Origin of the sequence: Rubripirellula lacrimiformis (assembly GCF_007741535.1) — a bacterium.
Classification (GTDB): Bacteria; Planctomycetota; Planctomycetia; order Pirellulales; family Pirellulaceae; genus Rubripirellula; species Rubripirellula lacrimiformis.
Genome location: NZ_CP036525.1, coordinates 1903160 through 2133845 on the forward strand (window position 1 = coordinate 1903160; position 230686 = coordinate 2133845).

Genomic DNA, 230686 nt, shown 5'->3' on the forward strand with positions numbered 1-230686 from the left:
ATACGAAACCGATCTCAGCGGTGTCCGCTGGCACGTGACGGGAACTCAGTGGACCACCAACGGCGTCCCACACGGAAATCTGTCGCGTCGCCGAATGGGCGGCAATAGCGGCCCCGGCGGGATCGTCGAAGACCGAAACGAACATGTCGCCTTTGGTGCGAAGGTCAACGGGAACGCCCCCAAGCCAAAGACGAAACCATCCACGTCACGAAAGCCTGTCGTCAATCACGGCTCGCGTCCCTGGGCAGGCCGCAGCGGCAACCGCTCGTATAGCCCTTTCTAGAGAATCCGATCCATCGAAATCTTTTTCCATCCAACGCCGGCTCATGGAGTCGGCGTTGTTTCGTGGGAACTTAGGGGAATCCGAATGGGGTGGATCCTCTGATCCCTAGCCAATAGCACTCGCATCGATGCGTAGATCACGAAGCCGTTGATCAGGTGCCATAGGAAATGTGTTCCCAAGGGCATCATCGCACAGACGGCGATATCGATCGTTCGGAAGATTAACGCGATCGTTAGACCGGCCAGCGTTCCAAACATCCATCGGCCCGCCGGTCGATCGTGCCAATGATGCAGCAGTGTTAGCCCGGCCAGCGACAGGTACGCGGGCACGTACATCAGCGATCCATTGATGAACTGGGGAAACATGGCCGCAAGCAAAGTGGTCACGATCAACAGGCTGCATGCGGCAAAGCAGCGTTGCCAGCACAGACCTGCGACGTTTCGCAGGTACAGCCATAGAAACCCGATTTGGAACGCAAAGATCGGCAACACGTCCAGTGCCTGTGCCCATCGGGTGGCAAAGGTATGGAAGAGTGCGCTGCCGATCGCGATCGCACCTGCCAAACCGATCATGATCCGGATCGATCGATCTAGCTGGGCGTGGCGACGTGCGTAACGATAGGCCAACCAGGCCGCGATCAGGAACGATACGTTGCTGATCGCGTTGATCGGTTCGGCCCAGACACCGTCGCTACACCGTTCGCAGTACAAGTCCAACGTTTCGTTCATGCCGCCGTATCCCAAGTGTCATCCCAAACCGATGGGGATCACTGTGATGGATCGCGTTGCACATGAACATCCAGGATCAGTGGTTTTTCGATCGCGATTGTTTGCTCACCGACGCTGACGACGCCGCGTGCCTGGATTTTTACCAATTCGACCGACCGGCTGCCCAAAACATACTGGGTGACCGCTTTTTCCAGTTGGCTGCTGAACGTGGCAATCTGCGAATCGGCCAGTTCGTACTGCGACTTGTCTGGATTGGCGGTCAACGCCAACGCAAAGGCTTTGGGGGCCCCCGATGCGATGGCTAGGCCAAGCGGCGTATCGGTCATCAGCTGTACGGAAACGGTGGCGCCGTCGGCAACCTGATCTTTGGATGGCATTTGGATGGCCAGCTTGCCGCCCGACCCACCGCCGACGAATGCCAAGTTGCCAACCTTGGGCGTCGTGCTGACCTTCGATACCTGATAGGCCAATGGGATGACCGCGGGATTCCAGTTTGGCTGTGCGGTCACCGCCGGCTTCGGCTCGGGTTCGTTCAGCGGGATCAGCAGATGGCTGCTGACACCATAGGGGGTGGCAACATGAACATCGACCAATCGTTCGCCTTCCCCCCGCCCCAGCTTTTGCACGCCGGCGGGAACGACGACTTTCATGATCTGTCGCGACATCAATTCGAATTCGGCCGTACGACCACCAACGATCACTTGCGTTTCATGAACGCTAAACCCGTCACCGACCAGGAACAGCACGGTGGGATGTTTGGGATCGATGCCGGGGGCGCCGTACCAACTGGTCAATTCGACGGATAGATTGTTCATCCCACCGGAAATCAATTCAAACCCGCCCAGCGAATTTTCGTACGGGATTCCCACCACCGCGGACTGCAGCGGCAATCGGCTGGACAGTTGCCGGGCGGTGTTGGACAGATGGGCCACATCGGCGGGGCGATAGCAGTCGCAATCGGGCACGCATTGGGCAAACCGGTGCACGGCCTCGCTAGCGCGACTCAGCTGCATCGAATCGGTCAGCGTCAATTCGCGGTCCGACGGATGGGTCAGGCGGAACCAACTGGTTCGGCTATGCAGATGGACGTAGGGCACAAACGATGGCATCACGATCACCGCAGTGCATTCGCGTTGTCCCGGTTCCAGCCGCCGGGCACTCAAGAGACGGTCGCGTGATGGGCCGCCAAACAGCGTTTGTCCGAACGACTGCAGAGTGCTGGCAGTATCGGGCGATTGCAGTCGGGGGTAGAACCGCCAGCCAAAATTTTCGGCACCGTGCGCGAACGCAACCTCGGTCGCGTTCACTTCGATCGTATCGATATCGATTTCCAGTTGTCGTGCAAAAGCACCCGCGGCGCGGACCGATGCGTTGCCGGTGGAAATGGCCACGGCGGCTGCCAACTGCAGTTCACGGCGCAGATTGAACGAATCCGCGATGTTCTGTTCCTGGGCGGTCGGATCGAGTGCAAAGACTTGGATCGGCCAACGACACTGGACGTACTGGTTGAACGCTTGGCGAGCTTCGGCAGATGGGTTGGCGCCACAAAACTGGGGCTCGGCCATCGGATCGGTACCCCAGCCACATCCGCATCCCTTTTCGGATTCCAGGCGGCGCATCGCGGCGACCAATTCGCGATTCAGCAGGCTGGATTCGATCATGATCGACCAAGCCAGGGCCGATGTCGGGCTGTACCGAACGCCGACGCCCAATTCGCTCAGGAACTGTTCCCGGATCTGACGCACCATGCGAAAGTTACGCGTCGTCACGGCTTCGGCTAGCTGCGGACCCGCGGTCGCCCAAAGGTGCATTTGACTGGGCTGCGATAGCATGTCGTAGGTGTGGGCAAGTTCCTCCTTCAGGATCGACCGGACATCGCTGACCAGGACAAAGTTGCCATCGTTCGGTGGCGTCGTCAGCAACGCCTGGGCAACGGATTCGGTCAGATTGCCAAAGGATTCATATCCGACCACCGGCAAGTATTGGCTAGGTGCCAGCGGACGGCGGATGCGGCGGGCTTGAATCGGCGAGGTCGAACCGAACGTGAACGTACTAGCGTCGATCCGGTCCCGCAGAACTTCTTCGGTCGAATGGAGCGAGACGGAACCGATGCTGTTGAATGATTCGGCCGCATTGAACAGTGAAGAAATGCTTGACGATCCTGCCTGCAGGGCTTCGGCAAACGTCGATAATATCTCGCTCGGGAAAACGGAAGAAACTTTGCTGTTCGTTTTAGCAGTCCATGGAATGGCGGCGTTGGTTTTGTCGTCCCCACATTCACCGGGTGGAGTGCTTGCTTTGAAGGTGCAGAGGCGAGGTGCGAACTGGGGCAAAGACCCAAGGCGATCGTCAAGCGTTTGCTGACGTTGTTCGATCGTGGTGGTGTCGATGTTGGCTTCCTTAAGAATCGGCAGTAGCCACTTTGGGTAGACCACGATGTACGGCAGTCGACGGCGCTGGATGCCTCGCGAAAAGTCTTCGATCGCGCCCAGGGACACGGGAATGGTTTTCTGGGTTTGACCAGGCGCCGTCAGCACCAGATCCAAGGACTGGATTGTCGCTTGATGAATCAGCAGATCTTCGACCGACTTCAGGATCTGTTCGGCGCTCAGTTTGGCTTCGACTTGATACTTCTGGCCGTCGAAGACAATTTCACCCGACAAGACAGGCAGGTTGCGGTCTTGTTTTCCTTTGTGCGCATCGGACAGCGCATCGTAGGACAGCGTTTGAAATCGCTGTTGCAGGTATTCGCGGTCGTCTTCGGCGTACGCGATGCCTCGTGCCAATGCATCGTCGAACGGAACCTGTTGACGCAGTTCGTTCAACCGCTGGTCGACCAAAGCGATCAGTTTTTCAGCGCGGCGTTCGGCAGAAACCAGGATCCCCAATTTGCTGACTGAATCGACCAAGTCATCTGACAAAAATCGAGTCACCGGCAACGCGTGCATATCCACGACATCGTTGATCACAAGGCTGCGAAACGTATTGGGTAACAAGTCGTCGCCCAGGATGGGCTCGGCCGTGAAGCTGACTTCGCAGCCATACCCGGTCCGCGTTCGGCTCCCGGGCAGCACGCTGATCGGCAATCGAACCAGGTTCATCGCATATCCGGTTCCGTCGGCGGTGTCGTCGCCTTCGTTGATCCGCCGCAGTTCGTTCAGCGCGTTCAGATACCGAAACAGCTGCGCGTTGTACTTCACCGGTTCGATCGCCAGTCCCTGTCCAGCGAACCGATTGGCATCGATGGATGTGAAATCCCTCCTTCCCTGCGATTCGATCAGCGCGGGGAGTGCGACTTGGCCTTGGACCGGGCTGGCGGACGCCGGTGAAACGGCCTGCTGGGCTTGCAAGGCCAGTGCTAGTGCGGATTGATCGCTGCGACGGATCGCACCCTGCAGTGTGGGGCCAAATTCTTTCAGCCGTGTCCCCAACTGTTCTTCGATGTCATGGCGATGGGACGTCATCCTGGCCTCGCCCCAAACATCGGGTTGCTTGGGGACCACCGACCCGTAGCAATCGATATGGTGTTCCAGCCAATCCAATTGGCCGGCCAATTCCTCGACGCTCTGGTGCGTGCAGGAATCTGGACGGTGCCGTTCGATGGCCGCTTCCTTCCCACCGCGTGCGATCCGCGAAACGGCCTTGAAGATTCCACCCAGTGGTTCGCCCGCGGCCGTGATACCCGGCGGAAACACCATCACCAAAGTGCAGACCGCGGTGGCGAGGTGTCCAATGCGAACCAGTGTTTGGCGGGAACGGATCATGGGGAACGACCAATTAGAAGGAACAGGACCAGGCCCGTGGTGCGCTCGTCGATGATCTCACCGATTGAAGGGAACGCAACGGATATTCCTATTGTCGCCCCCTAGATGGCGGTTCATGAGTAGGCCGTTGGCGATCGCTAAGCTTCAGATAATCGGCAAGCTTTGCGCGAATCCGCAAAGCGATGGTCGCATGTTCCCCCGCAATCCAAGAACAGGATGAGGCTAGAGAACAGGATGAGGCTAGTGGATTTGCACGCCTGGTCATCAAGCCGGCCATCGGTGCCCGCGACGATCTGATTGCTTGCTACAAGTCTTTCAGGTCAGGAATCTTGCCCTGGCCTTTCTCGTAGAACTTGGTGATGTCGATTCCGCCTCGGCGTTCTTCTTCCATCAATTTGATGCGTGATTCCAGACGCTCGACTCGCCGCATCAGGGCCGGGATCAGTTCCGGTGTTTGGTCGCGTGGTTTCAATCGCGGGACAGTCGGGTATCCCAAGTGCCGCTGCATCGCGGCGAACAGGAACAGCGGATCTTTGCGACGGTTGCCCAGTGCGATCAGTCCTTCGCGGCGACCGAACAGGAATGGGCCTTTGCCTTCGGTCGGCTGGCCGGCTTCGACCAAACGATGCTGGTACTCTTCGCTGGCCAGGAACAGCAGATCGGCGATGTCCACCAACCCGATTTGGGCCCTCAGCATCAGGATCCACTTGGCCCAGTTGGCGTCAAAGATCGGATCGCTGCTGATCGCGGTCAGACCCTTGTCGTAGTTCAAACGGTTTCGACAAAGGACTTCGAATTGATAGAAGAACAGACCTTCGGGCGTGGGCTGGGCAGATCGATACTTCGCTTCCGCCTCCATGATCTGCAGCGCCGTGCTGATCATGAATCGACCGGTATCGGTTTCCGACTGCGACACCAAATAGGTTTGGAAACCGGTGAAGTAGTGGCCCAGTTTCAGCATCGCCGGCGCCATCAACCCCGAATGCTTTAGCTCGGTCAGCAGGTAGTCGATCGCCATCGGCAACTTGGTCGTCGCCAGCAGTTCCCAGCGAGCCTGTTCCAGCAATTCCTGCATCGGCATGTCGTCGGCCAACCGCTCGCGCAGCAGTTGGAACAGGAAGCCTTGTTCGATGTACTCGGTCGGATCCAGAGCGGCGTTGGGCATGGAAAACAGGCTCCGAGAGAATCGGGACGAAGCGTGGACGATGACGACCACGCGGGATCCTCGCCTCGCTTCAGTTCGACCCAACTTTGAAAAGGAGGGTGAAATAGAACAGCACGGCCGCTGCGCAGCGAGAGTGAATTTCGTCGATCTGCTGTTTTTAGCCAGGCCCCGAATCTATCCGCTGTACTTGCCGAACACGACACAGGCATTGTGTCCACCGAACCCGAAACTGTTGCTCATTGCGATTTTGACTTCCGCAGTCTTGGCAACGTTGGGCGTGTAATTCAGGTCACAGTCCGGATCAGGCGTGTCCAGGTTGATCGTAGGTGCGATCGTAGACGTTTCGATGGTCTTGCAAAGAATCACCGCTTCGATGCCACCACTGGCCCCTAGCGAGTGCCCTAGCGAGCTCTTGGTGCTGCTGATCGAAGTCTTGTAGGCGTGATCGCCAAAGACGTTCTTGATCGCTCGTGTCTCGGCTTTGTCGCCCAGCGGAGTGCTGGTTCCGTGCGCATTGATATAGTCGATCTGTCCGGTTTCAACACCGGCGTCGTCGATCGCCGCCTGCATCGCTGCAGCGGCACCCTTGCCCTCGGGATCCGGTGCGGTGATATGACCGGCGTCGCTGGTGGTGCCATAACCGAGGACTTCGGCGTAGATCTTGGCACCGCGTGCTTTGGCGTGTTCAAGTTCTTCGAAGATCAGGATCCCGCCGCCTTCGCCCATCACGAACCCATCGCGATCAGCGTCAAAGGGACGGCTGGCAGCGGCCGGAGCATCGTTTCGCGACGACAGTGCTTTCATGTTTTGGAATGCGGCCAATCCCATGCGTGTGATCGCAGCCTCGGTGCCACCGGTGACGACGAGGTTGGTTTCGCCCAAACGGATGCTGCGAAGCGCGTCGCCCATGGCGTTGGTGGCGCTGGCACAAGCCGTTGCGACGGCATAGTTGGGGCCTTTCAGGCCGTGGGCGATCGAGATCGTCCCGCCGGCGGCGTTGACCATCATCTTGGGGATCGTGAAGGGGCTGACGCGGTCAGGGCCCTTGGACAGCATGCGTTCGATTTGGGTTTCGATCTCGCCGAGTCCGCCGATACCGGACCCCAGAATCACGCCGCACTTGGTGCAGTCGATTTGGGTGAAGTCCAGACCAGCGTCGCGGATCGCTTGAGTGCCGGCATGGACGGCAAACTGAGTGAATCGATCCAGTCGTTTGGCTTCGCGAGCACCAACGACATCTTCCACATCAAAATCGGGGATGTCGCCGCCGATGTGGATCTTGTACTGCGAAGTGTCCAGCGTTGTCAGTTCGTGAACGCCACTTTCGCCTGCGATCAGTCGATCCCAGAACGTCGAGACATCATTCCCCAGCGGGGTCACGATGCCGATACCGGTAACCACAATGCGTCGTTGGGATTGGTTTTGCATCGGGTTTACCTTTTGCCGGTACTTTCGAGGTCAGTTTCAAGGAAGCGAGAAAGAATTCAACGGAACAAGGTGCCCGGGCAATGGCCGGGGCGACCGGCTGGCGTCGGTGGAACCATCGCCAGTGAAAAACAAATGCCGCCCTCTTCCTTACTAGCCGACCGAGGTCGACTGGCATTTCAGGGGCGGCAACGTTGTTCGTCGTCATACCGCTGGGACGAAAACGCCCCAGCCAGTAGCCGACTTAGGCATCGTCGCCTTTGGCTGCTTCGATAAAGTCGACAGCTTCGCCGACCTTTTGAATCTTCTCTGCCGATTCGTCAGGAATGCTGATGTCGAACTCTTCTTCGAGTTCCATCACCAATTCGACGGTATCGAGCGAGTCAGCGCCGAGGTCGTTCACGAACGATGTTTCGCGAGTGATCTTGTCTTTGTCGACACCGAGTTGTTCGGAAACGATATCGATCACACGTTCTTCAATGGTAGCCATGGGCAATACTTTAAAAGGATGGTCAGCAAGCTGAGGGTGGTTCGGGGAAGCGGCCCCGGCAATTCGGAATCCGCTCGTCAGGACCGTTCAAAGGGTAAGTGCCCATCGTCGGCGGTCTCATTCGCCGAAAAGATAGGTCAAACAAGCAAAACGCGTCAATACGCAGCTATGCGTTTGTTTCTAACCGATCATTCCGCCGTCGACGACTAGGGTTTGTCCAGAGATGTACCCGGCGTCCTTGGATGCGAGGAAAAGGACCGCTGCGGCCACATCTTCGGGGGTTCCGACGCGTTTGGCAGGAATTCGCTTTTTGACTTCTTCCAGGACAACGTCGCCAAGTTCTTGCGTCATTTCGCTAGCGATAAAGCCTGGGGCGACCGCGTTGCAGGTCACGCCACGGCTGATCAATTCTTTGCTGATCGTTCGCGTCATCCCAATCATACCAGCCTTGCTGGCCGAGTAGTTGGCTTGGCCGGGGTTGCCGATCATGCCCGAGATGCTGGCCATGTTGATGATGCGCCCATACTTTTTGCGACGCATGATGCCCGCTGCGGTTCGGCAACAAACAAAGCAACTGGTCAGGTTGGTGGCGATCACGTCGTCCCATTCTTCGTCCGACATGCCACGCATCAGCTTGTCGCGGGTGATGCCTGCGTTGTTGATCAAAATATCCAACCGGCCATGCTTTTCGTTGGCGCCTTCGATCGCCGCAGCGGCCGCCTTGCGGTCGGTCACGTCACAGGCGACGGCTTCGGCTTTCCCGCCGGCAGCTTCGATCTCGGCTACCGTAGCAGCCAACTTGTCGGCGTTTCGAGCCAAACAAACGACGGTCGCGCCATTCATTCCCAATGCGATCGCGACGGCCTTGCCGAGTCCCTGCGATGCACCGGTAACAACGGCGACTTGACCTTTTAGGTCGGTGGTCAGTGAGAGTTCCATGAAACTTTCTGGGTTGGAAGAAGGGCTCGTCATCGATGGTTGGGCTGGGGCCGAGGTGGCGGCCAACCGGCTTGGGCGATGGAGGCGTCTGGAGAAAAGCTTGTGCCGACGATTTCAGGGGACGATTCGTAGCGAATCGACCGGCTGGGGTCAGCGTGAAGCGGACGAGTGCGTGGTCAGTGTTTACGTTTCGGTTGATGCGGTAGCGAAAGTCGCCAAGATGCTGGGTGAATCACGTTGCGATCGAAACTTCCGTCTCGGTTCGCGGCAACGTCACGTGGGCACCGCTTATTCGTCGCCGAAGCCGTCGGTCGGCGTTTTGCGGTTGATTCGCTTCAGCGTGCCTCGCAGGATTCGCCCGGTACCGACTTCATCGAAGCTTTCGATTCCATCGTCCATCATGCGACGGATCGACGATTCCCACAGCACCGGTCCAACCACTTGGCGGCTCAGCAGGTCGCGAATTTCATCGGCCTTGGTGTGCGGGGCAGCATCGACGTTGCTGTAGACCGGCATGTCGGTGTCGGTGATCGGCATTTCGTCCAACGCAGCCTTCAGCTTGTCGACGGCCGGTGCCATCAGCGAAGTGTGGAATGCGCCGGCGACCGATAATGGGATCACCTTCATCGCGCCCGCTTCGGTCGCCATCGGGATCAATCGCTCGATCGCCGTGATGTGGCCGGACACCGCGATGTTGCCGGGGCACAGCAGGTTAGCGGGTTGCAGAACCTCGCCTTCTTGTCGGCAATCGTCGCAAAGTTTCTGGACGGCATCCAGATCCAGCCCCAAAACGCTGGCCATCCCGCTGGGGACCACGTCGGCTGCTGATTGCATCGCTTCGCCGCGACGTTGAACCAATTTCAGCGCATTGGCAAAGGACAGACCGCCTGCAAAGCAGACCGCGGTGTATTCGCCCAAGCTAAGTCCGGCTGCGGCTTTGACCGCTGCGATCCGTTCGGGTTGTTCTTCACGCAGCACGTTGGCCGCAGCGATCCCGACGGTGAACAACGCAGGCTGGCTGAATTCGGTCGCATTCAGTTTTTCTGCGGGGCCATCGCTGCATAGCGAGTGCAGGTCATATCCCAGCACGTCGGCCGCTTCGTCGAACAAACGTCGCGCAAGCGGGTAGGTATTGCAGAGCCAAACGCCCATACCGGGTGCCTGAGCGCCCTGGCCGGGAAAGAGAATGCCGACTGATTTCATGGTGCTTTACGTAGACGTCATCATCGAGCCGACGCGTGCGGACCCATTTTCATGGAACCGGCGGCCCGACGACAAACTAGGCGTCTTCATGTTCCACAACGGTTCGCCCTTGGTAATAACCACATTTGGGGCAAATCGAGTGGGTGGGAACGGCGGTGCTGCACTGCGGGCAGTAAGCGATTTGGCGTTTTTTGACGCGATCGTGTGCGCGGCGGCTGCCGGTTCGGGCGTTGGAGTGTTTTCGTTTAGGGACAGCCATTGCTGTTTGTCCGAGTTTCGGGGTTCAATTACGGGTACGAATCGAGCCGCGTAGCTTAGAAACAAAACGGCGATTTCGTCAACGCAGCCAGGGTGACTTTTCCAGCAAATCGCCGCTTTTCCTCTGCGAAATTGCCGGTGGCGGGGGATTTTGCCGCAAATTTCAGTCCGAAAGTTCCAATTTGGTTCCCACCGCCATCCCCATGTTGATGTCGCTGGCGGCCAAAAATGTGAATTGGATCCGTTGCAATTCGGCATCCTGCATGTCGGCCTGGGCCTCTTCCAGCGATCGAAGTCGTCCGCCGCGAGTCCCCAAGTCCAGCCGCAGGGCCTCGATGCACTCGGTCAAATTCGGTTTGGTAGGGCCTCGGAAAACATCGATCACGACCACACGGCCGCCTGGTTTCGCCGCCCTGGTGGCTTTGGCCAACAGTTTCTGGCCCGCTTTGCCGTCCAAACACGAAATTCGCTGGGCCACCAGTACGAGATCGAATTCGTCCGCAGGCAGCTCCACCGTCAACGGATCGCCAGGGATCGTGGTGAACCGATCAGTCAATTCGATCGAATCAGCGGTGCTCTGGGCGGCTTCCAGTGCCGCCGGTGTGTCCGCAGCGGTGACCGACGACTCAGGATCACGGTGGGCGATCGCACAGCTCCAGACGGCCGATCCGCACCCCAGGTCCAAAATCTTCAGCCCGCTGTACTGGCCGCCTTCGCCAATGTCTAGGATCTCTGCCGCTTGCATCGCCGACGACGTGTGCGACCACTGGGTAGCCGCCACATACGCAAATCGCTCGGCATCGTCATGTTCGCTGCGTTGATCGTCACCCCGAACGACGGACGCCAGTTTTTGCCAGGCCGCATCCCCCAAGTCATCGTCATACTGGCACAGCAAATGGCCGGCTCGCGACAATGCATAGTCTTCACCGTACTGTTCGATGATGCCGATCGAAATCAGCCCGTCGATCAAAAGGGCGGCCGAATGGTGAGCCCATTGCAGTGAATCGGCCAACTGTTCGGCCGTTTGCTGACCACTTCGTAGCGCGGCGATCAACCCGACTTCACGTGCGACTCGCAACAGGTGGGCCGATGCGTTGACCCGCATCAGACCGTGGTATTGGGCCAGGGTGCGCTCTTGGGCGGTCGACATCAGGCGGGGTTCCATGCAGGTGGCAGAAGCGAACGCCAAAACCAAAATCTAGCGTCCGTGCCCAATTGTCACCCCATTGCCGCCGATTGAAAAGCCGCGTGCTGCTAACCTTTTGCCCACTTGGCCCAGGCGTCGACGAACGCTTCCTTGGTCACACCGAACGATTCGGAAAATGCCTGGTCGAACGATTTGCCTTGGTCTAGCAGACGCAAGCAGCGATCAAAGTTTCTGCGGTGGGTTCGGTCCAACAGGCTGGCGGCGATCGCGGCCCCGATCCGATCACTCTGTTCCGGGGTCAGTTTGCCGTCCAGGAATTTCTTGGAATTGTCCATCGCCGCGATCGCTTGGGAGATTTCGTATTCCATCTGTTGTCGTTGGGCGCGGTCGGCACCGCGTTTCCGCGCGGCGGTCGCAACGCCCACTCCCTCGGCCAACCAACGGGGCACATCGCCGCCGCGTGTCGAAACGGCCAGACTGGTCAACGGCGACAGCAACCGGCTGGTGATCTGTTCTTCTTCGTCTCGGTCGGTCGCCACGATCGCGGCGTAGGCATCGATGCCGTCGAACTGCCAATGGCTATCCCAGTCGCTGGGGATGCTGCGGGATTCGACCATTTTGGCGAACTCGCTGTAGTCGTAACGGCGGGGGAATACGAGCAAAGTGGCTCGGCCGTGAAAGAATGCTTCGCCTGCCGATCCCTTGGTGACCGACTGAACCGTCTTCATCTGTTCTTCGGCCAGCTTGGCAACCAAGTCCAGAGTCGGCTGGGACGCGGTCCCCAGGACATAGAAGTGGTCGGTCACTTTCTCGGATACCGGTGCACCCGATGCGTTGACCAATTTCATGTGGTCAGCCGCCATCGCTTTGCGTCTCTCGCTGACTTCCTGGGCGGTTGCCGATGCGACCCACGCCAACTGGCTCATCACCGACAGGGGTTGGCGATCGCTGGCACCATCCAATGTGGCTCCTTCGTCGATCCATGTTGAAATCAGTTGAATCGATGCTTCGGGAAGTGCTGGGCGTCCACCGGCCGGCATCCGTGCACCGACCATGCCGCGAAGTTTCTGGACCAGCAAACTATCGGCACCCTTGCCGGGTTGGACGATGGCTCCGCTGTCACCGCCACGCAGCAGTTGTGCGAAGGTGTCCATTCGCAATCCGCCGCGGGCCTGCATCGCACCGATGTGACAGCCTTTGCAGTTTTCGACCAACAGCGGCGCGATGTCCTTGGCAAAACTGACGGTTTCTTTGCCGGTCGCCATTCGCAATTCGGGGGCGACCATGCTTGCCGCCCCGGTCGCCGGTGTTGGCGTGCCGCTGGTGATCGGTGCTGATGGATCGGCACCATCAAACTTGGCGCCCGCCATGATCCACTGCTTCAGTGTGTTCAGTTCTTCAGCCGTGACCTTGCCGCCGCCGCGAGGCATGTCGCCGGTTTCGATCGTTTCGATCAACCGGCTGCCGACCGTGTCGCCAGCGAAGATCACGACGCCTTCGGCTGGTCCCTTCATCAGTTCTGCGAAGGTCGCCAAACTGAATCCGCCCTTGCTGCCCCTGACGTGACAGTTGCCACATCGGTTGGCCAGGATCGGTGCAACGGAGCTCGTGAAACTGATCCCGCCGTCGGGCGAACCAGTCGCGGGGGCCGCGGGCGGGGTGGTGGTGGCTGGCGCGGCCGGCTTCATGGCGGGTGCGGGCTTGGCCGCCGGTTCAGACGCTGCGGCTGGGGGGGCTGCCTCGGGACGCGGAGGGATCCGAAACGGTGGCAGCGAAATGCCTTCGAACTGCAGCATGGTGTGCGCCTTGCTGATCCGCTGGATCGACGGCAGCAACGCGTCGTAGACTTCCGGGGATGCATCCTTGGCGGCCGTCTTGACGTGTCCCATCGCTTCGCGAATGTGGACGCCCGCGGCATCGTAGTCGCCTGCCGCAAACCGGCTTCCGGCCTGCTGAACCGCAGCATTGGCGGATTGAATGGCTTTACGCTGGCCCAAGCTGATGCCCGCTGCGGTCGCCGGTCGGTCGCCTACAAAACTAGCCCCGATCAACATGCCCAGAACTAGTATCAATCCACGCATCGACAAATTACCACCCAAAGACAGATCCAATGAACGCCATCCCAAACCGCCAATACGAACCCACGATTCGGCCACGATTTCGCATCGTTTCACGCCCCGTCGTGGTCTCCGACACGGGCGTCACGCAATCTGGGAACGCATGATCCAAGTATAAAGTACCCACCGGCGATTTCCGAAGTTTAAAGCGGGCTTTCGACCCGTCCTTGCCGTCTTTTCAGCGAATCCCCGTAAGCAAGATTCGGCCACCGTTCGTGTTGTGTTCGTTGTGCGGTTTATGCGGGTCACGATTCTCGTGGGTGACTTTCGCCTGCCCGTGCGTTCGCTGATTCCGTCGTTCGCCGACTTCACTCCACGCGTGGCGACCAAGCCGTGGCGGATTTCAACGCAGCCGAATCCAGCCTTGATCCGCCCACGGATTGGCGGCATCCGCGAGTGTCCAGCCCGCGACAGGCTCGGAGAGGCGAACGCATCATGCCGGTTGCCTCGGCCGCAGGATTGGGCATCCCCCAATGATCTTCTGGGCCATCGCTAGCCGTGGGGCCCGATCCGCGGCAAAGATCTGCTGTCGCCCCGCGGCGAAGCTGGACGCTCTCATCACCCGCGCTGCTATTCAACGTCGATTTTGGGGTGGACTTCTAGGATAAAGGCGGATTAGAAGCGAGCAGCGAGCTTCCACTCACCTGTCCCGCTGCGATTGCTGAATCCTGAGGGAGCGATGCGTTTGGCGTTCGAACTCTACTTGCGTCCCACCGCTCGATTGCCCGTCATGTCGCATCCCTTCCCATCGACCCCGTTGCCGGGACATTGGCGTTGTGTCGTCGGCTTGGGATGGATGCTGGCGTTGATCGTACAGTCGCCTGGTGTGATCGCTGGTGATTCGTTCGGCGAGATGCGTTTCGATCAGCTGATTGATTCCGGCGAAGGGACACAAACTTCGTACCAAGATGCTCAGTCCTCCATCCCTGTTGGCCAGTACGCCATCGAGCCCGAGATTTTCCAGGCCGATACTCGGCAGCCTGATACCTTCCAGGCCGCCACGCCGCTTTCCTGGACCGTGTCGGGGCAGTTTCTGACGCTGGATCGAAATGATTCTCTGAACCTGGCTTGGGCGGGCGGACAAAATCGATCCACCAAGGTCCAGTCGGGAATGAACTCGGGCGTGCGAGTTGCGTTGGAACGACGTGTTGGATCGCCGTCGGCCGATGGCGGAAGCCTGGTGTCATGGTCGTTCCTGGCTACCGAAGGCGACGATGCTTTTGGGGTACGCAGTGACGAAATGATGGCTTCCAGCGAACTGTACAGCTTCGCCGGGCATGCGGGAGTGTTCGAGCGAACTCTGGACGGCGATATCTCGGCTGCCTTTGGCATCCGCTATCTGCAAATGATGGATCGGTACGATGTTCGCTATTCAAGCGGATTTGTCTACAACGATTTCACGGCGACAGAGAATCACGTGTTGGTCGCCGAAGGAAAGTATGGCGGTCAGTGGCAGTGGAATCCGTGGCTGTCCTTCGATGCTGGGTTGGCTGGCGGAGTAGGTGGTGCGTACAGTCGACGAGAAGGTTTTTGGAGCCACGGTCCCGCGGCCCGCTATGACGTATCGGAGACCGGGTTCGTGATCACGTCCGAGTTCGCTGCCAATGTCCGCTTGGACTTCCGCCCCCGCACTTCCTTTCAGTTCGGTTTTTACGGATTGACCATCAGCGACATTGCGACGGCCCGTCGATCGTACGCCAAGCCGGGTGATACGGAATCGGCCCGCTATGCAGGTCTTTCGTTCGGGCTGAGGCATCAGTTTTAGAATGGGCAATTCAGTGAAATCGATCATCCCGCATTGGATGTTTGGACAGCCGATGATTGAAATCGAATCGGCGCGGAATCGGAGATGCAAATCAGGTGTGAAAACAGCTGGTGTGAAAGGACTGTTCGGCGCGATCGGTTTGGCCGTGTTGCTGGCCTGCACGGGGTGTCACGTTCTCTCCCCCAAACCGATCCCATCATCGCCGCTCTATCTGCCACCACCATTGGTCGCGGATGCGGATTCGCAGATCGAGGTCGGTCGACCGGTGAAATGGTTGGACGTGGCCGGTTGGGTTTGGGGGATCCCGAGCAAGGTGCTGCTATGGGACAGCCGCATCGATCGTCACCGATTCACCGAACCGACAATCGAAACGACCGCCGAATACTTGCAAGCCAATCAATTGGCTCACATCAAAGTTCGGATGAACCAGTACGCGCCGTTGGAAGACTTTCGTCGCCTGCGAAAGAATACAACCGTGGCTTGGCCGTACCGTTACACGTTGGGGTTGTTGTCCGTCGGTGGCGAGGCGATTTTGCCGGGCCGTTTGATCGGTGGCGATCACTTCAATCCCTTCACGCAGACGGTGCACCTTTACAGCGACGTGCCGGCGATCGCGTTGCACGAACTCGGGCACGCCAAAGACTTTGCACGACGCAAGTATCAGGGCACCTACGCGCTGGCGTACCTGGTGACACCGCTATGGCATGAAACCGTGGCCTCACGCGACGCGCTGTCGTATCTGTACCAGCGGCATGATCGGGCGGGGATTGTCGAAGCCAACCGCGTTCTGTACCCCGCCTACGGCACCTATGTCGGCAACGCTCTGGGACCCTTCTCGCTGGGCCACTCACTGCCCACCTACTATGGCGCCGTCATCGCAGGCCATCTCAACGGACGGATGCTGTCACGCCGAATCGACGAAGACCTTCGCCGCTATGACCAAATGTTCGCGTCCCGTCCGGTGCATCAACCGGTCCTTCCCACCGTCACACCCGTCGCCTGGACCGAGCAAACCGAGATCCCCGATTTCGAGGTCGACCTCGGTGACGAATCCCCTGCCCCGCCAACCGACACAGACGCATCATCCAAGTCTTCCTGCCTTGACGATGTAGCTCGGCCGCCTATCTAAAACCGACCGATCCGACTCATTGCTTTCGAACCTATCAAGGACATCGCCTTGAATAGGTTCCCCTTTTCCACTCGTTGAATGCCGAATGCTACGTGGGACGTTGTTGTAGAATCCGTTTCGAAATACGCCCCAATGAAAAGTTCGGTGGCCGAGGTCAGCGGGCCATCGTTTGCAGCCAATGTCGCCGACTGCCAAAATCGGTACGGAGGCGCAAGCTACTGGAAACGGAAATTTTCGGATTTCTTCAGCAATCCAATATCTCAAAGAAGAACATCAGGCGTCTGTTTGGGTTGGAATCTGACGCGATCTCCGAAGTGGCCGATCTTGCGTCGCTCGTGAAACGAATCGCGTTGGTGAAACCTGGCCGACGACGACGCTGGAAATGGATCTGGCGGCATGAACCGGAACTCCTGCGCGAGTCCGTTGGCGCCGGACTGATCGACCCTCTCTCTATTGGCGATCAAGCACCCAGGGACGACGACGAGTTCGAGGGCGACGAGTTCCAGTGGACGTCCCATCATGACTTTCGGGAAGTTGATTTCGAAGGTGTTTGGATCGCACCAAGCCCGCATGAGTATGAACCCGCGTCGGATGAAATCCATCGGGCGCTGGGTAAGTGATGCAGAACACCATCGTTAAACCGCGTGCCCAACGGGCCGCGCGTCGTTAGGACGCTAGCCCCACCGTTCGTAGTACCGGCTTCAGCCGGAATCCCCCACCTCCCCAACCTCAACACCCACACCCAATTCCGCCGGACCAGAACGTCCAGCTTACAACAGCCTCGCAGAGGCGAAAGCGTCATGCCGGTGGCCTCGGCCACCCCCAATGATCTTCTGCGGGCGGGCCGCCCGCAGGCGGCCCGCCAGAGAAGATCATGATTGCATCAGTCATCGCAAACCGCGGCCCCGCTCCGCGGCTAAGCCGGACGCGCGCGGAAGCCAGTACTACAAACAAAACCGCCGCCGCTAGCCCCACCGTTCGTAGTACCGGCTTCAGCCGGAATCCCCTACCACCCCAACCTCAACACCCACACCCAATTCCGCCGGACCAGGACGTCTAGCTTACAACAGCCTCGCAGAGGCGAAAGCATCATGCCGGTGGCCTCGGCCACCGGCATTTGGCCACCCCCAATGATCTTCTGCGGGCGGTCGGCCTGCAGGCCGACCGCCCGCAGAAGATCATGATTGCATCAGTCATCGCAAACCGCGGCCCCCGTCCGCGGCTAAGCCGGACGCGCGCGGAAGCCAGTGCAACCAACAAAGCCACCGCCGCCTGTCCGCCGCCTTCCCCACCGTTCGTAGTACCGGCTTCAGCCGGAATCCCCTACCCCCCCAACCCCAACACCCACACCCAATTCCGCCTAAAGGCGGTACTACAAACTTCCCAACGCTGCCTCGCCAACCTTCACGCCGCCATCCTCTGCGCCGCGCCGCTGAGTGACCTCTTGCAATCGATCCAGCGGACTAACCACCACGACCCCCGGCCGGTTCATGACGTGCGTGTAGATCATCGTGGTTTTCACGTCGCTGTGCCCGAGCAGTTCTTGAACCACGCGAATGTCCGTGCCGGACCACAGCAAATGGGTTGCGAAGCAATGTCGAAAAGTGTGGCTGGTGACATGCTTGTGGATGCCCGCCGCATCGACCGCGACTTTCAAATGTCGTGGGAATGTTTCGCAGTGCAAATGGTGCCCCGTGAAAAGCGGTGTTCTGAGTCGACGCGGCGACATTGCCATCGACGGCCAGGTCCGTCAAGTGAGCTTCCACGTCAGACGGGCCGATCGATTGAAAGTCGGCCAAGCACGTCAGTCCACGATCGGCCATGAACGCTTTCACTTTGCCGACGTAAGACCGCTCGGTCTGCATTCGCATCCCGTCCTTGCGAAGCGCACGGCGAAACTGCCCGATGGCATCGGGTTCTTTCGAGTCAATCACGTGATCGGGCGAAAAGTCCCAATCGGCCTGTTTGTGGCGCTGATGAAATCCGGCAAACTGCTTGAACCAGATCTTCGCCCATTTCAGGTCTTGCTCGGCCTGAGTTGGCTTGGAGAACATATCCACTGGCGACACTCCCATCTCGCGTAGATTCGATCGAAGTGACCGCAGGTCGCGATCACTCCCCCCCCCCTCAGCAATGGTCTGTCCGCGGCACCGGCACCAGGTCGCGGGCCTGTGCGCAAGCGCGCACTATCCAGTGGCGGTCGTGCAACCGTGTAGCCAGCAGAGAATGCGGAGAAGGCACGGAAACGACCGACTCATCGAATGCTGTCGTTTCATGATTGCATCCCCCGTCTGGACCGGTGACAATAAGGTCCCGGCCGTGAAGCCCATCGGCACCAACCGGTGATAATAAGCTTGGTCGCCACCCGGCCTACCGAAGGTCCAACCGGTGATAACAAGTCAAAAACTCCTATCATCACCCACCGTAAAGGGTGAGAAACAAGTTATCCGATCGGCGTTAGCGTATTCGATGGAACGTGTGAACAATTTGCCTGCGCCGAATTTCACATCTCGCATTTCAGTTCGAGACATTCTTGTTTTCGTGACGCTTTCTGCGGTTACAACTGCGCTGTTCATTTCGCATTCCCGTTGGGCAACAGTTGCATTGCTCGTGACGATCTACATTTGTGGTTGGCGCCTGCTCAATGTGAACGTCAATCCTATCGGCAAGATCATGATGCTGCTTGTCGCAACCGCATTGCTTTCACCGCTGCTGTTGTGGTCTTCGTCGCCCGAAAGTCGCGAATTTAACCAACGAATCGGATACGGTTGGGGCGGATCATATCTGTATCCGTACTTTGCTATTCTTCCAGTTCCAATCCTGGCTTTCGCATGGAAGTGCTTTCGTCCCAATCAGACCCTGCTACGATATGCGTTAGAATCTACGTGCGAGTGCTTTGTGCTTATTCCGCTGTACGCATTGTTCATCGTTGGAATTTGACGCTTATGTCCAGCGTGAGCGAGTTGGGCGGATAACAAAGCCGTGCACACGGAGCACGGCTTGCAAGTTTTTACAAATGGAACGTTGTCACTCCGTGCCCGGTGACGGCTGACGTTCTGTCACTGAATCACTGAAGCCGCCTCATGAAATCTAGCCGTTTCGGTCTCGGTGCAATCTTGCTGGCAACCCTGACAGTTGGTGGCTGCCTCTATGTCGGTTCGATCGCAATCCGGAGCCTGGATCCATTCCCAGTCCTTGAGTTCGTCAACAAGCCTGGTCCCGCCGGGTCTCGCAAAATGTACTCGTGGGACTTCACGGTTGATCCGGCTGCCATTCGCGGTATTTCTATGAAAGCGGCCTCGAGCATCGACTCCTATTCAACATGGTCTAAATTTGAATTATCTCAATCTGACGCTAAGAGGCTCGCTGCTGAATTGCATTCGCGGATGGCAACAATTGACGCCTACCTCCAACGTACAAAGGAATGTGAACAGGCAACACGAACGATTGCTTCGATCCCTGTCCGTTCGCCGACGTCCGATACACCTGATTGGTGGTCGCCTCCAACTGGCACTGGAGACGCGACGGAGAACATGCTGTGGTATCCCGATGCAACCTATGGCGTCGCACAGGGATGCTATACTATTTTTGATGCATCAAATGAAACTCTCTGGGTTTACGAATACGCTGCCCAGCACGACTCACATTGGAAACGCGGTACACGTCCGCCCTATGGAAACTCTACCACCCCTGATCCACAAGAATGACAGAACCATGGGATGCAACGGAGCGGCGGTGGTGCGGTTTTTGGTGAGATCAATGTCAACTCCCGCCGCCCGCTGATCCCGAACGTTCTGCTATCGAACCTTGACGTCACACGCTTGCGGAATGCCTTGGTAGGACCACAGCAGTTCCCGGTCGCCCTTCGCTATTGGGTGGTGAGCGTGGAGTGGAGGTGCATTTGAAGGCTGGTCGAGTTGTCGTGGCCTGCTGCGATGGTGATTTCGTGCCTTCGGAACTGACGTCCCACGCTCGTGGGGCGTCCCTAACGACAAATCGGAGTGAGAGTGCTCGGCTGGGCGCGTGCGTCACCAGTGCTGAGGCCAAAATCGACGTTTTAGACCGCTGAGGTTACGCTACTTCTGGCCGATCTTATCCACGAGGCGGCGGAACACCCATCGCCGATCCACTGAGCATCGCTTGCCAAAGTTCGGCAAACGATTCAAACACGAAGTGATTCACATGGCTGCGAAGCTTTTCCCACAACGCTCGGCGACTCTTGAACTTCTCCTGCACCGAGGCAAACAGCGGACAGCATGCTTGCTGTACTTGGTCAACCATGAACGCTAAAAACATCAGCAGCATCAGTACCGTTGATAGGTTTTGCTTTCCATGACCGTAGTTGTGTTCAAAGTGATAGCCTTGATTCTTGAGCGTATTAAACGTCTCATTCTCAATCCGCCAGCGACTACGACCTCCCGCGGTGAATTTCGATAGCAGCGAACGATCTAACGTGACGTTCGTCACCCAACTGAATCGCTTGCTCACTTCGCCGCTATCGTTGTCGTATTCAAAGTGCTGCAGAAAATTCACTCGCAGAGATTGATTCGACGCATTGAGCGCCAGGTCACTGACGTACTGGGTCTCGCTTTGGATGACGCGGTTACCGATCGGGTCAACCCGTGTGAGTGTTTCGATTCGGTCTTCGTCGCCCGCAGCAATCACTTGATCGAACAAGTGAGCGTGGTCACCCGGTTTTGCACCGAGCAAGTAACTCATCTTCAGATCTTTCAGGTCGGCGATGTGCGGAGCGTTGCTGGCCAGTCCGTCTTCGACCACGATCAGCTTGATCTTCGGATAGAGCAAGCGAATTCGCCTCAATAGGCGTCGTGTCGCATTGCGTTCGCAATCGTTTTTGGTTTCTCCGTCTTGTTTGACGATGGGTTCGATTGCCAGTGGGATGACGACTTTCTGGTCGGGATGAACGAGCACCGCGGCAACCGCTTGATGCACATACTGAATCTTGCCACCACTGGTTTTACGTTCCAAGCACTCGGGGCAATGGATCTTTGAGGAACAGAAGTATCCAGTGCCATCGATCGCTAGCAGGTAATGATTGTTGTGGAACGCGAACTCTCGCAGGACGTTCCCGCGTTGAAGTTCGTGGAAGATGTCTGCAAAGGCTTCGTTGAGATGACTTGTATCGATACCATCAAGGATCTCTCGCATGGACGTATCGCTGGGAATAGCGTCGATCCCGAAGAGTCGTTTGATGGCAGGTTCGCCGGACCGTTCTTCAAAAGCTAACAGTGATGGGTCTTTGAGTGAGAACATCGCAAACGCAGCCAAGAGAGTATCCACCATTGGATAAACCGTCCCGGATTGTTCCCGCGCGTCGGGGACCGATTGAAATCTCCGGCGTAACGTATCGATGAGTGCATCAGCGCAAAGGAATCGCCGCAACTTGGGGAACGGGGGCGCCGGACGGGTCATGATCGATCGCCTTGGACGAGAGCGAAAGCCGTCCATTGGAGCGTCAACCCCCGGCTCCAATCAAGGCTTCATCCAATCGCGACACGCTAGCAAATCACCACACCGTATTTTACGGGATTTAGCCAACCGCCGGGAACTGCTGGTAGGACCATGACTTCGGAACTGCCTTCGCGCGAGAATTTCAATGAATTTTGGACTCGACCGAATCGATTAACGTTTTCGATCGCGTGACTGACGTTGTACTTCGGTGGACTCGTCGCATACGCGGTTTTAGCGCCAGCATTGCTTGTATCCTTGTTGCCTGAGGCAGCGATTATAGGTGTCGCAATTGTCATTGTGATCGGAATACCGATTGTGTATTGGCAGTGGTTTTGGAAGCACTATGACAGGTTTTTACGATGTCCAAATTGCCGTGACTGGGTGGGTAGAGACATTTCTGGTAGTCTGCATGGTCCGTCCCCGAAATGGCGTACCGTGTTAGAGACTTCCAAATGCGTTCGTTGCGGACAACAAATGCTTAGCGACGAACCGATGGAAGAGCAGAACCAATAAGGATTTGACATCGCGAGCTTGCGAGCCGGTGTTCAAGTCGTTTGTTCAAGAAGCCCGGAGGTTAGCGCCGGTGGTTACTTGGGTTTTGCTTCCGGTTGCGTCTGCGCGTCGAGTGCCCAGGTCGGCACTTGCGAGATTGCTGGGCCAGTTTCTTGTTCGTCTTCCGCTGCTGTTGACGATACTGGCAGCAGTTCAGTGCTCCTGAGCGTCGCTGGTGCTGGGTTTTCTCGATCGTTATTGACGTTGCCGCGCACCTTCAGCCCCCGCCCTCCCGGTGACGCTTCGAATGATTCATGACGCTGCTTTGAAGTTCTCATTTATCCACTGTCGAAATATGTCAGCGAATGTTCGGGGATGATCCCGTCGGATTGCAGCGACTCGTAGGTCACCTCCACCACCCGCAACTGGCCGCCACAGACGGCACACCGAAGCGGCGCCGTCAGTGGTTTCTCTTGCGGTGCGTGACTTTCTTGCCCAGGTTCATCGTTCCGGTGATCTTGGAGATGGCTTCCTGAACGGTCGTTTCAGACATCGGGTTCTTGGCCGTGCTGATCTCGTGCTTGGCCAGTGAGTGCCCGCGTCGATTGCCGGGGAACAGCAACGACGGATGCCGGTGCGTGCACCAATAGCTTCGCAACAACTTCAGCGTTGAAGGTGGCAGCGGCAGTAAGCGATCTTTGGCTCCTTTCCCGCGATGGATGTGAGCGAACCCGCGAGCGGCATCGATGTCACCAACCTGCAAGCTCAACGCTTCGTTGAGCCGCAGTCCCATGGTGTAAACCGTCCAAAATTGTCACGGGGCGCTCGAAAAGGGACCACCTGTGGGCGCCTAAAACGCCCCCACCCAAATGGATAACGCAAGCCAATTCGTTTTTTGGATTTACAGCCCGTTACCCCGTCCTCGGGGCTTTAAATCCGAAGAACGAATTTGCGGACACACCTCAAATTGGTGGGGGCACGAAAAGCGCCCATTGCTGGTCCCATCGAGGCGCCCCGTGACACCAAAAAAGAAGAGCAATGCTGCCAGAGCTTGGTTTTGCGTCCCCGCAGTAACTTCACCGACGACTGCTAGCTCGGTTAGGAATTGCCCAATTTCGGGCTCGCCATATTTGTCCACATTTTCGTCGTCCAAGTGGCGAATGAAACGAACGAGCCATCCGACGTAGGCCTGTTCGGTGGACTTTGGGTGATGGAGCACCCGCATTCTCGCTCGCATTTTGCGTACAGCTGCGGGTTCATTCGGATCGATCAGTCCTGGCAAGCCTTCGCCAGGCATACCGCCTCCATTCTCGACTGCCACCCTGGCGCGCTTTTCAAGTTCAGCGAGCTCACCAAGCTTCTGTTTGAAATGAACGAAATCCACCTCGTCATTGCGTAAGACAAGCGCTTGGTACCACTCGACCGCTCGGGCCGCCTGCAATCGCTGCCAGGCTGGCACGCCCCGATCGCGGAGAGAACGGAGGAACGCGAGCACCCGGGACGTCTCAACCTTCAGAGGCTCACCGTCATCTTGCTGTAGTCTTGCGTATTCATCGAACCATTGCGGCATCCATGCCAAATCATTGGGATGCAGCTGGGCACGGCTCAATCGTTGACGAAACAGCTCAACAGACATTGGAACATCCTCAGCGAAAGGCACCTCCCATCAGTGAACGTGTGCTCTACCCCCCCCCCCCCGCGGCGGGGGAAGGCAAGCAAAAAGTGCTTTGAATCAGAAAAGTTCAATCGAGATTCGGTTCTCTCTTCCCCCTCGCTCGGGCTAAGCGTATTATGCACGGGTCAGCCGGGCATAAAACCCTTTATCCTCGCCTGACCCAGTCTGTAAAATGTTTAGACCCCGTGTGAGGCGGGGATAATTAATCGTTCTGTCACTCGGAGACTACAACCTTCACTGACGACACCGAACCTCGCAGCGTACGCCCCTCGATTGAAACGCGACTTTTGCGTCGCCTGCTCGATTGGCAGGTCGAACCAAACGCAACGGTTGATGGCGGACGCACTCTCTTTCAAGAGATCTGCGGCCTACTGGAATTCTATATTTGCGGATGTATCCCGTACGGTCCCGACAATGTCGGTGGGTGGTGGTCTGACGGCGTCATTCATCTTGAAATCGCAAATCCCACCCTCAATCGGTTCACACTGCTGGGTGTGACGTGGATCGACTCACTTGGCATCGCGCCCTTTGAGATTGATTTCGACATCACACGAGACGATGACACTTACTTTACCAAGACCATCTTTCGGATCGGGATTCTCGACGACTACGGAAACCCGACTGTTTGCGATCGTAGTCTTGCTACGTCGCGTGTTCTCGACGCTCGTCCACGGTACAATCGAGATTGGGCGATGACCGTCGAGTTGACGCCTCCAAACGAAGACAGGACAGAACAATGAAATGCACGGGAGGACGGGAGTCGCGTTTCTTGGTCTGCTTGCACGTCTTTCGCCCGTCCCCCGTGATTTCTAACGTTATCTGGCTCGAAATTACTTCACATGTGGCCGTTTCAGAACAGAGAGTCCAAGAAGAGAACACCATGTGTCTCAATTGGTGACATCGTTGCCACTTGGGGGCAAGACGGTTGGTCCTTCTCGGACGGCACGATTGATTTCACGATGTACGAGAATGATATTTTCGATACTTCGATCTTGCACAAACTGCCAGACTTAAGGACATGGATTTCAAACCTACAAACTGAAATTGACGCCATCATCAACGAGCATGTTGCTGACTGGGGTTTGGAACGCGATGACCGTGAAATCGTTGCAATTGACGTTTCACGTTTGGCGACGGAGAATCAGGTTGACGTCGCATATGGTTGCGAACAATGGGCTGACTACGGCGTCAATATCGTCATCACCAATGGAAGGATTACTGAGTCGTACGGCGGTGATTAAGCTGCTAATTGAGCTACAAACACGACAATCGCCAGATAACCATGCCGTGAACCGAAGCGGCGAAGTCGGCGTTTTTTGAAATTGATAATCCCCTGTCGCCGCTCGGTTACGGCCGACGTTCGTTGCAATAATAGATTCAGAGTGGAGTTACGTTGGCTATTCCAATCTCATCTTTTCAGGCAGCTCTGCTCGGTCACGGTGCGATTGTGGAGGGATACGCCAAGCGTCCACCCGGATTTCGTAAACGCGTTGTCCCTAAGGATCTGCGGTCGTCGTACGAAAACATTCTTACTGCGATTCTTCTGTACGACGGCGGTGCGACCGTTGCGCCGAATATTGCATACTCACATCTCACAGATTTAGCTGATGCACACGAACTGATTGCACCAATTGATGTTGCCGGTTCTCGTGACTTCGAAACCCGCATTGCGCACGCGTATGAACTTGGCTTCATGTCGTTCCGCCGACGCGAAAATCGTGTCGCCGAAGTAGCGCCAAGAATCACGCATACTGGACTGAAGTTTCCGGATCATTCTCTCGATGATCAGCTCGCTGACATAGATGATGACGAGCATATGGCTCAATCAGTGGAACTCGTGACCGACATTGCAGATTCAATTTACGGAATCTGGCAATTGACTCACGGTGACGAATTCGAGCGATCTTGGATAAACCATACAAGCGCCTTTTCTGACTACCTGGGCCACCACGAGTCAGTTATCGAAAGTGACGAGGATGCCGAAGAATCGCTGCGCGACGTAATGTCTGACGTGCTGAATAGGCTCCCCTATCACATGGGGCTCTATTTTGACAATGATCGAGTTTCGCAGGAGATAATTGGCGAACCTGCATTTTTCAATTTTGATCCAGAAGAAATGCGTGACGTTTTTCAAACTGAAGACATGCTGTCTTCCTCAAAGGGAGTTTTTACGAATCATCTTCAGCAAGGTCTCGCGCTCGGAATGCGACCGTCGCCGGCCAAATTCCTCGCTTGTCACTCCCTTTGGAGAACTGTATTCGAGTTTTCTCGAATGCTTGATTTCGCAACTGATAATAAGACGGAACTCTTAACATCGATTTCCCGGCTAGGAAAACAGTCTGACGCACGCACCGTCGCTACATCCGATGAACAAGTGGGTGCGTACCAGTTACTCAGTGACACTTTACCCACCGTTCCTCGTGTTGCGAGCATTTCGGAACTCCTGCGGCTGAGGGATGACAGGCATCTCCCGGCACTTAGATCATGCGTAAAAGAATGGGCAAGCGCGATGGCGCTTGGTGACGGCGTCGCCTGCGCCAGGATTGCCAAAGATGTTACAAATGCTGGGAAGGCGATTGACCGCGCTAAGCAACTGAAAACTGCGTCTCAAACGGTCAATTACATAACGATTCCCGTTGCGGTCGCGGAGGCTCTTGTCGGAACTTGCTTCGGCTTACTCCTTCTGCCGGTCGGGCCATGTTTGGATTTGGCCGCGTCGCGGTTGCTCAGCAAAAATTCCTGGATTCAATTTGGCGGACCAATCGACTAAGAAAGCAACGAACAATTGCGTGAACCGGAGCGGCGAATCTGGCGGAATTTGAAATCAACGCGTAACTTCGCCGCCCGGTTACGCTGAACGTTCGCCGACTGAAATCGTGTCTGACCTGATTATGGACCTCGTCAACACCTCCGATGATTAATGCGTGATCCTGTCTTCACCGCCACGGAACGCCGGACTTGGGGCGATACTGCTGTGCATGCTCGACCAGGTCGCCTTGCTGTGGCTGCACTGCTCGCTGCTGGTGTCCTTACACTAGCGCTTGTCGGGTTTGCTACAACCGGAAATCTGAATTCGTTTCCACGCATCCTGAAGCCTTTGCTGATTCCCGGAATCTTCGGCCTATTCATTGTTGGCTCAGTAACCGGATCAATGCTCTTCGCGTATGTTGCATACGCTGCCTGTATGATTGTCGTTTACGGGGCCATTGGTACAATCGCCGACCTCGCGACTCGCGTCTGGCTTAACCGGCGTTTGTCTGACGTCAGCCAGTTCCCAGAAACGGCGGCGAACCATCCGATGCAACCGAGCGGCGAAGTCGGGCGTTTTGAAATGGATGATCAACCGTCGCCGCCGGCTGATCGGTAGCGTTGAACTTAATCGACTCATGATCGGTGCGCTTGATTGTTGCCGAGTTGGCTCGATGCCGCCGCGGCGTTGGCGACGCACGATGACCGGACTCTCCTCGCGTCAGCGTTTTGTTGGCGATCTCCATTTGCTTCGGCATTGAGCCCGTTGCGGCGTGACGTTGGTCACGACCGTCTATTGCGCACGGTTGTTTCGACGACTGGGGCCGGATAGCTAAAGTCGTTGCCCGGATAACTCTTCAAAGCGAATGAGCCTGCGCGCTCACGCAAATACTCTTGGTAGTTTTCACTTCGCTCGCCGTGCATGGCCAGCGTGGTGACTCCTCGACTGTTTGTGGTTCGGATCGTTATGAGTGTCCTTGCAAGTCCGCTGGCTGCGGCGATTGCCAGCCCTGTCCTCGCTGGGGTGAAGAAGCCCAGCGAAGCGATCCAGCCGTCCAAGGATTTGACGGTTGCGGCGCTGCTCAAGCGGTACACGTCGCAGTACGTCAAGGCGAATGCCTCCGCGGCGGCCCCACAAGTGCAAAGCACGTTGGCAAAACTGGCGCTGTGTCGCACGCGTGCGTTGGGTGGTCATGTCTATCTCTGTGAAGGATGCCAATCCGAAACGCCCGTCTACAACTCTTGCGGCGATCGTCACTGCCCCCAGTGCAGTGGTGCGCGACGTGCCGATTGGTTGGATTCGACTTGCGAGTTGCTGGTTCCTGGCGCGACCTATTTTCAAGTGGTCTTTACGTTGCCTGAGGAGCTCTCGGCCCTGGCGTTGGGAAACCGTCGTGAAGTCTACAACCTTCTGTTTCGTTCCGCTTGGGAAGCGCTGCGAGGACTGATCGCCGACGAGCAAGGATTCGAGGCTGCTGCGGCGATGGTGCTGCATACTTGGAATCAGAAACTTGACGCTCATGCACATGTGCACGCGTTGGTGCCAGGCGGCGGCCCGTCGCTGGATCCTTCGCGTCCCGGTTGGATCCATAGTCGCAAGCAGAACGGGAAGCCCTCCTCAGCACCCTACTTGGTTGATGCCAAAGAACTTCGCAAGCGGTATCGCGAGGCTGTCTTGAAAGGGCTACGTCGATTGCGAGAGAAGGGCAAGCTCAAGTTGCAAGGTCAGTTCCAGGCGTTGCAGGATCAAGCAGGCTGGGACGAGTGGCTCGGTCGCTTCGAGCACAAGACTTGGGTCTCGTTCATTCAAGGCCCACCGAATGAGCATTGCCGTCCCGAGCATGTTGCGAAGTACTTAGCACGTTACATGACGGGTGGTCCGATCAGTGATCGTCGCCTGATTTCGCACGAGGATGGGAAGGTCCAGTTTTGGGCGCGAGTGGGGAATCAGACCGGCGGAGGTGATGGACGTGCTGCGCCGTACACGTTGAGCGGCGTGGAGTTCGTTCGTCGTTGGTCGATGCACATCCTTCCTAAGGGTTTTACGAAGTCACGCCGCTACGGTGGTTACAGCAACCACCATCGCGATCGCTATATGAAAGAATGCATCGCGTTGCTGCCAGTGGAGACGCCCCCCAACGCCCACCGTCGATGAGGAGGCGGGGCCAGAGGAGGCGGCTGAGGAGTTGACACCGCAGTGCGTCCATTGCGGTGAGCCGATGGAGTTGGTGCAGTCGAGCTTCAAGCCAAGTTGGAGTGAAGTGATGTTCAGCAAGTATCGACCAAGATGGTATGCAGATGATTAGCAACCAGCGTCGCTTGCACCCATCACCATCAGAGGGCCGCGATTTCCGTTCAGAAAAACCGGAGGTTGATTGCTGCGCAAAGATCGAAAATCGCAGCCAAAGCCGAGCGGTCAGGCCCCAACACGGTTCTCGCGTGGTGGGACAACTTGCGATCAGCGTCGTGCCTGGAGTAAACTGGCAGTGCAGCGGGAGCAACCAATTTGATTGATTCCGCATAGGTTTCCCCCAGGTCGGCGATCATGAGTCGACAAAGTTCAACGCACGATCTATCCATCAGCCAGGCGGTAACCCCAACATGCAGCATTGGGGTCTTTCACGCCTGGCCGAAGGATAGATCGCAATTCGTTATCCGACTGAATGTATGACTGAAGTCAACCCATACACATCACCGAATGAGGCAACCTCAATTTGCTCGCCTGCCACGGTTCGGAGGCCCTGTCCTGTCTGCCAGCATTCCTTGGCACTTTACACCGTTCTGTTACCACTGCCGCGCTGCCCTGAATGCAAGAACCGCATCCGCCTTCGCGGAACATCGACAACCCGGTCGCTTGCGTTTTACACAATGCTCGCTTGCATCTTTGCGTGCCCTTCTATTCCCGGTAATCCGATGGTGAAACTGTTGACATCGGTCGGGATATTCCTGGTCCTCACGACTTTCTGGTTTCACTATTTCGGGACTCCAAAGCTTCCGTCTGGCTGGTTTGGGTTTCAGTCTGCTGATGTCGTCGCGAGCGAACGTGATTCCTATCTACGAATCGTCGGCCGCGGTAGAATGCAAAGCGGATAACCAATAAGGATTTGACATCGCGAGCTTGCGAGCCGATGTTCAAGTCGTTTGTTCAAGAAGCCCGGAGGTTAGCGCCGGTGGTTACTTGGGTTTTGCTTCCGGTTGCGTCTGCGCGTCGAGTGCCCAGGTCGGCACTTGCGAGATTGCTGTGCCAGTTTCTGGTTCGTCGCCCACTGCTGTTGACGTTACTGACCGCAGCTCAGTGCTCCTGAGCGTCGTTGATGCTGGATTTTCTCGATCGTTGTTGACGTTGCCGCGCACCTTCAGCCCCCGCCCTCCCGGTGACGCTTCGAATGATTCATGACGCTGCTTTGAAGTTCTCATTTATCCACTGTCGAAATATGTCAGCGAATGTTCGGGGATGATCCGGGCCGATTGCAGCGACTCGTAGGTCACCTCCACCACCCGCAACTGGCCGCCACAGACGGCACACCGAAGCGGCGCCGTCAGTGGTTTCTCTTGCGGTGCGTGGCCGCTGCCCAGCCAGAAAGTCCAGCCCAAGAACAGCCACACCAACCACTTCACCTCCTCGATGGCCAGTTTGCTGTTCGAGCTCATCCAGCCGTAGTGCCGGATCTTGTGGAAGCCCGGTGGCAGAACGTGCTGTAAGAAGCTCGCGACGAACGTTTCGCCGGCGACACGCTTGGTTTCCATTCGCTTCGGCTTGCTGCGGCGAATCGTATAAATCACTTCCGCTTCATCGACCGACACGATGCGACTGTTGTTGATCGCCACGCGGTGCACGTACGGTGCCAAGTACTTCAGCGTCGGCACGCCGTGTCCGACCGGTTGGATGTCGACGACGAAGTTTTTGTCCCAAGCTTGCTTGGGAACACAGTCATAGAGGCCCGCCGTCCGGAGTTCGTCGGCGAGCTTGGCCTTGTAGACTCGTATCAACGTCGCATGATGGAACAGGAAGTTCTTCGGTGTGCTCTGCCACGAGACCGCATTGCCGCTCTCATCCAACTTCACTCCGCCGCCGGGAACGACATAGTGAATGTGCGGATGATAGACGGCAGGGTCACGCCCCCAAGTATGCAGCACACCGAAGAACCCCAGCACGCAACCGCGCAGGGCCTTGGTCGCCGCGCCGACGTCGCGGATGCTCTGGCTACTGGCATCGAATAGACAGCGGTATCCGTCTTGCTGATGAGCGCGCAGCACCAAGCCCAGTTCACGAGGGACCGTGAAAGTGACGAGGAAGTGATGCACTGGCATTAACTTGGCGGACTGCGTTTCAATCCACAGCTGCGTTTTCTCGTGACCACAGTTCGGGCAGTGCCGATTGCCACACGAACGCCCGACCCAGTGTTCTCGCCCGTATCCGTCGCATTGATAGTGAACGCCACCAAGCGCGCCGGTACGGCAACGCGTGATCACGCCAAGAACTTTCTGCTGGATGACTGAGACGGAGCCGGGATTCTGTTTCAAGTAAGCCGGTGCGAACTGCCGTAAGGCATCGCTGACGCTGGGCATCTTGCTGATGCAGAGGCTACTTCAACTTAGCTTTCGCACCGGCATCGTTGCCGTCGTCTTCTCCGGGCGATTTGCCGAACATCATGTTAATGACCTCGCGCGAGTTGGCCTCGGCGGTGTCGGTCAAGTGCAGGTAGATCATGGTGGACTGTAGCGAAGAGTGCCCCATCAGTTTCTGGAGGGCCTTCAATCCGACGCCCGCTTCGAGTAGGTGCGTCGCGTAACAATGCCGGAGCGTGTGCAGCGTGACTTTCTTGCCCAGGTTCATCGTTCCGGTGATCTTGGCGATGGCTTCCTGAACGGTCTTTTCAGACATCGGGTTCTTGGCCGTGCTGATCCCGTGCTTGGCCAGTGAGTGCCCGCGTCGATTGCCGGGGAACAGCAACGACGGATGCTGGTGCGTGCACCAATAGCTTCGCAACAACTTCAGCGTTGAAGGTGGCAGCGGCAGTAAGCGATCTTTGGCTCCTTTCCCGCGATGGATGTGAGCGAACCCGCGAGCGGCATCGATGTCACCAACCTGCAAGCTCAAGGCTTCGTTGAGCCGCAGTCCCATGGTGTAAACGGTCCAAAAGAAGACAAGCAGGCGTTGAGTCTTGGTGATCTGCATGATGCGGTGGACCTGCTCGATGGTCAGTACGACTGGCAGCGTTTTGGCGTTCTGCAGCTTGAGCATCGCGAAGATCTCCCAGTCGCGTTTGCAGGTGAAGGTGAAGAAGAACTTCACGCCCGAGAGTGCGACCCGAAGCGACCCATTGGCGAACTCGCGATCATTCTTGAGGTGTAGAAAGAACTGGCGGAGTTGCGTTTCGGTGACCTTGTCGGGACTGCACTTCGCAAAGTCGGACAGTTGCCGGACGGCACGGATGTAGCCATCGTGAGTGCGTTTCGCCTTTCCGGTAAGATGCAGGTCCTCGGAAAGACGCTGGCGAAGTTCGGCAGGAAAGTAACGACCGCGTGGATTTGCAGGAGTCTGGGGGTTAGACTTGGGCATGGATGTGTTCCTGTAGCAGGAGGAGTTGATGGGCTGTTCACAGCGAACAGCTCCTCCTGCCAGGATGCTTCAGCGAAACCTCAACTCCCTCATCAATTCCACCTCACCAAAATCCCGCCGCGATAGCGGCTTACTTGAACAAAGCCATGCACCTGAGTGGCGGTGGTTCGGTGTTTTCGAAATCACGCCTTCTCCCGCCACCAGGTGATGGCAAACGTTCCCCGACTGAATGCCAATGATCGCACTCGGCTACATGGCGAAACGAATCGTCGAGCGTCCCGGTTGGCTGGACGTGCCATCGGTCCGCGACGTCTACGCCGTGTCCGACTGTATTTCGCCGGACTTCGCGAACTACATCACTTTTTGGACGCACAACGGCTTCTGGTTCTTCGACAGGCCTTCCTACATTGCCCGGCTTTGTACCCAGCACGGCATCTCACTGGATGGCCTTACATTCGTCTACTACGAAGCCCATCCGCAGCAGTTCGACAACGACGATCACACGTGGAGGGACTTCGGGCCTGACCCGGATACCAAGACCGATGTTTTTGCAGCAACCGCATCTACTCTGCTCGGATACGACATCGTCTGCTACTCAATGCAAAACTCGCCCGAATGCTCGCCGTTGTCCTGCAACCACGTTGCGACTGACGTTCAAGTTAATTCGCACTGTCTGATTGATTCACTTGACTACGCTGTCCAATGTCTCGAAACTGGCATCTTCGACAACGCCGAACCCGGCCCGATGCGAATTGTTGCCGTTCACTCGCTTCGAACAGGAGCGGACGGGGAACAATGACATGCACGGGAGCACGGCTTGCGGCTTTTCTTGCAATGGATGCCCAACTCTCCGTGCCCCGTGATGTCCGCCGTTCGCCGACTAAAACTTTTTCGATCGGAGATTGGATCGGTGCGACGCCCCTTAAGCATCTTTGACTTGCTGCTCTTCACTCTCATTGCTGGCGTGCATCTTGCGCACCTTCCGCTCGCTGTTGACTTCTCGAATTCGCCTTTGACCCTCCTCATTCCGCTTGTTCCGACACTCGCCGCGGTATGGATTCAACTGCGATTTCGCCTGCGAACACTGCAGGCTACCCTCACACACTACACCGTATGTGTTGTCTGGGCTTTTCTGTATGGATACGGATACTGCCTTACGCTGAACGGACGACAAGCGTCCACGCCAACGCACGGCCGAATATTTGACCCATTCTCCTGGGCCTTGGACGACATGCGAGAAATGGCTGTTTTTGCACTCCTTACGTCCGCAATGTACGCTGGAGTATCGCGGTTCGTATTGCGAAGAGCTAACCGGAAGATTGCTCCAATGACCGAAGCCCGAATCACGGCGAACCATGACATGCACGGGAGCACGGCTTGCGACGTTTCTCGCAATGGACAGTCAACTCTCCGTGCCCCGTGATGTCCGACGTTGAACTTAATCGAGTGGGCTCCGGTGCAGTGGGGAGTCGCGGCGTATTTGTTGGCGGTGGTTGACGTGGTTGCACGCATCCATGCGTGAAGGTGCGTTGGCGTCCATGCCAACTTGACTCAGCTGGGTGATCGTCGCGTTTTCTTGCCGCACGTGTGTCGTGCCCGCTGCCATCTGGTCTCGGTGGCGTCCTGCGGACGCTGTCGGTCGGCGGCCGTGCCGGAAGGTTGCCTGCTGAGTCTCTTGTTGGTCGCGGGCGGTGTTTCTGGTCCGTCCGGAAGCCTTCGGGCACGGGTTCGGTTGTGGCGAACGTTACGGTTAAATGGGGCTTGCGCTTTTGGGATCCGTAAGCACTGTGGAACGCTTCCGCACTCCGATTTCTCGGCGTGCAGCGTTCCAATCCTGCTTTCAGGCATACGCCATGACTCCGTATCAAAAACATCCCTGCGAACTCACTCGGCGAATGGCCGAGGACATGATCATTCGCAACTTAGCCCAGTCCACGATCGACGCCTACACCTATCACGCTCGACGCTTCGCTGCCTTCATCGCCAAGCCGCTGGGCCGAGCAACCGTCGAAGACGTTAGAACCTTCCAGCTTTACCTGATCCAACAAAAGAAGGTCGCCTACAGCACCTTCAACCAAGCGGTCTGCACGCTACGGTTTCTCTACCAAGATCGTTGCCGCGAGCAGCTGGAGGCAGTGGAGGGATGGCGACTTGAAGAACCATCAGCTGACTCGTCCAAGGAAGCGTTCGCCCAGTCGCCAGACCAAGTGTGCGAGCACTGCGGCAGCGACCGGATAGAACTGGTCCAAGATACGCCGAAGCCTTCATGGGCAGAGATCTTCTGGCGAGAGGACGATCGCTGCCCGGGGTGGTACGCCGACCGGCAACGGGAGTCGCATCGTCGTCTCTGGACGGCCAGCTACGGTACCGATTTTTACGATTGGTACGTGGAAACCCAGGTAGAAAGTGCAGAGGGAATCGAGCGGGAGCCAATCGCCATGGTTCAGTTGCCGCTGGCAGGATTTACGGGCGATTTCGGCTACCCCCAGTCGTATCTGGTAGACTCATTCTGACGGGCCGGTCGTCTCGGCCTACGTCCGCTGTGCTGCCCCTAGTGCGGCGACAAAGTTCAACGCACGATCTATCCGTCAGCCAGGCGGCAACCCCAACATGCAACACTGGGGTCTTTCACGCCTGGCCGAAGGATAGATCGCAATTCGTTATCCGACTGAAGCTGCAGGCTCCTCTATGACGCTTCCAGAAACAACCGTGGTCTATCGATCGCGTGACTTCCAAGATGCAGAGGCATTTGCTGCTCATCTGGTTCAGGCTGGCATCAACGCGCGACTGGTCTCTCCACGGCAGGTTGGGCACGTTGGCGAGGGTCCGGTGTTCGATACGCTTCATGATGTACTCGCTTCGGACTGCACCGAACCCCAAGTTCGTGAATTGCTTTCTGACTGGCGATCACGCGAAAATAACGATGCAAATACACTCTCACCGTTCTGCTACCATTGTGGCTTTGACCTCGAGGCGGTCTCACCAACCTGCCCTGATTGCGGAAAAACTCTCGACTTCGGTGGCGATTAGAATACGGCGGATCTCCAGGAACACCACCTGCTCACCCCGCATCAGACGGGTGATTGTTTGCGGGTTTTGAGCGCAGCCTCTTTGCTTGAGACGCATTTCGGAGACTCCGGTGCAGTGTCAAGCCTCGTTTCGAATCGATTTCCAAGATCTGGCGCGTACCGGTAGCGCAGTGATCTGTGTTGACTTGCCCTGAGGACTCTCTAAACCGCCAGGTTCGGCTGCAGGTCGTAGCCTAATTCAATGGCTCGGCGACGCAGGCTTGCCACCAGTTTGTCCTGAAATCGACTATTGTAAGCCTCCGCTCCGACGTCTTTATACGGCCTGCCTGTCTGGATCATCGTGTAGACAATGATTGCCAATTTGCGAGCGATAGCTGTGATTGCACTGGCTGCGCCGTCGCGACCGCGCAGTCGCCGGCCGAAGGCGCCTAACGCGCACTTCGATTGAATCAAGGTCTGTGCACAAACGCGAAATGTTTGCGCGACTCGATTGCTACTGCGATGGGTCGGGCTTTTGCCTTTCTTCTGCTTCTTGCCACCTGACTTGTTGGCTTCTGGGCAAAGACTCAGCCAACTAACGAAATGCTTCTCCGTCGGGAACGCATTCACATCAGTCCCAATCTCCGAAACGATCTGAAGAGCCGAATGAGCGCCAATGCCATCGATGCTGGTCAGGTCGACACCCAGCATTTGGTAAAGGATCGTGCGAGTGTCAAACTTCGGTTCGTTCGTTGTCTTGCTACGCTGTTTGGCGCGAGGCGGTTTGGCCAATGGTTGCCCGTCCGAATGGTCATCGAATTGTCGCATGTACGCTTCGATTTCAAGATCGACTTCGACGATCTTCTTGTGATAGTAACGATACAAGTCCACGGCTTGGCGTAATGAGAAGAGGTGCTCGTCTCGCCAGTTGCCCTGCAGCGCCAAGGCAATCGTCGCTTCGTCGTTCTTGCATCTTTCGTTTCGCAGTTTGGCAAGCTGATGCGGATCACGTTCGCCTGCCAGAATGGCGTCGATAATCGCTGTACCCGTCGCACCGAGAATGTCGCTAATCACTTCGGTGAGCTTCAAGTTCATCTGTTCCATTGCTTTCTGCATATGCTGGATGTGCTGAGCGGAACTCTTGACGAGCATCTCACGTTGCCGCATGTAGCTGCGCAGGACGATGATACGATCTGCGGGCCGAAACGATCCAGTGAGCAGTCCGAACGTGTGCAACGTTTGAATCCATTGGCTATCCAGAACGTCGGTCTTGCGACGAAACTTCTTGACTTGACTCGGCTCGACCAAGATCACTTCAAATCCGCGCCGCTCGAGGACTTCGAACAGCGGGATCCAGTAGACGCCGGTGGATTCCATCGCGACTGTTTCGATTCGACAGTCGGCAAGCCAATCGGCAATCGCATCGAGATCCGCGGTGAAAGCTCCAAAGCTGCGGACCGGATTCTCCGAGTCACGATCTTTGGGTACGGCAACGAAGTGGACATTCGCTGCGATGTCGATACCCGCCGCATTCACGTTGACTTGCTTGAGCGATTCAATCGGCGGTGGCGCGTTGTCGACAGGCAGGCCAACACGTCGACTAGATCGCGGTTTTGCTGTCGTTCCGCGAAGCTGGAGAGGCTTCTTGTTGCCGCTGACACCTTGCTTGTTTTTGCGTTTCTTGCGTGACATAATGGAATCTCCTGAGCGCCAAACGTAAAGAAACTTGGGAAGAAGGCACGGACCGGGCGTACTCGACATATTGCTGTTTAGGTTCTCCAACGAGGTCGTGTTGAGATGCGTAAGCAAATCAAACTGCCATCAATGCCAACGTCAAGAGTCGAGCAGGGCCAAGATAACCAGCGGGCTAAACGCACCAATCCGCAGACGGCCTCCACGACCCGGTCCGTGCACTTTGATTTTCGCGAAACGAAACATCACTTGCAACTAAAAACCCAAACGCTGTTCCTCCAGAGCCACCCCGAAGCGCAGCGTTGCAAGTTTGATAACCACGCGATGATGACGGAGCGGCGGTGGTGACTTTGGTCGAAGTGGTTGATCAACTCCCGCCGCCCGCATATCGCAAACGTTCGCCGACTGACATAGTCTTGCTCTTCTTTAAACATTTCGAGGTGTTCACGATGAAATCAACTGTTAGCGTTATTGCGATCGTCCTCGCGGTTTGCGTCCTCGTCGTTTCTGTTGGTGGTGCGTCTGCCGATAGCGCGACGGTAAACACCGAACAAGTGACTGATCAAACGGCGAATGCTCACAATCCAACTGGTCGTTTTCAAATCTCCTCGTTTGCCACGGAGAAGAGTGGTTCCGGCGTCGGGTACTACGTCATCGACTCAACCACCGGTGAGATCTGGATGAACTACGGCGACAACAAACCAAGCAAGGTTTCTGAATCGCTGTTAAAATAGCTCGGGGGCCACGCGTGTGGTCTCGAAATGCGGCGAACCATGGGTTGCAACGGCGGCCGCGAATTGACGTTTTTGAAGTGGTGAGTCGTTCGCGCGGCCCCGCTGAACCCTGCCGTTCGCCGACTGATGTGCCAAGCCATTGCCGTCTATGAAACGCTTTTCGTTACGAACACTTTTGATCACAACGGCCGTAATTGCGGTGCTCCTGGCACTGCCGACCCGCCGTGCCATTTTCCAGAAACGCGGACGCGCATGGGTGGCCTCTCAAAACGGCCATGTGAGTTTTTCGTACAAATACAATGCTCTGACAGATCAATGGGATCACAACGCTGCGCTTCCTGCACCTGAATGGCTCATCAATACCCTCGGCATCGACTTCTTTGATACAGTGGATACGGTGGTGCTTGACAATATGACGGTAAAGGACCTGTCTCCGATTACGAATCTGCAAAACCTTCGGCAACTTGCTGTCTATATCGACATCGACGACAGCCTTGACTTCTCGCCGCTAGCTGAACTACCGAAATTAGAGCTTGTATACCTCGACTACACCGGAATACGCGCCGCTCGACTCGCTAAACTACGCGAACTTCTTCCGGACGTCCGTGTCGACGCAACGAACCATCCACCGCCAGACTAAAGCGGCGAACCATCCGATGCACGTGCGGACTGGCAAGGTCTGATTGACTAGCGGGTGGGAATCCCGTCTGGGTAAGCGTTAGCCGCGCGCCCAGTATCGAGTGTTGCAGGCTTCGTATAGGCACCATGAGCTGAAGTCGAAGTTTGAAGCGTACACAGAAAGGTAATGAGGATGAAGCGCTCGTAGGTGGCCCTGCGACGTTGAATGGATTTTAGCCCCGAAATTTGGTAACTGTTGGATCCTGCCCAAGGTTTGTGCATCCCTGAAGGCAACATCGCTTGCAGCGTCATTCGGCGAGCAGCAAGCGGAGACCCGGGGTCGGCGGCCCATTCGCATTACACATCAAGCCAATCAGGCAACCAGTGAGACCCTGAAGTTCTTGATCGAACCCAAGCATTCCAACTTGGCCGATCGAGTATGTCCTAGAAGTGGAATAAGCGACGAAGACAAATGAGATTCAGGGAGTCGGATGACCGAATAGTACCGCAGAAGCTTGAAGTCCAATCAGGTGGAATGAAGCCGGGTAATGCTGGCGAAGGGAAGGCGGTCAGGCCAACACGCGTCCAAGACGCCGAATCGCCCACACTCAGTGGCGGGAGTACGGTTCTGGATCGTCTTGAACGCATCACCGAAAGAGCGAAAACGCACCCCGAAGAGGTTTTTAGTAATCTCTTTTCGCTGCTCAATTACGAGCTGCTGTGGTATGCGTTTCGCCGACTGAAGCGAGGGAAAGTGCCGGGGGTCGATGGCGTGACGGTGGAAGATTACGAGGAGGATCTGGAGGGCAACCTTCGTGGCCTGCTCGATCGACTTCATCGTGGCAGCTATCGCCCGAACCCAAGCTTGCGAAAGAACATCCCGAAAGGGAATGGGAAAACGCGACCTCTGGGGATCGCTTGCGTGGAAGACAAACTCGTCCAACGGGCGATGGTGATGGTCCTCGAGCGGATCTACGAAGTCGACTTTTACGACTTCTCGTATGGGTTCCGTCCGCAGCGATCATGCCACCAAGCGTTGTCGGCACTCGGTCAAAGCATCGCGACCGAGAAAGTGAACTGGATCAGTGACGCAGACATCGAAGGTTTCTTCGACAACGTGTGTCACGAGAGCCTCTTGGAACTGTTGCAAGTTCGCATCAGCGATCCCAAGCTGCTCGCTCTGGTAAAACGGTTTCTCAAAGCAGGTGTGATGATCGAAGGCAAACTGGAAGCAACCGAGGAGGGCGTTCCACAAGGTTCGAGCCTCTCTCCGCTGCTTGCGAACGTGTACCTGCATCACGTGTTGGACGATTGGTTCGAACGTGAAGTGAAGCCACGACTGCAAGGACAAGCGACTCTGATTCGGTATGCGGATGACTTCATCTGCTGTTTTGGATTGGAATCGGATGCGCGGAGATACCAAGCGGTCCTGCCGAAACGACTTGCCCGGTATTCGCTGTCAGTCGCCCAGGAGAAGACAAAGTTGCTCCGATTCGGTCGTTTTGCCCAGCGTGATTCCAAACGCTGGGGCGAAGGTCCTCCGGGAACTTTTGACTTCCTGGGATTCACTCATTACTGCGGGCGCAGCCGCGCTGGAAAGTTCAAGCTGAAACGGAAGACGTCGGGGAAGAAGTATCGGCAGAAGGTCGTGGAACTGCGTCGCTGGTTCAAGAGTCAGTTGGACGTTCCGATCGGCGAGATGTGGCAGATCCTTAACGCGAAGCTTCGCGGTCACTACCAGTACTACGGTATCAATGACAATTGGCCGATGCTGATGGCGTACCGCAACAAGGCCCGCGTGCTGGTCAAGCGTCACCTCAGTCGTCGGAGCCAGAACAGCTACGTGAACTGGACGCACCTGGATCGTCTGTGCGAGCGACATCCCTTGTCGAATCCGCGGAAGCTCACGGACCTGATCGCGATGTCTCGTGCGTCGGTGAGTGCTGTGTGAGAGGTGTTGGTTGGGAGCCGGATGCTAGAAAGTGGCACGTCCGGATCTGAGAGGGGCCGAGGGTCAATGCGGCATGGTTAGAATATTGTGACACCACCACAGGAAACCGGTGGCAAACAGGGAACACAAACCCTAACCTAAACCAAAGAGACCTCGGTCTACTCGCCCCGAGTCGCCGAGCCGGGCGTTTTAACAATGGAAGATCTCTCGCGGCGACCGGGTGATCGGTAACGTTGAACTTAATCGAGTGGGCTCCGGTGCAGTGGGGAGTAGCGTCGTGTTTGTTGGCGGTGGTTGACGTGGTGGCACGCATCCATGCGTGAAGGTGAGTTGGCATCCATGCCAACTTGATTCAGCTGTGTGATCGTCGCGTTTTCTTGGCGCACGTGTGTCGTGCCCGCTGCCATCTGGTCTCGGTGGCGTCCTGCGGACGCTGTCGGTCGGCGGCCGTGCCGGAAGGTTGCCTGCTGATTCTCTTGTTGGTCGCGGGCGGTGTTTCTGGTCGATCGAGAAGTCTTCGGGCACAGGTTCGGTTGTGGCGAACGTTACGGTTGAATGGGGCTTGCGCTTTTGGGATCTGCAAGCACTGTGGAACGCTTCCGCACTCCGATTTCTCGGCGTGCAACGTTCCAATCCTGCTTTCAGGCATGCACCATGACTCCCCACCAAAAGCATCCCTGCGAACTCACTCGGCGGATGGCCGAGGACATGATCATTCGCAACTTGGCCCAGTCCACGATCGACGCCTACACCTATCACGCTCGACGCTTCGCTGCTTTCATCGCCAACCGCTGGGCCGAGCAGCCGTCGAAGACGTTAGAACCTTCCAGCTTTACCTGATCCAACAAAAGAAGGTCGCCTACAGCACCTTCAACCAAGCGGTCTGCACGCTACGGTTTCTCTACCAAGATCGTTGCCGCGAGCAGCTGGAGGCAGTGGAGGGATGGCGACTTGAAGAACCATCAGCTGACTCGTCCAAGGAAGCGTTCGCCCAGTCGCCAGACCAAGTGTGCGAGCACTGCGGCAGCGACCGGATAGAACTGATCCAAGATACGCCGAAGCCTTCATGGGCAGAGATCTTTTGGCGAGAGGACGATCGCTGCCCGGGGTGGTACGCCGACCGGCAACGGGAGTCGCATCGTCGTCTCTGGACGGCCAGCTACGGTACCGATTTTTACGATTGGTACGTGGAAACCCAGGTAGAAAGTGCAGAGGGAATCGAGCGGGAGCCAATCGCCATGGTTCAGTTGCCGCTGGCAGGATTTACGGGCGATTTCGGCTACCCCCAGTCGTATCTGGTAGACTCATTCTGACAGACCGGTCGTCTCGGCCTGCGTCCGCTGTGCTGCCACCAGTGCGGCGACAAAGTTCAACGCACGATCTATCCGTCAGCCAGGCGGCAACCCCAACATGCAACACTGGGGTCTTTCACGCCTGGCCGAAGGATAGATCGCAATTCGTTCTGCTACTGAATGGAGTCGACTTTGCGATACATCGCCATTGCGTTGTTGGTTCTGCCTTTTGCCAGTTGCCGTTCGATTTCGCAGTCGCGGCTTCGTGCCGACAATCAGGATGAGATGCTGACGGCCGTACGTACCGTGGTTCCGATTGGCACTTCAATTGGCGCTGCTAGAGCGCAAATGGAGCATTCTGGGTTTGACTGCAAAGTCATAGAGAACGGATCGTTTTCCGAAGACCCGGGATTCATTGGAAGTGATCGTGAATATCGCAACGTCGACAATGCGAACTTTCTTGAGTGTCGACGCAATGAAAGTGCCGGTCTATTGGTTAGTCACCTTTGGACTGTCGCGATCGTATACGATGATGACGATACTGTTTCTGATGTGCTGGTGCTGCACCGCATGGAAGGTCCGTAAGTAACGCACACGAAGCAGAACAATGTCGTGCAACGGAGCACGGCATAGGGCGTTTACAAATGGAGACCACATTGGCCGTGCCTGCTGACGTCCAGCGTTCGCCGACTGAAGTAGTTCGTCGGCTTCGGTATTCACGCGATTGCCGCGAATCTGGACCGATCCTCTGCGTTGAAGTAAAATGGTCAGTTCCTACCGCCACAGGTGACATATGACTGTCGAACAAGCCATTTCTGATATTGCATCCCTCTCATTGGAGGAGCAACTGCTGGTCGTGCAAGCAATTTGGGACCGCATGCCGCAAGACGCCGGTACATCACTGACTGACCAGCAACGCGCTGAACTCGACCGACGCTTAGCGAGCTACCAGGCAAATCCCGATTCCGCGCTGACCGAATCGCAACTACGTAAGCAAATCCGTGATTCCCGATCGTGATGGATGTCCGTTACGCTAAGGAAGTTCGCGACGATTTGCTCGTTTCGATGGCTTGGCTGGATGAACGTTGCGTTGGACTGGGCGACGAATTGGAAACGGAATTCTATGCTGCAGTATCGGTCGTCCAGGAACGACCATACTCGTTCGCTTCGGATCATACTGGATATCGACCCAGCCGACTTCGTCGATTCACCGCCGTCCTCTACTATCGAATTGAATCTGACATCATTGTCGTGATGGGATTGTTCGTCGGTGGTCGTGATGTGTCTCGACTTCAAGATCGCGGGGAACCATGAAATCGCTTTACACTTGCTTGTCAAGCGTCAGTGACAATCGGCGGCAAGCGACGCAGCCTCATCCGGCGTAGAAGATGACAAGGTGTTTTGCGACCAAACTGTCGCCGGTTACTATTCTTGGTTTTCGCGAATCAATTCAATGAGTCGCTTCGGATGCGGGAGTTGCTTGGCGACAACTTCTAGATCGTCTTGCCCCGAGCTTGATATGCCAATGTCACCCACATTCAACAATCGTTGTATGAATGTTTGGTCAAGCTGAATATTCCGTACGTCGTCATGCTGAACTTCCGATGTTTCGCGGGAAATGATGCCTCGCTGGAAAATCGTGCGATCATCGGTAACCGTCAATGTTGTGAATCGACTCATCAGCATCCAATAGCCGATGAATCCCGCAGCAACCACCAGAGTCACCGCACACGCCCAGGTCAGTATGGATGCGGGACCGAGCATCTTGGTGTCATCGAACGAATAGCCGGCAATGGCCATGCCAGTGACTGATAGCACCATGAAAACCACCGCGGCCAAAAAGGCGAGACCCAGGACGAGCGACGACAGGATTCGCGTGCGAAATACAGCCGGATGGACTTTGGCGAGTATGCGTTCTTCGGGTTCGGCCGCTAAAGGTTGTCTGTCGGCGGTCGTCTCGCCGATCTCCTGAACCGAAGTGACGACTGCGGTTGGCATTTCCATCTCGAACGGCTTCATGCACTTCGGGCATACGACCGGACCATCGAGATGTTCAATCGAGCTGTCAACTGATTGCTTGCAGTAGGGACATGTGGTGGTCAGGACTTGCATGCGCTGGTTTCCCCGATGTGGAAGATAGATTTTTCGCCTTATGGCGTCACCCGTCAGTCGCTGTCCGAGCGGCGGGCCAGTGACCTCTGGTACCACGCACTTGCCGTGCCACCCGCCCGACTGTTGGGCACGGCAACCGCAATCCGCTAATTTGCGTCGACACGTCGGTCGGACCCGGCAAAGCGTTTTTTTTAAGCCTTGCGAGCGGCACCGGGTTTGCAATGATCCGGACGGTCCAGCGGATTCCGCAACTCCCCCAATCAACCTGAGGAAGAGTTCAGCAACACGTCCCGTCGAATATCGCGACGTTCCCGAATGGGTGCTCTGCCGGGCATCCCTGACAGCGCTGGTATGGGTTGCTTGGACGTCGCAGGCCTGGCCGTTTGACGGGACAACTATTTTGCGGCGGCTTTCACCGCGTCGATTATCTCTGCTGGTTCGGCTCGTTTCTTGTAATCCGCATCCAGAAAGGCGTACGTGATTACGCCGGATTTGTCGATCACGTACGTCGCCGCAAGCGGCAGTTCCATTGCGTCGGTGCCATTGAATTCGGGCAACTTTAACTTGTCGCGATACGCAGGAATGATTTCTTCTGCCAATTGAAAGACGATGCCGTACTTTCGCGCGACCATGTTGTTTTTGTCATGCAGCGCGACCATGTCCAAATCATTCGCATCTGCCGTTTCTTTTGCCTTCTCAGGCAACTCTGGAGTCAATGCGACCAATTTTGCTCCGGCGCTCTTGATCTTCTCCAGGCTCTGCTGCATGGCACGAAGCTGAATGTTGCAGTAAGGACACCAGCCTCCCCGGTACCACATCAGCACGATGGGCCCGTCCTGCCAAAGTTCGCTCAGTTTGACGCTCTCGCCATCCCAGCCCGATAGCTGGGCGTCGACTGCGGCATCGCCGACCTGTTTCGCAGACTTCTCGATGCCGGTTGCCCGGGCCTTTTCGATGCCTGCGGCGTATGCTTTGTTCACTTCATCCGAAGACTTTGCCGCGTTGGCTGCAGCCCGATCGTCCAGCGATTGGGATAGCGTTGGGTTTGCACTCGGTCGTGTTTGCGTTTGATTGGTCATTGTTGCATTCTTCATGAGTTCGGAAAGGTTGTTGACGACATGATCTGGTCGAGCGACGTTCGGATACATCGACTCGCTGGGACGTTTGGCACCGATGCGACGACACCGAGGCATCGCGCCAGCGATCTAGGAATTGGCATCCATTCAAGCTGTTCCAACCGTTCGCGTATTGCGATTGGCATGTGTCTGTGTGTTCAGAAATTCGAGAATCGCATTCCCGTATTCCTCGGGCGCGTCCTGCGGCACCCAATGAGAACAATTCTTGATCGCGTGCAATTTTGCGTTGGGCATGTCTTCGACTAACCGTTCGGCGGTTGAGACGGGTTGCCAACGATCATCGACGCCCCACAGCAACAGTGTCGGTTGCGACATCCCGCTCAGCCGTGCTGTCAACGGCGTCGTGTGATTGGTATTCAGACTTGCCGAATTACGCACCATGCTGACGATCCCCTCGGGTTCGAGATAAGGTTTCATGATTCCTTCTCGGAATTCGTCCGTCAGTCTTTCGGGGCGAGACAAACCGAACTCAAAACTCTTCTCAAGTAGTTGCCTCATTTCCTCGGGCTTCATCTTCGCGTTGCGAGGATGTCCCAGAGCGAGCATCTCATCGACCGGCCAACTGTCGTATGCGACGCTATTGGAAAGCACCATCGACCGGACGAGTTCCGGCGAGCGATCGGCTACGATCATTGCCACGCCGCCGCCGATGTCATGGGCGACAAAGTGAGCGCTGGGGATGTCAAGCTTTGCAAGAAGACGCTCGACGACATCCGCTTGCATTTCGATGGAACGATCAAAGCGGTCACGGCGATCGGAGTATCCGTAGCCGATCATGTCCGGCGCAATGACTCGATAGTGCTCCGACAGTGGGCCGATGATCTCGTGAAAGAGATACGACCACGTGGGAATGCCATGCAGTAGCAACAAAGGCTCGCCTTCGCCAACGTCGGTGTAGGCGACGGTGAGCTCATCGTCGATGATTCCATCAATTTGAATTGTCTGTTGACGATCGCAAAAGGTTTGAGCGTCCATGGTTATCTCCAGTAAAATATGGGGTCAGTGTCATCGCGAAAGTCGCAGGAACTTTCGGAAGCTGCGGCCTTGTTCCAGGCCGCTATGAATCGTGTGTGATTTGCGGCAAGCTTGGTTCGCGGCCGAGTCGCCAGTGATCGACAGAGCAGATCGTGTCACATTCTCTTAATCGCCATAGTGTCAGACAGGCCGCCAACATTGGGGCAACCGCAACGAACAGCAGATTGGGGCTATCCACGGTTCGCTATGTTTCGCAAACGAAGTGAAAGGTGTTCAATCGAGCTGTCAACTTCTTGGTTGCAGTGGGGGCATGTGGTGGTCAGGACTTGCATGGGTTCGTTTCCTTGATGAGGAAGTCAGATGATTCGCTCGGTGGCGTCACCCGTCCGTCGCTGTTCGATCAGCGGGCCAGTGACATCTGATACCACGCACTTGGCGTGCCACCGGCCATCTGTTGGGCACGGCAACCGCCATCCGCCAATTTAGGTCGGTGCGTCGGTCGGATCCGGCGTAGCGTTTGCTCGGCTTTGCGAGCGGCATCAGGTTTGCAATAAGATTGATCGGTCCAATTGATTCCGCAGTATCCCCAGTCAACCTGATGAAGAGTTCATTCGCGAGTCACGCTGCAGCGGCGTATTCGTCGCGTTTCCACGCCGCAGCACAACAAGCTTTTTGCGTAACCGTCGGCAATCGTCAACACGATGGCGGCACTCGGTTGGAAATAGGTCAAATGATCGACCAACCTGAGCGTTGGTCGACCAACGGGTGCGGCCGACAGTGGGATGTCGGCCGCAAGTGCAGAAGCTTTGGATGCTGGTCGCTGGCGGACTGGCATGCCATCCCACCGAATTGGATTTGCGATGTGGTCAACGAAGATCGCAATCTCGAATATCGCGTCGATACCGGACTAGGCTTCCTGAAGCAATCTAGCGACTATTGAAAACCTTGCCATCAAAACGAATTGCAAATTGCCCGATCGTCCTCCCTGCTTGATGCTTCCATGCCCAGCCATTCATCGCGACCTACCAATTCAGTCCCACAATCGACCCATCACTGGGTCATGGCTGGGATCGTTTCCTCGGCGTCACGTTTCATTCCAATTCCATTCGTCGACGATGTGATTCGTGACCGATGTCAGCGATATGTGGTTGCCAAAACGCTGGTGGCTCACGGTGCCGAAGGTCATTGGGATCAAGTTCGGCCGTACATCGATGCGGACGCCGGTTGTTTGGCGGGTTGCCTAGCGCAGGTCGCAAAGGCTCCCTTGAAGTTGCTGATGTTTCCGATTCGGAAAGTCGTCAGCGTCCTGACCTCGGTCCGAGGGGTGCCGCTGGAAATCACGCGAATGGTCCTGCTTGGTCGGACGCTGGACCGTCGGTTGAAGAACGATGGGGTCCCATCTGCAGCGGAGGCCGCGCAAATGCGAGTTGCTTTCGACGCCGCGTTCGCTCGAATGGATCTGCATGCGATCAAAGCTGTGATCAACGATGCGTTGAACCAGATCGGCGATTGGAAGGGCGCGGCGATTGACGCATCTCGCGAGGTGCTCGGTTCTCCGGACGACTCGAAGGTGCCGGACTTGTCGACCGATGCCATCGCGAACTTGCCCAAGGTGGAAGCCGATGCGATCCACGTCGATCAAGCACTGCACAGCCCTGATGTGTTGCAACTGTTCGCGGAATTCGATGCCCGATTCGATTCGGAACTCGCAAACTTATAACACACGCGGTCGGCCCGTTGAGAACCCTGTTGTCCAAGACCGCTCGTTGCAAAGCCAAATCGGATGGGTTGGTATCGACGATTCAATATTGGCAAATGAAGCAGCATCACATCCGCGCCTATGCCGTTCACTGCTTGACCGCGTCCGGGATCGTTCCCGCGGCCTTCGCGGTGATGGAGATTGCCAGTTTGGACTGCGATCCCCGAATCGTTTTCATTTGGCTATTGCTTGCGACGTTGATCGATGCCATCGACGGCCCGTTGGCGCGACGCTTTCACGTCAAGCGATATGCTTCCAGCATCGACGGGCGGACGATCGACGACTTGCTGGATTATCTGACATTCGCCTTCATCCCGTTGTTGCTGGTTTGGCGGATGGGCTGGATGCCGATTGGTTTCGGATGGACGGTGGTGTTCGCAATGGCAGCCAGTTTATTCGGTTTTGCCCACGTGGATGCAAAGGATGAAGCGAATGGGTTTTTTCGTGGCTTTCCGTCCTTCTGGAACGCCTACGCGGTCTACGCCGGAATCTTCTCGACACTAGTTTCGCCATGGTTGACCGCGATCACCCTGTGGACCTTGGCGGGGTTGACCGTTGCACCGATATGGATGATCTACCCGAACTTGGCGCCCAACAAGTGGAAACGCGTTGTCATGGGGGGAGCCGTTCTGTGGACCCTGTCAATGTTGGCGTTGCTGTGGGATTTTCCCCACCCGCCTATTCCCCTGTTGGTGCTTTCGATGACCTACCCCACCTTTTATGCAGTGTTGTCATGGCATCTGCGACGATCGTCCGTTTAGAACGTCATCGATGGCGGCGAATCGGTCTTTTCGATGGCGGTGTACGGCGATGTTACTTCGGTCGCACCTATTTCGGCGATCGCTTCTTTGCCGCGTACTGATAGATCGGTGATGAACATGAATTGGTCACGCATGTCGAATGGGTACGCCTTGACCTTGTAATGGGATCCCCATGGTTCCTCGCTCATGACCACCAATACTGGCTTGTCGTACTCCAGGTACGCGCTGGTCATCACGACATCTCGTAGCGCACCACGCAAGGCGGCAGCATCGTGATCCGGATGAACGTAGAAGTCGGCGATGCACATCAGCGTGCGCGCACCGTCGTTGCTGTTCGATACATTGTTTTGCCACATGTACAAATGAGGCACCGTCACGATGTCGTCCGCAGGTGTCCGTATCGTGATCGCTCGAAGCCCGACGGACTGCACTTCGCCATAGTCGCCATGGATCCGGACCCAATCACCCGGGCGGTAAGGTCGCTCGAACACTGCCACCAAACCCGCGATCAGACTGCTAACGTAATCTTTGAACGCAAAGCCGATCGCGACACTCGCTCCGCCCGCGATCACCAGGAAGTTCTGAAATGTGACGTTGAAGACAATGGGAATGATCCAGACCACCGCCAACGTCATTAACAGCAGCCGAATGATTGGCACCGCAGCCAGCAAGTACAGCCGTAGTTGGCTGGGACCACGCTCGGCAAGAAACGGTAGCAAGCGACGGATGATCGCGATCGTAACCAGGACACCAACGACAATCACCGCGATCTGCAACAAACTGATGTCTTGCCAATCGTTGATCAGTTGTACCGCTTCGTCGGATGCCTTCGAGGAAGATTTGCCGGATTGGTTGGCTGCGGCGGTGGCGGCATCTTTCGCAACATCATTCGCTGCACCGACGACATTGGCCCCGTCGGCGACAGTGTTCGTCGCCATAGCGGTTGCTTGTTGCGTGTCGATCGCTTCGGAAGATTCGTTTTGCATTTGTTTCAAAGGCGATCAAGAGGGAAGCCGGCGTCGGCCAGTGCTTGTCGAATGGTGGGGTAAGCAGTCGGTGAACAATAGAAAGCATCGCCATCGCGTTCGACAAATTCAGCGGCCACCAAAGCCACCAATAAATTGGATTCGTCCACGCTGGGCAAAACAATGCTCAATTCGTCTGCCGTCAGGGAGTTGTGAAGCAGCAGTGCATGAAGCGCCAAAAGAGCATTGGACACATGATTCTTTGGCAGGTGAAAGTCATCCAGTTGCGCTACCCATAGAGCCTCTTCGTCGGGGAATTGCTTGGCGATCTTCTGATTGTCTTTCGGAGCCACTCGCAGACTGCTTCGCCAAAGATGCCAGGCAACCCACGGAACACCCAAGCTGCGAGCTGCCAACGTTGTCAGGAACTCCGAGTTCGCGGATTCGCCGTCGCTGTGGCGTGCAAAGATGTCTTCGCCGGTTGTCGTCAGACGGAAAATTTTTCCTTCGGCAACCCCAGACTCCACAAGCTCGGTGAACCACGCAAAGAGTCGATCAGCATCGAATGCCTGGAGGGTCACACCGACGGGCAACACCAAGTCAGCCCCGACGATTTTTTCCAGATAACCCCATGCCCAACTGTTGCAACCAATCACGCAATGTCGTTCCAGCATTGCCAGTCGGTCGAGCAATCGGCGTAGCAGTCGTAAACCGTTGCGATGCCGAATGAACCAGTCTTCCAGTCGCGGAATCACAACGACGCCATCGCCTTCGATCTCGGGTAGCGATATATCCTCGCTGCCGTTCAGGATGACTGCACGCTCGGGTGCCTCGACGATCGTATGCCCCGCCTGTTTCGCCCAGGTGCTCACAATGTGATTGTGGTCGCAAGGCGGCAGCACGACCAGTTGCATCCAGTGAATCGGCTCTGGGTCTCGCGACCATTGGTCAAACGTTGCGTGCATTTCGGCTAACAACGGGCCACATGCGGGCGGCGGAACGATTCGATTCAGCTTTCGTTTGGTGGCGACACGCAGTGAATCGTCCGAAATGAAAGGATCTTCGGTCTCGCGACGTAACGTCCGCCATAGATCGCCGGCAAAGCGACGGATTGTTTCGTCTGCCGGCGTCGGAGGCAGGGTGAACTGACCGAGTGGCTGAAAAGTTTTCACTTCGGATGATTCACTCATGCTACCGATTGGCTTGGAAGGCTCTCGAAGGGATGTTTGGGATGGAAAGACGAGTGGTTCCGCCCCCTGACGGGAACATAGCTCATGCTTTGGCCGCGGCGTACGAAAAGGCTGATTTTAATTAGCGGTGACCGGCTTTGCGGAATCACTGCAAAAATCAACTGCCTGCCGCTCGCTTGTGCAGTTCATCGCGGACCAGCACCCAGACGTTCGGCTGAAAAAGAACCGAATTGTGCGAGGCAACGACGAAACGCTGGTCGTCGGCCACTTGCTGGCGTACCAACAAATCTCCCTTGGCGTGAATGACCGTGCGGCGAATGTCTAGGCTATTGGGCAACGAAACCTCCGCAGAGGCGGCTTGCGACATGATGCGGAGTTCAGGGGTGATGTACTGGGAAAGCGGACTGGTCAGCGTGACGATCGGAACGTTGGTTGTCACCGGGCATAGCGAGATAAGCCGGATCTGACGCGGTGATTGGATTCGTTGCAACGCCGATCTCGTAAGCCAGTCGCCGAAGCTGTGAGTCACGATCGCAATCTGTGGGCTGTCGAGGGCGGAAAGCTGGTCCGCTAGCGACGTTACGCTTACTTCTAGATCGACGAAGATACGGGGGTAGTCCCAGCGGACTACCCGATGAAAGGATCCTTGTAAGTACTTTGCCATGGGCCACATCATCCATGCCGGCGACATGAAACCGGGCACCAATACAACCGGCATTGATAAAGACTTGTCGGTCATGGTTTTAGCGGACTTGCCGATCGTTGCTCGTCTCGGCGTGTAGCAGCCTCGACGATCGGAAGCTGATCCGGATCCAGCAATCCTAGGTCGACGCAGTGCCGAGCAGCTTCCACGCTGTCTTTGATCGCGAACATCGGAACGCCAATGTTCTTGCATTTTCGGATGTGCCGATCCACCTTCTGATCGTGTTCGCTGTCGCCCATGGGATCGATGTCGCGGATGAAAATCGCTTTGATTCGTGATCCAAACTCTTCCGCGGCAGTCGCGTACAACCTTGCGTCTTCCTGGCCGGAATCGCCCGACAACACGAACGGCAAGTCTGGATACGCATTCATCAGTCGGCGAGCTTTTTCTAGTTTGTGATCGTGGCCACTCTTCAGAAATTTGTTGGCGTCAAATCCTAGATCCCGCAGCAAAATGGGGCCATCTGGAATCGCATTGATTTCAATGAAATCGTCCAACAGGTCGTAAAGGTTCCAGGGAGAGCTGCTAACGTAAAAGATTGGATTGTTCGGATCGTTGTCCACGGCAAACTGGCTGCTCGGTGGATCCAACGCTGCTCGCATCGTCTGCGGCGGCGATCGCTGCATCGCTTCGTACCAGCCGGCGATGCCGGGAAGCGGCGCCCTGGTCCTCGCATTACTAAAAAATGTCAGCTTGGCCATCGTGCCGATGCTGGTCGCTCCGGTGCGAAGGATCGTGTCGTCTACGTCACTGATCAAGACAAACTTCGCGTTGTCCGGCACCGCCATGACTTTGCTGGTCGTCGCCGATTCGATCGCGGATGTCTTGGGGTGGTCGACGATCGCCAATGCCGCATCACTCCAAAACGGCAGCTCGCATCCGCAGTCGATGCGCTGCATCGTCAAGTGAAAGTAACCCTCGTGGTCGCTAACAGCCCTGCCCGACGCGGATCCCAAACTTGCCTGGACCGTGACGCCAGGGATTTCGTCGCTGGCAAAACGCTGAACGGTGTTGGCGAGATTATGCCACCAACGGTCGTCGTTGAAATTCGGATCCAGCGGTGGATTGGTAAGGACGCGTCCATGCAAATGGATCGTGTCTGCGGTTGCGTATCCCGTGTAAGCTTGAATTTTCGGAATCCCGGACCGGCCAATCCGCTTCCGCAGTCGCCGTATTCGGACATCGGCGAAATCATCAGCCGAAGCGGCCGAGCGAGTGGCGATTTTAAGCAACTCATTTCGCCACGTTGTACTGCCTGCCTTCTTCATTTTGCGTCCGCTGGGCTAGATGATTCAATGGTGGGTGGGGACGCGACTTGAAACCCGGTGGCAAGGATCCAGCTTCAAGGGTCCAGCCTCAAGGATCCGGCAAAGTGCGTCGACGGTTTACAAGATCGGCATCGTTAAGATACTTGCGTTTGGTCCCCCGAGTCGTATCGAAGTGGAGTTCGAGGCCCCCAAACAACACCCCCGCGACATGAATCACAACGTGCAATCCTTCCGTCGATACAGCCGACGACGCCCGCAATCGACGTGCCAAGACGCGGATTAAGCGACGAGCGATCCATAAGTGTCGCGATTCAAGTCATCTCGCCCCCGCCGCGCAGCGGTTTGCGGGGGCGAGAGTTACAGTGAGAGGGGAAAGAAAGAAACGACAGTTATGGATCGCTCGTTGCGAAACGGGTGTGGTTTCCGAATCGCAACTTCAATTCTGCGATGATCGTCTCGAACGGGGTGCGGTCTCACCGTTCATGTTGGTCTCTGCGCGATCAAGGGCAGCAAGTGTTCGGTCAAGTGTCTGGGAATTGCTCCGTACCACCACAAGTCGCTCCAGACTGGATGGAATTGATGCCCCGGTTCGGCATGAGGATTGCTTAGCTGTGGCGGAAGATCTGCGAAGCTTGCACTTCTCTGTCGTAGAGAAACTGCTTCGGCTTCGATGTCTCTCGAATCTTCCCCCCCGCCTCATACGATATCGCCCCACACGGACATCCGGTTCATGAACCATGCAATCAACGCGGAACCGTTCGATCCGGTTCGCCGCACCTCGTTTCTGCGTCGTACTTGGTTCGTGCTAAACGCCTGGGTCAAAGACCCACTGCATGTCGCTACGATCTGCCCGAGTTCTCCATTTCTGACACATCACTTGGCAAATCGGGATTGTGTTCGAAACGCGGAGCGAATCATCGAGCTCGGGCCAGGTGCAGGTGGGACCACGCAGGCGTTGCTGGAGAACATGCGGTTCGACGCGGAACTTCTTGCGGTGGAGAAAACCCAGGCCTTCTCGGAAGCTCTCGCATCTATCAGCGATCCACGACTGAATGTTTCCATCGCCGACGCAATTGACCTGGTCGATATCGTGTTGGATCGAAAACTCGGGCTGGCTGACGTCGTTGTATCGGGTATACCATTCAGTAGCATCCCGGAGTCAGTCGCCAAGAAGATTACTCGTTCGATCTATGAAGTGTTGCGTCCAGGCGGTGTGTTCATTGCGTATCAGCTGAGGTCCAATGTCAATGATTACGCTCGACCTTACTTTGGTCGCGCTAAGACCGAGTCAATTCCAATCAACCTGCCCCCATTGACTGCGTTCGTCTGGACGAAGGTCGGCGGGGCCACCACAGGAGAATGCGATGGCGACGACTACGACGGACCGCAACAAGACCAAAGCGTGGACCCAGGATCGCGGTGGCGTGCAGGCGACGATGGAATCAACGATCGGCATGCGTGATGGCGTAGCTGTTCTTCGGTTTAGCTTTCCGCATGACGATCGACATGACGAATTATCGACAGCGTCGCGGGAGTCCGTTTTCGCCAAGTTCGACGAGGCAAAGGTCGCGTTGTTGCGTAAGGACCAGACCTCCGTCGGCGAGTTGAGTCGATTCCATCAGTTCGTAAGCCACTAGAATGACCATGGCGTTCATCGTGACGGTCTTGCTGCTTGCAGGACTGATTTTTCTCACATTCGGTACATTGCTTAACCTGAGCAGCAATCCGCATTGGTTCGTTCGCGGCTGGGATTTTCCACGCGTTCAGATCGTAGTGATCGTTTGGTTGTTGGTGGCAGCCTATGGTGTGGTGCGATGGAGCGTTCCAGAATCCAAAGTGTTGCCCGCATGGCCATTCATCACGCTGGCGGTCATCGAAACATGCTGGCATGGTTTCTTGATCATGCCGTATACGCCGTTGATGAAGAAGCAAGCCGCTGACACAACGCCGGAACGATTGGCTGACCACCGCCAAGACGATGCAACTGTCCGAATGGTGATGAGCAATGTAGAAATGGAAAACGATCAATATGAACGCTGGATGAAGGTGATGCGGCGGGCGTCGCCCGATTTGCTATTCGTCGTAGAGATTGATCAAAAGTGGATCGAAGGTGTCGCGGATTTAATCGACGAGTACCCTCACCGCATCATCGAGCCTCAGGACAACTGGTACGGGATGATGCTGCTATCTCGAATGCCTATCGAAGATTTCGAATTGCGTCACTTGGTGCAAGAAGATGTTCCTTCGATCGACGCCCAGGTTCGCATGGATGACAACACATTGATTCGGTTCATCGGCGTCCATCCACGGCCTCCTGAACCGATCCGCGATACCGACGCGACCGCGCGGGATGCGGAACTGACGCTGTGGGGAGAAGAATTGGCCAAGGAAAATGGTCCGGCCATCATCGGCGGCGATTTGAACGATGTCGCTTGGTCCCAGACTACGCGTCTATTCCTTCGCGTCAGTGGGATGCTTGACCCGCGCCGTGGACGTGGCTTTTTCAACTCGTTCCATGCAGGCCATTGGTATCTGAGGTTTCCTCTCGATCACATCTTTCATTCGCCGCATTTCACGATCAGTCGAATCGAGCGGCTGGAGAATGTTGGGTCAGACCATTTTCCAATCATGATCGACCTGTGCTACGCGCCGCAGGAAAAGTCGCGGCATGAAAGACTCGATCGAAAAGAGTCAGATGGCGAGGAAGTCGATACGCGATTGGATAGGGCTTCCGAAGACCAAGACTTGCAAGGCGAAGCCGTCGATGGCGACCCAGGCAACGGGGAGCGAGAAGTGAACAGCAGTTCCGCATCGTGACGAATTTGGTCAAGAGTTCTGGCCCACCGGTTCCGCAGTGGCATCCTAAGAATTCCGACGTCAGACCTTCTATCGAAATTCGGGCTCAGAACCGCGTCCAGCTTCGGACCGGGCATTGCAACGATATCAACGTTTCGCCACGTGGATAAATTCGGCCGAAACGCATCTCGCTACTGCCACGCTGCGGATGGTGGCAAACACCCGATCCTCGAATCAAGGTAGCGGCGAAGGCCGGAGGTGACTACGACGACTTCACTCCGGGTAAACTCCCAAGATGACCTGTCACCGGATGCCGGTTGGTGACGTTTGCCGACGTCTCTGGCCATGGACCGACTGCTTCCGTGATCATGGCGATGGTTCATTGTCATCGTGTTCAGCATGCTTACGATGGATCACATCCGCATCCAAGTGATGTGCTGGCCTGCATCCATCAGCAGCTGTGCGTCAATGATCGAGAGCATTCTGTCACTGGCATGAGGGATTCAGGCGAGCATTGACTGCCTGCGATGGATGGATCATCCGATTCGCTTCGTAACAGCGACCAGGCGTTGGCCATCCACCGTGGCTCGGAAGACCAGTCGGTCGAGAAAACTGTGATCGTTTTTTCGACGCGATCGTGCGAAAAGAACTGTTAACCAGAGGTTCGGAGTGATTTTCAACAGCAGCCGCCATCACGCCACATCGCGTGGATGTTCGCGATTCGATCGATGTCTGCTCCGCCTACCGTCGCTCGGCGACGATCTCAAATGGAGGACTCCCAAACCGGCGTCGCAGCCAATTCAAAGTACGCAGCACCGTCGGGATCGAAACTAGGTATTTCTGTACTCTAAACTTGCCAGGAAAGTTCATCAAAGAGAGCCCCACCAGAATCGTTATTAATCCTTGCCCTGGCAGGACCAACATTCCGATTCCTAGGACCAGGAAGGTCGCACCGAGAAGGTTCTTGGCAACTAAGATCGCTACATAGATCGTCCACCGAATCGTGTCTTCAGGCGCAGCAGATCTTCGTTTGGCAGAACAGAAATAGTCATGCGGTAACCGCACCGCGATCCAGGGAATCGCCACGAGTGTGAATAGGAACGTCACAGCGGAGACCGAAACGAGCCACCATAGAATCGGATGATAGGCGAAAATTTTAGCACCTCGTCGAAGAACTTTTCTGACCTTTCCTACGCAGCTTTCCGCTTGTGCATGAGCAACCCGCGTGCCGCAGTCGCTGGAATGGCACGGAAGTCGCGTAGCCTGTCTTTTCCCACGAAGCACCGATTGTGTTTCGAAATTCAAACCACCAGAGCAATTCCTATGCTGCCGAAGGATGACGTCACGCCGTCACGCTGGTCGTTCTTATGGCGAGCGGTACACTGGCCGGGTGAAATTCGCGATTGGATTTTGCACGCCCTGCTATTTCCATTTTGGTTCTTGTGCCGAAAAAATGAACGAATCCGGCGATTCGCGGCGTGGCTTCGTTTCCGGCGCCGGCGGCTAACTGCGGTATTTCTTCTGGTTGCGCATTTGCTGGGCGCAGCCGCATCGCTGAACGTGTTGACGGAACAGCGGACCCCCCAGGGTGCGATTGCCTGGATCGTCTCGCTCAATACGTTTCCATATCTAGCCGTGCCGATGTATTGGCTGGTGGGTGAAACTGACTATGGCGAGCATGCGATCGCTTATCGCGCAAGTACCTCGAAGGGGCAGCCAATCGTGGCCAGGCTCTACCGGGATCTCCAGAAGGCGAACCTTATCGTTCCGGACAGAACGGACACACATCGTCTGGTGACCCGCCTCGTCAAACTTCCCGTCACCCGAGGCAACGAAGCGAAGCTGCTGATCGACGGGCCGGCCACTTTTGACGCAATGATGAATTCCATCGAGTCAGCTAAATCGTATGTGTTGGTCGAGTTTTACATCGTTCGTGATGATCAGATAGGTCGCAGTCTTCAAGAGCTGTTGATCAAAAAATCCAAGCAAGGCGTCCGAGTCTCGATGCTGTACGACGAATATGGCAGTCGTGACTTGCCGAATCGTTACGTGGAAGAACTGCGAGCGGCGGGCGTTCAGGTCCGCGGTTTCAATTCGCCAATGTCTGACGGATCCACTACACGCCTGAATTTTCGAAATCACCGGAAATTGGTGATCGTGGATGGCGAGACGGCGTTCGTGGGTGGGCACAATGTTGGCGATGAATATCGCTACGGCGTCGGTGAGCTAGGACTCTATCGAGACACCCATGTGCAAGTCGATGGCCCACTCGTTCAATGTTGTCAGGTCGTGTTTGCCGAAGACTGGCACGCGGTAACGGATGAATTACTCACGCACCTCCATTGGCAACCAACCGTAACCGCTGAACCGGGTGTCGAGGCAGTTTGCGTTCCCACGGGGCCCGCCGACGAGTTCGAGACGGCATCAATGTTTTTCATGCAGCTCATTCATTCAGCAAAAGAACGCGTTTGGATCGCGACTCCCTATTTCGTTCCTGACGAACAAATGGTGACCACCTTAAAGCTGGCAGCACTTCGGGGCGTGGATGTTCGGATTCTGATTCCCGAGAAATCGGATGCCACACTCGTATGGCTGTCCTCGTTTTCATATCTCGAAGAACTTGATGCTGCGGGCGTCCGTGTCTACCGATATCAAGACCGCTTCATGCACCAGAAGGTCATGTTGGTCGACGACTCAGTGGCTGTCATTGGCACCGCCAATTTTGACAACCGATCATTTCGACTGAACTTCGAACTGATGCTCGCCTTTTTTGACGAGAAATTCGTCAAGGAAGTCGCACGCATGCTGGAGTCGGATCTCCGTGATTGCAAGCTCGCCGATAGCCAAGAGCTTGCCGAGAGCACGTACGCTTTTCAAACGCTCGTGCGGGCATCACGCCTCTTGGCGCCGATTCAGTAGCGCACCGCCGCCTTCGTAGGACGGCCTTTCCAGGCCGTCAGTTCTGTACTCAACGACGGCCAAGAAAGGCAATCCTACGGGGATTCTTGGAATGACTTTGTGCTTCAGTTCCGCTCGCAGCCCGTTGGACAGGTCCACCCGGGGAAAACTTGATGGTTACGAAACTTAGCGAGCACATCCGAGGCGGACTTCGGGCTGCAGACGATCGACGGTGGGCGTGATCTGCTATCGAGCCGCCACTGTATCGTCAGCGAGCAGGACGATCGCCGACGGATTGGTTCGATCTGCCATGGGGCGTTTCAGGATGGGGGCACACTTCGGGAAGCGGACGGCCACGCAATTGTTCTGCGTCTCGTTGGCTTAGCCGCATTCGGAGAACTGGAACGGCATGTTGGCGTCAAGCTACAGTATGGTTGTGTCGAACGATCCGACTGTCCCAACCTCGTCGCAATCTTTTGGATTGGCAACTCGACAAACGATCACAGAGATGTTGTCGTTGCCCCCTGCTCGATTCGCTTCGTCAATCAATTGCCGACTCGACTGCTCGCTATTACCGGCCGACGAGGTGATATTCCGAATCGTCTCATCATCCACCATGCCTGTCAGCCCGTCGCTGCACAAAATTAGGATGTCGTCCGACTGCAGTCGACACCGCAATGCCTCGGGACGCACCTGTTGATTGCCACCACCGACGCAATTCCAGAGCACGTGCCGCCAGCGTTTGAGGGCATCATCGTCGGGCGACATGCCGCTCGATTCGATCATTTGTTGAGCAACCGTGTGGTCCGTTGTCAGTTGCTTCAATTCGCCATCTCGAAGTAGGTAGCAGCGACTGTCGCCTGCATGAACGACGAACACTCGCGGCCACAGCAAATATGCCATCGTCACGGTTGTTCCCATGCGGCGATCGCCCGGCCCGGCCACCGACCACAATTCTTCTTGTACCGACGTCAAGCAATTGGAGAGCTCGTTTTCGAAGTCCTGCTCATCGTCGGACGACAGTTTCAAGAACCACTGCATCATGTCCAGCACGTATTTTGCCGACGCCTCCACTGCTGTGCGGCTCGCCTGCTCGCCGCCCTGATGGCCGCCCATTCCATCGGCAACAACCAGCAAGCTGCCTTCCTGACAACCAAATAATTCCTCGTTCTGCCTTTTCGGAATGTCCGTTTGTCGAACGGTTAGATATCGTCGCAGATCGGCAACTAGGAAATGATCTTGGTTCTCATTGCGTTTCTTGCCGACGTCACTGGCACCAAAGATGTCGAAACAGCTCATGCTCATTGGATATTTCCTGCTCGCGAACGTTAACTTCGGTTGTTTCAGTGAACTTCAAAGGTTTGCCAAAGGGGCGATCCAGAAGGAGAATAGCTGTACCCGCTAAGATGAGCTGCGAGCCGAAAATTCGGGCCGACACGAACCCGTCCATTCTCGGAACTTCTACAGCGGCCCGGTAAGAACTGGTCCGTGCGCTTCGATGGCGAAGTTGAAGGTGGGGCTGCGACGGCGCATCAAAAAACGGACTCGCAAATCAATGATTTCAGTTTGCCGAAGCGAACAAAGCAACGTTCCTCGGATCGCATGCAGACGGTAACTGTGACGCGAACGGCTGCTAGTCTTGTTTGCACTTTGCATCACGCAACCGCTAGAACCGTCGCCCTATCGAGCCGCATCGATCGATTGGAAACCGCTTGCGCCCGCTCGCAAAATTCTTTTAGATGTTTTGAACTGGAGGGGCGGTCACCTTGTCGAGTGGTTGGCCGCAACATTCAAGCTTTGTCGTACAGTTCTTGCAGTCGCATCCGCCGGTGACATGGACTTCGAATGAGCACTTGGTGCAACGATACATGTCACCGGTCTTGGGTGCTTCCAAATTGTTAGCCATCGGAAAACCTTCGAGAGAGAGGATGTTTGGTTCTCCTGGAAGGCATAGCAAATCGCGTTCCCCTTGCCCTGCTCTGGCACTCCGATCACTTCGTCTACGCTTTGCTTTTGGAACCGCGAAGGTGGTCGGCAAAGTCAGGCGGGGCGTCGAACGAAGGCACCATCATGCCTGCGCTGCTGACGAGGGCGTCCAGTCTGCCGAGTTGTTCGACCATTTTGTCGACGCATGCCTTGGCAGTTTCGGGCGATGAGAGATCAAGCTGCTCGATAATGCACCGCTGACCAGTCGCTTCCGCCGCTTCGGCATTTTTTTGTGCTTCGGCTGCTTTGTGGGCGAATGTGATGGTGACGTCATGACCCGATTTGGCCAAAGCAATGGCAGTACCTCGCCCAATTCCAGTGCTGCCGCCAGCGACGATTGCCCTTCGTGACATTTCTTTTTTATGTGCGTTTCGGGACTCGCCAATGCTCGTATAGCGAAAGTTCTGGCGACTAGCGCCAGTATTTCGATGCAATGAGTGCGCCGGTTGGCCTAGATATTGCTATTCCGTTGGTTCGATTCCTACGTTTCGTTACCCACCGCTGAATCCAATCGGAACCGAACGTGTCAAAGCCCCGAACAGACACGGCACCGCTTAGACGGGAGCTCACCCCGAAATGAGGCGAAGGTGGGATTCGCTAGCCCCGACGCAGTTCCTGACGATTCTGGCAATGTTCTGATGACGATGGAAATTCTCTTCAGTCTCAACCGAGTGCGTCTATTCGACAGTCCACATTCTCGAAGCAGTCCAATGATTCGTTCAGGTCCGTCAGTCGGTTTGCTAGTCCTGCATTTCAGCGGGTGCTTTATATTTAGCCCTTGGCTGGCGATCGCCGAGGACCGAATGGAGCTCGGTCAGATCGTGCGTGATGCAGCGGATGAACTTAACCCAGATGCGCTGCCGACACGCGTCGAATGTGCCACCGAATTTGCTGCATCCGTCACGGAGGCGACGGATTTCGTGAGCTCGCCGAGTTTCGAGGCCAGCGGCGCAGGCTGGCTCGACTACCTTCAGCTCGCGGCAATGGCCGATGCGGTCGAGTCCGAAGTTGGTGTGCATCAGCAGATCGAGCTTGCGAGTGAGCTGCGTCGACGTTTGATCGGTCCTATTCCGGGTGTTGAACTTTCGCCGCTCGTGAAGCTTCGTGAGCAGGCAGAGTGTTATCGGCTGGCACTCGCATGCAGCGACCGCGAACCGTTTATCCGTCACCTGCGGACGCAGTTGATTGAAGTCGCAGAGCAGCTGGAAGCCAGCCGCAGTGTCGGTCTCAGTGCTGATCCGAGTACCGATCCCAGTGTGGGCACACCGAAGCTAACCGCAAAGGAAATTCGGTTGGTGTCACAAGTCATAGCGAGGCTTTCCGCCTTCCATCAATCAGGCGCCAACATCGACCGTATCCGCCGCATCTTTTCGCACCCAAATTGCGTGCTCACTTTCTCCGAAGGGTTCGTGCAACAAGCGATTGCTCGCTCGATTGTCGAGACACGACCAATTAACGACTGCATTCTGGGAACTCGGATTGTGGGGCAAGCGAACGTTCACGCGACCGTCTCGGTCGACCTGCAACCTTCGGACTCGGGTTCTCGATTGACGCTCCACTTAGACAGTCAAATGACCAATCGGAGTCGCGGCTACCACGGACCAGTAGCGATGAACATGGTCGGCGGAGGTAGCGCGACTGCATCACGAACACTGTTGTTGAGCGATCATGGTGTGGCATTTCAGCAGGTTCAAGTCCAAGCAAACTTGACAAATCAGATCCAATCAGTGGACCATCCGTTGCCAATTGTTCGGCGAATTGCCAAACAGCGCGCCGCCAAGCAGAAACCGCAATCCGACCGGATCGCAAAATCAAGAGTGGAAGCCCAGATTCGCGACCAGTTCACAAAGCAAACCGACTCTGCTGGCACCATGCGACCCGACGACTTGTTGGAGCCCCTGCGACCTTGGCTGCGTCGATTCGCCGTCAGTGAGCCTGACAGAACTTGGGGGTCGACAGACCAATCCCTGTTCATTCAAGGACGCTTGTTGCACGATGACCAGCTGGCCAGTCCGGTTGCACCGCCAGCATGTTCGGCGGATTACGACGTTGCAATTCAAGTCCACGAAACATGCGCCAACAATGTTCTGAAAACCTACATGTCCGGCAAAACGTTTTCGGAGGAAAACATTGACTTGTTGGCTTGGTTGAATGGTCGTGGACCGCTGGTTCAGCTGCCCATCGAAATCGAAGTGAAGGCGGCGGATCACGTTGCAATCGAAGTGCATCCCATCACGCCAAAGTTCCAGATCAAGTTGGCGGTCGAAAGTCCGGTGTTCTTCGAGGCGAGAGAAGGACGCGTCGTCATGGGGGCTCACCTGGCACACATCGTTGAAGACGGTACGGCACCAATCCACGATATCGAGCTGCGTGCAACCTACCGCCCGCAACGGCAATCCGATGGCCATTACCATTTGGCGCGAGAACACGAAATCAATGTGGATGGGCCAGGAACTGGGGGACTGAACGAAAAGCAAAAAACGCTGCTTGCCGAGGTGCGCGATGCGGTGCAACGGGCGCTGCCGCTACAGATCGCCGACCAATATTTCATGCTGCCGTCCCAAGTTCCCGTAGCTGCGTTCAAAGACCGGCACTTTCGTCCCAGCGTGATGGAAGCCCAAGACGGATGGCTAACGATCGCCGTGCGATAGGCCTTGCCTGCGGTTCGGTTTCGCAACGGAAAGGACTGCGGGCGAGTTTCGCTACGGTCGTAGCAAGGCAGCGATGGCACGAAACATGCAAAGCTCAGAGGTGAAATTAACCAAACTCATCCCTCATCAATCAAGCGTAAACATGGCAAACAAATCGAAGCAACGCGGCAAGTCGGACGACAACCAACAAAGGCCCAAGCAAGAACAGGCGAAGCAGCCTGGTGAACAATCTGAGATGACTCCCGCGCCGATCACCGTCCGCGAAGACTACGTAGGTAGCAGCAGGTTGAAGGGCAAGGCTGCTTTGATCACTGGCGGCGATAGTGGTATCGGACGCAGTATCGCGGTCATGTTCGCTCGGGAAGGTGCGGACGTTGCGCTCGTGTACTTCGACGAGGATTCCGACGCGGAGGAAACAAAACAATTAGTCGAAGACGAAGGACGCCGGTGTTCGATTCTTTCGGGCGACATCGGTGATCAGGCTTTCTGCGAAATCGCAGTGCAGAAATGCGTCGACGAATTTGGGCGGTTAGATGTTTTGGTCAACAACGCGGCCGAGCAGCATCCGCAAGAGGACATTCAGAAGATCACCGAGGGGCAGCTCGTCAAAACGTTCCGCACGAATATCTTCTCGATGTTCTATCTTTGCCAAGCCGCAGTGCCGCACCTGAAGAAGCAGGCCGGCAGTTCGATCATCAACACAACCTCCGTAACCGCGTATCGAGGCAGTCCCGGTCTGCTTGATTATTCAGCGACCAAAGGAGCGATTGTCAGCTTCACTCGATCGCTTTCGCAGAACCTCGTCGACGACGGTATTCGTGTCAACGCGGTCGCTCCCGGTCCAATTTGGACGCCATTGATTCCCGCGACATTTCCAGCCGACAAGGTTGCCAAATTCGGTAGCGATGCCCCGATGGGACGGGCAGGTCAACCTGCCGAATGTGGGGGCTGCTACGTTTTTCTGGCCAGTGATGATGCATCGTACATGACCGGGCAGGTGCTGCATCCCAACGGTGGCGAAGTCATCAACGGATAAGACAGGGCCGCCGATCGTTGAAGTCCCTAGCTGATGCATTTTACGACGAGTTGCGAGACGCACTCAGCGCCGAAAAACAACTGGTCAAAGCGTTGCCGAAGATGATGAAGAAGGCGTCGTGCGAAGAGCTAACTGCGGCCATTGAGGCTCATCTCACAGAAACGGAAAAGCATGTCGAGCGAGTCGAGCAAGCCTTTGAAGAGACTGGCAAAGCGGCCCGTGCGAAGACCTGTGAAGCGATGAAGGGGTTGATCAAGGAAGCCGAAGGCATGCTCCAAGAAGATGCTGAGCCCGCCGTGAAAGACGCCGTCATCATCGCGTGCGCCCAGAAGGTAGAACACTACGAGATCGCCACCTACGGCACACTCTGCACGTGGGCCGAGGCCCTCGGCTACGACAAAGCCCTGAAGTTGCTCAAGCAGAACATCGACGAAGAAGAAACCGCGGACAAGAAGCTCAGCGAGATTGCAAAGACAATCAACAAAGACGCCCTGATGGCCGGCTAGCTCTTGTGATCCACCCGCCGTGGCCGATCTCGGCCACGGCCATTTTTCCATCTGGTTTGTGCTCAGCAGCTCCCAGTAGCCGCGTGCGAATGGGTGGTGAGTGTGGGGTGGTGGTGCATTTGAAGGTTGGTCGGGTTGCCGTGGCCTACTGCGATGGTGATTCGTGCCTTCGAAACTGACGTCCCACGCTCGCGGGGCGCCCCAAACGACAAATCGGAGTGCGAGTGCTCGGCTGGACGTGTGCGTCACCAGCGCTGAGTCCGAAATCGACGTTTTAGATCGCTGGGGCTACGCCAAGTCTGGTCGATCTTATCCACGAGGCGGCGGAGCACCCATCGCCGATCCACTGAGCATCGCCTGCCAAAGTACGGCAAACGATTCAAACACGAAGTGACTCACATGGCTGCGAAGTTTTTCCCGCAATGCTTGGCGACTCTTGAACTTCTCCTACACCGAAGCAAACAGCGGGCGGCATGCTTTCTGTACCTAGTCAACCATGAACGCCAAAAACATCAACAGCATCAGTACCGTTGATAGGTCTTGCTTTCCATGACCGTAGTTGTGTTCAAAGGGGTAACCTCGATTCTTGAGCGTATTAAACGTCTCATTCTCAATCCGCCAGCGACTACGACCTCGTGCGGCGAATTTCGATAGCAGCGAAGGATCTAACGCGACGTTCGTCAACCAACTGAATCGCTTGCTCACTTCGCCGCTATGACCGTTGTATTCAAAATGCAGCAAAAAGTTCACTCGCAGAGATTGATTCGACGCATTGAACGCCAGGTCACTGACGGACTGAGTCTCGCTTTGGATGACGCGGTTATCCACCATGGGATAAACCGTCCCGGATTGTTCTCGCCTGTTCGGGGGACCGATTGAAATCTCCGGCGCAACGTGTCGATGAGTGCATCAGCGCAAAGGAATCGCCGTAACTTGGGAAGCGGGTGCGCCGGATGGGGCGTGATCGATCGCCTTCGACGAGAGCGAAAGCCGTCCATTGCAGCGTCAACCCCCGGCTCCAATCAAGGCTTCATCGAATCGCGACACTTATTGATCGCTCGTTGCTTAGCCAACCGCCGGGAACTGCCGGCTATCTACCAAGCCTCTCGCTCCTCATCGTGGAGCTGACACCCTGCTTCAGGCTGGCGTGTGATCGCAATTCACAGGTCGTCCTTTTACTGGAACTTTCCATGGAAGAAAACGACTGCCGAGCTTCGTGCAACGGTCGACAAGCCCAGGCAAAACGCGTCTGCGTTTGACAAAAATTTCGGCAAGGATTGACAACTTGATGGATAGCTGTGTTGTGCAGCTATGGGGGTTGCACTCCCATGGCTGCGTGTTCTTTTCTCTCGCTTCAGATGAACGAGCCTGCAACTTCAACTCGGTGACTATGCCTCCCATTAAAAACCGCAGCGTTCGACTTGCTCGTTTCGCCTTGGTTACGCGGATACTCTTCGGACTCTTCCTTGTTGGCACGGGAATCATGACGATGGGCTTTGGGATCAATGGTTACCCCGTTGGCGATCCGCTGGGTGACGTTGGTCCATTCATGCTCGCGTTAGAAGAAGTGGGCTACCTGACTTTGGGGGTTGGCTTGCTCAAGGCCGTCGCTGGCGACTTGATGTTCTGCCGGCGGACAACACCACTGGCGATCCTTATGACGCTATCCTATGCGTTCAATATGCTGCTCTATGTGATTTTCTTTGCTCATCAATACTTCGTAATCGGTCTTTTGGGTTTTGGGGCGTGTGCCTTGCTGATCTACTGCCAATTCGATTGGTATCGTCCGTTCTTTGCTGGACCGACGACCGTTTCGATTCCGGGATCGAGGGAGGGTGAAGATGCAGTTTGACTCCGAGTCTTCGCCCGGATTTGCAATCGGACGCGTTGCTTATCTGATTCGTTCTGGAATGGCAGCGGTACTGAAGAGTGCTGGCTGGCCGTCTTCACCAGAGGAAACGCAGGCAATGATATGTTTATTGGATGCCGGCGAACCGCTCAGTATGAACGAACTGGCAGTGCTGATGATTCGTGATCCGACGACGGTGAAACGTCAGTTGGACCGGTTCGTTGAACAAAAGTTTGTTGAGCGGAGCATGTCCAGTAAAGACGCGCGCATCGTGATGATCGGATTGACTCGTCGGGGCGAGCAGAAACTCGCGAACGTTCTCCCCTTGTTGGACGACTTGCGTAAGACGACGTTGAAGGGCATCTCAAAGTCAGAGATTGATTCAACACAAAACGTTCTGCTGAAGATGCAGAAGAACTTATCGAAACACATTTCAAAGGAATAGTCTCATGCGAACCACCGCCCTTTTACTCGCGCTTTTGTTAGTCAATGCACATTCAAGCCTGGCTCAGGAAGCGAGCACCGCGACGGCGCGGCTCACCAAGCAAAATGATCAGTTCGCGGAGGAAATCGTCAACGTTGCTGAGAATGTTTACACAGCGGTTGGCTACAGTGTCTCCAACGTTTCAATGATTGTTGGCGATCACGGCGTCGTGATTGTCGATACGGGAATGACAGTTGATGACGCCGATCGCATCGTGACCGAGTTTCGCAAGATCACCGACAAACCGGTCAAGGCGATCATCTTTACGCACTCACATGGCGACCATACCGGAGGCGTGACCTCGTTTCTTGGTGCAGAGCGACCGCAAATATGGGCTCACAAAAACTTCGGCAGCGAATACCGTCCATTGACGGATGCTGGTGTTACGTTTCAATCGGTGCGAGCAGCAAGGCAGGCTGGATTCAAGTTGCCGCCGGAGCAACGGATCAACAACGGCGTCGCCCCGGTTCGATATCCCAAAGCAGGCGGCCATGCGTTTGCATCCAGCGCCGCGTCGAAACCATCGCAATTTCTGGAAGGTGAACGGCAAACGATCAACGTGGCTGGAGTTGAGCTTGAACTTGTCTCAGCACCCGGTGAAACAAACGACGAACTGTTCGTCTGGCATCCGGATAGCAAGGTACTTTTCTCCGGCGACAATTTCTACCGATCGTTTCCGAATTTGTATGCGATTCGAGGAACTCCCAACCGTAGCGTTCGCCTGTGGGCAGACAGCCTCAATAAAATGTCTGCCAACAATGCGGTTGCCTTGGTCGGCGGCCACACCAAGCCGATTATTGGTGCAGGCGAAGTCAAACAAGTCCTCGGCGATTACCGCGACGCTGTGCAGTTCATCCACGACAAAACCGTCGAGGGAATGAACAAGGGAATGACGCCCGACGAATTGGTCGAGTACGTGAGGCTTCCTGAACATCTTGCCAGCAAAGACTATTTGCAACCGTTCTACGGGCATCCCGAATGGGGAGTGCGGACTGTCTTCAGCCAGTACTTTGGTTGGTTCGACGGCAACCCATCCAATCTGTTTCGCCTAACGTTGAAGTCGGAGGCTGAGCGTATTGCCAAGTTGGCGGGTGGAAAAGAGAAGCTGCTCTCAGCGGCTAAAGACGCGCTCGCTAACGATGACAACCAATGGGCCGCGCAACTTGCCGACCATCTGTTGGCGATCGATAAAGACGACGCGGCCGCGAAGGAAATCAAAGCAGATGCTTTGACGAAGTTGGCTCGCAACATGGTCAACGCAACCGCCAGAAACTATTGCCTCACCGTCGCTCGCGAACTCCGCGAAGGGAAGTGAAACCCTTCGGCATCGTTACGGCGTCCGACGTGCAGAGCATTCAGTGAATCCTTCCGTCCCCAGTAGACGCCGATGATGTGCGGGTACTCGCCGGGCGTGACGTCGTCGCTCGGCCTGCGATGGGGGCCTCGTGAAAATTGACCCATTCAATCACAAAGGGCGACTATGAAGCGACCCAACCCGCGCCTCTTGACGGTGCTCCGCAAGAACAAAGTCACCGCGCATCTCTTGCGTCTCACCTTCGGTGGCGAATCAATGGCGACGTTTCCCTCTGGACAGGAAGGATCGTACATAAAGCTCATGTTTCCCGGTGATGAGAAACGCCACATTCTCCGAACCTACACGGTTCGCAAACAGCGCGACGGCGAAATCGACGTCGACTTTGCTCTCCATGGGGACGGAGGTCTCGCTGCGACGTGGGCGCAGGAGTGTCCGCTAGGGGAATCCATTCTTGTTGGTGGCCCTGGTCCCGGCTCGCTGGTCAATCCAGCGGCGAATTGGTTCCTTCTGGCCGGAGACATCGCAGCTTTACCCGCATTGAGCGTCAACCTGGAGACGATGCCCCGCGATGCGCGGGGTGCCGCGTTTATCGAAGTCCCCTCCGAAGAAGACAAACAAGTTCTGGATGCTCCGCGAGACATTCAAATTTATTGGCTCATCAATCCGCATCCGGGCAAACGCCCCGAACTGCTCCGACAGGCTATTGAAGACTTCGAGTGGGAGAAAGGGCGGCCCTTCGTGTGGGCCGCAAGCGAGTTTGGCACGATGCAGGGGCTTCGCACGTATCTGAGGGGGACGCGCGGACTTGGAAAAGAGCAGCTTTACCTGTCAAGCTATTGGAAGCTCGGGATCACCGAAGAGGAACACAAGGAGACCAAACGCGCCGATGCCCAAAAACATTCGGATCCCTAATCTGTTTCCGGTCGACACGGCTCCGAGGGCTTGTCGCTAATTTGAGTATTGGAAAACGTAGTGCAGGCTGCCGGTCTGCTCTATGAAGAATGCTGTGCACAGCAAGATGCCAGCGACAAGAAAACCAATTTTGCATTTTGCCCGCAAGAATTTTGTGTGGACGATGCGCTTTCTACGGCGATAACGGAGCAGATACAGCATGAACGATGTGCAAACCAGAACCGCAATCGTGACCGGTTCATCACGCGGGATCGGCGCGGCCGTCGCGCAGCGTCTTGCCAGAGATGGATTCAACATGATTGTCAATTATTCTGGCAGCAAGGATGCCGCGACGGAAGTCGTGAGCAAGATCGAAATCGAGGGAGGCCGCGCTATCGAGGTCCAGGCGGACGTTTCCGATTCCGCCGCCGTCAAGCGAATGTTCGACAGCGCCGAGGCTGCTTTCGGTGGCGTCGATGTGCTGGTGAACAACGCGGGCATCATGAAACTGGCATCGATCGCGAACTGCGACGATGCAATCTTTGATGCCCAGGTCGCTGTAAACTTTAGGGGCACATTCAACGCCTTGCGTGAGGCGGGACGTCGACTGCGCGATGGCGGGCGAATCGTGAATTTCTCCACCACCGTCGTCGGGATGAAGTTTGAGACGTACGGCGTATATGCGGGTATCAAAGCCGCGATCGAAACGATGACTGCAATCATGGCGAAGGAGATGCGCGGTCGAAACATCACGGTCAATGCGGTAGCTCCTGGACCGACAGCAACCGCATTGTTTCTCGATGGCAAGTCCGCCGAACTGGTCGAAGAATTGTCGAAGAGGTCGCCGCTAGAACGACTGGGAACGCCGGAAGATATTGCCAATGTGGTGGCATTTCTCGCCGGGCCAGATGGAGCTTGGGTCAACGGGCAGACCCTGCGTGCCAACGGAGGCATGGTCTGAGATTCTGCTCCAGACGTATGCTTCTGATCTGAATTGATCCGTCCAAAAATGACTCTAGACAATGATCTCACCCCGGCCTTATGCCATTTCCACCCACCGATTCGACGGAAGAACCTTCTTTTTTAGCTATCAGGATTGCTGCCCAGTCCCATCAGCAGTCAACGTATTCGATAGGCGCATAGCTAAACCTTATTGGTTTCGTTGATGCACAGTCACTGCACCCTTCAGATATCATGATCTAGAAAGCCATGGATGCTACATCTGTCGCGTTGGTGTCAGTTTGCGCTCAAACAGTACCAGTGATTGGCGCCTCAAACGGTACCAGTTGATCCCGCACCCCGATCCCTTGTCCGATGGTGGGTTTTCACATCCGAAAACTCAGCGGCGAGGGCCACATGGCGAATCAACTGGCGATGGACAAGTCCCTTGCAATCAACAACTTACGCGACGCGGGCTACTCTCAGCGGCGGATCGCAAAGACCCTCGGCGTCTCTCGTGGGGCCGTTCGGCGGCACTTGGCTGACGAAAGTTCAAACAGGACCAAGGCGCCAACGGGTCCGAGCGATCTGGCGCCAACCGGGTCTGGTGATTCAAACAGTACCACAGCGCCAACCGGGTCCGGCCCGCCTGAGGCGCCCGAGTTGTCGGCCGGAGGCAACAGCCAGTGTGAGCCGTTTCGCGAAATCATCGTCGAGAAATGCCGCGCCGGCTTGTCCGCTCGCCGCATCCATCAAGACCTCGTCGCCGATCACGGATCGGATGCCAGTTACTGGTCGGTCAACCGGTTCGTCAGAGCACTCGGTGGAACCACCGAACTTCCGTTTCGGCGGATGGAAGTACTTCCCGGCGAAGAGTTGCAAGTCGACTTCGGCACCGGTGCGAAGATCCGAAACCCCGATGGAACTCACAGGCGGACGCACGTCTTCCGTGCCGTCCTGAGCCACTCGCGAAAGGGCTACAGCGAAGCCGTCTTTCGGCAAGACACTGAGAGTTTCATTCGGGCTTTGGAGAATTGCTTTTGGGCGATCGGCGGCGTGCCTCAAAGAGTCGTTTTCGATAACGCAAAGTGCGCCGTCAAAACTCCCGATTGGCATGACCCCGAACTCAATTCCAAGCTGGTCGACTTCTGCAAGCACTATGGGTGTGCATTCGTGCCAACGCGAGTGCGAACACCACGGCACAAAGGCAAAGTCGAACGCGGCGTCGACTACGTCCAAGAGAACGCGCTGCGTGGGCGTGAGTTCGAGTCGCTCGCGGCGCAGAACGAGCATCTTGGGCAGTGGGAAAGATCGGTTGCCGACACGCGCATCCACGGCACTACGAGGAAGCAAGTTCTGGCCTGTTTCCAGGACATCGAAAAGCCATCTCTTGGCAAGCTTCCATCAACCCGATTCAAGTTCTATCACGAAGCCAAGCGAAAGGTTTCTCGCGATGGACACATATCGGTCAACCGATCGTTTTACAGCGTGCCGCCGGAGTATCTAGGGCGCGACGTGTGGGTTCGTCACGACAGTCACTTGGTAAGAATCTTTGACGAAAGCCTTCGACACATTGCAACGCATGTGATCATCGAGCGGGGACGATTCCAAACTGATGCCAAACACATCGCCTCGGAAAAGATCAGTCCGATCGAACGGGGAATCGACCATATACACAGCAAAATGCGGCTCATCGGGCCATCAGCGACCCAGTGGGCTGACGCCGTGGTCGCGGGTCGAGGTGTCGAAGCTGCCCGGGTGCTTCAAGGTGTTCTTGCCATGAGCCGCAAGCACAGCGGCGACTCGATCGAATCGGCATGTGGCATCGCGGTCCGCAGCGGGGCGATCAACTGCCGGATCATTCGCACGCTGCTGAAGCGACAGCCCGACGCGACGCAAACGACCATGGAGTTCATGGAAGATCACCCGATCATCCGTCCGATCGGTGAGTACGCAAAGTTCATTCACAACAAAGTCCAAGAAGAAATTTATCAATGAATAAGATCATCACACCGATGCTCACAAAGCTGCGTCTGAGCGGTATGAACGAGTCGCTGGCGGTTCGTCTTCACGAGGCGTCGTCGACGGGGCTGACCCATCTCGAGTTCTTCGAGCTGATGCTTCAAGACGAGATCAACATCCGCGACGATCGTCAAATCTCGCGGCGGGTCAAGAAGGCGGACTTCCGGGACATTCGCAAGTTGGAAGACTTCGACTTCAGTTTCAACCCGACAATCAAGAAGAGCATGGTGTTCGAACTGGCCACGGGGCGGTTCGTCCGCGAGCGTCGTGACGTCCTGTGGCTGGGGCCTCCAGGGACGGGCAAAAGTCACTTGGCTCAAGCGATTGGGCTGTCGCTGATTCGCGCCGGGATGACGGTGTATTACCGGAGCATTTTTGACGTCGTTCGCGACTTCCTTCACGACGAGGCACTTGATGGTCACGAGCGGATCTTGAAGCGTTATCTCGAACCCGACTTGTTGATCATCGACGACATGGGGATGAAGCAGCTTCCGAAGCGAAGCGGTGAGTACCTGTTCGAGGTGATCATGCGTCGACACGACGTTCGCAGCACGATGATGACGAGCAACCGACCGCTGGAGGAATGGGGGAAGTTGATCGGCGACGTGCCCAGTGCGACGGCGATCCTGGATCGCTTCCTGCACCACAGCGACGTGATGCAGATAACGGGCCGGAGCTACCGGATGGGAAATCAGCCAAAAAGTTCAAACAGTACCAAAGCGCCAACCGGGTCGGCGACCGAAGAAGCTTAAGTCAAACAGTACCACCAGGCCGCTTCGCGGCCCGGCCTCACCAACTGGTACCGTTTGAAGCGCCAATGAGTGGTACTGTTTCAGACGCAAATTGACACATCTGCTTCGCGATGCCGCGGCGGTCAGCGAGAAACATGGTGATCATCCCGAGTGGAAATCGTTCTCGCGTCGCTTGGTTGGCGTGTACCGGGACGCGAAGAAGCTGCGAACTCAAAGGCCATCGATCTGCGAGGCGGACTACGATTCGGCGGTGGGTCGTCTGGAACAGCGACTGGCAAAGCTCGGCAGTGAATCATGGGATCACGCCGATGCGAACCGACTCTCCAAACGGATGGCGAAGTATGGATCCGAACTATTGACGTTTCTGTGGTACGACGACGTTCCCTCGGACAACAACGCGGGCGAACGAGCGATCCGTCCGGCGGTGATGATTCGCAAGAACAGCTACTGCAATCACAGCGACCGCGGCGCGTTGACCCAGTCGGTCTTGATGAGCGTTCTTCGCACGCTCCGAGTCCGAGGCCACCAGCCGCTCGATACAATATTGGGAGCCTTGGCAAGCTACGCCAAAACCGGCGTCATGCCGCCGCTTCCGCAGAAGGCTGAATAGTTACATCCGAAGAACGAATTTGCGGACACACCTCAAATTGGTGGGGGCACGAAAAGCGCCCATTGCTGGTCCCATCGAGGCGCCCCGTGACAACGCGGTTCCACATTCACCCAAATGAGAAGTCGATCTGCTGTTCTTCGTGTGGGAGCAGCAACGTGATCCGGCGAGGCGTCAAGCAGCGAAACTTCCGAGCTTCGCCGATCGGCTTGAAACGAACCGTCATCGTTGCCACCTTGCCTCGTGTGCAGTGTCGCGATTGTGGAGTCGTTCGCCAGATCAAAGTCGGCTTCGCAGATGTCCGTCGAAGCTACACCAAAGCTTGGGCCAAACACGCTTTGCAACTCACTCGCAGCATGACGATCAAGGACGTCGCCGATCTTCTTGGTGTCACTTGGGACGTGATCAAAGAAATCAAAAAGGATGACCTCAGGCGACGCTTCGCCAATCCGTCCTTGAAGGGCGTTCGGCGAATCGCCATCGACGAGATCTGCATCGGCAAAGGGCATCGCTACGTGACGTTGGTGATGAACCTGGACACCGGTGCAATTATCTACGTGGGAGACGGGAAATCGGCCGAATCGCTGGTCCCCTTCTGGAAACGACTGGGGCGTCGGCGGCACGCAATCGAAGCGGTGGCGATGGACATGTCCTCGGCTTACATCTCCGCGGTGCGTGGTAATCTCCCCAAGGCCGATATCGTTTTCGATCGCTTTCATGTGGTGAAGTTGATGAACGAAAAGTTGACCACGCTGCGTCGGCAACTGTACCGCGAGACGACGGTCGATGACAAAGCGGTGCTCAAGGGGAGCCGTTGGTTGCTGCTGAAGAACCCCGATAACTTGAGCGAGGAGCGGGACGAGGAAGCACACTTAGCCGCGGCGCTCGCGCTCAACGAACCACTGGCCAAGGGATACTATCTCAAAGAGGAGTTGCGTTTGTTTTGGGAGGAGACGTTTCGATGGCCAGCGCAGTTGTTCTTGAGGTCGTGGTGTAGGCGAGCGATCGCAACGGGACTGTCGCCGTTGAAGACAATGGCCAAAACCCTGACGCGACTTGAGGACGGGCTCTTGAGTTACTTCGATCACCGGATTTCGTCAGGGCCGATGGAAGGCACTAACAACAAAATAAAAACGGTCCAACGACAATCCTACGGCATTCGTGATCGCGAATACTTCGAACTGCTTCTCTACTCGCTCCATCAAGCAAAGTACGCTTTAGTCGGATGAGCCAAAAAGATCACGTCTGAAGTCCGATCGAGTATTCAGATCACGATCCTACGAGAAATTTGACAGCACAAATCTTCGGTTGAGCGGCTGCGGCAGTCGAGCGGGTTCGGCCGCGCAGCGGATCAGCTTGTTGATCTCTTTTCGAGGCAGCTTCAACGGTTCTTTGAAAACGACCCAACTTACGATTTCGTCATACTCGGGCGTCGTCAGGGAACCCTCGTAGCGATAGTAGTGCTCGATGTTTGTGGGAAGCCACTCGTGAGGATTCGTTTTGAACTCCATGCATTCGCATGTGTCGTCTTTCGACATCGCTTCCATCAGTTCGATCAAACTCGGTGCAGTCTTTGCCGAATTATCGGATTCGATCATGATGCCAAGCACCGCCAGCTTGCCATCATTCGGATCGCAATTCTGATGAACGATGTGCAGTTCCATTGGGAACTGCTTGCCCTCGATCCAGTGTTCGCTCTTGTGATGGAAATGAAACTGCAGGATTTGAAAGTCACGTCCATCAAACGAAATTCGCTCGTTCTTATCGCCACTGAATGCGACCTGCACTTTCCCATGATGTGGCGTGAGTGTGCCATCAAGGTGCTTGGACCATCGAATTTTCAGCTGCTTGGCGTACTTCGTAACGACCGGTGACTGGATGTGAATCGGTGATTGCTGTTGGTTGCTCATGGTGCTTGTCGATGATTGGATGCAGTGTTAGCCCGTCAGACTACCGGGCAAATAGAAGATGCTATGGATCTGCAGTGTCTAGCCGAGGATAATTTCTTCTAGTGAACGGAGCGGGTGTGCGCCAAACTTTCTGAACGCCTCACGTCCATCCCTTGTGTCGCTTAAGGGGCCGAAATCCAGATCGGTTAGCTCTTCGATCTTGGCGATTGTGGTTTGAAACAAGTCTCGCTCGCGAAAGTCAAACGCTTCTTCGCCCATGCGTTCGATGCGAGGGTCGTCGTCGAGCATTTGTTTTTGGCTCAGCAAGAACGCCGCAGACTGCAAGTCATCACCCTCGTCGACCCACGCGATGACTTTCCAATACTGAGTCGGTATGCGAACCCCGTTGTCACGGAAATCGGGATCGGAATCACGGAATACGGGACCGGTGAAGACGCTGATTTTCAAGTCATGTTTTTCCGCGTTATCGAGAGCGAAGTTCTCCAGCCCCAGCCACAATCCGTTGGCAACATTGCCGCGATCATCTGCTTGGTTGAAGGCGTCGTATTGGGGCGCACAGTTCACGTAGTGATACGTGTCAACGATGCCGCGAGCCGAATCACGTAGCGCCGCGCCCCAGCCTGGGTCGAGTCGCCGGACCAAGTGCCCACGATCCAGCTTATTGTCACGGCCACGATAATGATCATTGTTCGTTTGCTCGTGAGCACCAATGCGTCGGTCTTCGCTCCACGGTGCCTTTCCGCCGTCGTCTCTGCTGCGAATGCGAATCAGTTTTTCGCCGTCAATATTGACCGCAGTGAAATACGCCAAACGTCGCAGACCATTCATCACGACGCTGTAATTGTGAAACCGCAACACGTAGGGCAAGTCACCGTCGATTGGATCGCGATTGACCGCTGCCGACGCAATCTGATCATCTGACAAACCGGGTAGGTAAAGAGTCTGGCCAAGGAAATCCGTGTCGAAACCATTGCGATTGGAGTAATCCCGATCAATCCCAAACCGTTCAAGTAAACGGCTGACCGAGTCGGCATCGGAATCATGACTCGTCAGATCACCATCAACAGATTCGCCGATCCTAAAGGTGATCTCCACAGGAACAGTAACGCGAACAGTGCCACCGCCCTGTGCAACGTGAACCAGTCCATTCGCGGCGGGGCGTTGAGGTAGATCGCCGTCATCAAGCTTCGGCCCCGACACGCTGCCAGGTGAATCGAACTTAACGATCGACTCATCATCTAAATCGGATTCCTCTAGCACACCATCCACCAAACGCTGAGCCGATCCACGAAAGGTCGTGTCATCCAAAAGCTCAACCAACGCCGAACTTTGGATTGCCTCATTTGCGATCCATGCGATTTGGTGGTCCGGTGTCGCATTGGTTGCCACGTTTCCGAAGATGTCCAACCAATTCCCGTCGTCATCTTTGTCGGGCACACCCGAGTGATGAAGCCCTACCAATTGCCATTCATCGTTGAAGACAGGCGAGCCGCTGGATCCCCGCTTTGTGTCGGCGCGATAGTGCAGGAATGTCTCATCAGGAATCGCGATTACAGTGTTGTCACGTAGTGCGACTTGTTTTGGTTCACCTGCTGGATGTTGGACAACATTGAGTCGTTCCCCCGTGATGACAACACCCGTATCCGGCACCAAACGCATGATGGGAAGTTCACCCAAATTGATGTTTCCGCTTTCACGAGAACCGATGGCGACAATTGCAACGTCCAAGTCCTCGTCGGCAAAGAACAGTTGACTCGCATCAAAATTGAACTTTGTTGGCGTGCTCAAGTTACCGTCGCGATCAAGTTCATGAAAACCAAATTCGATCTGAACACCCCGCGTTTCGGCTGCACTTCCGAAGACATGATGATTCGTCATCACCACGCCGGGACCGACCAAGAAACCCGTCGCGAAACCTCGCCCGCTAAAATTGATCCTTCCGACCGAGGCGATACGTGACGCTCCTTTGAGCAAGAATCGAACATCAACCAAATCGTTCCCATTAAGGATCCTCTCAAACGCCGCCGTGTCCGAGATTGTAGCCCGTGACATCGACTCACGATCTAGCGAGCGATTCGCTGCACCCGCTTGCGACGCTCGCTTGGCAAGCCTTGGATCTACACCCGCCCGTTCAAGACGATTTTGAATGACTGAAGGTTCATTCTGAGCAAGTAGCTCACGCTGCGATTTCTTCAGCGGCGAATCAAACTTTCGTTGCATGCTGCGAAAACGTTTCTCGGTCGCGCGAATGACATCATCCGGAATGACGGAGTGTTCAAAATCCTGAGGCACTGGTAGCTCCGATAAATACAGGAAGGTCCTATTTTGATGAAGTAATTAGACATGATGCGACACGCTACTGGTACGGAAGCCAATAGGATCGCGATGGGAAAGGAAACTACTTCGGCCCGCGAAGACGGGCCGAATACCTGAATGTTTATGCGATGCTAGAGAGAACCGGCCATCAACCTGAGTGCATCAATGGATGGACAAAAGAAGTAGCCACCCCCCGTCGTGATGATCCAGTCTTTCTTTGTTGCAATCGTGGCTTCTGAGCCGGAAGTGTCTTTGAAAACGCAAAATCGCTCGCGGTCGGCGGACGCTCCGCTCTGGCCGAGGATCATGTCGTGACCTTCGTTGTTTCCTGGTTCGGGATTCACTGTTGAATTGACCCAGCGAATCATCAACTGCTCAAATTGGTCGCGAATACTGGTTTGGTAACAAAGAAACAAGAGCCCGCGATCCGTTTCGTCTGGAGCATCGTCAAACGCTGGTCCGAAGGGGATTCCACGCCGCAAGATTCGCATTTTCATCGTGTTCGTTTCAGCTCCAAGGTCCGTTGACCGGTCGCGTGGATTGACCTTGCGGATGTGTGCATGGAAAGGACAAACGACGCCATCGGGATCTGCCGCCGTCCCCTGCACGGTTCGGCCATCCGCTAACTCAATCGGCGGTGTGTCACTCCCGAAGCCGAAATAGTTAATACGGTCGTCTGATACCGCTTGTGCTGGCGACCCATCGGGAGACTGTTGCACGGGAGTTCCGTCCGGCCATCGGCCAACGATGCTTGCCCGTAGAAGTTCCTTGTCGAAATGCGAGAACTCCGTATGTGCCGCCAAGTCGGATGCCATCCTTGCCGTTTCTTTGCGAAACAGCGGAACATCTTGTTTGAGTCTTCGGAAAACAAGGAACGAGCCGTTCTTTAGAATGTCATCGGTGTCGGCGATCGAAGACGGATCGCGAAAGTGGTTTGAACTTTGGCGTGGATAGCCAAACACGAACTCGCCTGGCCAAACAAGCGGCGAACCGGGTGACGCCCATTCCGGCCCAGTAGGCGAGTTTTGAACTCGACGTTTGGCAAGGAAGTCGTGGGTGCCAGCCGACACTCGACCACGCATCGCGGGTTGAGAGACACCGTCGCGAAATCCGAAGTGCTCTTCGTCGTTGCCTAGCCGAGTTCCCCGTTCTTCGTAGATAACTTCGTGCGATCCGTGCTGGACCGTTTCAACCAGAGACTCGACACCCCCATCCAACGTGGCGTCGTTGGATGACCCAACGATCAAGAATAGATCTGCGGCATTGTCCGGGCCGCCAACGAGCCAGTTGCTTTTGTGTCCCTCATTCGACGGATCACGATGATCGCCGAGAGTAAAACTACGACGGTGAAGGCCCAGGCGAAACGAACGGTCTGCATTATCTGCCGCGTTCCCAATCAGATCATTGAGTAATTCGTTTCCGAAGGCGACGTTGACCCACACGGGATGCGATTCAAGAGCACGAAAGCTGGAGATTCCAAAATTGTAACTTTCTCTGGCGCGTTCCAAACGACTCTCGTGGAACCCCAACGCTTGGTCCATCGTCGTGATTCGGGGAAGCAATTCACCAATCAAACGCCGAGCTTCATCAACTCCGGCAGTTTTGATCGCAATGAAATGTTGAAAAGGAAAGCGGAAACCTGGTGAGATGTTCGCTTGAATCTGATCCGTGGCAAGTTGCGGTTCAACCATAACAATTCCATTTCGAGATGTGATCCTGGGCGTTACCGAGTGTACGGATCCTTGACGTTCTTTAAGTTCGGTAGCGGCTCTTGGCGAACATCAAGTTCTCTCGCCGCGGCGATGCCAACTGTGCCTCCCGGCGGTGGACATTGATCGTTGATGTTAGTGATCCTTTGCAAGTCCAGCAGCGTCGGATGTGTACAGCAATGCGCGACGCATGGCATCGGATCAGGATTTGCAGCCGCATCAAAAACTCTGCCAAAGATGACAATCGAAATGAACTCGGCAATTTGCGAGCCGAATCGAAGTGGCTCTCCGCCAACAATAATATCACTCAGCGAACCGCCATCAGGAAGCGAAAACTCGGCACGTAGAATCTGCTTCTTGTCTTGATCGCCACGGATGACTTTCCAGCAGTCATCGAACGAGACACCTGGAGGAAATTCAAATGGTGCTGCGTCCAGACTGTGAATATACAGTCCGACTGGATCGTCGATCGTGACAAACTTGTTCTGTCGCACCAGTCCGTTGATCGCGGATCCAATTGTCGGGTCGCTAGAGCGATCAGGACCACCGTATCCAGCGCAACAGATCAACTCGCCCGGTGCCACGACGGGTCCGTTGCCATTTTCTCGCAACACGCTCGCATCGGCAGCTAGGAACACTTCCGCGGACAGTGAATTGGCAGGATGCGTCAGGTGAATCGCACCTTCGGTCGTGTTCCATTTGTTGTATGGATTGTATTGCCCGTTTTGATTCACCGGATTACGGTTCGCGTCCGCGATAAAGATATCTTCGTCGAAAAATAGATCCCCCATCTCAACCTGCTCACCCGTCAAGTCTTGGTAGAGCTTCAACAAAAGATCGGGGTCATTGTCGGCAATAAATCCCCAGTACTCTGGGTTTTCACAAGTAAAGACAACCTTGCGTAGTTCGTTATCAGCATCGCGGGACGAATGCCACTCGCAATACTCGTCTTGATCCCGAAAAACAATGTCCTCGGCTGGATCGAATCCGCCAGGGACTTGGCGGTAGTAGCCCGCACGTCTTCCCGTAAGGTCCGCGTTTACAGTTTCTTCGACGACTCGCCAACGATCTTCCACATTCTGCACAACCTGTGCGTACTTTCGAGGAAAACCGCTCCACGGAATTTCCGCCACGCTGCCGCCAGCACCTTGGGGCGAGTCAATCAGATTAAAGATCCGAACGTCAGCCATCGAAACACCGGTGTCTTGCAACAATCGCGTCTCTGCAGAGCGAAACCACTGATGAACCACCCCACTCCACTGCGTCTTCTGCGCTGCCGTTAGATCTTCGATGTTCGCTGGTGGTGCGTACTGAAATGTCCCGTTCGTACTGTCAAGCGAATCAATCCAGTTTTCAACGTATTGAATATCGTCACTACTAAGCGGCGGTTGGTTCAGCGGCATTTGCGGAATGCCGGCAAGCGTTCCCTTGAGTACTTTGACGAGAGCCGACCGTGCTCCACGATATGGCCCTGGATCGGCGATTAACGCGTGGCCGTAAATCGGTGGTAACGCTATGAACTGGTCCTCGGGAAGTAGCCAAAATCGTGCATGTCCATCGTGATGTGGGAAACTAACCCCAGAGGCCGACTCAAGAATTTGTTGTACTCCCGCATAATTCACCGCAGGCACTGCTCCGGCAGCGGCGAATGCGCGCCGCGACGGTGATCGAATCGCGTCGAACGCCTCCGGCGCTGGCGCAAGAAAGCGGTGTTTCGCAAACGCCCAATCAAGTTGCTCAAACGTAAGCGTCATCCACGTGTCGCGCAGCAAGTCCAATCGACTCGCCGGCAACCCAGGATTGTTCTGAGCGTCGTTTTCTGGATCGGCTTCCGTTTGAATCGCCCAAGAGAGTGCCATACAGCGATCGACGTGCAACCAACGATCCGCGGAGTCACCCAGCAAACTTGCGGCACGAATGAACCCATGCCAACGCTGCCAACCAACCCAGTTATCCGGCGTCCCGTCCATCATGTGAACGCGCCGCCCAGGCGGTCGCGGCGCACGATCGTCAAACAAGACACCTTGCCCAAAATCTTCAAACGCACTGCGAATCGAATCATCGTCCTTCAAGTGACGATCAATGATTTGCAATTGAATTGCCGCCAGATCCAGCAACCCACGTCTGCCCGCTTCGACTGTTGTGACAAACGGACCAGGATGATTCGGATCAGAAAACGAGGTCCGCAAAAAGTCGGGTAGTGAGTCCAAGCCCCAGCTTTGAGCAAAATAACCTCGCTGAAACGCATCCGCGATCACCCGCGTCCTCTGCCACAGCGTCTGATTATCAAAGTCGAACCAAAACTCACGACCGATGGCTTTTGTGTACATTTGCTTGCCTTTGAATTAGCTGTATCGCATTTCTGCAAAAACGTCGTCCATGAAATTCAGCCATCCTGGCTGGTCTTCCACCCCATTCAATTCCAGATAGCGTGCCCTGTTAACGGTGAACGAAAAAAGCGTCGATGGAAACCAAATGGAGAGTCCGTTCGCATTCGCGAGTTTTCTCGAGCGACGTAGCACTCGATTCTTGATGACTGCCTTGTTCAGTGATTCGATCAGTCGCCGTGAGTATTTGCCAACGACCTTGCATTCGATCGCCTTGGAGAGATTTTCGGCAAAATGCACAGCGTCTACATACTCTGCGTTGGCAAAGGATTGCGATGACGCGCGTGCCATATCAATGGTGCGTATTGATTCTCTTTTCGTGCTGGCGTCCTGTGAGTCCAAATGGCTGGCGACTGCTTTTCCAAGTAGCGATAGAGATTTCATCGCTTCTCCTGTTCGTGTCAGTCGGATAGCTGACTGAGTAACATTCGTCATCCCGTGAAGCACGTAATGGTTGACGTATGAATCCACGATGTCGGAAGCGACATCGCAGACTTTTGGCTCATGCTTGAGATGCTCAAGCACTTTGTCGTATGGCCATCCCTCGCCAGGTTCAATCTGCTGTGATGCTACCAAGTAGTCAGCGAACTTAGAAAAGTGGTTGGCAATCTCAAGCATTCCCATCAAGCACGCATCAAAACCCAGTATCGCAATCTTTTTTTTGTGAAAGCCCACTCGCTCGAACACGTATTCGACTTCAGGCATATCGAGGGCTCCACCGAACTCGTCGATTGCGATCGCACGACGGCGTGATCGGAAACCATCACCGTGTCCGCCGATGACCACTACCCGCTGGTCTGCTGGATAGCGATCGGTTCCCCAGGTCAAAAACTTCAGTAACGATTCCGGCTTTCCAGTGTCGGCCTCAGGCAACCGCTCAATCACATTTCTGTATGCAATTCCTTCCTCTTCTGGCTCCGTGATTTCGTACCGGATGGAGCCTGTGTGCTCACCTCTGGTGTCGATTTCGACGCCTACATAAACATCTGCTGATGCGCCAACTTTGCACAACTCAGCGATGTCACGAATCCCAGCATCACTTAGATCGTTATCGCCAGCCATGAAAAGCAGAAGCGAATACCTCCGCTTTGCGCGTTTCTGTTTTGTGCGACTAGCCACCGACTACCTCATTTCCGCGATCGTTTCGTCAATCCAATCGCTGACGGAATCGACGCGAACATAGATGCCTCCGTCGCCGCAATTGTCGTTCGCTTCATCAGTCGCCCTTGATGTCGCCCCAGCAAGTTTTCGCTGACTGTCCACATGCACATATGCTGGACCTCCGCTGTCGCCGTTGCACGAGTCTTGCCCAGAACCCTTTCGACCCGCCACGAATTCTGTCATCGAATTGAAGCCAAGGGTTGATTCAGCGGCCGACAAGTTTTCCTGTGGAGTCTTTCTGACAACATTCATCGGCACGTTGACTTGTCGTTTGATTCCGAACCCCATTGAGCCCGCTGGGTTGTCGTTTCCGAATCCAACTAGTTCGATCCGACTCGCATTGGCGACTTCATCTGAAGTCGCCCTTGCAATCGGAGCCACCGTGGGCGCAGTTTGAAGAATCAGCAGCGCAATGTCTTCCGTCGGATGCTGCTTGATTCGCGAAATTCGCACAATGTTGGCTGGCTGCACATTGGATTCTTGCTCGACGCCAATTCCAATCGAATTTGGGTCAAACCGACTGAAGATACAGTGGTCGGCTGTAATAACGAGTCGGGGATGAATGAGAGTACCAGTGCAGAACCACTCATTTAGAAACCCGCCAGCCGACGAGTTGCCAATGAGACAACATTCTGGAAATGCGCCAGGATCGACAGGGCGACCGCCAACTATTCGCTCAAGCTGATCTGCCATTCGACTTGCGCGACTCCGAGAGTCGTTGTCCGATGGGTCAGCGCGAAGGTGGTCGGAGAGTTGTTCAGACAGAAATCGAATTCGCTTGCTTAGCAATTCAATTTGTTCTCCTACATCGTGGCCTGTTGCACTGCGACCGCCGCAGTTGCAAGCACTCTTTTGATTCTTACGCACGGGAATACCTCCTGAGATTAGTGATTGTTTAGGATTATTCAGAGACGTGTTTAGTTGCCTTTTTGCACCGGGGGATCAGGCTGAACGTCTGGAGTTGGCACAGGATTCGGCACTGGCGTTGGAACGGGATTCCCTGGTGCGCCATAGAGTGCTCGCGCCCCCGCGATATCAAGCGGACTGAGGTCTCCATTGTTGTTGTACAGTGGGTTACAGTAGTTCATAATCGAATCAGGATCGTAGACAGTTATGAACCAATCTCCGTCACTGCCTTGTCGCTCTCGCTGACACCAAAGAGGTGCATCACTCCGATTTTGCTCGTGAGCAAAACTGATGGCATGGCCAAATTCATGCACCGCGATGCTCTCGATCGAAGAACGTCGATTCGCTCCACCGCATGCTGGACACCAATTGCCGAAAGTAAAATTCAGCACCATCCCATTTCGCATACCATCGAGACCTCTGCCCAACGCCTTTACATGAGGTCCATCATCAGCGATGAGAATCCGAATTCCCGTTGAGCTTGCCTGCGATTGTCCCCAGCCAGTGAACTTGAGTCCCGACTCAGCTTGCCATGTCCGCGTGATCGCATCCTGAACCCATTGGCGTTCCTGAGCATTCGCGGGTGAAGGATTCTCCCATGTCACTGGGATGGTCGCACTGGGCCAAATCGCACGGCGGAGCGGAAACGCACGGTCTTGTGCCCGATTGGAACCTGGGTCTCGAATTCGCTCAACGAGTGAGATTTGGAGTCGCTGCATAGCGATCTTGAGACGCAAATTTTCCAGCTCTAGTTTTCTTGCTTTCGCAACGGCATCCGCGACAGCCGATTCTGCTGCCAGTCGTTCGATGGCAGGGTTATCGACTTGAGAATCGGAGCCATACGGAAGCGACCTGTCAGGTAGAGTTGCCTCCTGTGCGAACAATGGCACTCCCACTAGGCAGATCAAAACAAACAAACACCATTTTCGTGTATCGAGCATGTGGAGACTCCCAAATGCATTTGAGGAAGGGACTACGGAATCGAAATATCGTGTGTTGCACCAAAGAACACTTCTGTTGCCGATTGCTCGGGTCGCAGCCCAGGCTGAGCAACTGCCCGCGATTCACCTCGAGTTGCACGATCCGTCGGCGGAAACAGTAACCGGACAACCTGTTTCATCGTGTCGACATCGAAACCTTGTTGTGGCTTAGCCCACGGCTGGTCGTGCTCGACCCAGTTTTCGCTTTGAAACCACGGCAGGCCACCGATATCAACTTGCCGAACTTCGCCAGGGTGAGCTGCTTCGTGAGCCGCGAACCAATCTTCGATCCGGTCATCGACCCAGCCGTGCAGACGCCAGAAAACGGGATTCACGTGCGATGAGTAAAAGTCGCCAAGGTAATCGTTACTCGGATCAGCCCATCGGCTGTCGATATCGCCAATGCCACGACCAAGCGGAACCTTGGTTCCATCAGGCAGTCGTGGAACGGACGCCCATCGCATGTGCATGTCATTGTGAATGGAGAATTCGACCAACGCGCCGAGTTGTCCCAGAGTGAGCTTTGCAAGTCGTTCGGGATTCTTGAATTCACGATCCCACCACTGCATGCGCGACCAGTAGTATTCATCGCTTTTGAGTGCGTGAATGCGACGCTCAAGGTTGACGACGCCGGGCCAGTGCCAAGCTGGCGGAACGACGAATCCGTCGGGATTGCCGGGCGCAGGATGCGACGGATTGCATTCTGCGAAATCTGGTTCAGCACGCACAGACCCCGGCTGTGGAGGGCTGGACCAATGTTGAATCGGATCTAACCCTGCGTGATGCATCATGTGCCTAACGTGTGAGATCATCTCCCGGTGCATGTACAGAAAGTCGATTCCTGAGCCGTTGTTGACGGCAATCTTCCCTGACTCCGTTCCTAGTCGCGGCGGTTCCCAATTCAGATCCCGAATCTGCTGGCGCGTTTCATCCGAAACGTCAGGCGAGAGCCAAAACTGTCGTAGCGAATGCCACAGCAAATGATGCAACCGGTGCTTTTCACCCGCCAGCATTCGGATCACCGAGTCGGGCAGCGGGATGACTTCTCTGGGCTCTGGAAATTCCTGGGCTACAGCAACGAACGATCCAACCACACCCGCTGGTGCTTTACCATGCGGAATACTGCGGATGACCGTTCCGACAATCGCGGGAACCTGGTTAACTCCATCGGGCCATTCCGGCGCAAAATATCCTATGTAATCGTAGACCCAACCCTCAGCACTCGTGCCAGCGACCCCCGTTCCGCGGAGGCGAATCCGATGGGGTGTCCCGTGTTCGATTCTTCCAACCATCTCTAGCCGAGCATCATCGACATTCGGCGGATCACTGCGGAACGCCAGTTGCCCCAGAACATCATCGTGCCCGACCACTGGATCGAAAATCAATACGCCTTGTCCAAACAACAAGCGATCTTCAAGCGGCAACTTTGGGTCAACCTGTTCCTGCACGTTGTGAAAACTGCGGTAGATCCAGGTTCCCGTCAAAATGCTGCTCATTGCTTACATTCCTCTGTGTTTCAAACGAAGATCTTTATTCAACCTTGGCGAGTTCGGCACTGCTACGGAAGTCGATGGGAACTCAATGGGAACAGAACCCGCGAAATAATCAGTAGCCAGCACCGATGTCGAGTTCCGATGGCAAGAGACGTAGCGTGTTGTAGTTTTCGATTTCGTCGGAAGTGAATTCTGCTTCGAGGGCTTCGAGTTGCGATTTCATTCGATCGTGGGCGTCTCGGTACTTTTGATTGACTTCGGGGTCTTTAAGATCCTCGAAGACGTTTTTGTAGTCAGTGGCTAGTAGCGTGTAACGAACTCGCGAAGTCGCCATCGCGACGCAAGCGAGTGAACGCCATTCGTCGACGCCGTAGGTGCCACCATCTTTGGGGACTTGTACTTTGTTGATGCGTGGATCGAGCGCTAAGCGGACGCCGGATGTTCCGTAGACTTCGTGGCGGATGATCAGATGATGCATCATGTCGGCAATGAACCTTGCTAGACCTGATCGTGTTTTTAGTTGGTCGAAACGATTGGGAAGCGGCTGAGCGTAAGTTGCTGCCAGATTGGCAAACAACACTTGCACGCACTCGTCGGATGCGACATTCGCATCGCTGGTGTAGACCGCTTCGACCAAGCTGGTCGCGTATTCCAGCCAGATCGCAGCGTATTGCTTTTCCCAAACCAGGCTTGATCTGGGTAGAACGTTCTCCAGGGCTTGGCCGTCGCGTCCTGCTAGCAGTACTTTCTCGCGGCGCTCGAAGTCTTCGTCTTCTGCCAGCTCGTATTCGCCAAATCGGTCGTTTAAGTGCCGCATCAATGATGCGTTGGTCGTCGCGAATATCTGCGGAAAGACGGCGTTGTCTTCCAACAGGTTTTGGGTCGTTAGTTCTTCGGCTAGCTCATGGGCGAACAAATGCGGGTAAAGAGCGAGTCGGACGGGATGAAACCACTGCCGTTTGGCGTCGAACGAGTTGAACAACGCGACTTCGATCAGATTCAAGCCCATGTGGATTTCGACGAGATGCTTTCCGCTGACGACATAGAAGTAGACGGTGGCCAGAATCATGTCCTCGGCATGGCGGAACCTCGCGTCAGTCGGATCAACAGACAATTCAATATCGGATTTCGGAGCCTGAACGTGAGTCAGTTTCAGGCAGTGATTGGCGTCGTCGATCTCGAAGTACGCGACTCCGCCATAAGACTCGTAGTCGGCTTTCGTCTCGTACTTTTCAAAGAACGACAGGTCCATCACAAAGGCTTGCTTACCATCTCGGATGATCGGCTGGATGAACGTGCCAGCGGTGCCGTATTCGACCAGGAAGGCTAAGAGCTGGCCTTGACTGTAAGCTTCGAGTACGGTTGGCGGCGTGGGCTGGAAACCTGGGCCGCGAACACCTGACTCAATTGAAAACCAGCCGAGTGTCGGGAGGTAGATGCGCTGAAGAAACTGCTTCGGCCAGTAGTTGCTACCGTCGCTCCACGGTTCCATTCTCGGTTTCAATCGCAGTGGCACGTCGATGTTCGCGATTGGGAAGACACGATTGACCATGCTGGCCGCACCGAAAGCGAACTTCACTAACCTCGTGATCATTCCGAAGGCATGAACCTTCAACGTCAGTGCTTCATCCAGGCAAGGAACGCTGACTGGATGGGTCAAGTTGCGCGGATGGGCAATGTAGTAGGGGAGCAGCCCCAGCGGCTGAAGTTCGCTCTCACGTCCCGCGTATAGTTCGCCCAGACGCTCGGGTCTTGGAACACGCATCCCGCCTGCTATGAACAAATAGAAGTACGGCCAAGTCGCTCCGGAGATCATCGAACGGAACATGGCCCAGGTTTGCGGAAGTAGATAGAAAGCCAGGGCCATCCCAGCCGGAATCGAGACGAGCAACCGCAGTCCAATTCCTATGATTCCCTGATGAGCCTCGGCGGATGCATCAAACTCAGTCCGTAAACCGAAGTACAGCAAGGCAACGACAACCGTCGCAACGAGATGAAAGACCGTGCTTCGGCGTGGCGTTTGCGAACCGATGAAGGTTGTCGCGTAGAGCCCAATTGCTGCGACAGCGAGTGCAGTTCGCCCCCATACTCCTCCCTGCAATCCGCTGGACGCGAACATGAGTATCAGCAACGCGATCAATCCGACCGTCAGGGTTGCTGCGCCGATTTCTTGCGGACCTCGAAAGAGAAACAGAATAAGCAAAAAACCAGTGACGGTGCCAACCAAAGCCGTCACCCATCCTGAATGACCAAACGCACCGAGCGTCACCAGTCCGTAAGCCAGATAGACCGAGCCGAACACAAACGCAATGTTGCCGAGCCGAATGGTTTGAATGAAACGCCCCATGGCGGTTCCCAGCAATTGATAAGGTGCATTTCGGATCAGCAACCAAGTTTCGTAGAGGAACCCAATGCCACTTCCAAACGCGGTGAACCAAAACGGGGCGCCCACCCACAACGGCAAGTCAGGCAGATTGATGATCGCCAAAAGCGAAGCGACAAAGAACACCAGCAAGCTTCCAGCGGAAAACCAAGCGTCCTTCGTGTTGAAAGTCGGCGGCACCGGTAGCGTGAATTTTTCCGGCCCCGGCGGCGTGATATGGGTATTGGCTTGCACGACAGGCGATCCAAGGTGCTAAAGGTTCGCTTCAAAGAATTGAATCGTTTCGCGAAGCGATTGATCCCTGGCAGTGCTATTTCCCGAATCGCTGCCCAAGAATCCGTGGACGGCCCCTGGGTGCTTCGTCATGGAAACAGTCGCCCGCTCGCGTACGAGCTGTGATTGAATCGGATTAGCGTTTTGCATGAGAGGAACAAGGGAATCACTTTCACCGTGGTGAATGTGAACTTTGAGCAGCCTGTTTGCATTGGTCCCAATGCCATCAACCTCAGGAAAAGTGAACGGTGAAAAATACTCCACGAGCACGTCGACCGAGTCTCGTATGCGCAGACTCAAGAAACCACCTAGTGAAAATCCAAGAAGCCCGACTTTGGAAGAGTCAATGCCCGGAAGAGTCTTGCAGGCATCGACTGCGTCTCGCAGAACGATCGCCCACGATCCATGACGCAGCGGGATTTGAGGAAAGACAGTGAGCGACGAGTCGTGAGAAGTAGACGGAGACTTTTGAAAGTAGTCCGGCGTCAGTGCAAGGATTCCAACAGCGGCGAGTGCCTTCGCATGACGCTCGATTTCTGGCTTCCATTTTGGAGCAAGTCCATCACTGCCATAGGCAATGATCACGGCGCTGTCATACGTGGTTGCGGGTTCTTCAGCCGTCCAAGAGATATTCTCGGTTACTGTGCCTGTGCCAGTCGGAAAGGTCGTGGGGATCATGCTATGCCATTTTCAAAGGAGGACTTGATGGAGTGAAGATTTCTGCAATTTTTTGGCTCGGAATCAACGCTCGTCCGCCGTTGCCAAAAGACTTGATCCTCCCAGCGAGTTTCCCGCTGGTGTGTCAACCGACTTTGTTCGGTAGATTCGCGAGCGAGGCTGTGAATCAAGTCTCCAAAAAAACGACTTGTCGCGAAATCACTGCGTTCTGATACGACGCTTTCCGCCGCAGCTATTCCCGTTTTGAGCGCGCGGATGATTCCGTTGCCAGAAAGAGGATCGAGCGAGATGGCAGCGTCGCCAATCGCTATCCACCCCTCTCCAGAACTTTCATCAAGCCAACTCGTGTTCGCATTCACAAGACGCAGGGGTTCCAGCAATGATGTTGCTTCGATGCGTTGGGATGTGTGTGGCAAACGGCGAACCAAGTGTCTCCACCAATCTGTTCGTTCGTTGACATGACGGGGAATCAAATCCGCGTCCGTTAAATACGCAACGACCAATTGATCGTTTGGAAGCCCCGCGGAGTACCACCAACCGCTCGGCGCTGACTCGATCAATAGTCGCGGGTCGTCGAGGTCACTTGTTCGCATATAGCCAACCAGCGCCATCAAACGATTTCCAGGAACTCGCGTCGCACCCAGCCGTGTCGCGATCGACGCCGACCGTCCCGTTGCATCAACGAGAATGTCCGCTTGATAGGATTTCGATCCAATTTGAACATTCCAAACAGTCCCAGATTTTGATACTCGCATCGGACCAGCGGGGCGATCGACGTGGCAGCCTCGACCGGCACATTCGCACAGCAGCATTCGATCGAAATGGGCGCGATCGAGATTCCAACCCTGTGAGAACGGTTGGAAAAGGAAACTTGATACTGCGGTTTTGTCGCTGCCCCATGCGGATACGATTCCAGACGTCGGTTCAAAGTCCTCACGCTTGAATTGATCCCACACGTCAAGTGTTTTCAGTAGCCCTTCGGCTTCTGGCAACAACGCTTCGCCCACGCGACTCGTGCTGAATGAGCTTCTTTCAAGAATTGTGGGTGTGCATCCGTTTTGCATCAGTCGCAGCGCCATCGCACAGCCCGCTGGACCGCCTCCCACAATCAATACGTCCGTCGGATCTCTCACACTTGTTTCGCCCACGCTTCTTAAACCAAGAACATTCCATCTGGGTTACGTTCAGTCTCGATGTACTCTCCGTTGGACTGGGCCACGACGCCTAGTTCGTGCCATCGTTCAACCATGTCCTTATGGTTTGCGATCTTGTCCCGATCCCATTCCAATTGCGGCCCACCGGAAGCAACCAGAACTTCATCGGGTCGCTGAGCGGGCCACCAGCCGTTGCGGCACTTCAAGAAGTCTGCCTGCCAAGGCATGGCGTTGTCCTGAGTCAGGTAGCCCGCCGGACGATCATCGTTCGCGGATTCAGGACGCAGGCGAATCTCTACCGCGACGTTGCTGCTGTCCGCTTGATAGATGTCCGGACGAGTGGCAACGATGCGATTGACTTCGATGCCAGGGAAAAACGAACCGCCCGTGCAGTGTTCCAACGCGGCCTGGTCAAGTCCCCACGCCGTTACGTTGGAACTCAATGCAGGGATTCCGCTCCAATCTCCAACAAACAACCCGTCCTTCCACTGCTTCATCAGGAAGTACTGCAAGGGACGAAGTGTAAGCCCGACTGGATTCACTTCGCCGTCTCCATTGAGCCTCGGCATGTTCCCGGTTGTGTTCGGATTGTCGGGGTCGCGAAGCTTGTGAAAGATCAGCTCCCGCAACGACTGGTGTGGGTCATTTCCAGGCGTTGGTACAAACGACAAGTCATTGAAGGCTCGCAGCATCACATTGGCGTGCCCCATGTTCGCAACACGACTCACCCAACCTTGCTGCGAGACGCGATGGAGGATCGGATAGATTTCGTTTGTGAACGATGGGCGGTAGGTGGAATCAAACGCTCCGCCCGAAAATAGGTTCGGGGCAAACGAGAATTGACGAACCACCAAATCGAGCATCAGTTCATACAGCGTGACGATATTGCCCACACCGGGTGCGTAATCAGGCGGGCCAACGATAATCCATGCCTGCTCCGCTTGAACGGTTGTGCCATCGCTCAGCTGGATCGTTGCATTGATTGAACCGTCAGAAGTGTCGTCGTACCAAAAGCGATTGTTCGCAAAGTTCAATCCACCGCCAGCAGAGTAGCCGCCTTGCTCTCCGGGCTTGACGACGAAATTCGACGTGCCGAAACCGCCCGCCACAACGAGGTTGCCGCTACTTTCGGTCGAGGCGTGACCAAGCGGAACGACTTTACCGCGAAACTTCCCATCGTCGAACGCAACCGATTGCCCCGGCGCGCTGAGCGTCTTGGCCGACGGAGCGATGACGAGTTCGCTTTCCGAGATACCTGGATTGCGAGGCGTGTTACCGCCACTGAGAATCACGTTGCCAGCCGCCTTGCGATTGGCGAGCTTCACCGTCCAAGAAATATTCTCAACTTCACTGTGCGACGTTGTGACTTCAAGCGGCTCGGCAGTCGGGTTGTCTGAGTCGTACTCAAACACTCGAAATCGAGCAGCCTGTCGTTTCAATCGCCCGTCGGCCTTGAACGCACCGCCGATGGGCGCTGGCTCGGTGCCGGGAATTTCAGGGCCAATGAACGTTTCCATGCTATTGCCAACACGAGCGACTCCAATAGCCGGATGAATGCGATAGGACTTCGCCATGAGTCTGAATCCGTGGAAGGTTAAACCTGTTGAACGCGGAAAATGTCGCCGCCGATTGAGACGAGATAAAGTTCGCCTTGTGCGTCTTCCCCAAAAGAGACGATCGAGTTGATCGCAGAATTGGCGTTTAATTCAGCCGTTCGTTCAACGTGATTGGAAACGCTAGAGCCGTCGTAGCGGAGGGACCAAATCCGATTGGAAAGAAAGTCTGCATAGAAGTAGGTGCCTTGCAGTCCCGCGATTGCCTCGCCGCGATAGACGTATCCGCCAACGATCGAGCGCCCGTCACTGCGACCGTATTCGTGAATGGGATCGACGAGATTCGGCTGATCGGGATCAAGTCCCGTCAGGTTTGTGCCTTCGCGAATACGCCAACCGTAATTCTCGCCGCCACGGCTATTCGCGTTCTGGAAATTGAGTTCTTCGCGGGCTGACTGACCAACATCACCCATCCAAAGATCGGCGGACAAACGGTCAAAGCTGCAACGCCATGGGTTACGCAAACCAAGTGACCAAATCTCTGCCCGTCCAGCACCACTTGCCGCAAATGGATTCGTGGGCGGTATGCCGTAGTTCATATCGGCGGCGGCCGGAAGATCGTCACGGTCAACGTCGACACGAAGCATCTTACCAAGCAATACGTTTGTTTCCTGAGCGTTGCCCATCGGATCGTTTGACGAACCTCCATCACCCATCGCGATGTATAGCAAGCCGTCGGCCGGACCGAACCCGATCCAACCTCCGTTGTGATTGGTGAACGGTTGGTCGACGACCATTACGTTGTGCCGACTATTGGTGTCCGCAAGACCGCTGGACGCGGTGTATCGACGAATCGTTGTTCTGCCAACCGCGTCTGTACAGTTCACAAAGAAGTGGCCGTTATCTTCATACTGTGGGTGAAACGCCAAGCCCAGCAAGCCTCGTTCTCCGTTGGTGCTCAGATCGTCAACTTGAATGAAGGTCTGAACAAGCTGTCCATTGGAAGCGTCTAGCACTTGAATCGCACCCGTCTTTTCGACGATATAAAGTCGATCGGGTTTACCAGGGGCGAAGGTGACGAACAACGGCTGCGTCAATCCAGTTGCAAAACGATTTGCGACGATTCCAGCGGCACTGGGAACCACAGCGCCAGCTCGTGCGACTGCTGCCGGACGAGCCGCCGCTACGATTGCTGGGGCATTGCCGCCGACAGCGCCGGACGCAGCCAAGCTACGTATCCAACGATCAACGACTTGAATCTCGTCGTCCGAAAAATTCCCTGACATCACGCCCGTGGTGATTTGGATATAAAAACCACTTTGGCTCGGGCTTCCGGGGACTACCAACGGCTTGCCCACCGCAGGAGGACGTTTGGCATTGGTCGAAGTCAGGAAACTGACGATGGCATCATAGTTCTCAGCCGAGAACAGCTCGTTCAGGCTGCCGCCAGCCGGAATTTGCACACCGCTGTGCATGAATTGAGCGATCCCTTGTTTCGATTTCAAAAGTTCCAAGAAGTCCGCCTTTGCCTTGGTGCCATCGCCGGGAGCTGGCGGTGGATCACTCGGATCATCGGGCGTCTGCGGTGGTGTAACCGTTTCGGAAAACTCAAGGGCGGATTCACGAATGGTATTTACAAAGTCTTCCAGGTTCGTTTGAAACGGAGGCACGCTGGTCGTTTGCGCAAGCAGATTATTGATAGCGTCGACGATTTCCACGTAGGTTCGCCACTGAGCGGACTGCGAATGCGGGAGCGCCAACGTGTAAGGCATTGCAAACGGTGGCCCAGCCTTTCGTTCTCTGCCTTGCGTATCGGCCTGGGGAGGATCGTGTTGCGGTCGAGTCTGTAGAAATCCAATGACCTCACGCAGACCAGGGAATTGCATCATGCCAAATGCCCAACCAATGACCGTCGTACGCGCCGTCGTTCCCTGTTCCAGAACCAGCGAATGTGCGATTCCGTGGAGCAGCAACCGATATTGCAAATCGGCAATGTGCGCCCAGCGGCGACTCTCCGCATCGGTGATTCGTCCAGCTTCCATGTCCAAATCCTGGTGAGGCTGCTCGGACGTATTGGGATTGGTCGGCATCGGACGACTTGGATTCCAAGTCGTTGTGGCCTCAAGTTCCTCGTAGATCGTACGGAATTTTTGGTAGTGCGATGTGACAGCCGTGTCGCCACCTTCGCCCTGCTCAGCGATCTCATTGGCCAGCGCCCTGGCCTCGCTTAGACTTGAGACGGGTCGGACAATTCGCTCACTGAAGCCTCTCCATTCAATCGCGGTCGCTTGAAACGTGGTAGCGGATTCCGGATAGATATCGTCTTCCGTCAACGTAACCAGCAATGCATCAATTTTTTCAAAGAGGGATCCAACGCGGTTGATCGGCATCCCTCCTTGAGCCCCCGTCGCGCGGTCAATGATCGCCTGCAGCGGTGCATCTGCAACGATGTCAGGCATCTCAGCCACGACATACTTTGCCAACGAGTCGAGTGAGATCGGTTCGAGTTTGAAGTGAAACGGATAGAATAGGTCGCGAAACGGAAAGTCTTCACGTTCCAAATTCACAGGACCACCAAGCAGCAACAAAAGATTTTGCATCGAGATCAGGTGAGCCATCTCTTCGATCGCGATTTCAACGATCGCTCTCCGCCAGCCGCCCGCTTTCGCTTGTTCGGTCGGACTCGGCCCCGCAGTCGCATCAATCGAATAGGCGGCATAGAGATACTGCACGAGCAACGACTGTTCAATTTCGGCAGCGGTTTGCAGAAGAAAGATTGCTTCGTCTCTGGCAGTCAGCTCGCCGTCAACGACAAGGTCTTCCGTCGCATGCGTAACGGGAGTCACACCGTCAGCAGCAGCTCTTGCGACCGCCCGACCTCTTCGTTTGCGGAACGAAATGCGTGGACCTTTAAGCATCAATCTCTGCCAGTCGTGAAGGGGGAATTTTGTTCACTTGGTCGTTCAGCGTCAAACGACGGTCGATAGCGCCTTTGCGATGTCACACTCCGAGGCCTCAAGACACCGACCGCGTTTCAGCTCTGGCAGGTTCAGTTTCTTGCCGGCGAACTTGACTTGCCCTGAGTGAATTTCGATCGGCTTGCCGCCGAAACTGTTGAACTCGATGCAGTATTCCTCGGTGTAGGTCGCGCTCTTGCGATACAGCATGTCGATGGCGACCCGCTGACCAAGCAAGACGCTTTGCGTGTAATCGCTGCGCCAATGGACGCCGGCCATGTTGCGACCGGTTGCGATGTTCGCGGCAAGTTTGTTCAGCTCAAGTTCGACGGTCATCTTGCCGCTGTGCGCGTCCATGCCTTGATACGGTACAAGGTGCCCGCCGTCGGCAGTTGATTCGACCGGTCCGATGAACTGAACGCTGCCATCGAAGAAGGATTTCAGCACGGTCACGCACGCACCGGCGACTGTTGCGTGCCCGGCTCCGTAGGATGGATGAGTCGGCGATCCTTCGGGATAAGCCATCGGCAGCAACGCATTTGGCTCAGGACGATGACCACGACCGCGGCGTTTTCCGCGAGAAGAAGTGAGCCGATCCAGCGCGCTACTGGCTCGCAGAATTCGCTCGACTTCGATGTCGAAATCTTCGTAAGGCACTGGCACTTCATCGACAATCGAGCGATGGACCAAAGCGGCATAAGCTTCGGGACGCAGTCGTAGATGGGTCCATTTTTGTCGCCACACGGCTTTCAATGCCCGAGTCGCAACCTCGGTGACCTGAGAGAGAACCTGAGGACCGCCGAATGTGCCAAAACCGTCTTGATCTGGGTATTTTGGTGCCCCGCGATTCGCTGACTTTAGGTATTCCTCGTGTTCGTGCGGCCGCTGATCCTGCCCGGTTCCCATCACGCTGCATCCGGGCCCGTAAGGATTGCCTGGATTACTCGGGTATCCACCGCCCAGCAAAATTAGAGCCGCATTGAGATAGGCCTCGTAGAGAGCGTCATAATGCACGTAGGTTGCCAGATCTCGCATCGTCGATAGATATCGTCGTTGAGACGGATCGTGTTGGCCCACCAAGTTTTGATTCGGATTTCTTCTTTCGCCGTCTTGGACGTGAAGCCATTCCGACCAATCCGTCATGTAGTCGACACCTGCTGCGGCATGAATGCATCGCTGTGGAATTCGCAACGTGCCATAAGGGATTTCGTGAAGTAAAAACTGCGAAAGATAAGGGCCGACGTTCTCCGAAATTCCGGCATTTTTGTCAGCAAATCGCGCCAATTCGCCGCCACGGAATAGACTCTTCGATGTAACAGAAAGCGTCTCGAAGCCAGATGTCGTTGGATCTCCGTTAGGATCGTCACGGTTGACAAACAAAGGCAGAGTGCTGATCTCACCCGCGGCCGCGGCGACCATCGGATGATCGTCCCACTGCGCGAACGGCACATCACGCAGTATCGCCATCCAGTACAGTTCGATCATCTCAGCCGCCTCTTCCTGGCTGTTCAAATCCGGCGGCGCGGGGATTTCGTAACAGCATGGATCGGTAACTTCGGTATCAAGTGACCAACCTGATTGCGGATTCACGAAACGGCGCAGCGAGTCACAAGTCTTGTTACGCAGTTGAAATTTACGCTTCGCGGCTTGTCCAGGATCCGCGTTCAGCTTCTTGAGCTGATCTACCAGATTCTGAAACTGCGATGCATTCACTTCGCCAGTGGTCGGATCATGGTCAAGGCCCTTCGAGAATCTCGCTGTTGGGCTTTCCGCCGCAACAGTCAGTCTCGCGCCAAAAACGCTACGGCAGTCTTTCGCGGCAGTGGCAGTCTTTCGCTGCGTCGTTTTGGTCTTTCGTTTCGTCGATGCTTTCGGTTTTTGTGTTGACTTTCGCGCTGTCTTTTTCTTCGACATGACTAATTCCGCTGATTTGATTGCTCGACTTTGATTGCTCGACGTCAAAGATGAAGTGAGTTTCAAGGAGATTGTGACTCAGTCGTCTCGCCAATCTACGGAAGCAGATAGGAACGACTAGAACGGGTTTTCTTAGTCTGCCGCGGCAACAACAGATGGCCGAGACAACTCCGTCGCATCCAGCCATTCTTCCGAGAATAGGCACCAGAAATCGCGAGCGAGATAGTTACAAACGAAGCTGGCAGGAAGCCATCCATACCCATTGTCTCCCCATTGCTTTCCCCATGAGCTGCGAATCAAGATCGCGTCTTGATCCGCACCAACGCGATTCAATTGGTATCCAACTGCGACAACAGATTGACCACCGCGCGGTGCGTCATGGGCTTTGCGAAAAAGAATGTCGGGACCATCAGCCAATGACGAAGGCACAGAGAACCCGAACAAGACTGGAAAACCGGCCGCAAGGAAGGATTTCAACGCACGCCATGTCTCTTGACCACTACATCCATCATCGACAATACGAAAATACCGAAGGGCCTTCGGGGCCGTTGCCAGCGAAAGCAGAAACGAGCTAGGTTCGGATCGAAAAGCTTCGATACTGTATGGCCAGTATTCTTCCGGCGGGACGCCAACCTGAGCAAGTACTTTCAAGGTGGTCCTCAAATCCGCGCCTGAATCAGCAATATCTCGCCCTGCTTTCGCAATTCTGTGTCGTGTAGCTTGATAAAGAAACAGGCGTGAGCCATCGTAGGTCCGTCCGGCAACACGCCGCTCAAAATACTCAACCGCAGACAAGACCGCGAACGCAGATGAAGCATTCAATGTTCGTTGGTCATCTACTGCCGTGAAATACTCTGTGTCGCAATCGCAGCGTAGATCAACTAGGTCGGGTTGTTCGGAGTCCAGCATCTCCGGCAGGTCTAGAAGTAGACGCTGAACCTCAGGGTGTCGAAACGTGAAGTCGCGTCCATCGGGAAGGTCAGGTTGCCAACCCAATCCTCGCGGCACAAATTTAGCCATAGCGATCTCGTGATTGAATGCACATCGAGGCATAAAACGCTTCTCTAAACGTCTATTCAATCGCTAGGACAGAAATTGGCTACGGAATAGAATGGGAACGCTCCGCGAGTAACGCGATTTTCACATGAAGGACTCCACGCAACTGAGTTAGAACAATGCATCATTCAGTGATCTTACTCGGCTAAGTCGACAATCTCCCAGATGACTCCTTCCCCGGTCCCGTCTCCCCGGAAATGAATGACCGCATAACGCTGTTTCCGGTTTAGGCACTTGATCGTGTCGGCTAGTCGTCGCTTGGAGTCCTGCTCCGCGTTCGGCGGTAGTGGATCGTCGATTCGCGGTGGCCATCCGTCCTCTTCAAAAGCATCAAGAATCGCTTGTTGATTGACGGCCACCCATTTGAAGTGCTTCACGACTGCCCCATCGAATCGCAGTTCGCGACGTTCCGCTTCCCAGATAGGTACCGCGGCTTGTGACAGGCCTTGGTTCTTGGCGACACCATTCCGCGAGACTTGCTGATCACCAGGCTTGTAATCGACTTGCAACGAGACATTGGTGGCTGGGTATAACTTTTTGGCAAGTTGTACGCCGCAATCGGTCAGGAAGAAGCATGATCGCTCGCAATAGGTCAGGTCACCCTCAGGCTGAAAGTGCCGACCGTTCTCTCCCTCCAACGTCACCTCTCGCTGGTGCGTCACCAATCCGCTCCGTACGAGCCATCGAAGGTCGTTCGGAGTAAGTCCCAACGTCACAAGTTGGCCAATTTCAACGGCGAACTCCCAAGGCTCGCTAGTCACCTGCTGTGCATATTGAGATGCCAGCAACAACGGCGCCATTGCGGCAGCGACGTGACTTGGCAAGTTTGTCTCGGTTGATGTGAACCTCTTACTCGTCATCCCCGTACCCCTACGATTGCATCTTTCGAACGCTGCTACATCGAATCCGCGTCTCCACCAAAGGGAGGGTGGGCGGGCCCCTCATGTGGTTCTGGGATCATAAGGGATTCTGGCTCGTCATGCGCCACTCTGCCTCGGAATTGCGGCGATAAGCAACCTATTCCCAGAATCGGGCCGTTACATCGGTTGTTCAGGGCCTCGATCGCCTATTTTAACTACCTGTCTAACGGGCGAACGCGTTCGTTATCTGCCGGCCGATGCCGAACGGTGCGAGAAGAAAGCCTTGAGGCGTCCGTCGAGTGGGGCACAACTCGACGGGCCAATGGTTGAGCGGGGTGCGATCAACACCCCAAGGCGAGCAGATTGATACCTCAGCTGTGATCAAACTGTCAACTGCGCCGCAAATGATATGCGGATTCCAAGCTGCCAATCTCTGTCCTGCTCAATAGTATTCGCGATTTTGCCGCATCCGGCAAAAGAAGGAGCAGTGCCTGTCGTTCACATTGGATTAGAAGCAGGTCGACGGGTATTTCTTGAAAGCCAAATCAACTATTCGCACGCGCCCGCAGATGCGGGCGCTAACGAATCCTTGATACCGTGTTCACGTGTTTTCCGGGGTGAAATGGCCCTGCCAGCGTCCGTTTGCCTCCCGAATCGGCTTTGCTAGCTAAATTGAAGCCCAAAACGCGTCATATAACATGAGCGCTGTCTTAGCCATCGTTCAGCGTCCATGCCCGCCAATCGAACATCTAAATTGGGAGCAAAAATGCGGCATATAATGTGAGTCCGATACGCTTAGCTAACACCTCAAGTCGATCGATGGTCGGATTCTTGAATCCTAGCTGAATTTTGACCGATATTGCGTCAAGATACTTGAGCACCCCGCCTATCCATCGTGCCAACCTCTGCGAGCCAATGGCCTCATCCAAAATCAGTTAGTCCCACCATGATACGGCAACGACCATCATTTCACCTCAGTTCGCTTTCGGTAGAAATGCGTTGGGAATCGACCCGACGCCATCCGCTCTACATACAGCTTTGGAAAATACTGGAAACGATGCGTCAAGTCGACAACGATGCAGAGGCAAGTCGGATGTTTCTGACCGATCCCCTGATCCTTCGAACCATGCTGGGACTGGGTGTCAACGGATTACCTGTCGACCCAGCAACGGACTTCACCGACTTGATTGGGGATAGAGATCAGCGTCAATGGCTTCGTGGGGCGATTCAGCCAATAACCGTTCGATCGATTGCCGGGTTGTTGATTGCCTATTTGGGTGAAGAGACGCTCAGCGAGGTAGGTGCGGCGTTCCAACTGGCATCGAAAGGGGATCGAAATTCTGATGATCGCAAGAAAGCCGTTCTGCAGGTCAAACAGTGTCAGCTCGATGAACTTGACCAATTTCTCGACGCTCCGTTTTACTCGTTGAGCCCAGTAGCCCCGCGCGACCAAATGATTTCAGATCTCGCTCGCATTCAAGCTGAATGGCGCGAGCGCCACAATCTACCAACGACGCGGAGCCGCGAACCAGAACTCAAAAATTATCTGAGGGCTTGGGACTTGCGAGAAGGATGGGAAAACGGGGAGTACCGACGCGGGGCGATTCGTTTGTTGAAGGACGTGGCAGACACGTTGGGCAAAAACAAATCCACAACTAATAATTGGTACCGCTCTGCCTTCCATCTGATTACGGGGCACGACTTCAGTTCGGCCAATTGGCAGGAACTGATGTCCGCAATGCACCTCACAGGTCTTATCGAAGAATCGGTTAATCCGATCTCAGTCGATCGTCTAAAACGCGCGCCGTCGCCTCGCCCGGTCGACGATACGACCATTTCGGAGGGGCGAAACCGTTCGGGAGGTGGGCTGGTAGAAGGATTGGCAGTGAGCGGCAGTTTATTCGATCCTGAGCAATGTATCACTGAAATTTTGCGTCTCATTGATGAGGGGCAAACCGACGATCAGATCATCGACGAAATCGGACTTGGCGAACAGGTTTCCAAAGGCATCGCTTTCCTTAGGGAAAATCGAGAACTCGACTCGAAACCTCTCGCTTCAAAATAGCCTTCGCCTTATTTGGCTTCCGGAAGGAGGCGGAAGCATGTCGTTGCTTCTGTTATCAGCCGCAGCTCGAGCGGCTATCGAATCGAAATGATCCGAACCTATGTCATCGGCCAGCCGATCTGGGGCACCAGGGGAATATGTGTTGCCACAGCAGTTCGCCGCACAGGCGGGAATCTCGTTGTCGACCGTCCACCGCTATCTAGCGAGCGGACGTCTTACCAAAATTCAGAGGGGCGGCAAAAACAGCCGTGTCTGGATTCCCGTGCAAGAACTCTCGTCTCTCGATGAGAGCAGCGTTGGCGTTGCAAGCGTCGTGGACGCGATTGCTGAAATGCCAGCTCGCAAGCGAACGTCACTGCCTGGGCGCACCCCCGAGTGGAAGATCGGTTTGCCTTCCTAATTGTTGGAGCAAACCATGCCGAAAAAATCACAACCAGAACAGTTTACTTGCCAGTTTTTCTGCTGGCCAATCTATCAACGACCCAACGGTGTTTGGTACGCCGACGGTCGTTCCAATGGAGCCGCGATCAAACGAACGTCGCTCGGCAGCAAAGACCGAGAAGAAGCGATCGCGGCGCTTCATGTGTTGGATCGAGTCCAAGCCGAACGGGTTGGGCTCACACCTCGATCCACGGTTGCAGATTCAAGCAAGCGATTGCCGCTTGCGTTGGGTCGGAAACTGTTTGACGGTCACACGTCGCGACCAAGACTGGTCGGTGGAACGAAAGCCAACACGCAGAAACGCTACAGGGCGATCTTCGACAAGTTCTTGCCATTCCTCGAAACCAAACGGATCGTGGACTGGCACCAAATCACGGAGCAAACGTTGGCATCCTACGCTGAGTATCTCAACGAACGAGAGTACGCTTACAAAACCGTTTTCGGAGAACTGAACACGATCAAGACTGCCTTTAAGTGGCTTTGCACCGAGAAGCATCTTGCGCGAGAACCGCTGGTGCTTCGGCTTCGCAAGGCGGACTGCGAGCGGGCTTACTGCTACTCCAAAGTTGAGGTCGCTGCGATGATCAAACACTGCAGCGAGTTGTCGGACCTCAACTGGCTTCGCGATGTCATTATCGCACTGTCCTGTACCGGACTGCGGATCAGCGAATTGGCATCGCTGAAACAGGCGGACGTCAAGACAAAAAGCCGATCACTGGTCATCGCGGACGAAAGCGGCTTTGCCAACGGCCAAGCCGATCGTCGGTCCACTAAAAGCAGCCGAACTCGGCACATTCCAATTCACTCCGACCTGCAGTCGGTGCTTGAATCGTTGCGTCACCGCAAAGGAAATGTATTTCTCGGACCAAGGGGCGGAACGCTAAAACCGGACACCGTCCGCAACATTCTTGTACGCGAAGCAATCGAACCGTTAACGCCTCGCTTCCCGAAACGATTTGAGGGACAGCGAAGTTTTGAAGACGGGCGGCTCCACAGTTTTCGTCATTACTTCTGCAGTACCTGCGCGAACAACTCGATCCCTGAACGGATCGTGATGAGTTGGCTTGGGCACTCCGACAGCGAGATGGTACGACACTACTACCACTTGAGCGACGAGGAAGCTCTTCGCCAAATGGAGAACCTAGATCTTGTTGGAAAAGACGCCGGACGTTCCGGTGTTGAGGAAGTTCGTTAACCAGACTCGATCGTTAGATTTGGCCCTGCCACCGGCGGGCCTGCTATGGTTTGAACACGATTTTTGGCACACTTTTGGCACACCGCAGTGTGCCAATGAAAAAGACCCCGTAAAACACGAGGTTTTACGAGGTCTTTTTGTTAAAGCGGAGGACACGGGACTCGAACCCGCAACCGATAAATCGGCAACTGATTTCGAATCAGTCTGCTAGCCAATTCGCATATCCTCCTGGCACAGGCGGTATATTCCCCTGCGTCGGGCTGTTCGTCAAGTCGATAGACCAAGGTCCCGGCGAGCTGGTCGATTTTAGTTGGTCAATCAGGCCGGTTATTTCGGGATCAGCGGCCAAGGCGGCTTCGATTTCTGCGGCATTTGGGTGGTCACCGACCAGGATCTGCCCGTCAGATTGGACCCGGATTTCGTCCGGAAGGTTCGATGTCATGCCCATCGACGAGAGCCGATCGCGAATCGCAGCGGTCAATTCGCCGATCGGATCTTCGGCCGACACCGGATCTTCGGCCGACGCCGGATCGGTACCTGCGCCGAGGACCTCGTCAAAGCTGATCGCTTTTCCCAATTGCTGGCCGGCCTGTTTGGCGATCTGGGCCACCGCGCCGATCGCATGGGACCCCAGAGCCAGGGCTCCTACCGAAGCAGCAGCACCTTGGATCGGAAAACTCAATGTTTGTGCTCGGTCGTGAACCCGTATTCCTTCAGCCACTTTTCCCATTTGTGGGCTTCGTCGTGGCTGTCTAGCTTCAGTTCACGCCAATCGGGACAACGATATTTGACGTCGATGTGGCCGTTGTGTTGGTCTTGTTTGAGCTCGCAGCCCAGCTTTTTCAGGGTCGCCGAAATTGTGTCGGCTTTCTTTGCGTCGTGGATATGCTTGGCTTTCCATTCTTTGCATTGATAGCGAACCATCTCGCCAGCCAGTGCAAACGTAGGCACAGCCATCAGGGCTGCCATCAAGGCAAAACGTCGAAACATGGATTCTTCCTGAAAAAGTCTTCGGGGGGAGAGAAAGATGGAAGGAATGTGTCGAAATAGTGAATGCAGACCCGGAAGGTCAAGAGCTTTGCTGGAAAACCTTGCCGGACTCGCTTTCGGTTCACAGCGAAACCCAGCCCGGCCGGCTCGGTCGCGATCCACGGCGGCGGTGGGCCGATATCAGATTGGGCATCCACAGTGTTTGATCGACCACGGCAATCAGCGAGTTCGGGTCGATCGGCTTGAACAAGCAACGAGTCGCCTGAGCCATCGCTTCGGCCTTTTTCTCTAAACCCGCCCATTTCGAGTCCGCGATCAAGACCGCAGGCAGGTCCTGGTAGCCTTCTACCGACCGCATTTCGTGCAGCGTTTCTAAGGTGGCAGCAGCATCCTGGCCAACGTCGGCCACCAGCAGGTCTTGCGGGCCCATCGCCAGAGCGTCGACTGCGGATTTGCCTTGGCGAGCACAGATGCACACGTATCCGTGGTGGTCCAATACGCCGGCCAGCGTCAGCAGCGATATCGGGCTGGGATCCAGCACAATGATCGATGCACGCTTGGTGCGGGGGGGCTCAACATGGGGGGGGTGACCGGGGTCGATGTGACGCATGGCTACAGTGTTCCACCTGAGTGACGGGTGCGGATCCCTGCAAAGGCGAAACCACGTTGTGACGTTTAATCGGCGTTGGCCCATCGATGCAAGAGCGTTGTCGGGGGCGGAGCGAAGTAGCGGTTCGGCGTCTCTTGCGGTGTTTGGATGCCGGATCTGTGTCGCTTCGCTCCTTGATCCGGCCTACGGACCGTTGGGGGCGTTTTGCGACAGTCGCTCGGCGATCCTTTGGAACCTTGCTGCGGTTTCGGCGTCGACGTAGCTGTAGATTTTGGCCAGCGAGGCATAGGGTTTGGCATACGCGGCGTCCAAATCCAGCGATCGCTGCAACGCCTCTTCGGCATCGCTGATCCGACGCTGGTTGGCGTAACAGATCGCTAGGTTGTACCAATCGCGTGCGTCGCGGCGGATCCGTGTCAGTTCTTCGTACAACGGGATCGCTTGGTCATACGACTGGTCAAAAATCATCTTGTCGGCCAACGTTTCTAGGGCGAGCTGCCGCGTCTTCGTCGGCTTCGTTTCCTGCCTCAATGTTTTGACGGCGAAGTAGTGTGCCAGGTCGTAGGACTGTTGGATCTGTTTCTGGACGGTGTCGTCATCTGCAGCCTCGTCATCCGTCGCCCCGTCGTCAGACTTTTGCAGGATCATTGCCTTGGCCCGTTGCCGTGATGTTTCGGCCAACAGAGCCAACGAATCGATTTCGTCCGCCGACGGCAGTGCCCTGATGGCAGCATCGTCCGACGCCAGGATCGGATCGACTTGTCCGTTGATCGCCTGCAGTACCGACCAAGACGCTTCGGCCATGACGTCGCGGCGATGAAGTTCTTCCGGCGACAGCAGGTCAACCGACTGACTGACCCGGCGCATGGGTGGGCTGGTGGGCCGTGTGACTCCACGCGGTTTCCCGTCCTGGTAAACGGCGATCAGGTGGTTGGTGATGCTGGCGTGCGGGATGTCGCTGCCGGCACGAGGCATGTGGCAGGCGGCGCACGCATTCTGGTTCTCTGTTTCTCGCTGTGGCAACGGGACCGCACATCCCTGATCGACGTGACAACTTTGGCAAACGTTTCGAAACGCATCGATCTTGTCCGATGCCAGATCGGAAGCATGGGGATCGTGCGGGTCGTGACAGGTCACGCAGGTCATCGTGTCGGATTGCAAATAGCACTGACTCTGCCACATCTGGTCAAAGTGGTTCGAGAACGTTTTGACCGATTCTCGCTCGGCCGTCGACTTGTACGCCAATCGATTCTGGATCAGGTCTTCGCCAGGTTGATAATCCCAAACGGTTTCTCCGGACGCCATCACGGTCACGTCGGCATCCAGGTGACACTGGGCGCAGATTGATTCGGCAGCGTGTCGATCCAAGCTGGATGGATTGACGATCTTGGTGTCCGCGATGATTTCGTCTTGCTGCAACTGTTGCAGGTCGGGATTCATGCGATCCCGATACAGTGCCGTGTGATCCGCACCGGCGCCGTGGCATCGTTCACAGCCGATCGAAAGTTCGTGCAGGATCAACCTGTTCGGGTTTTCGTCCGCGGTCGAAACGATCCCCGCGTGGCAGTAAACGCAACTGTCTTCGATGACCCGGCCAAACCCAGCTTGGTTGGCGGTGTCGTAGCCCGGTGCGATGGCATAAGCCTGGGGCGACGTGTACCAGGTGATCGGTGACTGCAGCAGGTAATCGCCGTCGCGAACCAAGTATCCCTTGGCGAACGCGCCGCTGCCCATCACGTATTCCACCGGCAACTGGGCGATCGGCAACTGGGCGATCGGCATCCGGTCGTCGGTGTCGGGCGAATCGCCAAAGTAGCGTTCGTCTTCGTGCACCCAAGTAGACCCCGATTTTCGGACGGTATAGGTGCGGTGGCTGGCAGGGTGATGGAACGCCAACCCGGTCGGAAGATCGGCCGCGGTCGGTCGACGAAGGGATCGGCTGTGGTGAGTTTTCTGATAGCTGGCGTACCGATCGGCGTGGCACTTGGCGCAAGCCGCGGTACCGACGAAACCGCCGGGAAAGTCAGCGGCCGATTCGGATGCGGAATTGCCCAGGTCGCCGATTTTTCGCTCGCCGATTTCTCGGTCGCCAATCTCTGGATCAACCATTTCTCGGTTGCGGGGGGATGTCGACTCTGGCGGGGCGGCCTGGGATGCAGGGAAACCGGAACCATCGGTTGGACGCGCTGGTGGCTTTTCGGTGGGGGCGGCTGACGTCGACGGTGCCTTGGCCGCGTCGGCTGGCGCGATCGGGGGCTCGGGTCGGGAACAACCGCTTGCGACCGCAATCATCAGCGCAAACAGCCCCCCGATTTGCGGCAGCCTGGCATCGATCATGTGGCGGGACCGAATGGGTGACATGTTGCGAATGGCGAGCTGGGAGAATCGGGAAAGGCGATGGCGATCGAGATGATGAAGAATGGTGGACGAATAGGATACAGTCTGCGGCTTGCGAAATCCTGCGATCAAAACGACAATCCTCGGCAAACCACCCTGTCCGGCGCGCCGCTTTCGCCGCGCCGATCGAACTGTTCCGTTAAGCCAATACCATGAACCAAGCTGCCGCTCCCGCCCCTGGTGACGACTCTCAAGCCAAGGGTGCCGCCAAGCCCGCCGACGTGACCGATCCGCGAGTCGCCCGCCGCGAGAAACTGCGTCAGATCGTCGAACGTGGCGTCGACCCGTTTGGCAGCCGATTCGATGATCGCGATATGATCGGTTGCTGCCATGATCGGGCCAGCGAAGTGAAGTGGACCAAGGAAGACGGGACCGACGTGCCGCTGCCGGATTTTTCGGACGAAACTCTGGAATATCGCCAATGGAAGTCGGACAACGGCCCGGGCGAAGAAACCGGGCCAACGGTGCGTGTGTCGGGCCGAATCATGCTGATGCGCGGCCAGGGCAAACTGATCTTTTTGACGATGAAGGACTGGACCGGCCAACTGCAGATCTTCATCGGCAAGAACCAAGTCGGCGAGGAAGGCTTTGATCTGGCCAAGCTGTTTGACCTGGGCGACCTGGTCGGTGCCGAAGGTCGGCTGGGCCGCACCAACACCGGCGAATTGACCGTTTTTGCCGAAAAACTGTACTTCCACACCAAAATGTTGGAAGTCCCACCGGAAAAGCACGCCGGTTTGACCAACCCCGAAATGCGCCAGCGGATGCGTTACGCCGACTTGGCTTTCAATGACGGCGTGATCGACACGTTCATGGACCGCACTCGGATCATCAAATCGATTCGCGAAACGCTCGACGGCGAAGGTTTCTGTGAAGTCGAAGGGCCGACCCTGCACACGATCGCCGGTGGTGCAGCCGCACGTCCGTTCGAAACTCATCACAACACGTTGGACATGCCGCTGACGATGCGGATCGCGCTGGAACTGCACCTGAAACGGTTGATGGTCGGCGGGATGGAACGGGTCTACGAAATGGGACGCGTCTATCGCAATGAAGGGATCAGCCCGCGGCACAATCCCGAATTCACGATGATCGAACTGTATCAAGCCTATGGCGATTATCGATCGATGATGGACCTGACAGAGAAGTTGATTGTCAACGCGATCGACAAGATCGGGGGCGGTTACGTTCGACCGTTCGGTGACAAAATGGTCGACTTCACCCCGCCATTCAAACGAGCCACCTACGCCGAATTGTTCCAGCAAGCCACCGGCATCGATCCGACCGACGACGCGTCGGTGATGGAACTGGCCAGGAAGTTGCATTTGGAAACCGAAGGCAAACACCCGGATGTGATTCGCAACGAAATCTTCGAAGAAAAGGTCGAAGATTCGCTCGACGGCCCCATCTTTGTCATCGACTACCCGGCCAGCATCTGTCCGCTGACGAAGCGAAAACGCGACCAGCCCGAGATCGCCGAACGGTTCGAGCTGTTCATCCTGGGGATGGAATTGGCCAACGCCTATACCGAACTGAACGATCCCGATTTGCAGGAAGAGTTGTTCAAAACTCAACTGGAAGGTCAGGACGACGAAGATTCGATGGCCAAAATGGACCACGATTTCGTGCGAGCCCTGCGGTATGCGATGCCTCCGGCGGGCGGCTTGGGGATCGGGATCGATCGCTTGGTGATGCTGCTGGCGAACAAAAAGTCGATCCGCGACGTGATCCTGTTCCCGCTGCTAAGGCCAGAGTGAGTGGTTTTGCTAGCGGTGCAGCACGTTTCCACCAGTGAAACGTGACCGGGGAAATCCTGTCACGAAAACCCGGATGACGGCGATTCTTCGCTTTACCCGGCCGGCGGATCTGTCCTAGACTCCGCCCCGGTGCCGTCAACGGATGATGGTCAAGATTTTTTCGCCGAAGGAACGGCAAATGTATCGCTGGCTACTTTGTTTTCGCTATTTGCGTACCCGTTACATCGCGCTCGCTTCGATCATCAGCGTGACTCTAGGGGTGGCGACATTGATCGTCGTCAACAGCGTCATGGCGGGATTTTCGGCCGAAATGCATGATCGGCTGCATGGGTTGGCGTCTGATATCTTGATCGAATGCCATACCAGCGGCGGGATGCCTGATCCCGATGCACGTCTGGCCGAGATCAAAGAAGTTTGTGGCGATCAAATTGCCGGTGCTTCGGTCAGCGTCCATGTTCCAGCCATGCTGGGCATCGATTTCAACGGGCAACTGGTCACTCGGCACGTCAACTTGGTGGGTGTCGAACCTGAAACCTATGACACGGTCAGCCACTTCGGCCGGTACCTGTTGCACCCTGAAAACAAAGAACACGTCACTTTCGATCTGCGAAATGACGGATACGCACCCGACCGTGATTCGTTCCCACCGTCTGGTTGGGCTTACCGAACCGCTCGCGTCGCCTACGACAACGCCCTGGAAGCCGAACGCAACCGATTCAATTCTGCTCGTGGTTTGACCGATCCTGAAGCTGCCAGTGCCGGCCCGATCGAAGCGGATTCGTTGGCCGATGCGCCCAAGATGACTTTCGCTGCACCCGGCGAATTCCTGACGGAACCCACCGACGGTGGTCCCGCCGCACGCACTTTTGATCCTGCGGTCGATCAGTTTCCGGGATTGATACTAGGCATTTCGACATCCAGCGTCCGTTACCGAGATGAAAACAACAACGTTGCCGACCGGTTTTATTGCCGACCTGGCGACGACGTCCGCATGATGTTCCCCAACGCGGCGGACAACACCAAGGTCGTCAACCAGAAGTTCACCGTCGTCGACATGTACGAGTCGGGGATGAGCGAGTACGACAGCACGTTCGCGTTTTGTCGTTTGGACCAGCTGCAAGATTTCCGCGGGATGATCGATCCACAATCCGGGACTCGCAGCATCACGACGATCCAATTGAAACTGGTCGAGGGCGCCAGTTTGAACGAAGTGCGTGATGCACTGCGTCGCCGGTTCCCGCCGCACCAGTTCGCCTACGACATCCAAACTTGGCGTGACATGCAGGGCCCACTTTTGGCTGCGGTCCGCTTGGAAACGACGATCTTGAACATCCTGTTGTTCCTGATCATTGCGGTTGCCGGGTTCGGCATTCTGGCAACGTTCTTCATGATCGTGGTCGAAAAGACTCGCGACATCGGCACCCTGAAAGCATTGGGAGCGTCCGGCGCGGGGGTGATGAGCATCTTCCTGAGCTACGGTTTGCTGCTAGGGTTTGTCGGCAGCGGTGCCGGTCTAATTGGCGGCCTGTTGTTTGTCCGACACATCAATTCCGTGGCCGGCGTGATTGAAAAGTTCACCGGTCAAGAAGTCTTTGACCCGACGGTGTATTACTTCACCGAGATTCCCACGATCATTTACCCGTTCACTTTGGTGTGGGTCATGGTGGGGGCCGTCGCGATCGCAGCGATGGCTAGTGTGTTGCCGGCATTGCGGGCGGCACGTATGCATCCCGTTCGCGCCCTGCGATTTGAATAAGCCGATTTGAGGCATTGGTTGTGAGGGCGACGGCGTTGGCGCCGATCGCCCCGTCGACTGGCCATGCGTCCCACCCGTTTTCATTCTTACGGTCGATCAATCCATGAATCAACCCACTGTTTTGTCCGCTCGCGGCATCTACAAGAGCTATCACAAAGACAAAATCGAAGTGCCGGTACTGCGTGGCGTCGATGTCGAAATGACCGCTGGCTTGGTGACCGCTTTGGTCGGTCGCAGCGGTAGCGGCAAGAGCACCTTGATGCACTTGATGGCGACTTTGGATCAACCCGACAAAGGCGAAGTGTATTTCAACGGCCAGCGGATCGACAACGCGCCGCGTGCCCGCCGCGATGCCTATCGCAATCAAGACATCGGCATCATCTTTCAGTTCTATCACTTGTTGCCCGAATTGTCGGCACTGGAAAACGTGCTGGCGCCGACCATGATCAGCCGCAGTGTGTGGAACTATTTCACGCATCGCAAAGAGGTCCGGTTGCGAGCCGAGGCGATGTTGGATCGCGTTGGGCTGTTGCATCGTGCGAAACACAAACCGTCGGAAATGAGTGGCGGAGAGATGCAGCGGACGGCGATCGCGCGAGCTCTGATGACAGACCCGTCGTTGTTGCTGGCCGACGAACCGACCGGCAACCTGGATACCGAGACCGGTCAGGATATCTTGAAACTGTTGGCGCAGCTGAACCGAGATGATGGGCTAACCATTGTCATGATCACTCACGACGATTCCATCGCCGCAGACGCTGACATCTGTCACCGCATGCAGGATGGAATGCTGGAAACAACGCCCCCAAAGCTACAAGCGGCGTAATCTAGGACGCCGCTGATCAACCTCTGGACCCCACTCGATCGAGCGAATAGGGGCGAGGCTGTCGATGTCTCATCCCCGCAAGCACTGCGTTTGAACAGCCGCCGACGAAGAGACGAGGGGATCGTTTGAACCACGAATCACACGAATTCCAGCACTGGTTTTATTCGTGTCATTGGTGTGATTCGTGGTTGAATTTCTTCGCCCAACCTACGCAGGCGTTCGCTCGGATCAGCGTGCGAAGCGTTCTAGACAGGCAGCGCACTGAAACTGCCGCCCATACCTTCGTGGAACTTGGTCACCGCATCTTGCTGGTACCACAGTGAAGAATCAACCACGAATCACACGAATGACACGAATTCCAGCACCCGTTTTCATTCGTGTGATTGGTGTGATTCGTGGTTGGATTTCTTCGTCCAACCTACGCAGACGCTCGCTCGGATCAGCGTGCGAAGCGTTCTCGGCAGGCGGCGCACTGAAACTGCCGTTCATACTTTCGTGGACCTCGGTCATCACATCTTGCTGGTGCCAGAGTGAAGAACTAACCACGAATCACACGAATGACACGAATTCCAGCACCCGTTTTCATTCGTGTGATTGGTGTGATTCGTGGTTAAATTTCTTCGTCCAACCTACGCAGGCGCTCGCTCGGATCAGCTTGCGAAGCGTTCTCGGTAGGTGGCGCACTGAAACTGCCGCCCATACCTTCGTGGAACTTGGTCACCGCATCTTGCTGGTACCACAGTGAAGAATCAACCACGAATCACACGAATGACACGAATTCCAGCACCCGTTTTTATTCGTGTGATTGGTGTGATTCGTGGTTGAATTTCTTCGTCCAACCTACGCAGGCGTTCGCTCGGATCAGCGTGCGAAGCGTTCTCGGCAGGCGGCGCACTGAAACTGCCGTTCATACTTTCGTGGACCTCGGTCATCATATCTTGCTGGTGCCAGAGTGAAGAACTAACCACGAATGACACGAATTCCAGCACCCGTTTTTATTCGTGTCATTGGTGTGATTCGTGGTTGAATGTCTTCGTCCAACCTACGTAGGCGTTCGCTCGGATCAGCTTGCGAAGCGTTCTCGGTAGGTGGGCTCACGGAATCAGCCTCCCGTGCCTTCGTGGATCTGGCTCATCCCATCTTGCTGGTGCCAGAGTGAAGAACCAACCACGAATCACACGAATTCCAGCACTGGTTTTATTCGTGTGATTGGTATGATTCGTGGTTGAATTTCTTCGTCCAACCTACGCAGGCGTTCACTCGTATCAGCGGACGATGCGTTCGTATTGCAGTTTGGGATAGTGTCCGAAGTTGGCGATGATGCCGAGGCGATAGCCGGTCGCTTTCAAGTAGTTGTGGACCTGAGCACGGTGTTCATCTGTGATTTCTTTGACGGCTTTCAGTTCCAGGATGATTTGGTCATAGCAAATCGCGTCTGGGGTGTACTTAGCCTGAAGCGTGTGCTGCTTGTAGCGAAGTTTAAGTTGGACCTGGGGAACGAACGGGATGCTCTGATCGGTCATTTCAAACTCCGTGCATTCTTGGTAGACCGGTTCCACGAATCCGCAGCCCATTTCGTTGTACACCTCGAAACATGCTCCGACGATTTTGTAACTCTCGTTTTTGAAAAGGACCTCAGCCATTTCATCTTCCTTCGACGGGGCGGGAGTGGACCACGAGGTGCACGAATGACAACGCCCGGATTCTTGTTCGTGCGAGTGGTGGTCTTCGTGGTTGGGGAATTGTTTGCAGCTAGAAAGCAGATCAAACGAACTATCGGTGCTCAACACGCGGGTGCCGGACTGGCTTTTGGGAAACCTGGGCAGTTTCTTGCGAACCCGCCTGGTCGAGCGACTCTCTGGTCTTTGCGACGGTGAAGTGCATGGCACTCCATTGAACCGTCGCTCTGCAAATTCGCCCTGCGAAGCTCTGCACCCGCAGCACTCGGTAGCCCAAAGATTGAAACGATGACTTTGAATTTTGGAACAAAACGGCATCCGTCCAGGTCCCCGATCGTATCGGTGATCCCTGGTTTGTTTCCGATTCGAGGTCATTCATGGTTAAGAAAGCAAAGTCCGCTGGTGTAGCGGCCCCTTCTGAGAAGCTGCAATCGCATTTGCGCAGTTTGGGATTCACGACGGTATCGCAGTACCTTGTTTGGTGCGAGCAGCACGGATTTGGTCGCGGCTTGAACAAGCCGAACCAGATGTTGGCGCGCGAGCGAAGGCACCGCGCCGATACGGTCGCTGCCCTGCGCCAGCAGCAGGTCCAGCAGAAGAAGCGTTCGCCCAAGGACACTCTGCTGTGCTTGGCCAAAGGCGACTTGCCCGTCACCCAGGTCCCCAATCAAGGGTACCGCTGCTTTGGCGAACTGTTGTGTTGGCATCGCCGCCGCGTTGCCGAAACGGGGTTCCGCCAACGCGACTTGATCGATTTGGTCGAACATCTTTGCGCGGTCCGTTCCAAGATCATCGATCCATCGCTGCATAACGTCAGCCTGGTCGATGGCGGCATCCCGCTGGTTGCTTCCTTGGTGTTGTTGGCGGCGGAGCGGAAGCGTTGGATTCGCCCGCTGGATCAGTGGCGACCGCGGACGCGGAATCCCAGGCGGCAACTGCGATCCTTGCTTCGCCACCTGTTGGATCGCTATGACGAAGTGCCACGGTTCATGGATCAGGCCTGGACGATTGGGTTGGATGCGTCCGGCACGATCGACCGGACGGGCCAGGCGTACCGGCACTGGTATCGACACCTGGGGCTGGGGCACAGCGTTCGCAAATTGGAACTTCCCATCGCGTTGAATCGGACGATGGCGGTTTGGTTCAAACAGGCGCCCGACGAACTTAGCATTCCACAGGCACTCCGCTGGGCCCAGATGATGGGGATCAGTGGCAACGGATCGCTGGCTGCGGCCGTGATGGTGTCGCGTCTATCGGACAGTTTTGATCACGAGCCGTTTTGGGCCACGGTGATGCAGTGGTTGGCCGGCCAGCCGATGTTGGATACCAATCAGGTTGGCCCCATCGTTGACTATCTGCACCATCGACGCTTTGTTGCGGAAATCGCGGGCCGTGGGGCCGGCGACGATTGTCCGCCCTGCCCTGCGGAGCCGAACTTGACGATGAAGGGGCGGACGGCACAGTCCGTGCTGCGGCAAGTCGATGCATGGCACCGTCGGCTGGCCAGCGACAATCGGCTGCAGGTCGCCGCGTGGCGGCCATCAGGATTCGCTGGATTCGAATTCAGCGAGGGCACCTTGGCGGGCGGCAATCTAAAGATTTGGACGATCCGCGAACTGCTGAGTTCCAGGTCGTTAGCGATCGAGGGCCGCAAACTGAAGCACTGTGTGGCCAGCTATGCCAACAGTTGTGCACGCGGCGCGACATCGATCTGGACGATGGAAGTCGAAACATTCAGCGGGCTGACGAAATGCCTGACGATCGAGGTTCGTCCGGGCAACCGCCAGATCGTGCAGATCCGCGGTCGATTCAATCGCCGGATGACCGAAAAAGAACAGTCCGTCATCCAGCGTTGGTGCACGACGGCCGGGCTGACCATCGGCAAGTACGTCTAGCGGCGGCTCTATTTAGCGTCGGCGGGTGACTTTTCGGTGCATCGGGTTGAGCACCTTGCGAAGTGGTTTTTCTTCGACTTTGACCACTTCGACGGGCATTTCGACCGTTTCGAAGCCGTCCATCGTGTCACGTTTCAGTTCTTTGTTGATCCGTTGTTCGATGCTGGTCAGCACATCGCCTTCGCCGGGGACGACGAAGGTATAGGCCACGCCGTCGCGGCCCATTCGGCCGGTACGTCCGACACGGTGCACATAGTCGTCACAGTCTTGAGGGACGTCGTAGTTGATGATGTGCGAAATCGTGCTGATGTCGATTCCTCGTCCCACCACGTCGGTCGCGACCAGAACTTTCAGTTTTCGGTCCCGCAGCGACTGCAGCACGCGGTCACGTTCACGCTGTTGCATGTCGCCGTGCATCGATCCGCAATTGTCGAACGAACGGGCCAGTTGGCGGTAGAGCCGGTCGGTGCCGCGTTTGGTGCGACAGAAAACGATCGCCTGTTCGGGTTTTTCCCGTTCTAGCAGTCGTTCTAGCAGTTCGCCTTTTTTATTCTGGGCGACGGTGAAGTATCGCTGTTCGATCGTTTCGACGGACATTTCGTCCTTGCAGCAATCGATCACCTCGGGATGATGCATGTACGATTCGGCCAAACGGCGGACCGTTGGCGGCAGCGTGGCCGACAACAGCAGCGTTTGCCGATCTCGCGGGCATTTCCGCAGGATCCGTTCGATTTGTGGGCGGAAACCGATATCCAGCATGCGGTCGGCTTCGTCCAAGACCACGCACCAGACTTTGTTGGTTCGCAGCGAACCACGTTGCAGGTGGTCGTGCAGTCGTCCGGGGGTCCCGACAACGATTTGGACGCCGTTTTCCAGCTGCCGCAATTGGCGGGTGATGTTCTTGCCACCGGCTAGCACGGCAATCTCGGTCGGTTCGCCCCAAGCTAGGCGTTCGGCTTCGCGTCCGACTTGGTCCGCCAGTTCGCGGGTCGGCACGACGATGATCGCTTGCGGATCGCGGCATTCTTCCAGCGGATCAAGCTGTTCCAGGATCGGAATCGAAAATGCGGCAGTTTTACCGGTACCGGTGCGAGCCTGGCCGATCACATCGAGGCCGTCGAGGGCCAACGGGATCAAGGCGGACTGGATGGGCGACGGGGCTTCAAAACCGGCTTTTTTCAACGCCCGACGCATCACGGGCGAGAGATCTAGGTCGTCAAAGGATGCGTCGGCTGGCGATAAGGATGGATTCATCCCGCCAGTGTAACGCGATTTGGCCGTTTGGACTATGCGTTTCGATTGGAAGCCTGTTGGGCCAGTCGGCGCCGCGACGCGTACCGCTTGACCGCTTCGTCGGCAATCACACCGCCCAGGATCACGGCACCGATCACGGCATACTCGATATTCGTCGGAATCCAATCCACCAACGTGATGGTGTTCTTCAAAACCTGCATCACAGCGGCCCCGATCACCACGCCGATAATCGTGCCCTCGCCGCCCCGCAGGCTGCAGCCGCCCAGAACCGCGCCGGCGATCGCATAAAGTTCATAAAAGTTTCCAAAGTCGACCGGCTGGGCACTGCCCACATCCAGCACGAACAACAGGCCGCCCAGCCCGCTTAAGGCACCGCAGATCACATACGCCAAGATCGTGATCCGGTCGGTGTTGATGCCGCTGAACCGGGTCGCGGTTTCGTTCCGCCCCAGCGCCAGCATGTACCGGCCATAGACCGTGTAGTTCAAAAATACGATCGCCAGTGCCGCGACGATCACCAGGATTAAACACGGCATCGGGATGCCGAATTCGGTTCCGGGCAATGGGATTTGCCCCTGAGAAAGTTCCCTCAGCATCTTGTATTCGCCGCGAAACCCCTGGGTCTGGTCGGCCACCAGACCGCGAGTGAACCCGCGATAGAACAACAAACCACATAGCGTGACGACAAACGGTTGAAGTTTTAGTTTGGTGATCAACAGCCCGTGCGTCACGCCGATCAGCAGCGATATCCCCACCACCACCCCCAGCGCCACCGGCACCGATATCCCCTGTTCGACCAACATCCACGGCAACAGGCATCCGATCAAACAAACGACTGATCCGATCGACAGGTCGATGCCAGCGGTGATGATCACAAACGCCGCACCGATCGACAAAATGCCGAACAGGGCACTGCGACGGAGCAGGTTTTCGATGTTGTACAGCGTCAGGAAACGATCGCTCATCAACGCCGTCATGACGCAAATGAAAACCAACAGTCCTAGAATGCCAAGGATCTTTTTCATCAGTTCGTTGCTTTTCCAATAAGCCTGTCGTTCGGATGTCCGGTCGCTAACTGCATGATCGCTTCTTCCGAGAAATCTTGTCGGTCCAGTTCGCCCGTCACCTGGCCTTCATGCAGCACGATGATCCGGTCGGACATCGAAAGCACTTCTTCCATTTCGCTGCTGACAAACAGAATCGCCACGCCGCGTTCGGCCAATTCTTCCATCAGTCGATAGATTTCCTGCTTGGCACCGATGTCGACCCCGCGAGTCGGTTCGTCCATCAGCAGGACCTTGGGATGCATCGACAACCATTTGCCGATCACCACTTTTTGTTGGTTTCCGCCAGAGAGGAACTGCACCGGTTGCCGATCCGAAGGCGTCTTGATGTTCATCTCGGCGATCATTTGTTCCGAATCAGCGATCTCTTGTTTCCGATTCAGGAATCCACCGGCCTTCTGGTTTCGTCCCAGTCCGGGCAATCCGATATTGGATCGAATGCCGATTTCTAGGATCAGGCCTTCCTCTTTGCGGTCCTCGGGGACCAATGCCATCCCCGCGTCGATCGCCGCTCGGCAAGTCAGCGGGGCGATGCGTTTTCCGTCGATGGCGACGGTGCCGGCGATCGGTGGATCGATCCCGAAGATCGCCCGCAGAATTTCGGTTCGCCCGGCGCCGACCAATCCGGCCAGCCCCACCATTTCGCCCTGGCGAACCTGCAGCGTCGCGGCGTGATCGGGCCACATTTGCGTCTGCAAACCTTCGATCGACAAAACGACGTCGCCGATGCAATGGTCCTCGCGAGCGTAGAACTGCGAAATGTCACGGCCGACCATCCGGGTGACCATCGCATCGTGAGTGATTTCGTCGCCCGAGAGTCCGCCCGCATTCTGGCCATCGCGTAGCACGCTGACCCGGTCGGCCAACGTTTCAATCTCGCGCAAACGGTGCGAGATGTAGATGACCGTGACGCCGCGATTTCGCAGGTCTTCGATCACCGTGAACAGTTTCTCGGTTTCGTGCTGGGACAGGCTGCTGGTCGGTTCGTCCATGATCAGGACACGGGCATCGACCGACAAGGCTTTGGCAATTTCGACCAATTGCTGAAGCCCGATCGTCAGGTCTTTGACCAAGGTTTTGGGTTCGATATCCAGCCCGACCATGGCAAGGAATTTGCGGGATTCCGATTCGATCCGCTTGAAATCGATCAGACCCAGACGCAGCGGTTCGCGGCCTAGAAAGATGTTGGCGCCGACATCCAGATTGTCGGCTAGGTTTAGTTCTTGGTGAATCAACGCGATGCCAAGGTCCAGGGCCGTTTCGACCGATGGAATCTTGACGGGGCGACCGTCCAGCAAGATTTGACCCTCGTCGGGCGGTTGGACGCCCGCCAAGATCTTCATCATCGTGCTTTTGCCAGCGCCGTTTTCGCCGATCACGGCATGGACTTCGCCATGGGCAAATTCCAACGACACGTCCGTCAGCGCTTTCACGCCAGCGAATCGTTTGTTGATGTTGCAGACCGATAACAAAGGTGGCAGGCGGTCAGGCGTCGCGATGGGTTCGTCCAAAACGCCGTTCACTCTTCACCCAGATTCTTTTTCAGCTCGTCCCAGTATTCGTCAATGTTGTCTCGGCGAATTTGCGATGCCGGGATGTTCAGGAAACCGTTTTCGGGGATCTCCAGTTCGGCAAGCGTTTGGCCACGCGTGAGGCCCGCCAAGATTCGCACCGACTGTCGACCGTACTCGAACGGGTTCTGGACGACGGTGCCGTGAACGTTCCCGTCGACGATCCCTTGCAAGGTTTCGTTGGCTTCGTCGAATGCGATGACCTTGATTTTGCCAAGCTTGTCGGCCTGGCCCAGAGCTTCCAAGATCAACGGTGGGTTGTAAGCGAAAAGTCCGACCATCCCGGCCAGATCGCTGTGCCGCGACATCGCATCTTCGGCATTCGCTTTGCCTTGGGCGCGGTCGAACTGGTCGGTGTAGGTGCCGACAATGTGCCATTTGCCTTCCTGGATATCGGCATCCGGCGGGTCGAAACGGGTCGGGTCTTCGCTGCGTCCTAGGATCGCATCGATCACGCCTTGTCGGCGTCGACGTGCGTTGTCTTGTTCCAGCCGCCCGATGAAAATCGCGACCTTTCCGCCGTCGGGAAGTGCCTCGGTCACCAAATCACCACACATCCGGCCGGCCAGATAGTTGTCCATGCCGATGTAGCACTGGCGATCCGAATCCGGGGCGTCGCTGTCTTGGGTGATAACGTGAGCCTGTTTGGCGGCTCGGTTGATCAATTCGTTTTGGTTGTCGGGATCGATGGGGCTGATCGCGATCCCGTCGGTGCCCTTGGTGATCAAGTCTTCGATGATGCGTTTCTGGTCGCTGATCCCTTCGGCCGGCATCAGCACGTCCACATTGGCGTCAAAGTCTTTGCCGCCCTGGTGGACCCCCGCCTCGGCAATCACCCAAAACGAAGCCACGCCGTTGGTGACATACGCGACCGAGGGGCGATCGTCATCGCCACCGGATTGCGAGGTCGACGACGAACTGCAGCCGACCATGGTCAGCGCCAGGATCGGGAACAGGAAAATGCTAGACGCCAAAGTTCGTTTCATGGTCGGCTTCGTGTGGAGGATGCGACCTGGGCGACCTCGGAAGGCCGACATTGGACGCTGAACGACAAGAGTTTAGGTGCGAGCGATGGCGGTCGCAAGCATTGCCGCTAGATCGGTCTTCATCTGCTTGTGGATCGCTCGGACACCACTAGGGATCGGTAATGTTCCCCAGCCACCCGATCCGAGGGGCAGAGTTTGCCGGAATTGCAGGACGAAAGGATTGTGGGTTCAGCATGGTTGCTGCGGTTTGGGTAGCGGTTGGGGATCGGTGCGGCCGTTGAATTTGTCGATACGACCGGACTATCACTCGTGGACCTACCTGCGGACGCGCCGCGGTGGCGTTCCGCCAGCATTTCACTGACCGCGACGGGCAGGTGTCACCGATGTGATAGCAATACGCAGCCCTGCGTTTTCATTTTTGTAGGAGGATCGTGACCTTGGCTCTTTCAAACTCAACAGCTCCGAAACACTCTCGTCGGACCACCGGCGCGGTATCCTCTCCGCAGTCCGATGTCATTCAGCAGGCGTTGGCTAGCGAAGCTGCCGCGGCGCGAGTGATGAGCGAGACGGCTCACGATCTTCGTTCGCCCCTGACCGCCGTCCGCGAAGCGATTCGCTTGGTGCACGACGGCGACTTGGGCGCGATATCCATCGACCAACGGGGCTGTTTGGCCGCCGCCATCGATCAGTGCAACTGTATCGACCAGATGGTCGGCGAAATGGTTCAACTAGAACGGCTTCGGTCCGGGATGCCGCGCGCCAACCGAAGCTGGATCGATGTCGCCGAAGTGCGTCGCGTCGTCGACGATACGCTGCAGCCATGGGCCGTGCCACGGAACATCGACGTCCTGTGGGACGCCGCCGAAAATGCCGGTGCGATCGTGTTTGCCGATGCCAGCATCCTGCGACGATTGATCGTCAATTTGGTGACCAACGCGATCCGTGCTAGCCGAGACGGCAGTACGGTCCTGATCCGGCTGCAGCGAAGCCGTGGCGACGAAATGTTGCTGTGGTCGGTTGTCGATCAGGGCGCCGGGATCAGCGAACGTGACATCCGTCAAATCGCCGATCGACAGGTCTCCCTCAGCGGTGGCGAAGGGCTCGGGCTAACGATCTGTCGTCAGTTGGCCGCCGTTCACTTTTCGTCTTTGAAACTAAGGTCGCGGCTTGGCTACGGTACCGAAGTCAGCTTCCAAACACCGGCATTGGGCCCCCGTTCGGTTGCCGGGGCATGGGCGCGATGGCGAGTGGAAGCACGCGGCGAACTTCACCAACCATCGCAACACCATCATCGTGCCGATGGGATGCAGGCTGACGACGCCGTTGAACGCGTCCGATTGGACCCGCCATCGGTCGCTGTCGAAATCTCACAGACCACTGCCCATCCGCGCTGCGAAGATCGGATGGCGGCCGGAACCGTCACCCTAGGGGCTGCGGTGTCGCGCCAAGCAGCCGATGCGTTTGATCAATGTTTGCAATCGCAGTTGCAGTTGTTCGAACTCGTCTATCGCGTCGATTCTCGCCGCTGGGTGTGGGTGTTTGACACCGATGCCCACAGCGTGGATGCCAGGATCGCCCTGGTGTCGGACCACGCAAAGTCGCAAGTCGACGGCATTCGGATGGCATGGTCGGCGCCTCAGATGATTCCCGTGGATGCGAGGCGTACGGAAGCCAGGCTCAGCGATTTGATGGTGCGAGAAACGTTGGCAGCGTCCGCTTCGGCACGCGGAGTGGACCAGAACGATGTGCGTCTGGGCGCCGCTCCGATCGTCCATAGTGAAGCGGCCGCCGCCCGGTTGGACGCGGAACTACGGCGGTTGAGCGACCAGATGCGTGGGCAAACGCTGCGTCTTCGCCAGCAAGCTCGCAATCTACGCCCCATCAATTAATTGGTTCGCAACTAGTTGGTTAGCAATTGGTTGGTTAGCAATTAGTCGGTTAGCAATTAGTCGGTTGGCAACGACTGGAGCTGCAACGACTGGGAAGGCGGACCGCGGCAGTCCTAGGCCGGCCGCCCTGATTGCGGGATACGCATTGCGGTACGCTATCGGCAGCGACAAACCGCAGGCCCCATTACGAATGCTGAATCATGACCGCCGATCATTCTGACGCGGGGCGTCCTAGCGACGATCGCGATCGAAGCGCTGAAAATGATCGGGCAGCGAAAGACGGTCCGCCCGATGGTCTGACGGATGGGCCGCGGGTTCGCCCCGGGGAACGCGGCGCCGTGGTCTGGGCGACCGCTTGGTTCTTTTTCATCTTGCTGGGCTATTTGATCGTTCGCCCGGTCCGCGAAACGATGGGCAGCATCGGTGGGACGAAGCAGTTGCAAGGGCTGATGTTGGTCACCTTTGCGGTCATGCTGGTCGCTGTGCCAATCTATTCCGCACTGGTGGCTCGCTTGCCCCGCCGTTGGTTGGTCCGCGTCGTCTACCACTTTTTTGCCGCCTGCTTGCTGGCGTTCTTTCTGCTGATGCGGGTGGACAACGAATCGGTTCAGGTGGCCACCGCTCGCGTTTTCTTTGTTTGGGTGAACGTCTTTTCGCTGTTCGCGACCAGCGTTTTCTGGAGCGTGTTGGCGGATTTGTTCAGCAGTTCGCAAGGCAAACGTTTGTTCGGAATGGTCGCCGCCGGAGGGACCGCGGGGGCCATCACGGGATCGCTGCTGACCAGCCAATTGGCCAGCGTTTTGTCGACCAGTTGGCTGCTGTTGATCCCGGTCGTGATGATCGAAATCGGACTGATGTGCGCCTGGCGACTGGAGACGACGGTCGCGAAAAATGGGGTTGGTTCGGAGCGAGGCTTGTCGGGTGGGGCAGCGGCCGATGACGCGAAAGCCGGCGACGCCGATTCCGACAAACCGACCGGTGGCGGGTTGCTAAGCGGGATCACGCACGTTGCGTCGTCGCCGTACCTGATGATGATCTGTTTGTTCTTGTTCTTTGTTCAAGCGTGCGGGACCCAGTTGTACTTTGAACAGGCCGAAATCGTTGCTGACCAGATCGAAACGAAACAGCAGCGGACGGAGTTGTTTGCCTATCTGGATCTGGGGACGCAGGTGCTGACGTTGTTGGTGCAGTGGTTGCTTTCCGGCGTGATCCTACGGCGGCTGGGCGTGGCCGTTTCGTTGGTGATTTTGCCATGCGTTTACGCGGCGGGCTTCGCGTCGCTGGCCGTTGCCCCGGTGCTGCTGACGCTGTGTGTGGTCGTGGTTATTTCCCGAGCGATCGGTTACGGGATCACGGTGCCTGCGCGAGAAGTGTTGTTCACCGTTGTCAGTCGCGAAGAGAAATACAAATCGAAAAGCTTCATCGACACGGTCGTGCTGCGCGGTGGCGACGCGATCTCCGGGCAGATCTTCGGGTCGCTGCGATCCTGGGGACTGAGTCTGTCGGTGCTGAACCTGTGGGCGATCCCGCTGACAGGTTTGTGGGCCGTGGTGGCATGGCGATTGGGGCGAAAGCAACAGCAGCGGTCTGTCAGGATTCCCAACACGCATCGCCCAGGCAAAAAACCGACTCCGTAGCGCAAGTCGCCAACACTTTCGGCCCCCCCCCTCCTAGCCGCCCCCGTAGCGCAAGTCGCCAAGACTTTCGGCCCCCCCCTCCTAGCCGCCCCCGTAGCGCAAGTCGCCAAGACTTTCGGCCCCCCCCCTCCCTAGCCGCCCCCGTAGCGCAAGTCGCCAAGACTTTCGGCCCCCACTCCTCCCTAGCCGCCCCGTAGCGCAAGTCGCCAAGACTTTCGGCCCCCCCTCCCTAGCCGCCCCCGTAGCGCAAGTCGCCAAGACTTTCGGCCACCCCCGCCCTAGCCGCCCCCGTAGCGCAAGTCGCCAAGACTTTCGGCCCCCCCCTCCCTAGCCGCCCCCGTAGCGCAAGTCGCCAAGACTTTCGGCCACCCCTCCCTAGCCGCCCCCGTAGCGCAAGTCGCCAAGACTTTCGGCCACCCCTAGCGGTGCCGGTTCCAGTAGGCCGACAACGGCAGCATCAGGATTCCGCCCAGCGGGATCAGGCAAGCGGTCATGGACACCCAGTGCCAGCTTTCGATGATCGCGAAGGGATTGATGAACGCTAGCGGGCCGCCGATCCCGATGGAAACGATCACCCACCCAATCCACACGGTGCAAATGGAACGCGGCCTAGCCAAGTCAAGCTTCCGTAGCTTGATGCTGATGCCGGTGGCCACGATCAGTTTCGTCACTAGCAATGCGATGATGGCCGGGCGGATAAAACGACTCAGCGCGACCAGCGAAGCGCGTGCCGATTCCCAATCGCTTTGGTGTGCCAACCATAGGCTGATAATGCCAATCGGCACCAGGAAACCGATTCCGCATGCAAAGGCAAGCGGAATCGCAACCCAGTCGCGACCGGTGCTGCCGGCCCACGACAAGCCGCCTGCGAAACTGGCCGCCACCGTCGTGAATCCGATCACAATCATCAACGAGATTGCCAAGCCGATGTTGATCGCCTGCGCCGGTGCGTCCAGTTGTCTGGCAATCTCCTGGGACCACTGGATCCAGATCTCACGATTCGATGGCCAGATAGCCCAGCCTGCGAATGCCAGCAGGATGAACGCGAACATGCAGGCCGCCATCGACATCGAAACTGCGGCCCGTGTCCAAGCGATGGCGGCATCACTGACTGGTGAACGAACTAGGATCGGGGGCAATTTCGCCGATGGTGATTCGCCCGCAACGGAAACGCTGATACCCGCCAGGACAGCGAAACTGATCAACGCCATGGCGACCCAAGCTGCGTGAAACGGGGTGGCAAGTGTCAGGATCAAAACCAACGGCAACGTGCCGACCAGCAGAGTCCGCAACCAGTAATCCCGCGTCGAAGTAAGCTCGAACCACGCGATCGCCGCCACAGGACTTGCAAAGGTTCGAACCGGAACTTCGATTTGGCGTTCCGTGGTGATCGCCTGTTGAGTGCTGTTGGATAGGGCTGCGGTTCGATGGAAAATGCCTCGCTCGAACATCCCCGTCGAAGTGATCCCCTCGGCGGACGTGCGTGCCTTTTCGATCGACATCACCGCGGCCACCATGGCGACCCCCCAGTTGATAACGGCGAAAGCGGCGCTGGACCAGATTGCCAGCGGACGCCAGCCCACGGCCGGCATCGTCGGTGCAGCAAAGTACAGTAGCAAGAATGCATACGATACGACGGCGGCCAACGCGATCCAGATGAAGCGAGTCCATGCAAATTTGAACGGGCGCCAAGCGATCGCCATCAACCACATGGCCACTGCCGAAAACGCAAAGCAGGGAATCACGATGGGTGGGGTAGCCCCGACGAAGTGTCTGACCAAACCGGATCCTAGGCACCACACCATGCTGATCCAAGCGGTTTTTAGCAGCAGCGGAACGACAGCGATCTTCCAAGACCGGATCGGCATCCGCAGCACAAAGTGACTGCAGTTGCTTTCGGGCAAATTGACACTGTTGCCGCTGGAGAAATCAAACAGCACCAAGCTGGCAATCCCAGCGGGTAGGAAGGTCCACGCGATGATGACGGCGGAATATCGAGCCAGGTCTTCGGCTTCGGTCGTGGGGGCCAATGTCTGGTGTATCGCCAGGACGATGCTGCAGCCGATCACGATGATCCCCAGCAGCACGATCGCCGCGGTTCGACTGCGTGAGATTGCCAGTCGCGTCAGTGCCATTGTTTCAGGCATGCCCAATGCGTCAAACATGCCCCGTGAATTAAACATGATTGGGGGCCTCGGAATCTTTGGCGACACTGTTCGGCGCCGATGGGGACGGATGGGACGTTCCATCACCGCCGCGGCCCACGCGAGCGGCGAACCAGCGTTCCAGCGACATCGGCCGGGTCTGGATCAAGCCGATTTCGCTGGATATTTCTGGCGATTCTAAGCGGTCGCGTTGGGCGGCGGCCGACCATTCCTGGCCGCTGGACTGCCAGCCCCACACGCCCTGGATCGATGGCGGCGATGACCACGCCGATTTCGGGCGGCAAATGATTTCCGCGTAGTCGGTCGCGATCGATTCGGTGGTCGTGGTCTCGATGATCCGGCCGTCGTGCATCACCGCGATGTGGTCGCAAACACGGTCCACTTCGTCCAGCAAATGGCTCGAAAACAGCACCGTCCGGCCGTCGTCGCTGACGGTACGGATGATCGCTTCCAGGATGTCGCGTCTGGCGATCGGGTCCAGCCCGCTGGACGGTTCGTCCAGGATCAACAGTTCGGGTCGGTGAGCGATCGCGACCAGTAGGCCCGCGCGAGCACGTTGACCCTTGGACAGCGAACGTAGCTTGGTGGACCGGGCCAGACTGAACAGATCGCATAGCTCGGTCGCGTAGGCGTTGTCCCAGGTCGGGTACAGCGCACGCGTGAAATCGATCAACTCACCCACTCGCATCCACTTCGGCAGCGAATCTTCCTCGGTCAGATAGCCGATCCGCTTTAGCACGCCTTCCGGGTCGGCCACCGGGTCATGCCCCAACACACGGACTTTGCCTTGGTGTGCTTTCAGCGAACCGATCAGGTGCCGAATCAGTGTCGTTTTGCCAGCGCCGTTGAGCCCAACGAGTCCAAAGATGGAGCCTTGGGGAACCGACAGGTCGACGCCCGCCAAGGCGACCGTGCCACGAAAGCTGCGCTCGAGTCCCTGGACGTCAACGGCAGGCGGTTGTCCGGCGGTCGGGGGTTGGGCGGGTGGGGGAATAGTCTGTGGTGACTTCATGATCCGCTTGCCTTTTCCGAAGGGTTTTCGCCAGATAGCTTCTCGTCCCGTGTCATCAGCAGCCCCACCACGTCGTCGATGGTGAACCCGAGATGGCGGGACTGGATGATCAGATTGTCCAAGTGAGGTTCCAGCGATCGCCGCCGCTGGGCCACCGATCGCTGTTGGGTGGTCTCTGCCACAAACGTTCCCGTCGTGCGGCGTTTTTCGACCAGCCCGTCGTTTTCGAGCTCGCGATAAGCACGGGCGACCGTGTTCGGGTTGACCCGCAAGCTTTCCGCCAACGTGCGGATCGCGGGCAATTCATCGCCCGTGTTCAGCCCGCCCGAGAAGATTCGGGTTCGAATTTGGTCCACGATCTGTTGGTAGATCGGGACGCCGTCGGATGAGATATGGATTCGCATGATTGACCTGTTGTGTTAATTCATTAATACAGAATCGCGAGCCCGTGTCAAGTTTTTTTCAGGGCATCCTTGCCGCAAGCCCGGCGGTCGGCATCGGCCGCGGATGCTTTTCACTGCGGTGGGGTGGGTTTCACGCGTGCAACAGGATGAAATGGCGAAATTTTAGAAATGGGCTTGCCAAAACAGCGTCAATCTTGCGATAGCCCTCAGGAAGGACCACTCAAAAACGGTCGTGGCGGCGCATGGGTGCCCCGCGGCAGAGGCTTTCACCGCGGATCGAAGAATCGCCGCAGGAGAATACATCCATGAAACCAAACACCTATTTGCTTACCGCCCAGCGGTTTTCGCCATCGCCGCTGCGTGCATTGATCGCGATCACGGCCATTGTCGGGCTATCGCTTTCCGCCTCGGCTCAGGACATGGCGCCTGAGTTGGGTGAGGAGCCTGCGTCGCCGATGGCGGGCATGTTCAGCGGGCTCAATCCAGCCAACTGGACGATGCCGAACTTCAAAGAAATGCTGCCCGGTCAGCAGGAAAAGGCTCGCATCGTCGAAAAGAAAGACGGGTTGTTCACCGAGGTGAAACAAACCGCCACGCGAAGCTGGACGAAGACCAAAGAGATCTTCAATCCACAGAAGTTGAACCCGGTCAATTATCTGCCGGCGTCTTCGAAGACTCCATCGAGTTCTACCGAGGAAACCAAGCCAGGTTTCTTCCGTTCGCTCTTCATGCCAGCCGAGCCGGTCGCCGAACCGACTCCTACGGTCCAGGATTTTCTAAAGCAGTCGCGCCCAAGCTAAGCAGGTAGCCAGACGTCTTTCGGTCGAAGAGCGATTCGCGCAAACCTGCACATCGCTGCGTAGCGGAAGTCGCCAAGACTTTCGGCAACTCTGCACAACGCTGCGTAGCGGAAGTCGTCAAGACTTTCGGCAAACCCTGCACAACGCTGCGTAGCGGAAGTCGCCAAGACTTTCGGCAACCCTGCACAACGCTGCGTAGCGGAAGTCGCCAAGACTTTCGGCAACCCTGCACAACGCTGCGTAGCGGAAGTCGTCAAGACTTTCGGCAACCCTGCACAGCGCTGCGTAGCGGAAGTCGCCAAGACTTTCGGCAACCCTGCACAACGCTGCGTAGCGGAAGTCGCCAAGACTTTCGGCAAACCCCAACCGCCGAAACACTCGGCAATTTGTATCTTGACTTTGCCGATTCGTCGCTCGCCTCGGTTTCGCCGCTCGCTTACCGGCCTGCTGATCTAGTAACCCGCTGCGTGAGCCAGGGGTTCAATAGGATCCCTCGCTCACGCGTCGGGTTGTGATTGCAAAGCTACTTTCTTGGCAGCGACTCAATCACAACGCCGCTCACGCGTCGGGTTGTGATTGCAAAGCTACTTTCTTGGCAGCGACTCAATCAGCAGGCTGCGATCGCCCAAGCGGCTCGCTGAACCAGCAGGCTGCTGGCCATCGTTCCCGCTTTCAGCCGGACGCTATCGCGTGGCGGCTGATGGGATGCTGCACCTGATATCCGCGCGTGGCGGATGCGGAATTAGACCGCCGTTGCTTCTTGCAATCCGAATGCGAACAGGGTTTCGCGTAGCGTTTCGCAGTCTTTGGCGTCCAGCGGTGTCATTGGCAATCGCAATTCGCCCGTGTCGCGTCCGACCATTTGCATGGCGGTTTTGACAGGGATCGGGTTGGTTGCCAGGCCCAGCATGGTGTTGCAGAGCGCGAACAAACGGTGGTGCAGTTTTCGAGCGGTTTCGAAGTCGCCCGCCGCCGCGGCTTGGACCAATTCGATCATTGGACCCGGTACCAAGTTGCCGACGACGGAGATCACGCCTTCGGCACCGACGCTCATCATCGGCAGAGTCAGCGAGTCATCGCCCGACAGCACGGTCAGATCGGTCGTGCCCAGGATGGCCGAACACTGGTCCAGTTTTCCGGTGGCTTCCTTGACCATCTTGATGCCGTCCAGGCTGGATAGCCGCTGGATCGTATCGACGTCGATCTCTTTGCCGGTTCGGCCTGGGATGTTGTAAACGCACACCGGGATATCGATGTCTTCGGCGATCGCTTTGAAGTGTTGGTAGAAGCCTTCCTGGGTCGGCTTGTTGTAATAGGGGGCGACCTGCAGCGTTGCGTCGGCGCCTTCGGCAGCCGCACGGCGGGTTAGCCGCAGCGCTTCGGCGGTGCTATTGCTTCCCGTACCGGCCATCACTTTGGCTCGCCCCGCAACGCACTGGATCACTTCGCTGATGACGCGTTCGTGTTCGTCGTGCGACAGGGTTGGCGATTCGCCGGTGGTGCCGACGGGAACGATGCATTTGGTGCCGGCAGCGATCTGGAACTCGACTTGTTCCCGAAGTCGAACAACGTCGACTTTGTCGTCGGAAAACGGCGTGATGATGGCGACGGACAGACCGGCAAACTCAGAACCCTTGCGTTGGGCCATGAAAACTCTCACTCGAAATGGACACGGTTGACTGCCTGGAAGTGTACCAGCCGAGTCGCTTTCCGCTAAAGGACTCAAAAGACGGGAATGTAGGAAAACAGGTTCACCGGTTCCGATGGCGACCCAGCCGATCGCCGCGGGTGAAAATCGCACGGTCGATGCGGGGGGGCGGACTCCATCGCGGCTGCCAGCCGATTCGCGGGGACCAAGCCGACCGGAGGTCCCGTCGCCGCCAGTCGGGCAGAAAAATCTTTCCGGTTGTACCGATTCAAAAGGTTTGGTGGACGTTCTAGGTGTGTCCACCGTTGTGTTTTCCGCTATCGCGGGCACATTCGGAGTCAGCGGTTAGCAAATCGCCTGTTTTCCCAAGCCGTCACAGTCGCTTTGGGCTTGCGTGAGCGGCTTCTTCCGCCATACTTACCCGCTTCGCGTGAAAATCTCGTGTGCAATCATCGCACCAAAAGGTTTAGCCTGCCAGGAAACGGTCGAAGAAATCGAACGCCGGCACTGCAAAACGCGGCCAAACAAAACAAACCACCCGATCAACATTGACAGTTTAAGGTAAAGCATCGATGGCAGACGTATTTGAAGTCGAAACTCGCGAGGAAGTCGGTTCTGCCGCGACTCGTCGTTTACGTCGCAAGGGTCTTGTTCCTGCAGTGCTTTACGGTCACGGCGAAGAGAACAAGCATCTTGCAGTCCCGGAAGCCCAGGTTCGCACCTTGTTGCGTCACCACGGCAAGATGGTCGAACTGAAGGGCGTATGCAAAGAAACCGCCTTGGTCAGCGATATCCACTGGGATCCTTTGGGCATCGACGTTTTGCACATGGACCTGATTCGGGTGAACCTGAAAGAAATGGTTGCTGTGAACGTGCCAATTCACGTCCGCGGCGAAGCTGTTGGAGTTCGTGAAGGCGGCATGCTGCTGGAAAACTCCCACGAAGTCGAAATCCGCTGCCCTGCCGGCGCGATTCCTGAAAACATTGATCTGGACGTCTCGGAACTAGCGTTGGGCGGGCACTTGTCCGCTGGCGATCTAGTGTTGCCCGAGGGTGTCGAACTGGTCACGCCTGCCGAAACGGTTGTTTGTCACGTCGAAGAGCCTCGCAAGGCCAGCGAAGAAGGTGACGAAGCCGTCGCCGTTGGTGGCGAGCCTGAGGTGATCTCCAAGGGTGGCGACAGCAGCGAAGGTGAGGACTGATGATCCTGGTTGGCAATGGTGGGCGTGAGTATTTTGTGACCGCCCGGGTTGTCAGTCGCGGAAAACGGTCAGGTTTTTGTGCCCTCGCAAGCTGGAACGCAAGGCTTTGAAGTTGATCGTTGGGCTCGGGAATCCCGGCCGAAAGTATGAGCAAACCCGGCATAATATCGGGTTTGTCGTAGTGGATAAAGTTGCCGCTTTGGTTTCTGCTAGTCCTTCGAAGGTTCAATTCGAAGCGATGGCGGCCGACGCGGTGGTTTCAGGCGAGCGGTTGATTCTGCTTTGGCCTCAGACGTACATGAACGCCAGCGGGCAAAGTGTTCGCAAGGCGATGGATTTTTATAAGTTGGCTGCCAGTGATGTTTTGGTCGTCTGTGACGATTTGAACTTAGCCAGCGGAAAGGTGCGGTTGCGAGCGTCGGGTTCAGCGGGAGGCCAGAAGGGCTTGGCTGATACGATCCGGCACCTGCAGAGCGACGAATTCGCCAGGCTGAAGATTGGCATCGGACGCCCGCCCGAAGGTTGGGAAGTAACAGACTACGTGCTCGGGAAATTCTCGGGTAACGAACAAGAGACGATGGAGACTGCCGCAACCGCTGCGGCTCGTGTCGCGATCAGCTGGGCCACCGATGGTGTCGCCGCGGCGATGAATCGGCATAATGGCGGCGATGACGGCGGAGCCAAAAAAGGAGCGTCCAAGAAGCAAAGGGACGTCTCCGGTAACGGCGGGAAGCCGGGGCGACCTTCTTGAAGGTTCGCTGGATTCGGCGGGCTGTGTCAGTCCGCCAGCGGGTAGAGAGCAGATAGACTGTCCAAAAACAACGACCAACGACCGAAACTGTTTTAGAGAGATTGACCGACTGTGGCTAAAAAGAACACTTACGAAACCCTGCTGATCCTCGATAGCAACCTGTACGCTCGCGATCCCGGTGGCGTCAGCAAGCAAGTCAGCGACATCATCACCGAAGCCGGTGGCGAAGTATTGGTCAGTCGATTGTGGATGGAGCAAAAGCTTGCTTATCCAATCGACAAGCACCAAAAGGGCACCTACTGGTTGACCTACTTCGAAATGGAAGGTCCTAGCCTGAACAAGCTGGATCGCGCTTTCCAGTTGTGCGAACCTGTTTTGCGTCAGATGACGTTGAAGCTGGAACCACGGTTGATCGAGCCGATCTTGGCAAACGCTCGTGGCGAATCGGTCCGCGTTTCAGCTTCGGCTGAATCCGCAGACGGTGAAGCTGAAGTCGTTGCCGAAAGCGACGACGCAGCCGTCGAAGCGTAGGTATTTCAAAGATTCGCTTGTGCTCCACTGCGTTTGATGAAAATGCAAATCGGTTGCAGGCGTTCGATGCAGGCAAGGGAAACCCATGGCAAGCTATAACCGAGTCATCTTGGTGGGCAATCTGACTCGAGATATCGAGCTGAGATACACGCCAGGTGGAACTGCGGTTTCGGACATCAGTATCGCGGTGAATGACCGACGCAAATCGGCCAGCGGCGAGTGGGTCGAAGAAACGACTTTTGTGGACGTCACCCTGTGGGGGCGAACGGCAGAAGTGGCCAGCGAATACCTTGGCAAAGGTTCGCCGATCTTGGTCGAAGGTCGGTTGAAACTGGATACCTGGGAAACCGACGGCCAGAAACGAAGTAAATTGCGAGTTGTTTGCGACCGAATGCAGATGCTAAGCGGTGGCGCGCCAGGAAGCGGTGGCGGCAGTGGCGGTGGATCGGCAAGCCGTCCAGCACCAGCCGCACGGCCTGCACCGGCAGCGCAATCGGCTTCGCGAAGTGACGAGTACAGCGAGTATGATTCGGGACGCGACAGTTCAGGCGATGGCGGTTCCGGTGGTCGCTCCGAAAGCGTCAAAGAATCCAACCAAGGACGGTCGGCTCAGCCCACCGGGGATGGTCCCGGTTACGACGAGCCAGATATTCCATTTTAGTAGGGCGATCTGCTATACATTTCGTTCTGGCAAGCCAACTGCGACCGTTGACGAGGCTGGTCGAATCCCAGCGATTCGTCACCTGTCCCCTGAAATTTAACATTCCATTCAACTGAATCACTGATTCGATCATTCAGAGTTTTGATATGACTACCTCCACTCCCCGTCGACGTACCCAGACCTTCAAGCGTTTGCCCAAAGGCGAGAACGGCGGCATTCAACTGCTGTTGATCCACAACGTCGAACATCTTGGTAAGCAGGGCGACATCATCGAGGTGAAGTCCGGTTACGCTCTGAATTTCCTGTTGCCACAGGGTCTGGCCACCGTCGCAACCGACCACCACAAGCGAATGGTCGAAAAGCACCGTGAAAAATTGCGTGCGATCGAACTCGAAAAGCTCAGCGAATTCCGCAAGCTGGCCGACGAATTGGGTCGTCAGTCGATCACGATCGAAGCCAACGCCAACGACGAAGGCCATCTGTACGGCAGCGTCGGAGCCCACGAAATCGTCGAATCGCTCAAGGGTGCCAGCTTCACCTTGGCTACCGACCAAATTCGTTTGGAAGGTCCGCTGAAGGAACTTGGCCTCTACACGGTCAAAGTTCACTTGCACAGCGAAGTGGACGCCAGCGTCAAGGTTTGGGTCGTTCCGACCGTTGCTGCTGACGCCGCTGGTAACTGATCGGATTTGCCGCGACAGACGCCTGTGGGTTCACCTGTGGGCGTTCGTTGGGGCAGCGGATGTGCGCTCGCCGATTGCTGGCCGAGCGACGGGGCGGACTTTGTCTGCAGGATTCGGCTGGTCGCACCGATATTGAATTTCAGATAGAGACCGATCCGGTCATGGACGTGGTTCGGATCGGCATCCAGAAGCCGAAGTCTGCGAGCTTCGGCGATGGCTACTGACCAGTGCAGCGGTCGCCGAGAAAGCCATGCGTTGGATGTCGCCGATTTTGGATGGTCGCGATGGCGATTCAGCCGGCGACGGTAGTATCGATCGGCTTGCCGAACGGTCTTACTTGGCAAACGTTCGTACTTGGCGGACGGTCGTGATCGACTGGCGACACTTTCGGCTGTTCGTCGATGGCTGTGTGCGAGTCATTTTTAGAATGGAATTCGATTTTTCGAGGTCATCACCTCTTGGAATCGATCGAAGCATCGTTAGACTCGGCGATGTGCAAGCGAATTCAAACCGGGGCTGTGGCGGAACTGGCAGACGCGCTAGATTTAGGATCTAGTTTCTTCGGAAGTGCAGGTTCGATTCCTGTCAGCCCTATTTTTTTGAATCGCAGGTCATCTCTTTGCCGGTCTTGGCCCTTCGCTGGGGGCTCTTTGCCGTGCCCTGTACCTGTTGAATTTGCCTGTTGTGCCGTGTTTTAACGGCGTCCTGGTTGGCCAGCCGATTGAATTTCTGGCGATCAATGATTTCGCTGGCGACGATTGCGGCGGATTGCCGAAGACAGATTCTTTGCAGCGAGAATAGGACGATCGCGTGGACTGGTCGTATTTGATAGGCTTTTCGGGCAGCTCGTCATTGACCATTCGTCAGCCCGCAAATACATTTAGCCGGAAAATTGACGTGTTTTCAGGCACAGATGGCGGTTGTTTAGCTTCCTGCGTCGGCTTCTCATCACCAATCGGCTCACCCCGACCCACCGGATGGTCCCTCTGCGATACGCATTTCGCAGGCGGACAAAGAATTTGCAGCACCCGTAGCGTCTGCGGATTCGGATGAATCGGGTCTCCGAGTCGACCGTGAAACCAGCGTTGTTGAATCGAGTATCGTTTCAGCTTTGCCGGAGAGATCGGATGCCCCCTGAGGCGGTTGTTTGCCCTGGCAATGGTTTTGCTGTGGGGACCGTCGTCCGGTGGCGACCGGGCACTCATACGCATCCATGAAAAATCACTGACTAACGGCTTCCCTAGAGAAAAACGATGGCCAAACAAGCAAAGATGGTTTACTACTTCGGTAAGACAAAGACCGAAGGCAAAGGTGTCAGCAAGAGCATTCTCGGCGGTAAAGGTGTCAACCTTGCTGAAATGACCCGCATCGGATTGCCGGTTCCTCCCGGATTCACGATCACCACCGAATGCTGTGACGCCTACTACAAGTCCAAGAAGAAGTTGCCATCCGGTTTGATGGCCGAAGTGAACTCGGCTGTCAAAATCCTGGAAAAGGAATTGGGCAAGAAGTTCGGCGATGATTCGAACCCATTGCTGGTCAGCGTTCGCAGTGGTGCAGCGGTCAGCATGCCGGGCATGATGAACACCATCTTGAACCTGGGCCTTAACGACGCGGCGACTCAAGGTTTGGCCAAGGCCACCAAGAACGAACGCTTTGCTTACGACGCCTACCGTCGTTTGATCAACATGTTCGGCGACGTTGTGATGGGCATGGACCACCACGCCTTCGAAACCGCTTTCGACAAGATCAAAAAGAAATACAAGGTTACCGAGGACACCGAGGTACCAGCCGAAGGTCTGAAGCAACTGTGCGAAGACTACAAGGCGCTGTACAAGAAGCAAAGCGGCGAAGATTTCCCACAGGACCCGATCAAGCAGTTGCAACTGTCGATCGAAGCTGTGTTCGGATCTTGGAACACCAGCCGAGCCGTTCGCTACCGTGAAATCGAAGGCATCCGTGGTTTGCTCGGAACCGCCGTCAACGTTCAGTCGATGGTCTATGGCAACATGGGCGACGACTCGGGAACCGGGGTCGCTTTCACGCGGAACCCCAACACCGGCGAGAACAAGTTCTTTGGCGAGTTCTTGATCAACGCTCAGGGCGAAGACGTGGTGGCCGGTATCCGGACTCCACAACCTGTTGCTGAAATGCCCAAATGGAATCGAGCCGTTCATAAAGAATTGCTAGAGATCAAGAAGACCTTGGAAGATCATTACAAGGAAATGCAGGACATCGAGTTCACGATCGAACGTGGCACGCTGTACATGCTGCAGACCCGAACCGGTAAACGCACCGGAGTCGCAGCGGTCAAGATCGCTTGCGACATGGTTAAGGAAAAGCTGATCGACGAAAAGGAAGCCGTGATGCGGGTTCCTGCCAACGACTTGACCCAGTTGTTGTTGCCTAGCTTCAAGCCGACCGCTCGTAACGCTGCCGACGTTCTTTGCCGTGGCTTGCCTGCTTCGCCAGGTGCTGCGGTTGGTAAGTTGGTCTTCAGTGCTCCCGAAGCTCGCGAAGCTGCCGAAGCCGGTTTGAAGGTCATCTTGGTTCGTAAAGAAACCAGTCCCGAAGACGTCGACGGTATGAACGCCGCCGCCGGAATCCTGACCAGCACCGGTGGGATGACCAGCCACGCTGCTGTGGTTGCTCGCGGTTGGGGCAAGTGTTGTGTCGCCGGAGCCGGCGAGATCGACATCGACGAAAAGGGCAAGAAGATCAAGGTCGGCGGACGTACGTTCAACGGCAAGGATATCATCAGCCTAGACGGCACGACCGGCGAAGTGATGGCTGGCGAAGTGGAAACACAAGAGCCGAAGTTGTCGGGCGATTTCGCCAAGCTGATGAAATGGGCCGATGGTTTCCGTACCTTGGACGTTCGTACCAACGCCGATTCGCCTGCCGATAGCAAGCGGGCTCGTGAGTTCGGTGCTCAAGGAATCGGCCTCTGCCGTACCGAACACATGTTCTTTGATGCCGATCGCATCATCCACATGCGTTCCATGATCTTGGCTGACAACGAAAAAGATCGTCGTGCGGCCCTGAAGAAACTGTTGCCTTTCCAACGCAAAGACTTCGAAGGCATTTTCAAAGCAATGGACGGTCTGCCAGTGACCGTTCGTCTGCTGGACCCACCTTTGCACGAGTTCTTGCCGCACGACGCGGACGCGCAAAAGGCAATGGCCAAAGAATTGGGCGTCAAGCCTGGCCAGATCGTCAAGCGAGCCGAAGCGCTGCACGAATCCAACCCGATGTTGGGTCACCGTGGTTGCCGTTTGAGCGTGACCTATCCGGAAATCCTTGAAATGCAAGTTCGGGCAATCGTCGAAGCGGCGATCAGTTGCTCGAAGAAAAAGATCAAGGCGATGCCGGAAATCATGATCCCGTTGGTCGGCACCGAAGCCGAACTTTCGATGCTGCGTGCCAAGGTCGAAGAAACGATCAAGGAAACCTGCGAAGCCAAGAAGTTCGAAGGCAAGCTGGACATTTCGATCGGTACCATGATCGAGATCCCACGTGCAGCGTTGACCGCCGACAAGATCGCCGAGCATGCTGACTTCTTTAGCTTCGGCACGAACGACTTGACCCAAATGACGTTCGGTTACAGCCGTGACGACATCAACACGTTCTTGCCCGACTACTTGTCGCAAGACATCCTGCACGTCGACCCGTTCCAATCGTTGGACCAGTCGGGTGTGGGCCAGTTGGTCGAAATGGGTGTCCAAAAGGGACGCAGCACCAAGAGCAAGTTGAAGATCGGTATCTGTGGCGAACATGGTGGCGACCCATCGTCGGTGGATTTCTGTCACCGCGTCGGTTTGGACTATGTCAGCTGTAGCCCGTTCCGCGTGCCAATCGCACGTCTAGCCGCCGCTCAGGCAGCACTCCGCAACAGCAAGAAGTAGTCGTTTGCGGGCGCACCTTCGGCAGGTCTGACTTGCCGAAACATTCCGAATGTGAAGGGGCCCAGTGGATCCAGTTCCATGGGCCCCTTTTTTTATACCCTCACGATTCCCAATCAAATCCAACGAAACGTACGCGGAAAATCTGATGAGTGATCCTTACGCAAAGTACAACGAAGTCGAAAAGCTAATCGACGCCGAGCAGTTCGACGAAGCGATCGCCGGCCTGAATGAGATCGTGGCCAAGGACGAAACCTTTGTGCTCGCTCACCTGGCGCTGTCGCGGGCCTATACCAAGACCGGCCAGCATGACTTGGCGATCGCCCACGGCGAGAAAGCTTGCGAATTGGAACCGACCGATTCGTTCAATTTCACCGCGCTCAGCGTGACCTACCAACGCGCCTGGGCTGGCACCCAAGAGCAGCAGTACATCACCAAGGCCGAAGACGCGATGGCCAAGGCACAGACGATCGCTCGCGGTTAAACGCCCCCACAGTCCTCGCAGGTCGCCATCACGCGATTGGGTGGATCGTGGGTGACGCCGGCGCGGCGGAACGCCTGGATTTTGCAGGTCTGGCAAATCCAGCGATGGGACAAGAGCGTCTTTGCCGGTCGTGATTTAGAAGCCCGCGTCAGAGGATTGCCGTTTTCGGCTTTTTCTGGCGTGGGGGCCCCACCGATGGGGCGATTTTCGCGGCCCGAAATGCTCTGTAGAGCGTGATTTGCGGGGGGCCGCAGCTTCTTGGTGCGATCTCCACCAGACTTTTACATGGCTGTTACAAACTTGGCCATCTTGGGCCGAGGAGGTTTACACAGTTTTCAGTACACTTTGGCCATCTTTTCAGCTGGGAAAGCTGAAGAGCCAACTCTGTACAGGAAATCAGCTATATGGCATCTGTTGTAGAAACCCCCAGCAAAAAGAAAGCACGTCCTAGCAGCAAACTGTTGGTCGACGTCGATCCACAGGCACCTGTTTGGGATCAACCCAATATTCAGCGGCCTGAATCCGAAACAAAGCCCAAGGTCAAGAAGCATGCTTCGCCGACGACCGCGGAACGGTCCAACGTTTCGAATCTGAGCTATTGGGCCATTGGCTGGCTGACGATCGCTCACCTGGTCGTGTTGGCCGCCCCGTTCTACTTCTCGTGGACCGGTTTGGCCGTGATGGTCGTTCTGCACTGGATGACCGGCAGCCTGGGCATTTGCCTGGGGTATCACCGCATGCTGACGCACACCGGCATGAAGTGCCGTCCGTGGGTTCGGTACACCTTCGCGACCATCGGCACCTTGGCCGGGGAAGGTTCGGCTTTGGACTGGGTCGCCGATCACCGGAAACACCACGCATTCAGCGACCTCGAAGGGGACCCCCACTCGCCGCGTGATGGCAGCATCTGGAGTCACATTTTCTGGCTCGCGTTTCACACCCACAATGGTGACCGCAAAGCCTATCTGCAACGTTGGGTTCCCGATTTGTACAAGGAACGTGGAATGCGTTTCTTGGACATGATGTTCCTGCCTTTGCACATCATGACCGGGGCCGCCTTGTTCGCCATCGGTTATTTCGCCTTCGGTGGCAGCCTGTACATGGCCACGTCATTGTTGGTGTGGGGCATGTTCGTCCGCTTGGTCGGCGTCCTGCACTCGACTTGGTTGGTCAACAGTGCATCGCACATGTTCGGCTATCGCAACTATGAAACCACGGACGACAGCCGCAACAATTGGTTGGTTGCGATCCTGGCTTACGGCGAAGGCTGGCACAACAATCACCACGCTTACCCACGGATGGCCAAGCACGGTCACCAGTGGTGGGAATTTGACATCACCTGGCAAGCGATCCGTTTGCTAAAGGCGACCGGATTGGTCTGGGATGTTGTCGATTACAAGAATGCGGCTGACAAAAAAGCCAAAGAGAAAGCCGCCGCCGCTGCTGCTAGCTAAGCACATGCATGGCGGTGTTCGGTGAAACGAAGACGGCAATAGGCTTGGTCCGGCCTTCTTCACTTCAACCAAAACAAACCCTGGTGGCGATTGAATCGCTGCCAGGGTTTTTTCGTAGGATCGGTCGGGTGGATTGGGGATCGCAGCCCCATGGGCAATCGCCGCCGGTTAGCTGAACAGGCGGGTGACGGCGGCGCCTTTGACCAGTTCGCGTGGTTGGTTCAGGTGGTTGTAGACGATCGTTTCGGGATGGATGCCAAAGCTGTGGTAGATCGTGGCCAGCAATTCAGCCGGGTGGACGGGATCTTCCAGTGGCGCCGATGCGGTCTTGTCGCTCTTGCCGTGCACATAGCCGCGGCGTATTCCCGCACCCGCCATCACCGCGGTATAGCAGTATGGCCAGTGGTCGCGGCCGTCGTCGGAATTGTTGTTACCGCTGGTGCTGACGCCACGCTGCGGGCTGCGGCCGAATTCGCCCACGGCGACGACCAAGGTGTCGTCCAGCATGCCGCGTTGGTCCAGATCGGTGATCAACGCCGACAGCCCGCTGTCCAGCATCGGAGCCGATTGGTTTTTCATCCGTTTGCTGAGGTCTTTGTGATGGTCCCAGGAATGATTGTCGCTGTTGGCGACCTTGGGCCAAATGACTTCGACGACGCGTGTTCCCGCCTCGACCAAGCGACGGGCTAGCAGGCAGCTTTGCCCGAATGTGTTGCGGCCGTATTGGTCGCGGGTCGCATCGGTTTCCTCGGATAGCTCGAATGCATCGCGAGCACGCCCCGATACGATCAGCGATAGAGCCCGGTCATAGTACTCGTCCAATTCGAACGATTCGACGGCTTGGTTGATCGCTGGCATTTGTGCATTCAACAGGTCACGCAGCTTGGCACGGCGCTGGAGCCGCACGCTGAATACTTCCGGACGCAGTTTCAAGTCATCGATCTTGATCCGGTCCATCTTGTTCATGTCCAGATCGTCACCGCTGGGATACAGCGTGTAGGGATCGAACGATTTGCCTAGGAATCCAGCGGTCCCGCCCTTGCCGACAACATTGGATTCCTGCAGCGGCCGAGGCAGCATGACGAACGGCAGCATCGGTTCTTCCAGCGGCCGCATTTTGACGATGTTGCTGCCAAAGTTGGGGAAGTCCTTGGGGGATGGAGGTTCCAGTTGGCCTGACGGGCTGACTTTGTCCGTCGTGTAGCCGGTCATCATTTGGTAGATCGCCGCGGTGTGATTGAACAGACCGTTCGGCGTGTAGGACATCGACCGGATCATGGTGAACTGGTCGTTGATCTGAGCGAGTTTGGGCAGGTTTTCTGTGAACTTGACGCCGGGGATCTTGGTGCTGATGGGCTTGAAGATACTGGCGACATTGTCCGGCACGTTTTCTTTGGGGTCCCACAAATCCAGGTGGCTCGGGCCGCCCTGCAGGTACACCAAGATGATGCTTTTCGCTTTGCCCCACCCTGGCCCGCCGGTGGCTAGCGGGGATCCCACGGTGGATTCAGCGCCCGACGCAGATTGCAGCTTCAACAGGTCCGGCAGGGACAGCCCAAGCATCCCGCAACTGCCCACACGCAGAAACGATCGCCGCGACGCAACCAAGTGCGAGTCGCATAGGTCTTTGGCTGGAAAGCCTTTGAAAGAAAGCATGGCGATAGCTCCAGGGCAGGTCGTGAAAAAGGGGCGTGGTCGGATGGGCGTGGTCGGTTCACTGGGCGTGCTGCCCGATCAACGATTGAACAGGAACGCGGGACTGTTGATCAGCGCCCAGGTCAGGTCTTCGGCGGCTGTCAGCCGAAGATTGTCCAACTGCCCAGCGCTTTGGGCGACGTCCATTCGCTTTTGAATCAACGATGGAGTGTCAGGGGTAGCGACGGTTAAAGCAGCTTTGCGATTTTCCAGTGCGACCAACGCGTCGTCCGGTGGCACCGGTTTGCTTGCCTCGGCCAGGGCGGCTTTGGCTTCTTGAATCTCCGAATCGGATCGTGCCAGATAGTCGACCAGTTGCTGTTTGGCTTGGTCGGATCGATTCGAAGCCGGCGTCGCCAAAATCGCAGCAAACGCCTCGGGTTCGGATAGTCCGATGTCACCGTCGTCGGTGGTCACGCTGATGCGAAACCGGCCCAGACGGTGATCGGTGGCATTATGGAACTGGTGGAAATCGAAGCTCAGCAGCACGCCGTCGGGGTTCGCGATCGGTTTCGCAAACTGAAATGTCGCCCAGTGGGAAACGCCCAGTTGGTTCGACACGGCCCAGCCGCGTTGGTCGTTGGTTTTCCCGTCAAAGGTTTGCTCGATCGCAAAGCCACCTTGGGCGAAATCCGCGTGGGCGCTGGCGATGGTTTGCTGGATCGGTTTCTTGGGGGAATCCGGCGCCGTTGCAGAAACTTCGATTTCGGTCACCACAAAATTCCCGTTTTGTCCTAGTCCAGGGCCCGACGATGGCAGGCTGGCGTCGGCGATCGCTTCCAAGCGAAATCCAGTGATCTTGGGCAGGCTGGTTTGAAAGGCAACGTGATAGACACCTTTCCCCTTGGGGCCGGTGGCGATGATCGATCGGTCAGGTTGCGGCGTCAGGACAGCTTGGTTGGTCGTGCTAAAGGAAGTGGGCAATAGCGGATGCCACTGGGGCGATGATGCCAGGCGGTCTTGCCAGGCCTGGATCTTGCTATCGACGTTTTTCATCGTTTTGTCGGCGGCCTGCTGTGCCGTTTCGATCCGCTTGGCACGCTCGGATTCCAGTTTCTTGCGTTCCGGTTGGATGGCTGCCGAGCGGTGAGCGATTTGCTGGACCACGTCCGCCAATTTTGCTTCACGGGCCTTTTCCAGCTCGATTCGTTTCTTGCTCCACTCGTCTTCGGCGATCGCTAGCCGGGCAACCATGTCTCGGTGATCTTTTTGAATGGTCAGCGTGACTTGCTGGAAGGCACCGAATTCAGCATCGCTGGGCATGCGTCCGAGGGCACGCAGGAACAGTTCGTCGACCAAGCTGCGGTCGTCGGTGTGTTCTTTGACCAGACGTCCAAGTTCGTTCTTGGGGTCTGCGATCGCGGTGCCGATCGTTGGGCCGCTAATCAAGGCCATCACGGGGCCAAGCTGAAGCTCGCTGCTGCGTTCGCACTCGCATGCGCTTTCCCGGGTCGGCCGACCCAGGTTCTGCAGAAATCCGTCGGCAAGTTTGACGCCGGAATCAGACAGTTCGGCCGCCCGCGTGCCTGCGGGAACGCCGGGGATATGGGTCACCGATCCGGTCAACGTATGGACGGTGTCGTAGATCACTTCGGCCGGCAAGCGGCGTGGGAGCGCGTGCGAATAGTTTTGACGATCGTCTTCGTTCATCGGGTTCACGCCAATGTCCAACTGATATGTCCGGCTGTTGCAAATTTGGCGCAGCAGTGACGCGACATCAAAATTCGATTCCACAAACGAATTCGTCAGGTGGTCCAGCAACTCTGGATTGGTCGGTGGGTTGCCCGCGCGGATGTCGTCGATCGGTTCGATCAGCCCAACGCCCAACAGATAACCCCACAATCGGTTTGCGTAGCTGCGGGCAAAGTATGGATTGTCAGCATCGGTGATCCAATCGGCCAATCGTTGCCGACGCGTGGCATCGGGTGCCTCGTCGTGCGGGACGTCGTACGGAAAAGTTGGCACCACCGGTTTGCCGGTCCGCGGGTGCATCACGTCACCGGTGTCCTGGTCGACCACTTTTTCGAACAGTGGCGTGGCACCTTCGACGGCGGTGCCACCGATTTTGCGATCCCCGGATGCGGGATCACGTTGCAGACCCACCTGGGCAAAGAACGATGCCATCTCGTAATACTGGTCCTGGGTCCAGCGTTCGAATGGATGGTCGTGGCATTTGTTGCAGTTGAATCGGATGCCGAGGAATAAATGGGTGGTGTTTTCCATCGTGTCTTCGGGCGTCCGCAGCGTCTTGAAATACGATGCAGGTGGGTTTTCGTTGTTTGACCCGGCCGCCGTCAGTACCTTCTGGGCGAAATGGTCGTAGGGCATGTTGTTGGCCACGCAATCGCGAATCCACTGTCGAAATTGGGTGCTGCCCTCGACACCCAAAAACTTGCGATTGACAAGCAGCAGGTCGGACCACTTGTTGGTCCAGAATTCGATGTACGCTTCGCTGCCGATCAGGTCATCGATGACACGCCCTCGTTTGATGCGTGTTGATGTTTCGTCGGCAAGGAAGGCTCGTACCTGGTCGCTGGTCGGTGGCATGCCGGTCAGGTCCAGGTGGACGCGGCGCAGGAAGGTGGCGTCATCGCACAGCCCGCTTGGTTCGACTTTGACTCGGTGCCACTTTTGGGCCACCAGTTCATCGATCTGGCTCCACGTTTCCGGTTGAGATTCCTGGTATCCGCTGCGGTCGCCCATCACGGTCAAGGTTGTGGCTGCGTAGGCGCCTTCGAAACGGGCTAAGATCGGAGCTTCGCCACGGCGAATCGCGGACAGCAACCCTGTGTTGTCGGCGGTCGCAACTTCGGTATTGCCGCTCTCGATAAAGGCTTCTCGAGTAACATCACGCTGCGTGCCATCGGAATAATGGGCGACGACACGCACCTGTTGACGCGACTTGGTGCTTTGCACAATCGGGTTGATCGGGAACACTTCGATATGGCTAACGCCGGATGATTTTGAATCCAGTTGACTGCCATCGGCGATCCAACGCCGCAGGATGGCATGGTACGGATCTCCCGCCGTCATCAGCGTTCCGCCCTGGTGCGGCGTGGTGCCCAAGGGTTTTCGCAACATCAACGATTCCTCAGGGGCGGCCGCATTGATTCGTCGTGCGGACAGGTCATCCGTCAACGCTCGCAGGTCGAATTCAGGATCGTACCCACGCAGCGAAAGTCGGAATCCGTTCTTGCCCTTCTGTGCACCATGGCAAGTGCCCTGGTTGCATCCCAGTCGGCTCAACACCGGTGCGACGTCGCGGATGTAATCGACCGATCCAAGGTCAACGTCATCACCGCTGACTCCGGTGGCGGAAACGGGAATCGTTTGCGAAAGCGAACCGTAGTGAACCGTTAGGCTGCCCGCGCCGTCGCGAATCGGACGAATCAGCCCACGGTTGGTCAGCGTCATCCACGGGGGGGCATCCACCTGGCAGTGTGCAGTGATGTCGGTCGACGACCCGTCCTGGGCCACTGCCGTCACGATCAACTGGGTGTAATCGTAAAGCGATCCCAAACGAATCGACGATGGTGTGACGTTGATTGCGGTGGCCGAATCCAAAGCGTCTGCTTGAGTGTCAGGTTGCTTCGGCGGCAGCGATTGGATCCAGGTTTGAACATCGAACTGCTGTTTGTTGGACGAATCGTCGGCGGTGATCTGGACGGCTGGGAAGGTGTCGGTCGAGGTTCCGTCGATCGCGATGTGGCGAATGTTTCCATCGTTGGCGGCCGCTAATAGGCTGTTGTCGGGGGCGAATGTGATGGCATAGACGGCCGCATCGGCGACGGCCACGCGAGTGGTTTCTTGGGCATCGCGTTGGCGGTAGGCGTCGACTTTCTTCTTCTCTTCCGCATTTCGGTCGTTGACCCGCTTGCTGAGGATCGATCGCAGATCTTCGTCCATGTCGCCATCAAAGCTGTATTGCCAGACTCGAATCTCGCTGTGGCCATCGATGGTCGCGGCCGCTGCGATCCGCGTTGCATCTTGGCTAATCGCAACGCAACTGATGCGGCCGTCCAGTTTGGGCAGCGAACGAATCAGATTGGCATCGTCCCCGATCTTCCGTTCGGTTTCGCGAAACACGCGGTACACCTTTGCGATTCCATCGGCGCCACCGATAACGATCTCGTTGCGAACCGGGTGGACGGCAACGCTGTTGAGTCCACCGGAGAGCGCACCCGGAGTGATCGATGTGATGTTGTCAACAAAACGTTCGGTCTCGACCTCCGTCAATTTGCATGACATGTCGCGAGCCACCGAAATCAGGTGTTTGCCATCGGGGGTGAAACCGGTATCGCGAACCCAATCTTCGTGCGCTCCTTGGAAAAGGATCGGTTGGCCGGATTCCGAGTCGACGGCACGAACCACGTTGTCGTTGGCGCCGAATGCAATCTTGCTGCCATCGGGTGACCAGCTGGCCCCGCAAAGCGTGTCAAATGTCATTGGCAGGGACAGCCGTAGGTTGGCCGATTCGACATCCCAAACTTGCAATTCTCCTCGTTGGCCGGGGGTGCCGCCGGCAACCGCCAGCGACCGTCCGTCGGGTGAAAAGCGAACGGTGTTGATCCGTGGACTTAATCCGATCAATCGCGAATGGAGTGCGTGGCTGGTGGCGTCCAGCATGACGACCTCGTGGAATCCCGCGACGGCGATCAGATTTCCGTCGGGCGAAACATCGATCGAAGGCATCGCCGGCCCGGCGGCGTAGGTAGGCGGATGGTCGGCGCTGAATTGGTTGCCGGCGTCGGCCGGTGAATCATTGACTGCCCCTGCGGCTATCCAACGCGTGATGACATCGATTTCGATATCGCTAAGTGGCTTGAAGGGCTCGTCGGGCATTTCCGCGTGCCCGTCGATCGGCGTGATCTGCTGGATCAGAAAGCTGGCGTCCGGATTCCCCGGCACGATCGCGGTTTGTTCGGTCTCACCGCCGGCGACCAACGACGCAAAGTCGGTCATCGAATACGAACCGAGTTGCTTGGCGCCTTGATGGCATCCGTAGCAATGCCGCACGAAGATGGGCTTCACATCGTTGTGGAAGCTGACCGCGGACGTCGAATCACTGGCCGGCGATACCGGTTCGTCGGCCGCGGCTGTGATCGCGAAGCCACAGATCCATAGCATCAAGGAAGGTCGGCTGAACACGCGCATACGGGAACCCTCGGAAAGCATGTAGCCTTCGCAAGTGCGTTTGCTGTTCAGAAGAGGTTTACTTCGCGCTGTATGGTGACCGAATCGCTTATTCGGCCCAAACGAAGCTCCATTCTAAGCAACCGGCGCTTTCGAAGGAAACGGTTCGTTAGTAACAACGCCGGTCCAGTACCGATCGAGTGACCGAAACCAGTAGCCCGAGCAAGGGCAGGCGGGAGGCGACCAGAACCACGTTAGTGTGGGAATCTTTCGCCTTGCGGCCAGTCTAGTGGCGAGTGAGACGCTGGTCAATCGATTCGACCCGGTCCGTCGACGGGGATCGTGATGTGACTTATGCTTTTTTCGGTCACAGAACCGGTCGAAATGCCGATTCAACAGAACTAGGTCACCGATGTTCGGATTGGCTTGTCAGGAAACCAGTAGGCTCGTTCGCCCAGCTTGCGCAAAAACAGGGGCCCCCCGTGGTCGGAAATTGGATCGGACTACCCATCGAACTTCGCTACGTTTTGCTTGCGATGATAGGTTTGATCGGCGGTGCTCTGGCCAATCACGTGATCTACACCTTCGCCTACTTTTCGCCTCGCCCGATTTCACCCTGGGGCAAGGCGCCGCCGAAAGCCCAACCGCGTACCGCGTTGGATCGCGTCCCCGTCCTAGGATGGTTTCGGATGAACCGCGACTCGGAAATCCACGGTCGTGGGTTTTGGGTGCGCCCGCTGCTGATCGAAGTGGCGATGGCCATTTCGATACCGCTGTTGTATTGGTTCGAAACCCAGGTGGGCGGCTTGCTTCCGATCGCCGCTCGGATCCCGCGGTTTCTGGACGTTGTCGAGCCGTCGGCGACTTGGATGTTCTTTGCTCACATGATTTTGGTGACCCTAATGGTCGCCGCAACGTTCATCGATTTGGACGAACGAACCATCCCCGACATCATTACGATCCCCGGCACCCTGATTGGGCTGCTATTGGGGGCGATCACCATTCAGATCTTCATGCCGACGGTGCTGCCGGTCGGAGCTCCCTTCAACGTGTTGGGGTCGATGACCAAGTCCACGATGTTCAACTCGCCCTGGTATGAAGAGGCCAATCCGTGGCTAGGGATCAGTGGGCTTCGAGTGGGCTTAGCGATTTGGACTCTGTGGTGCTTCGCATTGGCAGATCGCCGCTGGAGCGGATTGTTGGCAAAACGTCGCGGGATCGCGCGAGCCATCCAGCACTTCTGTGCCGGATTGTTTCGCTACGGGTTTTGGAAACTGCTAGTGGCGATGTGGTGTGTGGGTGTCATCGCGATCAGTTGGGTTTGGAATGTCGGCGGTGACCACTGGTTGGGTTTGTTCTCGTCATTGGTTGGGTTGGCTGTGGGCGGCGGATCGGTCTGGGCGATTCGGATCGTTGCTTCGTGGGCGATGGATGTCGAAGCGATGGGGTTCGGCGACGTGACGTTGATGGCGATGATCGGTGCATTCATCGGCTGGCAAGGGGCGATTCTGGCGTTTTTTCTGGCCCCCTTTGCGGCCATCTTCATCGTCTTGATCCAGTATGTGATCACTCGGGATCCCCAGGTGCCCTTTGGCCCCTACCTGTGTGCCGGCACCGTGCTGACCATCGTGAACTGGGACCGCGTGTACAACGCGTGGTTGTCTTATAACCTTTTGACGATCGGCCCCATGCTGCTATGGATCTGTATCGCGATGCTGGGGTTGATGGCTGTGATGCTATTCGTGTGGCGGCATATCAAGATGCGGATTTTCGCGGATCACTAAGCGTCGTCTCTAGCAGTGATGCCAGTTGATCGGTGACGTGGTCAAAGGAATGATTCTCGACGAGGTACCGGTCGACCGGATCGGTTTGATGGCTGCGGACGCCAGAATGGAATTCTTGTAGAGCCCTCGCCGCATCGGCAATGTTGTCATCGCAAACGATCCCGGCGCCGGACTTTTCGAAGAATCGATCAAAGTCTTGAAGTGCCACGATCGGCGTCCCCGCGGCCGCGGCCTGCAACAGGACATTTGGGAAGCCCTCGGCCGCCGCAGAGCTGGTGGATAGAAACGCACGCGACTGGGCGTACTGCATTGGCATCTGGTCGAATGGAACGTAGTCCACCAATTCCACGTTCGCAGGCAAAGACGATCGGACCTTGGATTCGACATTCGGATCATCGGGGTTAACGATCATTCGGATGGGGACATCGGGACAGGCTTGAGCTATCTGGATCGCCAGATGAATTCGTTTGGCAAATTCTTCGTAGCGACCGATCCATAGGATGTGCCCGCGCGGATGTTTGCCACGCTGGTCTTTCCAGCGATCGATATCCAACGAATTTCGAATCAATGATCCTTGGCGGCCGAATAGTTTTTCCAATCGTTCCCGCTGGGCGTCTGTCTGGCAAACCACATGGTCGGCTCGTTCGATCGCGTATCGGCAGACATCCGATCGCTCGCCATAGGCCGATCGCGTGATGGCATCCTGAGCGTATCGTTCGTCCAAGTCGGCACCCGATTGAAGCATCAATACCGAGGGCCGATCTTGTGCCGCGGCCGTTGCGATCACGCCGGCCGATTCGCGGCCCACGCCCATCGTGACCCAAACATCGGGGGAAAGTTTCATCAGCCGATCGTCGATGGCCATCAGTTCAGGATCGCGACGGCGAAACGGCCACGTGGCGGCCAGCAAAGGAATTTGCCAAAACAGTTTTGCCGAGAAACGGTTCAGCCGTCGATTGCCGAAGTCCACTTTTGCAGAGACATCGCGTCGAATGTTTTCCCACCGGTCGATATCGGCGTGCAGCTGGACTCCCTCGACACAGTCGCGCGGGATCCGGCCGCAGGATCGAAAAACGAGCGTCGGCTGCCATGCTGTTCGGCTGGCCAGCCCCTTCGCAAATGTCCATGCCGCGGTTTCCAAACCGCCGACACCCTTGGCACCAGCACCGAACACGGCGGGCATCGATTGCCATGCGACGATCGCGACGCTGTGTGCTTTCGTCGAAACGGGAACGCGGTTCATGCTGGCCTGCTGGGAATGCAAAAGAGGACGCTGGAACGGGGGGCACGATGGACCGGGATAGAATCACGGGCTGTTCCCAGCTAGGCTAACCAGCAAACGTTCGCCTGCCCATGTGCTCTGTTCTTTGTCGGCACGACTGGATTTTATGGTCGCGATTCTAGGGATTTCTGCATTTTATCACGACTCGGCGGCAGCGTTGGTTGTCGATGGCAAGCTCGTGGCTGCAGCCAGCGAAGAACGTTTTACCCGCATCAAACATGACGCCAGTTTTCCGACCCAAGCGATTGCCTATTGCTTAGCCGAGGCGGGCATCGGTGAATCGGACATCGACCATGTCGGGTTCTATGAAAAGCCGCTGCTGAAATTTGACCGACTGATCGAAACCTATCTCAGCTATTCGCCGCTGGGATTTCGATCTTTTCTAAGAGCGATTCCGACTTGGGTTCAGCAGAAACTTCATCTAAGACGAGAAATTCGGGATGGATTGAATCGTCAATATCAGGGGCGATTGTGTTTCTGTGAACATCACCAATCGCATGCCGCGAGTGCGTTTTTCCCCTCTCCGTTTGACGAAGCTGCCATTTTGACGATGGACGGTGTCGGCGAATGGACGACGACCAGTTTGGGAATCGGTCGCGGGAACCGAGTCTCGTTGAGCGACGAAATTCGATTTCCACATTCGCTTGGGTTGCTGTATTCGGCGTTCACGTTCTATGCAGGGTTCCGAGTGAACTCTGGTGAATACAAGTTGATGGGACTGGCGCCCTATGGCAATCCTCAATACGTGGATCTGATTCGGACCCATTTGATTGATCTAAAGGCCGACGGATCCTTTCATTTGAACCTGGACTATTTCAACTATTGTCAGGGGCTGACGATGACGTCGGCTAAGTTTCATCGGTTGTTCGGGCGGCAACCTCGCAAAGCAGATACATCGATCGACCAGCTGGACATGGACTTGGCTGCATCGATCCAGGTAGTTACCGAAGACGTGATCCTGCGGACCGCAAACCATCTGCACGAAAAAACGGGAATGGATAACCTCTGCATGGCTGGCGGGGTCGCATTGAACTGCGTCGCCAACGGTCGGCTGCTGCGGGAAGGCCCATTCAAGAACGTTTGGGTACAGCCAGCCGCCGGAGATGCGGGAGGCGCCTTAGGCGTCGCTTCGCTGATCTGGTTTCAGCTTCTGGGAAACGATCGGCAACCGAGCGTCCCCGATGGTCAATCCGGAAGTTTGTTGGGCCCGTCCTACTGTACCGATAATATCGCCGGTCGCTTGGATCAGCTGGGTGCCGTCTATCAGGAAATTCCCGACGAAGGCCAACGGAATCGACAGGTCGCCCAGCTGTTGGCTTCCGGAAAGGTCGTCGGCCGATTCGCCGGACGGATGGAGTTCGGGCCTCGCGCTTTGGGCAATCGCAGTATCCTTGGCGATCCCCGATGCCGTGATATGCAATCGGTCATGAACTTGAAGATCAAGTTCCGCGAGTCGTTTCGCCCGTTCGCACCGGTCGTTTTAGCGGACCACGCGACCGACTATTTCGACATCGGCGAGGGTATCGAAAGCCCGTACATGTTGATGGTCTGTGACATCGCCGAACATCGGCAAATCGAACCGGATGGTAGCAGCGGCCCGGTGAGCCAAGGCGAATCGGGGCTTTCGCGAGTCAACGAAGTGCGCAGTGATCTGCCGGCCATCACCCACGTCGACTATTCGGCTCGCGTGCAAACCGTCGATCAGCATCGCAACCCAGAATTCGAGAGACTGCTTCGCGCATTTTACGAACAGACGGGCTGCCCCGTGTTGATCAACACCAGCTTCAACGTGCGGGGCGAGCCGATTGTTTGTACGCCGGAAGAAGCATTTCAGTGCTTCATGGCGACGGATATGGATGTGCTCGTTTTGGAAAACCTGTTGTTGATCAAGGAAGATCAGCAAGCGGTTACCCGTGTTTCCACCGACCAGTATCTTTCTAAGTTTGCACTCGACTGATGCCTGCTAACCTAATCCAACACAAAGATCTGACCGACCGCGGACTGCGATACTTTGGCTTGTCATTGGTGACGATGATCTTTGCCTTGTCGTGGCTGATGCATTGGCGATGGAATCAAACCACTGTGGCAGTCGGTGGGGTTGTCGTTGGCGTGCTTTTGGCCGTCGTCTTTTTTGCGTTCCCCGCTAGCCGGCGCGGGATTCATCGTCAGTTCATTCGTCTGACGTCGCCGATTCAGTGGGGGATGACCGTTTTGATTTTGGGTGGGTTTTTCTTCCTGGTGTTTTTTCCACTGGGCTTGGTCCTGCGGATGCTAGGAAAAAGCGTACGACAGAAAAATTCAAACGCCACCACCTACTGGTCGTCACGCCAGGACCCCACTGATTTGAAACGCTATTTCGACACTTATTAGGCGGGGCGGCGACAGGTGCTTGGTACAATTGAACCGACACAAGTGAGCCGTGATCGCGTGAGCGGCCGGGAATCCCCCCCCATGCCCATGCCCGTGGCGTCACGGCCAGCGGATCATCATGGCCGTTGAAAGTTCGATTCAATCAACAGGCCGTCAACGATCGGTCGGTTGAGCGAGCCGTTTAGGCGATAGCCTCGGTTTCGTCATCCTGGAACCGGGGCTATCGCCCAAGCGGCTCACGTTGGGGGCATCATTTCTGTCTGCCTACTTTACAGAGTGACAACGTCCGCTGCATAAGAAAATGTTTGATCGATAACCGACCCGCGGTTGGATTATCAATGGTGTCGACGCTGCTGCTGTTTTGCTGAAGTTCTGTTTCGAGAGAGTACTTTTTATGGCGAATTCGAACGTTCCCGCCGAAGACCAACCCTATCAAGATGGGAAGGTTGATCCGATCCATTCAGTCGATGCGCCGCACGGATCTGCAGTTGCAAATGAACTGCAGAAATTAGAGTTCGAAGATCCCGGTATCGTTCGCGAATTCGTTAGCTTTTTGCAGTACAACAAAAAGTGGTGGTTGGCACCGATCCTGATTGCTGTGGTCGCGTTGATCTGTGTCGTGTTCTTGGCCACTTCACCGGCGGCTCCATTCATCTATACCTTGTTTTGATCAGACGAATTCACCAAGTGGTCCGCGATCGCAGCGGCAGCCGGCGGTTTGCAAGCGACTGAAAGACAGAAGTCTTAAGTGCGGGCAATCGATGGGTTGTGTTGGGGTCATTGTCGCGGAATCCATTGCAATCGGATCAGTTGATCGGCCAACAGGCCGGCCAGACGTCTTTGTCCCGCGGCCGAAGTGTGGTCGTCGTTTTGTAGGAACCATTCATTCGCCTGCGCTGCGACCCCGTCGGTGCCAACCACCGCTTCGATATGGTTGGCTTGCAATGCATCAAGCACCATGTTGTGGCTCCAGCCTGGTTCCATCGGGCCTAGGTCGGCGGCCGCCTCGACTTGCCGCATGAAATTTTTGGCATAGCTTTGGTGTTGGTGTCCCTCGGGGGCCACGATCGCAATCAATTTCCAGTCGCGTTCTTGGGCGATGCGAGCGGCGCCGCGTAGGACGGCATCCGTTAATTCCTTCAGCTTGGCTCTGTGTGGTTCGAACGCCGGCATCTCTGGCCAATATCGCGATGCATAGACCAGTGGCTGTTCTTGGATCCGCTGCTCGTCATCGATCAAGTACTGTGCGGGACTGGTCGAATCGACCAATTGGATGACGCCGTCTTCGATCACTAGTGGATCAGGCGACGCCTGCGCCAAGCGGCTAAGTAGTTCGCTTCGTCGCCATCGCGGTTTGGGGCGAAGTCCGAATGTGTCATTCAGCGAGTCAAAGGTTTCGGAAAACAAGAATCCGGTATCGTTGGTGATCGAACCGATTGGTTGAAACTGCAATTCCGATTGGCTGACCACGGCGCTAGGTTTGGGAAAGTGGTAGTCGACCGCCATCGAAAGATTGACTAGATCGTTCAGTGGGTTGATCCAGATGACAAATACCGTTCCCGGGGTGGCCGTTTTCATCGAACGCATTCGCAACAGAAATTGGCCGAGCCCAAATCCGGGAACGCCCGCGTTGGCGACGTTTGCCGGCAGCCCTTCCCCGGCCAGCTTCATCGACAACTGGGAAGCCAGAGTTTCGTTGCTGGCGACACCCAAGCCAAACGCATGCGAATCACCAAGGATGATGACGTCGTAGTCACCTAGCGAACGGTCCGTCGGATCGGCGTCTGCGGTGCGAAAGCCGTAGGCGTCGATCGTTACATCGATGTCAAAGTCTTTTGCTTCGCTGACAATTCGATATTGTCGATTCGGTGTCAACGCGAAGCCAAGGGTTGGATCCGGTTGCTGATAGACGCTGGGCAAAGGGCGATCGGCGGGAAAGCGACTGGCAATCCACTCGGCCGCCAATAGTGGCAATCCAACTGCGATCATCGGTGGGACGAAAGCGAACAGGATGGTGCGAGAATATCGTCGCAATCGAGCCTGTTCGTCTTTGACCGCTTTGCGGTGCAGTGCGATTCCCAAAATGCCGGCTAGGATGCCGATGGCGGCGATCACGGATTGGCCCGTCCCCCATTGCGCGATGAAATCGCCGCCGCGGGTCACGTCTGCACCGATCGCCACTGCCAAACAGACAATGGATGGCGTCAGGCAGAGAACCAATCCGAAGAAGTGAATTCGAGCGAGCATAGATGAGGCGGTCGTAGAGTAGGAATGGTCGGGTATGATCGTATCCGATTTGCTAAGTCTTTAGTTTGCACCACCTCGGATCAGACGCCCCATCCCATTGTCGCCCAAGTCAAACATGCTGAGCAATCTATCGGAACGACTTCATCTGGACCGTTCGCTGGCACTGGTGTTAGCGACGAAGGTGTGGCAAGTGATGTCGGGACCGGTCACGATTGCGTTGATCATTGCGACCTTTTCGCTTCAGGAACAAGGCGTTTATTCGGGGATCATCGGGATCGTTGGGATTCAGTCGCTGTTTGAACTTGGTCTGTTGAATGTCTTGATCGGACAGGCTGGTCACGAAATGCCCCATCTGCGTAAGGGCCAGGAAAAGGGGAATGAAGATGAACAGGGCACGCCTGATGAACCGGTCCGCCGAATGGCCGAACTCGTCCGCGGGTCGCGCCGCTGGTTCGCGGTCGCAAGTTTGTTGTTTGCAGCGTTGGCACTGGTATTTGGTTGGGTGACGTTCCATGGCGGGGCTGCCGACGGGTGGCAGATGCCGTTGATGTTTGTGGTCCCCTTGTCCGCGATCGCCGTGTTTCTGTCTCCTTCGGTTGCCATCCTGGAAGGGGCGGGGTTTCGGGCCGATGTGTACCGAACCAGGCTGTTTCAGATGGTTACCGGCAGTCTGGTGGTTTGGGGGGGATTGGTTCTAGGTTGCAAACTTTGGGTGTTGGTCTTTTCAGCCGCCGCCCAGGCTGGATGGATGGCCTATCTGACCCATTGGCGGCACGCATCGTTTTTCCAGCAGTTCTTGGCCGTGGATCAGCGTCCCCAAGATTTTTCTTGGCGACGGGATGTGGTTCCGATTCAGTGGCGAAGTGCGATCGTCAGCATCGTGTTTTACGTCGCGACCGGGTTGTTCACTGTGATCGTGATCAATTTTCACTCGGCGACCGAAGCAGCCCCGTTGGGAATGACACTGACGATCGTCGCCGCGATCCAGATGTTGGCCCTTGCATGGATACAAACCAAGTACCCAGTGGTGGCAGCGCTTCACGGTGAAATGCGGCGGGAAGAAGCGGGCACGCTTTGGCGCCAGATCGCTATCACGTCGACCGCATTGTTGGTGGCCGGCCTGGGGGCGTTGATTGCGTTGATCGCAATGTTGCCGGTCTTAGAGACTTGGATTCAGGTCGCCTTGGTACCAAGGTTCCTGTCCGTCACACAGGCCGCGATGCTGGGCGCTGGCTGCGTTCTGAATCACGCGATTGCCATTCAGAGTTTTTACGTCCTGTCACGCAGGTCCAGCCCACTGCTAAACGCTAGCGTGATCGGCTATGGATCGGTCGCAATCGCCGTTTGGTTCGGCGGATACTGGGACGGCACCAACGGTCTGTTGATCGGATACATGACCGCGATGTTGTTGGTCGCGTTTCCGGTACACACCTTGGCCTACATGAAATTTCGATCCGCTGTGCGGGATCCGATTTCGGTTTAGACTTCGCGAGCGAAGGTTGGGTTCCAGCGGATGCGGTGTCCAGCTTCGGTCGCGTCGACGCCCGAATCGCTGTCTGCATCGCCGGATGTTTCTGGTCCGTTCAACGACGGTGCCGGCAGTGTGTCATGGTCCGAAGGCGAGTCCGTGTCGTCAGCGTCTTGGTCGAATTCGTCCGTTTCAGGAGCGATTCGTTCGACCTTTTGCAAACGCGACTTTGGTTGATCGCTGTACGTTCCCGGAGCTTCCAGGACCGAATCGCCCATCGATTCAGCCGGTTGGGTGACGATCGGTGATCCTTCGGTGATGATCCGGCTACTGCTGTAGGGGACCGCCGACACGGATGGCGAATTGAACGACGAGAACCCGCTGACGATCGCTGGGCTGAACGGGTCGTAGTACGAAATCGGCATCCGTTGGACGACTTGGCGAGGCACCATCACGGTTTCGTTGTAGGGAACGTAGACCTGTTTGGTGACTGGTTTGCGAACCGTTTGAACGATCGCTTCTTGTTCGTAGTACTGGACTTGAACGGGTTCTTTGCGTGTTTCGTAGACCACGCGAGTCGATTGGACAGGGACCTTGCGGACCTGTTCCTCGGTCACCCAACGTTGTTGTTGGACGGGGACTTTACGGGTCAGAGTTTCGGTGACCGGTCGTTGAACGACAAAGGGAACCTTGCGGACCTGGGTTGTCGCGACCATCCGGGTGGTTTGAACCGGGACGTTTTGAGTCACCGTTTCGGTTTGCATGCGAGTGGTCTGAACCGGAACTCGCTGGCTGACCACCTCTTGTTGCATCCGTTGGACTTGAACCGGCACTTGGACCTGTTGGGTCTGCGGCACGTACGAAGTCTGTGCGACTTGTTGGGTGATGTAGTTGGGGCGGTAGGCCATTTGCGTCTGTACCGTCGGCGGCGTCACTTGCGGGGCCACGGCATAGGCGCCGCGAACGCGAGCGAACAGGCCAAACGGGCCGGGCGTTGCATAGGCATTGGGAACGTACTGCAGTCCGTACTGAACGCTTCCTGGGGTCACGACGTTCTGGGCAACGTAGCCACCTGCATCGTAGGTCTGGTTCTGTACGGTCGTGACCGGACGCATCGATGTGTACTGTTGGGTCTGCATCTGGGTTTCGGTCACCGGACGCTGCACCACGTATTGTTGGTCGTAGTACTGGGTTTCAGTCACCGGACGCTGGACCGCGTACTGTTGTTGGTAGTACTGGGTTTCGGTGACCGGTCGGTACGTCGTGTATTGCTCTTCGCGTTCTTGCGTTTCGCTGACGTAACGTGTTTGCTGAATCGTTTCGTCCCGGTACGACGTTTCCACCACGGGTTTCCAAACGGTGAACCGTTCTTCGCGGAAACTGGTTTCGACGACGGGGCGGGCAACCTTGTATTCGCGTTCTTCGGTGCGCGTCTTCAGAACCGGTCGATAACTGGTGACCTGTTCTTCGACGTATTCGGTTTCCTGCGTCAGTCGGAATTTCTGGACCGTTTGCGGTTCCATCACGGTTTCGCACTGCAAACGATAGGACGGTTCAAAGCAGCAAGCGTCCTGGGCAGTCGCCAGCGAAGCTGTGGTCAAGACCACAGCCACGGTTGGGGCGACCGCGCTGGCCATGGTTGCGATGGCAGATCGATCAAAGGGAAAGAAACGGATCATGTTTGACTTGCGATAACGGTGTACGAAAAGTTCCGACAGCATCAGCGTCGCGGCCGATGGCAGGCACGGGTGGTGACGCAGTCCGCCGATCAGACGACGACCGCGCTCACCATTCCAAGGGTACGCAAGGCTTGAGCAAAATGTAGTGGAAACCCGATAAAAACGTCGTTTTTGCGTTTTGGGTGGCCGTCAGAATTAGCCAGATTCCCCCGTCTGTCCATTTGCCGGTGGAACTGTTGCATTTTCGCAACACTGGACAGTTTGGCTGATCCCTACAACCGGCATATTCCACCGGGGCGGTCAACGAGTCCGCCGTCAGGACTTGAAGAGAAGCCGCAGAGGCTTACGAGTAGCCGGTGATGCCTTAGAGAAGCCGGTGATGCCTCAGAGAAGCAGGAACGCGAATCCACCGATCGCAGCCAATTCGACCAGTGCGGCGTGGCTATCGATCGGGAACGGGTTCAACTGCAGCGGCAATGATTGACAGGTTTTGCAATCGGGACCCGATCGAACCAGGCAATCCGGCGGCGTTTGGGTCATGTGATACGGCAATAGCAGCGTGTTCCCCATCAACTGAAGTCCCGAGATCGCATTCTGGAGATAGCCGCAGCCATTTCCACAACGTTCCAGGTTGGGTTGTTGGAAGTACAGCGGTCCGTGGCAGAACGCGACCGGATAGCGATTGGGCAGCGGAATCGACGCTCCCGTGCTTGTCACCAGTTCCGCGGTCCCGTGGTATTCGGCGAACGCTTCCTCGGCGGCCTGATCCTGTGGGACGCGACCATGGCTTTCCGTCGACATCAGTCGGATTTGCGTCAGCGGTTTTTGCAGTTGCTTGATGAATCCGCTGGTCCGAACGTCATCCTTCGTTTCCGCCGTATCGTTGTCATCGTCCGCGCCCAGCGTGGATCGATCCAATGAATCGGAAATCGTTGCCGCTGCGCCGCCGCCCAGCAGGGCTTCGGTCGTTGGGCTTTCGATTTCGCGGGGTTGCTCGGTGGCAGGTAGCCGATCCAGGGAATTGCTTTCCTGACGAAGGATTTCGCCGAGCGATGTTGCTGGCGAATCCAGGCGCTGGATGCGAAGCGGTGGCGCCGAGTCGCGGTTTGCGTCACTGACCTGTCCCCACGCAACACTGCTGGTGCTGATCGCAAGTGCTGTCCCCCAGGCCAAAAAAGCCAGGCTGGAGGATTGAATTCGCCGAGATCTGGGTGATGCCGTTGCCATCGTCAGAGTGTCCAGCGGACGGGGATCGAAAGGACTGCCAAGCGTCTATCGCTGTTCGTCGACGTTTTTGTACCGGCCAGGCCAACAGAACCCGGATTCTGCAAATGATCGCTAGGACCGTCATATTTTGACGCGGGGATGCCCCATCGGGTGGGGGACGTACCAACGGATGGGCAAACTGGCGATGAAAAATACGCGTAAATCCCGTTTTTGACTACGATAAGGCCAGTCGATTGTGACTTCTCTGTCGCTCCTTTTCTGTCACCTGGCCATGTCTCGTTCGGCGTCCATCGCTTGGTTCTTTCGTCTGATCAGGTTACCGCTGCGCGGTGCCGGGCAGATGCCCCATCAGCAGGACGCGATCGGCCCACCCCGTCGGATCGGTTTGGCGCGACCGATGATCCGAACATTGGAACCGCGGTTGGTGCTGAATGCTTCGGCAGAGATCGGGTTGCTGGGCGATTTGATCGTCACGGGAACCGATGCCGCCGAAACCGTTCGTCTGGATGTGGACGTTGACGGCAATCTGCAACTTTATGACGGCAACAATGACATCATCCCGATCGCCAATCATCCGGGGGATTCGTTCGACCCGTTGGATCCCGATACGCTGACGGCTCGGTTGATTCGCTTTGATCTTGCCGGTGGCGACGACGAACTGCTGCTGGAACTGCCCGCGAACTTGGACATCAGCGTCGCCTCGGGCGATGGAATGGACAGCACTGCAATCACCGAAGTCCATGCTTCGGACGACCGCAATCGTTCGATTGACATTTCATCGGAAACGATCGACTTTGCGTCCGCGGTCCGTGTGTTTGATTTCACGGATGATCTTTTAACGCTGCAAGGCGATGTGTCGATCGGTCAGACCGGCCAACAAACCAGCTTGGACGTCGCTTCCCAAACGTTGCAGGTCGATGGACGCCTGATTGTCGCCGGCGACGTTTCGTTGTTGAGCAACGGTGCGATCGATTTCCAGAATGCAACCGTATCCGCTAGCGACACCGGTGCATCGCTTCGTTTCGTGTTGGGGAATGCGTCGTTGGATCTATCGGGATCAGACAACGCGGGCGGCCACCTCGTCGAAGATCTGGTGATTGCCGGTGGCAGTGACGTGCGACTGGGCGATGGGATCGATGCCGACACGTTGTCGATCGATGGCGATCTGGAGATCCGCGATGTGGCGGGTGACCTTCGCGTGGAAGCGGTCCTAAACGCCGACGATATCACGATCGCCGTCGATGGCGACGTCGATATATCGCAGTCCATGACGGCCAGCGGAGACATCGAGATCGTCGCAGGCGGCAGTCTTCGTGCCGAGGCTGATCTTCTGTCGTTGGACCCGATCGACGTTGGCAACATCACCTTGTCCGCGACTGACATCACGTTGGTCGATCTGGAAATTCGCACCGCCGGCGGCGAGATTCACGTGTCGGGGCCGACGGCGATCGACGGTGATGTTGGAATCGATTCGGGCAACCAATCCACCGTCGATAACGCGGGCCGAATTGAATTCTTGGACGGGATCACCGGATCCGATGGCCTGTCCAACACTCTTCGGATCGATGCCACCGGGCAAGTCGCGGGCGGCGCGGTTTTTCTACGCGGGGACGTCGGACAGACGGATCAGTCGCCGCTGCAGAAAGACCTGAATTCGATCGCGATCGACGCGGGCCAAGTGGAAACGCGGTCGGTGGGAATCCGTGGCGGTGACCTGCGTTTGACCGCTGATACGGTGCGACTGTTGGGCGACCAGTACGAAACGCGTGGAACCGGTGACATCGCGATCGATGGCAACCTGCGTTTGCCGTCCGGCGACAGTCGGCTGGTCAGTGCTGGTGACGTTGGATTGATCGGGCCGGTTATCGGACAGGCGGTTTCGGTAGGCCCCGGGGCGACGGGGACGTTTCGCGTTGTCGCAGAGGGGGACGTGACGCTTGCGGCTTCGCTGGTCGGTGTCGCCAATGCCATCGTGGATGCTGGTGATACGGTCACGATCGACGGCCCCGTATCGGTACGCGATGACATCCAGGTCAGCGGGGATATCGCCTACGTGAACGCAACTCTCGATGCCGCATCGGGCGATGTGCTGCTGACATCGCAAACGCTACTGTCGATCCAGCACCACGCGGTCGTCAGCGCCGGTGGTGGCAGCATTGTCGCGATCGGGGGCGGCGGACAGATCGATACGTCGGGTGGGACACTGCAAAGCGATCAGATCACATTGCGGCAAGCCAGCGACGTAACGCTAGGCGACGTGGATGCGTCCGGCGGAAGCTTGACGTTGGGGGTTGCCAACGATGTGACGGGCGATATTCGTCAGGCTGGTTCGACGATCATCGAAGCGGACCAATTATGGGTTCGCAACGGCGGTGTGGTGGATCTGTCCAATTCGGGGAACAACTTTACCCGAGTCGAAGAGGTTCGTTCGTCAGGCCCCGTCACCATTGTCGACTCGGTGGATGCGATCGAACTGGTCGATGTGGAATCGCTGAACCAGAACATCCAAGTCGTGGCCAGCGGCGATCTGTGGGTTGGCCGTATCGACGCAGGTTCGCTTGGCGATGTGGTTCTGATGTCGAACGATGACATTTTGGGGACCCCCGCAAACACACTGAATTGGGTCACGGCCAATCAATTGACTTTGGTCGCCACCAACGAACAATTCGATGGTGGTGGCGATGACGGAATCCGCTTGGCCACAAATGTCGATCAGGTTCAGGCCGTGGTGATGGGGAACCACCGGGGCGACATCGTGATCCACGAGTCGGATTCTATCCTGTTGGCTCGCACCGACAACTCCAATGGTGCGGCGATGCAAACGACGAATGGCCAGATTGTTGTGCATGCGATGGACGCGATCGAGATCACGGATTCGATGCCGGGTGACGATCCCGAATCTAGAAAAAATGACGCCGAGATTCGGGCTCGCGGGGAAGAATTTGGACGGATCGAATTGGTGGCGGGGCAACGATTCGAAATGGGCGATGACGTCCAGCTAAAGGCCGACAAGGTGACCGCTGCGGACCCTGTGCCGCAGACGCAAACGTCGGAAGATTCAGCGTTGTTGTCGAATCTTCCCGTTTCGGATCGGGCTGTCTACATTCGTGCGGATGAAGTCGTGCTTGGCCAACGAATTGAAATCGATACGGGACCTCAGCAGGGTGTCGCTCGCGTGTTCGCGCCGCGTCCAATCGACCCATCGGATTCCGACGCCGGTTTGATCGACGGTGGAATGCCCAGCCCGTTCGCGTTCTACGATCCGACGTCGATCGCGGTGAATGTTCTGGAACAGGCAGTGGTGAACGACGCGACAGGAATTTTGTCGCTGAACGTCGGTCAGGTTGGCGAACAGGGGCTGACCATTGACATCGATTGGGGGGCCGCGAACGATCGATTCCAACGAATCGATGGCCTTTCAAGCAACCAAGATGTGTTCGCCGGGGTGGACTCGGTCGGCAACGTGCTCCCCAACCCCGTCGCCGGTCCAGGTGCCGGTAACCTGACGATCGAACACTTCTATACCGAAGCGGACATCCTAGATAGTACGTTCAACGGACGGACCGCGGCCACCGAACCGTTGAATGTGAAGTTCGCAGTACGCCATCACGAATCGATTTGGATCGAAGGCGAAACGATTCGCCAGGATGGTTTTACCGATGGGACGGCGGATCGTTCGATGTTGATTTCGTCGACCGATGATCCCGCGACCGCTGCGTTGGAAAGTGGCCAAGTCTCGTTCATTATCCCCAGCTTGACGATTCCGGTCGCCTTCTTTCCCGTCCGCAATGTGATCCCCGAATTCGACGTTCCCGAGATCGTCGTTCGTAATGAAGTCTCCTTGGTCGTGGCACAAACGTCGGTGGAAACGGTCGAATCGACCACGGTTTCCAGCGTCAGTCGTGACGAGTACTTCCAATTGCGAGTGCTGTCGCCCGACCCCAACGGCGAGGACTTGGTTGAACCCAAAAAATTGCCTGACAATATTTTGGACGGTGACAAGATTCAGGAACTGTTCGCCCGGTTGCCAGACGGGGCGTACGAGATCGAGTACGTGCTGGGCGATGGAAACGAACGCACGATTTTGAAAGTCGATGTTCGCAACGGCGAAGCGACCATTCCCGAAGGCGATTTGGACGAAGGCGAACTGCGGTTGAAATTTCAACCGACCGGTGACGGTCAGATCGACGGGGACGGGCAACCGGATGGCGATCAAGACGCCGATGATCAAGCCCGGTGGGACGCGTCCCGTTCCGATGACCGGTGGGCGGCTGCGGTGAAGCACATTGCGGTGACGGAAGCGGATCACGCCGGCGGTGATGCCGAGTTCGAATCTTCGGCTGGCGTTGCACTTGCTGGGGGCGGAGCAACCGGGATGTTATTCAGACGTCGAATGATTCGGACATCCAACCAGACGCCAAATCGATTGGGGCGAGCGGCCCGTTTTTTGTCGTCTCGAGTTCAGTAAGTGAGTTTCGTGAGTGCTGGCTGCACTCGGTAAACGTTTCGTTTAGAAATTGAATGGCTAAGAAAAAGAAACCATCATCGCGAGCATCGTCACCCAATGACGAGACGGTTCGAATCGACGCGGAACAAGAATCCGTCGGCGATGCCGATCGGTCGTCAAAGCCTGACAGCGAATCGCCGGCCACCGGTGCGCATGGTGATCATCCGACCGTGGATAGTCCGACGGAAAAAACACCGACCGGTCACACGACGATTTTGCCCACGCGGCCGCCATCGCCACCGACTGATCTCGATGCCACGGTGACGCTGGATAGCACGTTGGTTTTTGACGATGCGGCGGACACGGATGCGTCGGTCCGAGATACGGCGGTGACGGAACCACAAGATGGGACCCAAGAAACGGTCGCGGTGGATCCCACGTTCCATCCCGAAACGGGTGGTCGGGCGCCGTTGGACAAAACGGTTGCCAATATCGATATCGACCAAACGGTCGAAATCACTGCCCAAGAATCGGCCGATAACCAAGCGTCGATTCGAAACGCGGGAACGGTCGTGTACCGGGGCACCGCCGACAGGGATGTCAAAGCCGACAACGCCGACAAGTCTGGGATTGAAGCGACCGTTGCTTCGTTGGATGCGACCGTCAAAATCGGTGGCACGATTCTGGGCAGTCAGGCGATCGGTGCAACGGTAAACCCGCGTGAACTGTCGCCCGAAGAAGCCAAGCAGTGGAGCAGCATCGTTGGTGGTGATGATCGCGCCAGTCGCAGCTACGACTCACCGGCGATCAACCGTTCGTTCTCGGATCTTCATCTGGAACGACTGCGTCGCAATCAGGTCGCCGAACCGCACAGTGACCCCAATCTGCCGTCGGATTACCGGCTGAATCGGAAATTGGGCCAGGGCGGAATGGGAGATGTCTATTTGGCGCGTCAGCGTTCGCTGGACCGTCTGCTGGCGTTGAAGGTAATCAAGCCGCTGGAGGAAAATCGAAGACGACAACTTCAGAAATCAGGTCGGCTGGACAAAGTCGAAGACGAACGGCGGATGCAGTTCTTGGCCGAGGCGATCATCACGGGTGATTTGGATCACCCCAATATCGTTCCCGTTCACGACGTAGCACTGACTGCCGACGGCGATCTGTTCTATTCGATGAAGCGAGTCGACGGGACTCCTTGGTCGGATCAACTGCCCCAGATGACGATGTCAGAGAACCTGCAGACGTTGTTGCGAGTTTGCGACGCGGTCGGGTTCGCGCACACACGCAACGTGGTTCACCGAGACATCAAGCCCGAAAATATCATGCTGGGCGACTTTGGCGTCGTCATGGTGATGGACTGGGGGTTGGCGTTGCCGACGGGCGATTACGACAAGGAAAAACAAGCGTCGATCCTGTCGACATCTGGACTGGGCGGAACCCCAGCATTCATGGCTCCTGAAATGGCGATCGGACCATTGGAAAATATCGGGGTGACCGCCGATATCTACTTGCTCGGTGCGACCCTGTTCATGATCGTGACGGGGAACGCCCCGCACCAAGCACGGAACGTTTCGGAATGTCTGAAGGTCGTTCGCAACAACGCGATTCGAGAAATCGAAGACAAGCATCGCGGCGAGTTGATGGACATCGCCATGAAAGCGATGGCGACATTACCGGCCGATCGTTACCAGAGCGTGGCAGAGTTCCAACAAGCGATTCAAGAGTTTCTGTCGCATGACCAAAGCAACGGTCAGGCGACGCGAGCCTTCGAACTGCTTCACCGCGGCAAACAGAATCGTTCGCTGGCCGATTTTCACCGCGCGGTGCAAGGGTTCGAGGAAGCAATCCAGTCCTGGGATGGGAACCAGCGGGCGCGCGACGGGTTGGCCGAAACCATCATCGCGCATTCTGAAACGGCTTATGAAACCGGTGAATTCGAATCCGGGATTGCGTTGCTGGATGCAGAGAACCCGGAACATGCCGAGTTGCTGGCCAAATTGATCCACGCCCGCGACGAACGCGACTCGCGCGTTGGCAGGTTGAAACTTTTGCGGCGTGTTACCGCCGCCATGTTGGTCTTCATTCTGGTCGGTGCCGTCGTTTCGGTCGGCTGGATCAACCAGGCACGCAACGAAGCAGAGAAGGCGGCAGTGGAGGCGAAGAAGGCAGAGAAGATAGCGAAATTGGAGACAAGTCGAGCCACAGAGGCCGGCGCCAAGGAAAAACTGGCTAAAGAGGAGGCGCAAAAGGCAACCCAGGAAGCCCACGCTGCAAAGGACAAAGAACGCGAAGCTAAGGACAACGAAAGTATTGCAAAAAATGACGCGATCGCTGCTAGGTTGGTCGCCGAAAAAAGTACAAGAGAAGCACTTGAAGCAAAGCAGGAAGCGGAAGAATCGAAAGAAAGAGAGTCGGAAGCTAGGCAGGCTGCTGTGCGGGGGCAGAAAGCCGCTCAGTACGAAGAATATGTGTCGAAGATTGGCTTGGCCAAGGCCCGGTTGGAAGCCAATGATGGCCAGGGCGCTCGCAAAATCCTGAAAGAAGTCGAACATCTGCCGCGGTCCAATGGCTGGGAGTGGCGTTGGCTGATGCAGCAAGCCAGCCAATCGACATCGGACATTCAAGTCGATGCACCGGTGATCGACAGCTCAATTTCGTCGGATGGTCGCCATGGCGTGATCGCGACCGAAGATGGCCGAGTCGTGACGGTAACCTTTGACGAAAATGGCAACCTCGCCGGTCATGCCGAAATCGACCCGCTGCGACTGGCGTCTGGATTGGCGACTTCGGTGGCCATCGCCGACGACCCAGGATTGATCGCAGTTGGTCTGGAATCCGGCGACATTTGGGTCCTGACGCCCTCGGGTGATCGCGTCCTGAATGGCCATCAAGGCCGGATCGCTGATTTGCAGTTCACCGTCGATCAAACCTTGGTTTCGGGCTCGGCTGACCGCACTGTTCGTGTCTGGGATGGGAACGATGGGGAACAGCTGACGGCTGCGAAAGCATGCTGGCACTTGTCACCTGTCCGGCAATTGGCCGTCGCCGGAGATCGGGCGGCACTGCGAGTCGCTGTGGCAACGTCAGATAATTCCGGTGGCCAGGTTTCGTATTGGAAATTCGCATCGGACGATGAATTTCGACCTGATTTGCTGGGCACGTTCAGCCAGCATTTGTCAGCCGTGTCGGCAATTACGCTATCGGACGATGGACGCTGGGCCGCATCGGGTGACCGCGATGGACACGTCTGGGTCTGGAAACCATCGGACTTGAAAACGTCTGACTATGCCCAGGCCATCGCATCGGCGCTGGACCAAGTGGATGACGTCGGCGGTGATGCTGCCGTCTCCCCTGCCCCGTCGTCGATTCGATCGACGGTTCGTTACGCCGCGCTCTCGGACCCTCGCTTTGACGATGACAAGCAATGGGTATCGACCGCAGATTCAAAACCAGTTGGCTCGACCGGGATCGCCCATCAGGATGTCGTTCGTTCGATCCGGTTTAGCCAAGATGGTCGATCCATCGTGACGGCATCCGACGATTACACATCGAAACGTTGGGGACTGGAACATCGCGACCTGGAAACCGTCATGCGTGGGCACGGTGGTTGGGTGGTCGGAGCTGACTTTTTAGACGCTGCAGGAAATCGAGTGGTGTCGGCGTCGAACGATGGTTCGGTGCGCACCTGGAATGCAGATCAATACCGCGGCGAATTTGTCAGTCAGGTGGCAGTCGACGGCGCTGGTGATGGTGGTACCCCCGATGGCAACGAAGTGCTGCGTGACGCCGAAGCTCATGCAAAGGAGATCTCATCCGCTCGCTTTTCGCTGGACGGGACTCGCGTCTTGACCGCCAGCCGTGACCATACGGCACGCGTGTTAGCGATCGATCCGGAAACCTTGGCATTCAAGACCGTCGTGACGCTGGATTCGAACGAGGATCGGTTTTCGGATGGAACGTCCTACGTCGCCATGTCGATGGCCACCGACGTAAATCAGGATCGGCTATGGATTGGCAATGCGGACGCGACCATCCGTGTGTGGGACATCGATCGTGGCGTTGAAGTGGATCGTGTCAACGGCACCGGATTGAACAGTTCGTTTGCCGTGTCGAGCGATGGAAGGTGGTTGTTGACGGGGGCAAGTTCCGTGGACGTCAAAGCCATCTTGTGGGAACTGGATCCCACCGGAAAACTTCCACCTCGCAACACGCACAGTCTGGGTGGACATGATCAGGCGGTGACGGCGTTTGCAATCTCCAGCGATGGATCGCAACTGTTCACCGGCGATCGCGATGGGTTTGGATTGCTTTGGGACGCAGCCACGGGCCGCCCGATCGGCGCTCCGATCGAAAACGTTCGCGGATTTCGAATCAATGCGGCGGCGTTTTCGCCGGATGGGCGGCATTTGTTGGTCGCGGCCGATGACGAACAACTGACCAAAATCGATTTGCAGACCCGGCAGCAGGTGGGGCGTTGGAACCACGATGGTTTTGTGACTCGGTTGTCGCTGTCCGACGATGCCCGCTGGGCTGTGACGGTTAGCGAACGGTCGTCGGAAACACGCTTGACAACAACAGCCACATGTTGGGACTTGTCGCTTGGGAAAGGCGTCGTCTTGGACCGGTTGACCCAGCGTTTGGACCCGACGGCCAGCGGCCGCACGCAGCGTCGCCGAATCACGTCTGCTGGATTTGGGGCGGGATCTAACCAGGCGGCGGTTTGTCGGTCCGCTTGGGGTGACAACGGGTCGATGGTCCAACTGTTCGATCTGGATTCGGTCGCGCCGGATGCCCTGTCGCGTGATCCCGAAGCGGCCGATTCCAAACCCTTGCCCGCGATCAGTCAGTTCCAGTTACCTGAACGATTGGGAACGTCCGAAGTAGTCCTGCCGCTGGCGGATCAAAAAATTCTAACGATGAACCAGAACGCTGCATTTCAGTGGGACTTGAGCTCCGGCGACTTAGTCAAAAGCTATCGAACGCACGTAGCATTGACCGAGGCGAGCCTGTCCAGCGATGCAAAGTGGGCGGCGACGGCAAGTCGTTCCATCAAAATTTGGGATGCCGAAACGGGGCTGGCGGTCGAAAAGATCGAATCACCGCATGCGGGACCGGTTCGCAGCGTCGCGTTCTCGATGAAGAGTGACGCGGACCAGCACTGGCTGGCGACCGGCGGCGACGACGGCTACGCCAAGTTGTGGACTTGGAATCCAAAATCCAAGGCACTGAAATTGTCCGCAACGCTTGGCGGTGAAAGTCATCGAACATCGATCCGTCGAGTTGGGTTTTCGAACGATGGGAATCGGTTGATGGCGGTCGGCGACCATGGACGATTGACGATCTGGAACGTCGGGCAAACGCAGCCCGTGTGGACATTCGGTTCCGACACCGTGGGCAACTTTACCTGCGGTCGCTTTTCGGAAGACGGCAAGACGATCGCCATCGGCAGTACCGATCACAAAGTTCGTGTTTGGACGCTCGACGATGCCGATGGCCCCTTGGGCCAGCCGATTGTGATGGATGGCCACGCCGATGCCGTGTTGGACGTCGCTGTGGTTGGTGCGGGGGAAACGATGCGGATCTTCACTGCATCGGCGGACGATTCGGCTAGAGTCTGGGATCCGCGTATCGGCACCCTGGACGAACAGCAAAAGCCAGTCGCGGGTCGAGAAATTATCTCGCTGCGACGACACGATGGGGATGTGACCACGGTGGATGCGACACGCGATGGGCGGCTGTTGATGAGCGCAGGCAACGATGGCAACGTCGTTCTATGGCCTGCCCAGCCCGTCCGCACGATTCAAGCGGAAAGCCTGTTCGACGTTCTGGACGAAGACTGATCGTCAATCAGAATGATTCGCCGGACCACCGGTTTAGGCGGGACCAGATGGACTTGGGTTCGACTTGGATTTGTCCCCAAGCGATCATTCGTACGGGCAGGCCGTGAACCTGTGGGTCGATCTGAACTCGCACCGGGTAGAACGGTGTGGCCTGCGAGTCGATGGTGGATGGGGTCAACAGTCCCGCTTGAATCAATGAATCGGGAAGCTGTTGTTCGGGTGACGATGCGATCTGGATTACTCGTCCTTTCACACTGCCACGCGGATGCCCCGACACTCTTAAAATCGCAGTCTGCCCGATTCGAACTTGGTCAATGTCTTGTTGCCTCAGGTAGAAGACCGCTTCGCGTCGTGTCCGATCACCAACGGTGCACGCTGTCGTTCCGTCGGATAGCAACGCACCTTGGTTGACAGGATCCAGGGGAGCTCCGGACCAGGTGGTCGTCGTGATCTGGTCTGACCTTCGCGAAATCGTCGTCGGCGGGGCGAAGACGACGCCGTCGATGTGGCTGCGTATCCGTAGCCGGTCGCTTTCCTGTTGCAGAACCGATAACTGTTTGACGGTTTCCTGCAAGCCGCGTTCTAAGGTGGGGATCGCCGAGGCGGATTGGTGATCGATGCTGCGACGATCGCGTATGGTCGCAAGGCGAGTTTCAATTTGATCTCGCTTGGTCTCCAAAGCCAATCTTTGATCGGCGGTTGGGTGGTCGATCAATTCTGCGACGACCTGACCCGAACGGACCGTTTCACCGTGACGAACGGATTCGTCCAAGAAGCCTGACTTGGAAACCACCATCGTTTCACTGTCGGCGGGTTCGGTGATCATGGGGGCGGTCACGCCGGACGGTAACGGAACCAAAAACGATGCGGCCAGAGCGATGCCGCAGCCCAAGCGGTAGACCGTCGATCGCCCGGTTCCGGCTTGGTTCTTCGTCCCCTGCGGACGTTGACGTTGTATCGCTGATTTGGCTGAACGTACGCCCCAGGTCGCCAACAGGATGAATCCCAGTGCCAGCACGGCATCCCCGAATCCCCGCTGGTCCGCCCAAGCGTAGAACAGCGACAGAATCGCCACATACAGGAACGTTCGATAGACGCCGCTGGCGACCGCATAGCCGACCAGAAACCGATTTTCGCGGTTCTGGGACGGAGAGTTTTCGTAGGCAAGCGAACCGGCCGCCGACGAATCTTGGGACCACCACCGGCGGATGACATGTCGAAGTTGTTCGCGAGCTCGTCCGCCCAAGTTCGGGATGCCAACAGCATCGCAAAGCAAATAATAGCCGTCGTATCGCAACAGCGGATTGCCATTGAACAAGATGGTTGATATCGAGCACACGGTCATGATGGTAACGCACAGATCGCGGATCGGGCCGTCGATCGTGGATACCCAAACCAAGGTGGCGATCGCCGCGATGACCCATTCGGCCATCATCCCGGCAGCCGATACCAACATTCGTTTCCAGGGTCGATCCATCAGCCAGGCATCGGACACGTCACAGTACAAACAAGGAACCCCGAACAGGATCATCAGACCCATTTCGCGGCACCGGCCTCCGAACCGTTGGCATGCCAATGCGTGCGCCAGTTCATGAATGACCTTGGTCGCGCCGATCACCGCCAGCAACATCCACCACTGGTCGAAACGGCTTGCCGCGGTGGCAATGTCGTCGGCGAACTCTCCGAAACGTGTCACGACAATCGTGGTCGCGATGATCGTCATGGCACCGGCGACGGCCAACGCAGGTCTAGAAAAGAGGACGCGTCCGAGTGGTTCCAATCTGGATAGCCAATCGCTTGGGTCGACACCTGGCAATCGAATGACCAGCGGTTTGATCCACCAAGGTTGTCGATCGATGGGGCGTTGCAGCTTTGCGGGCGTCGTGGCGAGTAGTCCTTTCGACTGGGCGTCCGCAAAAAAGTGGTCCACTTGTTGTGGCAAAAGCCGGGCTGGCAAGAACAGTTTTGCGGCGGCGTGATGGAGTTCACCGGGGTCTCGGATCCCATCGGCCAAGCTCAACATCGCATGTTCTTGCGGACTGAAATAGAAAAACGTTCCAGCGATCGGGTCTTTGATCACCCAGACCTGGCGACGGTTCGACCAGATGGGTCGATGGACTAGGTCGGCGCGCAGTCGAGGCTGTACCGGCTTGGCCGGCATGTGGCTCGATTGGCGTCGCCCACCATTGTCTGTGCCGCTGGTGATCAAGGTGTCAGTTCCAGGCTAAGTCGCATGCCGGGCAATACCACTAGATCGCTGTTGTCGAATTCAACCCAAAAACGAACCTGTTTGTTGACGGGGTCAATTTCGGGACTGACGAAGACGATCTTGCCGCTGCGTTGCACCACTGATTCTGCCGTTTGGATCCGCAGGTTGACTTGCGGCGATCGCTTCAGCGCCGACACGTCGTCCAGGTTTGCGAAACCTTCGGCACGCAATCGATTCAGTCGAATCACACGAACCATCGGTTCGCCCTCGGTCACCCAATCGCCCGGCCGCCGATGGATTTCGACAACAACACCGTCGATTGGCGAGACAACTTGATGACGCAGCACTTCTAGGTTTGCCAGTTCGGTTTGTTGGCGGGCCAGTTCTAGGTTCAGTTCGTTGATCTTCTCGTCGACTTCCGCTTGACGAAGTTCCAGTTTCGATTGCTGGACCAGCCACAGATGGCCGGCAGCCGCCTCTGTCTCGGCTTGAGCACTGAGTTCTTCGATTTCGTGCTCTGACTTGGCTTGCTGAGTTTCCAGGATCGACTTTTCGTAGGCTAAACGGAGTCCTTCGATCTCGGATGTCGAGATGCTTTGGGCGTATGCGCGGCGAGAGGCCAAAGCACGGTCGAGTTCGTTTTTGGCGACTTCAGACGCTTTTTCCGTTGCGGCGATGCGGACTAAGTTGGTTGCCTTTTTGTTGGCCACCCGCTTTAGCATCTCTTGTTCTTTGGCAGCTTGGCGTGTGGAACCTACAGCGGCTTCGGCCTGTTCGGTGGACAGACCGTCTTTGATTTTTCGCCGGGCAACGTCCAACTGAGTTGCGGCGATCGCTTGGCGGATACGAGCTTCGCGGTCGTCGGTCGTGGCGATCAATTTGCCAGTCGCTACCGAGTCACCTTCGCGAACGGTCATGGATGCGATCGATCCGGTTCGGCCCGCAGGAACATCGATCGATTCGATGACCGTGACAATCAAATCATCCATCGCGATCGTGTCATCCGCGACCGCAGAATGCGAAAGGACACATCCCAGCACCAGGCAAACGGTGCTGCGAACGACGGATTGGATGGCTCGTTTAGGAAGCATAGGATTCGTTAAAACCAAATTTGGCGACGGTACCATTGGATCAGACTGCGCAGATAGACGAAGCCGGCGGGAGAATTGCCGCAGTGAATTTTTGCGACCAAAGTGGCACCCGGTCGCAGGCGTTCTTGGTCGCCGGTGCGAATGGGCACACGGCCGCGGACGACGGACTTTGCCTCTGCGTTCAGGTCCGCGGTCAACGACAAGTCGGCGATGGTGCCTTGGTAGGTTTGCGTCGGATCGGAGCGCAGTTTGAACGTGCATTGCACGGGTTGGTCGACGTGCGATGGCAGGTACGCGATTGCTTGGTCGGGAATGTCCAGTTCGGCATTCCAACCCTCCGATTCGGCGATCACGCTTAGCAGGTACTGGCCATGGGTGACCGGCCGGGACGAAAGGGAATCGACCAGATTCCATTGATCAACGACACCATCGATGGGGCTGCGCAACGTCAATTGTTTCTGTTGATGATGGATGGCGTCGAGTTGGCGTTGCAGACCGATGATTTCGGATTCGATCACGCGAGCGTCGGCGGACGATTGCGTGTCGCGGGTGGTCGATCGCAGCGCCGACAACGATTCGCGTTTGGTTTGGGCGGTGTCCAAGGCAGCCAACAGGGATTGTTGCTTCAGGTCCAGATCAGGGCTGCGCATGACGACCAGTTCCTGGCCGCTGCGGACGGTTTCGCCGTCCGAAACCAAAACCTCGGATACAACGCCGGCGGCGGGCGAAAATAGTCGTGATTGCCGGACCGGGACCACGCGTCCTTCGACGGGAAGGTTAAACGGCACCGGAATTAGAGCGGCAGCGATCACGATTGCGGCAATGATCGCGATGCTGATTTTGCTTTGCCGCGATGCCCATTGGATTCCGCGGCCCGCCATCGTTGGTGTTTGCGAATCAGCACGAACGATGGCATCCTGGATCGCTCGCGTGATGGTCCAACGATGCGGCGTGTATCGATCAAGTGAAGCGGGTTGGTCGCTCGTGTTTGACCCGGTGGAATCAGCGTCCCGTTGAACGCCCCGGTCCGCCTTACGGTCGGTGTCACTTGCCGTGCCAAATCGTTCCAGCACCATGGCGGCGACCGGTCCCGTTGATTCCGTTGCCGCCGCAGGGAACGCCGCGCCGGTCCGATGGGACGAAGCGTTTTCTGCGATGCCACCGATGAATTCAATCCGAATGTCTCGGCAATCGGTTTGTTTGCGATAGGTTTGCCAAGCGTCGATTTTGTCACGGTCGGCGTCCCCGCGTGGTTCCACGTCGGCTGTGCCCGAAAATATGTCCGTGGTGGTCGCATAGGTATCCACCATTTGCTGCATCCATCGAACATGGTCCGCGCGGTGGTCGATGTGCGACGGAGTCGAAGTGGCGATCATTCGCGACCCGCCATGTTGGCCGTGGTCGCCGCCGATCCGCAAGATCGATACCCGGTCGACTTCCGTCATGCGTTGGACCGAAACCGCGATCGAAGTCCATGTTTCGGTTAAATTGGAACCGCGGTACAAGCTGGCGACGAAGGATTCGCGGTCATCCATCTGGCCCAAGTGGGACTGCAATCGAATGACTCGGCATCGCAGATATGCAGATGATGCGAGGTCCATCAACGCGGATGCCAGTTGCTCCGATGCGGCTCGCCGATCGACTGCGATGGGGGCCGCAAAGCGAGCTTCCCAGGTCAATTGAGTTGACGGAAGCAGCGGTAAACTGACTCGCAATCGTGCGCCGGTTGTGGATCCGTCGGATGACCAATGTGGGTGCCCGTCGGCTCCCGACGTGTCGACTTTGGCGTCAAACACAGCCAACCCGATCTGCGAAAGCGAATTCGGTTGACCATCTTCGACGGCGTAGAGATGCGTTGCTTGGGCGCCGGTGATGCTATGGAAACCGGCCAACAGATTTTCGAAATGGGTGGCGGATTCACCTCTGCGAAGCGCCGGACAGGTGCGTGCTTCGATTTCCATCTGTTCGATCAAGCGATGCGAATCAGCCCAGATTCGTGAACTGTCGCCGCTGGCATCGGATGCCGCCGGACGTGTCACCCCAGTCGAGCCGGGGCTCGCAGCGGGCGACTGATCCAGCGGGGGACGGCGGTCAGGCATGACAAAAAAGGCGTCGCAGCGACGCAGAGGAGCTAGGGGAACGAAAACGTTTCAGGCGATCCCATCACCGGACGCCAATGCAGACTTGGCGGATCGTGGTTCGCCGTGAGCCGCTTCTATTTTAGCTGCGACAGCAGGCATCGAGCGTGAAACACCGGGGTTTCATGACGATCTGACGCGGGCTGGGCGATTTCGTTCGGATTGATTGGACGGCAGCCCTTGGATTGTACGAATAAAGCGAATAGCGCCAGTTGTGCCGATCGGTGGGACATCCTGCGCAATCCCGTTCTAAACGGGGTCTGAATCCATCTCGACGAACTTGCTGCGCTTTCCGACTGCGGTCATGAATTCCCTACCATCGAAACGTGTTTTCCATGCGATCCGCTGCGGCGGACGCTGGCACTGCGCGCTGGCGGTCGGATTGGTCTTGGTATTGGGGTGCCGATCGTACCGCGACATTCCACAGACGATTGGAAACAACACCGATAGCATCGATTCGTTGATGCAACAGGTGGACGCTGGGCCGCCGCCGAGCGAACCGGTCGAATGGACCGCTCAGCCAATGACGCTGCGCAGCCCCGAGGATTTCGAAAACGCTCAATACCGTGAACTGTCGCTGCAGCAGGCGATCGAAACGGCCCTCGGTAACGCACAGGTGCTTCGTGATCTTGGTGCGACCGTGCTGCGGTCGCCCAGCCTTGTGACAACGACCGAGGCATTGGGGTTGGTACAGACCGACCCGCAGGCCAGTATCGAAGCCGCGTTGTCAGCTTACGATGCTCAGGTCTATGGATTTGGCAAATGGCAAAACAACGACCGACGTTTCAACAATCGTTTCTTTGGTGGCGGTTCAACCGCGTTCAAACAGGACACGCATGACTATGTCCTGCAGCTGTCCAAGCGAACCGCAACAGGTGCTCAATTTGCCCTTCGCAGTGTGACCGACTACGACGCCAACAACGCGACTGGCAACTTGTTCCCCAGTGCTTGGCAGAGCCAGTTGCATGCCGAGATGCGTCAGCCATTGATGCAGGGTGGCGGTCTAACATTCAACCGAATCGCTGGTCCTGCGGCTCAGCCCGGCGTTTACAACGGCATCCTGATCGCGAAAGTCAACAGCGACATCACGGCGGCCAAATTTCGATCGCAAACGCGTGATTTCGTCAGCAACGTCATCAATGCCTATTGGGATCTGTACTTTGCGTATCGCGACCTGGACGCCAAAGCGGCCGCGCTTGAACGCAGCCGCGAAACCTGGGAAAGCTACCAGGCACAGAAAACCAGCAGCCGAAAATCGGGGGCTGCCGAAGCTCTGGCTCGCGAACAGTACTATCGATTCAAATCCGAACTTCAGGATGCGATCGCTGGGAAGTTGACTCAGCGGACTCAGGTCAATCAATCCAGCACGGGCGGGACGTTTGCGGGAATTGGTGGCGTTCAGGCAGCCGAGCGGAGGCTGCGATTGCTGATTGGTTTCCCGCTTTCCGATGGCACCTTGATTCGCCCATCCGACGAACCCAACGAGGCGCCGTTGGTGTTTGACTGGGATTCGATTTCGGCCGAAGCGATCCAATTGCGAAGCGAGTTACAGCAACAGCGTTTGACCGTGAAGCGACGTGAAATGGAACTCTTGGCAGCCAAGAATTTCCTGATGCCGTCGCTGGACTTGGTGTCGATTTATCGTCTCCGCGGCTTGGACCAGAATTTGGCGGGCAACGATAGTGCGTTGGAAGAGGTCGGCACTTTCGACTATCAGGAATACGAAGCCAGTTTAGAATTGCGGCTGCCGGTCGGGTTTCGCCAAGGGCACGCAGCGGTCCGGCACGCTCGATTCCAGATTTCGCGAGAAAAAGCGATCTTGCAGGAACAGGAACGCCAAATATTGCACGACCTGATGTCGGTGGTCGCGGACGTTGATCGGGCCTACGCCCAAATGCAAACCAACATGAACCGCTATATCGCTGCGAGCGAGGCGCTCGAAGTGCTGCAGGCGAACCGGCATGCTGGGTTGCCGGTCAATCTGGAGCAGCTGTTGGATTCCCAGCGACGCATCAGCGAGGCCCAAAGTCGGTACTTTTTGTCACTGGCCGAGTACACGGTCGCCAGCAAAAATGTGCAGTTTGAAAAGGGAACTTTGCTGCAAATGGCTAATATGGTGATCGCCGATTTGCCTTGATTGTAGTCTAGGGGTGTACGGCAGCTCCTGACGATCGTCCAAATCCCGCAATGCTGAAGCATGAACAACGAAGCCCTGATTCGAAAATTTCACGACCACGCGGCGTTGTCTCCCGAGAACCCCGATGATCCGGATTCATTGATTGGGTTCTTTCAGACTTTTCGTCCCGATGGCAAGTCGCTGGGCCCGCTGTTGCATGATCTGGATTTTGGTGATCCGCAGATCGGGCCCGCGTTGGCTGGTCGGATCAGCGAACTGTTCCAATTGGCTGGTGATGATCGGCGTCCCCAAGGCGGCCGAGACGCCTATTTTGTCGTGCGAAATCCACAGCCGCTGGATCCGGAACTGGCCAGCCAATGGGCCACACAGTGGTTGACCAACGTCCGAGACTTGGCGATTTCGGTCGGCGATTCCGAAGTCGCGATGGCGTTGGACCCGCTGCCGTCGATTCGGGTCTTGATCGGAACGCCGCCAAAGCATCCCAAAGATGCCGCCGAAAAATCAAATTTGTTGACGATGATCCAGCAGAATGTGGCTGGGTTGGTGGAACAGTTGGACGCCGGACCGTTGCCGACAACGTTGCGGCCGGCTTACTACTTCATCGCCTGCGACGCGTTGCTGCGGGACTACTTGATGTGGCCCTTCTATGAAAAAGCATCGGGGCATCCGGACCCCTTCCAGCCCTATTTTGGACTTTGGCAGCACGGTGTGAAGTTTCGGATCTTCGGGGATGACCAAGTGGACCTGTATCTGCCACGCACCGACTGATCCGCCGTGGTGCGCATGAATGGGGGCCGGATCGGCGAACCCGCTTTGCCCTCGATGGCGTTTGATAGCAGGGCGATGTGCCTGCTGTGGCAGCACGGGGGGCAGAAATCTGAACCATTGTCCCGGTGCAGATCTTCCAGATTGAGTATGCTTTGCGCCGCGAGGCCCGTTTTGAAACGGTTTTTCCGCGACACGACGGACTCAACCTCTTGGATTAAGAATGGACAGCATGATCGGTTCGGTGACTTCACTTTTGGCTTCTACAGCAAGTGAGGTTGGCGGCCAGGAGTCCGAAGTCGCGACCAACGGCGACTTGTCGGTAACGCTGATCTACCTGGGCGCGGCCGTGTTGTTGATCATTCTGAACGGCTTCTTTGTGGCCGCCGAGTTCTCGTTGGTGAAGGTTCGGATCTCTCGGATTGAACAGTTGGCGCGAGACGGCAAGATGTTTGCCGGGACCGCCAAATGGCTGGCCAAACGCTTGGACGAATCGCTGTCGGCTTGCCAATTGGGCATCACGATGGCTTCGTTGGCCTTGGGTTGGGTGGGGGAGCCCGCCTTTGCGCGATTGGTCGAACCAGTGTTGGCGTGGGGCGGAGTCACGGATCCGCGCGTCATGCACGTGCTGGGATTCACGCTGGCGTTTTCGGTGATTACCGGTTTGCACCTGGTCGTCGGCGAACAGTTTCCCAAGATCTTTGCGATCCGGCGGCCCGAGCAGATGTTGCTGTGGTGTGCGGTGCCGCTGAAGTTTTTCTATGTGATCCTGTTCCCGTTCCTGACGGTATTGAACGTGGTCACATCGTTTCTGCTTCGGATGGTGGGGATTAAGGGAGCCGCTGATCACGATGGGGCCAACACCGAAGAAGAAATTCGAGCCTTGCTGCGCGAAGCACACGTGCACGGGAATCTGTCTCGCAACGAGCACTCGCTGATCAACAATGTGTTCGAGTTTGACGACATGATTGTCCGCCGCGTAATGTTGCCGCGTGGTGACGTCGTCTTTTTTGACATCAACGAACCGGTGGCCAACCTACGCGAGCTGGTGCGCCAGACCATGCACACTCGTTACCCGGTGTGTGATCGTTCGCTGGACAAAGTGATCGGGGTCATCCACATCAAGGACCTGTTGGTCATCCCCGCCGATGTCGAAGATTTTGATTTGCGATCGATCGTTCGTCCGCCTAAAAAGGTGCACGAAACGATGCCGATCAGCCATGTTCTGAGGCACTTTCAAGCGACGCACCAGTTGATGGCTTTTGTCATCGACGAATACGGAACGATCACCGGCATGGTGACTCTGGAGAATGTTCTGGAGAAAATCGTGGGTGAGGTTGATGACGAATTTGATAATGCCGATCCCAATGTCGTGCCGGCTGGTTCGGGCGAATACATCGTCAATGGTTTGACGGGGTTGGACGAAGTTCGTCGCAAGCTTTCGATTCCGCTAGACGAATCCGACGAAGCAGACACGGTCAGCGGTTTGTTGATGGACGTCAAACAGAAGATTTTGTCGCAGGGTGATCGAGTCAAGTTGGTCGGCGCCACCGTCGAAGTCTTGGAAATGAAGAATGATAGTGCGACCAAAGTGAAATTCAAAATAGACACGTCGTCGTCACCCTATCTGGGTTAGCGGGCCAAGTTGAGCCGCGCGGACGTTCGTTTATTTTTCATTGGCACCTTTGCCGAATTTGGCATCGGGTGCCGCACGGAAGTCAAAATTGTCAAACAAGATTTCTGATACCCAGGTCAGCGGACCTGCCAAGTTCGGAACGTTCGGTGGTGTGTTCACGCCATGCACGTTGACGATCCTGGGTGTCATCATGTTCCTGCGATTCGGCCAGGTGGTCGGGCAGTCGGGAATCATCAACGCGGTGCTGATCGTGTTGGCAGCCAAGGCGATCACGACCCTGACGACGTTGTCGTTGTCGGCGATTGCGACGAACACTCGGGTCAAGGGTGGTGGGGCGTATTACCTAATCAGCCGATCGTTGGGCGTCGAATTTGGCGGTGCGATCGGGATTCTTTTCTTCGCGGCCCAGGCGATCTCGGTCGCGATGTACATCATCGGGTTTACCGAGGCGTTTGCCGTCACGTTTCCTCAGTGGGCGGACGAATTCACTGCGATCGCCAGTCTGGTCAATGTCGGCGTGTTTCTGTGTGTTTACGTCGGTGCCGGTTGGACGATCAAGGTCCAGTATTTCATCCTGGCGATCTTGGTTGCCGCGATCGGTTCGTTTTATGTCGGTGCAATTCAGGACTTCAATCCGGACTACCTGCGAGCCAACCTTTCCCCCCATTACTTGGGTGGCGAAAATTGGTTCACGATGTTTGCGTTGTTCTTTCCTGCGGTGACAGGCATCATGGCAGGAGCCAATATGTCTGGTGACTTGGCCAATCCGTCGAAATCCATTCCGACCGGAACGTTGTTGGCGATCGCTGTGACAGCCGTGGTTTACCTGTCGCAAGTATTCCTGTTGGGAAGTGCCCGTTCGCCCGACGAATTGACCGCCAACAACATGGTGATTCGCGACATTGCGTTATGGCCGATTGCGATCACGGCCGGGGTTTTTGCGGCGACACTTTCGTCGGCGCTGGGCAGCATGATGGGCGCACCGCGAATTCTGCAGGCTTTCGCACGCGACGAAATCTTTCGCTCGCTAAGGTTCTTTGGCGCCGGCAGTGGGCTGACCAATGAACCCCGCCGCGCGACGGTGTTGACGTTTGCGATCGCCCAGGTCTGCATTGTGTTGGGAGATCTGAACGCGATCGCGCCGATCATCACCATGTTTTTCATGATCACCTACGGGTTGCTGAACCTGGCGACGTTTTACGAAGCGGTCACGAAAAACCCCAGCTATCGTCCGACCTTTCGCTACAGTCACTGGATGACATCACTGGCTGGCACCTTGGGGTGCTTGGGCGTGATGTTTTTGGTCAATTGGATTTGGGCTACCGTTTCGATCTTGTTCATTGCCGGTTTGCACTGGTTCATCCGGTCACGCGAGATCGAATCGCGTTGGGGGGATCTGCAAAGCGGGGTCATCTTTGAACGTGCTCGCAAAGCTCTGTTGAAATTAGAAGTCGAAGCCTACCACCCCAAAAATTGGCGGCCGATCATCATGGCGCTCAGCGGGACCGGCTGGACGCGTAGCCATATTCCGATCTACGGCCATTGGCTGACATCTGGGCACGGCATGTTGACGTTGGCCCAGGTGGTCAGTGGCGATATCGAAGACCATGCCGAACGCCGCGATCGGTATGAAAAGGTGCTGCGTAACTTCATCGCCAAAGAGCAACTCGAAGCGTTCCCGGCGGTGACCTGCAACGCGATTTTGTCCGACGGGATCGAAGCGTTGATCCAATGTTCTGGGATCGGTGGATTGCGGCCCAACACGGTTTTGATGGGATGGCCGCGAGACCAGTCCAGAGCCGAGGCGTTCGGCGCCAATATCCGTTTGATTGCACGCATGAACCGCAGCATCCTGGCCATGCGTTTTCTGTCGCACCGCGGCGACGATTCCGACGACCACAGCGACGTGGACGAACACTGGAAGGTGCCGGCGGGGACGATCGACGTTTGGTGGCGGGGAATGGAAAATGGCGCTTTGATGATGTTGCTTGCGCACCTTCTGCACCAAAACCCGGGATGGCGAGACAACCCGATTCGTCTGCTTCGTGTGGTCGAAAATGAAGAAGCCGAACAGGAGGTTCGAAAGCACTTGATCGAGCTCGGGGCTTCGTCGCGAATTACGATTGTGCCCGAGGTGATCGTGTCTAGTCGGTCGCCCGCCCAAGTGATCGCCGAAGCGTCCCGCTCGGCTGCGATCGTTTTGCTGGGGTTCCAGACTCCCGACGAAGGGAACGAAATGGAACTCTACCAACGCATGGAATGGATGGCCGGTGACCTGCCGCGTGTGTTGTTTGTCGACAGCGCCGGCGGGATGGCGTTGGAATCCTGATCGCGATTCCGCGGGCAGGTCGATTGGCAGCGGAATTGACTTGTTTGATCGCAGCGAAGACACTGGAAGGCGAGATTTTCCGGTTTTCCAGCTTTTCAATGGTGTGACGATGAACGTTCGTCGGCACCGCGTTTTCTGGACGCGTTTGATCAGTGGGAACGCCGCCCGCCTTCGCTATGGAACCGTCGATGATACGTTCTGGTATTTCCACCCTGTCGTTGGGCTTCGTCCAATTCAATCTGCCGACACTGCGAACCGCGTTCGCAACGATCTTGGCATTGGTTAGCGTGGCGGGGACCCGTGTCGCGTTTGCGCAAGACGACAGCGACGATGGTGATCAGCGGCCGAACATCGTGTTCATCTTTGCTGATGATCAGTGCTTTGAAACGATCGGCGGACTGAACAATCCTGAGGTTGAAACACCGAATTTGGATCGTCTGGTGCGTCGCGGCACCACGTTCACACACGCCTACAACATGGGATCGTGGAGCGGCGCGGTTTGTGTTGCCAGTCGGACGATGTTGAACTCTGGACGTTTTGTTTGGAGCGCGAATTCGATCTATGACCGTTCGGAACGCGAACGTACCGAGGGGCGGTGGTGGAGCGAATACTTGAAGTCGGCTGGCTACCGAACTTACATGACCGGCAAATGGCACTGCAAAGCCAATGCAGAGCGATCCTTCGATGTGGCCCGCGACATTCGTCCCGGAATGCCCAAGGATAACAAGGCCGGCTACAATCGTCCGCTGCCCGATGGCAGCGATCCGTGGTCGCCTTCGGATCCGAAGTTCGGTGGGTACTGGCAGGGCGGTACGCATTGGAGCGAAGTGGTCGCTAACCATGCTGACGAGTTCTTGGAAGATGCCAGCCAGAATCCCGATCCGTTCTTCATGTACTTGGCGTTCAATGCACCGCATGATCCGCGGCAATCGCCCCAGGAATACGTTGACAAGTATCCGGTCGACGACATCGCCGTTCCCGAGAATTTTCTGAGCAACTATCCGTACGCCGATGCGATTGGATGTGGGCCAGGTCTACGTGACGAACGACTCGCTCCGTTCCCTCGCACACCTGAGGCGGTCAAAGTTCATCGTCAAGAATATTACGCGATCATCACGCACATGGATGTCATGATCGGGCGAATCTTGGATGCGATTGAAAAGACTGGCAAAGCGGACAATACCTGGATCTTCTTTACCGCTGACCATGGATTGGCGGTCGGACAGCATGGTTTGATCGGCAAACAAAATCTTTACGATCACAGTGTCCGTGTGCCGCTGATGGTGGTTCGTCCGGGTGGCCAGCCCGGTCGCCAGATCGATCATCCGGTTTACCTGCAAGACATCATGCCAACGACATTGCAGTTGGCCAAAGTCGACAAGCCGGATCATGTCGACTTTCATAGTCTGATCCCAATGTTGGACCAGTCGGCACAGAGTCCCTACGAATCGATCTATGGTGCCTACCTTGATAAACAACGTAGTATTCGTACCGACCAATACAAATTGATTGCCTATCCCGATGCGGGTGTGTTGCGGCTGTACGATGTGCAAGCCGATCCAAAAGAAATGCATGATTTGGCGGACGATCCGCAGTCAAAGCCATTGGTCAAACAATTGTTTGCTGAACTGCAGCAGTTGCAAAGCAGCCTTGACGACCATTTGGACCTGACGCCGTTGGCTCCCTAACGAAGCGGCCCCCCCCTTCCCACCGGCAGCCTTGGTTGGCGGCAACGTCGATTGTCGTTTGGTGCGGCCTGTGTTGTCTCTCCTTCCCCCCCCCCCTCCCCTATTCGACCGGCTATCCATGCAGCCTTTTGACATTCAAAGCCGCACGCGTTTCATCTTCGGCGATGGAACGATATCGCGTCTGGGTGAACTGGCCGCCAGCTTCCGTCCTGGCTGTGTGTTAGTCGTTAGTGATCGAGGGATCATGGAGGCGGGGCACGACGCAGCCGCGATCGCCTCGCTGAAGTCAGCGGGGCTGCGGGTGGAGTCGTTTCACGATTTTGCTGAAAATCCCACGTCCGCAATGGTCGACGCAGGGGTTCGGCATGCGGCCAAAGTGAAGCCCGACTTGCTGGTTGGGCTGGGCGGCGGCAGCAGCATGGATTGTTGCAAGGGAATCAACTTCGTCTATTCGTGCGGTGGCACCATCCACGACTATCATGGTGTCGGCAAAGCGACGGGCGAATTGTTACCGATGATCGCAATCCCGACGACATCGGGAACTGGAAGCGAAGCTCAGTCATTTGCGTTGATCAGCGACGTCGATACGCATGTGAAAATGGCTTGCGGCGATCCCCGCGCCGCATGTCGGATCGCCATTCTGGATCCTGTGTTGACCCTGACTCAGCCCCAGCGTGTGACCGCGTTGACGGGAATCGATGCGATCTCGCACGCGATCGAAACCTACGTCACCAAGCGGCGCAATCCGATGTCGGTGACCTACAGTCGACGCGCATTTGGGATGTTGGCAGATGGGTTTTCTCGCGTGCTTGCCGATCCGTCTGATTTAGAGGCGCGTGGCCAGATGCAGCTGGGGGCCTGCTTTGCCGGGATGGCCATCGAAACATCAATGCTAGGTGCTGCCCATGCGACAGCGAACCCATTGACGGCACGGCACGCGGTGACGCACGGTCAAGCGGTCGGGATGATGTTGCCGGCTGTCATTCGAATGAATGGGGCTCAGCATGCCGATTGGTACGGCGAACTGATGCGTGAAGTGGAACCCAGCACCAGGGATGAAGACGCCCCCGAGCGTTTGGCGAATCTTGTCACCGGATGGTTGCGCGAAGCCGGACTGGCAACATCGCTAAGCGAGCTGTCGATTGCCGAGTCCGAGATCGACGTGTTGGCCGATGATTCGCTGAAACAATGGACCGGTACCTTCAATCCCGTTGCCTTGGATGCCGGACGAAGTCAGGGGTTGTATCGCGCGGTGGTCAACGCGGCCGGCTAGAGGCATCACGTGACGATCGCCCGGCTGTTGTCGAATCATGCGATGGTGGGTCTTCGATTACGGGTCTTCGATTACGGGTCTTCGATTACGGGTCTTCGATTACGGGCCTTCGTTCGCCGGGCCGCGAGTTTCGAGGCGCGGTCGTGCGGGGCGATGTCCACACTGCCAAACGGCTGCGTTTTGGATGGGGCGGAAACGGATGATGATTGTGTCGCGTGTTGCCATTGGTGTCCTGGTTGCCGAGGAATTTTGGCTCATCCGTCGGAAGGGTGCGCCGTACCCAGGGACGAGGTTTTCGGAGGAATTGCTCCGATGTCCGAAATTTGAGCCGACCATTTCGATGCGTTAGAATTGATTTGCCAAGTGAAGCGGAAGCGAGCTCTGCTGAGGAGCAACTTGCCAAGGAATAGCTTGGTCTCCGATGCGCCGAAGGTGCTTCGTGGCCCACCGGCATGCTCGCCATGCCGGTGGGGTGTTTTTAATAGGGACGCCATCCATCACTAAGCATTCGGACATCGGAGCATGCCTGCAAAAACCTCGGGCGCTCCCTTCCGACGGATGAGCCGGAATTTTCAAGCTTTGGCTGGCGCCAGTTTGCAAAATCGGTGGCGTGAAACCGTGCACGCGTTTGCGGCTTGGCCCGGCATGGTTCACAATAGGGATATGCCCCTTATCACCTTGTGAGCAGACAATCATGCCAACGCCCTCCGAGAATGGATCGGACACACATTTGAAGGCGGCATCTTCGGCTTCGTTTGATGGTCAATCGGGGCGATGGGAACTGGTCGAAGCGAGCGATCTGCCGCGAATTTCCTTGGACGAATCAGACGGTTCAGATGATCAGCTGGCGGGTGTGTCGGGTGATGAATCGATTCAAAGCGGCGGCGTTGGTCAAAACATCGCCAAGGACGCAGGTGCATCCGTCACGACCCATCCGTTGCAGCAAACGCTTGGCGAATCACCTACCACGTCGGTTCCGGACGGAACCGTTGCTTCGTTATCGATGTCCAGCCAACTTGCCGAACCCAATCCCGTTTCGGCCGGAACTTCCGCTGACCAGCCAAAGCCCAAGTTGCAGCTGCAGCGTCGTCAACAGCTTGAACATCATCTGAAGGCGAATCCTGCGGACTTGGATTCGTTCTTGGAACTGGCCCGTATTTATCGAGACGAGAACCATCCAATCGATGCTCGCCGAGTGCTGCAGCAAGCGCTGCAGATCTTTCCCGATGATGCCGATTTGCTGTGGGAATTCGAAGAGGCGACTTTGTCGCGGTCGTTGCAGCAGTTGCGTGAAGTCAGCGAACTGGCCAGCCGGTTGGACACCGCGGAAACCGATCGTGAACTCAGTCGGTGCCAGCAGGATTGGGCGATGCGGCGGATCGAGGTCTGTCAATCGCGGATCAATCGTGACCCAAGCTTGGTGCACCTTCGCGTCACGCTAGGGGAAGCGATGTACGAAGCCGAGCGGTTCGACGACGCGTTGGATGAACTGGATCCCGTGCTGCGTCACTGGGAACTGTCACCATCGGCGTACTTGATTCGGGGGAAGTGTTTGCTGGCGATGGGAAAGGACTTGGACGCGATGGTTGCCTTCCGAGCTTGCGCACTGCGGCGGGCGGTTGTTGCTCCGCTGCGAACACGGGTGTTCGCGCTGCGGTTGCTTTGCGAAACCGCGGATCGGCTAGGCATTGTGCTGACGCTAGCGCAGTACCGATCGGCACTCCAACAGGCCGAACAGGAACTTGCCAAACAAGCCGCGTTGGGCAAGTGAAAATGATGCTGACGTGAACGATTCCTGTCTGTTTTGATCTCTTCACCAATCGACACATCCCCAGAGTTTCTGATGAATCAAGCCGTTGTGGATCCGGACCAGCTTCGCCAATTTGCGTCTCAGCTGCATCGTTTCGCCGAAGAAATGAAACAGCGTTCGACAGGTTTGGCGACTCAGATGAACCAGTTAGAACAGACGTGGCGTGACGAACAGCAGCGAAAGTTTTCGGACGAATTCACCGCTCAGATGCGACAGATGGCGCGCCTGATCCAGACGACCGAAGAACACGTCCCCTACCTGATGCGGAAGGCCGAACAGATCGACGCCTATTTAGGACGCTAGTTTGATGGCCGCCAGCAACGTTCGCAGTATCGAAGCGCTCGAAGTCTTTCACGATGGCTTGATTGGATTGTCCGGCGATTGGGACAAGACATTGCAAGAGGTGCGGATGTTGGTCCATCGCGCGGAGGAATATTTTTCGCAAGACCGGCCCAAGTATTGGCGTCACCAAGTTCAGTTGGCCGAACGTTATTTGAACGAGGCCAAAGATCAATTGGCTCAGAAACGTTCTGCGGTGCGTGCGTCGGATCGTCCGGCGGCAACCGAGGCGGTCAAACGAGTCCAGGTGGCCGAGCGACGGCTGCGGCTGACCCAGGCCAAAGTCCGCGAAGCCAAAGCCTATTCGATTGAAGTTTCGCAGGCCTGCAACGCGGTGCTGGGACCCCTTGCCGATGTGGCTCAGCACTGCGAGGTTCTGTTGCCGACGGCAGCCTTGGAACTGCATGCTCTGATCAATCAATTGAAGGCCTACGCGGATCGGCAATAGATTTCGGCCAACGATCGGGTCCGACCCAGCTAAAGTGAACGAGGGTGCCGGTGAACGTTCCCTCGCTTGCGACTAAAAAAACTTGAATATGGAAGCTATGAATAAGCCTGCAGAGATCTTCGCTTCGCTTGCCCAGCATCGGTCCGAGCCCGCCGTGATGCTGGACCAGATGATTGAACACTTTCGCCAAGAACGCAGCGCGATGGAGCTGTTCGAAGCGATGAAGATGCGCGTTCGCCATCAGGTCGGATTGCCATTGGTTCCGTTTGGTGAGGAACCGGCGCGGTCCGAAGAAGTCGAACGCCAGTTGGAACTGGGGCTGTTGCAGGCTTGTCGTGAAGCCGGGACTATCTTGGTGCAGGACGGCCGCGTCGCCGAAGGATGGATGTATTTGCGGCCGACCGCCGATATGGAACTGGCGCGTGAATTGATCAGCAAGATCGAAATCACGGACGACAACTATGACGACATGATCCAGGTGCTTTTGCACGAAGGCGTGGATGTCGCGCGAGGCTTTCAGGCGGTCATCGACCATCAAGGGACCTGCAACAGTGTCACGCTGTACGAACAATCGATCGTGGCCCGCAGCATGCCGGACCGAAAGGCAGCGTCGACGTGCTTGCTGAACCATTTGTACGGTGAACTTTGTTCGTTGGTGCGATCGGATATCGCACAGAAGGACGGCGAGCCGCCGGCGGGTGAAGACGAATCTTTGGGGGATATGATCGAAAGCCGCCGCTGGATTCTAGAGGGCGGCGGGTATCACTTGGACACGACCCACTTGGCCGCGACGGTTCGTGTAGCGACGGTGTTGGATGATCCGGCCCTGCTGAAGAAGGCGTGGGAACTGACACAATACGGTCGTCGCCTTCATCACCAATTTCAGTATCCCGGGGACGAACCGTTTGTGGACTTCTATCCTGCCTATGGGGCCTTCTATTCGGTCCTGTTGGGGCAGAATGTCGACGCCGGGTTGAAGTTGTTTCAGCGCAAGGCAAGCACGGTCGATGTCGCCGAGCACGGTACCGGTGCGATTGAAACCTACGTCGATCTGTTGGACAGAATCGGGCGGCACGGTGAAGCGGTCACCGCAGCGATTGAACTGGTTCCGGCTGATGTGCCGGCGCAACGGATCGTTCCAATGCTGATCGAGATTGCTGGCCGAGCGAAAGATGCTGGCGACCCGACTGCCTTCGAATCGCTGCTGGCCTATTGCCAACAGCGAGAGGACGTTCTGGGTTACGCCGCGGCATTGCACGCGGCGTGATAGAGATCGGCTTGTGGGAGAAGGGCCGAGTTACTTCTTGGCCATCGCTTTGACGACGGCATCGCCCATGTCGGCAGGCGTCGGAGCGACGACGATACCGGCGTCTTCGAGTGCAGCGACCTTTTCTTCGGCGGTTCCCTTTCCGCCACTGATGATTGCACCAGCGTGGCCCATTCGTTTTCCGGGAGGCGCGGTGCGTCCGGCGATGAAGGCGGCCATTGGCTTGGTGACGTGCTCTTTCGCAAACGCAGCGGCTTCTTCTTCTGCCGATCCACCAATCTCGCCGATCATCAAGATCGCTTCGGTTTGGTCGTCTTCCTGGTACATCTTCAGCAGATCGATAAAGCTGGTGCCGACGATCGGGTCGCCACCAAGGCCAACACAGGTGCTTTGACCAAGGCCCAGGTTGCTGGTTTGCCAAACCGATTCGTAAGTCAGCGTACCACTGCGGCTCATCACGCCGATTTTACCGGGTTGGTGAATGTAACCAGGCATGATGCCGATCTTGCACTCACCGGGAGTGATCAGGCCGGGGCAGTTGGGACCGATCAAGATCGAATCGCTGGCTTTGACCTTTTCGTAGACGCGGACCATGTCCAGGACTGGTACGCCTTCGGTGATCGCCGCGATGACTTTGATGCCCGCGTCGACGGCTTCCAAGATGGCGTCGGCCGTGAACGGTGGCGGGACGAAGATCATGGTCGCGTCGGCGCCGGTTTGGTGCACGGCTTCTTCGACCGTATCGAAGACGGGGATGCCTTCGACGTTTTGGCCACCTTTACCCGGTGTAACGCCACCGACCATTTGGGTGCCGTAATCGCGGCAACCGAGCGAGTGGAAGGTACCCGCGTTGCCGGTGATGCCTTGGCAAATGACTTTTGTATTTTTGTTGACCAGGATGGACATGAGAGGACGGTTTTAGATTGTGGGAATTGTTTTTTAGAAAGACAGGGCAGGATTCAAAAGACGCCTGTCCCGCGGGACGAATCGCCGCAGAACGAGCATCCGTTGCCCTGTTTAACCCGCAGCCGCGACGATCTTTTTGGCGGCGTCGGTGATGTCCGTCGCGTTGATGATGTCAACGTCCGATTCGGCCAACATCTTGCGGCCTTCTTCCACTTCGGTCCCTTCCAAGCGGACGACCAACGGGACAGTGAACCCGACAATCTTGCTGGCTTCGATGATGGCCGATGCGATCGTGGTGCAGCGAGCGATACCACCAAAGATATTGACCAGCACACCCTTGCAGTTGGGATCCGACAGCAGGATCTGGAATGCCTCGGTGACCTGTTCGGTATTGGCACCACCACCGACATCCAAGAAATTGGCTGGCTTGCCGCCGTGGTACTTGATGATGTCCATGGTGGACATCGCCAACCCGGCTCCGTTGACCAAGCAACCGATGTTGCCTTCCAGTTTGACGTAGCTGAGGCCTGATTCGCTGGCCCGAACTTCGCTAGGTTCTTCCTCGGATAGGTCGCGGTATTCCAGCAGATTCTTGTGGCGGAACAGCGCATTGCCGTCGAAGTCAATTTTCGCGTCCAACGCGATCATTTGGTTGTCGCCGGTGATCACCAACGGGTTGATCTCTGCCATCGAACAGTCGTAGTCCACAAAGAACCGGCAGATTGCTGGCATGAACTTGAATGCGGCTTTGGCGGCAGCACCTTCGATCTTCAGCTTTTTGCAAAGCTTGCGGACCTGGAATGCTTCCAGCCCGACTGCAGGATCAAAGTGTTCCTTGAAGATCAGTTCAGGGGTGTGCTCGGCGACTTCTTCGATTTCCACACCGCCTTCGGTGCTAGCCATCAGGACCGGTTTCATCTTGGCGCGGTCGATGACGATGCCCAAGTAGAGTTCGCGAGCGATATCGCAGCCGGTTTCGACGAAGACCTGGTTGACGGTCTTGCCTTCGGGGCCGGTTTGGATCGTGACCAGCACTTTGCCCAGCAGGCCTTCGGCGGCCGCGCGAACTTCATCCGCACTCTTGCAAACGACAACGCCACGTTGGTCAGGATTGTCTTTGACGGTACCTTTGCCTCGCCCACCGGCGTGGATTTGCGATTTCACGACGGCAATCTTGCCGCCTAGCTTTTCGTAGGCTTTGACGGCTTCGTCGGCCGTTTTCGCAATGATGCCGTCCAGGACGGGGACGCCAGCTTGGCGAAACAACTCTTTGCCCTGATATTCGTGGATCTTCATCGGCTTTTGTTTGGCTTGGAGGCTGCCTTATCGTGGTTAGATTGTGGCAGCAGTTTCGTAAAGTACAGTGATCGAACACACCAACTGGAATATACGCGTCGGATCCGGCGCGAGGAACCATAGGACTTAAGCGATGGATGGCAAATATCAACGATTCGAACTCGATGCCGGTCTGATCCGACTCAATGCAATCGACTCGGTCGCAGTGGCGACCAAGGACCTTCGACGCGGCGATCAGGAGACGATCGATGGAAAAACGATTTGTCTGCGCCGCAACATTCCGTCAGGCCACAAGGTGGCGATCGTCGCGATCGACGCAGGGCAGCCAGTGTTGAAATATGGCCAACCGATCGGAATCGCCAGCCAGGCGATCGTGCCGGGCGACCATGTTCATTCGGACAATTTGGTCGACCACCACACCGTTTCGGGCGACCTGTCGGCGATCTCGCCTCCTCCGCCCCCGCCGGCAATCAGCCGTGTCTTTGAAGGTTTCCATCGACCCGATGGAAGGGTTGGCACGCGGAACTACGTTTGTCTGATGTCCACGGTCAATTGCAGTGCGACGGTTTGTCACCAAGTGGCCAAGCGTTTTACCGCGGACCGAATGAAACGTTGGCCCAACGTGGACGGCGTTTTTGCGGCAACGCATACGACCGGATGTGCCATGCAGTACAACGGCATCAAGCACCAGATGTTGGGGCGGGTGCTGGCCGGTTACGCCCGCCATCCGAATGTCGGTGGGACGTTGGTGATCGGTTTGGGGTGCGAACAAACGACGTCCGGATATCTGGCCGAACACCACGGTGTGGTTTCGTTGTACTCGCCCGATGGCACGCTTCTGACACGCGACGACGGGATGCCGATGTTGACGATGCAGACCGAAGGCGGGACCAGAGCCACGATCGAAAAAGCGGACGCGTTGCTAGAACAGGTGCTCGATCGAGCCAACCAATTCACGCGAAAGACCGCGGATGCATCCCATCTGAATTTGGCCGTTGAATGTGGCGGCAGCGACGGCTATTCCGGATTGACCGCGAATCCGGCGGTGGGGGTGGTTTCGGATCGTGTCGTCGCCTGCGGTGGGACCAGTGTGATTTCCGAAACAACCGAACTGTATGGAGCCGAGCACCTGTTGGTGGGGCGGAGCCGGTCGGCGGACGTCGCGCAGGCGCTGTTGGACCGCATCGAGTGGTGGAAGCAGCACGTCGCGACCTATGGCGGACAGATCGACAACAACCCGTCGGTCGGAAACAAAGCGGGCGGTCTAACGACGATCACCGAGAAATCGCTAGGTGCGGTCTCTAAGAGTGGTTCGACGGCGATCGAGGCGTTCTATCAGTACGCAGAACCCGTCACGTCCAAGGGAATGGTGGTCATGGATTCGCCGGGGTTTGATCCATCAAGCGTCACCGGCAAGGTGGCCGGAGGAGCGAATTTGGTGATGTTCACGACCGGTCGCGGCAGTTGTTTTGGATGCAAGCCAACGCCAGTGATCAAGATCGCAACCAATACGCCGATGTTCGAGTCGCTACAGGAGGACATGGACTTGGACGCTGGTCCGGTCTTGGCTGGGGAAGATTTGCAATCGGTCGGCGATCGATTCTTCGATTTTGCGTTGGAAGTGGCCAGCGGAAAGCTGACGCATAGCGAGGAATTGGGATTCGGAGACCACGAATTTGTACCCTGGACGGTTGGTCCCACGCTCTAGCGGGGCGGAAGCTGGAAGTGGACGCGCGGTGTGTCCGGCAGACGCGGCAGATTGCAAATTGCAAAATGAACATTTCAAATTGGATATTGGCCCCAGGCGGATGCCCGGCGGGCAACACGCCCCGAGTCGTCGATTCATCCGCCGCCGCATTCCCCTTCCCAGCCTCTTCTCTCCACCCCACCCTTCAATTTGCATTTTGAAATGTTCAATTTGCAATTTGCAATTCTCCCCCTCCTTCCCGTCGTTCGCCCACACAGCGGTGGCGGGGATGCGAGCGAACGCGAAACGTATTGTTCGGTGTATCCGTGGTTGGACCGCGGCAGATTGCAAATTGCAAAATGAACATTTCAAATTGGATATTGGCCCCAGGCGGATGACCGGCGGGCAACGCGCCCCGAGTGGTCGATCCATCCGCCGCCGCATTCCCCTTCCCAGCCTCTTCTCTCCACCCCACCCCTCAATTTGCATTTTGAAATGTTCAATTTGCAATTTGCAATTCTCCCCTCCTTCCCGTCGTTCGCCCACACAGCGGTGACGGGGATGCGAGCGAACGCGAAACGTATTGTTCGGTGTATCCGTGGCTGGAACGCGGCAGATTGCAAATTGCAAAATGAACATTTCAAATTGGATATTGGTCCCAAGCGGATGACCGGCGGGCAACACGCCCCGAGTCGTCGATTCATCCGCTGCCGCATTTCCCCTTCCCAGCCTCTTCTCTCCACCCCACCCCTCAATTTGCATTTTGAAATGTTCAATTTGCAATTTGCAATCTTCCCCCCCCTCCCCGTCGTTCGCCCACACAGCGGTGACGGGGATGCGAGCGAACGCGAAACGTATTGTTCGGTGTATCCGTGGTTGGACCGCGGCAGATTGCAAATTGCAAAATGAACATTTCAAATTGGATATTGGCCCCAGGCGGATGCCCGGCGGGCAACGCGACCCAAGTCGTCGATTCATCCGCTGCCGCATTCCCCTTCCCAGCCTCTTCTCTCCTCCCCACCCCTCAAATTGCATTTTGAAATGTTCCATTTGCAATTTGCAATTCTCCCCCCCCCCTCCCGTCGTTCACCCCAGGCAGCGGTGACGGGGATGCGGATGCGAGGGAGCGAACGCGAAGCGTGTGGCGCGGTGTATCCGTGGATGGAACGCGGCAGATTGCAAATTGCAAAATGAACATTTCAAATTGGATATTGGTCCCAAGCGGATGCCCGGCGGGCAACACGCCCCGAGTCGTCGATTCATCCGCTGCCGCATTTCCCCTTCCCAGCCTCTTCTCTCCACCCCACCCCCTCAATTTGCATTTTGAAATGTTCCATTTGCAATTTGCAATTCTCCCCCTCCTTCCCGTCGTTCGCCCACGCAGCGGTGACGGGGATGCGAGCGAACGCGAAACGTATTGTTCGGTGTATCCGTGGTTGGACCGCGGCAGATTGCAAATTGCAAAATGAACATTTCAAATTGGATATTGGCCCCAGGCGGATGACCGGCGGGCAACGCGACCCGAGTCGTCGATTCATCCGCTGCCGCATTTCCCCTTCCCAGCCTCTTCTCTCCTCCCCACCCCTCAATTTGCATTTTGAAATGTTCAATTTGCAATTTGCAATTCTCCCCCTCCTTCCCGTCGTTCGCCCACACAGCGGTGGCGGGGATGCGAGCGAACGCGAAACGTATTGTTCGGTGTATCCGTGGTTGGACCGCGGCAGATTGCAAATTGCAAAATGAACATTTCAAATTGGATATTGGCCCCAGGCGGATGACCGGCGGGCAACGCGCCCCGAGTGGTCGATCCATCCGCCGCCGCATTCCCCTTCCCAGCCTCTTCTCTCCACCCCACCCCTCAATTTGCATTTTGAAATGTTCAATTTGCAATTTGCAATTCTCCCCTCCTTCCCGTCGTTCGCCCACACAGCGGTGACGGGGATGCGAGCGAACGCGAAACGTATTGTTCGGTGTATCCGTGGCTGGAACGCGGCAGATTGCAAATTGCAAAATGAACATTTCAAATTGGATATTGGTCCCAAGCGGATGACCGGCGGGCAACACGCCCCGAGTCGTCGATTCATCCGCTGCCGCATTTCCCCTTCCCAGCCTCTTCTCTCCACCCCACCCCTCAATTTGCATTTTGAAATGTTCAATTTGCAATTTGCAATCTTCCCCCCCCTCCCCGTCGTTCGCCCACACAGCGGTGACGGGGATGCGAGCGAACGCGAAACGTATTGTTCGGTGTATCCGTGGTTGGACCGCGGCAGATTGCAAATTGCAAAATGAACATTTCAAATTGGATATTGGCCCCAGGCGGATGCCCGGCGGGCAACGCGACCCAAGTCGTCGATTCATCCGCTGCCGCATTCCCCTTCCCAGCCTCTTCTCTCCTCCCCACCCCTCAAATTGCATTTTGAAATGTTCCATTTGCAATTTGCAATTCTCCCCCCCCCCTCCCGTCGTTCACCCCAGGCAGCGGTGACGGGGATGCGGATGCGAGGGAGCGAACGCGAAGCGTGTGGCGCGGTGTATCCGTGGATGGAACGCGGCAGATTGCAAATTGCAAAATGAACATTTCAAATTGGATATTGGTCCCAAGCGGATGCCCGGCGGGCAACACGCCCCGAGTCGTCGATTCATCCGCTGCCGCATTTCCCCTTCCCAGCCTCTTCTCTCCACCCCACCCCCTCAATTTGCATTTTGAAATGTTCCATTTGCAATTTGCAATTCTCCCCTCCCCTCCCCGCGCTGGGTTGACGGAATTTCGCTGCCCTAATCGGAGGGGAGGAGAAAGCAGGGAATTTCGCGGGTGATTTGGGCGATCGGTTGATCTTTGGGGCCGCTTTCCGAATGCGTGTCGAGGCGACCAAATCGGTGTAGAATGATCGCCCTTCCCCATCCCTTTCCCGCCCCCGGATTTGCTACCCATGCGTTTTGCTGTTCGTTCGCTCGTCGTCCTCGTGATCTGCGTTTCTGCGTTTGCCGTTGCTGGCTTGAAAGTGGGGGATCCGCCAGGGATGCAGATGCAGTCCTTCGCTGAGGCTTTTGTTGCGTCGCTGGACAGCGACCAGAAGGCCAAAGCGATGTTGCCGTACGATTCGGACGCGCGAGTCGATTGGCACTTCATTCCCAAAAAGACTCGCAAGGGTTTGGTGTTGCGGGATATGGATGTTGCTCAGCGAACCGCAGCTTTGCGATTGGTTCGTGCGGCGCTCAGCGAAGCCGGTTACGACAAGACCAACAAAATCATGATCAACGAATCGGTGTTGTTCAAATTGGAAGGTGACAAGCGAAACTGGGACCGTGACCCCAACAAGTATTACATCACGCTGTTCGGCCAACCGTCCAACACCGGTGCTTGGGGACTCAGTTTCGAGGGCCACCACCTGTCGCTGAACTTCGTGTGCCGCGATGGCAAAATGGTTGACAGCACCCCTCAGTTTTTTGCCGCCAATCCAGCCACGATCATGGACGATGTTGATGGCCCGCTTGGCAAAGGGACGCGAATCCTGAAGCAAGAGGAAGACCTGGCTTTCCAATTGATCGGATCGTTATCCGGCGAAAAATTGGATGCCGCGGTGATCGCCGAGGATGCACCCAAGGAAATTCGATTCGCCGGTGAAGCACAGCCCGCCGTTGGCAATCCGGAAGGCATTCCGTTTGGCAAACTGGATCCGGCCCAACGCAAACTGCTTCGCGAATTGGTCAGTGTCTATGTGGACGCCGTGGCAGACGATATTGCAGAACAGCGTCGGGAATTGATCGAAGCTAGTGGGTGGGAGAATGTCTACTTTGCTTGGGCGGGCGCAAAGGAGCCGGGCATCGGTCACTACTATCGCGTTCGTGGCAATGACTTTCTGATCGAATTCGTGAACACTCAACCCGACGCATCCGGGAATCCCGCCAACCATATCCACGCCGTTTGGCGAGACCTGACTGGCGATTTCGACTTGCCGATCAAGTAAGATTGGGTATCGCCTTGTCGGTCGGTGATCTGCGCTGGGTCACCGACGACGAGGGAACCCTTCGGATCGCTGGTTGCTTGAAATGTTTTCGTTTCTGAAACACTTGCGTCAGCGCTGGGATGATTGGTGCGGCGACCGTGATATGGAGATGGCGATTCGTCGCCACCTGAACCAGAACGGGTTTTTTGGACAGTCGGCGAAACTGAAGAACGTTCGCTGTGTCGCGGTCCAGCGACCGGGTTGGCTACAGGTGTTCCGGTTCGAAGCCAGCGTGCGAATCCGGCTGGAATCGTCGGATGACCAGCCCGATCCACCGCCCCAGTATCGCGACCTGTTCGGGTTGGTGCGTGACGACATTCGTCGCCAAATCAACACCGTCCGTGTGTTCGACGATCCACAGCAGCGGCAAGAATTATTCGCCCGGTGGAGCGACGGTCTGATCTGTTTGCGCGGCGCCCACGGATTACAGCAGGGCGATGCTGTTTCCGAATGACACGGTTGGGATAGAATTCAGGTCGAACTGAATTCCCACCTGCTTTGGATCAAAAATGGTTTGCCGATTTGTTGTGCGTTGGATGTTGTGTGCTGTGGCAGCCTTGGCTGCTGTGGTATTCGTCGACGGACGTGCCGCCCAGGCCGAGTCCCCGGATGCCGCAAAGATTTCTGGAAATGAAACCCGATTGCTTTCGGGGACGCGGCAGATCACGTTCGAAGGCCGACGAGCCGGCGAAGGCTATTTCAGCGCCGATGGTCGCCGAATGGTTTTTCAAAGTGAACGCGATCCGGCCAACCCGTTCTATCAAATCTACGTTAGCGATTTGGAAACGGGCGACATCGAAAAGGTGTCGCCGGGATGGGGGAAGACAACCTGCGCTTGGATCCATCCGCAGGGCGATCGCATTCTGTTTGCCAGTACTCAGGACGATCCCGACGCTAAGAAGAAGCAAGCCGACGAACTGGAGATTCGAGCTAGCGGCCGCCAGCGACGGTATTCGTGGGACTACGACCCCAGTTATGAACTGTACTCCAAGGAACTGCAATCGAGTGATTCGGCAGACGGCCCCTATCAGCGATTGACCAACGCCAAGGGGTACGACGCCGAGGCCAGTTACAGTCCCGATGGATCGCTGATCGTGTTTGCGTCCAATCGATCGGCGTACGAACGCGAATTGACCGAGCGAGAGAAGCAGTTGTTCGAGATTGATCCGGCATCGATGATCGATCTGTATTTGATGAACGCAGACGGCAGCAACGTTCGTCGTTTGACGGATGTGGCCGGTTACGACGGCGGCCCGTTTTTCTCGCCCGATGGCCAACGGATCTGTTGGCGGCGGTTCAGCGAAGACGGTGTGACGGCGGAAGTCTACACCATGAAGATCGACGGCACGGACGTCCAACGGTTGACCGAAATCAACGCGATGAGCTGGGCGCCTTACTATCACCCCAGTGGCGAATATCTGATTTTTACGACCAACAAGCACGGGTTCGCCAATTTTGAACTCTACTTGGTGCGCAGCGATGGCCAGGGGGAACCCGTTCGGGTCACCGATACCGACGGGTTTGACGGGCTGCCTGTCTTTCTGCCCGATGGCAAGCGACTATCCTGGACTTCGAATCGAACGAAGGCCAAGCAATCGCAGATCTTTCTAGCGGATTGGAACGATCAAGAGGCTCGGAAACTGCTGGGGATGACGGATGATCATCAAGCCGATCGATCGGCAGCACTGGAGTCTGCTCAGCAGTCGACGCCGGACTTTTCGCCCACCGACGTGATGCGTCACGTCGACTATTTGACCCGGCCCGAATTGGGCGGCCGATTGACGGGGACGCCCGGGGAACGCCGAGCAACGGCCTACGTGGCGGCCTATTTGGAAAGTTTGGGGTACGAGCCTGCGGGGGAAAACGGGACGTTCTACCAATCGTTTGATTTCCCCGCCGGATCCTCGTTGGGCGATGCCAACGCGATGACCGTCGGTGATCGGGAATTGACCTTGGGGACCGATTGGCAACCACTTTCCTTTTCCGCCGATGGCGAAATTGGCAATGCCGATATCGTCTTCGCGGGCTATGGATTGCAAGTGCCGGGATCCGAAGAGATCGATGAATACGACAGTTACGTCCATTTGAACGTGGCCGGTCAGTGGGTATTGGTGTTTCGTGATCTGCCCCAGGAAATCACGGCCGAGCAGCGCCAACAGATGGCCCGCTTTAGTTCGCCGCGTCGCAAGGCCACGATCGCACGTGATCTTGGTGCCAAGGGAATCATTTTTGTCGCCGGTCCGACCAGCAAGGTTCGCAGTGAACTGATTCGGTTCGATACCGCAGCATCGCAGGCCGGCGTCAGCATCGGTGTCGTTTCGGTGACGAACGAGGTGGCTGCAAAGTGGCTTGCTGATGCGGGGGAGAATCTGCAAGAGATCCAAGCGGGATTGGATGACGGATCGCTCGCGATGGGCTTTGCGATCGAAGGGGCGACCGCGAACGCGACTGTCGAAATCCAGCGCAAACGCGGAGTCGGGCGAAATGTGATCGCTCGTTTGAAGGCGGGGGATTCTGCGAAGTCGGCTGAAACATCCTCGGCTGTCGCGCCGGTCGTGATCGTCGGCGCGCACGTTGATCACTTGGGTAAAGGCGGCAGCACGAACTCTCTAGCCAAGGACGATGAACGCGATGCGATTCATGTGGGTGCCGACGACAACGCATCCGGCGTGGCCGCGATGTTAGAGATCGCTCAGTACTTGGCAGCCGAAAAGAAGGCCGGGCGTTTGCATCCCAAGCGTGACTTGCTGATCGCCGGTTGGAGCGGCGAGGAATTGGGGCTGTTTGGATCGCAAGCGTTCGTTAGCCACTTTTTCGATCTGTATCCCGACGCGACCCGAATCGAGATCGACCCTGATCACGCGGCCGCTGCGTCAGCACACGGGATGACCACCGATGCGGAACCATTGACCGCCGCCGTTGCCGCCTATCTGAACTTGGATATGGTCGGTCGGTTGCGAGAAAAGTTAGTGGTCCAAGGGCTCGGGTCGTCACCGGGATTCGCCAGCGAGGTCCAACGCCGCAATGTGCCCGTTGGTTTGGAACTAACGTTGGACAAAACCAGTACGCGATTGCCCACCGATGCATCAGCGTTTGTCAGTCGGGATGTGCCGATTCTGTCGGCGTTCACGGGGGCACACGAGGACTATCACACGCCACGCGATACACCCGACAAGTTGAACTATGACGGGGCGGCCAAGATCAGCCAGCTGTTCGCTCTGATCGCTCGCGGAATGTTGTCCGCCGACCAGCCGCCGCTGTTCAAGTTGGAAGAAGGCGAAGCCGCCAATCAGGACGCGCCCCGAGTTCGTCTGACCGCTTATTTGGGGACGATTCCCGACTATGCGGCTGGCAAAATCAAGGGGCTGAAACTAAGCGGCGTCGCGGGGGAAGGCCCAGCCGCCAAGGCGGGAGCCCAAGGGGGCGACATCGTCATCGAACTGGCCGGACGGACGATCGAAGATATCCACGATTACACGTATGCAATCGAAGCTCTGAAAATCGGCGAAACCATCGAAATGGTGGTCCAGCGAGGGGACGAAACGGTCAAGCTTTCGGTGACTCCGACCGCCCGAGATTAGTCGGTCACGGGATTCGAGCGAATTCTGGCCCGCCAATTGCATCACTGTTGCCTATGGATGATCGCTGCCGTTTTGGCGGCGACTTTTTCACGAGTCTGACGAGAGTTTGAAATGCTGGGACTGTATTTCCTATTTGCGATTCCGCCGCTTTTGCTGGGCTTTTATGCGCAGTGGAAAGTGAAATCATCGTTTTCTGCGATGAGCAAGATCCCGGCCCGAATGTCAGGGGCCGAAGCGGCTCGTCGGATGCTAGACAACGGTGGTTTACAGTCGGTGGCGATCGAACAGGTCAGCGGCCACCTCAGTGATCACTATGACCCTCGCGCGAAAGTGCTGCGGCTTAGTCAGGATGTGTACGGAGGCCGTTCGATGGCCGCCCTAGGAGTCGCCTGTCACGAGGCAGGTCACGCATTCCAAGATGCGAAGGGCTATGCGCCGCTTGTGATTCGGAACGCTGCTGTGCCGGCCGCAAACTTTGGGTCGGGCACCGGAATGGTGCTGCTGATGATTGGCGGTCTGTTGTCGTTCAAGCCGCTAATCCTGATCGGCGTCGCTCTGTTCGCGTTGGTTGTGTTCTTCCAGTTGGTCAACTTGCCGGTCGAATTTGATGCCAGTGCGCGAGCCAAGCACGAGCTGGTGGCCCAAGGGATGATCGCCGGAAACGAAGAACAATATATCAGCAAAGTGCTGAATGCGGCCGCACTGACCTACGTTGCTGCGACGCTGCAGTCCGTGATGACATTGCTGTACTACCTGTATGTCATTTTCGGTGACCGCCGCTAATTGACACAATCCGTACAAACCGATCGGTCCAGCGATGGACCATCGGTTTTTACGACATCCGTTCGGTGCTGATGACGCTTGTTGGCGAAAGATTCAGATAGCCACCGCGTGGTGGCTGTTTTTTTCGCCAGCATCTTACGGGCTGATTTGCCATGTCTAGCATTCCCGCACCGGTCCGCCAGGTTCTTCAAGCTCAGCAGCAAGCGACTGCCCAGCAGGTCAATTTCGCGGTTGCTGGCAAGCAGTTGGACGCACAGAAGCAGACGGGCGACGCGATCAACGCGATGCTAGAGCAGGTTGTCGACGTGCAAAGCCAAATTGCCAAAGGCCATTTGGACGTCCGCGTTTAACCAACCGATCGCGACGTTCGGCGGTGAATTCTAGATACCGCCCGCGAATTTCTTTGCCCTGTCGCGCGACGGGCAATGCCTGCGTCTAGGTGACGCCAAGGGTCCGCATCCGACGTGACGTTCAGGTCACGCATCTAGCGATAGAACGATCCCGAGGTTGTCGGCGTTTCGCTGCCGGTCGGGTATCCCGTCGATCGACCGGTGCTGCCCGGCATGTACGAAGATGATTCTCCGCTGCTACTGCCTGGTGAATAGCTTGTTGGCGATTCGCTGGCGGCGCTGGTTGGCACGCTGGCTGTTTCAAAGGTCGGTGGTGCAGAAGGTGATTCTGGCAAGCTGAAGCTGGTCGGGCCTGAACTGGACGTGGTCGCCCCCGATGGTTTGGTGATCGCCGCCGACGCAGTGGCCGCAGTCGACGGTGCAATGCCCGGTGGCAGTGCATAGCCACCCGAACCGAGCGATGATCCGGCAGAACTTGGCGACGTTGCTAGCGATGCGCCCGCCGGTGCGGGTGCACTGTAGCTGGTCGACGGCGTTGTCAGCTTGGGCGTGGTGATGTTGGGTGATGCCGGTGTCGACCCAGGCAGTGCATAGCTGGAACTAGGGCTGCCGTACTTTTCCGAAGTCGTTGTCGACTTTGGGGTGAACGTGCTGTTGCCAAAGGAATATCCCGATGGCTTGGTGGCCGTGCTGGACGATGCCGGGGATGCGGCGGTGCCGCCGTTGGGTTTGGCATATGCGGCACTGCTATAGATGCCGTTTGCCTGCGCAGCCGACGGGTTGGTCATCCCGGTTTGGTTCGACGCAGTCTGGTTGGATGCAGGCGTCGCATAACCAGGCTGGGAATTAAATCCGGCAACCTGGGCGGTAACCGATTCGGGTGACTTGTTGGGCGATGGTGCCGACGTGCCACCGGCAATCGACGCGATCGCTTGTGGCGTCGCGGTGCTGCTGGGTGGTGCCGGATAGGTGGTGGTGGGCCCGGTGCCGGCCAACGCTTCGGCTGATGGTTCGCTGTTTCGGGCAAACATGTTCATGCCGGGCATGCTACGACAGCCGGTCGACATCAGCGTTGCCGCTGCGCAAGTCGTCAACAGGAGTCCGCGTGTTTTGTTGTTCTTCAGCATCCTTGCAAACCTTCGACGGTGCATAACTTCGGCATCGAGAGATCTTGGACATGCAAATCCTTTCACATGATTCAAGATCGTCTTCGGTTATCCCAGTAATCGGAAATTGTGACCTGAATTGCCAGGCTTTTTTACCGATTCCAGTGCGAACCTAGGACGCTCGTGGAAGCTGTGTCAATGTCAGCCGAGATTTTTTCGGCATCCGTTTTCCCAGCGGCAGAAGGGTTTCACGATGACAGTGTTTCACGCCGCTTTGTCGTTCGCCCGGATGGCATGCAAAAGCCGCGATCTGGATCCCAGACCGCGGCTAATGCGTTTCGATAGATGGACGAGCGATTAGACGCTCATTTCCATTGCTGTGCCCAGGGTTTGACCTGGTGCCGGCAGGTTGCTGCTGCCTTCTAGGAAGATATCGATCGCTCGTGCGGCACCGCGGCCTTCGTTGATCGCCCAAACGACCAAGCTTTGGCCTCGGCGACAGTCACCGGCTGCAAATACGCCGTCGATGTTGGTCGCATACTTGCCATGTTCCGCTTGGAAGTTGCTGCGTGGGTCCACTTCCAGTCCAAGGGACTCGGCGACGTACTGTTCCGGCCCTAGAAAGCCCATCGCCAACAGGATCAGTTGGGCTGGCCATACTTTTTCGCTGCCTGCGACTTCGGCCATCGACCATCCGCCGTCATCTTTCTTGGTCCATTCGACTTGGACGGACTTGATGCCGCTAAGGTTGCCCTGATCGTCTTTCAGGAACTCTTTGCTTAGCAACTGATAATGACGCGGGTCATGGCCGAACTTGGCCGACGCTTCTTCGTGTCCATAATCGACACGGAAGACACGAGGCCACTGTGGCCACGGGTTGTCGGGGGCACGGTCTTCGGGCGGCTTGGGTAGCAGTTCAAAGTTCACCAGGCTGCGGCAACCGTGACGCAGCGAGGTGCCGATGCAGTCGGTGCCGGTGTCACCGCCACCGATCACAATCACGTCCTTGCCTTCGGCACTGATGAAGTTGTCATCCAACGAATCGCCGTGCACCATTTGCATGGTGTTGGCGGTCAAGAAGTCCATCGCTGGATAGACACCCTTGGCATCGCGATTGGGGATTGGCAAATCGCGAGGCTTGGTCGCGCCGCAGGCTAGCAGGACGGCATCAAAGTCCTTTTGCAGATCCTTTGGCAGGATGTCTTTGCCGATGTCTACGCCGGTTTTGAAAACGATGCCTTCGGCGGTCATCTTATCGACACGCCGCTGAATCGCTTCTTTGGACAGTTTCATGTTCGGGATGCCGTACTGCAGCAGGCCGCCGATGCGGTTGGCTCGTTCGAACACCGTGACGGTGTGACCGGCTTTATTCAGCTGATCCGCAGCAGAGAGTCCAGCAGGGCCACTGCCCACGATCGCGACGGTCTTTCCGGTTCGCGTTTCGGGCGGCTCGGCAACGATCCAGCCTTCTTCCCAGGCGCGATCGACGATCGCATTTTCGATGTTCTTGATCGTCACCGGTGGGTTGGTGATGCCAAGCACGCACGAACCTTCGCAGGGCGCCGGGCACACACGACCGGTGAACTCGGGGAAATTGTTGGTCTTGTGCAGCCGCTCGATCGCTTCTTTCCAGCGATTGTTGTAGACCAGATCATTCCATTCGGGGATCAGGTTATCGATCGGGCAACCGGTATTGGACTGACAAAATGGGACCCCACAATCCATGCACCGGGCACCCTGCTCGCGAAGTTGGTCGAGCTTGGGTTCGGTATAGATTTCGTCGTAGTCGTTGATGCGGACCACTGGCAGACGCCATGGCACTTTTTTGCGGTCAAACTCTTTGAATCCGGTTGGCTTGCCCATGGGAATAGTCTCTTTTCAAGGGGAGTTGTGTCTGTCGTCCCGAAACGCTGCGGCGGACGGGGGAATGTTCGATGTTCAGTACGGTGGGTGGCGGGTTAAGCCATCACCTCTTCGACTTGCAGGCTTTGCAGCACCCGCTTGTAATCGACTGGCATGACCTTCACGCACTTGGATAGGAAGTCGTCCCAGTTTTCCAGTACGTCGGCAGCTACGTCGCTATGGGTGTACTGATGGTGCTTGGTGATGATCGCTTTGACTTCGGCTTCTTCTTCGGCCGTTTCAATCTTTTCCAGTTCAACCGTTGCCAGGTTGCAGTTCAGGTTGAACTTTCCATCGCGATCAAAGATGTAGGCAATGCCGCCCGACATGCCGGCCGCGAAGTTGCGGCCGGTCTCGCCGAGGCAGACCACGCGTCCACCGGTCATGTATTCGCAGCCATGGTCGCCGACGCCTTCGACGACGGTGATCGCACCACTGTTTCGAACACAGAATCGTTCGGCAGCCCGGCCACGCAGATAGGCTTCGCCACCGGTCGCGCCGTACAAGCAAACGTTCCCGACCAGAATGTTGTCAGCGGCCGTGAAGCTGCTTTCCCGCGGTGGGAAGACCACCACGCGTCCGCCGCTGAGCCCCTTGCCGACGTAGTCGTTGGCGTCGCCTTCCAATTCGATCGTGATCCCGTGTGCCAAGAACGCACCGAGGCTTTGCCCGGCTGAACCTGTCAGTTCGATTCGGATCGTGTCGTCTGGCAAACCGGCTTGACCGTATTTCTTAGCGACTTCATTGCTAAGGATCGTGCCAACGGTTCGGTTGATGTTGACGATCGGCGATTGGATGACGACAGGTTTGCCCGATTCGATCGCCGGTTTGGCGGCATCCAGCAGCACGGTCATGTCCAACGATTTTTCCAGCCCATGGTCCTGAGCCATCGTGCAAATCACGTCGACGTCTTCGTGCGGCTTGTTGGCTGGCATCAGGATGCTGGTCAAGTCCAGGCCGTCGGTCTTCCAGTGCTTGATCGCTTGGTCGGTCTTCAGCTTGTCGCTGCGACCAACCATTTCATCGATCGTGCGGAAGCCCAGTTTGGCCATCCAGCGGCGTGCATCTTCGGCCACCATGAACAGGTAGTTCACGACGTGCTCTGGTTTGCCAGTGAACATCTTTCGAAGTTCTGGGTCCTGGGTCGCGATGCCGACCGGGCAGGTATTCAGGTGACACTTACGCATCATGATGCACCCAAGAGTGATCAGGGGTGCGGTCGAGAAACCGAACTCTTCGGCACCCAGCAATGCCGCGATTGCGACGTCGCGTCCTGTCTTCAGACCACCATCGGTTTGCAAAACGACTCGACTTCGCAGGTTGTTAAGCACCAAGACTTGGTGAGTTTCGGCGATCCCCAATTCCCATGGCAATCCGGCATGCTTGATGCTGGTCAACGGCGATGCCCCGGTGCCGCCGGTGTCGCCGGCGATCAGAATGTGATCGGCGTGAGCCTTGGCGACACCCGATGCAATCACGCCCACGCCGACTTCGCTGACCAGTTTGACACTGATCCGTGCCTCGCGGTTGGCGTTTTTTAGGTCGTGGATCAGTTGCGCCAAATCCTCGATCGAATAGATGTCGTGGTGAGGCGGCGGGCTGATCAGTCCGACACCCGGTGTGCTGTAGCGGATACCAGCGATGTAGTTATCGACTTTCTTGCCCGGCAGTTCCCCGCCCTCGCCTGGCTTCGCACCTTGCGAAATCTTGATTTGGATCTCGTCGGCGTTCGACAGATATTCGATGGTTACACCGAAACGGCCCGAGGCGACTTGTTTGATCGCACTTCGCTTTGAATCGCCGTTTTCCATCGGCTGGAATCGAACTGGATCTTCCCCGCCTTCGCCGGTGTTGCTCTTGCCGCCAAGGCGGTTCATGGCCACGGCCAGCGTTTCATGCGATTCGGCGCTGATGCTGCCCAGCGACATCGCGCCGGTACAGAAACGTTTGACGATTTCTTTGGCCGGTTGGACTTCGTCTAGCGGGATGGATTCCGAATCGTTGACATGGAAATCGAACAGCCCACGCAACGTGCAACGGTTTCGGTTGTCTTCGTTGATCGTGTGTGCAAATCGCCAATATGCATCTTTGTCGTTCCCGCGTGCAGCGACCTGCAAGTCGGAAATCGACTGTGGCGACCAAGCATGCTTTTCGCCTTCGGCACGCCAGTGGTATTCGCCCAAGTTGGGAAGCGCTGTCAATCGGTCAGCCGACTTCGATGGGTAACCCAATTTGTGGCGACGCATGGTTTCTTCGGCCAGGATGTCGAACGAGACGCCCTGGATACGGCTGGCCGTGCCCACAAAGCATTTTTCGATGACTTCGTCGCGAAGTCCAAGTGCCTCGAAGATCTGAGCACCCTTGTAGCTTTGCAGCGTGCTGATGCCCATCTTGGCCATGACCTTCAACATGCCCTTGGCAACGCCCTTGCGATAGGCTGCGACGACTTTATCGTCGTCCAGTTTTGGATCCATCAGCCCGTCCAATCGAGCCTGCCATAGCGATTCGAACGCCAGGTATGGGTTGATGCCATCGGCACCGTATCCGATCAACAGGCAGTGGTGATGGACTTCCCGAGCTTCGCCCGATTCGACTACCAAACCGATTCGTGTCCGCTTGGCTTGGTTGACCAGGTGGTGGTGAACGGCACCGGTGGCCAAAAGAGCGCTGACAGGCACGCGGTCGTGCGAAACCCGGCGATCGCTTAGGACAACCAGTTGGATGCCTTTGTCGGCCGCGTCTTCGGCTTCGGCTGCGATCCGATCCAACGTCTTCTTCAGCCCGGCTTTGCCTTCGCTGCGATCGAACGTGATGTCGATCACCCGGCTGTGCCATCCTTCGTAATCGATGTGCTTCAGTGCAGCGATCTCTTCATTGGTCAAGATCGGGTGATCGACCAGCAATCGGTGACAATGTTCGGGAGTTGCATCCAGCAGGTTTTGCTCGGGGCCGATGTAGCACTCCAGCGACATGATGACTTCTTCGCGGATCGAATCGATCGACGGGTTGGTCACCTGAGCGAACAGTTGCTTGAAGTAGTCATAGATCATCCGTGGCTTGTCTGACAAACACGCTAGCGCACTGTCGTTGCCCATCGATCCGACGGGGTCACGCAGTTCCGATACCAGCGGTCGAAGCATGAATTTCATGGTTTCGGTGGTGTACCCAAACGCTTGCATCCGTGGCAGCAGCGTGTCGCCGTCGAAACCGTGAGGTTCGTTTTGTGGGTTCAGGTCGGACAGGCGAATGCGTTGCTCTTTCAACCAGTCGCCATACGGCATCCGGTGCGCAAATTCGCTCTTCAGTTCTTCGTCGGGAATCAAACGGCCTTGTTCGAAGTCCACCAAGAACATCTTGCCCGGTTGCAGGCGGCCCTTTTCTTTGACGATCGCAGGGTCGACCGGCAACACGCCGACTTCGCTGGCCATGATGACGCGATCATCGTGCGTGATGTAATAGCGGCTAGGACGTAGGCCGTTTCGGTCCAGTGTCGCACCGATGTAGTGTCCGTCGGTGAACGCGATCGATGCGGGGCCGTCCCAAGGTTCCATCATGCAGCTGAAATACTCATAGAACGCACGCTTTTCTTCGTCCATCGTTTCGTGCTTTTGCCACGCCTCGGGGACCATCATCATGATGGCCTCTTGCAGCGTACGGCCGTTCATCAGCATGAATTCCAGCACGTTGTCGAACGTGCCCGAGTCGCTGCCGTTGGGCTCGATGACAGGGAACAACTTCTGTAGTTCGTCGCCAAACAACTTGCTTTCAGCAGAGCCTTCGCGAGCTCGCATCCAGTTCTTGTTTCCACGCAGCGTGTTGATCTCGCCATTGTGGCTCATGAAACGCAGCGGTTGGGCACGGTCCCAGCTGGGGAACGTGTTGGTCGAAAAACGACTGTGCACCATCGCCAAGTGCGTTTCGAAATCTTCGTCACGTAGGTCGGGGAAATATGGCAACACTTGGGCGGGGGTTAGCATGCCCTTGTAGATGATGACCTTGGTGCTCAGCGAGCAGATGTAGAACATCAACGCCTGCTTCAGCTTGCTAGACGGTCCACGCAGTTGGTGGCTAGCCTGTTTGTGGATCATGTACAGTTTGCGATCGAACGCATCGTCCTTCAGTCCATCGGCTGCGCCGACGAATAGCTGTTCGATGAAGGGTTCGCTTTTGCGAGCGGTCGGTCCGACGTCGGCCAAGTCCGTCATCTGTGGAACGTCTCGCCAACCGATGAACTTCTGGCCCGACTCGGCGATCAATGTTTCGATCGTCGACTTGCAGGTCGCTCGTTCGGCTTCGTCGCGAGGTAGGAAAACCAGACCAGCGGCAAAGCTGCCGGGGGCAGGCAGGTCGACACCGAGATCGGCTTTGGCGACTTTGCGGAGGAACTTGTGAGGCAGGCCGCACATGATGCCCGAGCCGTCGCCGGTGTTGGTTTCGCAGCCACAAGCACCGCGGTGGTCCATGTTCTGCAGAATGGTGTCCGCGTCAATCACATTCTGGTGACTGGGGATTCCCTTGATGTGCGCGATGAAACCGACGCCACAGGCATCTTTTTCTTGCTCTGGGTCGTACAGGCCTTGCGCTGGCGGCAGGTGAAAGAGAGGAGTGTTGTCGCTATTTCCGTTGTTCATCATTTTCTATCTCTTGTTCCAGTCAAAGATTGTATTGCTGTCGACCGTAGGTCCTGTTGATCGAAGGATTCGGTCGCTTCCGAGGCGGGCACCGGGGGTGCGGCCGCGGATGCGGAATCTGGTTCGATCGCAACGATCGGGGGTCTCAAGCGACGATCGAAGTGCCGTTGCCGGCTTCGATCGAACCGCTTTCCGCAGCAGCCTTGCGGCTGCCGGATTTGCTCTTTATTTCCGATTCAATCGCTCGTCCAAGCAGTAATGAACCGAACTCGTTGGCGGCTCGGCTAAGACGTCCTGATCGACGGAAGATCATTCCAAGCGGACGCGTCATGCGCCACTCTCTGCAGGCCACTACGCGTAGCGAGCCATTGGCTGTTTCGCGGCGTACCGCCGCCTCGGGGATGATTCCCATGCCACGATTGGCTTGGATTGCCCGAATCATCGAATCCACGTTGTCAAACTCCATCCGGACGTTGACCGCAACGCCCGCGCGAGCCAAACAGCGATCGATTTCTTGTCGCAAAATCAACTCGCGGTCGAACCCGATCATGTCGGATCCGCGAAGCTGGTCCAGCGTCATCTGACGCTTTTCAGCCAGAGGATGCTCGGCTGAACAGACGATCCGCATCGGCTCTTGCTGCCAGGGAATGCACTGGATTCGCTTGGTGCTCTTGGGAAAGCTTACCAGTCCGAAGTCAACTTCGCCCTCGGTGGTCATTTCCACCACCCGATCGGCGGACCCGAACTCGGTCATCACGTCGACTTCGGGATGCAGTCTGGCGAACGCTTCGGTCGCCGCCGGCATGTAGCTCAAGCCCACCGAAACGATCGTTCCGATGGTGATTCGGCCACGAAGGGTGCAGCTGATACTGCGGACTTCTTCCTCTAGCCGCTGGTAACTGCGAAGCACGCCACGCAGACCGCTGAGGTAGGTTTGCCCTTCGGGCGTCAGAACCAGCGGTCGCTTGGAACGGTCGATCAACCGCACGCCGAGCGATTCTTCCAGGTGCCCGATCGCCTGGCTGGCGGCACTCTGGGTCAAATCGTGAGCCTCCGCAGCTTTCGAAAAGCTACGTTGCTCGGCAATCGTGCAGAAAAGTTCAAGCGTTCGTAGGTGCAAAGATCCGGGCTGCTAAAATATCTTGTATTAGTTTGTCTAATGTTGCGGGCCTCAGCATGAAACCCTTTGATCGCAAGTTAAATCGCAACCCTTTGTTCGTCAATAGCTGCGTCCACTTGGTTGCCCTGAATCCCTAGGCCGCAGAACCGCGCCAACGCTTCGGTAGTGTGAATGCGTACAGTACCGTGATGGCACCGCCGGACAGGAATGCCCAAGGCATCCACTCCTTGGGCCGCCAAACACTGACATTGCTTGTGGGGATGCCAGCGGGATTGATGAACGACGATGGCCGGGTATCGCCCGCTGCGTATAGATTGGCGCTGTCAATCAGCAGAAATTCGACGCCTAGGATGACGGCCATGATGCCCAGGGCGATGAAAATTGAACGTCGCATTCGATTGCTCTCTCGCAGGATCCAGAAGGCCGAAAACTCCTTCTTGAGTTATCGGCGTTTGGCTTGCTAGCAACGTAAAAAAGTCGGCCTGCCCGCATCGATGTCCCAGCCCTTAGGACCGCTATTGGTGGATCCAGCGGTGGCGGACCCGCCGAGATGGCGGGAACCTGGGATGGGGGGGCTGGGGGGGGGCTGGGAGGCTGCGGCGTATCCGTCGATGGCGTCCGGATTGGACGCCATCGGCTCTGCGGAATTGCAGCCGCCTAGTCCAGATATCGTTTGGTCAGGCCTTGGTAGGCGTCGATTCGGCGGTCTCGCAAAAACGGCCAGTGGGTTCGGACGACGTCGATTTCGCCGAGCTGGCAATCGGTGGTCACCAGCCCATCGTCAACACTGCCGGCCTGGGCCACCACCTCGCCGCGCGGAGATGCGATGAAGGATGATCCCCAGAATTCCAATCGGCCTTCGATTCCCACGCGATTGGGGGCGCCGAGCCAAAGTCCGTTGGCGATCGCGTGTGCTCGCATGGCGGTCCGCCAAGCGTCTTGTTGGCCTGCCCCGAATTCGTCTTTCTCTTCGTCAATCCAGCCGATCGCAGTGGGGTACAGCAGGATTTCGGCGCCAGCCAACGCGAACAATCGAGCCGCTTCGGGATACCATTGATCCCAGCAAATGCCCACGCCCAGTTTCGCATAGCGAGTCTGGATGGGGGTAAATCCTAGATCACCGGGCGTGAAGTAGAACTTTTCGTAGAACAACGGGTCATCGGGAATGTGCATCTTGCGATAGGTCCCGGCGACACTGCCGTCGGCGTCCAGAACGGCAACCGTGTTGTGGTACAGCCCAGGTGCCCGTCGTTCGAACAGCGGCGCGACGATCACAACCTCGCGTTTGGCCGCGATTTTGGCTAGCGTCTGAGTGGTTGGACCGGGGATCGCTTCGGCCAGATCAAACATCCGATGATCTTCGGCTTGGCACGGATATGGGCCGGTGAACAGTTCCTGCAGGCAAACGATCTGGGCTCCGTCATCGGCGGCCTTTTCGATCCAATGCACGGCTGCGTCAACGCAGGCCTGTGTCGAACCGGCGTCTCGCATTTGCACCAACGATAAGCGAACATTGCGTGTCACAAGCCAAACCTTCAGTGATCAATCGGAAATAGAGCCCAAACATGACGTCGCCCCATGGTACGCCGCCGACCTTGTTTTTTGCAGGCACCGACACCGATGTGGGGAAAACTTATGTCGCCTGCCTGGTGACCAAAGTCATCGCCGAGCGAGGGCGAGTGGTGGGTGTCTACAAACCGGTGGCCAGTGGGTGCCGGGAAGTCGACGGGGTGCGGATCGCCGACGATGCAGTCGCGCTGGCTGGGGCGGCTGGTTGTCCCGACGCGATGGACGTCGTTTGTCCGCAGCGGTTCTTAGCTCCTTTGGCACCTCCGGCGGCGGCGGCGGCGGAAGGCCGGGGCGTCGACAGCGATTTGCTTTTTCGCGGAGCGGATGCCTGGGCGGGCAATTGCGATGCGTTGATCATCGAGGGCGCCGGTGGTCTTTTCAGTCCGCTAGCCGATGGCGTGCTGAATATTGATCTAGCCCTGAAGTTTGACGGTTGCAAACTAATCATCGTGGCCGCCAATCGGTTGGGGGCAATCCACCAAACTTTGGCGACCATCGCGGCGGCGCGTCACCGTGGGTTGAATCCCGATGGAGTCATCCTCTGTGATCCAACTGGACAAACCGATGGATCCATCGATGGCAATGCGGATCAGATTGCTCGTTATACCGACGTGCCCATACTGGCCGTGGTGCCCTATCAGTCTTTGGACGCGGATTGTGTCGACGCCGGTTCGTTTGACGATGTTTTGGGCGGTCTGGCTTTCACAAATTTCATCGACGCACTGTTCATGCAGTAGCGTTTGCCGGTTGGTGGTGGACCGTCGTTGAAAACATGTCCAAGGTGGGCATTGCATCGCGAGCAATGAACTTCGGTACGGGAATAGAAGAAATAGTTGTCCGTCTTGTATCCCACGTGATCAGCTTTCAGCGGTGCATAGAAGCTGGGCCACCCGGTTCCCGATTTGAACTTGGTTTTGCTGTCGAACAGATCGCGGCCGCAGACAACGCATTCGTAGTGGCCATCGTCTTTGTTGTTCCAGTACTTGTTCCGAAAGGCAGGTTCGGTCGCTTCGTTTTGGGTCACGTCGAATTCGATTCGAGTCAACGATCGTCGCAGGCTAGATTCCGATTTCGGCACATAAGTGCTTTCGTCGTCGTCGGCGGCTTCGTCGGTATCTTCGGCGGACTTCAGTTGCGACTCGGGCGCCTTAGTGCTTTCGTCGGCTCGTGTTGTTAGGCTGCTCGATGCTATCAGGAGGACGATGATCGCGACGGCCGCTGATCCCGTTTTGAATCGGAACGATTCGGCGATGTGGCGGAGGGTAGATTTCATCAGGTGGGACTCCAGCTTAGGTGGGCGTTACCGAAAGCACGCCGCTTGAGATGCAAGACCGAAAGCGTCACGAAAACAGGCCCTCAGCCGCCTCTCGGATCTTGCGACTGATGGTTACAATGTCGGTACCGGGGCTGGGTCCGTCATGATTGCGCCAGCCGTCGTCTGGAAAGCCGCCGAAACGCTCGGATCGGCGATACAGACTGCCCCCCCATTCTAACTTGCCCTTTTCCATGTCCCAAGTCGAACTTCGCAATATCGAGTCGACGTTGGGGGGAAACGTAGTGTTAAGAGGCCTGGATTTCGTCATTCCGCCCGAAATACTCGCTCAAGCGCCGCAACCCTACGTCGTCTTTCTGGGTGCCAGCGGAAGCGGGAAATCGACCACGCTGAAAATCATCGCGGGTCTGCAGGCGGCGGATTCTGGAAACGTCATCATCGACGGACGTGACGTGGGCGGTGTGCCAGCACGCGATCGAGGGGTCGCGATGGTGTTCCAGCAGGATGCTTTGTACCCCCATCTGACGATCCGAGAAACGTTGGCGACGACGGTTCGATCGGTGGCTGATCGGTCGGTTCGGCAATCTCAACTGGATCAGGCAATCGAGTTGACGGGGATCGCCGCGATCGTTGATCGGTATCCGGATGGGCTCAGTGGGGGGGAGCTGCGTCGGGCTGCGATTGCAAAGGCGATCGCTCGAAATGCACCGGTGCGATTGTTGGACGAACCGCTTTCCGCCCTGGATGGCCCGATACGACATGCCTTGGCCGGCGACCTGAAACGCTGGCATTCGCAGCAGCCCGGTCTGACCATTCACGTCACGCATGACGGCGACGAAGCGATGCGGATGGCAGACGTCATTGCCGTGATCGATGGTGGAACCATCGTCCAGATCGCCAAGCCCGAAACGATTTACGATGCGCCCGCTAGCCTAGCGGTGGCCAATGCGATTGGTTCGCCGCCGATCAATCGGTTCCCGGCAATCATTCGTCGCGGCAAGATCGTTTCGCAAGACGAACGTGTTCAACTTGGAACGTTGAAGTGTCCGCAAGACGCCGCTACTGATCGTGCGGTGGTGTTGGCTGTTCGGCCCGATCGTTTTGTCATCGGAACATCGTTGGTTGGTGGTGTGGCCGCAGATGATTGGGGACTGTCTTGGTCGCCGCCATTAGCGGATCGTTCCTGGTGCCGCGTGAGCCAGGGTGTGCAGTTGACTGCGCCGGTAGGTCCCGATGCGACACCTGGCGCCGGGTATCAAGGCGGCGGATCGAATCGTGACGGGCTAGATCGCAATTGGGCGACAGCCGTCCTGTCGCCCGCACCCACTGTGCCCCTGGATGGCGAGCTTGTGTTGTCCGCGTCCGTGGGCGACGTTCATGTGTTCGACGCGTCAACGGGGATGCGGATCGAAGGTGTCCACGTTGATGGATGAATGGATTTCGTTGTTGCCGATCACGATGATCTTGTGCTTCGGTATTTTTGTTCAGTCGGCAGCTGGCTTCGCGGCCGGCTTGCTGATTGTTCCCGCATTACTTTGGTGTGGTTACACGATTCCAGCGGCCCAGGCTGCGATGTTGGTTGCGACGATCCCCCAGAACGTTTGGGGCGTTTGGTCCCTGCGTGATTCCATCTCGCCCCGGCGAGTGGTCTGGCCCGCATTGGCCCGCGTTCTTTTCTTGCCTGTCGGCGTGATGTTGCTGTATTCGATGGAGTCGCTGCCGACCGATAGCATCCGACAGATTGTCGGTGGGGTCGTGCTGGCCGCGACGCTGGCGATCATGTGGTTCAACCCAGTGCCCCGAAGTTCGCTGCATCCGATTTGGGCGTGGCTCGCGTTTCCCGTTTCGGGATTTTTGCAGGGAGTGGTGGGAATGGGAGGGCCTGTGATGGTGTTCTGGGTCCAGGCTCACGATTGGGATTCCAAGCAGACGCGAGGATTCCTGTTCACGATGTATCTGATCAGCATCATTCCTGCGCTGGCGATTCTGTACATCGCTTTCGGCGACCGGATTGTTGCACCGGCGGTGTCAGCCGCGGCATCGATTCCGGTGTTATGGTTGAGCGCCATCATGGGGCTGCGTTTCGGCACATGGTTGGGGACCGAGCGGCTGCGTCGATTGACATTGGTGCTGCTATTGCTGCTGGGCGTCTCCGGCGTGACAGCACCGTGGTGGCGATGATGGCGCAGTGTGGTGGCGATGATGACGCACCGTGGTGGCGATGATGGCGCAGTGTGGTGGCGATGATGGCGCAGTGTGGTGTGATCAGGCCGGTGGATTGTCCGGTGCTGATTCGATCTCGGATTGGCTTGGGGCAGTCGCGCGGTGACGGCTGCTGCGTTTGATTCGGTGCAGGTCTTCGGTTTTGGTCAGGATGCCCCAGTCCAGCGATTGGTCTTGGGAGTACTGTTTGCCGAGGGTCAGCGCGATGGATGCTTTGGCCATCTCGTATCCAAGATAGAACGCGTGTCCGGCATCCACGTTGTCCGAAACGCTCTCGTTCATCAGCCGATCAAACAATCGAAAAGGGTCTGAATCGTTAAGGTGCAGTCCAGCGGATAGCAAGTGGATTTGATCGTCCTGTGCAAACAAACGGTAGTTGTTGTCCTTGATCGACTCCGCAAGTCCCGTTAACCCGGCCGATGGAAAGGGGCGTAGTTTGGCATCGCGAAGCATGACCAGCCCGTCCGACAAACGCTTGGGCGGAACCCCATGCCTGATGCTGTAGTGAGTCAGGCGTCTGGCTAAGTCACATTCGCGAACGGATGAACGTGCCCAGTTGATGACTTGGGTCGTTAGCACGCTGTGAATTTTCAGTTCTTGGCAGATGGCCAACAACATGAAGTTGATTCCTGCCGAATCGACATCCGTTAGTTCGGTCAGGTTGCCGATGCCCATCATCATCGCAGCGTCGGGATAGTCACGTCGCACTTTCGCGTAACGCACCAAGCTTTCGGTAAAGCTGCCACCGATGGGTTCCAAAATCGGGTCCAAGCGAAACGGAACGTTGTTGTCGGACAAAAAGTCGATGGTTTTTTGGAAACTTTTTTCGTCGCCTGGTACGTCTGGAATGGCGACGACTTCGCATCCCCAATCGACCGCAGCAAGGCGGTTGGTTGAGTTGACGGAAAGCACCAGCGAAGCGCCCCGCTTTGTTGCCGCGGCGGCTTCCCAAGGATCAAAGGTATCGATCGATACTCGCAGTCCTTGGTCCACTAATGCAGCAACGTAATCTCCCACCGCATTGCATCGCGTCGATGGGTCGCAGCCAAAGTCGATCACATCGGCGCCCTCGGCGCGGAGCTGATGTCCGATGCGAATGACTTCGTCGATGGACCTTCGTGGTGCGTGATTGATCTCGGCGATGATGTCGATGTCGTGCTGTCCGAAGTCCGCTTGTCTTTTTTTGCCGCCGAACAGTTCCGGGATAGCTCTGCAATCGTTTGGTCCGCAAATGACGGGGATTTGGATCGATTCCGTCAGTTCTTCGATGCCGTTCTGGCAATAGCCAGGCAGGATGACATGCGTTGCTTGGGCTGGGATCTGCAGGTGTCGTTTTAGCCATTTGGGCGTCATCAAAGCCGCGACCGTGATGGGCATGACACCGATCGAAAAGGACAACGAATGTTGTTCGGCAAGCTCTTCGACAACCGCGCGCACGGCGGCCTCTGCCAATCGTCCAGTGACGAAGTGGTAGTGGTCGTTGGGTGCGACGGTAAGGGATGCGTTCATCCTGATAGCCTAGTCGAGTTCCGTGTCGGGTGGTGTCGTTAGGAACAGGAAGCTGCTTGCTAATTCCAAGCCTGGGGGGCGGTTCGACACGGCCTAATTGAGCGAGCAGCTTGGCGCAGGAAGATGCGGCGAAGCGTCGGAAAGATTTGGCAACTCGAACGAGGTCGGTCTTGACGCAAGGTGTCAAGACCATAAAACTTTTCATAGACGAGAGATCCGTCGATCGATTGCCAATGATTTCGCAATCGTCGTGGCCGGGATCTCTCGTTTTTTTATGCGCGTTCTGTTTGATCAAGCGTCATCGTCATCCCCCATGCTCTTTTCCTTTCGGTGTCTCTGTTGTCGGCATCTGTTTCCGAAACGCAACATCGCGATCAAACTTCGCAGGCGAAGTCTTGGGGCCAGTTGGCGATGATACCGCGTTCGGCTAACGACGCCGTCGATTCGTTAATCCTGGTGTGGGTTCGAATCGTTGTCGCGATTGCAATTTACTGTTGGGCGGATTCGTTTTTGCGAAACGATCAGTATTTGGCGATCTTTGTCGAGCCACGATTCCTGTTCAAGTACGAACCGTTCCAGTGGGTCCAGCGATGGACTGCTGATGGGATGTGGTGGCACTTTGCGATCACCAAGATTGCTGCGGTTGGATTAGTTTTCGGATTGCTGTCGCGGGTCTGCGCTGCGACGCTTTGTTTTTCGATCGCCTATGTGTTGCTGGTCGAACGCCAGATCTACGTCAACCATTACTACCTCTTGTCGCTGACTGCAGGGCTGTTGGTGTTCCTGCCGGTTGGTGGGCGATGGTCGCTGGATGCGTGGTGGGGAATTCAGCGGCGCCGACGGTCTTTCCCTCGCTGGCAATTGTGGTTGCTTCGCTTCCAGTTGGGGTTGCCGTATTTCTACGGGGCAATCGCAAAGCTGAACGGTGATTGGTTTCGCGGTCAGCCTGGCGAACTGATCCTGCGAACACGCTTCGAAGTGGGCGGTCGCCCAATCAGTGAGTTGCCGGGCGTCGTGCAGGGGTTTGCGTACAGCGGGTTCGCTTACGATTTGCTGGTCGTGCCGATGCTGCTTTGGCGACCGACACGATGGCTTGCTGTGGCCCTTTCGTTGGTGTTCCATTTGACCAACGCGGCGACACTGAACATCGGTGTTTTTCCTTGGTTTATGTTGGCCACGATGGTCGTCTTCTTCCCCCCCGATACACTGGGGCGGCGTTTGCGGTTATTTGTCGGGGCGAAGCCGGTCGACCCAGAAGTTGTCAGAAGTTGTTCGTCCAACGCTGTTCGATTGAACCCATCGCCACGCTGGGCCACGTCGTTAGCGTGGATGTACGTGATCGTTCACCTTCTGTTGCCGCTGCGGGCCGCGATTTATCCAGGTGATTCGAACTGGAACGAACGGGGGCATCGGTTTGGTTGGCGGATGATGTTACGCCACAAAGATGCGCTGACACATTATTTGGTGGTGGATCAGAATAGCGACGAATTTTTGTTTGTCCCATCGACGATCGTTTTGACCGGGTACCAGGCACAACGCGCCGATCATCATCCTGAATTGATTCGACAGACTGCGGTAGCCATCAGTGAAGCAGCGGCTGAGTTAGGAGTTCCCCAGAATCGTGTCTACGCCTTGGCGCTGGTTTCTTTGAATGGTCGCAAGCCGGTGCCAATGGTGGATCCCAATGTTGACTTGACGCAGGTCCGACGAGGGTGGTGGCGCGACGATTGGGTTCAAGATGATCCGGGGCCGTTTCGAGACAAGGCTTGGGACGTGCCAAAGGATCGATGGTGGAGCGAGCTTGATTTGCCGGAACCGTTCGTGCCATTGCAGGGACGATCGCCGACGGAACTGGAACGTTTCCTGAAGCAACTCTCTAATGAACGCCCCGACCAGGATGCCAAGTGAAGGAATGGCTGATCGCCGTTCTTTCTAGCATGGAGATGGGAATCCCAAGAAAAAAACCTCGCACCGTCCTGAGACGATGCGAGGCTTTTGATTTCTGATCGCGATGCCTGAGTCAGCCTTAGCGAGCTTGTCGGAAGATCTCTGCGATACCGAAGGTGAAGAACGTCGACAGACCGAAGTTGATCGCCTCTTCTTCACACTTGTACTGCAGGATCAGTGTGTCGCCAGCTTTCACAAGTGGGCGTTGTCGTGGGTCGTTGATCGCAGCGGATAGATCCACTTCGATGGCGACCTGTCCACCACAATCGTCTTTGCGAAGGATGTACAGCATTCCTGGTGGTACACCCTGCACGCCTCGGCCGATCGATGTGCCGAACTGGCTAGCCGTTCCACCGACACTGGATCCGGCAATCGAGATCGCCCCAAGAACATCCAAGTCATAGTCACGAGGCAGCGGGAATTCGCCACCGTTTAGCAAGCCGCCGGTGTAGTAAACTTCGGTTTCTCGCGACTCGATGTAAACAATGTCTCCGTCGTTCAGAACGATCTGGTCTTCCGGGATGTTCGGAACAACACCTGGTTTGACTCGCAAAGGAATCCTTAGGATCGAAGGATCCTCTGGCAAAGGTGGTGGGCACGAACAAGGGTCCAGTTTGGCAGCTTGTTGTTGAGCGTACCACTGTTGCATGAACTGAGCACGCATCCGTTGGTCGGCTCGGTTGGCTCGCAGAACTTTGACTTCGTTCTTCGCATTCAAGCCGGGCAGACCACCGGTTTCGACCAGAGCGTGAAGGATGTCGTTCTGGTATGCGGGAAGCTTGACCAAACCGCCGGATGCACTTCGGTCGCTACCGCCACTGAAGAACTGAGCGGCCACGTTCTGGGTTGAAAGAGATCCGTTCCCGGTGCCGCCGCCATCTTCGCGAACCACGATGACGTCGTAGGTTCGTTCTTTGATGATCGTGACGATCGGGCGAACTTTTTCAGGACGCAGGATGTCCTCGTCGATGTATTTGTCGCGAATCGCGTCGCGAACTTGTTCCAAGGTCAGGCCTTCGACGTCCAAAGGTTCGACCAAGGGAAGCGAGAGCGTGCCGTCATCTTGGACCGCGATGGGGTATCCGATCGATGGTGGCAGCGTGCTTTCTGCATCCGGGAAGTTAACCGGAGGCGGTTCGGGTGGTTGGTTGGGCGGGTTGAAAGGCAAAACGCCTTCCACATAGATGCCCAGGATGTCACCACCGGAGATTTGGTAGTTGCGGGGTGGTTCGATCGACAGCAGAGCAATGTCGACAGGCACCAAGTCATTCTTGGGCTCGGCAAAGAACTGCGGCGGCAATCGATCTGCCGGCACTCCGTTGATCGGCTGCGTCAAAGCCGAGCACCCAGAAAGTGCCGTGGCAACCAGGCTGGCCGCAACGGCTGTCGTTGCGGAGCGGATCAAACGCCGTGTCCGCTCGACGGCTGGAATTTTAGTTTTCATCCCTGAACTCTCTTGGTAGGGCTCGATTCTGAATTGCTGGAAGCCGTGGCCAGAGCCGCCGGTCTAACGAATGGCCAAGGAGGTAGCCTCGGCCAGATGAACGATCCCGAAATCCTTTCGAAATCGCCTTGTCTTGTCGCGTTACTCGAAACTGAACGGAAGCGAGTTGTCGTCTTCGTCACTGATGGTGACCGATCCCGACGAAGCGCCGAAAACCTGATCAATATCGATGTCGCTGTTATCCGTCATCGCGGTATAGGCTTCTGCCTGCGATGAATCGAAACCGGACTCGTAGTCCGACAGCGACGAAGATCCAGTCGGATCAAAGCTGGCGCTGTTGGACGGCGCCAGTGTTTCGATGACTTCCGAAGCTCCGGAGGGCACGTCAAAATTGGCCGGTCCAGGAACGATATCGTGTTCTTGGTAGAACGGGTTCGCAGGCGTCGATTCGATCGGAACAGGAGTCCCATAGGGCATCGGTGGCGGTGCCATCGCAGGCTGCTGGGTCGGACGTGTTTGAACGCTAACCTGGCTCCAGTTTCCGATTCCGTCTTCTTCGGCTGCGCGAGCACCCTCGGGGAATCCTTGGAACCAAGCGTTCACGGCGCCTTGGCCATTGGCCGACTGATAACGCCATCCCCAGTACTTCGATGGTGCCATTGCCGGCGTGCAAGCGTAGCCGCCTTGTGCAACTTCCATGTAGCCTTGGATGAATCCGTCTTTGAATTCTTTGCCGTAGCACTGCTTGCCAAACTGGCTCTTGCGGCAGTGCCATGCTTTCTCGGCTAACGCTTTGTTGCGATACCCGATCATAAAGTCGTCGATGCACTCGGAGTGGGCTAACGACCGGCCGAAGCCTGCCGTCATCGTGCAGCCGGTCGATCCGACAACGATCAGTCCAAGACAACCAGCTGTTAACCATCGACGCAGCGAGCGAAGTTTAGGTGTACATTTGGTTGCCGGATCGATCGCATCAGAACCGGCACAGCCCAGTTCCAGTGAGTTCGTCGCGACGGATTTCGACTCGGCCACATTGACCCAGTCAGATTTGTTCTGTTGAAGTGCTTTCGCACCAATGGAACGAATCGCCATTTTGGCCCCCCTTGGCTACAACGGCATTCGGTATGTCAGTCATGCAGATCGTGCGGGTCGTGTCGATGAGACACGTCGCTCTGGACTACTTATCGCCCCATCGAAGGGGCCGGATTAGACAAAAACACCGAAAATCGTAACTGTGCCGGTTGAGTCTTGTCTAACTGTCCTGGCGATGGCGCGGCTTCGGCACGTCCTGCAAGTCTTCCAAAACGGCTAAGCGTCGCATCCGGACGTTAAAACTTGCGGTAATTACGAGTTCACCGGTTTTGTCTGATTCAAGCGACCTTATACTGTGCACCGGGCGTTGCGACCTGCTGTTGACTTTGGTGTTGACAGCACGAAAAGTTGCCTTTCGGCCACCTTGTTTGCTCAGATTCTCATCTTTGATTCCCTTTCGCGTCGGCATTATTTCATGGCATCGTTGATTGCGATCTCGCTTGCATTTTCTACTGTGGCGGCACTGATCTTGGTGCCATTGGTTCGGGCTATCTCACGAGCCACGGGGGTTGTTGATCGTCCTGATCAGCAGCGGAAACTGCAGTCCAAAGCGATTGCTCTTGGGGGCGGTGTCGCTGTCTATGCCTCACTCGCGTTGGCCTTCGCCGGAACGATCCTGGTGGATCGTCTGTATTTTGGCCAATCGCTTGGGGCAATCTCCATTCGGTGGTACATCCTGTTCGGCGCCGCTGCGGCTATGTTGCTAGTCGGATTGATCGACGACGCTTGGGGGCTTCGTGGCCGTCAAAAGTTGCTGCTGCAATGTTTGATCATCGCCTGCTTGGTTGGTGGCGGCACTGTGATCCACCGAATCAGCTTGTTCGGGGCTACTGTCGAATTGGGTGTCTTTTCATTCCCATTGACGATGCTTTGGTTATTGATCGCGGTCAACGCACTGAATTTGATTGACGGTGCCGACGGCATGGCCACCACAGCGGGGCTGATCATTTGCATCGGAATGGGGCTATCCGCTCTGTTTTTCAATTCGATGCTAAGTGTGGTTGTCGGATTTGCCCTGGCAGGGGCGCTGTTCGGATTCTTGTGCTTCAATCGTCCGCCAGCCAGCATTTATCTTGGGGATGCGGGCAGCATGATGATCGGATTGTTTCTTGGCGTGCTGGCGATCTGGAGCAATTTCAAAGAGTCCGCAGTGTTGGCTTCCGCGCCGATCGCGATTCTGGCCATTCCGCTGTTCGATTCCAGCGCGGCGATTCTGCGGCGTTGGCTAACCGGACGAAGTATCTATGTGACCGACCGTGGTCACTTGCATCACCTGCTGCAGTTGAAATTCGGCAATCGCGGAATGCTGTTGGTGGTCGCTTTAATGTGCGGCATCACGACGACCATGTCGGTCCTTTCGCTGTATCTGCACATGCCGGCGCTGGCCGCTGTGGGCGTCGCAATCGTGATCGGTGCGTTGATCTATTCGCGAACGTTCGGGCATGCCGAAGCAAGGTTGTTGGTGGGGCGTGCAGCGAATGTCGTCAACTCATTTGCGGTCAACAGTGCACGCTGTGAAACGCTGAAGCACCAGCGACGTGTGCCTTTGCAAGGCAATGGAGATTGGGAGACTGTTTGGGAGCCTTTGGTTGAATTTGCGAAGAGCCACGACTTGGCCAAAGTCAAGATCGATTTGAACTTGGCATGGCTTCATGAGGGCTATCACGCCAACTGGCAGAGTGTTCGTTTGCCAGAAAAAGCGTTTCAAATGACCGTCTCGATCCCGCTGTTCACGCATCGTTCCGGATCCGATCAGCGACCGACTCAGATCGGGCGATTGGAAGTGGTGGCACTTGCCGAAGATGTCGACGCCTACCAAAAGATCAGCGAATTGAGCGATCAGCTTGCTGACATGACACCCGAGATCGATCGGATTGTTTCTAGTTTGGAGCAGAGCCAATCGCCTGGCAGCGTAACAACTGGCATCGATTCGCCCGAGGCCCTGGTGCCGTCAGACGGTACGGTTCCTGCCGAGCTGGAAGCGACGAGCAGCGACCTGCAAAAGTCTTCGGTCCCCAGCTCCTAAAGATTCAGCTCCTGAACATCTTTTCAGGCGTGTCTCTTCCCCAGGCGTCGCACCAGAGTCCCCGGTGGCTAAGTGTCGAATGGCGAAACTCAGGTTTTCGCATGTTCCGACGCGTGCGGCCTGAACGGCCGGAGAAAGCTTTTCCTGCGTCTTTGCTTCGCAGCGGTGAAAGTTCCGTGGGCTGCTCAACAAGATTTTCTTTCTCTTGAGTCAGATTCGTGTTGACAGTGCCTGTCTGCTATGGCTATTCCCACTCACTGCAGGGTCTCTGGGTCTGCGGCTAATGCCCATCGAACGGGGCTTTGGCGGAAACCGAGGAACGGTTTCCGCCGAAGTAATCCATCAGCCGTAGGTTGCCAGCAAATTTTGATTAGCAAACGGTAGGGCAACCGCCAGCGACTTCTGCAAACATCGGACGGGAGCGGACAACAACTCAGGTTCAGTCTTTTTGGCGACACCTCGGTTTGTGAATCTGTCCCACTTATTGAAGTCTCACCGCGAAGAAGGAGTGTCGCGTTGAACCGCCTCGTACCCGCACACAGTCGTCGTCTCGCTTGGGTGGCCGCCTTTTGGCTCCTCGCACACGCCGATGCGCCAGCACAGTTCTCGATGCCCGTCCCAACCGACGAAGCGTCGACCGCCACCACGACGTCGCCACCGACGATCGCGACCGGCCAACAGAAGATCGCCGAAGTCCGCAGGGCCATTGCAGGTCAGGACTATCACACGGCGGTTCAGTCCTATCGAGCAGCGGCTGCATTGCAGTCGAAATTTCCTCAGTTGGCTGGTGAGCTGCAAGGCTTGCGAGGCCAGCTGGAAAACATCGGTATCGATGCTGCCCTGTTGACGATGCCACCACAGTTGGGCATCACCAAAATGCCTGAAATCGGCAACGCGATTCCGCTGGATGGCCTCGCCCAATCAGTCGCAAAGAATCCGAAACAAGAAGCGTTGCGTCTGGTCGCTATCGGCCGCGCAGCGTTGGATCGCGGAGATGTCACCACGGCATTGTCCCTAGCCCACAAGGCCGAGTCGCTGAATGTCCCCGAAAAGGACTTTGCAGCCGGCGAGCCGCGTGTTTGGCAGCTTGTGTTAGATGCTGAGTCGGCAGCACGCCGAAGCGGTATCGCGCAAGTGTCCGGCACCAGCCCGTGGCCAAGCGGAGTTCAGCCGGCGATGGCAGTGGGTGATGGAAACCCCGTCGCACAAATGCTGTACAGTGCGGACGCCGATACGTCGGCTGTTCAGCAAGTACAGAACACCGTGCCTTTGAACGGCAACCGAGCGTCCGCTGCAAACGAGATGTTTGATGCCGGGATGCGTGCACTATCAAGCGGCGACAAAGCACTCGCGCTGCAAAACTTCCGCGAAGCGTGGAAGAATGAAGCCGATCTGGATCCTACCCAGCGTAGTCAGCTGAAAGACAAGTTGACCCTGTTGCAGCCAACCCGTTTGGGCGCCGCTGCAAAAGACCAAGGTGAACTGACCGCGATCGACAAGGCACAACTTGAATCGCAAGAAAAGACTCGTCGCTTGTACCGCGAGGTAACGGCCGAGCTAGCGAAGAACGAACAGAGCAAGACTGCGGCTCCGTTGGATGCCCTGGATCAACTGGAACGACTTCGCGGACGAGTCGAAGATGCCGATTTGGACGCCAGTGCGAAGCGATCCTTGGCCGTGATGGTCGATCGTGCTGTGTCGGCTCAAAAGAAGTACATCGCTGACAACAAGGCGAAGATCGAACTGGATCTGCAGAACCAGGCCGTCCGTATGGAGATGGACCAAGAGAATTCTCGCGAAATTCGTATCGATCAAGAAATCTCGACCCTGGTCGAAGACTTCAACGATCTGATCAAAGAACGTCGCTATCAAGAAGCCGAAGTCTTGGCCAAGCAAGTCCAAGAACTGAAGCCTTCGGACCCGATTGCAACCAGCATGTTCCAAATGAGTCGTATGGGGACTCAGATCATGTTGAATCAAGAAGTTCAAGAAGACAAAGAGTTGGCTTACTTGAACAACATGTTGGACGTCGAACGTGCATCGATTGGTCCGGATCCGGATCGGCCCATGACTCTGCCCGACGCTCAGGTGTGGGAAAACCTGTCGATGTCGCGATTGCCATCGCGCGGCGACGGAGACCCTCGTCTAAGCCCAGCAGAAAACGCGATCAAGCAGAAGCTGTCGACTCAAGTCAACATCAAGTACCGAGCCCGTCCACTGGGTGAAGTGCTGGACGACTTGGCCGCTGTGACCGGCGTTCCCATCGTGATCGATGAACGTGCCCTCAGCGTGGTTCGAGTGACTCCGGAAACTCCGGTAACGCTACAACTGCAGAACGATATCTCGCTGAAAAGTGCACTGAATATCATCCTGGAACGATTGGAACTGACGCACGTTATCGAAAACGACGTTTTGACGATCACCAGTATCGAAGCCAAGCGAAGCAAGGTGTTTCCGCGGACTTACCGTGTTACCGACCTGGTGACGCCCATTCCGAACTTCACCAGCAGCTACGAAGACGGTTTGGCAGGAGCACTTCGCAACGCCTACCAAATGTCGAATCCGCGAAGTGACGTCCAAGTCGTGCCTGTATCGATGACCGATCTGGGCACCGGCATGGCACAGAAAATGTCGCCGATGAGCATGAATAACCCCAGCGTGCTGGGACAGTATCATTCGATGGGATCGCAAGGTGGCTTCGGCATGGGCAATCCGCCCGGCGGTGGCGGCGGTGCGGGGGGAGCCTCGTTCGCGAACTTTGACAGCCTGATCGACCTGATTCAAACCACTGTCGTTCCCGATACTTGGGATCAACTTGGTGGTCCTAGTACGATGAAGGAATATTCGCAAAACCTTAGCTTGGTCATCAGTACGACCAGCGATGTTCACGACCAGATCGCCGACCTGCTTGAATCGCTCCGCCGATTGCAAAACCTGCAGATCACGATTGAAGTTCGGTTCATCACGCTATCGGATACCTTCGCCGAACAGATCGGTGTCGACTTTGACCTCAGCTTCGATGACAACACTCGTCAGGTACCCGACGATGACACCGGACCGAGCGTAACGGTGGGGATCGGTGCCAGCGGTGTGCCTACGGCTGACTTGGACATTAAGTTTGACCAAAGCGTCAGTGCCGGTGTTCCCACCTTTGGTGGTGCCAATATCGGGACTCCATCGTCACTCGGTTTTGCAATCCTTAGCGACATCGAAGCCTTCTTCTTCCTGCAAGCGGTGCAAGCCGATACACGTACCAACGTGATGCAGGCTCCGAAGGTTACCCTGTTCGACGGACAATTCGCAACGATCAGCGACGTGTCACAACGACCGTTCGTGACCAGCATTACGCCGGTTGTCGGTGACTTCGCAGTCGCTCAACAGCCCGTCATTGTGGTTCTGAACGAAGGCACACAGTTGAACGTTCAAGGCTTGGTCAGTGATGACAAGCGGTTCGTGCGACTGACGCTGGTTCCTTTCTTTAGCCAGATCGGAAACGTCGACACCTTCACTTACGAAGGCCGACGTACGACCAGCAACAGCAGCCGCGATGAAACCGACACCAACGGTGACGGTGTGATCGACGAAGACGACGAAACCGATACCGAGGATTCAAACGAGATCGTCGAAGGTACCACGGTTCAGTTGCCGACCTTTGCTTTCACATCGGTCAGCACCACAGTCAGTGTTCCTGATGGTGGTACGATCCTGTTGGGTGGTATCAAGCGTCTGTCCGAAGGCCGAACTGAAAAGGGTACGCCGCTGTTGAGCAAGATTCCGTATGTCAGCCGCCTGTTCCGAAACGTGTCGGTGGGACGTACTGCTCAAAGCCTGATGTTGATGGTCACACCGCGGATCATCATCCAAGAGGAAGAAGAGCTAGCACAGACTGGGTTCGATCCCAATCGCCGCTAGATAACCTTCCTCGGAAAGTCTCTACGAAAAGGTCCCGCTTCGGCGGGGCCTTTTTTCGTTGGGGAACAAACTGGGACAAGCATTGAAAGAACGCGGATCGGGCCAGCGAAGATAGATCGCTCGACCGCCGTAGCCTGGACAAGATCAGACCTAGAGCCTTCGCCTCGGAACCCGCGTTACCGGTTGCGATGCCATGGGCCACAAGTCACTTGCATCGATATCAGCGGCAGCATTACCGGCAACCGTGTTATCGGTCACCACTGGCCTGCACCGAAACCACTGATCTGGGGTTCGGGACGCTCGCGTCAGCAATGCAAGCGCCGCGAATAGCTTAAAGAATCACCGATCAATCAGTTGACGACGGCTTTTTGTTTCGCCGCTCGCTGAAGCGCCTCTTCCACTCGAACCATCAGCGGGTCCACGGTTTCAGTGGCCTGTGGTTCGACCGATCCTTGGCAAACATCCGTGCACTCGGCGACAAATTCTGCATTGCAGTGCTGGCACGCGACGGTATATCCCATCAGCGAAGCACGGATCTGCACACGCCGACCGCAGGTCGGGCATGATTGGGTGAATCTGATAGACATCACAAAACTCCATTAGTGAGTGGACAGGCAACCGATGTCCTTGAAGGTGCGATCTTATCCCTTCCAGGCGATTACGGCAAGTAAGTTTGCCAATGTCGTTTGGGCTTTCGCAGCCACGACGGTTGTGTCAGACACCCTTCGTTAGATAAGTATTCCTTTTCCTCCCCCTCGGGAGAGGTGCCTAGGATAGCAGCTGCTGACGCAATTTCTATGGTTTGATTGGGAATAATCTGAGTAGAGCCGCAGACAGCGCCAAACGCATCGTTTCCAACGTCATCTTCGTTAGGAACCCCTCGTTTGGATGACTTGCAGCACCTTTTTACCGTGGCATCTCGACTCGCTTATGGATGCAATGAGCGGGCGGTAGGTTCGGCCGCCAGAATCCCTTACGCTTAGGCCAGACAGACCTATGACAGGTCTTCCAAAGGCCTTGGGCTTTTCTGGTTGAGGAATCAGAGAGATCGGTTGGACACTTCATCCGGCCGGCTTTCCACCCAAAAACAGGGCCGACCCATCGGACATTTGTTTTTGATGCCTCGACATCCCCTGAACACCTACCCCCCCGCACGGGAAGCGACGAAGCGATGAATACCAAGCGTGTACTGTTTGTTTGCATGGGAAACATTTGTCGGTCTCCTGCCGGCGAGGCCGTGATGCAGCGTTTTGCGACTGAATTTGGCGCCGATGTGGAAGTCGATTCGGCTGGCACACACGGCTACCACGTCGGCGAGCCTGCCGACGAGCGAATGCAGGCTGCAGCCGAGGCGCGGGGCTACGAACTGACTAGCCGTGGCCGAAAGGTCACCGAAAGTGATTTGGACCCCAGCCGATTTGATCTGGTGTTAGCCATGGACACCGAGAACCACACGATTCTGCAGGATATGGCGGGCGGAGTGCAGACGCATGTGCGGATGTTCAGCGACTATCTTGACGACACTTGGCCCACCGACGTCCCCGATCCGTATTACGGTGAGGACGATGGGTTCACCAAAGTGCTAGACATGCTGGAAGAAGGTTGCCCCATCATCTTGCAAACGCTAACCGGCGAAGACATCTTCGCGGGCGAGTTCGAAGAAGACCAGTAAATCGCTTTCGACAGGGGGGGCACTTCGATGTCGCCCCGCCGCGGGAAGACCGCCGGGGATGACTGGTTCGCACTGGCCGCGCCAGAGTTTAGCGGCCAATGTCGTCCGGCGTAGATTGTCTTTCGGCAGATCGCTTCTGCTGGCAACCGCTTTGTTTCATGCTTCGCTAGCGAGACGATCGCGTTCGGCGTTCTCGCTTGAATCGGATTTGGCAGCCGATCGGGACCGTTTCGGTGACCTTCGGATTCTTGCCGGCCAGCACCGCGTCTAAGGCCTCGGCAACATATCGTTGCGTGATCTGTTTGCCGTCGGGGCTGTCGTCCATCGAACCCATGTAAGCCACTTTGCCAGCTTGGTTGATGACAAAGCACTGGGGCGTGAACTTGGCTCCAAACTGCTTGGCGATTTGTTGACTCGGATCGATCAGGTAGGCAAACGGGAACGCCTTGGATTCGGCTTTTTCCTTCATCGCTGGCAGCGAGTCTTCGTCGATCAGATTGACATTGATGGCAACCACAGCGACATCGCGTGGCGAGTAGTTCTCGTGCAACCAGATCAGCCGGTCTTCCACATCGACCGCGTACGGGCAACTGTTGCAAGTGAAGACAACGACGGTGGCAGCCTTATCGCTCGTCTCAGCTCGCGAATGATGCTTTCCATCGACACCTTCCAGCGCTTCCCACGACGGGGCAGCGTCACCGACGCTGATCACGCTGTTGTACTGGCCGGCTGCCGCAATCCCGGACACCCCGCCTGTGCCGGATCCCGCCAAAGCTAGAAACACAATCGTTAGGGACCGTAGACCAAAGAATGACTGCATGGCTTGGGCGACTCTGGGCATGGGGGGAAGGTTGCTGGGTTCGCGATCGCGACGGGTTCGCCGCGGTTGGGGGATGACTCGATTCCGCTAGACCATTTTTCGCAGCAATTCGATTCCCCGATGCAGCGTCTCGTCGGGAGCAGCGAAACTGATGCGAAAGTGTGTGTCACGATGGCTGAAAATATTGCCTGGGATGATCAGCAGACCCTTCTCGATCGCTTTCTCGACGAACTTCGCACCGCTGGCGATCGGCGACTTGGGAAACACATAAAACGCACCACCCGGTTTTGCGATTTCGAACTTATCCGAAAGCCCATCGACGATCAGGTCGCGTTTGCGTGCGTAGTCTGCGATGTGTCCGTCCAGATTGACCTCCATCGCACGAAGAGCACCCCACTGGGCCGGTTGAGGCGAACAGACAAACGAATACTGTTGGATTTTCAGCATAGTGTTGATGATGGCCGATGGTCCGTGAACGTATCCGACTCGCCAACCGGTCATCGCGTGACTCTTGCTGAATCCGTCAATGACGATCGTTTGTTCATTGAAGGCTGCGGGCGACGAGAATTTGCCGTCGTAGAAGAAGCGGCTGTAGATTTCGTCTGATACCAGCGCGATGTTTCGATCAGCCGCGATCTTGGCGACCGCTTTCAGTTCGTCTTCGGTGGCCGTGACACCGGTCGGATTGGCGGGGCTGTTGACCAGGATCATTTTGGTCTTTGATGTGATCGCGGCCTCGATCTTGGCAGGGTCTAGCCGGAAATCGGGATACGAATCGACCGGCACCGGTACACCGCCACACATCTTCACCAGGGCCGGATACATCACAAAGTAGGGATCCAGGTAGATCACTTCGTCGCCCGGATTGATCATCGCTAGCATCGCCAGCATCAAACCGCCGCTGGTTCCGCTGCTGACAAAAACGTCGCGATCGGCGTGTGAGTACAGTTCTTTGACTTCGCTGGCGATGGCTTCCCGCAGCGGGCCGATTCCCTGCGTTGGCGAGTAAGCGTTTTTGCCGGACTGGATCGCTTCGATGGTCGCCGACTTGATTTCGTCGGGGACGTCAAAATCGGGCTGCCCAATGGATAGGTTGATGGGATCTTTAAGTTTGGCGGCGAGGTCAAAGACTTTGCGAATTCCGCTGCTGTCAAACGCGTTGGTCCGGTCGGCAATCCAAGGATGCATGGGGTTTCTGGCTCGAGTTGGCTTGAGGAATCCGTCACGCTGCGTGAAACTAGACTGCGTGAAACCAAAATTGTAGCAACGATTCAGCATATCCGGCATCCGCACCAGGACACCCGGCATCCGCCTTCGGAGAGTCTGCGAAGTGTCATCGATTCGTTTGATCGAACCCGTCGTTCGTATTTGTGCCGTGATCACGCGGCACCCGGTGGCGCACCGGTGGGCGATCGAAAAAATCAGTGCCGCCTGGGGGGCAGTCCAAAAGACATCGCAGCCGGTGCCGTTCATCGCGGGCGGTTTTTACGATGACACGATGGGCGTCGGATTGCAAAAGACGTTGATCGCCTTTGGCGACTATCAAGATCCCGGCGGGCTGGCCGATTGGAAGATTCAAACCAACGATTGGGAATCTGAATACGCCGGGCTAGGTGGTCATGACGAGCCACGGCCCATCAATTTAGACGTCGGCTATCTAAGCCAGGCCAAACTAGTCTTGGCGACGATCAAAGATCGCGATCATCGGATCTACTTGCGACGCGGGATTTTTGCCGAAGTGACGCTGAATTACGTCGGCAAGAACTGGCAACACCATCGTTGGTCGTACCCCAGCTATCGCACCGACGAAGTTGCCGATTTTGCTGGTCGTTGCCGCACCGACCTACGTGCCTATTTGGAACAAACCGGTCAGATCCGGCGTGTTGTGAAATAGGGCCTGCAACGAATCGCTGGCCCGAATAACCGGCTTAATCGTTCGTGCATTCAAATTCGGTGGGACCGGCGGTCGATGAATCACTGGGAACGTGATTGGCGATGGATGCCAGTTTCACGCCAATTTTGATTCACCGATCCATGGATGGACCGATGCGACCCAATACGACCCCTGTGGCTCTGGCCAGCGTTGACTTTACGCGATCCTTGTTGACCCGCACGGCGGTCGCCGCAGTGATCGTGGTGTCCGCATGTGCCAGTGCCGATGCCCATCACCCGGATCGTGAAAACCAACCCGTCCATGCCCGAGTCGATGTGATCGGCCCGTTGGGGAACCGTTTGCCGGCTTCCTATCGCCGACGATACAACCGCCCAACCAATATCGGCGGAAAAATTGCGTATTGGATCGCGCCGACCAGCCAAGAAGCGATGGCCTGGCACAAGGCGACGCATCAAAAGGCCTACGAATGTGACCGACCCCGTTTGGAAACACACTACTTCTACCCCAAGCCATACGAGGCTCTGAAGGTCGGGCCACGGCCGAAGCCCGAAGCGGACGTCGCGCGAGCAAAACTCAATACGTTTGATAACGAAGGCGACGCCAACGCGGCGGCAGAAGCAGAGGCCGACTTGAACGGTCCCGCCGTCGATCCACTCGGTCAGACCCAGGGACTTCTCGAAGATGTGATCGACGCCACCGGCGAAGGCCTGGGCGAATCAGGGCTGTAAGTCCCCCCCCCCGAGCCGCTGGGCGGTGTCCTTGAGGGTCCGTCGCGGTCGCAAAAACTGCGTGAAATACGGGGGATCGTGCGCGGCCAGCCGCCCGGGATCCGCCACATTCGACGTGGGAAAAGAAACTTCACCATTTTTGTAGGAACCGTCAAAGTTTACCAACCAGGACTCCGATAACTTCATTGGGCGAGGTTTCCTCTTTTCAGGGGAAACACCGTGGGGGGCTTCCACACTCGACCCGCTTA

Annotated in this window: 176 protein-coding genes, 2 tRNA genes and 2 pseudogenes (1 of these 180 only partly in view); 93 read left to right on the forward strand and 87 right to left on the reverse strand. The window is 56.5% G+C overall.

Annotated elements, in window-relative coordinates:
• A protein-coding gene (locus K227x_RS06590) for a hypothetical protein (protein WP_145168796.1) crosses the window boundary here: on the forward strand, positions 1 to 283 show its 3' portion. 248 nt of this gene lie to the left of the window's left edge; the window shows 283 of its 531 coding nt (coding positions 249-531); the start codon falls outside the window, past its left edge; the stop codon is at positions 281 to 283.
• Positions 284 to 324: 41 nt separating this feature from the next.
• Here the strand turns inward: K227x_RS06590 and K227x_RS06595 are convergent, their stop codons facing one another.
• The 10 genes from K227x_RS06595 to K227x_RS06640 form a co-directional block, all read right to left on the reverse strand.
• Positions 325 to 1011: a ceramidase domain-containing protein gene (locus K227x_RS06595; protein ID WP_145168797.1), complete on the reverse strand. Its 687-nt coding sequence runs from the start codon at positions 1009 to 1011 to the stop codon at positions 325 to 327.
• A 38-nt stretch (positions 1012 to 1049) separates the two neighbouring features.
• Positions 1050 to 4775, reverse strand: a complete 3726-nt coding sequence (locus K227x_RS06600; protein ID WP_145168798.1) for a hypothetical protein — start codon at positions 4773 to 4775, stop codon at positions 1050 to 1052.
• A gap of 304 nt (positions 4776 to 5079) precedes the next feature.
• Entirely contained in the window at positions 5080 to 5940 is an 861-nt protein-coding gene (locus K227x_RS06605) for a hypothetical protein (RefSeq protein WP_145168799.1), read from the reverse strand.
• Between the two features lie 174 nt (positions 5941 to 6114).
• Positions 6115 to 7368, reverse strand: a complete 1254-nt coding sequence (gene fabF, locus K227x_RS06610) for a beta-ketoacyl-ACP synthase II (protein WP_145168800.1) — start codon at positions 7366 to 7368, stop codon at positions 6115 to 6117.
• Positions 7369 to 7609: 241 nt separating this feature from the next.
• A complete protein-coding gene (gene acpP / locus K227x_RS06615) occupies positions 7610 to 7855 on the reverse strand; it encodes an acyl carrier protein (RefSeq protein WP_145168801.1) in 246 nt (81 codons plus the stop codon).
• A gap of 180 nt (positions 7856 to 8035) precedes the next feature.
• Complete coding sequence (gene fabG, locus K227x_RS06620) at positions 8036 to 8794, reverse strand: 3-oxoacyl-[acyl-carrier-protein] reductase (RefSeq protein WP_145168802.1); 759 nt, start codon at positions 8792 to 8794, stop codon at positions 8036 to 8038.
• A gap of 288 nt (positions 8795 to 9082) precedes the next feature.
• Positions 9083 to 9997, reverse strand: coding sequence for an ACP S-malonyltransferase (gene fabD, locus K227x_RS06625; RefSeq protein WP_145168803.1), 915 nt, complete (start codon positions 9995 to 9997; stop codon positions 9083 to 9085).
• Positions 9998 to 10073: 76 nt separating this feature from the next.
• Entirely contained in the window at positions 10074 to 10256 is a 183-nt protein-coding gene (gene rpmF, locus K227x_RS06630; protein ID WP_145168804.1) for a 50S ribosomal protein L32, read from the reverse strand.
• A 162-nt stretch (positions 10257 to 10418) separates the two neighbouring features.
• Positions 10419 to 11405 carry a class I SAM-dependent methyltransferase gene (locus K227x_RS06635; protein ID WP_246146593.1) on the reverse strand — a complete coding sequence of 329 codons (987 nt, stop codon included), beginning with the start codon at positions 11403 to 11405 and terminating at the stop codon, positions 10419 to 10421.
• A 104-nt stretch (positions 11406 to 11509) separates the two neighbouring features.
• Positions 11510 to 13576, reverse strand: coding sequence for a c-type cytochrome domain-containing protein (locus K227x_RS06640; protein WP_145168805.1), 2067 nt, complete (start codon positions 13574 to 13576; stop codon positions 11510 to 11512).
• Positions 13577 to 14177: 601 nt separating this feature from the next.
• Here K227x_RS06640 and K227x_RS06645 point away from each other — a divergent pair.
• Both K227x_RS06645 and K227x_RS06650 read left to right on the forward strand, forming a co-directional pair.
• Positions 14178 to 15284, forward strand: coding sequence for a hypothetical protein (locus K227x_RS06645; RefSeq protein WP_218933811.1), 1107 nt, complete (start codon positions 14178 to 14180; stop codon positions 15282 to 15284).
• A 13-nt stretch (positions 15285 to 15297) separates the two neighbouring features.
• Positions 15298 to 16413 (forward strand): hypothetical protein, encoded by a 1116-nt coding sequence (locus K227x_RS06650; protein WP_246146595.1) that lies wholly within the window; start codon positions 15298 to 15300, stop codon positions 16411 to 16413.
• Between the two features lie 1372 nt (positions 16414 to 17785).
• Here the strand turns inward: K227x_RS06650 and K227x_RS06655 are convergent.
• On the reverse strand, positions 17786 to 18097 hold the full coding sequence (locus K227x_RS06655; protein WP_391540421.1) for a tyrosine-type recombinase/integrase: 312 nt from the start codon (positions 18095 to 18097) through the stop codon (positions 17786 to 17788).
• A gap of 64 nt (positions 18098 to 18161) precedes the next feature.
• A pseudogene (locus K227x_RS31510) lies at positions 18162 to 18488 on the reverse strand (hypothetical protein); the annotation flags it as partial.
• A 403-nt stretch (positions 18489 to 18891) separates the two neighbouring features.
• Here K227x_RS31510 and K227x_RS06665 point away from each other — a divergent pair.
• Positions 18892 to 19353, forward strand: a complete 462-nt coding sequence (locus K227x_RS06665) for a hypothetical protein (protein ID WP_145168809.1) — start codon at positions 18892 to 18894, stop codon at positions 19351 to 19353.
• A 143-nt stretch (positions 19354 to 19496) separates the two neighbouring features.
• On the forward strand, positions 19497 to 20120 hold the full coding sequence (locus K227x_RS06670) for a hypothetical protein (RefSeq protein WP_145168810.1): 624 nt from the start codon (positions 19497 to 19499) through the stop codon (positions 20118 to 20120).
• Between the two features lie 385 nt (positions 20121 to 20505).
• Here K227x_RS06670 and K227x_RS06675 read toward each other — a convergent pair whose 3' ends face one another.
• The 4 genes and pseudogenes from K227x_RS06675 to K227x_RS06685 form a co-directional block, all read right to left on the reverse strand.
• Positions 20506 to 21717 carry a transposase gene (locus tag K227x_RS06675; protein WP_218933267.1) on the reverse strand — a complete coding sequence of 404 codons (1212 nt, stop codon included), beginning with the start codon at positions 21715 to 21717 and terminating at the stop codon, positions 20506 to 20508.
• A 998-nt stretch (positions 21718 to 22715) separates the two neighbouring features.
• A pseudogene (locus tag K227x_RS31685) lies at positions 22716 to 22862 on the reverse strand (IS91 family transposase); the annotation flags it as partial.
• Positions 22838 to 23170, reverse strand: a complete 333-nt coding sequence (locus K227x_RS06680) for a tyrosine-type recombinase/integrase (RefSeq protein ID WP_145168811.1) — start codon at positions 23168 to 23170, stop codon at positions 22838 to 22840. The gene K227x_RS06680 and the pseudogene K227x_RS31685, both read right to left, overlap by 25 nt.
• A 108-nt stretch (positions 23171 to 23278) precedes the next feature.
• Positions 23279 to 24013 carry a site-specific integrase gene (locus tag K227x_RS06685; RefSeq protein WP_145168812.1) on the reverse strand — a complete coding sequence of 245 codons (735 nt, stop codon included), beginning with the start codon at positions 24011 to 24013 and terminating at the stop codon, positions 23279 to 23281.
• 326 nt (positions 24014 to 24339) lie between these two features.
• On the opposite strand from K227x_RS06685, the gene K227x_RS06690 reads away from it, so the two are divergent.
• The 5 genes from K227x_RS06690 to K227x_RS06710 all read left to right on the forward strand — a co-directional run bounded on the left by K227x_RS06690 (position 24340) and on the right by K227x_RS06710 (position 28955).
• Positions 24340 to 24792, forward strand: a complete 453-nt coding sequence (locus K227x_RS06690; RefSeq protein WP_145168813.1) for a hypothetical protein — start codon at positions 24340 to 24342, stop codon at positions 24790 to 24792.
• Positions 24793 to 25011: 219 nt separating this feature from the next.
• Positions 25012 to 25293: a hypothetical protein gene (locus K227x_RS06695; protein WP_218933812.1), complete on the forward strand. Its 282-nt coding sequence runs from the start codon at positions 25012 to 25014 to the stop codon at positions 25291 to 25293.
• A gap of 152 nt (positions 25294 to 25445) precedes the next feature.
• Positions 25446 to 26822 carry a hypothetical protein gene (locus K227x_RS06700; protein ID WP_145168815.1) on the forward strand — a complete coding sequence of 459 codons (1377 nt, stop codon included), beginning with the start codon at positions 25446 to 25448 and terminating at the stop codon, positions 26820 to 26822.
• A gap of 231 nt (positions 26823 to 27053) precedes the next feature.
• Positions 27054 to 27419, forward strand: a complete 366-nt coding sequence (locus K227x_RS06705) for a hypothetical protein (RefSeq protein WP_218933813.1) — start codon at positions 27054 to 27056, stop codon at positions 27417 to 27419.
• Positions 27420 to 27767: 348 nt separating this feature from the next.
• Entirely contained in the window at positions 27768 to 28955 is a 1188-nt protein-coding gene (locus tag K227x_RS06710) for an IS91 family transposase (RefSeq protein WP_218933814.1), read from the forward strand.
• Positions 28956 to 30217: 1262 nt separating this feature from the next.
• On the opposite strand, the gene K227x_RS06720 is transcribed toward K227x_RS06710, so the two are convergent.
• The gene (locus K227x_RS06720; protein ID WP_145168819.1) at positions 30218 to 31369 is read right to left on the reverse strand and encodes an IS91 family transposase; all 1152 of its coding nucleotides are present in this window, start codon (positions 31367 to 31369) and stop codon (positions 30218 to 30220) included.
• Positions 31370 to 31385: 16 nt separating this feature from the next.
• Positions 31386 to 32363, reverse strand: a complete 978-nt coding sequence (locus K227x_RS06725) for a site-specific integrase (protein ID WP_145167563.1) — start codon at positions 32361 to 32363, stop codon at positions 31386 to 31388.
• Positions 32364 to 32598: 235 nt separating this feature from the next.
• Here K227x_RS06725 and K227x_RS06730 point away from each other — a divergent pair, with 235 nt between their 5' ends.
• From K227x_RS06730 to K227x_RS06740, 3 genes are all read left to right on the forward strand, one after another.
• Positions 32599 to 33162: a hypothetical protein gene (locus K227x_RS06730; protein ID WP_218933815.1), complete on the forward strand. Its 564-nt coding sequence runs from the start codon at positions 32599 to 32601 to the stop codon at positions 33160 to 33162.
• Positions 33163 to 34216: 1054 nt separating this feature from the next.
• Positions 34217 to 34876 (forward strand): site-specific integrase, encoded by a 660-nt coding sequence (locus K227x_RS31075; protein ID WP_246146597.1) that lies wholly within the window; start codon positions 34217 to 34219, stop codon positions 34874 to 34876.
• Between the two features lie 175 nt (positions 34877 to 35051).
• Positions 35052 to 35393 carry a hypothetical protein gene (locus tag K227x_RS06740; protein ID WP_145168821.1) on the forward strand — a complete coding sequence of 114 codons (342 nt, stop codon included), beginning with the start codon at positions 35052 to 35054 and terminating at the stop codon, positions 35391 to 35393.
• 200 nt (positions 35394 to 35593) lie between these two features.
• Here the strand turns inward: K227x_RS06740 and K227x_RS06745 are convergent, their stop codons facing one another.
• Positions 35594 to 37063: an IS110 family RNA-guided transposase gene (locus K227x_RS06745; protein ID WP_218933816.1), complete on the reverse strand. Its 1470-nt coding sequence runs from the start codon at positions 37061 to 37063 to the stop codon at positions 35594 to 35596.
• Between the two features lie 105 nt (positions 37064 to 37168).
• Between K227x_RS06745 and K227x_RS06750 the strand changes: the two genes are divergently transcribed.
• From K227x_RS06750 to K227x_RS06785, 8 genes are all read left to right on the forward strand, one after another.
• Positions 37169 to 37411: a hypothetical protein gene (locus K227x_RS06750; protein ID WP_145168822.1), complete on the forward strand. Its 243-nt coding sequence runs from the start codon at positions 37169 to 37171 to the stop codon at positions 37409 to 37411.
• The gene (locus K227x_RS06755; RefSeq protein ID WP_145168823.1) at positions 37408 to 37797 is read left to right on the forward strand and encodes a hypothetical protein; all 390 of its coding nucleotides are present in this window, start codon (positions 37408 to 37410) and stop codon (positions 37795 to 37797) included. The genes K227x_RS06750 and K227x_RS06755 overlap by 4 nt, the downstream gene beginning before the upstream one ends.
• 148 nt (positions 37798 to 37945) lie before the next feature.
• Positions 37946 to 38437 (forward strand): hypothetical protein, encoded by a 492-nt coding sequence (locus K227x_RS06760; RefSeq protein WP_145168824.1) that lies wholly within the window; start codon positions 37946 to 37948, stop codon positions 38435 to 38437.
• Between the two features lie 513 nt (positions 38438 to 38950).
• Positions 38951 to 40366, forward strand: a complete 1416-nt coding sequence (gene ltrA, locus K227x_RS06765) for a group II intron reverse transcriptase/maturase (protein ID WP_145168825.1) — start codon at positions 38951 to 38953, stop codon at positions 40364 to 40366.
• A 647-nt stretch (positions 40367 to 41013) separates the two neighbouring features.
• Entirely contained in the window at positions 41014 to 41679 is a 666-nt protein-coding gene (locus K227x_RS06770) for a phage integrase N-terminal SAM-like domain-containing protein (protein ID WP_246146598.1), read from the forward strand.
• A gap of 171 nt (positions 41680 to 41850) precedes the next feature.
• Positions 41851 to 42243 (forward strand): hypothetical protein, encoded by a 393-nt coding sequence (locus K227x_RS06775; RefSeq protein ID WP_218933817.1) that lies wholly within the window; start codon positions 41851 to 41853, stop codon positions 42241 to 42243.
• Positions 42244 to 42451: 208 nt separating this feature from the next.
• A complete protein-coding gene (locus K227x_RS06780; RefSeq protein WP_145168827.1) occupies positions 42452 to 42676 on the forward strand; it encodes an addiction module protein in 225 nt (74 codons plus the stop codon).
• Complete coding sequence (locus tag K227x_RS06785; protein ID WP_145168828.1) at positions 42676 to 42972, forward strand: type II toxin-antitoxin system RelE/ParE family toxin; 297 nt, start codon at positions 42676 to 42678, stop codon at positions 42970 to 42972. The genes K227x_RS06780 and K227x_RS06785 overlap by 1 nt, the downstream gene beginning before the upstream one ends.
• Before the next feature lie 111 nt (positions 42973 to 43083).
• Here the strand turns inward: K227x_RS06785 and K227x_RS06790 are convergent, their stop codons facing one another.
• Entirely contained in the window at positions 43084 to 43656 is a 573-nt protein-coding gene (locus K227x_RS06790; protein WP_246146604.1) for a PH domain-containing protein, read from the reverse strand.
• Positions 43657 to 43785: 129 nt separating this feature from the next.
• Between K227x_RS06790 and K227x_RS31360 the strand changes: the two genes are divergently transcribed.
• A complete protein-coding gene (locus tag K227x_RS31360; protein ID WP_261343423.1) occupies positions 43786 to 43920 on the forward strand; it encodes a hypothetical protein in 135 nt (44 codons plus the stop codon).
• 245 nt (positions 43921 to 44165) lie between these two features.
• Here K227x_RS31360 and K227x_RS06795 read toward each other — a convergent pair whose 3' ends face one another.
• Positions 44166 to 44849 (reverse strand): peroxiredoxin-like family protein, encoded by a 684-nt coding sequence (locus tag K227x_RS06795; RefSeq protein ID WP_145168830.1) that lies wholly within the window; start codon positions 44847 to 44849, stop codon positions 44166 to 44168.
• Positions 44850 to 44993: 144 nt separating this feature from the next.
• Complete coding sequence (locus tag K227x_RS06800) at positions 44994 to 45881, reverse strand: alpha/beta fold hydrolase (RefSeq protein WP_145168831.1); 888 nt, start codon at positions 45879 to 45881, stop codon at positions 44994 to 44996.
• A 598-nt stretch (positions 45882 to 46479) separates the two neighbouring features.
• On the opposite strand from K227x_RS06800, the gene K227x_RS30305 reads away from it, so the two are divergent.
• The 3 genes from K227x_RS30305 to K227x_RS06815 are packed head-to-tail and all read left to right on the forward strand — an operon-like array spanning position 46480 to position 48401.
• A complete protein-coding gene (locus K227x_RS30305; RefSeq protein WP_218933818.1) occupies positions 46480 to 46821 on the forward strand; it encodes a hypothetical protein in 342 nt (113 codons plus the stop codon).
• 60 nt (positions 46822 to 46881) lie between these two features.
• A complete protein-coding gene (locus tag K227x_RS06810; protein ID WP_145168833.1) occupies positions 46882 to 47601 on the forward strand; it encodes a hypothetical protein in 720 nt (239 codons plus the stop codon).
• A 29-nt stretch (positions 47602 to 47630) separates the two neighbouring features.
• On the forward strand, positions 47631 to 48401 hold the full coding sequence (locus K227x_RS06815; RefSeq protein WP_315854343.1) for a CDP-alcohol phosphatidyltransferase family protein: 771 nt from the start codon (positions 47631 to 47633) through the stop codon (positions 48399 to 48401).
• On the opposite strand, the gene K227x_RS06820 is transcribed toward K227x_RS06815, so the two are convergent.
• The 4 genes from K227x_RS06820 to K227x_RS06835 form a co-directional block, all read right to left on the reverse strand.
• Positions 48398 to 49387: a mechanosensitive ion channel family protein gene (locus K227x_RS06820; protein WP_145168834.1), complete on the reverse strand. Its 990-nt coding sequence runs from the start codon at positions 49385 to 49387 to the stop codon at positions 48398 to 48400. The genes K227x_RS06815 and K227x_RS06820 overlap by 4 nt on opposite strands.
• Positions 49388 to 49392: 5 nt before the next feature.
• Positions 49393 to 50556, reverse strand: a complete 1164-nt coding sequence (locus K227x_RS06825) for a hypothetical protein (protein WP_145168835.1) — start codon at positions 50554 to 50556, stop codon at positions 49393 to 49395.
• A gap of 157 nt (positions 50557 to 50713) precedes the next feature.
• Entirely contained in the window at positions 50714 to 51295 is a 582-nt protein-coding gene (locus K227x_RS06830) for an esterase/lipase family protein (protein ID WP_218933819.1), read from the reverse strand.
• Positions 51292 to 52527: an App1 family protein gene (locus K227x_RS06835; RefSeq protein WP_145168837.1), complete on the reverse strand. Its 1236-nt coding sequence runs from the start codon at positions 52525 to 52527 to the stop codon at positions 51292 to 51294. The genes K227x_RS06830 and K227x_RS06835 overlap by 4 nt, the downstream gene beginning before the upstream one ends.
• A gap of 730 nt (positions 52528 to 53257) precedes the next feature.
• Here K227x_RS06835 and K227x_RS06840 point away from each other — a divergent pair.
• Positions 53258 to 53989 carry a class I SAM-dependent methyltransferase gene (locus K227x_RS06840; protein WP_218933820.1) on the forward strand — a complete coding sequence of 244 codons (732 nt, stop codon included), beginning with the start codon at positions 53258 to 53260 and terminating at the stop codon, positions 53987 to 53989.
• A 182-nt stretch (positions 53990 to 54171) separates the two neighbouring features.
• Positions 54172 to 55344, forward strand: a complete 1173-nt coding sequence (locus K227x_RS06850) for an endonuclease/exonuclease/phosphatase family protein (RefSeq protein ID WP_246146606.1) — start codon at positions 54172 to 54174, stop codon at positions 55342 to 55344.
• A 720-nt stretch (positions 55345 to 56064) separates the two neighbouring features.
• On the opposite strand, the gene K227x_RS30310 is transcribed toward K227x_RS06850, so the two are convergent.
• Positions 56065 to 56430 (reverse strand): PGPGW domain-containing protein, encoded by a 366-nt coding sequence (locus tag K227x_RS30310; RefSeq protein ID WP_218933822.1) that lies wholly within the window; start codon positions 56428 to 56430, stop codon positions 56065 to 56067.
• 216 nt (positions 56431 to 56646) lie between these two features.
• Between K227x_RS30310 and cls the strand changes: the two genes are divergently transcribed.
• Positions 56647 to 58242: a cardiolipin synthase gene (gene cls / locus K227x_RS06865; protein WP_145168842.1), complete on the forward strand. Its 1596-nt coding sequence runs from the start codon at positions 56647 to 56649 to the stop codon at positions 58240 to 58242.
• 402 nt (positions 58243 to 58644) lie between these two features.
• Here cls and K227x_RS06870 read toward each other — a convergent pair whose 3' ends face one another.
• Together K227x_RS06870 and K227x_RS06875 are read right to left on the reverse strand one after the other, a co-directional pair.
• Complete coding sequence (locus K227x_RS06870) at positions 58645 to 59526, reverse strand: PP2C family protein-serine/threonine phosphatase (RefSeq protein ID WP_145168843.1); 882 nt, start codon at positions 59524 to 59526, stop codon at positions 58645 to 58647.
• 695 nt (positions 59527 to 60221) lie between these two features.
• The gene (locus tag K227x_RS06875) at positions 60222 to 60560 is read right to left on the reverse strand and encodes an SDR family NAD(P)-dependent oxidoreductase (RefSeq protein WP_145168844.1); all 339 of its coding nucleotides are present in this window, start codon (positions 60558 to 60560) and stop codon (positions 60222 to 60224) included.
• A gap of 357 nt (positions 60561 to 60917) precedes the next feature.
• Between K227x_RS06875 and K227x_RS06880 the strand changes: the two genes are divergently transcribed.
• From K227x_RS06880 to K227x_RS06890, 3 genes are all read left to right on the forward strand, one after another.
• Positions 60918 to 62858: a hypothetical protein gene (locus tag K227x_RS06880; RefSeq protein ID WP_145168845.1), complete on the forward strand. Its 1941-nt coding sequence runs from the start codon at positions 60918 to 60920 to the stop codon at positions 62856 to 62858.
• A 142-nt stretch (positions 62859 to 63000) separates the two neighbouring features.
• The gene (locus tag K227x_RS06885) at positions 63001 to 63894 is read left to right on the forward strand and encodes an SDR family oxidoreductase (protein WP_145168846.1); all 894 of its coding nucleotides are present in this window, start codon (positions 63001 to 63003) and stop codon (positions 63892 to 63894) included.
• Between the two features lie 17 nt (positions 63895 to 63911).
• Positions 63912 to 64400: a YciE/YciF ferroxidase family protein gene (locus K227x_RS06890; protein ID WP_246146608.1), complete on the forward strand. Its 489-nt coding sequence runs from the start codon at positions 63912 to 63914 to the stop codon at positions 64398 to 64400.
• 486 nt (positions 64401 to 64886) lie between these two features.
• Here the strand turns inward: K227x_RS06890 and K227x_RS06895 are convergent, their stop codons facing one another.
• Positions 64887 to 65231, reverse strand: a complete 345-nt coding sequence (locus tag K227x_RS06895) for a hypothetical protein (RefSeq protein WP_145168848.1) — start codon at positions 65229 to 65231, stop codon at positions 64887 to 64889.
• A 559-nt stretch (positions 65232 to 65790) separates the two neighbouring features.
• Between K227x_RS06895 and K227x_RS06900 the strand changes: the two genes are divergently transcribed.
• From K227x_RS06900 to K227x_RS06915, 4 genes are all read left to right on the forward strand, one after another.
• Positions 65791 to 66252, forward strand: a complete 462-nt coding sequence (locus K227x_RS06900; RefSeq protein ID WP_145177379.1) for a hypothetical protein — start codon at positions 65791 to 65793, stop codon at positions 66250 to 66252.
• Complete coding sequence (locus K227x_RS06905) at positions 66242 to 66694, forward strand: MarR family winged helix-turn-helix transcriptional regulator (protein WP_145168849.1); 453 nt, start codon at positions 66242 to 66244, stop codon at positions 66692 to 66694. Before K227x_RS06900 ends, K227x_RS06905 begins: the two co-directional genes overlap by 11 nt.
• A 4-nt stretch (positions 66695 to 66698) precedes the next feature.
• On the forward strand, positions 66699 to 68048 hold the full coding sequence (locus K227x_RS06910; protein WP_145168850.1) for an alkyl/aryl-sulfatase: 1350 nt from the start codon (positions 66699 to 66701) through the stop codon (positions 68046 to 68048).
• A gap of 165 nt (positions 68049 to 68213) precedes the next feature.
• Positions 68214 to 68960, forward strand: a complete 747-nt coding sequence (locus tag K227x_RS06915) for a siderophore-interacting protein (protein WP_145168851.1) — start codon at positions 68214 to 68216, stop codon at positions 68958 to 68960.
• A 36-nt stretch (positions 68961 to 68996) separates the two neighbouring features.
• Here the strand turns inward: K227x_RS06915 and K227x_RS30315 are convergent, their stop codons facing one another.
• On the reverse strand, positions 68997 to 69257 hold the full coding sequence (locus K227x_RS30315; RefSeq protein ID WP_218934108.1) for a hypothetical protein: 261 nt from the start codon (positions 69255 to 69257) through the stop codon (positions 68997 to 68999).
• On the opposite strand from K227x_RS30315, the gene K227x_RS06920 reads away from it, so the two are divergent.
• The 5 genes from K227x_RS06920 to K227x_RS06940 all read left to right on the forward strand — a co-directional run bounded on the left by K227x_RS06920 (position 69160) and on the right by K227x_RS06940 (position 74488).
• Positions 69160 to 69900 carry an SDR family oxidoreductase gene (locus tag K227x_RS06920; RefSeq protein WP_145168852.1) on the forward strand — a complete coding sequence of 247 codons (741 nt, stop codon included), beginning with the start codon at positions 69160 to 69162 and terminating at the stop codon, positions 69898 to 69900. The two genes, K227x_RS30315 and K227x_RS06920, sit on opposite strands and share 98 nt — an antisense overlap.
• A 413-nt stretch (positions 69901 to 70313) precedes the next feature.
• Positions 70314 to 71876, forward strand: a complete 1563-nt coding sequence (gene istA / locus K227x_RS06925) for an IS21 family transposase (RefSeq protein WP_246146830.1) — start codon at positions 70314 to 70316, stop codon at positions 71874 to 71876.
• Positions 71873 to 72652: an IS21-like element helper ATPase IstB gene (istB, locus tag K227x_RS06930; RefSeq protein ID WP_246146610.1), complete on the forward strand. Its 780-nt coding sequence runs from the start codon at positions 71873 to 71875 to the stop codon at positions 72650 to 72652. Before istA ends, istB begins: the two co-directional genes overlap by 4 nt.
• 91 nt (positions 72653 to 72743) lie before the next feature.
• Complete coding sequence (locus K227x_RS06935) at positions 72744 to 73262, forward strand: IS66 family transposase (RefSeq protein ID WP_246146612.1); 519 nt, start codon at positions 72744 to 72746, stop codon at positions 73260 to 73262.
• An 86-nt stretch (positions 73263 to 73348) separates the two neighbouring features.
• A complete protein-coding gene (locus K227x_RS06940; protein ID WP_218933824.1) occupies positions 73349 to 74488 on the forward strand; it encodes an ISL3 family transposase in 1140 nt (379 codons plus the stop codon).
• A 48-nt stretch (positions 74489 to 74536) separates the two neighbouring features.
• Here the strand turns inward: K227x_RS06940 and K227x_RS06945 are convergent, their stop codons facing one another.
• The 16 genes from K227x_RS06945 to K227x_RS07020 form a co-directional block, all read right to left on the reverse strand.
• A complete protein-coding gene (locus K227x_RS06945; protein WP_145168855.1) occupies positions 74537 to 75169 on the reverse strand; it encodes a carbonic anhydrase family protein in 633 nt (210 codons plus the stop codon).
• Positions 75170 to 75247: 78 nt separating this feature from the next.
• Positions 75248 to 77461: a DNA/RNA non-specific endonuclease gene (locus K227x_RS06950; protein ID WP_218933825.1), complete on the reverse strand. Its 2214-nt coding sequence runs from the start codon at positions 77459 to 77461 to the stop codon at positions 75248 to 75250.
• A gap of 155 nt (positions 77462 to 77616) precedes the next feature.
• Positions 77617 to 79176, reverse strand: coding sequence for a Dyp-type peroxidase (locus K227x_RS06955; protein ID WP_145168857.1), 1560 nt, complete (start codon positions 79174 to 79176; stop codon positions 77617 to 77619).
• 32 nt (positions 79177 to 79208) lie between these two features.
• Positions 79209 to 81524, reverse strand: coding sequence for a hypothetical protein (locus K227x_RS06960; RefSeq protein WP_145168858.1), 2316 nt, complete (start codon positions 81522 to 81524; stop codon positions 79209 to 79211).
• Positions 81525 to 81539: 15 nt separating this feature from the next.
• Entirely contained in the window at positions 81540 to 82643 is a 1104-nt protein-coding gene (locus K227x_RS06965) for a clostripain-related cysteine peptidase (RefSeq protein ID WP_145168859.1), read from the reverse strand.
• 60 nt (positions 82644 to 82703) lie between these two features.
• Positions 82704 to 83435 (reverse strand): S1 family peptidase, encoded by a 732-nt coding sequence (locus tag K227x_RS31565; protein ID WP_145168860.1) that lies wholly within the window; start codon positions 83433 to 83435, stop codon positions 82704 to 82706.
• 224 nt (positions 83436 to 83659) lie between these two features.
• Entirely contained in the window at positions 83660 to 84589 is a 930-nt protein-coding gene (locus tag K227x_RS31080) for a hypothetical protein (protein ID WP_246146617.1), read from the reverse strand.
• A 32-nt stretch (positions 84590 to 84621) separates the two neighbouring features.
• Complete coding sequence (locus K227x_RS06980; protein ID WP_218933827.1) at positions 84622 to 86124, reverse strand: hypothetical protein; 1503 nt, start codon at positions 86122 to 86124, stop codon at positions 84622 to 84624.
• A gap of 109 nt (positions 86125 to 86233) precedes the next feature.
• A complete protein-coding gene (locus tag K227x_RS06985) occupies positions 86234 to 88738 on the reverse strand; it encodes a hypothetical protein (RefSeq protein ID WP_145168861.1) in 2505 nt (834 codons plus the stop codon).
• Between the two features lie 18 nt (positions 88739 to 88756).
• The gene (locus tag K227x_RS06990; protein WP_145168862.1) at positions 88757 to 89455 is read right to left on the reverse strand and encodes a dienelactone hydrolase family protein; all 699 of its coding nucleotides are present in this window, start codon (positions 89453 to 89455) and stop codon (positions 88757 to 88759) included.
• Positions 89452 to 90603: an NAD(P)/FAD-dependent oxidoreductase gene (locus tag K227x_RS06995; RefSeq protein WP_315854344.1), complete on the reverse strand. Its 1152-nt coding sequence runs from the start codon at positions 90601 to 90603 to the stop codon at positions 89452 to 89454. The genes K227x_RS06990 and K227x_RS06995 overlap by 4 nt, the downstream gene beginning before the upstream one ends.
• Before the next feature lie 5 nt (positions 90604 to 90608).
• A complete protein-coding gene (locus K227x_RS07000; protein ID WP_145168864.1) occupies positions 90609 to 92183 on the reverse strand; it encodes a LodA/GoxA family CTQ-dependent oxidase in 1575 nt (524 codons plus the stop codon).
• Positions 92184 to 92203: 20 nt separating this feature from the next.
• Positions 92204 to 95008: a ferritin-like domain-containing protein gene (locus tag K227x_RS07005; protein ID WP_218933828.1), complete on the reverse strand. Its 2805-nt coding sequence runs from the start codon at positions 95006 to 95008 to the stop codon at positions 92204 to 92206.
• A gap of 123 nt (positions 95009 to 95131) precedes the next feature.
• The gene (locus K227x_RS07010; RefSeq protein WP_145168866.1) at positions 95132 to 96832 is read right to left on the reverse strand and encodes a vanadium-dependent haloperoxidase; all 1701 of its coding nucleotides are present in this window, start codon (positions 96830 to 96832) and stop codon (positions 95132 to 95134) included.
• A 333-nt stretch (positions 96833 to 97165) separates the two neighbouring features.
• The gene (locus tag K227x_RS07015; RefSeq protein WP_218933829.1) at positions 97166 to 98053 is read right to left on the reverse strand and encodes a C1 family peptidase; all 888 of its coding nucleotides are present in this window, start codon (positions 98051 to 98053) and stop codon (positions 97166 to 97168) included.
• Between the two features lie 173 nt (positions 98054 to 98226).
• Positions 98227 to 98913, reverse strand: a complete 687-nt coding sequence (locus K227x_RS07020) for a hypothetical protein (RefSeq protein WP_145168868.1) — start codon at positions 98911 to 98913, stop codon at positions 98227 to 98229.
• 1093 nt (positions 98914 to 100006) lie between these two features.
• On the opposite strand from K227x_RS07020, the gene K227x_RS07025 reads away from it, so the two are divergent.
• Positions 100007 to 101014, forward strand: a complete 1008-nt coding sequence (locus tag K227x_RS07025; protein ID WP_218933830.1) for a hypothetical protein — start codon at positions 100007 to 100009, stop codon at positions 101012 to 101014.
• A gap of 415 nt (positions 101015 to 101429) precedes the next feature.
• Positions 101430 to 102650 carry a tyrosine-type recombinase/integrase gene (locus K227x_RS07030; protein ID WP_145168870.1) on the forward strand — a complete coding sequence of 407 codons (1221 nt, stop codon included), beginning with the start codon at positions 101430 to 101432 and terminating at the stop codon, positions 102648 to 102650.
• Between the two features lie 146 nt (positions 102651 to 102796).
• On the opposite strand, the gene K227x_RS07035 is transcribed toward K227x_RS07030, so the two are convergent.
• From K227x_RS07035 to K227x_RS07055, 5 genes are all read right to left on the reverse strand, one after another.
• Positions 102797 to 102879 (reverse strand) — tRNA-Ser (locus K227x_RS07035).
• Entirely contained in the window at positions 102850 to 103332 is a 483-nt protein-coding gene (locus K227x_RS07040; RefSeq protein WP_145168871.1) for a hypothetical protein, read from the reverse strand. Before K227x_RS07040 ends, K227x_RS07035 begins: the two co-directional genes overlap by 30 nt.
• Positions 103329 to 103640, reverse strand: a complete 312-nt coding sequence (locus K227x_RS07045; protein ID WP_145168872.1) for a hypothetical protein — start codon at positions 103638 to 103640, stop codon at positions 103329 to 103331. Before K227x_RS07045 ends, K227x_RS07040 begins: the two co-directional genes overlap by 4 nt.
• Positions 103641 to 103761: 121 nt before the next feature.
• Positions 103762 to 104250, reverse strand: coding sequence for a response regulator (locus K227x_RS07050; protein WP_218933831.1), 489 nt, complete (start codon positions 104248 to 104250; stop codon positions 103762 to 103764).
• Positions 104251 to 104433: 183 nt separating this feature from the next.
• On the reverse strand, positions 104434 to 106587 hold the full coding sequence (locus K227x_RS07055) for a multiheme c-type cytochrome (RefSeq protein WP_218933832.1): 2154 nt from the start codon (positions 106585 to 106587) through the stop codon (positions 104434 to 104436).
• Between the two features lie 212 nt (positions 106588 to 106799).
• Between K227x_RS07055 and lysS the strand changes: the two genes are divergently transcribed.
• From lysS to K227x_RS07070, 3 genes are all read left to right on the forward strand, one after another.
• Positions 106800 to 108404 (forward strand): lysine--tRNA ligase, encoded by a 1605-nt coding sequence (lysS, locus tag K227x_RS07060; protein ID WP_145168875.1) that lies wholly within the window; start codon positions 106800 to 106802, stop codon positions 108402 to 108404.
• Positions 108405 to 108582: 178 nt separating this feature from the next.
• Positions 108583 to 110160, forward strand: coding sequence for an ABC transporter permease (locus K227x_RS07065; RefSeq protein WP_145168876.1), 1578 nt, complete (start codon positions 108583 to 108585; stop codon positions 110158 to 110160).
• Positions 110161 to 110263: 103 nt separating this feature from the next.
• Positions 110264 to 110986, forward strand: coding sequence for an ABC transporter ATP-binding protein (locus tag K227x_RS07070; protein WP_145168877.1), 723 nt, complete (start codon positions 110264 to 110266; stop codon positions 110984 to 110986).
• Between the two features lie 1265 nt (positions 110987 to 112251).
• Here K227x_RS07070 and K227x_RS07075 read toward each other — a convergent pair.
• A complete protein-coding gene (locus tag K227x_RS07075) occupies positions 112252 to 112629 on the reverse strand; it encodes a GxxExxY protein (protein ID WP_145168878.1) in 378 nt (125 codons plus the stop codon).
• Between the two features lie 413 nt (positions 112630 to 113042).
• Between K227x_RS07075 and K227x_RS07080 the strand changes: the two genes are divergently transcribed.
• Positions 113043 to 114560: a PcfJ domain-containing protein gene (locus K227x_RS07080; RefSeq protein WP_145168879.1), complete on the forward strand. Its 1518-nt coding sequence runs from the start codon at positions 113043 to 113045 to the stop codon at positions 114558 to 114560.
• 12 nt (positions 114561 to 114572) lie between these two features.
• Here the strand turns inward: K227x_RS07080 and K227x_RS07085 are convergent, their stop codons facing one another.
• Genes K227x_RS07085 through K227x_RS07100 form a run of 4 tightly spaced genes read right to left on the reverse strand, consistent with a single transcriptional unit; the run spans position 114573 to position 119435 of the window.
• Positions 114573 to 115814: a DEAD/DEAH box helicase gene (locus K227x_RS07085; RefSeq protein ID WP_145168880.1), complete on the reverse strand. Its 1242-nt coding sequence runs from the start codon at positions 115812 to 115814 to the stop codon at positions 114573 to 114575.
• Positions 115815 to 115846: 32 nt separating this feature from the next.
• Positions 115847 to 116839, reverse strand: a complete 993-nt coding sequence (locus tag K227x_RS07090; protein WP_246146622.1) for an ABC transporter permease — start codon at positions 116837 to 116839, stop codon at positions 115847 to 115849.
• Positions 116839 to 118401, reverse strand: a complete 1563-nt coding sequence (locus K227x_RS07095; protein WP_246146624.1) for a sugar ABC transporter ATP-binding protein — start codon at positions 118399 to 118401, stop codon at positions 116839 to 116841. The genes K227x_RS07090 and K227x_RS07095 overlap by 1 nt, the downstream gene beginning before the upstream one ends.
• Complete coding sequence (locus tag K227x_RS07100) at positions 118398 to 119435, reverse strand: sugar-binding protein (RefSeq protein WP_145168882.1); 1038 nt, start codon at positions 119433 to 119435, stop codon at positions 118398 to 118400. The genes K227x_RS07095 and K227x_RS07100 overlap by 4 nt, the downstream gene beginning before the upstream one ends.
• A 437-nt stretch (positions 119436 to 119872) precedes the next feature.
• On the opposite strand from K227x_RS07100, the gene K227x_RS07105 reads away from it, so the two are divergent.
• Positions 119873 to 121324: a sensor histidine kinase gene (locus K227x_RS07105; RefSeq protein WP_145168883.1), complete on the forward strand. Its 1452-nt coding sequence runs from the start codon at positions 119873 to 119875 to the stop codon at positions 121322 to 121324.
• A gap of 200 nt (positions 121325 to 121524) precedes the next feature.
• Positions 121525 to 122961 carry an NTP/NDP exchange transporter gene (locus tag K227x_RS07110; protein ID WP_145168884.1) on the forward strand — a complete coding sequence of 479 codons (1437 nt, stop codon included), beginning with the start codon at positions 121525 to 121527 and terminating at the stop codon, positions 122959 to 122961.
• Positions 122962 to 123380: 419 nt separating this feature from the next.
• On the opposite strand, the gene K227x_RS07115 is transcribed toward K227x_RS07110, so the two are convergent.
• The 3 genes from K227x_RS07115 to K227x_RS07125 are packed head-to-tail and all read right to left on the reverse strand — an operon-like array spanning position 123381 to position 126542.
• Positions 123381 to 125144, reverse strand: a complete 1764-nt coding sequence (locus tag K227x_RS07115) for a hypothetical protein (protein ID WP_145168885.1) — start codon at positions 125142 to 125144, stop codon at positions 123381 to 123383.
• Positions 125137 to 126138 (reverse strand): ABC transporter ATP-binding protein, encoded by a 1002-nt coding sequence (locus K227x_RS07120; protein ID WP_145168886.1) that lies wholly within the window; start codon positions 126136 to 126138, stop codon positions 125137 to 125139. The genes K227x_RS07115 and K227x_RS07120 overlap by 8 nt, the downstream gene beginning before the upstream one ends.
• A complete protein-coding gene (locus tag K227x_RS07125) occupies positions 126135 to 126542 on the reverse strand; it encodes a GntR family transcriptional regulator (protein WP_145168887.1) in 408 nt (135 codons plus the stop codon). The genes K227x_RS07120 and K227x_RS07125 overlap by 4 nt, the downstream gene beginning before the upstream one ends.
• Before the next feature lie 305 nt (positions 126543 to 126847).
• Here K227x_RS07125 and K227x_RS07130 point away from each other — a divergent pair, with 305 nt between their 5' ends.
• On the forward strand, positions 126848 to 127342 hold the full coding sequence (locus tag K227x_RS07130; RefSeq protein ID WP_145168888.1) for a hypothetical protein: 495 nt from the start codon (positions 126848 to 126850) through the stop codon (positions 127340 to 127342).
• A gap of 117 nt (positions 127343 to 127459) precedes the next feature.
• Here K227x_RS07130 and K227x_RS07135 read toward each other — a convergent pair whose 3' ends face one another.
• Together K227x_RS07135 and dapA are read right to left on the reverse strand one after the other, a co-directional pair.
• The gene (locus K227x_RS07135; protein ID WP_145168889.1) at positions 127460 to 127720 is read right to left on the reverse strand and encodes a hypothetical protein; all 261 of its coding nucleotides are present in this window, start codon (positions 127718 to 127720) and stop codon (positions 127460 to 127462) included.
• A 364-nt stretch (positions 127721 to 128084) separates the two neighbouring features.
• Entirely contained in the window at positions 128085 to 128990 is a 906-nt protein-coding gene (gene dapA, locus K227x_RS07140) for a 4-hydroxy-tetrahydrodipicolinate synthase (RefSeq protein WP_145168890.1), read from the reverse strand.
• A 572-nt stretch (positions 128991 to 129562) separates the two neighbouring features.
• Between dapA and K227x_RS07145 the strand changes: the two genes are divergently transcribed.
• The 10 genes from K227x_RS07145 (at position 129563) to K227x_RS07185 (ending at position 138658) form a co-directional block, all read left to right on the forward strand.
• Positions 129563 to 130192 carry a 50S ribosomal protein L25 gene (locus K227x_RS07145; RefSeq protein WP_145168891.1) on the forward strand — a complete coding sequence of 210 codons (630 nt, stop codon included), beginning with the start codon at positions 129563 to 129565 and terminating at the stop codon, positions 130190 to 130192.
• Between the two features lie 106 nt (positions 130193 to 130298).
• Positions 130299 to 130943, forward strand: a complete 645-nt coding sequence (pth, locus tag K227x_RS07150; protein WP_145168892.1) for an aminoacyl-tRNA hydrolase — start codon at positions 130299 to 130301, stop codon at positions 130941 to 130943.
• 111 nt (positions 130944 to 131054) lie between these two features.
• Positions 131055 to 131474 carry a 30S ribosomal protein S6 gene (gene rpsF / locus K227x_RS07155; protein WP_145168893.1) on the forward strand — a complete coding sequence of 140 codons (420 nt, stop codon included), beginning with the start codon at positions 131055 to 131057 and terminating at the stop codon, positions 131472 to 131474.
• An 85-nt stretch (positions 131475 to 131559) separates the two neighbouring features.
• Positions 131560 to 132135, forward strand: a complete 576-nt coding sequence (gene ssb, locus K227x_RS07160; protein WP_145168894.1) for a single-stranded DNA-binding protein — start codon at positions 131560 to 131562, stop codon at positions 132133 to 132135.
• 146 nt (positions 132136 to 132281) lie between these two features.
• Positions 132282 to 132818: a 50S ribosomal protein L9 gene (rplI, locus tag K227x_RS07165; protein WP_145168895.1), complete on the forward strand. Its 537-nt coding sequence runs from the start codon at positions 132282 to 132284 to the stop codon at positions 132816 to 132818.
• A gap of 59 nt (positions 132819 to 132877) precedes the next feature.
• A complete protein-coding gene (locus tag K227x_RS30320) occupies positions 132878 to 133042 on the forward strand; it encodes a hypothetical protein (RefSeq protein WP_218933833.1) in 165 nt (54 codons plus the stop codon).
• A 288-nt stretch (positions 133043 to 133330) separates the two neighbouring features.
• A tRNA-Leu gene (locus K227x_RS07170) sits at positions 133331 to 133412 on the forward strand.
• A gap of 659 nt (positions 133413 to 134071) precedes the next feature.
• The gene (gene ppdK, locus K227x_RS07175; protein WP_145168896.1) at positions 134072 to 136723 is read left to right on the forward strand and encodes a pyruvate, phosphate dikinase; all 2652 of its coding nucleotides are present in this window, start codon (positions 134072 to 134074) and stop codon (positions 136721 to 136723) included.
• Between the two features lie 142 nt (positions 136724 to 136865).
• Positions 136866 to 137204 carry a tetratricopeptide repeat protein gene (locus tag K227x_RS07180; RefSeq protein WP_145177391.1) on the forward strand — a complete coding sequence of 113 codons (339 nt, stop codon included), beginning with the start codon at positions 136866 to 136868 and terminating at the stop codon, positions 137202 to 137204.
• A 404-nt stretch (positions 137205 to 137608) separates the two neighbouring features.
• Positions 137609 to 138658, forward strand: a complete 1050-nt coding sequence (locus K227x_RS07185; protein ID WP_145168897.1) for an acyl-CoA desaturase — start codon at positions 137609 to 137611, stop codon at positions 138656 to 138658.
• A gap of 168 nt (positions 138659 to 138826) precedes the next feature.
• Here the strand turns inward: K227x_RS07185 and K227x_RS07190 are convergent, their stop codons facing one another.
• Together K227x_RS07190 and K227x_RS07195 are read right to left on the reverse strand one after the other, a co-directional pair.
• Positions 138827 to 140314 carry a DUF1501 domain-containing protein gene (locus K227x_RS07190; protein ID WP_145168898.1) on the reverse strand — a complete coding sequence of 496 codons (1488 nt, stop codon included), beginning with the start codon at positions 140312 to 140314 and terminating at the stop codon, positions 138827 to 138829.
• A 78-nt stretch (positions 140315 to 140392) separates the two neighbouring features.
• Positions 140393 to 145480 carry a DUF1549 domain-containing protein gene (locus K227x_RS07195; protein ID WP_145168899.1) on the reverse strand — a complete coding sequence of 1696 codons (5088 nt, stop codon included), beginning with the start codon at positions 145478 to 145480 and terminating at the stop codon, positions 140393 to 140395.
• Between the two features lie 488 nt (positions 145481 to 145968).
• Here K227x_RS07195 and K227x_RS07200 point away from each other — a divergent pair, with 488 nt between their 5' ends.
• Positions 145969 to 147270, forward strand: a complete 1302-nt coding sequence (locus K227x_RS07200; protein WP_218933834.1) for a prepilin peptidase — start codon at positions 145969 to 145971, stop codon at positions 147268 to 147270.
• On the opposite strand, the gene K227x_RS07205 is transcribed toward K227x_RS07200, so the two are convergent.
• Complete coding sequence (locus K227x_RS07205; RefSeq protein ID WP_145168901.1) at positions 147242 to 148513, reverse strand: glycosyltransferase family 4 protein; 1272 nt, start codon at positions 148511 to 148513, stop codon at positions 147242 to 147244. The two genes, K227x_RS07200 and K227x_RS07205, sit on opposite strands and share 29 nt — an antisense overlap.
• A gap of 145 nt (positions 148514 to 148658) precedes the next feature.
• On the opposite strand from K227x_RS07205, the gene K227x_RS07210 reads away from it, so the two are divergent.
• From K227x_RS07210 to K227x_RS07220, 3 genes are all read left to right on the forward strand, one after another.
• The gene (locus tag K227x_RS07210; RefSeq protein WP_145168902.1) at positions 148659 to 150509 is read left to right on the forward strand and encodes a carbamoyltransferase family protein; all 1851 of its coding nucleotides are present in this window, start codon (positions 148659 to 148661) and stop codon (positions 150507 to 150509) included.
• Positions 150509 to 150922 (forward strand): hypothetical protein, encoded by a 414-nt coding sequence (locus K227x_RS07215; RefSeq protein ID WP_145168903.1) that lies wholly within the window; start codon positions 150509 to 150511, stop codon positions 150920 to 150922. Before K227x_RS07210 ends, K227x_RS07215 begins: the two co-directional genes overlap by 1 nt.
• A 394-nt stretch (positions 150923 to 151316) precedes the next feature.
• Positions 151317 to 151592, forward strand: coding sequence for a DUF5989 family protein (locus tag K227x_RS07220; RefSeq protein WP_145168904.1), 276 nt, complete (start codon positions 151317 to 151319; stop codon positions 151590 to 151592).
• A gap of 107 nt (positions 151593 to 151699) precedes the next feature.
• On the opposite strand, the gene K227x_RS07225 is transcribed toward K227x_RS07220, so the two are convergent.
• The gene (locus K227x_RS07225) at positions 151700 to 153169 is read right to left on the reverse strand and encodes an SGNH/GDSL hydrolase family protein (RefSeq protein WP_145168905.1); all 1470 of its coding nucleotides are present in this window, start codon (positions 153167 to 153169) and stop codon (positions 151700 to 151702) included.
• Between the two features lie 115 nt (positions 153170 to 153284).
• Here K227x_RS07225 and K227x_RS07230 point away from each other — a divergent pair, with 115 nt between their 5' ends.
• Complete coding sequence (locus tag K227x_RS07230) at positions 153285 to 154652, forward strand: hypothetical protein (RefSeq protein WP_145168906.1); 1368 nt, start codon at positions 153285 to 153287, stop codon at positions 154650 to 154652.
• Here K227x_RS07230 and K227x_RS07235 read toward each other — a convergent pair.
• Positions 154649 to 156316, reverse strand: a complete 1668-nt coding sequence (locus tag K227x_RS07235; RefSeq protein ID WP_145168907.1) for a hypothetical protein — start codon at positions 156314 to 156316, stop codon at positions 154649 to 154651. The two genes, K227x_RS07230 and K227x_RS07235, sit on opposite strands and share 4 nt — an antisense overlap.
• 384 nt (positions 156317 to 156700) lie before the next feature.
• Positions 156701 to 157543 (reverse strand): hypothetical protein, encoded by an 843-nt coding sequence (locus K227x_RS07240; RefSeq protein ID WP_145168908.1) that lies wholly within the window; start codon positions 157541 to 157543, stop codon positions 156701 to 156703.
• 271 nt (positions 157544 to 157814) lie between these two features.
• Between K227x_RS07240 and K227x_RS07245 the strand changes: the two genes are divergently transcribed.
• Both K227x_RS07245 and K227x_RS07250 read left to right on the forward strand, forming a co-directional pair.
• Complete coding sequence (locus K227x_RS07245) at positions 157815 to 162011, forward strand: autotransporter outer membrane beta-barrel domain-containing protein (RefSeq protein WP_218933835.1); 4197 nt, start codon at positions 157815 to 157817, stop codon at positions 162009 to 162011.
• Between the two features lie 53 nt (positions 162012 to 162064).
• Positions 162065 to 167830, forward strand: a complete 5766-nt coding sequence (locus tag K227x_RS07250; protein WP_145168910.1) for a WD40 repeat domain-containing serine/threonine protein kinase — start codon at positions 162065 to 162067, stop codon at positions 167828 to 167830.
• Positions 167831 to 167837: 7 nt separating this feature from the next.
• On the opposite strand, the gene K227x_RS07255 is transcribed toward K227x_RS07250, so the two are convergent.
• Genes K227x_RS07255 through K227x_RS07265 form a run of 3 tightly spaced genes read right to left on the reverse strand, consistent with a single transcriptional unit; the run spans position 167838 to position 173229 of the window.
• Entirely contained in the window at positions 167838 to 170039 is a 2202-nt protein-coding gene (locus tag K227x_RS07255) for an HlyD family efflux transporter periplasmic adaptor subunit (RefSeq protein ID WP_218933836.1), read from the reverse strand.
• Complete coding sequence (locus K227x_RS07260; protein ID WP_218933837.1) at positions 170036 to 171130, reverse strand: efflux RND transporter periplasmic adaptor subunit; 1095 nt, start codon at positions 171128 to 171130, stop codon at positions 170036 to 170038. The genes K227x_RS07255 and K227x_RS07260 overlap by 4 nt, the downstream gene beginning before the upstream one ends.
• 8 nt (positions 171131 to 171138) lie before the next feature.
• Positions 171139 to 173229 carry an efflux RND transporter periplasmic adaptor subunit gene (locus tag K227x_RS07265; protein ID WP_145168913.1) on the reverse strand — a complete coding sequence of 697 codons (2091 nt, stop codon included), beginning with the start codon at positions 173227 to 173229 and terminating at the stop codon, positions 171139 to 171141.
• Between the two features lie 343 nt (positions 173230 to 173572).
• Between K227x_RS07265 and K227x_RS07270 the strand changes: the two genes are divergently transcribed.
• The 10 genes from K227x_RS07270 (at position 173573) to K227x_RS07315 (ending at position 186960) form a co-directional block, all read left to right on the forward strand.
• Positions 173573 to 175405 carry a TolC family protein gene (locus K227x_RS07270; RefSeq protein ID WP_145168914.1) on the forward strand — a complete coding sequence of 611 codons (1833 nt, stop codon included), beginning with the start codon at positions 173573 to 173575 and terminating at the stop codon, positions 175403 to 175405.
• A gap of 60 nt (positions 175406 to 175465) precedes the next feature.
• A complete protein-coding gene (locus K227x_RS07275) occupies positions 175466 to 176173 on the forward strand; it encodes an apolipoprotein acyltransferase (protein ID WP_246146628.1) in 708 nt (235 codons plus the stop codon).
• A 220-nt stretch (positions 176174 to 176393) separates the two neighbouring features.
• Positions 176394 to 177806: a hemolysin family protein gene (locus tag K227x_RS07280; RefSeq protein WP_145168915.1), complete on the forward strand. Its 1413-nt coding sequence runs from the start codon at positions 176394 to 176396 to the stop codon at positions 177804 to 177806.
• A gap of 88 nt (positions 177807 to 177894) precedes the next feature.
• The gene (locus K227x_RS07285) at positions 177895 to 180135 is read left to right on the forward strand and encodes an APC family permease (protein ID WP_246146630.1); all 2241 of its coding nucleotides are present in this window, start codon (positions 177895 to 177897) and stop codon (positions 180133 to 180135) included.
• Positions 180136 to 180323: 188 nt separating this feature from the next.
• Complete coding sequence (locus K227x_RS07290; RefSeq protein ID WP_145168916.1) at positions 180324 to 181823, forward strand: sulfatase-like hydrolase/transferase; 1500 nt, start codon at positions 180324 to 180326, stop codon at positions 181821 to 181823.
• A gap of 118 nt (positions 181824 to 181941) precedes the next feature.
• The gene (locus tag K227x_RS07295) at positions 181942 to 183096 is read left to right on the forward strand and encodes an iron-containing alcohol dehydrogenase (protein WP_145168917.1); all 1155 of its coding nucleotides are present in this window, start codon (positions 181942 to 181944) and stop codon (positions 183094 to 183096) included.
• Between the two features lie 694 nt (positions 183097 to 183790).
• Entirely contained in the window at positions 183791 to 184867 is a 1077-nt protein-coding gene (locus tag K227x_RS31085; protein ID WP_246146632.1) for a tetratricopeptide repeat protein, read from the forward strand.
• Positions 184868 to 184939: 72 nt separating this feature from the next.
• Complete coding sequence (locus tag K227x_RS07305) at positions 184940 to 185209, forward strand: WXG100 family type VII secretion target (protein WP_145168918.1); 270 nt, start codon at positions 184940 to 184942, stop codon at positions 185207 to 185209.
• Between the two features lie 4 nt (positions 185210 to 185213).
• Positions 185214 to 185693: a hypothetical protein gene (locus tag K227x_RS07310; RefSeq protein ID WP_145168919.1), complete on the forward strand. Its 480-nt coding sequence runs from the start codon at positions 185214 to 185216 to the stop codon at positions 185691 to 185693.
• A gap of 97 nt (positions 185694 to 185790) precedes the next feature.
• Complete coding sequence (locus K227x_RS07315; protein WP_145168920.1) at positions 185791 to 186960, forward strand: hypothetical protein; 1170 nt, start codon at positions 185791 to 185793, stop codon at positions 186958 to 186960.
• 30 nt (positions 186961 to 186990) lie between these two features.
• Here K227x_RS07315 and sucD read toward each other — a convergent pair whose 3' ends face one another.
• Positions 186991 to 187866, reverse strand: coding sequence for a succinate--CoA ligase subunit alpha (sucD, locus tag K227x_RS07320; RefSeq protein WP_145168921.1), 876 nt, complete (start codon positions 187864 to 187866; stop codon positions 186991 to 186993).
• 111 nt (positions 187867 to 187977) lie between these two features.
• Positions 187978 to 189162 (reverse strand): ADP-forming succinate--CoA ligase subunit beta, encoded by a 1185-nt coding sequence (gene sucC, locus K227x_RS07325; protein ID WP_145168922.1) that lies wholly within the window; start codon positions 189160 to 189162, stop codon positions 187978 to 187980.
• 133 nt (positions 189163 to 189295) lie between these two features.
• On the opposite strand from sucC, the gene K227x_RS07330 reads away from it, so the two are divergent.
• From K227x_RS07330 to K227x_RS07365, 8 genes are all read left to right on the forward strand, one after another.
• Positions 189296 to 190870, forward strand: a complete 1575-nt coding sequence (locus K227x_RS07330) for a UxaA family hydrolase (RefSeq protein ID WP_145168923.1) — start codon at positions 189296 to 189298, stop codon at positions 190868 to 190870.
• 474 nt (positions 190871 to 191344) lie between these two features.
• The gene (locus K227x_RS07335; RefSeq protein ID WP_145168924.1) at positions 191345 to 191758 is read left to right on the forward strand and encodes a hypothetical protein; all 414 of its coding nucleotides are present in this window, start codon (positions 191345 to 191347) and stop codon (positions 191756 to 191758) included.
• Between the two features lie 966 nt (positions 191759 to 192724).
• Positions 192725 to 193138: a hypothetical protein gene (locus K227x_RS07340; protein WP_145168924.1), complete on the forward strand. Its 414-nt coding sequence runs from the start codon at positions 192725 to 192727 to the stop codon at positions 193136 to 193138.
• 641 nt (positions 193139 to 193779) lie between these two features.
• Positions 193780 to 194817, forward strand: coding sequence for a DUF3500 domain-containing protein (locus K227x_RS07345; protein ID WP_145168925.1), 1038 nt, complete (start codon positions 193780 to 193782; stop codon positions 194815 to 194817).
• A gap of 82 nt (positions 194818 to 194899) precedes the next feature.
• Positions 194900 to 195310: a hypothetical protein gene (locus K227x_RS07350; RefSeq protein ID WP_145168926.1), complete on the forward strand. Its 411-nt coding sequence runs from the start codon at positions 194900 to 194902 to the stop codon at positions 195308 to 195310.
• Between the two features lie 55 nt (positions 195311 to 195365).
• Positions 195366 to 198437, forward strand: coding sequence for a M28 family peptidase (locus K227x_RS07355; RefSeq protein WP_246146633.1), 3072 nt, complete (start codon positions 195366 to 195368; stop codon positions 198435 to 198437).
• Positions 198438 to 198548: 111 nt separating this feature from the next.
• Entirely contained in the window at positions 198549 to 199220 is a 672-nt protein-coding gene (locus K227x_RS07360; protein ID WP_145168927.1) for a zinc metallopeptidase, read from the forward strand.
• 152 nt (positions 199221 to 199372) lie between these two features.
• Complete coding sequence (locus tag K227x_RS07365) at positions 199373 to 199570, forward strand: hypothetical protein (protein ID WP_145168928.1); 198 nt, start codon at positions 199373 to 199375, stop codon at positions 199568 to 199570.
• Positions 199571 to 199704: 134 nt separating this feature from the next.
• On the opposite strand, the gene K227x_RS07370 is transcribed toward K227x_RS07365, so the two are convergent.
• The 7 genes from K227x_RS07370 to K227x_RS07395 form a co-directional block, all read right to left on the reverse strand.
• Complete coding sequence (locus tag K227x_RS07370) at positions 199705 to 200607, reverse strand: hypothetical protein (protein WP_145168929.1); 903 nt, start codon at positions 200605 to 200607, stop codon at positions 199705 to 199707.
• A 10-nt stretch (positions 200608 to 200617) separates the two neighbouring features.
• On the reverse strand, positions 200618 to 200749 hold the full coding sequence (locus K227x_RS31365) for a hypothetical protein (RefSeq protein WP_261343424.1): 132 nt from the start codon (positions 200747 to 200749) through the stop codon (positions 200618 to 200620).
• 284 nt (positions 200750 to 201033) lie between these two features.
• The gene (locus K227x_RS07375) at positions 201034 to 202539 is read right to left on the reverse strand and encodes a glutamate synthase subunit beta (protein ID WP_145168930.1); all 1506 of its coding nucleotides are present in this window, start codon (positions 202537 to 202539) and stop codon (positions 201034 to 201036) included.
• Between the two features lie 95 nt (positions 202540 to 202634).
• Positions 202635 to 207212 (reverse strand): glutamate synthase large subunit, encoded by a 4578-nt coding sequence (gene gltB / locus K227x_RS07380; RefSeq protein ID WP_246146637.1) that lies wholly within the window; start codon positions 207210 to 207212, stop codon positions 202635 to 202637.
• 142 nt (positions 207213 to 207354) lie between these two features.
• The gene (locus K227x_RS07385) at positions 207355 to 208329 is read right to left on the reverse strand and encodes a LysR family transcriptional regulator (protein WP_145168931.1); all 975 of its coding nucleotides are present in this window, start codon (positions 208327 to 208329) and stop codon (positions 207355 to 207357) included.
• 133 nt (positions 208330 to 208462) lie between these two features.
• The gene (locus K227x_RS07390) at positions 208463 to 208723 is read right to left on the reverse strand and encodes a hypothetical protein (protein WP_145168932.1); all 261 of its coding nucleotides are present in this window, start codon (positions 208721 to 208723) and stop codon (positions 208463 to 208465) included.
• 263 nt (positions 208724 to 208986) lie between these two features.
• Positions 208987 to 209853, reverse strand: a complete 867-nt coding sequence (locus K227x_RS07395) for a carbon-nitrogen hydrolase (protein WP_145168933.1) — start codon at positions 209851 to 209853, stop codon at positions 208987 to 208989.
• A gap of 41 nt (positions 209854 to 209894) precedes the next feature.
• On the opposite strand from K227x_RS07395, the gene bioD reads away from it, so the two are divergent.
• Positions 209895 to 210635 (forward strand): dethiobiotin synthase, encoded by a 741-nt coding sequence (gene bioD, locus K227x_RS07400; protein ID WP_145168934.1) that lies wholly within the window; start codon positions 209895 to 209897, stop codon positions 210633 to 210635.
• Here the strand turns inward: bioD and msrB are convergent.
• A complete protein-coding gene (gene msrB, locus K227x_RS07405) occupies positions 210536 to 211171 on the reverse strand; it encodes a peptide-methionine (R)-S-oxide reductase MsrB (protein WP_145168935.1) in 636 nt (211 codons plus the stop codon). The two genes, bioD and msrB, sit on opposite strands and share 100 nt — an antisense overlap.
• A gap of 233 nt (positions 211172 to 211404) precedes the next feature.
• Between msrB and K227x_RS07410 the strand changes: the two genes are divergently transcribed.
• Both K227x_RS07410 and K227x_RS07415 read left to right on the forward strand, forming a co-directional pair.
• Positions 211405 to 212604: an ABC transporter ATP-binding protein gene (locus K227x_RS07410; RefSeq protein WP_145168936.1), complete on the forward strand. Its 1200-nt coding sequence runs from the start codon at positions 211405 to 211407 to the stop codon at positions 212602 to 212604.
• Positions 212597 to 213352 carry a TSUP family transporter gene (locus K227x_RS07415; RefSeq protein WP_145168937.1) on the forward strand — a complete coding sequence of 252 codons (756 nt, stop codon included), beginning with the start codon at positions 212597 to 212599 and terminating at the stop codon, positions 213350 to 213352. The genes K227x_RS07410 and K227x_RS07415 overlap by 8 nt, the downstream gene beginning before the upstream one ends.
• Positions 213353 to 213436: 84 nt before the next feature.
• Here the strand turns inward: K227x_RS07415 and K227x_RS07420 are convergent, their stop codons facing one another.
• Positions 213437 to 214903: a DUF6513 domain-containing protein gene (locus tag K227x_RS07420; protein ID WP_145168938.1), complete on the reverse strand. Its 1467-nt coding sequence runs from the start codon at positions 214901 to 214903 to the stop codon at positions 213437 to 213439.
• 339 nt (positions 214904 to 215242) lie between these two features.
• Between K227x_RS07420 and K227x_RS07425 the strand changes: the two genes are divergently transcribed.
• Positions 215243 to 216811: an HTTM domain-containing protein gene (locus tag K227x_RS07425; RefSeq protein WP_145168939.1), complete on the forward strand. Its 1569-nt coding sequence runs from the start codon at positions 215243 to 215245 to the stop codon at positions 216809 to 216811.
• A gap of 118 nt (positions 216812 to 216929) precedes the next feature.
• On the opposite strand, the gene K227x_RS07430 is transcribed toward K227x_RS07425, so the two are convergent.
• Entirely contained in the window at positions 216930 to 218294 is a 1365-nt protein-coding gene (locus K227x_RS07430; RefSeq protein ID WP_145168940.1) for a polysaccharide biosynthesis/export family protein, read from the reverse strand.
• Positions 218295 to 218435: 141 nt separating this feature from the next.
• Positions 218436 to 219386, reverse strand: a complete 951-nt coding sequence (locus tag K227x_RS07435) for a hypothetical protein (protein ID WP_145168941.1) — start codon at positions 219384 to 219386, stop codon at positions 218436 to 218438.
• A 415-nt stretch (positions 219387 to 219801) separates the two neighbouring features.
• Between K227x_RS07435 and K227x_RS07440 the strand changes: the two genes are divergently transcribed.
• A complete protein-coding gene (locus K227x_RS07440) occupies positions 219802 to 221412 on the forward strand; it encodes an MraY family glycosyltransferase (protein ID WP_145168942.1) in 1611 nt (536 codons plus the stop codon).
• 516 nt (positions 221413 to 221928) lie between these two features.
• On the forward strand, positions 221929 to 225324 hold the full coding sequence (locus K227x_RS07445) for a type II secretion system protein GspD (protein WP_246146639.1): 3396 nt from the start codon (positions 221929 to 221931) through the stop codon (positions 225322 to 225324).
• Between the two features lie 350 nt (positions 225325 to 225674).
• Here K227x_RS07445 and K227x_RS07450 read toward each other — a convergent pair whose 3' ends face one another.
• Positions 225675 to 225911, reverse strand: coding sequence for a response regulator (locus K227x_RS07450; RefSeq protein WP_145168943.1), 237 nt, complete (start codon positions 225909 to 225911; stop codon positions 225675 to 225677).
• 584 nt (positions 225912 to 226495) lie between these two features.
• Between K227x_RS07450 and K227x_RS07455 the strand changes: the two genes are divergently transcribed.
• A complete protein-coding gene (locus K227x_RS07455; RefSeq protein ID WP_145168944.1) occupies positions 226496 to 226996 on the forward strand; it encodes a low molecular weight protein-tyrosine-phosphatase in 501 nt (166 codons plus the stop codon).
• 166 nt (positions 226997 to 227162) lie between these two features.
• Here K227x_RS07455 and K227x_RS07460 read toward each other — a convergent pair whose 3' ends face one another.
• Positions 227163 to 227837 carry a thioredoxin family protein gene (locus K227x_RS07460; RefSeq protein ID WP_246146640.1) on the reverse strand — a complete coding sequence of 225 codons (675 nt, stop codon included), beginning with the start codon at positions 227835 to 227837 and terminating at the stop codon, positions 227163 to 227165.
• A gap of 66 nt (positions 227838 to 227903) precedes the next feature.
• Positions 227904 to 229004 (reverse strand): pyridoxal phosphate-dependent aminotransferase, encoded by a 1101-nt coding sequence (locus tag K227x_RS07465; RefSeq protein ID WP_145168945.1) that lies wholly within the window; start codon positions 229002 to 229004, stop codon positions 227904 to 227906.
• A 142-nt stretch (positions 229005 to 229146) separates the two neighbouring features.
• Here K227x_RS07465 and K227x_RS07470 point away from each other — a divergent pair, with 142 nt between their 5' ends.
• Both K227x_RS07470 and K227x_RS07475 read left to right on the forward strand, forming a co-directional pair.
• The gene (locus K227x_RS07470) at positions 229147 to 229710 is read left to right on the forward strand and encodes a DUF4416 family protein (RefSeq protein WP_145168946.1); all 564 of its coding nucleotides are present in this window, start codon (positions 229147 to 229149) and stop codon (positions 229708 to 229710) included.
• A gap of 152 nt (positions 229711 to 229862) precedes the next feature.
• A complete protein-coding gene (locus K227x_RS07475) occupies positions 229863 to 230438 on the forward strand; it encodes a hypothetical protein (RefSeq protein ID WP_145168947.1) in 576 nt (191 codons plus the stop codon).
• The last annotated feature ends 248 nt before the right edge of the window (positions 230439 to 230686 follow it).

Bases quoted from the DNA above. Each gene is read 5' to 3' on its own strand.
- K227x_RS06670 (WP_145168810.1), top strand. From the start codon at position 19,497: ATGAAATCTAGCCGTTTCGGTCTCGGTGCAATCTTGCTGGCAACCCTG.
- K227x_RS07070 (WP_145168877.1), top strand. From the start codon at position 110,264: ATGAATCAACCCACTGTTTTGTCCGCTCGCGGCATCTACAAGAGCTAT.
- gltB (WP_246146637.1), bottom strand. From the start codon at position 207,212: ATGATGAACAACGGAAATAGCGACAACACTCCTCTCTTTCACCTGCCG.
- K227x_RS07025 (WP_218933830.1), top strand. From the start codon at position 100,007: ATGCGTCAAGTCGACAACGATGCAGAGGCAAGTCGGATGTTTCTGACC.
- K227x_RS07230 (WP_145168906.1), top strand. From the start codon at position 153,285: ATGCTGAGCAATCTATCGGAACGACTTCATCTGGACCGTTCGCTGGCA.
- K227x_RS07305 (WP_145168918.1), top strand. From the start codon at position 184,940: ATGAATCAAGCCGTTGTGGATCCGGACCAGCTTCGCCAATTTGCGTCT.
- K227x_RS07220 (WP_145168904.1), top strand. From the start codon at position 151,317: ATGGCGAATTCGAACGTTCCCGCCGAAGACCAACCCTATCAAGATGGG.
- K227x_RS07195 (WP_145168899.1), bottom strand. From the start codon at position 145,480: ATGCTATGGATCTGTGGCTTCGCGATCACAGCCGCGGCCGACGAACCG.
- K227x_RS07125 (WP_145168887.1), bottom strand. From the start codon at position 126,542: ATGCGAATCCATATCTCATCCGACGGCGTCCCGATCTACCAACAGATC.
- K227x_RS07145 (WP_145168891.1), top strand. From the start codon at position 129,563: ATGGCAGACGTATTTGAAGTCGAAACTCGCGAGGAAGTCGGTTCTGCC.
- K227x_RS07340 (WP_145168924.1), top strand. From the start codon at position 192,725: ATGTTCAATTTGCAATTTGCAATTCTCCCCTCCTTCCCGTCGTTCGCC.
- K227x_RS07110 (WP_145168884.1), top strand. From the start codon at position 121,525: ATGACCGCCGATCATTCTGACGCGGGGCGTCCTAGCGACGATCGCGAT.
- K227x_RS06725 (WP_145167563.1), bottom strand. From the start codon at position 32,363: ATGCCCAAGTCTAACCCCCAGACTCCTGCAAATCCACGCGGTCGTTAC.
- K227x_RS07315 (WP_145168920.1), top strand. From the start codon at position 185,791: ATGAATAAGCCTGCAGAGATCTTCGCTTCGCTTGCCCAGCATCGGTCC.
- K227x_RS06870 (WP_145168843.1), bottom strand. From the start codon at position 59,526: ATGAGCATGAGCTGTTTCGACATCTTTGGTGCCAGTGACGTCGGCAAG.
- K227x_RS07345 (WP_145168925.1), top strand. From the start codon at position 193,780: ATGCGTTTTGCTGTTCGTTCGCTCGTCGTCCTCGTGATCTGCGTTTCT.
- dapA (WP_145168890.1), bottom strand. From the start codon at position 128,990: ATGGCCCAACGCAAGGGTTCTGAGTTTGCCGGTCTGTCCGTCGCCATC.
- K227x_RS31365 (WP_261343424.1), bottom strand. From the start codon at position 200,749: ATGTCCAAGATCTCTCGATGCCGAAGTTATGCACCGTCGAAGGTTTGC.
- K227x_RS30320 (WP_218933833.1), top strand. From the start codon at position 132,878: ATGTGCGCTCGCCGATTGCTGGCCGAGCGACGGGGCGGACTTTGTCTG.
- K227x_RS06955 (WP_145168857.1), bottom strand. From the start codon at position 79,176: ATGGTTGAACCGCAACTTGCCACGGATCAGATTCAAGCGAACATCTCA.
- ssb (WP_145168894.1), top strand. From the start codon at position 131,560: ATGGCAAGCTATAACCGAGTCATCTTGGTGGGCAATCTGACTCGAGAT.
- K227x_RS07090 (WP_246146622.1), bottom strand. From the start codon at position 116,839: ATGAAAAAGATCCTTGGCATTCTAGGACTGTTGGTTTTCATTTGCGTC.
- K227x_RS30305 (WP_218933818.1), top strand. From the start codon at position 46,480: ATGAAGAGTTCATTCGCGAGTCACGCTGCAGCGGCGTATTCGTCGCGT.
- sucC (WP_145168922.1), bottom strand. From the start codon at position 189,162: ATGAAGATCCACGAATATCAGGGCAAAGAGTTGTTTCGCCAAGCTGGC.
- K227x_RS06825 (WP_145168835.1), bottom strand. From the start codon at position 50,556: ATGAGTGAATCATCCGAAGTGAAAACTTTTCAGCCACTCGGTCAGTTC.
- K227x_RS06795 (WP_145168830.1), bottom strand. From the start codon at position 44,849: ATGACCAATCAAACGCAAACACGACCGAGTGCAAACCCAACGCTATCC.
- K227x_RS06965 (WP_145168859.1), bottom strand. From the start codon at position 82,643: ATGGCTGGCGATAACGATCTAAGTGATGCTGGGATTCGTGACATCGCT.
- lysS (WP_145168875.1), top strand. From the start codon at position 106,800: ATGAACCAAGCTGCCGCTCCCGCCCCTGGTGACGACTCTCAAGCCAAG.
- K227x_RS06910 (WP_145168850.1), top strand. From the start codon at position 66,699: ATGCGAACCACCGCCCTTTTACTCGCGCTTTTGTTAGTCAATGCACAT.
- K227x_RS07475 (WP_145168947.1), top strand. From the start codon at position 229,863: ATGCGACCCAATACGACCCCTGTGGCTCTGGCCAGCGTTGACTTTACG.
- K227x_RS06675 (WP_218933267.1), bottom strand. From the start codon at position 21,717: ATGGTGGATACTCTCTTGGCTGCGTTTGCGATGTTCTCACTCAAAGAC.
- K227x_RS07270 (WP_145168914.1), top strand. From the start codon at position 173,573: ATGAATTCCCTACCATCGAAACGTGTTTTCCATGCGATCCGCTGCGGC.
- K227x_RS06635 (WP_246146593.1), bottom strand. From the start codon at position 11,405: ATGTCGACCGCCCAAGAGCGCACCCTGGCCCAATACCACGGTCTGATG.
- K227x_RS06770 (WP_246146598.1), top strand. From the start codon at position 41,014: ATGCACCATGACTCCCCACCAAAAGCATCCCTGCGAACTCACTCGGCG.
- K227x_RS07265 (WP_145168913.1), bottom strand. From the start codon at position 173,229: ATGCCTGACCGCCGTCCCCCGCTGGATCAGTCGCCCGCTGCGAGCCCC.
- K227x_RS06790 (WP_246146604.1), bottom strand. From the start codon at position 43,656: ATGCCAACCGCAGTCGTCACTTCGGTTCAGGAGATCGGCGAGACGACC.
- msrB (WP_145168935.1), bottom strand. From the start codon at position 211,171: ATGAAATCTACCCTCCGCCACATCGCCGAATCGTTCCGATTCAAAACG.
- K227x_RS07430 (WP_145168940.1), bottom strand. From the start codon at position 218,294: ATGAAAACTAAAATTCCAGCCGTCGAGCGGACACGGCGTTTGATCCGC.
- K227x_RS06915 (WP_145168851.1), top strand. From the start codon at position 68,214: ATGAAGCGACCCAACCCGCGCCTCTTGACGGTGCTCCGCAAGAACAAA.
- K227x_RS06785 (WP_145168828.1), top strand. From the start codon at position 42,676: ATGGATGTCCGTTACGCTAAGGAAGTTCGCGACGATTTGCTCGTTTCG.
- K227x_RS06920 (WP_145168852.1), top strand. From the start codon at position 69,160: ATGAACGATGTGCAAACCAGAACCGCAATCGTGACCGGTTCATCACGC.
- K227x_RS07205 (WP_145168901.1), bottom strand. From the start codon at position 148,513: ATGAACCGCGTTCCCGTTTCGACGAAAGCACACAGCGTCGCGATCGTC.
- istA (WP_246146830.1), top strand. From the start codon at position 70,314: ATGGACAAGTCCCTTGCAATCAACAACTTACGCGACGCGGGCTACTCT.
- K227x_RS07130 (WP_145168888.1), top strand. From the start codon at position 126,848: ATGAAACCAAACACCTATTTGCTTACCGCCCAGCGGTTTTCGCCATCG.
- K227x_RS07450 (WP_145168943.1), bottom strand. From the start codon at position 225,911: ATGTCTATCAGATTCACCCAATCATGCCCGACCTGCGGTCGGCGTGTG.
- K227x_RS07080 (WP_145168879.1), top strand. From the start codon at position 113,043: ATGGTTAAGAAAGCAAAGTCCGCTGGTGTAGCGGCCCCTTCTGAGAAG.
- K227x_RS06820 (WP_145168834.1), bottom strand. From the start codon at position 49,387: ATGCAAAACGAATCTTCCGAAGCGATCGACACGCAACAAGCAACCGCT.
- K227x_RS07360 (WP_145168927.1), top strand. From the start codon at position 198,549: ATGCTGGGACTGTATTTCCTATTTGCGATTCCGCCGCTTTTGCTGGGC.
- K227x_RS07235 (WP_145168907.1), bottom strand. From the start codon at position 156,316: ATGATCCGTTTCTTTCCCTTTGATCGATCTGCCATCGCAACCATGGCC.
- K227x_RS07240 (WP_145168908.1), bottom strand. From the start codon at position 157,543: ATGGCAACGGCATCACCCAGATCTCGGCGAATTCAATCCTCCAGCCTG.
- K227x_RS06830 (WP_218933819.1), bottom strand. From the start codon at position 51,295: ATGACCGACAAGTCTTTATCAATGCCGGTTGTATTGGTGCCCGGTTTC.
- fabF (WP_145168800.1), bottom strand. From the start codon at position 7,368: ATGCAAAACCAATCCCAACGACGCATTGTGGTTACCGGTATCGGCATC.
- K227x_RS07190 (WP_145168898.1), bottom strand. From the start codon at position 140,314: ATGCTTTCTTTCAAAGGCTTTCCAGCCAAAGACCTATGCGACTCGCAC.
- K227x_RS31080 (WP_246146617.1), bottom strand. From the start codon at position 84,589: ATGCTCGATACACGAAAATGGTGTTTGTTTGTTTTGATCTGCCTAGTG.
- K227x_RS06600 (WP_145168798.1), bottom strand. From the start codon at position 4,775: ATGATCCGTTCCCGCCAAACACTGGTTCGCATTGGACACCTCGCCACC.
- K227x_RS06720 (WP_145168819.1), bottom strand. From the start codon at position 31,369: ATGCCCAGCGTCAGCGATGCCTTACGGCAGTTCGCACCGGCTTACTTG.
- K227x_RS07065 (WP_145168876.1), top strand. From the start codon at position 108,583: ATGTATCGCTGGCTACTTTGTTTTCGCTATTTGCGTACCCGTTACATC.
- cls (WP_145168842.1), top strand. From the start codon at position 56,647: ATGCTGCCGAAGGATGACGTCACGCCGTCACGCTGGTCGTTCTTATGG.
- K227x_RS07390 (WP_145168932.1), bottom strand. From the start codon at position 208,723: ATGCGACGTTCAATTTTCATCGCCCTGGGCATCATGGCCGTCATCCTA.
- K227x_RS06990 (WP_145168862.1), bottom strand. From the start codon at position 89,455: ATGATCCCCACGACCTTTCCGACTGGCACAGGCACAGTAACCGAGAAT.
- K227x_RS06710 (WP_218933814.1), top strand. From the start codon at position 27,768: ATGAGTGTCCTTGCAAGTCCGCTGGCTGCGGCGATTGCCAGCCCTGTC.
- K227x_RS06850 (WP_246146606.1), top strand. From the start codon at position 54,172: ATGGCGTTCATCGTGACGGTCTTGCTGCTTGCAGGACTGATTTTTCTC.
- K227x_RS07100 (WP_145168882.1), bottom strand. From the start codon at position 119,435: ATGAAACGAACTTTGGCGTCTAGCATTTTCCTGTTCCCGATCCTGGCG.
- K227x_RS07250 (WP_145168910.1), top strand. From the start codon at position 162,065: ATGGCTAAGAAAAAGAAACCATCATCGCGAGCATCGTCACCCAATGAC.
- K227x_RS07210 (WP_145168902.1), top strand. From the start codon at position 148,659: ATGGTCGCGATTCTAGGGATTTCTGCATTTTATCACGACTCGGCGGCA.
- ppdK (WP_145168896.1), top strand. From the start codon at position 134,072: ATGGCCAAACAAGCAAAGATGGTTTACTACTTCGGTAAGACAAAGACC.
- K227x_RS06875 (WP_145168844.1), bottom strand. From the start codon at position 60,560: ATGTCACGAAGGGCAATCGTCGCTGGCGGCAGCACTGGAATTGGGCGA.
- K227x_RS31075 (WP_246146597.1), top strand. From the start codon at position 34,217: ATGACTCCGTATCAAAAACATCCCTGCGAACTCACTCGGCGAATGGCC.
- K227x_RS07455 (WP_145168944.1), top strand. From the start codon at position 226,496: ATGAATACCAAGCGTGTACTGTTTGTTTGCATGGGAAACATTTGTCGG.
- K227x_RS07295 (WP_145168917.1), top strand. From the start codon at position 181,942: ATGCAGCCTTTTGACATTCAAAGCCGCACGCGTTTCATCTTCGGCGAT.
- K227x_RS06685 (WP_145168812.1), bottom strand. From the start codon at position 24,013: ATGTCTGTTGAGCTGTTTCGTCAACGATTGAGCCGTGCCCAGCTGCAT.
- sucD (WP_145168921.1), bottom strand. From the start codon at position 187,866: ATGTCCATCCTGGTCAACAAAAATACAAAAGTCATTTGCCAAGGCATC.
- K227x_RS07350 (WP_145168926.1), top strand. From the start codon at position 194,900: ATGTTTTCGTTTCTGAAACACTTGCGTCAGCGCTGGGATGATTGGTGC.
- K227x_RS07030 (WP_145168870.1), top strand. From the start codon at position 101,430: ATGCCGAAAAAATCACAACCAGAACAGTTTACTTGCCAGTTTTTCTGC.
- acpP (WP_145168801.1), bottom strand. From the start codon at position 7,855: ATGGCTACCATTGAAGAACGTGTGATCGATATCGTTTCCGAACAACTC.
- K227x_RS07410 (WP_145168936.1), top strand. From the start codon at position 211,405: ATGTCCCAAGTCGAACTTCGCAATATCGAGTCGACGTTGGGGGGAAAC.
- K227x_RS07420 (WP_145168938.1), bottom strand. From the start codon at position 214,903: ATGAACGCATCCCTTACCGTCGCACCCAACGACCACTACCACTTCGTC.
- fabD (WP_145168803.1), bottom strand. From the start codon at position 9,997: ATGAAATCAGTCGGCATTCTCTTTCCCGGCCAGGGCGCTCAGGCACCC.
- K227x_RS07415 (WP_145168937.1), top strand. From the start codon at position 212,597: ATGGATGAATGGATTTCGTTGTTGCCGATCACGATGATCTTGTGCTTC.
- K227x_RS07185 (WP_145168897.1), top strand. From the start codon at position 137,609: ATGGCATCTGTTGTAGAAACCCCCAGCAAAAAGAAAGCACGTCCTAGC.
- K227x_RS07370 (WP_145168929.1), bottom strand. From the start codon at position 200,607: ATGAACATGTTTGCCCGAAACAGCGAACCATCAGCCGAAGCGTTGGCC.
- K227x_RS07465 (WP_145168945.1), bottom strand. From the start codon at position 229,004: ATGCATCCTTGGATTGCCGACCGGACCAACGCGTTTGACAGCAGCGGA.
- K227x_RS07365 (WP_145168928.1), top strand. From the start codon at position 199,373: ATGTCTAGCATTCCCGCACCGGTCCGCCAGGTTCTTCAAGCTCAGCAG.
- K227x_RS07275 (WP_246146628.1), top strand. From the start codon at position 175,466: ATGAACAACGAAGCCCTGATTCGAAAATTTCACGACCACGCGGCGTTG.
- K227x_RS07015 (WP_218933829.1), bottom strand. From the start codon at position 98,053: ATGGCTAAATTTGTGCCGCGAGGATTGGGTTGGCAACCTGACCTTCCC.
- K227x_RS06840 (WP_218933820.1), top strand. From the start codon at position 53,258: ATGAACCATGCAATCAACGCGGAACCGTTCGATCCGGTTCGCCGCACC.
- K227x_RS07245 (WP_218933835.1), top strand. From the start codon at position 157,815: ATGTCTCGTTCGGCGTCCATCGCTTGGTTCTTTCGTCTGATCAGGTTA.
- K227x_RS07000 (WP_145168864.1), bottom strand. From the start codon at position 92,183: ATGGCGAAGTCCTATCGCATTCATCCGGCTATTGGAGTCGCTCGTGTT.
- K227x_RS06810 (WP_145168833.1), top strand. From the start codon at position 46,882: ATGCCCAGCCATTCATCGCGACCTACCAATTCAGTCCCACAATCGACC.
- K227x_RS07435 (WP_145168941.1), bottom strand. From the start codon at position 219,386: ATGGCGATTCGTTCCATTGGTGCGAAAGCACTTCAACAGAACAAATCT.
- K227x_RS06880 (WP_145168845.1), top strand. From the start codon at position 60,918: ATGATTCGTTCAGGTCCGTCAGTCGGTTTGCTAGTCCTGCATTTCAGC.
- K227x_RS07085 (WP_145168880.1), bottom strand. From the start codon at position 115,814: ATGAATCCATCCTTATCGCCAGCCGACGCATCCTTTGACGACCTAGAT.
- K227x_RS30315 (WP_218934108.1), bottom strand. From the start codon at position 69,257: ATGTTGAATCCATCTCTGGCAAGACGCTGCGCGACGGCCGCGCCGATC.
- K227x_RS07120 (WP_145168886.1), bottom strand. From the start codon at position 126,138: ATGAAGTCACCACAGACTATTCCCCCACCCGCCCAACCCCCGACCGCC.
- K227x_RS07375 (WP_145168930.1), bottom strand. From the start codon at position 202,539: ATGGGCAAGCCAACCGGATTCAAAGAGTTTGACCGCAAAAAAGTGCCA.
- K227x_RS31565 (WP_145168860.1), bottom strand. From the start codon at position 83,435: ATGGCAGATCAGCTTGAGCGAATAGTTGGCGGTCGCCCTGTCGATCCT.
- K227x_RS07440 (WP_145168942.1), top strand. From the start codon at position 219,802: ATGGCATCGTTGATTGCGATCTCGCTTGCATTTTCTACTGTGGCGGCA.
- K227x_RS07050 (WP_218933831.1), bottom strand. From the start codon at position 104,250: ATGCGTCACATCGACCCCGGTCACCCCCCCCATGTTGAGCCCCCCCGC.
- K227x_RS06680 (WP_145168811.1), bottom strand. From the start codon at position 23,170: ATGGGACTGCGGCTCAACGAAGCGTTGAGCTTGCAGGTTGGTGACATC.
- K227x_RS07460 (WP_246146640.1), bottom strand. From the start codon at position 227,837: ATGCCCAGAGTCGCCCAAGCCATGCAGTCATTCTTTGGTCTACGGTCC.
- rpmF (WP_145168804.1), bottom strand. From the start codon at position 10,256: ATGGCTGTCCCTAAACGAAAACACTCCAACGCCCGAACCGGCAGCCGC.
- K227x_RS06900 (WP_145177379.1), top strand. From the start codon at position 65,791: ATGCCTCCCATTAAAAACCGCAGCGTTCGACTTGCTCGTTTCGCCTTG.
- K227x_RS06835 (WP_145168837.1), bottom strand. From the start codon at position 52,527: ATGAAGAAGGCAGGCAGTACAACGTGGCGAAATGAGTTGCTTAAAATC.
- K227x_RS06605 (WP_145168799.1), bottom strand. From the start codon at position 5,940: ATGCCCAACGCCGCTCTGGATCCGACCGAGTACATCGAACAAGGCTTC.
- K227x_RS06960 (WP_145168858.1), bottom strand. From the start codon at position 81,524: ATGTACACAAAAGCCATCGGTCGTGAGTTTTGGTTCGACTTTGATAAT.
- K227x_RS07075 (WP_145168878.1), bottom strand. From the start codon at position 112,629: ATGGCTGAGGTCCTTTTCAAAAACGAGAGTTACAAAATCGTCGGAGCA.
- K227x_RS06750 (WP_145168822.1), top strand. From the start codon at position 37,169: ATGCGTAAGCAAATCAAACTGCCATCAATGCCAACGTCAAGAGTCGAG.
- K227x_RS06595 (WP_145168797.1), bottom strand. From the start codon at position 1,011: ATGAACGAAACGTTGGACTTGTACTGCGAACGGTGTAGCGACGGTGTC.
- K227x_RS06980 (WP_218933827.1), bottom strand. From the start codon at position 86,124: ATGAGCAGCATTTTGACGGGAACCTGGATCTACCGCAGTTTTCACAAC.
- K227x_RS31085 (WP_246146632.1), top strand. From the start codon at position 183,791: ATGCCAACGCCCTCCGAGAATGGATCGGACACACATTTGAAGGCGGCA.
- K227x_RS07215 (WP_145168903.1), top strand. From the start codon at position 150,509: ATGCCTGCTAACCTAATCCAACACAAAGATCTGACCGACCGCGGACTG.
- rplI (WP_145168895.1), top strand. From the start codon at position 132,282: ATGACTACCTCCACTCCCCGTCGACGTACCCAGACCTTCAAGCGTTTG.
- ltrA (WP_145168825.1), top strand. From the start codon at position 38,951: ATGAAGCCGGGTAATGCTGGCGAAGGGAAGGCGGTCAGGCCAACACGC.
- K227x_RS07225 (WP_145168905.1), bottom strand. From the start codon at position 153,169: ATGCTCGCTCGAATTCACTTCTTCGGATTGGTTCTCTGCCTGACGCCA.
- K227x_RS06730 (WP_218933815.1), top strand. From the start codon at position 32,599: ATGATCGCACTCGGCTACATGGCGAAACGAATCGTCGAGCGTCCCGGT.
- K227x_RS07335 (WP_145168924.1), top strand. From the start codon at position 191,345: ATGTTCAATTTGCAATTTGCAATTCTCCCCTCCTTCCCGTCGTTCGCC.
- K227x_RS06760 (WP_145168824.1), top strand. From the start codon at position 37,946: ATGAAACGCTTTTCGTTACGAACACTTTTGATCACAACGGCCGTAATT.
- bioD (WP_145168934.1), top strand. From the start codon at position 209,895: ATGACGTCGCCCCATGGTACGCCGCCGACCTTGTTTTTTGCAGGCACC.
- K227x_RS07055 (WP_218933832.1), bottom strand. From the start codon at position 106,587: ATGATCGATGCCAGGCTGCCGCAAATCGGGGGGCTGTTTGCGCTGATG.
- K227x_RS06740 (WP_145168821.1), top strand. From the start codon at position 35,052: ATGACGCTTCCAGAAACAACCGTGGTCTATCGATCGCGTGACTTCCAA.
- K227x_RS07330 (WP_145168923.1), top strand. From the start codon at position 189,296: ATGGATGGCAAATATCAACGATTCGAACTCGATGCCGGTCTGATCCGA.
- K227x_RS07280 (WP_145168915.1), top strand. From the start codon at position 176,394: ATGGACAGCATGATCGGTTCGGTGACTTCACTTTTGGCTTCTACAGCA.
- fabG (WP_145168802.1), bottom strand. From the start codon at position 8,794: ATGGAACTCTCACTGACCACCGACCTAAAAGGTCAAGTCGCCGTTGTT.
- K227x_RS31360 (WP_261343423.1), top strand. From the start codon at position 43,786: ATGTGGAAGATAGATTTTTCGCCTTATGGCGTCACCCGTCAGTCGCTG.
- K227x_RS07045 (WP_145168872.1), bottom strand. From the start codon at position 103,640: ATGTTTCGACGTTTTGCCTTGATGGCAGCCCTGATGGCTGTGCCTACG.
- K227x_RS06885 (WP_145168846.1), top strand. From the start codon at position 63,001: ATGGCAAACAAATCGAAGCAACGCGGCAAGTCGGACGACAACCAACAA.
- K227x_RS07355 (WP_246146633.1), top strand. From the start codon at position 195,366: ATGGTTTGCCGATTTGTTGTGCGTTGGATGTTGTGTGCTGTGGCAGCC.
- K227x_RS06780 (WP_145168827.1), top strand. From the start codon at position 42,452: ATGACTGTCGAACAAGCCATTTCTGATATTGCATCCCTCTCATTGGAG.
- K227x_RS06895 (WP_145168848.1), bottom strand. From the start codon at position 65,231: ATGGTGGATAACCGCGTCATCCAAAGCGAGACTCAGTCCGTCAGTGAC.
- istB (WP_246146610.1), top strand. From the start codon at position 71,873: ATGAATAAGATCATCACACCGATGCTCACAAAGCTGCGTCTGAGCGGT.
- K227x_RS07310 (WP_145168919.1), top strand. From the start codon at position 185,214: ATGGCCGCCAGCAACGTTCGCAGTATCGAAGCGCTCGAAGTCTTTCAC.
- K227x_RS07260 (WP_218933837.1), bottom strand. From the start codon at position 171,130: ATGCTTCCTAAACGAGCCATCCAATCCGTCGTTCGCAGCACCGTTTGC.
- K227x_RS06745 (WP_218933816.1), bottom strand. From the start codon at position 37,063: ATGTCACGCAAGAAACGCAAAAACAAGCAAGGTGTCAGCGGCAACAAG.
- K227x_RS06800 (WP_145168831.1), bottom strand. From the start codon at position 45,881: ATGGACGCTCAAACCTTTTGCGATCGTCAACAGACAATTCAAATTGAT.
- K227x_RS07115 (WP_145168885.1), bottom strand. From the start codon at position 125,144: ATGTTTAATTCACGGGGCATGTTTGACGCATTGGGCATGCCTGAAACA.
- K227x_RS07290 (WP_145168916.1), top strand. From the start codon at position 180,324: ATGATACGTTCTGGTATTTCCACCCTGTCGTTGGGCTTCGTCCAATTC.
- K227x_RS06945 (WP_145168855.1), bottom strand. From the start codon at position 75,169: ATGAGCAACCAACAGCAATCACCGATTCACATCCAGTCACCGGTCGTT.
- K227x_RS06695 (WP_218933812.1), top strand. From the start codon at position 25,012: ATGTACGAGAATGATATTTTCGATACTTCGATCTTGCACAAACTGCCA.
- K227x_RS06905 (WP_145168849.1), top strand. From the start codon at position 66,242: ATGCAGTTTGACTCCGAGTCTTCGCCCGGATTTGCAATCGGACGCGTT.